At 67.2% G+C, this 230686-nt stretch carries 186 protein-coding genes, 1 pseudogene and 2 riboswitches; of the genes and pseudogenes, 82 read left to right on the forward strand and 105 right to left on the reverse strand.

The window, feature by feature from the left end; all coding sequences use genetic code 11:
* The coding region (locus BMY53_RS07250; RefSeq protein WP_218151199.1) for a hypothetical protein at positions 1-815 on the reverse strand (815 nt) is incomplete at its 3' end.
* A gap of 232 nt (positions 816-1047) precedes the next feature.
* On the opposite strand from BMY53_RS07250, the gene BMY53_RS07255 reads away from it, so the two are divergent.
* Positions 1048-1791, forward strand: coding sequence for a site-2 protease family protein (locus BMY53_RS07255; RefSeq protein WP_092945199.1), 744 nt, complete (start codon positions 1048-1050; stop codon positions 1789-1791).
* 10 nt (positions 1792-1801) lie between these two features.
* Here BMY53_RS07255 and BMY53_RS07260 read toward each other — a convergent pair whose 3' ends face one another.
* Positions 1802-3463, reverse strand: coding sequence for a CYTH domain-containing protein (locus BMY53_RS07260; RefSeq protein ID WP_177200777.1), 1662 nt, complete (start codon positions 3461-3463; stop codon positions 1802-1804).
* Positions 3464-3634: 171 nt separating this feature from the next.
* Between BMY53_RS07260 and BMY53_RS07265 the strand changes: the two genes are divergently transcribed.
* Entirely contained in the window at positions 3635-4237 is a 603-nt protein-coding gene (locus tag BMY53_RS07265) for a DUF4124 domain-containing protein (RefSeq protein ID WP_092945201.1), read from the forward strand.
* Positions 4238-4247: 10 nt separating this feature from the next.
* Here BMY53_RS07265 and BMY53_RS07270 read toward each other — a convergent pair whose 3' ends face one another.
* The 5 genes from BMY53_RS07270 to BMY53_RS07290 form a co-directional block, all read right to left on the reverse strand.
* A complete protein-coding gene (locus BMY53_RS07270; RefSeq protein ID WP_092945202.1) occupies positions 4248-6053 on the reverse strand; it encodes an alkaline phosphatase D family protein in 1806 nt (601 codons plus the stop codon).
* Complete coding sequence (locus BMY53_RS07275; protein ID WP_092945203.1) at positions 6050-10120, reverse strand: alpha/beta fold hydrolase; 4071 nt, start codon at positions 10118-10120, stop codon at positions 6050-6052. The genes BMY53_RS07270 and BMY53_RS07275 overlap by 4 nt, the downstream gene beginning before the upstream one ends.
* Positions 10080-11879, reverse strand: a complete 1800-nt coding sequence (locus tag BMY53_RS07280; RefSeq protein ID WP_092945204.1) for an ATP-binding response regulator — start codon at positions 11877-11879, stop codon at positions 10080-10082. The genes BMY53_RS07275 and BMY53_RS07280 overlap by 41 nt, the downstream gene beginning before the upstream one ends.
* 161 nt (positions 11880-12040) lie before the next feature.
* Positions 12041-14452, reverse strand: a complete 2412-nt coding sequence (locus tag BMY53_RS07285) for a two-component system response regulator (RefSeq protein ID WP_092945205.1) — start codon at positions 14450-14452, stop codon at positions 12041-12043.
* Complete coding sequence (locus BMY53_RS07290) at positions 14445-15959, reverse strand: sensor histidine kinase (protein ID WP_177200778.1); 1515 nt, start codon at positions 15957-15959, stop codon at positions 14445-14447. The genes BMY53_RS07285 and BMY53_RS07290 overlap by 8 nt, the downstream gene beginning before the upstream one ends.
* 1098 nt (positions 15960-17057) lie before the next feature.
* Here BMY53_RS07290 and BMY53_RS07295 point away from each other — a divergent pair.
* The 6 genes from BMY53_RS07295 (at position 17058) to BMY53_RS07320 (ending at position 22264) form a co-directional block, all read left to right on the forward strand.
* The gene (locus tag BMY53_RS07295) at positions 17058-17618 is read left to right on the forward strand and encodes a cytochrome b (RefSeq protein WP_092945210.1); all 561 of its coding nucleotides are present in this window, start codon (positions 17058-17060) and stop codon (positions 17616-17618) included.
* 207 nt (positions 17619-17825) lie between these two features.
* Positions 17826-18413 carry a YceI family protein gene (locus BMY53_RS07300; RefSeq protein ID WP_177200804.1) on the forward strand — a complete coding sequence of 196 codons (588 nt, stop codon included), beginning with the start codon at positions 17826-17828 and terminating at the stop codon, positions 18411-18413.
* Positions 18414-18547: 134 nt separating this feature from the next.
* A complete protein-coding gene (locus BMY53_RS07305) occupies positions 18548-19117 on the forward strand; it encodes a YceI family protein (protein ID WP_092945211.1) in 570 nt (189 codons plus the stop codon).
* Positions 19118-19312: 195 nt separating this feature from the next.
* Positions 19313-20824 (forward strand): sensor histidine kinase, encoded by a 1512-nt coding sequence (locus BMY53_RS07310; protein ID WP_092945212.1) that lies wholly within the window; start codon positions 19313-19315, stop codon positions 20822-20824.
* Positions 20821-21249, forward strand: coding sequence for a hypothetical protein (locus BMY53_RS07315; RefSeq protein ID WP_092945216.1), 429 nt, complete (start codon positions 20821-20823; stop codon positions 21247-21249). The genes BMY53_RS07310 and BMY53_RS07315 overlap by 4 nt, the downstream gene beginning before the upstream one ends.
* A 187-nt stretch (positions 21250-21436) precedes the next feature.
* Positions 21437-22264, forward strand: coding sequence for a LytR/AlgR family response regulator transcription factor (locus BMY53_RS07320; RefSeq protein ID WP_092945217.1), 828 nt, complete (start codon positions 21437-21439; stop codon positions 22262-22264).
* Positions 22265-22312: 48 nt separating this feature from the next.
* Here BMY53_RS07320 and BMY53_RS07325 read toward each other — a convergent pair whose 3' ends face one another.
* The 3 genes from BMY53_RS07325 to BMY53_RS07335 form a co-directional block, all read right to left on the reverse strand.
* Complete coding sequence (locus BMY53_RS07325; protein ID WP_143073973.1) at positions 22313-24979, reverse strand: O-antigen ligase family protein; 2667 nt, start codon at positions 24977-24979, stop codon at positions 22313-22315.
* Positions 24976-25674, reverse strand: a complete 699-nt coding sequence (locus BMY53_RS07330; protein ID WP_092945219.1) for a lysoplasmalogenase — start codon at positions 25672-25674, stop codon at positions 24976-24978. The genes BMY53_RS07325 and BMY53_RS07330 overlap by 4 nt, the downstream gene beginning before the upstream one ends.
* A 158-nt stretch (positions 25675-25832) precedes the next feature.
* Positions 25833-27890 carry an ATP-dependent helicase gene (locus BMY53_RS07335; protein WP_092945220.1) on the reverse strand — a complete coding sequence of 686 codons (2058 nt, stop codon included), beginning with the start codon at positions 27888-27890 and terminating at the stop codon, positions 25833-25835.
* Between the two features lie 70 nt (positions 27891-27960).
* Between BMY53_RS07335 and BMY53_RS07340 the strand changes: the two genes are divergently transcribed.
* Entirely contained in the window at positions 27961-28335 is a 375-nt protein-coding gene (locus tag BMY53_RS07340) for a DUF1304 domain-containing protein (RefSeq protein ID WP_092945222.1), read from the forward strand.
* Between the two features lie 59 nt (positions 28336-28394).
* On the opposite strand, the gene BMY53_RS07345 is transcribed toward BMY53_RS07340, so the two are convergent.
* The 3 genes from BMY53_RS07345 to BMY53_RS07355 form a co-directional block, all read right to left on the reverse strand.
* Positions 28395-29198 carry a substrate-binding periplasmic protein gene (locus BMY53_RS07345; protein ID WP_092945224.1) on the reverse strand — a complete coding sequence of 268 codons (804 nt, stop codon included), beginning with the start codon at positions 29196-29198 and terminating at the stop codon, positions 28395-28397.
* A 29-nt stretch (positions 29199-29227) separates the two neighbouring features.
* Complete coding sequence (locus BMY53_RS07350; protein ID WP_092945226.1) at positions 29228-29656, reverse strand: hypothetical protein; 429 nt, start codon at positions 29654-29656, stop codon at positions 29228-29230.
* Between the two features lie 231 nt (positions 29657-29887).
* On the reverse strand, positions 29888-31024 hold the full coding sequence (locus BMY53_RS07355) for a hypothetical protein (protein ID WP_092945227.1): 1137 nt from the start codon (positions 31022-31024) through the stop codon (positions 29888-29890).
* Between the two features lie 193 nt (positions 31025-31217).
* Here BMY53_RS07355 and BMY53_RS07360 point away from each other — a divergent pair, with 193 nt between their 5' ends.
* Entirely contained in the window at positions 31218-33740 is a 2523-nt protein-coding gene (locus tag BMY53_RS07360) for an alpha/beta hydrolase family protein (RefSeq protein ID WP_177200779.1), read from the forward strand.
* 34 nt (positions 33741-33774) lie between these two features.
* Here BMY53_RS07360 and BMY53_RS07365 read toward each other — a convergent pair whose 3' ends face one another.
* The 3 genes from BMY53_RS07365 to BMY53_RS07375 all read right to left on the reverse strand — a co-directional run bounded on the left by BMY53_RS07365 (position 33775) and on the right by BMY53_RS07375 (position 38069).
* Positions 33775-34677 (reverse strand): KPN_02809 family neutral zinc metallopeptidase, encoded by a 903-nt coding sequence (locus BMY53_RS07365; RefSeq protein ID WP_092945229.1) that lies wholly within the window; start codon positions 34675-34677, stop codon positions 33775-33777.
* Positions 34678-34827: 150 nt separating this feature from the next.
* The gene (locus BMY53_RS07370; RefSeq protein ID WP_092945230.1) at positions 34828-37248 is read right to left on the reverse strand and encodes an ATP-binding protein; all 2421 of its coding nucleotides are present in this window, start codon (positions 37246-37248) and stop codon (positions 34828-34830) included.
* 14 nt (positions 37249-37262) lie between these two features.
* On the reverse strand, positions 37263-38069 hold the full coding sequence (locus tag BMY53_RS07375) for an ABC transporter substrate-binding protein (RefSeq protein ID WP_092945883.1): 807 nt from the start codon (positions 38067-38069) through the stop codon (positions 37263-37265).
* Positions 38070-38389: 320 nt separating this feature from the next.
* Between BMY53_RS07375 and BMY53_RS07380 the strand changes: the two genes are divergently transcribed.
* Positions 38390-39031: a helix-turn-helix domain-containing protein gene (locus tag BMY53_RS07380; RefSeq protein ID WP_092945231.1), complete on the forward strand. Its 642-nt coding sequence runs from the start codon at positions 38390-38392 to the stop codon at positions 39029-39031.
* Between the two features lie 14 nt (positions 39032-39045).
* On the forward strand, positions 39046-39783 hold the full coding sequence (locus tag BMY53_RS07385; RefSeq protein ID WP_177200780.1) for a response regulator: 738 nt from the start codon (positions 39046-39048) through the stop codon (positions 39781-39783).
* Positions 39784-39852: 69 nt separating this feature from the next.
* Here the strand turns inward: BMY53_RS07385 and BMY53_RS07390 are convergent, their stop codons facing one another.
* Both BMY53_RS07390 and hemE read right to left on the reverse strand, forming a co-directional pair.
* Positions 39853-41964 (reverse strand): primosomal protein N', encoded by a 2112-nt coding sequence (locus tag BMY53_RS07390; RefSeq protein WP_092945237.1) that lies wholly within the window; start codon positions 41962-41964, stop codon positions 39853-39855.
* Positions 41965-42353: 389 nt separating this feature from the next.
* Positions 42354-43445 carry a uroporphyrinogen decarboxylase gene (gene hemE / locus BMY53_RS07395; protein ID WP_092945238.1) on the reverse strand — a complete coding sequence of 364 codons (1092 nt, stop codon included), beginning with the start codon at positions 43443-43445 and terminating at the stop codon, positions 42354-42356.
* 145 nt (positions 43446-43590) lie between these two features.
* Between hemE and BMY53_RS07400 the strand changes: the two genes are divergently transcribed.
* The 3 genes from BMY53_RS07400 to BMY53_RS07410 are packed head-to-tail and all read left to right on the forward strand — an operon-like array spanning position 43591 to position 45943.
* Positions 43591-44370, forward strand: a complete 780-nt coding sequence (locus BMY53_RS07400) for a LemA family protein (protein ID WP_092945885.1) — start codon at positions 43591-43593, stop codon at positions 44368-44370.
* Between the two features lie 11 nt (positions 44371-44381).
* Positions 44382-45383, forward strand: a complete 1002-nt coding sequence (locus BMY53_RS07405; protein WP_255370082.1) for a TPM domain-containing protein — start codon at positions 44382-44384, stop codon at positions 45381-45383.
* Positions 45383-45943, forward strand: coding sequence for a TPM domain-containing protein (locus BMY53_RS07410; RefSeq protein ID WP_092945239.1), 561 nt, complete (start codon positions 45383-45385; stop codon positions 45941-45943). Before BMY53_RS07405 ends, BMY53_RS07410 begins: the two co-directional genes overlap by 1 nt.
* A gap of 6 nt (positions 45944-45949) precedes the next feature.
* Here BMY53_RS07410 and ppk2 read toward each other — a convergent pair whose 3' ends face one another.
* The 19 genes from ppk2 to BMY53_RS07505 all read right to left on the reverse strand — a co-directional run bounded on the left by ppk2 (position 45950) and on the right by BMY53_RS07505 (position 62270).
* Positions 45950-46924 carry a polyphosphate kinase 2 gene (gene ppk2, locus BMY53_RS07415; protein WP_092945240.1) on the reverse strand — a complete coding sequence of 325 codons (975 nt, stop codon included), beginning with the start codon at positions 46922-46924 and terminating at the stop codon, positions 45950-45952.
* Between the two features lie 54 nt (positions 46925-46978).
* Entirely contained in the window at positions 46979-47824 is an 846-nt protein-coding gene (locus BMY53_RS07420) for a D-hexose-6-phosphate mutarotase (protein WP_092945241.1), read from the reverse strand.
* An 89-nt stretch (positions 47825-47913) separates the two neighbouring features.
* Positions 47914-48702: a DUF799 domain-containing protein gene (locus BMY53_RS07425; protein WP_255370083.1), complete on the reverse strand. Its 789-nt coding sequence runs from the start codon at positions 48700-48702 to the stop codon at positions 47914-47916.
* Positions 48703-48728: 26 nt separating this feature from the next.
* Positions 48729-49193, reverse strand: a complete 465-nt coding sequence (locus BMY53_RS07430; protein WP_092945242.1) for a DUF4810 domain-containing protein — start codon at positions 49191-49193, stop codon at positions 48729-48731.
* Between the two features lie 11 nt (positions 49194-49204).
* Positions 49205-49894, reverse strand: a complete 690-nt coding sequence (locus BMY53_RS07435) for a CsgG/HfaB family protein (RefSeq protein ID WP_092945243.1) — start codon at positions 49892-49894, stop codon at positions 49205-49207.
* Positions 49895-50186: 292 nt separating this feature from the next.
* On the reverse strand, positions 50187-50606 hold the full coding sequence (locus BMY53_RS07440; RefSeq protein ID WP_092945248.1) for a F0F1 ATP synthase subunit epsilon: 420 nt from the start codon (positions 50604-50606) through the stop codon (positions 50187-50189).
* 189 nt (positions 50607-50795) lie between these two features.
* Positions 50796-52208: a F0F1 ATP synthase subunit beta gene (atpD, locus tag BMY53_RS07445; RefSeq protein ID WP_092945249.1), complete on the reverse strand. Its 1413-nt coding sequence runs from the start codon at positions 52206-52208 to the stop codon at positions 50796-50798.
* A gap of 53 nt (positions 52209-52261) precedes the next feature.
* A complete protein-coding gene (atpG, locus tag BMY53_RS07450) occupies positions 52262-53137 on the reverse strand; it encodes a F0F1 ATP synthase subunit gamma (protein ID WP_092945250.1) in 876 nt (291 codons plus the stop codon).
* 154 nt (positions 53138-53291) lie between these two features.
* Positions 53292-54845, reverse strand: a complete 1554-nt coding sequence (gene atpA, locus BMY53_RS07455) for a F0F1 ATP synthase subunit alpha (protein WP_092945251.1) — start codon at positions 54843-54845, stop codon at positions 53292-53294.
* Positions 54846-54934: 89 nt separating this feature from the next.
* Positions 54935-55468, reverse strand: coding sequence for a F0F1 ATP synthase subunit delta (locus BMY53_RS07460; RefSeq protein ID WP_092945252.1), 534 nt, complete (start codon positions 55466-55468; stop codon positions 54935-54937).
* Positions 55469-55470: 2 nt separating this feature from the next.
* Positions 55471-55941, reverse strand: coding sequence for a F0F1 ATP synthase subunit B (locus BMY53_RS07465; protein WP_092945257.1), 471 nt, complete (start codon positions 55939-55941; stop codon positions 55471-55473).
* 37 nt (positions 55942-55978) lie between these two features.
* Positions 55979-56227, reverse strand: a complete 249-nt coding sequence (atpE, locus tag BMY53_RS07470; RefSeq protein ID WP_058933479.1) for a F0F1 ATP synthase subunit C — start codon at positions 56225-56227, stop codon at positions 55979-55981.
* 76 nt (positions 56228-56303) lie between these two features.
* Positions 56304-57182 carry a F0F1 ATP synthase subunit A gene (gene atpB / locus BMY53_RS07475; protein WP_092945258.1) on the reverse strand — a complete coding sequence of 293 codons (879 nt, stop codon included), beginning with the start codon at positions 57180-57182 and terminating at the stop codon, positions 56304-56306.
* A 16-nt stretch (positions 57183-57198) separates the two neighbouring features.
* Positions 57199-57759, reverse strand: coding sequence for an ATP synthase subunit I (locus BMY53_RS26690; protein ID WP_310732103.1), 561 nt, complete (start codon positions 57757-57759; stop codon positions 57199-57201).
* Positions 57760-57894: 135 nt separating this feature from the next.
* Entirely contained in the window at positions 57895-58875 is a 981-nt protein-coding gene (locus BMY53_RS07485; protein ID WP_092945259.1) for an SMP-30/gluconolactonase/LRE family protein, read from the reverse strand.
* Between the two features lie 62 nt (positions 58876-58937).
* Positions 58938-59429, reverse strand: coding sequence for a GNAT family N-acetyltransferase (locus tag BMY53_RS07490; protein ID WP_092945260.1), 492 nt, complete (start codon positions 59427-59429; stop codon positions 58938-58940).
* A 143-nt stretch (positions 59430-59572) separates the two neighbouring features.
* Positions 59573-60172 (reverse strand): VOC family protein, encoded by a 600-nt coding sequence (locus BMY53_RS07495; RefSeq protein WP_092945261.1) that lies wholly within the window; start codon positions 60170-60172, stop codon positions 59573-59575.
* A gap of 4 nt (positions 60173-60176) precedes the next feature.
* Entirely contained in the window at positions 60177-61019 is an 843-nt protein-coding gene (locus BMY53_RS07500) for a PhzF family phenazine biosynthesis protein (protein ID WP_092945262.1), read from the reverse strand.
* 39 nt (positions 61020-61058) lie between these two features.
* A complete protein-coding gene (locus BMY53_RS07505) occupies positions 61059-62270 on the reverse strand; it encodes an aminotransferase-like domain-containing protein (RefSeq protein ID WP_092945263.1) in 1212 nt (403 codons plus the stop codon).
* Positions 62271-62389: 119 nt separating this feature from the next.
* Between BMY53_RS07505 and BMY53_RS07510 the strand changes: the two genes are divergently transcribed.
* Positions 62390-63844 (forward strand): aminotransferase-like domain-containing protein, encoded by a 1455-nt coding sequence (locus BMY53_RS07510; protein WP_255370085.1) that lies wholly within the window; start codon positions 62390-62392, stop codon positions 63842-63844.
* 3 nt (positions 63845-63847) lie between these two features.
* On the opposite strand, the gene BMY53_RS07515 is transcribed toward BMY53_RS07510, so the two are convergent.
* Entirely contained in the window at positions 63848-65119 is a 1272-nt protein-coding gene (locus BMY53_RS07515; protein ID WP_143073975.1) for a bactofilin family protein, read from the reverse strand.
* Positions 65120-65213: 94 nt separating this feature from the next.
* Here BMY53_RS07515 and BMY53_RS07520 point away from each other — a divergent pair, with 94 nt between their 5' ends.
* Positions 65214-66038, forward strand: a complete 825-nt coding sequence (locus tag BMY53_RS07520) for a fumarylacetoacetate hydrolase family protein (protein ID WP_143073976.1) — start codon at positions 65214-65216, stop codon at positions 66036-66038.
* Positions 66039-66058: 20 nt separating this feature from the next.
* Here BMY53_RS07520 and BMY53_RS07525 read toward each other — a convergent pair whose 3' ends face one another.
* From BMY53_RS07525 to BMY53_RS07540, 4 genes are all read right to left on the reverse strand, one after another.
* The gene (locus tag BMY53_RS07525) at positions 66059-67354 is read right to left on the reverse strand and encodes a hypothetical protein (protein WP_143073977.1); all 1296 of its coding nucleotides are present in this window, start codon (positions 67352-67354) and stop codon (positions 66059-66061) included.
* Between the two features lie 40 nt (positions 67355-67394).
* On the reverse strand, positions 67395-68627 hold the full coding sequence (locus BMY53_RS07530) for a hypothetical protein (RefSeq protein WP_143073978.1): 1233 nt from the start codon (positions 68625-68627) through the stop codon (positions 67395-67397).
* Between the two features lie 106 nt (positions 68628-68733).
* Complete coding sequence (locus BMY53_RS07535) at positions 68734-69945, reverse strand: hypothetical protein (RefSeq protein WP_143073979.1); 1212 nt, start codon at positions 69943-69945, stop codon at positions 68734-68736.
* 79 nt (positions 69946-70024) lie between these two features.
* Positions 70025-71902 carry an ATP-binding cassette domain-containing protein gene (locus tag BMY53_RS07540; RefSeq protein ID WP_092945270.1) on the reverse strand — a complete coding sequence of 626 codons (1878 nt, stop codon included), beginning with the start codon at positions 71900-71902 and terminating at the stop codon, positions 70025-70027.
* Between the two features lie 124 nt (positions 71903-72026).
* Between BMY53_RS07540 and BMY53_RS07545 the strand changes: the two genes are divergently transcribed.
* Positions 72027-73217, forward strand: a complete 1191-nt coding sequence (locus tag BMY53_RS07545; protein WP_092945271.1) for an MFS transporter — start codon at positions 72027-72029, stop codon at positions 73215-73217.
* On the opposite strand, the gene fghA is transcribed toward BMY53_RS07545, so the two are convergent.
* The 4 genes from fghA to BMY53_RS07565 all read right to left on the reverse strand — a co-directional run bounded on the left by fghA (position 73193) and on the right by BMY53_RS07565 (position 78139).
* A complete protein-coding gene (fghA, locus tag BMY53_RS07550) occupies positions 73193-74044 on the reverse strand; it encodes an S-formylglutathione hydrolase (protein ID WP_092945272.1) in 852 nt (283 codons plus the stop codon). The genes BMY53_RS07545 and fghA overlap by 25 nt on opposite strands.
* Positions 74041-75030, reverse strand: coding sequence for a glutathione synthase (gene gshB, locus BMY53_RS07555; RefSeq protein ID WP_092945275.1), 990 nt, complete (start codon positions 75028-75030; stop codon positions 74041-74043). The genes fghA and gshB overlap by 4 nt, the downstream gene beginning before the upstream one ends.
* Before the next feature lie 70 nt (positions 75031-75100).
* Positions 75101-76267: a benzoate/H(+) symporter BenE family transporter gene (locus tag BMY53_RS07560; protein WP_092945276.1), complete on the reverse strand. Its 1167-nt coding sequence runs from the start codon at positions 76265-76267 to the stop codon at positions 75101-75103.
* A gap of 3 nt (positions 76268-76270) precedes the next feature.
* Positions 76271-78139, reverse strand: coding sequence for a potassium transporter Kup (locus tag BMY53_RS07565; protein WP_092945277.1), 1869 nt, complete (start codon positions 78137-78139; stop codon positions 76271-76273).
* A gap of 275 nt (positions 78140-78414) precedes the next feature.
* On the opposite strand from BMY53_RS07565, the gene BMY53_RS07570 reads away from it, so the two are divergent.
* On the forward strand, positions 78415-79383 hold the full coding sequence (locus BMY53_RS07570) for a LysR family transcriptional regulator (protein ID WP_092945278.1): 969 nt from the start codon (positions 78415-78417) through the stop codon (positions 79381-79383).
* Between the two features lie 91 nt (positions 79384-79474).
* Complete coding sequence (locus BMY53_RS07575; RefSeq protein WP_092945279.1) at positions 79475-80824, forward strand: hypothetical protein; 1350 nt, start codon at positions 79475-79477, stop codon at positions 80822-80824.
* A gap of 36 nt (positions 80825-80860) precedes the next feature.
* Here BMY53_RS07575 and gshA read toward each other — a convergent pair whose 3' ends face one another.
* The 10 genes and pseudogenes from gshA to BMY53_RS07625 all read right to left on the reverse strand — a co-directional run bounded on the left by gshA (position 80861) and on the right by BMY53_RS07625 (position 93881).
* Positions 80861-82156, reverse strand: coding sequence for a glutamate--cysteine ligase (gshA, locus tag BMY53_RS07580; RefSeq protein ID WP_092945292.1), 1296 nt, complete (start codon positions 82154-82156; stop codon positions 80861-80863).
* Positions 82157-82328: 172 nt separating this feature from the next.
* Positions 82329-83858: an ammonium transporter gene (gene amt, locus BMY53_RS07585; RefSeq protein WP_092945294.1), complete on the reverse strand. Its 1530-nt coding sequence runs from the start codon at positions 83856-83858 to the stop codon at positions 82329-82331.
* A 61-nt stretch (positions 83859-83919) separates the two neighbouring features.
* Entirely contained in the window at positions 83920-84258 is a 339-nt protein-coding gene (gene glnK, locus BMY53_RS07590; RefSeq protein WP_067066343.1) for a P-II family nitrogen regulator, read from the reverse strand.
* 41 nt (positions 84259-84299) lie between these two features.
* Positions 84300-85007, reverse strand: coding sequence for a TorF family putative porin (locus tag BMY53_RS07595; protein ID WP_092945295.1), 708 nt, complete (start codon positions 85005-85007; stop codon positions 84300-84302).
* Positions 85008-85376: 369 nt separating this feature from the next.
* Positions 85377-85697 (reverse strand): annotated as a pseudogene (locus tag BMY53_RS07600) (HU family DNA-binding protein); the annotation flags it as partial.
* A 439-nt stretch (positions 85698-86136) separates the two neighbouring features.
* Positions 86137-87318 carry a vWA domain-containing protein gene (locus BMY53_RS07605; RefSeq protein ID WP_092945297.1) on the reverse strand — a complete coding sequence of 394 codons (1182 nt, stop codon included), beginning with the start codon at positions 87316-87318 and terminating at the stop codon, positions 86137-86139.
* Complete coding sequence (locus BMY53_RS07610) at positions 87315-89687, reverse strand: DUF5682 family protein (RefSeq protein ID WP_092945298.1); 2373 nt, start codon at positions 89685-89687, stop codon at positions 87315-87317. Before BMY53_RS07610 ends, BMY53_RS07605 begins: the two co-directional genes overlap by 4 nt.
* Before the next feature lie 6 nt (positions 89688-89693).
* Positions 89694-90785 carry an ATP-binding protein gene (locus BMY53_RS07615; RefSeq protein WP_092945299.1) on the reverse strand — a complete coding sequence of 364 codons (1092 nt, stop codon included), beginning with the start codon at positions 90783-90785 and terminating at the stop codon, positions 89694-89696.
* A complete protein-coding gene (locus BMY53_RS07620; RefSeq protein ID WP_092945300.1) occupies positions 90782-92359 on the reverse strand; it encodes a DUF5691 domain-containing protein in 1578 nt (525 codons plus the stop codon). The genes BMY53_RS07615 and BMY53_RS07620 overlap by 4 nt, the downstream gene beginning before the upstream one ends.
* Before the next feature lie 85 nt (positions 92360-92444).
* Positions 92445-93881: an SWIM zinc finger family protein gene (locus BMY53_RS07625; RefSeq protein WP_092945301.1), complete on the reverse strand. Its 1437-nt coding sequence runs from the start codon at positions 93879-93881 to the stop codon at positions 92445-92447.
* A gap of 356 nt (positions 93882-94237) precedes the next feature.
* Between BMY53_RS07625 and BMY53_RS07630 the strand changes: the two genes are divergently transcribed.
* Together BMY53_RS07630 and BMY53_RS25885 are read left to right on the forward strand one after the other, a co-directional pair.
* Positions 94238-96112: a DUF7151 family protein gene (locus tag BMY53_RS07630; protein WP_218151200.1), complete on the forward strand. Its 1875-nt coding sequence runs from the start codon at positions 94238-94240 to the stop codon at positions 96110-96112.
* Positions 96113-96528: 416 nt separating this feature from the next.
* Positions 96529-98835, forward strand: coding sequence for a DUF6055 domain-containing protein (locus tag BMY53_RS25885; RefSeq protein WP_177200781.1), 2307 nt, complete (start codon positions 96529-96531; stop codon positions 98833-98835).
* A gap of 189 nt (positions 98836-99024) precedes the next feature.
* Here BMY53_RS25885 and BMY53_RS07640 read toward each other — a convergent pair whose 3' ends face one another.
* A complete protein-coding gene (locus BMY53_RS07640) occupies positions 99025-99555 on the reverse strand; it encodes a hemerythrin domain-containing protein (RefSeq protein ID WP_092945303.1) in 531 nt (176 codons plus the stop codon).
* A 660-nt stretch (positions 99556-100215) separates the two neighbouring features.
* Here BMY53_RS07640 and BMY53_RS07645 point away from each other — a divergent pair.
* From BMY53_RS07645 to BMY53_RS25405, 3 genes are all read left to right on the forward strand, one after another.
* Complete coding sequence (locus BMY53_RS07645; protein WP_092945304.1) at positions 100216-100767, forward strand: hypothetical protein; 552 nt, start codon at positions 100216-100218, stop codon at positions 100765-100767.
* Between the two features lie 278 nt (positions 100768-101045).
* Positions 101046-101594, forward strand: coding sequence for a hypothetical protein (locus BMY53_RS25400; protein WP_143073980.1), 549 nt, complete (start codon positions 101046-101048; stop codon positions 101592-101594).
* Positions 101595-101785: 191 nt separating this feature from the next.
* Positions 101786-102484: a hypothetical protein gene (locus BMY53_RS25405; protein ID WP_143073981.1), complete on the forward strand. Its 699-nt coding sequence runs from the start codon at positions 101786-101788 to the stop codon at positions 102482-102484.
* Positions 102485-102755: 271 nt separating this feature from the next.
* On the opposite strand, the gene BMY53_RS07650 is transcribed toward BMY53_RS25405, so the two are convergent.
* Positions 102756-103709 (reverse strand): hypothetical protein, encoded by a 954-nt coding sequence (locus BMY53_RS07650; RefSeq protein ID WP_143073982.1) that lies wholly within the window; start codon positions 103707-103709, stop codon positions 102756-102758.
* 211 nt (positions 103710-103920) lie between these two features.
* Here BMY53_RS07650 and BMY53_RS07655 point away from each other — a divergent pair, with 211 nt between their 5' ends.
* Positions 103921-104487, forward strand: coding sequence for a GNAT family N-acetyltransferase (locus BMY53_RS07655; protein ID WP_177200782.1), 567 nt, complete (start codon positions 103921-103923; stop codon positions 104485-104487).
* A 279-nt stretch (positions 104488-104766) separates the two neighbouring features.
* On the forward strand, positions 104767-106281 hold the full coding sequence (locus tag BMY53_RS07660) for a YifB family Mg chelatase-like AAA ATPase (RefSeq protein WP_092945306.1): 1515 nt from the start codon (positions 104767-104769) through the stop codon (positions 106279-106281).
* A gap of 31 nt (positions 106282-106312) precedes the next feature.
* Here the strand turns inward: BMY53_RS07660 and BMY53_RS07665 are convergent, their stop codons facing one another.
* The 4 genes from BMY53_RS07665 to BMY53_RS07680 form a co-directional block, all read right to left on the reverse strand.
* Positions 106313-107788, reverse strand: coding sequence for a sensor histidine kinase (locus BMY53_RS07665; protein ID WP_092945309.1), 1476 nt, complete (start codon positions 107786-107788; stop codon positions 106313-106315).
* Positions 107757-108443 carry a response regulator transcription factor gene (locus BMY53_RS07670; protein WP_092945310.1) on the reverse strand — a complete coding sequence of 229 codons (687 nt, stop codon included), beginning with the start codon at positions 108441-108443 and terminating at the stop codon, positions 107757-107759. Before BMY53_RS07670 ends, BMY53_RS07665 begins: the two co-directional genes overlap by 32 nt.
* A gap of 11 nt (positions 108444-108454) precedes the next feature.
* The gene (locus BMY53_RS07675) at positions 108455-109366 is read right to left on the reverse strand and encodes a MipA/OmpV family protein (protein WP_143073983.1); all 912 of its coding nucleotides are present in this window, start codon (positions 109364-109366) and stop codon (positions 108455-108457) included.
* Positions 109367-109471: 105 nt separating this feature from the next.
* On the reverse strand, positions 109472-109891 hold the full coding sequence (locus BMY53_RS07680) for a VOC family protein (RefSeq protein WP_092945318.1): 420 nt from the start codon (positions 109889-109891) through the stop codon (positions 109472-109474).
* A gap of 316 nt (positions 109892-110207) precedes the next feature.
* Between BMY53_RS07680 and BMY53_RS07685 the strand changes: the two genes are divergently transcribed.
* A complete protein-coding gene (locus BMY53_RS07685; protein WP_092945319.1) occupies positions 110208-112430 on the forward strand; it encodes an O-linked N-acetylglucosamine transferase family protein in 2223 nt (740 codons plus the stop codon).
* A gap of 136 nt (positions 112431-112566) precedes the next feature.
* Here BMY53_RS07685 and BMY53_RS07690 read toward each other — a convergent pair whose 3' ends face one another.
* Both BMY53_RS07690 and metH read right to left on the reverse strand, forming a co-directional pair.
* On the reverse strand, positions 112567-113166 hold the full coding sequence (locus BMY53_RS07690) for a glycine zipper 2TM domain-containing protein (protein ID WP_177200783.1): 600 nt from the start codon (positions 113164-113166) through the stop codon (positions 112567-112569).
* Between the two features lie 392 nt (positions 113167-113558).
* Positions 113559-116261 (reverse strand): methionine synthase, encoded by a 2703-nt coding sequence (metH, locus tag BMY53_RS07695; protein WP_092945321.1) that lies wholly within the window; start codon positions 116259-116261, stop codon positions 113559-113561.
* A 140-nt stretch (positions 116262-116401) separates the two neighbouring features.
* A riboswitch (S-adenosyl-L-homocysteine riboswitch) is annotated at positions 116402-116509 on the reverse strand.
* 144 nt (positions 116510-116653) lie between these two features.
* On the opposite strand from metH, the gene BMY53_RS07700 reads away from it, so the two are divergent.
* Positions 116654-117892 (forward strand): HD-GYP domain-containing protein, encoded by a 1239-nt coding sequence (locus tag BMY53_RS07700; RefSeq protein WP_143073984.1) that lies wholly within the window; start codon positions 116654-116656, stop codon positions 117890-117892.
* Between the two features lie 77 nt (positions 117893-117969).
* On the opposite strand, the gene BMY53_RS07705 is transcribed toward BMY53_RS07700, so the two are convergent.
* The 3 genes from BMY53_RS07705 to BMY53_RS07715 form a co-directional block, all read right to left on the reverse strand.
* The gene (locus tag BMY53_RS07705; RefSeq protein WP_092945323.1) at positions 117970-119031 is read right to left on the reverse strand and encodes a homocysteine S-methyltransferase family protein; all 1062 of its coding nucleotides are present in this window, start codon (positions 119029-119031) and stop codon (positions 117970-117972) included.
* Between the two features lie 73 nt (positions 119032-119104).
* On the reverse strand, positions 119105-119785 hold the full coding sequence (locus tag BMY53_RS07710; RefSeq protein WP_092945324.1) for a DUF4197 domain-containing protein: 681 nt from the start codon (positions 119783-119785) through the stop codon (positions 119105-119107).
* Positions 119772-120854, reverse strand: a complete 1083-nt coding sequence (locus BMY53_RS07715; RefSeq protein WP_092945325.1) for a fumarylacetoacetate hydrolase family protein — start codon at positions 120852-120854, stop codon at positions 119772-119774. Before BMY53_RS07715 ends, BMY53_RS07710 begins: the two co-directional genes overlap by 14 nt.
* Positions 120855-121205: 351 nt before the next feature.
* Here BMY53_RS07715 and BMY53_RS07720 point away from each other — a divergent pair, with 351 nt between their 5' ends.
* From BMY53_RS07720 to BMY53_RS07800, 17 genes are all read left to right on the forward strand, one after another.
* Positions 121206-121493, forward strand: coding sequence for a BTH_I0359 family protein (locus BMY53_RS07720; protein ID WP_092945326.1), 288 nt, complete (start codon positions 121206-121208; stop codon positions 121491-121493).
* Positions 121494-121681: 188 nt separating this feature from the next.
* Complete coding sequence (locus BMY53_RS07725; RefSeq protein WP_404947861.1) at positions 121682-123988, forward strand: ATP-binding protein; 2307 nt, start codon at positions 121682-121684, stop codon at positions 123986-123988.
* A 161-nt stretch (positions 123989-124149) separates the two neighbouring features.
* Positions 124150-125130, forward strand: coding sequence for a TraB/GumN family protein (locus BMY53_RS07730; RefSeq protein ID WP_092945328.1), 981 nt, complete (start codon positions 124150-124152; stop codon positions 125128-125130).
* 67 nt (positions 125131-125197) lie between these two features.
* On the forward strand, positions 125198-125875 hold the full coding sequence (locus BMY53_RS07735) for a MarC family protein (protein WP_177200784.1): 678 nt from the start codon (positions 125198-125200) through the stop codon (positions 125873-125875).
* Positions 125876-125919: 44 nt separating this feature from the next.
* Positions 125920-126945 (forward strand): PhaM family polyhydroxyalkanoate granule multifunctional regulatory protein, encoded by a 1026-nt coding sequence (locus BMY53_RS07740; RefSeq protein WP_092945330.1) that lies wholly within the window; start codon positions 125920-125922, stop codon positions 126943-126945.
* A gap of 44 nt (positions 126946-126989) precedes the next feature.
* Positions 126990-128129, forward strand: a complete 1140-nt coding sequence (locus BMY53_RS07745; RefSeq protein WP_092945331.1) for an FIST signal transduction protein — start codon at positions 126990-126992, stop codon at positions 128127-128129.
* Positions 128130-128209: 80 nt separating this feature from the next.
* Positions 128210-129703 (forward strand): FAD-linked oxidase C-terminal domain-containing protein, encoded by a 1494-nt coding sequence (locus tag BMY53_RS07750; protein ID WP_092945332.1) that lies wholly within the window; start codon positions 128210-128212, stop codon positions 129701-129703.
* Positions 129703-130875: a glycolate oxidase subunit GlcE gene (gene glcE, locus BMY53_RS07755; RefSeq protein ID WP_092945333.1), complete on the forward strand. Its 1173-nt coding sequence runs from the start codon at positions 129703-129705 to the stop codon at positions 130873-130875. Before BMY53_RS07750 ends, glcE begins: the two co-directional genes overlap by 1 nt.
* Before the next feature lie 21 nt (positions 130876-130896).
* Complete coding sequence (gene glcF, locus BMY53_RS07760; protein WP_092945334.1) at positions 130897-132141, forward strand: glycolate oxidase subunit GlcF; 1245 nt, start codon at positions 130897-130899, stop codon at positions 132139-132141.
* Between the two features lie 336 nt (positions 132142-132477).
* Positions 132478-134199 (forward strand): alkaline phosphatase family protein, encoded by a 1722-nt coding sequence (locus tag BMY53_RS07765; protein ID WP_177200785.1) that lies wholly within the window; start codon positions 132478-132480, stop codon positions 134197-134199.
* 253 nt (positions 134200-134452) lie between these two features.
* Positions 134453-136378, forward strand: coding sequence for an ABC transporter ATP-binding protein (locus BMY53_RS07770; RefSeq protein WP_092945897.1), 1926 nt, complete (start codon positions 134453-134455; stop codon positions 136376-136378).
* 82 nt (positions 136379-136460) lie between these two features.
* On the forward strand, positions 136461-136910 hold the full coding sequence (locus BMY53_RS07775; RefSeq protein WP_143073985.1) for a hypothetical protein: 450 nt from the start codon (positions 136461-136463) through the stop codon (positions 136908-136910).
* Positions 136911-137075: 165 nt separating this feature from the next.
* Positions 137076-137762 carry a hypothetical protein gene (locus BMY53_RS07780; protein ID WP_218151201.1) on the forward strand — a complete coding sequence of 229 codons (687 nt, stop codon included), beginning with the start codon at positions 137076-137078 and terminating at the stop codon, positions 137760-137762.
* On the forward strand, positions 137762-138070 hold the full coding sequence (locus BMY53_RS07785) for an HPr-rel-A system PqqD family peptide chaperone (RefSeq protein ID WP_092945338.1): 309 nt from the start codon (positions 137762-137764) through the stop codon (positions 138068-138070). The genes BMY53_RS07780 and BMY53_RS07785 overlap by 1 nt, the downstream gene beginning before the upstream one ends.
* Positions 138067-138981, forward strand: coding sequence for an HprK-related kinase A (locus BMY53_RS07790; protein WP_092945339.1), 915 nt, complete (start codon positions 138067-138069; stop codon positions 138979-138981). The genes BMY53_RS07785 and BMY53_RS07790 overlap by 4 nt, the downstream gene beginning before the upstream one ends.
* Positions 138978-140240 (forward strand): nucleotidyltransferase domain-containing protein, encoded by a 1263-nt coding sequence (locus BMY53_RS07795; protein WP_092945340.1) that lies wholly within the window; start codon positions 138978-138980, stop codon positions 140238-140240. The genes BMY53_RS07790 and BMY53_RS07795 overlap by 4 nt, the downstream gene beginning before the upstream one ends.
* A 76-nt stretch (positions 140241-140316) precedes the next feature.
* On the forward strand, positions 140317-140934 hold the full coding sequence (locus BMY53_RS07800; protein WP_092945341.1) for a CDP-alcohol phosphatidyltransferase family protein: 618 nt from the start codon (positions 140317-140319) through the stop codon (positions 140932-140934).
* A gap of 112 nt (positions 140935-141046) precedes the next feature.
* On the opposite strand, the gene BMY53_RS07805 is transcribed toward BMY53_RS07800, so the two are convergent.
* From BMY53_RS07805 to BMY53_RS07830, 6 genes are all read right to left on the reverse strand, one after another.
* Complete coding sequence (locus tag BMY53_RS07805; RefSeq protein WP_092945342.1) at positions 141047-142630, reverse strand: S41 family peptidase; 1584 nt, start codon at positions 142628-142630, stop codon at positions 141047-141049.
* A 287-nt stretch (positions 142631-142917) separates the two neighbouring features.
* The gene (locus BMY53_RS07810; protein ID WP_092945343.1) at positions 142918-144009 is read right to left on the reverse strand and encodes an alpha/beta hydrolase family protein; all 1092 of its coding nucleotides are present in this window, start codon (positions 144007-144009) and stop codon (positions 142918-142920) included.
* 50 nt (positions 144010-144059) lie between these two features.
* Positions 144060-145040: a DMT family transporter gene (locus BMY53_RS07815; protein WP_092945344.1), complete on the reverse strand. Its 981-nt coding sequence runs from the start codon at positions 145038-145040 to the stop codon at positions 144060-144062.
* A gap of 21 nt (positions 145041-145061) precedes the next feature.
* On the reverse strand, positions 145062-145889 hold the full coding sequence (locus BMY53_RS07820; protein WP_092945345.1) for an AraC family transcriptional regulator: 828 nt from the start codon (positions 145887-145889) through the stop codon (positions 145062-145064).
* Between the two features lie 33 nt (positions 145890-145922).
* The gene (locus BMY53_RS07825; protein ID WP_255370086.1) at positions 145923-146951 is read right to left on the reverse strand and encodes an AraC family transcriptional regulator; all 1029 of its coding nucleotides are present in this window, start codon (positions 146949-146951) and stop codon (positions 145923-145925) included.
* Positions 146948-147841 carry a GGDEF domain-containing protein gene (locus tag BMY53_RS07830; RefSeq protein WP_177200786.1) on the reverse strand — a complete coding sequence of 298 codons (894 nt, stop codon included), beginning with the start codon at positions 147839-147841 and terminating at the stop codon, positions 146948-146950. The genes BMY53_RS07825 and BMY53_RS07830 overlap by 4 nt, the downstream gene beginning before the upstream one ends.
* A gap of 188 nt (positions 147842-148029) precedes the next feature.
* Between BMY53_RS07830 and BMY53_RS07835 the strand changes: the two genes are divergently transcribed.
* The gene (locus BMY53_RS07835; RefSeq protein WP_177200787.1) at positions 148030-150648 is read left to right on the forward strand and encodes a TonB-dependent receptor; all 2619 of its coding nucleotides are present in this window, start codon (positions 148030-148032) and stop codon (positions 150646-150648) included.
* A gap of 11 nt (positions 150649-150659) precedes the next feature.
* A complete protein-coding gene (locus tag BMY53_RS07840) occupies positions 150660-152453 on the forward strand; it encodes a phytase (protein WP_092945347.1) in 1794 nt (597 codons plus the stop codon).
* 61 nt (positions 152454-152514) lie between these two features.
* Here the strand turns inward: BMY53_RS07840 and BMY53_RS07845 are convergent, their stop codons facing one another.
* On the reverse strand, positions 152515-153066 hold the full coding sequence (locus BMY53_RS07845; protein WP_092945348.1) for a diguanylate cyclase domain-containing protein: 552 nt from the start codon (positions 153064-153066) through the stop codon (positions 152515-152517).
* 299 nt (positions 153067-153365) lie between these two features.
* Here BMY53_RS07845 and BMY53_RS07850 point away from each other — a divergent pair, with 299 nt between their 5' ends.
* The 3 genes from BMY53_RS07850 (at position 153366) to BMY53_RS07860 (ending at position 157247) form a co-directional block, all read left to right on the forward strand.
* Positions 153366-153920: an ECF-type sigma factor gene (locus tag BMY53_RS07850; protein ID WP_092945349.1), complete on the forward strand. Its 555-nt coding sequence runs from the start codon at positions 153366-153368 to the stop codon at positions 153918-153920.
* A 145-nt stretch (positions 153921-154065) separates the two neighbouring features.
* Complete coding sequence (locus BMY53_RS07855; protein WP_092945350.1) at positions 154066-156822, forward strand: serine/threonine-protein kinase; 2757 nt, start codon at positions 154066-154068, stop codon at positions 156820-156822.
* An 11-nt stretch (positions 156823-156833) separates the two neighbouring features.
* Positions 156834-157247 carry a hypothetical protein gene (locus BMY53_RS07860; protein WP_092945351.1) on the forward strand — a complete coding sequence of 138 codons (414 nt, stop codon included), beginning with the start codon at positions 156834-156836 and terminating at the stop codon, positions 157245-157247.
* Between the two features lie 146 nt (positions 157248-157393).
* Here the strand turns inward: BMY53_RS07860 and BMY53_RS07865 are convergent, their stop codons facing one another.
* Positions 157394-157954: a hypothetical protein gene (locus BMY53_RS07865; protein ID WP_143073986.1), complete on the reverse strand. Its 561-nt coding sequence runs from the start codon at positions 157952-157954 to the stop codon at positions 157394-157396.
* Positions 157955-158106: 152 nt separating this feature from the next.
* Here BMY53_RS07865 and BMY53_RS07870 point away from each other — a divergent pair, with 152 nt between their 5' ends.
* Both BMY53_RS07870 and BMY53_RS07875 read left to right on the forward strand, forming a co-directional pair.
* On the forward strand, positions 158107-158622 hold the full coding sequence (locus tag BMY53_RS07870; RefSeq protein WP_092945354.1) for a hypothetical protein: 516 nt from the start codon (positions 158107-158109) through the stop codon (positions 158620-158622).
* A 124-nt stretch (positions 158623-158746) separates the two neighbouring features.
* The gene (locus BMY53_RS07875) at positions 158747-160723 is read left to right on the forward strand and encodes an RDD family protein (RefSeq protein WP_092945355.1); all 1977 of its coding nucleotides are present in this window, start codon (positions 158747-158749) and stop codon (positions 160721-160723) included.
* Positions 160724-160892: 169 nt separating this feature from the next.
* Here BMY53_RS07875 and BMY53_RS07880 read toward each other — a convergent pair whose 3' ends face one another.
* Positions 160893-161378, reverse strand: a complete 486-nt coding sequence (locus tag BMY53_RS07880; RefSeq protein ID WP_092945356.1) for a tellurite resistance TerB family protein — start codon at positions 161376-161378, stop codon at positions 160893-160895.
* A gap of 120 nt (positions 161379-161498) precedes the next feature.
* Between BMY53_RS07880 and BMY53_RS07885 the strand changes: the two genes are divergently transcribed.
* Both BMY53_RS07885 and BMY53_RS07890 read left to right on the forward strand, forming a co-directional pair.
* Complete coding sequence (locus BMY53_RS07885; RefSeq protein ID WP_092945357.1) at positions 161499-162134, forward strand: helix-turn-helix domain-containing protein; 636 nt, start codon at positions 161499-161501, stop codon at positions 162132-162134.
* A 127-nt stretch (positions 162135-162261) separates the two neighbouring features.
* Positions 162262-162573: a hypothetical protein gene (locus BMY53_RS07890; RefSeq protein ID WP_143073987.1), complete on the forward strand. Its 312-nt coding sequence runs from the start codon at positions 162262-162264 to the stop codon at positions 162571-162573.
* A gap of 72 nt (positions 162574-162645) precedes the next feature.
* Here BMY53_RS07890 and BMY53_RS07895 read toward each other — a convergent pair whose 3' ends face one another.
* From BMY53_RS07895 to glpD, 7 genes are all read right to left on the reverse strand, one after another.
* Entirely contained in the window at positions 162646-164358 is a 1713-nt protein-coding gene (locus BMY53_RS07895; protein WP_404947864.1) for an ABC transporter substrate-binding protein, read from the reverse strand.
* Positions 164359-164492: 134 nt separating this feature from the next.
* Positions 164493-164801, reverse strand: a complete 309-nt coding sequence (locus BMY53_RS07900; RefSeq protein WP_092945360.1) for a DUF2160 domain-containing protein — start codon at positions 164799-164801, stop codon at positions 164493-164495.
* Positions 164802-164846: 45 nt separating this feature from the next.
* Positions 164847-165659 carry a carbohydrate ABC transporter permease gene (locus BMY53_RS07905; protein WP_092945361.1) on the reverse strand — a complete coding sequence of 271 codons (813 nt, stop codon included), beginning with the start codon at positions 165657-165659 and terminating at the stop codon, positions 164847-164849.
* Positions 165660-165719: 60 nt separating this feature from the next.
* Positions 165720-166601 carry a carbohydrate ABC transporter permease gene (locus tag BMY53_RS07910; RefSeq protein WP_092945363.1) on the reverse strand — a complete coding sequence of 294 codons (882 nt, stop codon included), beginning with the start codon at positions 166599-166601 and terminating at the stop codon, positions 165720-165722.
* Positions 166598-167713 (reverse strand): ABC transporter ATP-binding protein, encoded by a 1116-nt coding sequence (locus tag BMY53_RS07915; protein ID WP_092945365.1) that lies wholly within the window; start codon positions 167711-167713, stop codon positions 166598-166600. Before BMY53_RS07915 ends, BMY53_RS07910 begins: the two co-directional genes overlap by 4 nt.
* Complete coding sequence (locus tag BMY53_RS07920; protein ID WP_092945367.1) at positions 167713-168783, reverse strand: ABC transporter ATP-binding protein; 1071 nt, start codon at positions 168781-168783, stop codon at positions 167713-167715. Before BMY53_RS07920 ends, BMY53_RS07915 begins: the two co-directional genes overlap by 1 nt.
* On the reverse strand, positions 168774-170384 hold the full coding sequence (gene glpD / locus BMY53_RS07925; protein WP_255370109.1) for a glycerol-3-phosphate dehydrogenase: 1611 nt from the start codon (positions 170382-170384) through the stop codon (positions 168774-168776). The genes BMY53_RS07920 and glpD overlap by 10 nt, the downstream gene beginning before the upstream one ends.
* Before the next feature lie 246 nt (positions 170385-170630).
* On the opposite strand from glpD, the gene BMY53_RS07930 reads away from it, so the two are divergent.
* Positions 170631-171395, forward strand: a complete 765-nt coding sequence (locus BMY53_RS07930; protein ID WP_092945369.1) for a DeoR/GlpR family DNA-binding transcription regulator — start codon at positions 170631-170633, stop codon at positions 171393-171395.
* Between the two features lie 51 nt (positions 171396-171446).
* On the forward strand, positions 171447-172940 hold the full coding sequence (glpK, locus tag BMY53_RS07935; protein WP_092945370.1) for a glycerol kinase GlpK: 1494 nt from the start codon (positions 171447-171449) through the stop codon (positions 172938-172940).
* 21 nt (positions 172941-172961) lie between these two features.
* Here the strand turns inward: glpK and BMY53_RS07940 are convergent, their stop codons facing one another.
* The 3 genes from BMY53_RS07940 to BMY53_RS07950 all read right to left on the reverse strand — a co-directional run bounded on the left by BMY53_RS07940 (position 172962) and on the right by BMY53_RS07950 (position 176432).
* The gene (locus tag BMY53_RS07940) at positions 172962-173540 is read right to left on the reverse strand and encodes a TMEM165/GDT1 family protein (protein WP_092945371.1); all 579 of its coding nucleotides are present in this window, start codon (positions 173538-173540) and stop codon (positions 172962-172964) included.
* A gap of 2 nt (positions 173541-173542) precedes the next feature.
* Positions 173543-173739, reverse strand: a riboswitch (yybP-ykoY riboswitch).
* The gene (locus BMY53_RS07945; RefSeq protein ID WP_092945372.1) at positions 173719-175134 is read right to left on the reverse strand and encodes a M16 family metallopeptidase; all 1416 of its coding nucleotides are present in this window, start codon (positions 175132-175134) and stop codon (positions 173719-173721) included. Its footprint overlaps the riboswitch before it by 21 nt.
* Complete coding sequence (locus BMY53_RS07950) at positions 175131-176432, reverse strand: M16 family metallopeptidase (RefSeq protein WP_092945373.1); 1302 nt, start codon at positions 176430-176432, stop codon at positions 175131-175133. Before BMY53_RS07950 ends, BMY53_RS07945 begins: the two co-directional genes overlap by 4 nt.
* Positions 176433-176571: 139 nt before the next feature.
* Here BMY53_RS07950 and BMY53_RS07955 point away from each other — a divergent pair, with 139 nt between their 5' ends.
* Entirely contained in the window at positions 176572-176955 is a 384-nt protein-coding gene (locus tag BMY53_RS07955; RefSeq protein WP_092945374.1) for a VOC family protein, read from the forward strand.
* A gap of 25 nt (positions 176956-176980) precedes the next feature.
* Here BMY53_RS07955 and BMY53_RS07960 read toward each other — a convergent pair whose 3' ends face one another.
* On the reverse strand, positions 176981-178282 hold the full coding sequence (locus BMY53_RS07960) for an NAD(P)/FAD-dependent oxidoreductase (protein WP_255370087.1): 1302 nt from the start codon (positions 178280-178282) through the stop codon (positions 176981-176983).
* A 61-nt stretch (positions 178283-178343) separates the two neighbouring features.
* Between BMY53_RS07960 and BMY53_RS07965 the strand changes: the two genes are divergently transcribed.
* Together BMY53_RS07965 and BMY53_RS07970 are read left to right on the forward strand one after the other, a co-directional pair.
* Positions 178344-179036 (forward strand): helix-turn-helix transcriptional regulator, encoded by a 693-nt coding sequence (locus tag BMY53_RS07965; RefSeq protein WP_092945375.1) that lies wholly within the window; start codon positions 178344-178346, stop codon positions 179034-179036.
* A gap of 143 nt (positions 179037-179179) precedes the next feature.
* Entirely contained in the window at positions 179180-180043 is an 864-nt protein-coding gene (locus BMY53_RS07970; protein WP_143073988.1) for a protein-tyrosine phosphatase family protein, read from the forward strand.
* Between the two features lie 11 nt (positions 180044-180054).
* Here BMY53_RS07970 and BMY53_RS07975 read toward each other — a convergent pair whose 3' ends face one another.
* Together BMY53_RS07975 and BMY53_RS07980 are read right to left on the reverse strand one after the other, a co-directional pair.
* A complete protein-coding gene (locus BMY53_RS07975; RefSeq protein ID WP_143073989.1) occupies positions 180055-181140 on the reverse strand; it encodes an acyltransferase family protein in 1086 nt (361 codons plus the stop codon).
* Between the two features lie 165 nt (positions 181141-181305).
* Positions 181306-181938 (reverse strand): SRPBCC family protein, encoded by a 633-nt coding sequence (locus BMY53_RS07980; protein WP_143073990.1) that lies wholly within the window; start codon positions 181936-181938, stop codon positions 181306-181308.
* Positions 181939-182022: 84 nt separating this feature from the next.
* Here BMY53_RS07980 and BMY53_RS07985 point away from each other — a divergent pair, with 84 nt between their 5' ends.
* Positions 182023-183027, forward strand: a complete 1005-nt coding sequence (locus BMY53_RS07985; RefSeq protein WP_092945381.1) for an XdhC family protein — start codon at positions 182023-182025, stop codon at positions 183025-183027.
* Between the two features lie 546 nt (positions 183028-183573).
* Here the strand turns inward: BMY53_RS07985 and BMY53_RS07990 are convergent.
* A complete protein-coding gene (locus BMY53_RS07990; protein ID WP_092945383.1) occupies positions 183574-184287 on the reverse strand; it encodes a DUF6515 family protein in 714 nt (237 codons plus the stop codon).
* A gap of 261 nt (positions 184288-184548) precedes the next feature.
* Here BMY53_RS07990 and BMY53_RS07995 point away from each other — a divergent pair, with 261 nt between their 5' ends.
* On the forward strand, positions 184549-185196 hold the full coding sequence (locus BMY53_RS07995; RefSeq protein WP_092945385.1) for a glutathione S-transferase family protein: 648 nt from the start codon (positions 184549-184551) through the stop codon (positions 185194-185196).
* A gap of 111 nt (positions 185197-185307) precedes the next feature.
* Here BMY53_RS07995 and BMY53_RS08000 read toward each other — a convergent pair whose 3' ends face one another.
* The 7 genes from BMY53_RS08000 to BMY53_RS08030 all read right to left on the reverse strand — a co-directional run bounded on the left by BMY53_RS08000 (position 185308) and on the right by BMY53_RS08030 (position 193663).
* Positions 185308-187725, reverse strand: coding sequence for a penicillin acylase family protein (locus BMY53_RS08000; protein ID WP_310732105.1), 2418 nt, complete (start codon positions 187723-187725; stop codon positions 185308-185310).
* Positions 187722-188342: a response regulator gene (locus BMY53_RS08005; RefSeq protein ID WP_092945387.1), complete on the reverse strand. Its 621-nt coding sequence runs from the start codon at positions 188340-188342 to the stop codon at positions 187722-187724. Before BMY53_RS08005 ends, BMY53_RS08000 begins: the two co-directional genes overlap by 4 nt.
* Before the next feature lie 207 nt (positions 188343-188549).
* A complete protein-coding gene (locus BMY53_RS08010; protein WP_092945907.1) occupies positions 188550-190052 on the reverse strand; it encodes an ABC transporter substrate-binding protein in 1503 nt (500 codons plus the stop codon).
* 8 nt (positions 190053-190060) lie between these two features.
* Positions 190061-190876: an ABC transporter ATP-binding protein gene (locus tag BMY53_RS08015; protein WP_092945389.1), complete on the reverse strand. Its 816-nt coding sequence runs from the start codon at positions 190874-190876 to the stop codon at positions 190061-190063.
* The gene (locus BMY53_RS08020) at positions 190873-191895 is read right to left on the reverse strand and encodes an ABC transporter ATP-binding protein (RefSeq protein ID WP_092945391.1); all 1023 of its coding nucleotides are present in this window, start codon (positions 191893-191895) and stop codon (positions 190873-190875) included. Before BMY53_RS08020 ends, BMY53_RS08015 begins: the two co-directional genes overlap by 4 nt.
* Complete coding sequence (locus tag BMY53_RS08025) at positions 191892-192701, reverse strand: ABC transporter permease (RefSeq protein ID WP_092945393.1); 810 nt, start codon at positions 192699-192701, stop codon at positions 191892-191894. The genes BMY53_RS08020 and BMY53_RS08025 overlap by 4 nt, the downstream gene beginning before the upstream one ends.
* Complete coding sequence (locus BMY53_RS08030) at positions 192698-193663, reverse strand: ABC transporter permease (protein WP_092945395.1); 966 nt, start codon at positions 193661-193663, stop codon at positions 192698-192700. Before BMY53_RS08030 ends, BMY53_RS08025 begins: the two co-directional genes overlap by 4 nt.
* Positions 193664-193828: 165 nt before the next feature.
* Between BMY53_RS08030 and yjjJ the strand changes: the two genes are divergently transcribed.
* Positions 193829-195214, forward strand: coding sequence for a type II toxin-antitoxin system HipA family toxin YjjJ (gene yjjJ / locus BMY53_RS08035; RefSeq protein ID WP_092945397.1), 1386 nt, complete (start codon positions 193829-193831; stop codon positions 195212-195214).
* Positions 195215-195219: 5 nt separating this feature from the next.
* Here the strand turns inward: yjjJ and BMY53_RS08040 are convergent, their stop codons facing one another.
* The 3 genes from BMY53_RS08040 to BMY53_RS08050 form a co-directional block, all read right to left on the reverse strand.
* Entirely contained in the window at positions 195220-196593 is a 1374-nt protein-coding gene (locus BMY53_RS08040) for an MATE family efflux transporter (protein WP_092945399.1), read from the reverse strand.
* A 113-nt stretch (positions 196594-196706) separates the two neighbouring features.
* A complete protein-coding gene (locus BMY53_RS08045; protein ID WP_092945401.1) occupies positions 196707-196964 on the reverse strand; it encodes a hypothetical protein in 258 nt (85 codons plus the stop codon).
* 155 nt (positions 196965-197119) lie between these two features.
* The gene (locus tag BMY53_RS08050; RefSeq protein WP_218151202.1) at positions 197120-198361 is read right to left on the reverse strand and encodes a phospholipase A; all 1242 of its coding nucleotides are present in this window, start codon (positions 198359-198361) and stop codon (positions 197120-197122) included.
* A 66-nt stretch (positions 198362-198427) separates the two neighbouring features.
* Here BMY53_RS08050 and BMY53_RS08055 point away from each other — a divergent pair, with 66 nt between their 5' ends.
* The 18 genes from BMY53_RS08055 to BMY53_RS08140 all read left to right on the forward strand — a co-directional run bounded on the left by BMY53_RS08055 (position 198428) and on the right by BMY53_RS08140 (position 222254).
* On the forward strand, positions 198428-199387 hold the full coding sequence (locus BMY53_RS08055; protein ID WP_092945405.1) for a phosphodiester glycosidase family protein: 960 nt from the start codon (positions 198428-198430) through the stop codon (positions 199385-199387).
* Positions 199384-200808 carry a hypothetical protein gene (locus BMY53_RS08060; RefSeq protein ID WP_143073992.1) on the forward strand — a complete coding sequence of 475 codons (1425 nt, stop codon included), beginning with the start codon at positions 199384-199386 and terminating at the stop codon, positions 200806-200808. Before BMY53_RS08055 ends, BMY53_RS08060 begins: the two co-directional genes overlap by 4 nt.
* A 95-nt stretch (positions 200809-200903) precedes the next feature.
* Entirely contained in the window at positions 200904-201788 is an 885-nt protein-coding gene (locus tag BMY53_RS08065) for an N-acetylmuramic acid 6-phosphate etherase (protein WP_092945909.1), read from the forward strand.
* Positions 201789-201925: 137 nt separating this feature from the next.
* Entirely contained in the window at positions 201926-203167 is a 1242-nt protein-coding gene (locus BMY53_RS08070) for an MFS transporter (protein ID WP_255370088.1), read from the forward strand.
* A 65-nt stretch (positions 203168-203232) separates the two neighbouring features.
* Positions 203233-204771, forward strand: a complete 1539-nt coding sequence (locus BMY53_RS08075; RefSeq protein ID WP_092945411.1) for a glycoside hydrolase family 10-like protein — start codon at positions 203233-203235, stop codon at positions 204769-204771.
* Positions 204772-205383: 612 nt separating this feature from the next.
* Positions 205384-207837 (forward strand): TonB-dependent receptor, encoded by a 2454-nt coding sequence (locus BMY53_RS08080; protein ID WP_255370089.1) that lies wholly within the window; start codon positions 205384-205386, stop codon positions 207835-207837.
* Between the two features lie 207 nt (positions 207838-208044).
* A complete protein-coding gene (locus BMY53_RS08085; protein WP_092945413.1) occupies positions 208045-209043 on the forward strand; it encodes an N-acetylglucosamine kinase in 999 nt (332 codons plus the stop codon).
* Positions 209040-209888: an N-acetylmuramoyl-L-alanine amidase gene (locus BMY53_RS08090; RefSeq protein WP_092945415.1), complete on the forward strand. Its 849-nt coding sequence runs from the start codon at positions 209040-209042 to the stop codon at positions 209886-209888. The genes BMY53_RS08085 and BMY53_RS08090 overlap by 4 nt, the downstream gene beginning before the upstream one ends.
* Positions 209889-209971: 83 nt before the next feature.
* Positions 209972-210982 (forward strand): ABC transporter permease, encoded by a 1011-nt coding sequence (locus BMY53_RS08095; RefSeq protein WP_092945417.1) that lies wholly within the window; start codon positions 209972-209974, stop codon positions 210980-210982.
* Positions 210979-211908 carry an ABC transporter permease gene (locus BMY53_RS08100; RefSeq protein ID WP_092945419.1) on the forward strand — a complete coding sequence of 310 codons (930 nt, stop codon included), beginning with the start codon at positions 210979-210981 and terminating at the stop codon, positions 211906-211908. The genes BMY53_RS08095 and BMY53_RS08100 overlap by 4 nt, the downstream gene beginning before the upstream one ends.
* Positions 211908-212855, forward strand: coding sequence for an ABC transporter ATP-binding protein (locus BMY53_RS08105; protein WP_092945421.1), 948 nt, complete (start codon positions 211908-211910; stop codon positions 212853-212855). Before BMY53_RS08100 ends, BMY53_RS08105 begins: the two co-directional genes overlap by 1 nt.
* Complete coding sequence (locus BMY53_RS08110; RefSeq protein WP_092945423.1) at positions 212852-213832, forward strand: peptide ABC transporter ATP-binding protein; 981 nt, start codon at positions 212852-212854, stop codon at positions 213830-213832. Before BMY53_RS08105 ends, BMY53_RS08110 begins: the two co-directional genes overlap by 4 nt.
* Before the next feature lie 216 nt (positions 213833-214048).
* Complete coding sequence (locus tag BMY53_RS08115) at positions 214049-215668, forward strand: ABC transporter substrate-binding protein (RefSeq protein ID WP_092945425.1); 1620 nt, start codon at positions 214049-214051, stop codon at positions 215666-215668.
* Between the two features lie 18 nt (positions 215669-215686).
* Positions 215687-216586: a LysR family transcriptional regulator gene (locus tag BMY53_RS08120; protein ID WP_092945427.1), complete on the forward strand. Its 900-nt coding sequence runs from the start codon at positions 215687-215689 to the stop codon at positions 216584-216586.
* Positions 216583-217203 (forward strand): M15 family metallopeptidase, encoded by a 621-nt coding sequence (locus BMY53_RS08125; RefSeq protein WP_092945429.1) that lies wholly within the window; start codon positions 216583-216585, stop codon positions 217201-217203. The genes BMY53_RS08120 and BMY53_RS08125 overlap by 4 nt, the downstream gene beginning before the upstream one ends.
* A gap of 15 nt (positions 217204-217218) precedes the next feature.
* Positions 217219-218283, forward strand: coding sequence for a S66 peptidase family protein (locus BMY53_RS08130; RefSeq protein WP_218151203.1), 1065 nt, complete (start codon positions 217219-217221; stop codon positions 218281-218283).
* Positions 218284-218610: 327 nt separating this feature from the next.
* Complete coding sequence (locus BMY53_RS08135) at positions 218611-221481, forward strand: DUF3857 domain-containing transglutaminase family protein (protein ID WP_143073993.1); 2871 nt, start codon at positions 218611-218613, stop codon at positions 221479-221481.
* 125 nt (positions 221482-221606) lie between these two features.
* On the forward strand, positions 221607-222254 hold the full coding sequence (locus BMY53_RS08140) for a hypothetical protein (RefSeq protein WP_143073994.1): 648 nt from the start codon (positions 221607-221609) through the stop codon (positions 222252-222254).
* Here the strand turns inward: BMY53_RS08140 and dacB are convergent.
* Complete coding sequence (gene dacB / locus BMY53_RS08145) at positions 222175-223680, reverse strand: D-alanyl-D-alanine carboxypeptidase/D-alanyl-D-alanine endopeptidase (protein WP_092945435.1); 1506 nt, start codon at positions 223678-223680, stop codon at positions 222175-222177. The genes BMY53_RS08140 and dacB overlap by 80 nt on opposite strands.
* A 251-nt stretch (positions 223681-223931) precedes the next feature.
* Between dacB and BMY53_RS08150 the strand changes: the two genes are divergently transcribed.
* On the forward strand, positions 223932-226751 hold the full coding sequence (locus BMY53_RS08150; protein WP_092945437.1) for a TonB-dependent receptor: 2820 nt from the start codon (positions 223932-223934) through the stop codon (positions 226749-226751).
* On the opposite strand, the gene BMY53_RS08155 is transcribed toward BMY53_RS08150, so the two are convergent.
* The 4 genes from BMY53_RS08155 to BMY53_RS08170 form a co-directional block, all read right to left on the reverse strand.
* Positions 226744-227661 (reverse strand): S66 peptidase family protein, encoded by a 918-nt coding sequence (locus tag BMY53_RS08155; RefSeq protein WP_092945915.1) that lies wholly within the window; start codon positions 227659-227661, stop codon positions 226744-226746. The genes BMY53_RS08150 and BMY53_RS08155 overlap by 8 nt on opposite strands.
* 250 nt (positions 227662-227911) lie before the next feature.
* Positions 227912-229240: a D-amino acid dehydrogenase gene (locus BMY53_RS08160; protein ID WP_255370090.1), complete on the reverse strand. Its 1329-nt coding sequence runs from the start codon at positions 229238-229240 to the stop codon at positions 227912-227914.
* 334 nt (positions 229241-229574) lie between these two features.
* Positions 229575-230180 carry a hypothetical protein gene (locus BMY53_RS25410; RefSeq protein WP_143073995.1) on the reverse strand — a complete coding sequence of 202 codons (606 nt, stop codon included), beginning with the start codon at positions 230178-230180 and terminating at the stop codon, positions 229575-229577.
* 2 nt (positions 230181-230182) lie between these two features.
* The gene (locus BMY53_RS08170; protein WP_092945443.1) at positions 230183-230620 is read right to left on the reverse strand and encodes a hypothetical protein; all 438 of its coding nucleotides are present in this window, start codon (positions 230618-230620) and stop codon (positions 230183-230185) included.
* Between the last annotated feature and the right edge of the window lie 66 nt (positions 230621-230686).

Genomic DNA, 230686 nt, shown 5'->3' on the forward strand with positions numbered 1-230686 from the left:
ACCCCCAGCCCCGTCACCCCGACCAAACGCGTGCGATTGCGCTTGTTCTTGCTCTGGTTCTTGACCTGGAAGGTCACCGTGTAGCTCGAGTGGCCCGGGTACGCCTGGGCATATGCGTCCTCCTCTTCAGCGTTCTGGAGCAGCGCGCCAACGAACAGGCCCAGCACCCGGCCGTTTTCCAGCACCGGCTGACGCTGGGGGTGCTCATGGGGCAATCCGAACAATCCGTACTGCCCGATCAGCGCCTGCTCGTGGTCGGCCACTTCGTGCACCTGCAACTTGCGCACTTCGTAGTACGGGGCCCTGCGGTGCCCCTTGATCAGCCGATCCAACTCCACCCCAACATCGGCCTCCAGCTGTTTGCACAGCTCCATGTGATCCTGATGGGGGATGCCACAGCTCTTCATCAGGGTCCTCAGCGCCTCCCTGAGCGACTCCACCGCGTACACGGCCACCCGCCCATCCAACTCACCCGATGCGTTGGCATAGCGTCGATGCACCTTCCTCGGGTCCAGCGGATCGCGCAGCGGGAACATGTCCTCCATCTCGGGCCTCGGGTCCATCCGATGGTTGATCGTGAAGCTGGGATGAACCTCACGCGTGTAGCGCCAGACGGCAACCTCCGTCGTCAGGTCGCAATACTCGCTCACCTCCTTGAAGAAGTCAGTCCGCGCCAGGTCGCGATCCTCCTGCACCCAGCGCGGCTGACCGGCATGGGGGAACAGCGACGCCAGTGGTTTGATGTCTGGCGTTTCGGGGTTCGATGGGTCCGCGATCGGCGGCGATGGGGTCAGGAGATTGGATCGCGTTGGCATTTCGGGTGGCGCACGGATCAGCGCTGGACTGACGAACACATCAGTCGTGGATCCAACCGCCAGGTTCGTGCGTTTCCTCACAACCCAGTGCCCCTCTCCTGGGGGAAGTGCGGAACTTCCTGACGGTCGGGCAGCCTCTGATCGCTAGACTCGCGGCCTTTGGCCCTTTTGGCTGAGCCATCCTGAAGTTCTTCCGCCGCAACAAATCCGTTGCCTGACCTCATCCCCGCCCATGCGCTACGCCCTGAATCTCCTGCTGCTGATCTTCTCCGGGCTCAAGTTCGGCAAGCTCCTGATCCCCATCGGCAGCATGCTGCTGACGATGTGGGTCTACGCCATGATGTTTGGATGGCGCTATGCGGTGGGGCTCATGGCCATGCTGCTCATCCACCAGCTGGGCTACGTGCTCGCGGCCCGCTACAAGGGGATGCAGGCCGGCTGGCCCACCTTCATTCCCTTCGTGGGCGCGTTCTCGGGCATGAAGGAAGCGCCCCAGGATGCGCAGACCGAGGCGTTTGTCGGCATGGGCGGCCCGCTGTTGGGCACGGTGGGGGCCACGCTGTGTTATTTCATGGCGCGCAGCTATGAGGCCGATTGGCTGATGGCGGTGGCCTATGCCGGGCTCTTCATCAATCTGATCAGCCTGATCCCACTGGCGCCGCTGCCCGGCGGCCGCATCACGGCCGTGCTCTCACCACGGATCTGGCTGCTGGGCGTGCCGTTGCTGGGCGCGCTGTTCCTGTATCAGCCCAGCCCGATGCTGCTGCTGATCGCGATCCTGGCCCTGCCCCACCTGGTAAAGGCCTGGCGCTACCGCAATGACAGCGATGAGGCGCTGGGCTATTACGCCGTGCCAACCGCGGTGAAGTGGGAATACGGTACGTATTACCTGGCCCTGGCCGCCTATCTCGCGGTCATGACCCATGACGTGCATGAGCTGCTGACGAGCGTTCGCGAGGCCAGCGGCCACGTCTGAGGCGGCAGCCTCAGCGCTTCAACCGCTTCATTCGTCGGCCCACCCGGGCCAGCGCGGCATCGCGTAAGGGCGTGAGCCAGGCCAGGTCGAAGCCGGCCCGGGCCGCGGCATCCGCATCGCCCAGGGCCACGGCCCGCAGCAGCGAATCACGCGCGTGGGCCAGCCCGACTTCCAGGTCGTTCAGCTCACCCAGTGGCTTCTGAGCCTGCTGCACGCGGGCCAACAGCTTGTCCGTGTCCTTCGCCAGGCGCTTGGCGCGGTGCTTGCCAGGCGTTGCCCCACTGTCGCCGCCTTCGGGCGCCACCAGCCCGGCGCAGCTTTGCAACGCCAGCTTCCACCGCCGCAAGCGACGGCGCAGGTGATGACGCCCTTCCACATCCAGCTTGTCAAAGCGGCGGGCCAGATGCAGGGCCTTGTCGCCCAGCTTCTCGACCCTTGCCGCCACGGCATCAACCGGCGCGGCCACCGGCCAACCCCGTACCAGCCAGGCCACGATGGCCAGCATCCAGCCCTGCCACTGGGCATCGGCCAGCAGTGCAGCGGGTTGGCACCTCGCCGGCACCACCATCGGCACCGCCATCAAGATCTGAGGGGTATCCCCCACCGCTGGCGCCCGCGTGGCCAGCGCGGCACGCTGCCACGCGGTTTCCAGGTCCTCGCGCCAGCCTGCCTGGGCCTGGGCGTCCGCATCACGTGCCGCTGACAACAAGCGGCCCAGTTGCTGGGCTCCCTCGCCCAGACTGCGCAGGGCGACAAGGCTTTCGTCAGGAATTGTGCTGCCCTCCGTGCCCGCCATCTCAGCCGCTTCGCTGGCCAGCAGATCCACCCCCACGCGCAGCCGGCGAAGCGCCACCCGGAGTTGATGCAGATGCTCGGGTCGATGGTCGCCACTGATGATCTGCGAGGCATTGCCCAGCACGGGCTCCACCGCCGACTTCAGCAGCATGGCCAGGGCCTCCCCCTGGGTCAGCCCCATGCGCCACGGCGCCGGGTGGCTCGACATGGGCGGCGCGGTGGCTTCACCGCGGGCCAGCAGGTCGCCGCGAAGCGCCTTGGTGCGCAGCTCCAGCGTGAGGCCGAAGCGCTGCAGCGCCCACTCGCGCGCCACTTCCAGCACCGCGCGGGGTTCCCCTTGCTTGAGTTCGATTTCCAGTTCCGACACGGGCGTGCGGCGTTCGTCCGCGCCCTCGCCTGCCAGCAAGGCGCCCTGGTCCAGGGCCAGTTCCACCTCCCCAAAGGGCGTGGGCAGGGCGCGGCTCAGGCGCTGGATGTCCGTGCGGAACAAGGCCTGCAACCCCGGCCCTTCGATACGTTCGAGCAGAGCCTGGAGCGCCTGGCCGGCGGGATGGTCGCCGTGGCGGCTCAGGTCCAGCATCGGGGCGTCGCCCACCGGGGCCGTCGCGGGGGCGGTCACAGGAACGTTGTGCTCCAGCCGCGTCATGCCGTCTGGCGCGGCGCCCTTGAGGGTCTGCACCCAGGTGTCGCCCTCCAGCCGCAGGCGCAGGGCAAAACCAGCCCGGGCCAGATCGCGCGCCGGGGTGTCGAAATAGCGGGCCTGCAGCCGTTCCTGCGTAGCGGGCGCCGCCAGCGCATCGCCCTCGCCGCTCACCCACCGTTGCACGGCCGCCCATTGCGCGGCGGGGATCTGGAAGCGGAGTTCGATTTCTTTCATGGCGCCGGCAGTGTCGCATGCTCGTTTCCGGGGCCCTTGGGCCGCTCGCCGATGCGGCCCCGCAACAGATGCACCGCCCCATTGGGGGGGAAGGGTTTCCGATCCGGGGGGACACGACGGCATCCAGGAAAATAACGCCATTCACATTGGCTCACAAAATTGACAAGTTCCATGCGCGCGCGTTTCTGGATGCTGACCCTCCTGGCCTCGTTCTCGGTGTCCGCCTCTGCGGCCACCTACCGCTGCTCCAACAGCAGCGGGCAGGTGTATTACTCGGACCGTCCCTGCGCGGGTGATGCGTCGCCGTCCAACGGCAGCACGAGGATCGGCTCGGTGGGCCCGGCCGCGACGCAAGCGCCGCCATTGCGCAGCTACACGCCGTCCGTCCCCAAGCCGCCCGACCACGCCAGATACCTCACCGGCCAGTGCGCGCAAATGGAAGAGGCCGTCCGCACCGCGCCGGCACGTGGCGTGAGCAGTGAAAACCTGCGCAGCCTGCATGAGGACTACCGCAACAAGTGCGAATACGAGGTCCGCGCAGCCCAGGAGCGTGCCTACGCCGACAAACGCGAACTGGACCGCACGCGGGTGGAGCAACGGCAGGCCGCAGCCGCCCACCAGGCGGAAGAAAACCGCCAGGACAACCAATGCGCCAACATGCGCGCCGTGATCGCGGACAAGCGCGCCAACATGCCATCGCTGGACGCCCGCCAGCGCGAGCTGCTGCAGACCATGCAGGAAAACTACAACCGCAGTTGCCTGAACCGGCACTGAGGCCAGCCGCCTATCTCAGCGGCAGTCGGGCGCACGGTGCGGGCCCACCCGGCACATCCTGCACATCCGGCCCGTCCGGCGCACCCGCCGTGGCGTAGAGCGGCCGCTCGGCCCGATCGAACCAGACGTGCAGGGCGCCGTCCTTCACCGTCATCACCGCAAACCCATCGCCCGGATGGTCCTGCCAGGCACTGACCTGGCAACGCAGCCGCCGCCCCTGTGGGCCGTCAAATTCAAACACCTCCGGCGCCGCCAACTCCTCCACGGCCGTCACCGCAAACGGCCAGGGCGCATACAACGCAGAGCTGTGGATGGAGTGCAACTGCACGGTCTCGTCCGCACCGCCACCGTCCACCGGTGAGATCTCCGCGCTGATCCAGCCGGAGCGATGCTCGTCACCGGACAGGAACACCAGCCCGTTGGCACGCTGGCGCCAGATCTCACGCAACAGTTCGTGCAGGCTGTGGGGATAGCCGTCCCAGGCGTCCGACCGCAAGCAACTGGCGGCATGTTCGGCCGTGGTGCGACGGCGCGGCAAAGGCAGCGAGCCACACAGCAGGAAACGCGGCCGGCCCAGGCTGCGGCCCAGCCAGGCACTGAAGGCATCGCGCTGCGCCTGGCTCCACAGGCGGGCGCGGGACCAGTTGCCCACCCGGCGGGCCTCGCGCTCGCAGCGGGCGTCCGCCACGAAGAAGGCGCCGCCCTGCCAGTCGAAGTCGTGCCACAGGCAGCGCGGCCCGCCCACACGCAGGCCGGCTTCCCAGCGGTGATCCCAGGCGGCCTGGCGGGCCACCTCGAACCAGGGGCCTACACCCTCCACCCGGTCGGGCTCCCAGTTGTCCACGATCTCGTGGTCATCCACGCTGTGCACCACGCGCCGCACCGACGGCGGCAGGTGGCGCACCGCGCCCGACTTGAACTCGCCGAAGGCGCGCGCATAACGCTGGATGCCGCTGCGCGAGTCGGCCAGGCCGCCGCTGGCGTCGGCATAGATCTGGTCACCGGCCAGCAGCAGCAGGGAGAGGTCGCGTCCGGCGTCATGGTGGCGCGCCCAGCGGTGCAGCCGGGCCATGGATGCAAACGCCGGCGAGGCCTGGGCCGGGTCCACCTCGCAGCCCGGGCTGACGTCCAGCAGGCCCGGGGGGTACTGGCAGGCCGCCAGCGCAAAACTCAGTGGCCGGGCATCCACGGGCTGGGGGCTGGCCACGAAACCCTGCCACCACAGCTGCGGCGGCAGGTCCAGCAACTGCAGCACAGCCCCTTCGAACTGCTGCAGCAGTTCCTCCCCCTCCAGCACGTGCATGCGCCCCAGGTGAGCGCCTTCGACCGCTGAGGCACGCGGCTCCAGGTAGACCGCCAGCAGCAGCAAGCCAGGGGTTGACGCGCGTCGGGCGATGTCCTGCGCTGCCGGGTGGTCGGGACTGGCGTCTGGCGCCACGGGCGGGGCTGGGGACTGCGGGGATTGCGGCGCCGGAGGTTGCAGCGCCGGAGGTTGCAGCGCGGGGAATTGCCCCAGCGCCACCGTGGTCCGCCAGGGGTCACCAGGCTGACCGGTGCCCGGCGCGACCCAGGGTTCGAACTGCAGCGCGCCGGGCAACCGCTCATACACATCGCCACCATGCCAGGCCATGGGCACACGCAGCACCCAGCGTGGCCAGCCCAGCTCAGGCCGGAAGGCGGTGAGCAGCGGCACGCGGCCCGCCTGGGGAGCCCCCTGCTCCACGCGGTGCCAGGGCGCTTCGGCACTGATCAACAGATGGGCCATGGAAGTTCCCTTCACGGTGCGGGGCTCCGGCAGGCAGGCGAGCGTGCTCATGCCACCACCGCCGTGGGCGCCTGGGAGACCGCCCCACCGGCCGCAAGCCTTGAGGGCGGGAGGTCCGGCTCGGCCAGGAATGCCAGCACCGCCGGGAACACACGAGTCGCGATGTCCCGCCCGATGAGGCAGTCCTGATGGCCATGCCCGGCAATGATGCGGTAGCGATAACGGCCCGGTGCGGCTTGATCGTAGTAGTCCTTCAGCAGCTCGGCGCTCTCGGCACTGCACAGCCCGTTGTCCTCGCCATGCAGCGACAGCACCGGGAAGTCGTCGAGCAGCGCCAGGCTCTTGGCCAGGCTGTCCAGGTAGAGGCTGGCGCCCTGCCAGTCGGTGATCTCGTGGCAGCGGGCGAAGTGCACCGCCTGGGCCACGGTGTCCATGTTCAGCGGCCCGAAATGGTCATCGATGAAATCAAACACCGGCGTATCCACATTGGTGATGGCGAAGTCGCGGCCGTAGAGCAGGTCCATGCGGTGGCGGGTCGCCGTCCATGGGGTGCGGCGGATGCGGGGCGGCGGGGGGTTCTCGATGTCGAACTCGGCGTCCGGATACGGCAGGCTGGACAGCAGCCGGTCCATCACCTGGTCCAACAGCGTGGGCAGACCCTCGGGGCGGAAGGAGAAGTCCTGCAAGGGCAGGTAGGGCCGCAGATGCTGCATCAGCACCCCGCGCAGGCTGTTGGTGGGCGACATGACCATCAGGGGCGTCACCTGCGAGATCACCAGTTTGCTGATGCGTGATGCGAGTCGCCGCCGCAGCGGGAAGAAGTGCTCCCAGGGCTGCTCGCGCTCTTCCAGCAAGGCCATGTGCAGCATCACCGAGCCCATGCAGTGGGCAAAGACACAGAGCTTCTCCCGGCCGGTCTCGCGCAGCACGCGGTCAATGGCCAGCGGGATGTCGTTGAATGCGGATTCCTCGAAGGTCCACGGCAGCTTGGCTGTGGCCATGCCGGCGCTGGTGCGCATGTCCACGATCCACACGTCGTAGCCAGCATCCCACAGGATCTTCGCGGGCCCCGGCTGCACGGAGTGATGGGCGAAGGTGGTCCCACTGGCGCTGTAGCCGTGCAGCATCAGCACCGGCATGCCGCCGGGCCGGGCGTAGCGGGTCAGCCGCACCAGCACGGGCCGGTCGTCGTCCGGACCCGGGCGTTGCTTGAGGTCTTCGCGCTGGCGGCCGGCATCGCCCCAGCGGCCCGCCGCCATCTCCAGGATGGTGGGCGTGGGAAGGTCCGGCACGGCGCCGGGCAGGCGATCGATGCGGCGCGGTGGCGCCACATCGGGCTTGCGGAAGGTCCAGGCATGCAGGCCAATGGTCATGCGCGCCACGTAGGCCATCAACGCGCCCACATCGCGGATGGCGCTGGGGGCGTCCTGGGCCTGGCGGATGCGCAGCAGCGGCATGCGTTCGCGGGCCAGGTAGTGCAGGTCGAGTTCCAGCACGATGGCGGGTTGGCCGGGCGCGGGCAACAGCCCGGCCGCCGGCGCCAGGGTCAGCCGGCTCAGCTGCGTCCACGGGTTGCCGCGCCGTGTGTAGCTGATGCGCTTGTGGCCGGTGAGACGCACGCCGGCCAGGCGCGCCGCCCAGTCGGGCAGCGGCAGGTCCGGGGCCACGCGCAGGTCATAACGCATCAGGCGCACCTCGCCGGCATGGCCGGACAGATGCCAGGCGTTGACCACCCGCGCCCACAACCCGGCCTTGGGCTCGCCCGGGCGCCTGGGGGCGCTGCGGCTGGAGAGCCAGTCCAGCGCGCCTTGCACGGCGTCCCGGTAGCCCCGGTTCATGAACCAGGCGGCCAGGCCCCGCGCATGGCGGCGCAGCGCGCTGGAGGCCTCGCGCTGGAAGGGCGTCAGCGTGCCTGCAGCCAGGGGGATGGAGAGGACGGCCGCCCGCTCGCCGCGCTCCTTGTGCCACCAGAGGCGGCCGTCGCCTGGGCCCGGGCCCATCACCTCGAAATGGCCGGGTGAGGTTTCACGGGCCTCGTAAAGGCGCAGGAAACTGCCGGGGGCGGCGTCCAGCTGGCGTTGCGGGCCAGGCCGCAGCAGGTCGGCGAGGCCCTTGGGCTGATAGACAAAGCCCAGTTCCAGGTATTTGACCGCTGAGCCGGGCGCGCCGGGCCAGCGCACAAAACCACCCAGGCGCTCGCGCACCTCGACGGTGGTGGGCGTCTCCGCCCGGGGTGCCGTCACCGTGCGGAACTGGGGACGCGGGGCCTCCTGTCGCTGCGGGCCGGTGCCCGCGTCCAGGCCCCACAGGGCGCTCAGGCGGCCCAGGGCGCGCAAGGCCAGCGCGGTGATGGTGAGTGCGGGATTGATGGCGAGCGAACCCGGCACGATGGCACCGTCCAGCACCACCAGGTCCTCGTAGACGCTGGTGCCTTCGGCGCGGAAGACCTGGCCGAGGTCGTTCACGACGCCGTCGCTGCCGCGATCCCCCATGGCGCAGCCGCCCAGCGGGTGAACGCTGATCATGGGGCCGCGCGCATCGTTGACCAGGAAGGCCATTTCCGGCGGCAGCAGTTGCCACATCGGATTGCGCAGCAGCCGGGCCTGCTCATGCTGCAGGCGGCGTTCGATCCAGGCGTGCCGCCGGGCAATGTCGGGTTCCGACTTCAGGCCCGGCCAGCACACGCCCAGCACACCCGGTTCCTCGCTGTCCTCGGGCAGCACCAGGGTGCCGGTGCCGCTGTCCTTGCCGATGATGGCCAGGGGCAGGTAACGCTCGGTCACGGCGGGGCGCACCGCAAAAGGGTCATCGAACTCCGCACGCTCCTCATGAGGGCCAGGATTTGCGCGACCCAGCGCATCCAGGGTGGCCGCAAAGGCAAAGCTCTCTTCGAAGAGCGGCCGCAGTGCGCCGGGCACGGCCAAGTCCTCCACCACGAAGTCCGGCCCCCCCTGGAGCACGCCGGTGATGGTGGGGCCGACCTGCCGCATGGCAAACGGCTGCTGCTCGTCGGCCACGGCCTGCACCGGCTCACGCCAGCCCTGCCCCACCGCAATCACGTCGCCGTTGCCGGAAAAGCGCTGGCCCAGCAGGCGGGACACCGCCAGCCCGCGGCGGCGCGAGCGCATCAGGATCTCGGTGGAACCCAGGGTGCCAGCGGCCAGCACCACGCGCCGGGCCCGCACCACGAAGGGCTCGGCCTGCCGGCGGCGCAGCAGCTCGTCGGTGTGCTGCACCAACACCATCCAGCCGCCGCCGGGCTGGTGCTCCAGGTGTTCCACGCTGGCGCCGCACACCAATTCGGCACCAGCGCGCCAGGCCTGCAGCAGCAGGCCGGTGTCCAGGGACTGTTTGGCCTCGTGGTTGCAGCCCGTGGCGCAATCACCGCAGGCCACGCAGGCACGATGCTTCCAGCCCGCCGCACCGCGCGGCAGGTCGTCCATCGCCACCTGGATGCGGGCCGGCCGGGTGGCCTCGCCGCCCAGCACCTGCAGCGCCTCCAGCCGGCGGGCCCGGTGGCCGCGCAAGCGGTAGATGGTGTTGTCTCCACCGGCATCCCGCACCCCCAGCAGCCGCTCCGCGCGATCGAACCAGGGGGAAAGGTCTTCCTCCAGGAAGGGCGCCGGCCAGCCCGGTTCGCGAAAACGGTCAGGGTCCGGGCGTTCCATCACACCGGCATTGATCAGTGAGCCCCCGCCCAGGCCATTGGCCAGGGCCACACAGACATCCGGGCCCAGGCGCAAGTCGAACAGGCCTTCGCGTCGGCCCGTGGGCGCATCGGCGCCGGTCGTGGCCAGGCGCACGTGTCCGGCCAGGTCCGCAAAGCGGCTGGGAAAGGCGCCCGGCAGGTATTCACGCCCACGCTCGAGAACGGCCACGCGCAGCGGACGGCCCTGCGCATCGCGCCGGCCCGCCAGCGCATGCGCGCTGGCGGCACCGCCGTAGCCACTGCCCACGATGAGCACGTCCACGCAGGGGCTGTCTGCCTCGTCGCCCGCACTGATCCAGTCCTCCAGCGGACGGGACAACCAGCGGGTACCGAACGGCCGCGCGTCGGGCGGCTGGGAACGACGATTCTCAGACGGGGCTGGCGGCGCCTCCCCGGACAATGTGGCCATCTCCTACCTCCCTGCGCTGCTCGGCCAGGGCGGCCTGCATCGCGTTGATCAATTGCTCTTCACTGACAGGCTTGTGCAGCAGGGTCAGCCCGGCTTCATGGGCCTCGCGCAGCCGTTCCGGGGCGGTGTCCCCGCTCACCAGCAGCGCCGGCAGGCCAGGGAACGCGCTGCGCAAGGAACGCACGGCAGAAATTCCGTCTTCCCCGCCACGCAGGCGGAAATCGGTCAGCAGCAGGTCGGGCTGCTGGCCCATGCTCTTGAGCAGGCCCTCGCGGGTGGTGCCGGCCACCAGCACCTGGCAGCCATGCGCTTTGAGCAGGGCGTCCATGGCCACCCGCACCGGCTCCTCATCGTCAATCACCAGCACGCGGATCGGCGGCAGCGAGCCACTGCGTCGGGCGGACTGGTCCGGCTGGATCTCGCTGAGTTCCGCCGCCGTCACGTTCAGCGTGAAGCTGGAGCCGTGGCCCGGCACCGAACGCAGCGCCAGGTGCAGGTCCAGCAGGTCCACCAGGCGGTTGACGATGGACAGGCCCAGGCCCAGACCCTTGGCGCGGTCCCGCTCCGGGTTGCCGACCTGGTAGAACTCTTCAAAGATGCTGGACTGCTCATGCTCGGGAATGCCCATGCCGGTGTCGCGCACGGCCAGCCGCCACAAGCCCTCGTCCTGACCGCGAGTGACCTCTACCGACACCTCGCCACGCTGGGTGTACTTGATGGCGTTGTCGATCAGGTTGCGCACCACCCGTTCCAGCAGCACCGGGTCACTTTCCACGCAGGCATCCGGCGGGCAATCCAGGCGCAGCACCAGGTGCTTGCGCTGCGCCGACGGCTGAAACTCCCGCTGCAGGCGTGACAGCCAGGGCTGCAGGGCAAAGACCTGGTTGTTGACCGGCACCACCTGCGCATCCAGCTTGGAGATGTCCAACAAGGCATCCATCTGGGAGGAGAGCGACTGCAGCGCCAGGTTCATCTGGGTGACGATGACACGGCCCTCGTCGTCCAGCGGGCGCTTGTCCAGTGCGGCGCCAAACAGCGACAGCGTGTGCATGGGCTGGCGCAGGTCATGGCTGGCGGACGCCAGGAAGCGGGTCTTGGCCGCCATGGCGGATTCCGCCTGGGACAGGGCCTGGCGCAACTGCTGGTTGCTTTTGACCTGCTGCTGGCGGATGAGCACGGATTCGGCAAAGACACGGTAGGTGTCCCGCGCCAGGCTGACCAGGATCAGCCCATAAAAGATGATCAGCGCGGCCAGCAGAATGTCCAGCCAGCGTTCGTCGCCCGAGCTGCGGCCCAGGCCCCAGGCCAGGGCGTTGGCCAGCGTCACCGGCCAGAGGAAGGCCTGGAACACCACCCGGTGACCAGCGGTGGTGGCCACCGCCCCCGCGCACAGGCCCAGCAGCACGATGGTCTGCACCATCCGCTGGAAGTCGGTCAGCCACGGGGCTGCGCCCAGCGAGATGCTGAAGATCGTGCCGTTGAGCAGGCTCAGGCCCACCGCCCAGTTCAGCCGGTGCTGCAATGGGTCGTCATGCAGGTCCGGCAGCCGCCCCAGCATCCACCAGCGCAGCGCCAGCACGGCATACACCGCCGCCAGCCAGCCGAAGGCCAGCCCGGCGGGCACCACCGACGTGCTCATCAAGGCCATCGCCAGCGCCGCCAGCCCGACCGGATAAGGCACCCGTCGGCCCTGCTTCGCGATCAGCCGCAGCAGTTCCAGATCGACGCTGGACTGCGCGGCGCTACGCTCGGCCGGCATGGCAGATTTGGGCAGTACCTGGCCACTGCCTCATAAGGAATTTCATACCGACTGCAAGTTTTGGTAATGCTTGTATAGGGCGGGCAATATATCGTGACCCTGCGAACGGCCCAAGGACATTCCCGACCTTCCCACAACAGGAAGGTGTTGCACGCCACAGGTCAGCGCGACAGGAGCATGGCCAGCGCATCCGCCGGTATGGGTTTGTGGAACAGGTAGCCCTGCGCATCCATCTCCGCCAGGGAGAGCAGCCACTCCTGCTGCCCCAGGGTTTCCACCCCCTCTGCGGTGATGCTGAGGTTCAAGCCGCTGGCCAGGGCCACGATGCTGCGCACCACGGCATGGGCCGACCCTTCCTGGGCCAGGGCATTGATGAAGCTGCGGTCGATCTTGAGGCGGTCCATGGGCAGCGCCGTCAGCTGCGCCAGCGACGAGAAACCGGTGCCAAAGTCGTCCAGCGCCAGGCGCACGCCCAGCTGGCGCAGCCTGAGCAGGGCCAGTTCCGTGGTGGCGGCCTGGGCAATCAGGGATTCGGTCAGCTCCAGCTCCAGCAGGTGGGCCGGGAAGCCATGCCGCATCAGGGTCTGGGCGACCAGGGCCGGCACGTCGTCCTGCTCGAACTGGCGCACCGAGACGTTCACCGCCACGCGCAGGTCCACCAGGCCCTGGCCGCGCCAGGCCGCTGCCTGGGCCACGGCCTCGTCCAGCACCCACGCGCCAATCCGGGTGATGAGGCCCATGTCTTCGGCCACCGGAATGAACCGCGAGGGCGGCACGTCGCCCAATTCGGGGTGGCGCCAGCGCAGCAGTACCTCGGCGCCCACGATGTCGGCCGTGCGCAGGTCCACGACCGGCTGCCAGGCCAGACGGAACTGGCCCAGCTCCAGCGCCACGCGCAGGCCCTGCTCCAGCTGGAGGCGATGGCTGGCAACATCGGCCATGGCCGACTCGAACAGCACCGAGCGGCAACGGCCGCGGGCTTTGGCCTGGTACATGGCCGCATCGGCGGCGCGCAACAGCGTCTGCGGGCTGTCCACCTGCGAGGGGTACAGGGCCACGCCAATGCTGGCGGTCATCAGGACGGACTGCACCTGCGGCGGCGAGCTGTCCGGAACTTCCAGCATCAGCGGCTGGGCCACCGCCGCCAGCAGCTTGTGCGTCACATGCAGGGCCGCTTCGTCATGGTCCACATGCTGCAGAAGCATCACGAACTCGTCGCCGCCCAGCCGGACCGCCACGTCGTCCTTGCGGAGCAAAGCGCGAATGCGGGTGGCCACCTGCTTGAGCAGGGCATCGCCGGCATCGTGGCCCAGCGTGTCGTTGATGGTCTTGAAGCCGTCCAGGTCCATGAAGACCAGGGCCATCGGGCCAGTCACCGTCTGCAGCGCCTGCTGCAGCAGCACCCGATTGCCCAGGCCCGTCAAGGCATCGTGCAGGGCCTGGTGGCGCAGCGCATGCTGCGCCTGGCGGATCTCGCTGATGTCGGCAAAGCTCAGCACATGGTGGCTGGCCTGGCCGTCGTCATTGAGCACGGCGGCAAAGTGCTGCAGTGCGGGGAAGCTGCTGCCGTCGCGCCGCCGGCAGGTGACTTCACCGTGCCAGTGGTGGGCCTCGGGGTCGCGGGTCGGGTCGCCCTGGCGCCGCGCGAAGAGGAATTCCTCCGGCCGGTGGCCGATCACATCCAGCGCCACCCAGCCGGTGAGCTGGGCGAAGGCACTGTTGCAGCTCAGCACACGCTGCTCGCCATCCAGGAAGAGGATGGCCTCGTCGGTGGCGTCGAAGGCCACGGCCGCCTGGCGCAGGTGGTTCTCGCGCTCCACGCGCTCGCTCACATCGCGCACCATGCCGATGATCACGCCCTCCGGCTCGAAGTGACGGGCATGGATCTCCAGCCAGCGGCTGGGCTCGCCGTCCGCCTGCCAGGCGCAGGTGAGGTCCATCGGGGTGCCCAACTGCACCAGGGTCTGCAGGGCGTCCTGGCCGCGCGGCTCCAGGCCGTCGCTGAGTTCGACCAGGCTCTGGGCCTGGGTCAGCGAACGCAATTCCGGCACGGCTTCCTGCCCGACCCAGCGCAGGCGATGACCGGACGGGCTGGTGTCGAGCTCCAGGACCGCCAGCCGGGCGGATTCCAGGGCCAGGCGCAGCCGCCGTTCAGCCACCTCGGTCTTGCGCTCCTCGGCACGGCGCACCATGGCCATGCGCACGGTGGCATTGAGCTCGCGCAGCTCAAAGGGCTTGAGCAGATAGCCGTAGGGGGCCGCCTCCGCCGCCCGCTGCAGGGTCTCAGGCTCCCCATAGGCGCTCAGGAAGATCACCGGCACGGCCAGCAGTTCCCGCAACTTGCGCGCGGCGCTGATACCGTCGCTGCCACGATCCAGGTGGATGTCCATCAGCACCAGATCCGGCTCGGTATGGCGGGCCAGCCGCAGGGCCTCCGGTTCGTCCGAGGCGATGCCCACCACCTCGTACCCGAGCTGCTCCAGGCCGGTGCGCAGGTCCAGCGCCACGATGCGCTCGTCCTCCACGATCTGGATGCGCACCGGTCGATCGGTGACAACGGCCGGTTCATCCATGCGCCTCTCCCAGGCTGTCGCGGTTCCAGGTCAGGCCGGCCCTTGTGCCGGACTCGCCATTGATCGAAAAGACGGCGCCACACTGCTCCGCCAGCAGCGGAAGCAACTGGAAGCCCAGGCTGCGCGCGCTGGCGGGCTCAAACCCCACAGGCAACCCGACACCGTCATCGGCCACCTCCAGCCAGGGGCGCTCGCCCTGGGGCGTGGTGTCGGCACCATCGAGCAGGCCTTCGGTCCTGCCGCCCAGGCGCACGCTGATCTGGCCCGGCCGGCCATTGGGAAACGCATGCTTGATGGCGTTGGTCACCAGTTCCGTCACCACCAGGCCGCAGGGGATCGCATGCGGCAGGTCCATGCGCCAGGGCGTGTCCACCGGCGCCTCCACGGACAGCTGGATCTGCTGGCTGGCGCCCAGGAAGGTCTCGCGCAGCAGGTGCACCAGCCGCCGCAGGTAGGGGCCCATGTCCAGGGCACTGAAGTCGGCCCGCTCGTAGAGCAGCTGATGCATCAGCGCCATGGAATGCACGCGGCTCTGGCTGTCGCGCAGGGCTTCGCGCACCCGCTCGTCGGCATGGCGGGCCTGCAGATTGAGCAGGCTGGAGATGACCTGCAGGTTGTTCTTGACGCGGTGATGCACCTCGTTGAGCAAGGCCGTTTTTTCTTCCAGCGCCCGCTCGATCTGACTTTGGGCGGCGCGCCGCTCGGTCACGTCGCTGATGGTGGCCAGCACCTGCTGTCCTTCGGAGTCCGGCATCGGGTTGAGGCCGATCTCCACCGCAAATTCACTGCCGTCACGGCGCAGGGCATAGAGCTCCTGGCGTTTGGCCATGTAGCGCAGCGCGGGCTGGCGCATGAAGGACTGGAGGTGCTCGCGATGCGCGCCACGCTGGCGCTGCGGTACCAGTTCGTGCACCGGCAGGCCGGCCAGCTGGTCCTGCGTGTAGCCAAACATGCGCGCCATGCTTTCGTTGGCCAGCGCAATGCGGCCATCCGCATCGATCAGCCCCATGCCGATCGTGGCGCCTTCGAAAGCCCGGCGGAAACGGTCTTCGCTGCGCGCCAGGGCCCGCTCGCTGGCGCGCCGGTCGCTGATGTCGATGCCGGAGGCAATGAGATGGGTCACCGCGCCCTGGTCATTGAGCAGCGGGGCCAGCATGAAGTCGATGTCCATGCGGCTGTCCCCGGCCATCCGGACGACCACGTCACGCCGCACCGTTTCTCCACGGGCCACCCGTGCGGCGGCTTGTTCCAGCCAATCGACCAGCAGCGGGTCATGGTTCCACCAGGCGGTATGCCAGAGCGGGCGGCCAATGACCTCGTCCTTGGTGAGACCGCCCGCTTCCAGGGGCGCGCGATTGGCTTCCAGCACGCGACCGTCCGGCAGCAACACGCCGACAAACACAAACAGGTTGTCCAGAACCCGACGCAGGCGCCTGGCGCTCTCCCGCTCGTCCGCGTCACCCGCGAACGAAGCGCTTGGGACCGCCGGACTTGCATCGTCAGACATCGGACTCCCTTCTTGGCCAACACGGACGCCGACCGGCGGACCCGCCATCATGGTCGGGTTGACGAGACGCTGGAACTGCTGCGAGGACTGTTGCCAGGACTGAATGAACCTCTGCATAAACACCTCGGCTCGCGCGAGTTTTGCAGGGCTTCCTGAAGCGATGTCTGGCGAAGGAACGACTGAATAGACTGACTATTGCGAACTGGCTGGGACCCCGCCGTTGAGCATCCCCACCAACGGCCGATAAATCGATTCACTGGTTGACAGTGCCATTCACTGGCGCCATGCATGGGGGTGAATCACAGGCGCGCAAGCCATGCTGGAGGCTTTATATCGCGCTCCCTGCTCAACTGTCACCGTCTGGATCGACGACAACACCATTCACCGCAGCTTTTGAAGGCTTTGACACCTGCTCAAGGGGCATCTCCCGATGCGCCGACGAAGCTATGAAGCCATGAAGCCTTGATGTCTTGGTGCGGATAAAACTATGCCGACCCCCTCGGCCCTGATGGGCTCCGGCAGGTCGGCATAGCACTCCTCCCCTTGATCACGACGCTGAGGTCCAGGCAGCGTGCGATCGGGAGTCAGTATGCGCAGCCAATGTGGCTGGGGCCATCCCCCTCAAGAGGGAGATGCGAGCAGCGGCGCCAAAGCGCATCGTCTGAGGGGCCTCTGCATAAGTCCCGCGAGCCGACGTGCAGCGCTCCCCTCAAGCGGGATCATGCGGGGTCATGCGGGGTCATGCGGGTTGGGGCGGGATCACGCTGGGACATGCCGGGACAGGCGGGGTCAGGCAGTGCCTGGCGTGCAGCCGGCCTGTCGCCGCCCCGCTGGTTTCATACGCTGCACGATGGGCGGGACAGCGCTATTCTCTGCGCCTGCTCCCGGCGCACGCGCTGGGCGCATGGGCTCCCCGTCATGAAGGCACCGTGAAGTCACCGGCATCCTGCCATTCAAATCCACTGAACAATGGCCTCAGTTCCGATGAATCGAGGAACGGCCCCCCGGACTGAAACTCCTGACCATGCACTCAGGGGCTCGGTCAATGTCCATCCACCGGCATCCGCCTTCCCCTCGCACCGAATCCTAGCCATCGCCATGAATACCGCCCGCCATTCCTTCCAAACCGCCAAGGTCCGCTACGACGGCTTTGCCATGCTGCTGCACTGGGTGCTGGCGCTGGCCATCATCGGGGCCTTCGGCATGGGCCTGTACATGACCGGCCTGTCGATCTCCCCCACCCGGCTCAAGCTGTACAACTGGCACAAGTGGGCCGGTGTGACCATCCTGGCCCTCTCGGCCGTGCGGCTGCTGTGGCGCCTGGCCCATCGCCCGCCGGCTGACCTGCCAATGCCGGCCTGGCAAGCCCGTGCGGCCCACCTGGTGCACGGCCTCCTGTATGCCGCCTTCTTTGCCGTTCCGCTCAGTGGCTGGGCCTACAGCTCGGCTGCCGGTTTCCCGGTGGTGTGGTTTGGCGTGCTGCCACTGCCCAACCTGGTGGCACCGGACAAGGCGCTGGCCGCCACCTTCAAGCTGGCCCATGAATGGTTGGCCTACGGGCTGGCCGCCCTGGTGCTTGCCCACCTGGGCGCCGTGGTCAAGCACGTGGTGCTGGAACGTGATGGCCTGCTGAGCCGCATGCTCCCGGGCCGCGGTTGAAGAACCCGCACCGATGCCCACCTGACGTCTCTCCAGCGCGAAGCCCGGCCCCGCCCCCTTCGACTGCGCACAACAACCCGAAAACGAAAGAGGTTTCCCATGAATGCTCGACTGACCCAGGGTCTGCCCACACGTCTGGCCACGGCCCTGTCCATCACCGCCTTGTCGGTGGCCAGCGCGGCCCTGATGCTCTCGGCATCGCCCGTCATGGCGCAGACCAAGCCCGCCGCGAAGGTGGCCGCCAATGCTGCCGCGCCAGCACCCGCCACGGCCACCACCACGGCTGCGCCCACGGCGGCCAAGCTGGTCCCCACCGGCAGCGACATCACCTTCACCTTCAAGCAGATGGGTGTGCCGGTGGACGGCCACTTCAAGCGCTTTGATGCTCAACTGGCCTTCGACCCGAAGAAGCCCGAGACCGGCAAGGTCTCCCTGTCCATCGACCTCTCCGCCGCCACGCTGGGTGACCCCGCCTTCGACGCCGAGCTGGTCAAGCCGGAATGGTTCAATACCCAGAAGGTGCCGCAGGCCACCTTCCAGTCCACCTCGATCAAGGCCCTGGGCGGCGGCAAGTTCGAAGCGGCCGGCAAGCTCAACATCAAGGGCCAGGTCCGTGATGTCGTCGTCCCGGTGACGCTGGCGCAGGCCGGTGGCACCACCACCGCCACCGGCGTGGTGGCCATCAAGCGCCTGGACTACAACATCGGCGACGGCGAATGGAAAGACACCTCCATGGTGGCCAACGACGTGCAGGTCAAGTTCAAGCTGGCCTTCACCGGCGTGTCGCCACTTTGAGCTTTCTTTAGGCGCCTTTGAAGCACTTTGACGCACCTTTGAAGCGCCTTTGAAGTGCATTTAACCCGCGCTCATCACCCTCATTCCCCGCTTCCCCCCTTCCCTCACCACCAACCGTTCAAACACTACCCATCATGAAAAAAGCACTGATCCTCGCCTCCCTGCTGGCCCTGGGCGCCGCCGCTCACGCGGAGACCGCCACCTACGCCATCGACCCGACCCACACCTACGCCACCTTCGAGATCCTGCACTTCGGCACGTCCACCAACCGCGCCCGCTTCGAGAAGAAGGAAGGCACGGTGCAGTTCGACCGCGCAGCCAAGACCGGCAAGGTGGAGATCAACTTCGACATGTCCGGCATCAGCAGCGGTTCCACGGCCTTCGACAAGCATCTGTCGAGCAAGGACTTCTTTGACGTGGCCACCTTCCCCACTGCCAAGTTCGTGGGCGACAAGTTCTCGTTCTCCGGCGACAAGGTCACCACCGTGGCCGGCGAACTGACCCTGAAGGGCAAGACCGCCCCCGTGACGCTGAAGGCCAACAACTTCAACTGCTACCAGAGCCCGATGCTCAAGCGTGAAGTCTGCGGCGGCGACTTCGAAACCGTGATCGACCGCACGCAATGGGGCGTGGATTACGGCCTGGCCTACGGCTTCTCCAAGGACGTGAAGATCATCATCCAGGTGGAAGCCGTCAAGCAGTAAGACGGCAGACGCGCCGGGTCGCTTCAGGCCTGGCCCCTCCCGACGCCCCGGCAGCCCCGGGGCGTTTGTCATTCCGGCGGGCCCGCTCCGTCGCCGATCCCTGCAGTTCATGCCGTTGGCATCACCGTGTGTCGCCGCCTGGGGGGCCGGCCCCGGTGAGTTGCGTACAGTGCGAGGCATCAGACAGGTCCACCCATGAACGCCCCGACGCCCGCCTCTCCCACGCTCACCCAACGGTGGCAACACTTTTCCCGGAACGCCGAACAGGGTTTCCACGCCTACGCGAGCTGGCTGGTCTCCATCACCTGGAAGCGTTTTGTGGTGTTGTCGGTGCTGCTGATCATCGGCGCCAACATCCTGCAGGACCTGCCGCCGTTCTCCTTCAGCTGGCGTGTGGAGGAAACGTCGGACGACGACAGCGCGCGCCGCTCGGCCAAACCCGCCAAACCGCCCAAACCCGCCAAGCCAACCAAGAGCTCGACATCGGAGGAGGCCGCCGCACCGGCCCACCCGGCTGAACCCGCGAGTGCCAGCAGCAGCCATGCCGGGCACCCGGAAGAAGCCAAGGGCGAAGAGGGGCTTCGCTACGAAATCCAGATCGACGGCCGCGGCGTACGCATCGTGCCGCGCAGCAGTGCCCCCGCCTCCGGCGCCTCGGCGGCGTCTGACAGTAGCGGCAGCGAACGCTCGGACCTGCCGTCCGTGGACATCCGCATCCCCAACGAGAAGCAGCGAGAGGCCGTCCGCGAAGCGGTGGAAGACGCCCGCCGGGCCCTGCAGGAGGCCGCCGAGGATGCCCGGCAGGCCCAGTCCGAAGCCGAGGATGCGCGCCGGGAACTGGAGCAGGCCAAGGAACAGGCCGAGGAAGAGGCCCGGGACGCCGCCAGGGAAGACAGCGGCCGCAAACGCCGTTACCGCGTGGTGCACCTGGGGGACTTCCTGGACAAGCTGGCGGTCATCATCGTGCTGGCTTCCGCCCTCCTCAAGGCCACCTACAAGGGCCGCATCCAGGCGGAGGCCAAGGCCGCCCAGGCCACCGAGACGGCGGAAGCCGAATCCCTGCGCCGCCAGGTGGTGGAGGCCCGCATGGCCGCCATGCAGGCCCAGGTGGAGCCCCATTTCCTGTTCAACACGCTGGCCTCGATCGACCACCTGATCGAGACCGACCCGCCGCGCGCCTCGCAGATGCAGCGCAACCTGATCGCGCTGCTGCGCGCCTCCATGCCCACCATGCGGGAAGCCAACGCCAACGGCGGGGTGCGGGAGCTGGCCCGTGAGATGGCGGTGATCCGCCCCTACCTGGACATCCTGCAGATGCGCATGGAAGAGCGGCTGCAGCCGGAGATCAACGTGCCGGACGGCCTGCTGTCCGCCGAGTTCCCGCCCATGATGATCCAGGGCCTGGTGGAGAACGCCATCAAGCACGGGCTGGAGCCCAAGGCCGAGGGCGGCAGCCTGAAGATCAAGGCCGAGGTGGTGCACGGCAAGCTGTCCGTCACCGTGGCCGACACCGGCCTGGGCTTCGGACGTGCCGCCACCGCCGGCACCGGCGTGGGCCTGGCCAATATCCGCGAGCGGCTCTCGCTGCTGTACGGCAAGGCCGCCAGCGTCACGGTGGCGGAGAACCAGCCCAGCGGCACCGTGGTCACCATCACCGTCCCCTACCGGACCGCCAGTACCCATCAGGAACAAGGAGTGCACGCATGAAGACGATTTTCAAGACCCTGCTGGTCCTCGGACTGGTGATGGTGCTGGCTTCGATGGCGCTGGGGGTGCTGGCCATCGGCTTCCTGAGCGATGCACCCGGCGTGCACATCAGCATCAACGGGGAAGACTGGAGCAGCACCGGCTTCAGCATGGGCGACGCCTTTGGCGCCTTCCTGGGCATCTCCATCGCCGCGGTGGTGCTGTGCGTGGTGGTGCCCCTGGTGCTGCTGCTGGGCCTGGGCCTGCCGCTGTTGATCCTGGGCGGGCTGCTGGCGCTGGGCATCGCTGCCGTGCTGGGCGTGGGGGCCGTGCTCGGTTCACCGCTGCTGCTGGTGGTGCTGATCGTCTGGCTGCTGGTGCGGGACAAGTCGCGCGGCCGCACCATGCACCGCACGCCACCGGCACCGCCCGCGCCGTCGGTCTGAGCGCAGCGCCGGCATGACCGGGGATGGGCTCGGGTCGCCGCCGGCCTGCCGCAGGCAATGCCCAGGCATGCGCCAGCAGCGACCCGGAAGTGTCCCGGAGGTGCCCTGAAAGTGCCCAGTACTGGCCCAGTACTGCCCCGGTAGTGCCCCGCTGTTGCCCCTTCATCCGCTGACCTAACATCGCCCCATGAGCACCACTGCCCCTACCGCCCCCCGTGCCGTCCTGGCCGACGACGAACGGCTGATGCGCGAGCAACTGCGCAGCCGCATCGCCGAGGTCTGGCCGGAGCTGCAGATCGTCGGCGAAGCCAAGAACGGCCTGGAGGCCGTGGAGATGACCCGGGAACTCCGGCCTGACCTGGTGTTTCTGGATATCCGCATGCCGGGCCTGACCGGCGTGGAGGCGGCGCGCCAGATCGCCCAGTTGCCCGACGATGACGAATGGGCGGTCCCGGAGATCGTCTTCATCACGGCCTATGACCAGTATGCGGTCGAAGCCTTCGAACAGGGTGTGTGTGACTACGTGCTCAAGCCGGCCGAGCGCGAGCGCCTGGCCGTGACGGTGGAGCGCATCCGCCAGCGGCTGGCCCAGCGCAGCGGCGAGGTGGAGCCGGAAGGCCCGTCGCAGGGCACGCTGCAGCAGTTGCTGCACAACCTGTCAGCGCGCGTGAATCCGCAGGCCGCGCCGCGTTACCTGCAATGGATTCAGGCCTCGGTCGGCCAGGCCATCCAGATGATCCCGGTGGAGGACGTGCTGTTCTTCATCAGCGACGAGAAGTACACCCGTGTGCAGACAGCCACGGTCGAGGCGCTGATCCGCAAGCCCATCAAGGAGCTGGTGGACGAGCTGGACCCGGCCCTGTTCTGGCAGATCCACCGCTCCACGCTGGTCAACGTCAAGGCCATCAACGGCATCACCCGCGACTTCCGTGGCCGGCAGTTGGTGGGGGTGAGAGGGCTGGATGAAAAGCTGGAAGTGAGCCGCAGCTACACCCACCTGTTCAAGGGCATGTGATGTCGGCGCGGCGGATGGTCATGCACTGATCAGTTGATCAGGCGCTGATCAGGCCCCCGACACCGTCACCCCCGAGCGCGACGGCCGATGCGAGCGGCTGTGACGCGGCGGCGTCGGCCGGCGGTCGTCGTGCTCGTGTTCATCACCGGCAAAACGCGTCTCCAGGGAATCCTCTTCTTCCTCGGGCTCCTCGCCCTTCTTGAGCCGCCGCGACGGCGTGCGCAGGCCCAGGGCCAGCGCCAGCATGGCGTAGAAGAGGAAGCCGATGCGGGGTGCATCCACCAGGCTGTCGAACAGGCCGACGATCACGAAGCCCGCCAGTGCGCCCGCGGTGGCCGGCGCCAGCGGATGCCGTCGGGCCGCCCCCAGCGTGCAGCGCCACAAGGCACTGGCCAGCAATCCGCACCACAGCGCCAGACCGATCACGCCCTGCTCAAACAGCACATGCAGCGGCAGGCTCTTTTCATGGAAGGGCATGTGGATGCGGTCGCTGGAGAAGAACCAGCGCGCCATGCCTTGCGAGAAATCATTGTTGCGCAGCAACGGACCATGCTGGCCGTCCGCAATCTCCACCGAACGCAGCTCCACCAGCGAGCCGCGCCAGTTCAAGGCCACCGACGCCGTCAGTTGCCGGGGCGCCCAACGCGCGCCGCCAAAGTCATCCGGCGCCTTGCCCAGCGGCAGGCGCACCACCTGCCAGTTGCCGCCCAAGGGATCAACCTCCACCTGCTTGTCCAGGCAACGCAGCGGGTACAGCAGATGCTTCTCGCAGACCTCCACCCGCACCTGCGTGTGCTGGCGGGTGCGCAACACCACGGTGGCGCCCACATCACCGCCAACGGCGGACACCCGTTGGCTGAGGCGGAACATCTCGCCGCTGCCCATGTTGTGCAGGCCACTGGTGAGTGTGACGGTGGGGTACGGCACCGCGGTGAAGCCGGCACTGTCCAGCGCCCCTGGCACCAGGTCGGTTGCGCCGGCATTCCAGCGGTAGTCCCCCACCCGCGATTCAAATGGCCCGTTGTTGGCGAAGCTGGACGGGAAACGCCCGGTGCCCTGCCCCAGCAGCCAGGCATCCGTGCCCTTGAGCAGCCCGAGGCTCAGCCCCCAATGATCCAGCCGCCCCTCCAGGTCCTGCTGACCGGTGGACAGACGCTGGCCGATGTAGCCGCCGCCGCCCAGGGACGCCACCACGCCGCACACCAGCAGGCAGGCGGTCCATAGCAGGCCACGCACGCGCCAGCCGGCCTGGCGGATGGGGTCGATCGGGCGCACCGGCCATTGCGTGGCCAGCCAACCCAGGCCCAGCACGGCCAGCACCGCCGCGGTGGACACCGGGTCACGCCCGCCGCTCCATTGGGCTGCCACCAGCCAGGCTGCGGCCAGGGTGGCCAGCCAGCCTGCCGCCAGCAGATAGGCCTGCCCCGGACGGGACACCCCCTGGCGCCATTGCCAGCACATGGCCAGCGTCGTCACCACCACCACCAGGGCCACGCCGTAGGACAGCTTGGGCACGAGGTCGATCACGGCATAACCGGCACCCGCGATCAGCAGGGCCGGCAGCAGCGCCAGGCCCAGCAGCGCGCGGTTCTGGGCCGGCGGCCAGGAGGCCCGGCGCGACGGCATCGCCACCCACACTCCCACGCTGGCCGCCAGCGCCAGCAGGCCGCGGTAGCCGCCCGCCCCAAACAGGACCCAGGCTGCCAGCGCCACCACGGCCAGCACGGCCAGCGTCGAACGCAGGGGCAGGGTCGCATCCCCGGGGAGATACGAGGCCGGCGCCTCTTCAGGCACTGCCTGCCGCCGCTGCACGGACCACAACAGCGCGCACAGCGCGAGCCCGACCGGCACGGCCAGGTAGACGCCGCGCGAGAAAGTGGTCAGGCAGGCGTAGAAACCCAGCACCAGCACCGCCAGCGCGGCAGCGAAGCGCCAGGGCTCGCGCTCGCGCAGCATCCACAGCAGCGCCATCGGCATGCTCAGCGCCAGGCAGCCATCCAGGGCGGCACCGCCCACATGCATTTCCCAGAACCAGGAGGTGGTGCGGTAGTCGGTGGAAAAATCCAGCAAGCCGGTATAGATCCAGCGCTCCCAGACCGCGCCCACCGCCGCGAAGATCAGCACCAGCACCCACGCCCCCCGGCTCAGCCGCTGCACTGCCGCCGGACGCAGGTCCGCCGCCTGTTGCCACAGGGGCAACAGCAGCAGCACCAGACCCAGGCTCTTGCCCAGGCGCAGGCTGTTCATGGATTCCTGGTAACCCTGCCAATAACCGAACTGCAGGCCACCGGCATGTTCCACGCCGCGCCAGACCGAGATCACCACCGACAGCGTGAACACGGCCAGCAGCACGCCCACGGCCGAGCGCCAGCGCAGCGTGCGGTAGCGCCAGGGCACCGGCCGGCGTGTCGGCTCGGTGATGGCCAGGGCCATGTAGCCGCCGGTGGCGATGGCCAGTACCAGCAGGTCCAGCTCCTCGAAGCTGATCCAGCCGGTCCAGGGCGCAAAGCCGATCAGCGGCACCAGTGCGGGCAGCAGCATCGGCAGCACCTGCCAGCCGAGGAAACCGGCGGCGGCCACCATGGCCCAGACGGTCAGCATCAGCTGGGGCTCGATCGGGTAATGGCGGGCCAGGGTCACCCCCAGCGCGCCGCAGGCCAATGAGGCAAACAGGGCCAGCACCGCGGAGGCCCGCAGCGGAATCATGAAGTTCATGCGGCCCCCGACTTGGCCGCGCGGCCCACGCTCTGGGCCATGCACCACTGTGCCGGCCAGTAGCTCGCCAGCACCCACAGGCTGGCCATGTCGACCGGGCCGGCAAATTTGTTGATGGCCAACATCGCGTCGGAGAATACGAACAGGGTGCCGCCCCAGGCGGCCCAGCGGGCCTGGCCCTCCTCAGGGCCGCTGACGCAGGCGCGCCACCAGGCCCAGGCCTGCGAGGCCATCACGGCGAGTGCGGCGACGTAGACCACCACGGGCGGTTGCAGCGCCGGGGGGACAAAAGTCCACAGCCGGCCCAGCACCACGGCGGCGATCACACCGAACAGCAGGAAGGGCCAGCGCACCGCGCCCAACCGCACGCGGGTGCAGAAGGCCAGGATGTAGCAGATATGCGCCAGGAGGAAGCTGACGAGGCCCGGCAGGAAACCCGCCTCCGGCCAGAGCAGCGCCACATCGCCCACCAGGGAACACACCAGCCCCGCGCGCAGCCAGCGCGCCAGACGCGGTGCGGCCGCACGCCGGCGCCACGCCTGCCAGATGATGAGCAAGGTGGTGAGCGGCTTGAAGACAAAGCCCCAGCCCAGCGGCACTTGTGATGGCTGGGAGAGGGCCAGGATGGCCAGTGAGGCGCTGGCCAAGGTCAGCAGGGGGAGACTGAGGGAAGTCCGATCGACGGCGGCTGTCATATGAATATTTTGCCGTCCGCAATTGGCAATCTCGTCGGTGACACGCGAAGGCTGTCAAGTGTTACAGGGTGAACGCGAAATCCCAACGTCCACCCCCCTTGAGTTGGTGGGATAACGAACATTGCGGATGGCGAGTGATGGCCGAGGCAGCCCGGCCCTCAATCCTTGGCTTGCGCCTGCGCCGCTGCACTGGCCGCGGCCTTGGCCAACAACTGCTCGCGCATGCGCTTGAGCTTTTCGCGCGGGTCTTCCTTGACGATGTTTTCGTGCAGCTTCATCTCGGCGATGAAGCGGCTGGGCACCCCAATCACCGTTTCGCGGTTTTTCTTGCGGCGCCGCAAGGTGGAGACCGCCAGGGTGCGCCGCGCACGGGTAATGCCCACATACATCAGCCGGCGCTCTTCCTCCACCCGCGCAGCCGTCATCTCTTCATCATCCGCCTTGAAGGGCAGCAAGCCCTCGTTGACGCCCGCCAGAATCACATGCGGCCACTCCAGGCCCTTGGAGGCATGCAAGGTGGTGAGCACCACCTGGTCCTGCTCCTCCTTGCGCTCCGCCAGGGAGAGGATGACGCTGATGGTCTGGGCCACTTCCAGCAACGACTGGCGCGGGCTTTCGGTAGTGATGCCGCCGTCGGTGGAGATCTCGCCACCGCAGCGCTTGGCCACCCAGTCCACGAAATCCAGCACGTTGCTCCAGCGCGCCGCCGCCACCTTCTCGTTCTCCTCGTTGTCCAGGAGGTACTGCTCGTAGGCGATGTCCTTGAGCCACTCCAGCATCAACGCGCGGCCCTCTTCAGCCCCGACGCAATGCCGCGCCCGGTACTCCAGGTCCACGACGTAGCGGCCGAACTCATGCAGCCCATGCAACGCCTTGCTGGACAAGGTGGCCTTGAGCGACTCGGCAAACAGAGACTCGAACATCGAGAGCTTCCACTTGGCCGAGAAATCACTCAGGTGGCCCAGGGTCTGGTGGCCGATGCCACGCTTGGGCGTGGTCACCGCCCGCAGGAACGCCGGGTCGTCGTCCTGATTGACCAGCAGACGCAACCAGGCGCAGAGGTCCTTGATCTCGGTCTTGTCGAAGAAGCTCTGGCCGCCCGAGACCTTGTAAGGGATCTCCGCCCGACGCAGCGCCTGCTCGAAGATGCGGGCCTGGTGGTTGGCCCGGTAGAGGATGGCGAAGTCGGAGAACTTGGCCGTGGGGTGGGTGGCCCGCAGCGACTGGATGCGCGCCACCGCGCGTTCGGCCTCGTGCTCCTCGCCGTCCGCCTCCACCAGCGTGATGGGGTCGCCCTCGCCGAATTCACTCCACAAGGTCTTGGGATACAGCTTGGGATTGCTGCCAATGACGTTGTTGGCCGCACGAAGAATGGCGCTGGTGGAGCGGTAGTTCTGCTCCAGCGGAATGATCTTGAGCTGCGGAAAATCCACCGGCAGCTTCTTGAGGTTCTCGATGGTGGCGCCGCGCCAGCCGTAGATGCTCTGGTCGTCATCCCCCACGGCGGTGAACATGGCACGGTCGCCCACCAGGTGCTTGAGCAGCTCGTACTGCACGGCGTTGGTGTCCTGGTATTCGTCCACCAGCACATAGCGCAAGGTCTCCTGCCACTTGCCCCGCGCTTCCGGGTTGGTCTGCATCAGCTTGAGCGGCAGACCGATGAGGTCGTCGAAGTCCACCGCCTGGTAGGCGGTCAAGCGCTCCTGGTAACGCTGCATCACCACCGCGGCCGCCCGCTCCATGTCGTCCTTGGCATAGGCCAGCGCCTGCTGGGCGCTGAGGTTCTGGTTCTTCCACAACGAGATCGTCCACTGCCAGCTCTTGGCGGTGGCAGCGTCCGTGGTGCCGCCCGCATCGCGCAGCACCGACAACACGTCGTCCGAATCCAGGATGGAGAACTGTTCCTTCAAGCCCAGGTGGCGCCCATCCTCCCGCAGGATGCGCACGCCCAGCGAGTGGAAGGTGGAGATCACCAGTTCCTGCCCCGCCTTGTTGCCCACCATGTGGCGCGCACGCTCCCGCATTTCCTGCGAGGCCTTGTTGGTGAAGGTGATGGCCGCAATGTTGCGGGGCCGGTACCCCTCGGAAAGCAGCTTGGCAATCTTCTGGGTGATCACCCGTGTCTTGCCCGAACCCGCCCCAGCAATGACCAGGCAGGGACCCTCCAGGTGGTGCACGGCCGCCAACTGGGCAGGATTGAGCAGGAACTCGGACATGGTGGGGGCTTCAGGCAGCGGGAACGGTCAGCGGGCCAGGGATGATAGCGGGGGGCGTAAAGTGCGCCCCATGAACCTGACCACCACCCTTGCCAATGTTGTCACCGCCCTGGTGGCGTTGATCCATGTCTACATCCTGGTGCTGGAGATGTTTCTCTGGACCAAGCCCACCGGGCGCCGCGCCTTTGGCCTGACGCAGGAATTCGCCGAGGCGTCCAAGGTGCTCGCGGCCAACCAGGGCCTGTACAACGGCTTCCTGGCCGCCGGCCTGATCTGGGGCCTGCTGCTCGGCGCCGCCGGCACGCCGGTGAAGGTGTTCTTCCTGAGCTGTGTCCTGGTGGCCGGCCTCTATGGCGCCGCCACGGCCAGCCGCAAGATCCTCTTCATCCAGGCCCTGCCCGCGCTGATCGGCCTGGGGCTGGTCGGTCTCGCATCGAGCTTCTGAAGCCATCGCCCTCGCCGGGGCCCTCCTCACGGCCATCAGCTCGGCCATCAGCTCGGCCATCAAGCCTGCCGGTCGTCGGGCAGATTGACGCCGTGCCGGGCCGCCATCTGCGCCAGTTCCCCATTGGCGCGCAGGCGCTGCATGCCTGCGTCCACCAGGGTCTGCCACGGCGTGCCGTGATGGTCATTGAAGGCAAAGTGGCCGCGCAGATGCGCAAACGGGGGGCTGCATAGCTGCACATGGTCGGCCAGCCCCAGTTCGTGGATCACTGGTTCTGAATTGCGCTGGTTGGCTGCAATCAGGTCCAGCCGACCCAACTGCAGCATGCGCAGCGCCGTGGCCAGGTCGCGCACCAGGGTCAGCTTGAGCCGGGTGCGGGCCTGATCAAAGCGGTCGCCATACACCCAGCCCTGCACCGCCCCCACCTGCAGCGCGCGCAAGGTGGCGAAGTCGTTGCGCCACAGCGCCTGCTCGCCCTGGCGGGCATAGAACACCAGCGAATCCTCGTAGAACGGCTGGCGTGAAAAACGCAGGCGGCGCTCCCGCTCCGGCGTCCGATAGGGTCCGACCAGAATGTTCGCCGGGCCATGCTCAATCATGGCCTGCGCACGCAGCCACGGATACAGCTCATACGTGGGCGCAAAACCGGCGGGCAAGAGGATGGCATCCAGGATGTCCACCGCCAGCCCGCGAGGGCGAGTCCGGTCCCCTGCGGCAGCGCCAGCCTCGAACAGCCTGGAAAAATGCGTGCCCACCACGGAGACCGGCCGGCCAGCCGCCGCCTGCGCTGCGCCGGCCAATCCGGTCACTGCCAGGGTCTGGCCCGCAGCCAACTGGAGGAAGTGACGACGGTGCTGCTGCATGTGAGCCCATGATAGGGGCCGCCTGCGGCTCACAGCAATGCCGTGTCCGGTGCCGGGACGAGCAAAGCGTCACGCAAGGGGTCTCCGCGCCACGGCGCGCCGTTGGCGCCATGCACCTGGAACGCAGCCTGCAGCACCTGGCGCACCAGCATCAGCTCCTGCCCGCCCGGATCGGCCCCCACCAGGAAGACACGGCGGTCCCCGATCGCGTGGGAGCGCAACCCGTACACCCGTGGCTTCACCCGCATGCAGTAACGGTCCGCCAGCGGGTGGCCCATCAGCGCTGGCAGGCGCAGCAGGTAATGGCCACCCCGGCGGTCTTCCGCCCAGCGGTCCGGCAAGGCCCGCCCGTGGCGCGCCGCCTCCACGCAAGTGCCCAGCGCCTGCCGCAACCAGGGTGTGCAGTGCTCGTCGCGCCGCGCATCACGGTGGCATCGGGCCCAGTCACGGTCCGACATCGTCTTGATCCTGAAAACCATCCGGTCCCCCGCGTCGTCGCCAGCCTTCCGCTCGGCGACGGTGATAGATCACCACAAGGCCTCTTAAAGGCCTCGATACATCAGGGAAATCGTAGGTTCAGGGGGAGACCCTGCGCAATTCACCACAAGAGGTGGATCTGCTGCACGTTGGAACTAGCACCAAGTCATTAGTCGCGAGGGATCCACGCAGACGTCATGTGACACCACTGGTCAATGTGAACGCAGCAGCAACCACAGCAACAGGGCGGCCACGACCAGCAGCGCCACCACGCCCGCCACGCGTTCCATCAGGGTGGAACCCGGCGGCCGCAGCGGCGGCCGCTCGTCCGGCGAGGACTGAAGCGGCACCGGCGCGGAGGGCCGCGCCATGGAGAAGGTGCCGGTATGCGGGCCGATGCCGGCACCGGCCGCTGCAGCGGCGGGGGCCTGCGCCACCCGTGCAGCCAGGACGGAGGCGGATTGGTCCAGCCAGTCACGCACGGCCTGCGCCAGCGACGCGCGGTCGGGGAAGGTGTGGCCATCGGTCATGGCGCGGTCCAGCAGCCGGTCCAGGCTGTCGCGGTGGGCGGCCGAGAGCGAGAGCCAGGATTGCAGCGAGGCCACCGGCGTGGCGGCGGTTTCCACCGCTGTGGTGTCGCCTCCTCGCCCTTCTGGCGTGCCCTCCTTGCGCGGCAGGCGGCCATTGATCAGCAGGCCCAGCAGGCGCCCCAGGGCATGGGCTTCGCTGCGCCCGTCCGGGCGGGCGCCGGCACGCTGGCGCGGATCGGCCAGGGGCTCGGCCGCACGTACCAGCAGGGCGGGTGCCTGCGATGCGCGAGGGGCCAGGCCTTGTCCCAGCCAGTGCAGTTGCTGCGAAGGGCTGAGCCACAACATGCCGGGGTCCAGTTCATGCAGCACCAGCCCGCGCGCCTGGGCGGCGTCCAGCAGCGCCACCAGCTCCAGCAGCAGTTCCATGCGCCGGCGCAGCGGCAGGGCCATGGCCACCCGCATCAGCGGTGCGCCCTCCATGGCGGGCACCACCAGATAAGGGCTGCCCGCCGGGCTCAGGCCGCTGTCCAGCGGTGCGCCATAGGTCGGAAAGTCGAGCCGCCCCAGGGCGTCGGAATCCTCGGCAAAACGCATCAGCACGGCCTGGGCATCCGCCTCATGGCGGTAGACCAGTGCCAGGCCCGCCTCGCCAGCGGCCAAGGCATGTTCCACCCGGAACCAATGGCCCGAGCCCACCTCGAACAGGGCATCCGCGACCCGCCAGACGCCCAGGCGTTCGCCCACCGCCGGAAGGGCGGCCACCGGACGGGTGGGACTGTCCAGGGGCGCTGGACGTGACGGGGCGGCAGGCTCGCTCATGGGCGCCGATCCTAGCGCAGCGATACTCCGGGCAACGTCCCCGGATCGGGGCCTGCCATCGCCCCTGGGGGCTGGCGCCGCCTGTCATTGCTATCGTCTGGTCATGCTGCCGCTGCTTCGCCTGCCATTGCGCCTGCCTTTCCTCCCCTCATCGCGCTTCTCATTGCGCCTGTCATTGCGACAGCGCCTCCACTTGCCATTGCGCCTGCGCCTGGCCCCGCTCATCGGCGCACTGGCGCTGGGTGCCGGAATTCCCGCAGTGGCCGCCCCAGCGCCCTACAAGCAGCCCTCCCCCGCCATCCGCGAACTGCTCGACGCGCCCCAGCCCCCTCGCCTGCTGCCGTCGCCGGACCGCCAGACGGTGGCCCTGCTGGAGCAGCGGCGCTACACGCCGCTGGATGAACTGGCCCGGCCGGTGATGCGCCTGGCCGGTGCACGCTTCGACCCACGCAGCGCCACGCCGCAGAACCTGGTGGGCATCCTCCATCTCAAGTTGCGCCCGCTGCTCGAGCCCGATGCCCCCGAGCGGACTGTGGAGCTCCCGGCTGGCGGCCTGTGGCACAGCTTTGCCTGGGCGCCGGACGGCCAGCGCTTTGTCATCGCCCGGCGCACCGACAACGGCGATGAGCTGTGGGCCGGCGCCACCAGCAACGGCCAGATCTGGCGCATCTACAACGTGCGGCTGAACAACGCCATCGACCCGGACGACCTGGCCTGGATGAGCGCCCGCGAGGTGGTGGTGCTCACAGTGCCCGACCCGCGCGGCCCCGTGCCCTCGCGCCAGCAGAGCGGCCCGGCCATTCAGGAGACCCATGGCAAGGCCTCGCCGGAACGCACTTATCCGGACCTGCTGCGCAACCCGGCGGACGAGGACGCCTTCGAGTTCTACGCCCGCTCGCAGCTCACGCTGGTGGACATTGCCAGCGGCCAGAGCCGTGACCTGGACAAGCCCGGCCTCTTCACCAGCATCTCCGCCGTGGGCAACGGCCAGGCGCTGCTGACCGAGCGGCTCAGCCGGCCGTTCAGCTTCAACCTGACCTTCGACGACTTCCCCACGGTGGTGGAAGTCCGCCAACGCGACGGCAGGCTGATCCGCGAACTGGCCCGCATGCCGCTCAAGCAGGGCGTGGCCATCGACGGCGCGCTGCCGGGCCCCCGGGTGTTCTACGCCTCCCCGACCAAGGACGCCGCGCTCTACTGGGTGGAGGCGCTGGACGGCGGCAACCCGGCGGTGCGCGCCGCCTTCCGCGACCGCGTGATGCGTCTGGACCCGCCCTACACCGGCGAGCCCTTCGAGGTGCAGCGCATGCCCTACCGCTTCACCCGGCTGCGCTTCCTGGACGACGGGCAGCACGCCCTGCTGAGCGAGGAAGACCGCAGCCGAGGCTGGACCCGCACCTACCTGCTGCCACTGCGCGGCACGCAGAGCCGCCCGCTGTTCGAGCACTCCGTGCGGGAACGCTACCGCCACCCCGGCGTACCGCTGATGCGGACGCTGCCCAACGGCCAGCAGGCCGTGCAGACGCTCAATGGCGACCTGCTGCTGGTGGGCCAGGGCTCCAGCCCGCGCGGAGACCGTCCCTTCCTGGACAAGGTCTCGCTGCGTGACCTCAGCGTGCAGCGGCTGTTCCAGTCCGCCGAGGGCGTGTATGAACTGCCGCTGGCCGTGCTGGACGACAAGCGCCTGCTCACCCAGCGGGAGGCGGAGCATGAGCCGCCCAACCTGTTGTTGCGCGAGAACGGCAATGGCGGCAAGGCGGTGCAGCTGACCCGCCTCAAGGACCCGACACCCCAGCTCAAGGCCGTGCGCCGCGAGCTGGTCACCTTCAAGCGCAGCGACGGCGTGGAACTGTCGTTCTGGATGTACCTGCCGCCCGACCTGAAGGAAGGCGAGAAGCGCCCTGCCCTGGTCTGGGCCTATCCGCTGGAGTTCAATGACGCGGCCCTGGCCAGCCAGCTCACCGGCTCCGCCGGCCGCTACATGAGCTTCTCCTCCATCAGCCCACTCAACCTGCTGATGGACGGCTACGTGGTGCTGATGGACGCCACCATGCCGGTGGTGGGAGATGCGCGCACGATGAACGACAGCTTCATCGAGCAGATGACCATGAATGCCCGCGCCATCCTGGACAAGGCGGAAGAGCTGGGCACGGTGGACCCACGCCGCGTGGCCATTGGGGGCCACAGCTATGGCGCCTTCATGACGGCCAACCTGCTGGCCCATACCCGGCTGTTCCGCTGCGGCATTGCACGCAGCGGCGCGTACAACCGCACGCTCACGCCGTTCGGCTTCCAGAGCGAACGACGCTCGCTGTGGGAGGCCAAGGACGTCTACCTGAAGCTATCGCCGCTGCTCTTCGCCAATCAGATCAAGGAGCCGCTGCTGCTCATCCATGGCGACGCGGACAACAACTCCGGCACCTTCCCGATGCAGAGTGAACGCCTCTACCAGGCGCTGGCAGGTCTGGGCGGCACGGCGCGTTATGTGCTGCTGCCCTACGAGGCCCACGGTTATGCCGCACGTGAATCGGCCGGCCAGGTGCAGTGGGAAATGAGCCAGTGGCTCAAGGGCTGCGTGGGGGATCCCAGGGACAGCAAAGACACGAAGGACGCCCGGCCGGCCGCCGCCACCTCGGCCGCCGCACCGGCACCGGCACCCTCGCCGGCACCGGCGGACGACCGGGCCTCCACAGCCAGGCCGGCGGGTTCCCGTTGATTTTCTCGCGGTGGATGCTTGGGCCTCTGCGGGGTCAGAGCGACCGCGTCTGGAAGGTGTCGCAGTCCTTGATGCTGCCCTGCGCCAGCCCGCGCTTGAACCAGCGCTGACGCTGCTCGCTGGTGCCGTGGGTGAAGCTCTCCGGCACCACATCGCCGCTGGAGCGGCGCTGCAAGGTGTCGTCGCCAATCTGGGACGCCGCGTTCAAGGCCTCCTCGATGTCCCCCGCCTCCAGCCAGCCCTTGGACTGCTGCGAGTGATAGGCCCACACACCGGCCAGGCAGTCGGCCTGCAGCTCCACCCGGACGCTGGTGGCATTGGCTTCACGTTCGGACTGGCGGCGGCGCAGCGCCTCCACCTTGTCGGTGACGCCCAGCAGGTGCTGCACATGGTGGCCGACCTCGTGGGCGATCACATAGGCCTGCGCGAAGTCCCCGGGCGCGCCCAGCCGGTCGCGCAGCGTCTGGTAGAAGCTCAGGTCGATGTAGACCTTGCTGTCACCCGGGCAATAGAACGGGCCCATGGCGGCAGCACCGCGCCCGCAGGCGGTCTGGGTGCGGCCGGAAAAAAGCACCAGGCGCGGTGCCTGGTAGGTCTGGCCGGCAGCCTGGAAGACGCGGCCCCAGACATCCTCGGTATCGGCCAGCACCACCGAGACGAATTTGGCCCCCGCGTCCTGCGGCTTGCTGTGCGGCCCCGCCTGGCCTGGCCCCTGCTGACGCGGCGCCTGGGTATGCGGCACCTGCCCGCCACCGCCGGTCAGGCCCAGCAGGGTCATGGGGTTGATGCCGAAGATCCAGCCGGCCACCAGGGCCACCACCACGCCGCCCAGGCTCAGGCCACGCCCGCCGCCGAAGGAAAACCCTCCACCGCCGCCGCCATCACTGCCGCGCATGTCCTCGACGTTGTCGCTTTCGCGCTGACCTTCCCACTTCATCGTGCACTCCTGGGCCGGGCCTGCGCCCGGCACATTGATTCGCCTGTGCCAGCCTGGGCACCTCTCGTGCCCGGCCAGCGCCACACGCCCCGGGTTCGGGGTCATGACAGCGTACGGATTGTGACCCTCTGCGCCGGCCGCGTAAGCCCCTCATGGGTGACTGGCTGTGTCCAGGCCCTCGCTGCCACCACCGGATCGATCGCCGGACGGGCCACCCCACGGACCTGCTGGCAACGCCGCCGGGCCGGGGTCGTGGGCGCTACCGGGCGGCCGTGGGTCCGTGTGCTCCGCCAGATGTCGCGGAGGCAGCACCAGGTGGAACTCCGCACCGCCGCCCGGACGATTGGCCGCGTACAGCCGCCCGCCATGGATCTCCACGATCCGCCGGCTGATCGCCAGCCCCAGGCCGGTGCCGCCGGAGCCGTCCTTGGTGGCGCTGGACTGCACAAAGGCATCGAAGATGCGCTCCAGCTCATCCACCGGAATACCGGGCCCGCGGTCCGCCACGCACAGCCGCAGTTCCCCTGACGGCTCCTCCACCGTGCCGGTGATGTCGATGGCGCTGCCCGACGGCGCGAACTTGATGGCATTGGCCAGCAGGTTGCGAATGGCCTGCTGGATGCGTACCGGGTCCACCCGTACCGGCAAGGGTGTCTCCAGGTGCACCTGCAAGTCCAGGTAGCGCTGGATGCGCAGCGGCTCCAGTTCGTGCACCACGTCCCGCACCAGTTCGCGCAGGTCATAACGTTCCAGTGCGAAGGCACCGATGGAGCTCTCCAGCTTGGAGACATCCAGCAGGTCGTTGACCATGGACAGCATGCGCTGCCCGGAGCCGTGAATGTCCTCGAACATGGCGCGCAGACGGGGCGCCCCCTCGCTACGGCCCACACCCAGCTCCGAGAACCCGAGGATGGATTGCAGCGGCGTGCGCAGCTCGTGGCTGATGTTGGCGAGGAACTCGGTCTTGATGCGCGAGGCTTCCTGCGCGGCATCGCGCGCCTCGCGGGAGAGGCGCTCGGCACGGGCCCGCTCGGTCACATCCACCGCGCTGCCCGCGTAGCCGCCCCGGCCACCATCGCGGCGCAGCGGCACGATGGCGATCAGGTAGCGGCGGGGTTCCCCTTCGCCATTGCGGATGGTGGCTTCGGTGCTGCGCGGGCCTTCACGGTGATGGAACAGGGCCTCCACGGCGGCACGGTCCTCCTGGTCCGCCAGGTCCGCCAGGCGCCGCCCGACCGCCTCGTCCACCCGGCCCCGGTGCAGCGTGGTCCAGCGGGCGTTGACGAAGGTGAGTGTGCCTTGCAGGTCGGTGCGGAAGATCAATTCCTGCACGCTGCGGAGCAACACCCGCATGTCGCGCTCGCGGTCGGCCAGCTGTTCATGGGCCTGCTGCAGCGCCGCCACGGCATCTGCGCGCGCCAGCAGGCTGCGCCGCACGATGATGGTGGCGGAGGCGATCAGGCACAGCGCCAGGACACCGGTCATCACCGGCCCCCAGAGGCTGGAGCGCCAAGGGCCCAGCACCTCCACCTGCGACTGCTCCACGCTGATCACCAACCCGCGTCGCGGCGAGGCGCGATAGGCCACGATCAGTTCGCCGGGCAAGGCACCGGCGCCAAAGTAGCTGCCATGGTCCGGCCCCGTGCGCAGCCGGTCAAAGACCGGGTGGCCACTCATGTACTGGCCGGGCAACTCGGGCAGGGTTTCCAGGGCGGCCAGGAGTTGGCCGGTCGGCGATGCCAGCCAGGCGGCGCTGTTGTTCAGCGGCAAGGCCTGCTGCTGCAACTGGGCCAGGGCCTCGGGGTTGATGAGCGCCAGCAGCCAGCGCGGGGCCGTGTCGTCACGGCGGGCCGGTGGCGAGGCGGCTGCGGCGGCCCGCGCCCGGGCCATGCCGGCACCACGGACACTGGTGCTGCCGGCGCGGCCCGACACCGTTGGGGCGGAGTGCCGGTCCGCCGCTAGGGCGGGGTGCCGATCCACCGCTGCGGCGGGGCGGCGGTCCACCGCTTCCGGCAACTGCAGCAGCATCGGCAGCATGCTCACCGTGGCCGGGCGAACCGTGCCGTCGTTCACCAGGTCCGCCAGCGTCCGGCCAGGCTGCAGCGGCTGGAGCTGGTCTCGATCCGGCGCCGGCAGTCGCTCCATGCGCTGCATCGGCACTTCCAGCCCCACTTCGTCCGCGTTGGTGGAGGCCAGCACACGACCATGGCTGTCCAGCACCGCGATGCTGCGCAGGAAAGGCAGGCCGAGCAGCACCCGGTTCATGTGGTCGGACCATTGGGAGGCCGATTTGCGGCCGCCCTCCTCCGGGCCACCGCCAGCCAGCGGAACGGAATCCGCCAGGCCGTGCAGGGTCACGGACACGCTTTCCACGGTCCGGGTGGCGTCGGCCTCCAGCATCTGGGCCAGCAGCACCCCGCGTCCGCGGGCCTCCTCCAAGGCCGCATGACGTTGCACGAGGATGGGCGCCACCACCGCCACCGTCGAGGCAATGGCCAGCACGATGCCGGCCACCAGGGTGGCCGAGCGCAAGCGCTGCAGGGATTGGACGGCGGGCGCCAGGTTGGACATGCTGGAGCGGCTCCTCAGGGCACCACGATCCTGGACAGGCTGTGACGCTCGGCTGCGGCCTGCAGCCGCCCGTCGTGCTTGATCGCCGTCACAAAGCTGTTCATGCGTCCCAGCCAGGCGGCATCCCCACGCTTGACGGCGTAGGCATAGGACAGCACGTGAAAGGGCTTTTCCGGGGCCACCACACGCGCCCAGTCCGCGTTGTCGAGCAGCCGGCGGCTGTAGGGATAGTCGGCCATGAAGACATCGGCCCGCCCGGAGGAGAGTTCCGCCTCCCGGGTGGTGGGCGGCTGCACCACCAGCAGCCGCGCCTGCTTGAGGCTGTCGCGCATCACGGTTTCCACCAGGGTCCCGGCCTGCACCGCCACCACCACGCCACGCCGGTCGATGTCAGCCCACTGGCGTACCGTCCGGTTGCCACGGGTCGTCACGCCATAGATGTCGCTCGCCAGATAGGGTTGGGTGAAATCCAGCCGGGCCTTGCGCTCCGGGGAGATCGCCACCGCAAACATGGCCACGTCGCAGCGCTCTTCCTCCAGGTCGGCCATCAGGCTCGGGAAGGAGGACTCCACATAGCGGATCTGCACCCCGAGTTCCCGCGCCAGCTCGGCGGACAGGTCCACGTCGATCCCGCTAAGTCGTCCGTCACGCGGGTGCCGATAGGAGATGCCGTAATACTCCGGCCAGATGCACACACGCAGCAGCCGGTTGACGGCAATACGGCGCAAGACGACGCTGTCGCGGGTGTCACCCGCCTCCGCGGACCGGGGCGCTGCCCCGCCACCGGCACCGGCACCGGCACCGGCCAGCATCCCGCTCATGGTTCTGGCCGTGAGGCTGCTGACTGCGCGGCTCACCACGCCAGCCGCCGCTTCGCCCACCGCCACGCCCAGCACGGCCGTCCACACCCCGGCACACAGCAGGGCGAAGCACGTCCGGAAGGCGCGGCGGCGGGAGAACATGCCCGCCATTCCACCAGAGTTCTTGACAGGCAACCATGGCTTCCGGCGTCGGATGAACAAGGTGGACGATCGCTGTCATACACGTCAGACGAACAAGCCGCGTTCAAATATCATTTTTAGCGCTTATAAATGGGGACCAACCCCCTCTCTACCGACCTAAAATTCGGCAAAATCGCCCCATGATTGCTATTGCCCGTCCACCAGAAGACATGCAAGAGGACTTCAGTACCCGTGAAGTCGCTCAGCGCCTTGGCATGGCTGTGCGTTCTGTGCAGCTGATGGTGGACCGGGGTGAGTTGCAGGCCTGGCGCACGCCCGGCGGCCACCGCCGCATCCTGCGCAGTTCCCTGGATGCCTGGCTGATGGGCCGCGGGCTGGCCCCCACCAAGAGTGCCGAGCCGCCAGCACCGGTGGAGACCCAGCGCAAGCTGCGCGTGCTGCTGATCGAGGACTCGGTCCACTACCAGAACCTGGTGGCCCTGCTGATGGCGCAGGAGTTTCCCGACCTGGAGCTGCACACCGCCAATGACGGTATCGGTGGCCTGGTGATGTATGGGCAACTGCAACCTGACGTGCTGCTGGTGGATATCCTGCTGCCGGGCATCGATGGTGCCGCGCTGGTTACCAGCCTGCGCTCCCAACCGCTGTTCGCCAAGTGCGAGTTGATCTTTGTGACGGCGCTGGACAACCAGCAGCGGGAGCCCTACACCTTTGCGTTGGCCGGCCTGCCGGTGATCCACAAGCCCCGGCTGGTCACCGAACTGCCGCCGCTGCTGGCCGCAGCGGTGCAACGGTTGACGGCTGCCGCACACGCGGGCTGACGATGGGGGGGCGGTTGCGCGTCCTGCTGGTGGAGGACGACGCGTCGCTCCAACGCTTCGTGGCGATGGCCTTGGAGGACGAGGACGTCCGCCTGCAGGGCTGCACCTCGGTGGACGAGGCCCTGCTCGCCCTGGCCACCCAGGCGTTTGATCTGGTCATCACCGATCTCATGCTGCCGGGCCGCCATGGCAACGAGCTGCTGGTGACCCTGCGCGATCGCCCCAACCTGCGCGGGCAGGCCCAGCTGGTGGTCTTCAGCGCCGGCCTGAATGTGCAGGTACGGCAGCAACTGGAGACCCTGGGCGTCACGCGCTTCCTCTCCAAACCCTGCTCGCTGGCCGACCTGCAAGCCTGTGCGCGGGAAGCCGGCGCCCTGCGCCAGCAGGCAGCACCGGCCGATCAGGCGGCCTCCGCCACGGTCACGCCATCGGTCCATCGGGCCGCCATCGACGAATTCTTTGGCGGCAATGCCGCGCTCTACCAGGCCTTTTTGGCGCGCTGCAGGACCCAATTTCCGCAGGACATCACGCTGGGCCGAGAGGCCGCCACGCAGGGGCTGTATCAACCTCTGCGCCATTTGGCCCACAGCCTGAAGAGCGTGCTGCTGACGCTGGGGCATCCAGCCGCGGCCGCGCTGGCCCGCGAACTGGAGGAAACGGCTCAGCGGGCCACGGACGATCCGGGCGCCCACCGTGAGGCGGTGCAGGCCGGATGGACACGCCTGGAGGCGGAGCTGCAACGGCTGCTGTGAGCCGGCCTGCCAGGCGGTTCAGCGGTTCAGCCCGACGGCGCAGGTGCCTGACCCCGCAGCGGAGCCGCTTCAGATCACCAGGGGATCGATGTCCACCGCCCACCGCTGCACCCCTTTGTGGCGGCGGCGCAGTTCATGCAGGCTGGGCAGCCACTCACGCAGGAAGCGTTGCAGCTGGCCGCGATGGCCGGCCTCGATGAGCATCTGGAAGCGCTCCACGTTGGCTACCCGCGCCACCGCCATCGGCACCGGCGGGTAGAGCAGCAGCCCCAGCGAGAGCGGCAGCGTCTGGGCCTGCGCCTGGGCGGCCTCCAAAAACTCGCGCACCGCTTCCACCGTGCGCCCCTCCGCCCGCACCAGCGCCAGGTGCGCAAACGGGGGCAGCCCGGCGGACATGCGCTCGGCCAGCTGGCTGCTGGCGAAGGCGTGGTAATCGTGGCGCTGCAGGGATTGATAAAGCGCGTGCTCGGGATACCAGGTCTGCACCCACAGCTCGCTGGAGGCGGCCTGGGCGGCATCCCGCCCCGCACGCCCGCCCACCTGCATGAGCAGCGAGAACAGCCGTTCCGGGGCGCGGAAATCGTTGCTGAACAAGGCGCCGTCCGGGTTCACGGCCGCCACCAGCGTGATGCGGCGAAAGTCGTGGCCCTTGGCCACCATCTGCGTGCCCACCAGCACATCCACATCACCTTCATGCACGGCGCTAAGTTGGGCCTCCAGGCTGCCCTTGAGGCGGGTGCTGTCGGCATCGATACGGGCGATGCGGGCGCCCGGCAGGGCCTGGGCGAGTTGTTCCTCCAGCCGCTCGGTGCCCCGGCCCAGCGGCGCGATGTCCGGATTGCCGCAGCTCGGGCAGGCACGCGGCACCCGCTGCGAGACCCCGCAGTGATGGCAACGCAGCGTGCGGTCCTCGCGATGGAAGACCTGGTGGGCGCTGCAATGCGGGCAGTCGCTCTTCCAGTTGCACTGGTCGCAGTGCAGGACCGGAGCATAACCCCGGCGGTTCAGGAACACCAGGCTCTGCTCACCCCGCGCCAGGCGCTTGCGCAGGGCGTCCAGCAGCGGCGCGGACAAGGCGGTGGTCACCCCCTTCTTGCGCTCCAGCCGGTTCATGTCGAACAGGCGCACCCGTGGCAACACCCCGCCGCCGATGCGTTCGGTCAGGTCGATGCGGCGGTAGCGGTTTGCCAGCGCATGCTGCCAGCTCTCCAGTGACGGGGTGGCCGAGCCCAGCAGCACCGGCACGCCTTCCTGGTGGCCCCGGTAGACCGCCAGGTCCCGGGCGGAATAACGCGCGCCGTCCTGCTGCTTGTAGGACGGGTCATGCTCCTCATCCACCACGATGAGGCCCAGGCGCGGCATGGAGGCGAACACCGCCAGCCGCGTGCCCAGCACCAATTGCGCCCGCCCCAGATGGGCGCTCAGCCAGTGGCGCAGGCGCTGCGCCGGCGTGAGGCCACTGTGCAGCGACACGATGGCGTGGCCGGCGAAACGCGCCGCGAAGCGCGCTTCCAGCTGGGGGGTCAGGTTGATCTCGGGCACCAGCACCAGCACCTGCCGGCCTTGGGCCAGGGCCTCTTCGGCGGCCCGCAGATAGATCTCGGTCTTGCCGCTGCCGGTCAGGCCCCAGAGCAGCGCGGGCGGTGGCCGGGCCTCGGCCGCGAGGGCACGAACGGCGTCCAGTGCCGCTTGTTGCTGGGCCGTCAGCGCCGGCCGCTCGGGGGGGGCCTCGGGCGCCTGGGCCTGGGCGGCGGCTTCGGCCTTGTCCAGCTTCTTCAGGCGCGCCTGGAGCTGGGTCGCGTCCAGTTCCCGCAACTGCGGCGGCAACACGGCCAGGGCCAGCTCACCCACGCTGCGCTGGTAGTAGGCGGCGGCGAAATCCAGCAGTCGCCGCCAGCGGTCGGACAGGGGCGGCAAGGCATCCAGCGCTTCGCCCACCGGGCGGAGCTGGTCTTCGGGAAGCTGGGCGTCGGTGACGGCCGGGGGGGTGGCGCCTGTGCCGTGCTCGGGGTCCCAGACAATTCCCAGCGTCTCTCGGCGGCCCAGCCCCACTTCCACCAAGGTGCCGGGTGTCAGGTCTTGCGGGCCCAGGTAGTCCAGCGGCCCGGTCAGGCCGCTGTGTTGCGGGGCGTCCACGGCCACGCTGACGCGCCGCCAGCCCGCGTGCTCGGCTCCGGCCATCAGGACGACCTCAAGGCAGGCGGATCCGCAAAGCGAAAGCCGGTCTTAGGAAAACGCGCCAAGTCCATGATTTCCAAGCATCCCCGCCTGTGTGATCCGTGCTGTGGATAACTTTGTGGGAAAAGATGGCACTTCTTTCAGCCGCCGCCCGGCGAACCGAGAAGCAGGGGAAACGCCAGTTTTTCGGGCAAACCCCAATATCCGTTGCAAATCAATAACTTGCGTGCCCATCCGGGAAAATCCTAGCTGCGGTGCCATCGGTGTGCTGCGTTTCGGTGACATGCACGGATTTGGGGATAACTGCTGTCCGGCCTTTGGTCAGCGCGGACCTTCGTCACACCGCAACACCCGTCTCACGCTGCAAGCCTCACCTTGCCCCGCGCCAGGCGTCAAGCCGGCTGACGCAGCAGGCGCGAATGGCGGTGCACCTCATCCACCAGCTCAGCCACATGGTCCGGTGGGGTGAACTGGCTGATGCCATGGCCCAGGTTGAAGATGTGCCCACCCCATTGGCCGTCCGCGCGTTGCGGGCGGCCAAAGCTGTCCAGCACGGCCCGGGCCTGCTCGCGCACCACCGCAGGCGGCGCAAACAGCACGTTGGGGTCGAGGTTGCCCTGGAAGGCCACCTGGTCCTGCGTGCGCTGGCGGGCCTGGGCCAGGTTGACCGTCCAGTCCAGGCCCACCACATCGGCACCGGCCTGGGCGATCTCGTCCAGCCAGAGGCCGCCCCCCTTGGTGAACAGGAGACGCGGAATGCGGCGGCCTTCGTGTTCGGGCTTGAGCTGGGCCAGTACGCGGCGCGAATAGTCCAGGCTGAAGCGCTGGAAGGCGCCATCGGCCAGCACACCGCCCCAGGAGTCGAACACCATCACCGCCTGCGCACCGGCTTCGATCTGCGCATTGAGGTAGGCCGCCACGGCGTCTGCGTTGATGGACAGGATGCGGTGCATCAGGTCCGGGCGGGCGTACATGAGGCTCTTCACATGGCGGTAGTCGTCCGAGCCACCCCCCTCGACCATGTAGCAGGCCAGGGTCCAGGGGCTGCCGGAAAAGCCGATCAGCGGCACGCGACCGTTGAGCGCCTGGCGGATGGAGGTCACGGCGTCGAAGACATAACGCAGGCGCTCCATGTCGGGCACGGCCAGTTCGGCCACGGCGGCTTCATCGCGCACGACCTTGGCGAACTTGGGGCCCTCGCCGGCCGCAAAGCTCAGGCCCAGGCCCATGGCATCCGGCACGGTGAGGATGTCGCTGAACAGGATGGCGGCATCCAGCGGATAACGCTCCAGCGGCTGCAGCGTCACTTCGGTGGCGTAGTCCTTGTTGGTGGCCAGGCCCATGAAGCTGCCGGCGCGTTCACGTGTGGCGCGGTACTCCGGCAGGTAACGGCCCGCCTGCCGCATCAGCCAGACCGGGGTGTAGTCGGTGGGCTGGCGCAGGCATGCGCGCAGGAAGGTGTCGTTCTGAAGGGGGGCGCTCATGCAGGGATTATCCAATGGCCTCATGGGATACTGATTTGCGCCAGGTCACAAGGCCCTGTCTTGAAATCCGGCCGCCGCCCACGATATGCGGCGACACCAGGAGGATTCATCCATGACCCCGTTGTTCAAGCACGCGCCCGCCACCATGAGCCCCACGACTAACGCCACAACCGACCGCCTTGCGACCACCGGTGCTGACCACGGACGGGCAGGTGGATCGACGCACGGCTGGACACGTGGCCTGGCCGGCGCGCTGGTGCTGAGCGCCCCGCTGCTGCTCAGCGGCTGCGGCTACAACGAATTCCAGAACCTGGACGAGCAGGTCAATGCCAGCTGGTCCGAGGTGCTCAGCCAATACCAGCGCCGCAGCGACCTCATCCCCAACATCGTCAACACGGTCAAGGGCGAAGCCAACTTCGAGCAGGAGACCCTGACCCGCGTGGTGGAAGCCCGTGCCAAGGCCACCAGCATCCAGGTGACGCCGGAGCTGGCCCGTGACCCCGAGGCGCTCAAGCGCTTCCAGGCTGCGCAAGGCGAACTCTCCGGCGCGTTGAGCCGTCTGCTGGCGGTGAGTGAGGCCTATCCCACGCTGCAATCCAACCAGGGCTTCCGCGACTTGCGGGTGCAGCTGGAAGGCACGGAAAACCGCATCACCGTGGCCCGCAACCGCTACATCAAGTCGGTGCAGGAGTACAACGGGTTGACGCGCCGCTTCCCCACCAACCTCACGGCCAAGATCTTCAGCTATGAGGTGAAGCCCAACTTCACCGTGCAGAACGAGGCCGCGATCTCGGCGCCGCCCACGGTCAACTTCGACAAGCCCGCCGCACCAGCGCCCGGCACGGGCACCTCCCCTGCACCCTCGCCGGCCCCGGCCTCCGCACCGCTGTCCCTCCCGGCACCTGCGCCCGCCGCCTCGCGTTGAGGACATCCGGTATGCCGCGCGGCTTCGGTTCTTTCGCCACGGTCGGCACGCCGCGGGCCATCACCTGGGTGATGGGCATGATGCTGGTGTTGGGCGCCTTGTTCAGCGCGGCGGCCCACGCCGACGACGTGCTGCCGGTGCCCGCGCTGTCCGGCCGGGTGGTCGACCAGACGTCCACACTGACCGATGCCCAGCGCCAGGCCCTGGACCGCAAGCTGGCAGCCTTCGAACAGGAGGCCGGTCCGCAGATCGTGGTGCTGATGGTGCCGACCACGGCCCCCGAGGACATCGCCGCCTACGCCCAGCGCGTGGGGGACAGCTGGAAGCTCGGCCGCCGTGAGGTGGGCGACGGCCTGCTGATCGTCGTGGCCAAGCAGGACCGGCGCATCAACATTCAGACCGCCAAGGCCCTGGAAGGGGCGGTGCCGGACCTGGCCGCACGCCAGATCATTGAACGCGACATCACGCCGGCTTTCCGGGCCGGTGATTACGCGGGCGGGCTGAACCGCGCGGTGGATGCCCTGCAGGCACGGATTCGTGGGGAACACCTGCCGGCGCCCGCGCCGCGTGGCCACGGCGTGTCCAAGAGCAGCGGTGGTGGTTTCGGTTTTGGTGGCGCGGCGGCGCTGTTCTTCATTGCGGTGCCGCTGGCGGGTGCCTTCCTGACCTCCCTGTTCGGCCGCAAGCTGGGCAGCCTGGCCACCGGCGGCGGCGCGGGTGCCTTGAGCTGGCTGGCCAGCGGTAGCGTGCTGCTCGGCGTTGGCGCGGGCATCGGCTCGTTGTTGCTGGTGGGCTTGCTGGGCATTGGCGCGGCGCGGTCCCGCGGGTTCTCAGGTTCGTCCTCCAGCCTGTACCGTCGCAGCGCGCACCGCTCCGGCGTGTTCGTGCCGCCCATCATCTGGGGCGGCGGCGGGGGTGGCGGCAGCAGCTGGGGTGGCGGTGGCGACGGTGGAGGTTTCTCCTCCGGCGGCGGTGGCGACTTCGGTGGCGGCGGCGCTTCGGGAGATTGGTGATGACGCAGCAGACGCCCCAGCAGCCCGGCCATGGCCAATCGACCGCTTCCGCGCGCCCCTCGCGTCTGGCGCGGCTGTTCCGCCACCGGCTCTGGGATGAAGCAGATGCCCGGCGCGTGCTGCCGGAGGCCGCGTTGACGCGCCTGTCGGGCCGGGTGACGCAGAGTGAGCAGCGCCATGGCGGAGAGATCCGCCTGTGCGTGGAAGCCAGCTTGCCGCTGAGTTACCTGTGGCGCCACGCGCCCGCGCGAGAACGCGCGGTCACCCTGTTTGGCAAGCTCCGGGTCTGGGACACGGAACACAACAATGGCGTGCTGATTTATCTGCTGCTGGCCGAACACGCCATCGAAATTGTGGCGGACCGAGGCTTGAACCTGCGGGTCAGTGCTGCGCAATGGCACACCGTCATCGAGGGTCTGCGCAGTTACTTGCAGGGCGGGCAGTTCGAGCAGGGTTTGATGGAAGCCATACGCGCGGTGGAGGGTCTGCTGGCGGAGCACTTCCCGCCCACGGCGGCACCGCCGCGCAACGAGCTGCCTGACGCGGTGGTGGTGCTCTGAGCGTGCTCAGCGTTTGCTGCCGTTGCGCGAGGATTTGACGGCTGCGCGTTTCATCTCTGCCGCCTGTCCGGCATTCAGTGGCGCCAACGGTGGGAACGGCGCCAACGGCTTTGGTTTGGTCTTGTAGGCCTCACGCTGCGGGGCATGGCCCAGTGGCGGGAATTCAAACTGCTTTTGCGGCACGGACACATCCGGCAGGTGGTCCAGCAGATGGCGGATCAGCGTCAGGCGGCCGCGGCGCTGGTCATTGAAGTCCACCAAGGTCCATGGGGCGTGCTTGTTGTGCGTCGCCTTGAGCATGCGATCGCGCGCGCGGCCATAGTCCTTGTAGTGCTGACGCGCCTGCAGGTCGATCGGAGAGAGCTTCCACTGCTTGAGCGGGTCTTCGGCCCGCTCCGCAAAACGCTCCTCCTGATGGGCCTGGTCCACGGTGAGCCAATACTTGAACAGCAGCAGGCCGTCATCGACCAGCATGCGTTCGAAGATGGGCGCCTGATCCAGAAAGGCCTGGGTCTGGGCCGGGCTGCAGAACCCCATCACCGATTCCACGCCCGCGCGGTTGTACCAGCTGCGGTCGAACAGCACGATCTCACCCGCGGCGGGCAGTTGTGCCACGTAGCGCTGGAAGTACCACTGGCCCTGTTCACGCTCGCTGGGCTTGTCCAGCGCGACGGTGCGGCATTGGCGCGGGTTGAGGGTCTCCGAAATGGCATTGATCACCCCGCCCTTGCCTGCCGTGTCACGCCCTTCGACGATCACCAGCACCCGTCGCCTGGCATGCTGCACCCAGCGCGCCATGGTGTTCAGTTCGATCTGCAGCGGTTCCAGCAGATCCAGGTAGTCGGACTTGGAGAGCTTGGCGGCCGCCAGGTCTTTCGGATCCGCCAGGGCCGCCTGATCCGCCAATTCAGCGGCGGCCCCCGAGTCGTGCTTCCCCTGCTTCTTGCCTTGCTTGTTGCCTTGCTTGTTGCCGTGCCCCATGCCGCGATCCCTTGGTCAGTGGTGTCTCCGCCCCAAGCCTAACGGATCTGTCGCTTACTGCAGCTCCAGCACCTGCATCGCCGCCCAGCTCTCGCCGGGCGCCAGTTCCACCGGGTGCAGCACCTGGGCGGCTTCCACACACAGCATCTGGCGGTAGCCATCGGCCGGCATGTCGCTGAAGGCCGCGCCCTTCTCCTCACCGGGGTTCCAGACCACGACATCGGAAAAGCCTTGCTGGCTGACGCGCAGGCGGCGGTCGGTGTCGCGCAGCATGAGCTCGTCCTTCACCGACATGTAGATGCGGTCGAGCTCGCTGCCATCCAGGCGCAGCAGGTCTTCATGCTGCGTGTGGGCGCGGTTTTCCACCGAGTCCCAGTAGGCCAGGCCGGACAGGCCCTGAAGCGAGGCACTCAGTGAACTCTTCAGCCGCAGATAGGTGTGCAGCGCGGCGGCAAAGGAGAACGGCGTGTCGCCACGGTTCTCGCAGGCCAGCTCCATCTCCAGCGTACGGCCGGTGATGCGCACGCTGATTTCCGCCTCGAAGGCATGCGGCCAGACCATGCGGCTGGCGCCATCGTCCGTTAGGCGCAGCACTGCCAACGCGTCGTCCTTGCCAGACTCGGCGGACACCAGTTGCCAGGGCTTGTTGCGCGCAAAGCCATGCTTTTGCAGCGGGCCCCGCGTGTTGAACTGCGGAAAGATCACCGGCACGCCGCCACGGATGGCCTGGCCCGTGGCAAATGGGCTGGTGGGGGACAGGTAGAGCTGTTCCTCCCCACCGGCGGGCACCCAGGACACCAGGTGCGCCCCGTGCAGCAGCAGCGTGGCGCGTGCGCCATCGGGCGCGGTGAGTTCAATGGCTTCTAGGCCGTGGGCGCGGGAGATGAGGATGGAGCTCATGGCAGATGGGGGCTCATTCTGGCAACGGGTGCGGGACGGACATAAAAAAACCCACCGGAGCCCGGTGGGTTCTTGGCCGGTTGATGGCCTTATTTTCGTTCAGACGCCGGCTTGCGCGGGCCAGGCAGCACACCGTTGGTCGCATGGTCGCTCAACAGCCGCTGGCTGGCGATGCCAGCCACCTGATAACTGCGGTCGGTCAGGTTGTTGGCGATCTGGTCGATCAGTGCCTTGACCAGCAGACCGACGATGCCGGCGTTGTTGCTGTTGTTCTGCTCGGCCGTGGAAGCGATGGCCCTGCCGTCCCAGAGCAGGGTGCCGGTACGCAGGTCCACCAGCCTGGCTTCCATTTCCACCACCGCATCGGCGCTCAGCACCTTGTAGCTGGAGCCGTAGCGCTTGACGGTGACATAGAGGCCAGCGTCCGCGCCGAAGATGTCGCGCAGCTTGGCCTTGTCGATCGCCTGGGCATCCACGGCGTTGTCCACACCGTTGGTGCGCAGGGTCTCGTCCACCAGCGACACGGGCAGCACGTAGTAGCCCGATTCGGCCAGCGGCATGGTCAGCGTGGACAGCACCGCATAGGAAGCCCCCACCTCCGGCGAATCATTCACCGGCGGGAGGATCAGCACCGAGGCCGGCTTGGCCGCCTTGAAGGCGGTGTAGTCGTAGGGCTTGGGCGGGTTGGCACAAGCGGTGAGCACGGCCAGCACGGCGGCGGCGCCGCCCAGGCGCAGGGTGCGGCGCGGCGCCGCGGCCGAGATCGCGGAGATCGACCAGAGTGCGAACGACAGCGCGGACGAGAGCGCGGAGGACAGGGCGGAGGACAGCGCGGACATCATCGACAGGCGCGGCAGAAAACGTTGAAGCATGGTCATGGCAAGTGGTTCCTCACGGGCCGAGGTCATGGCGCCACCGCCGACGCAGCGGCGGTGGTGCTGCCGGAAGCCGCGGCGGCCGAAGCAGCGCCAGGAGCCGGCACCGCGGTCTTGGCGCTTCGCTTCTTCAGCAGCAGGTCGACGTAGGCGGCCGATTCCGGGAACAGCGCGCGTTCTGCGACCAGGTGGGCCTGCGCCGCGTCGTCGTTGCCGACCTTCGCGTACAGCAGCGCCAGATGGCCGTGCAGGCCCGGGGGCGAGGCTTCATTCGCGGCCTTGTTCCTGGCCAGTTGCGCTTCCAGCTTGACGATCTGTTCACCCGCGTTGGCGCCGCTGTTCTTGAAGTAGTCGTACAGGTTGGATTGGTAGCCGTTCCATTGGTAGAGCGGCTTGGCCGGCTGGGCGCAGCCGGTGACGATGGCGCACAGCGCAGCCACCACCAGGGCAGCACCACGCCTGCCCGAGGGCCGGGCAGTGAGGATGTTGATCATGATGCGGGCCCTCAGCGTGCTTGCGGCTTCCACGCGCCGCTGTCCACACCCTGCACCAGGTTGTTGACGGCTTCGCGGATGGCCAGGTCCAGCACCTTGCCGTTGAGGGTGGCGTCGTAGCTGGCGGTGCCGCCGAAACCCACGACTTCACGTGTGGACAGCGTGTATTCACCAGCGCCCTGCACCGAGTAGACGACCTCGGAGGTCTGGCTGTTGACCACGTTCAGCGTGACCTTGGCATAGGCCACTTGTGTCTTGCCGCGGCCCAACACACCGAAGAGTTGCTGGTCGCCGACTTCCTTGCGGCCGAACTCGGTCACGGCACCGGTCACCAGGAAATCCGCGCCCTTGATGGCCAGCGTGCCGGCCTTGTATTTGGCTTCCTGCTGGGCCTCTTCGATGTTGTCCCGGTCCAGCACATTGAAGCGGTTGGATTGCTGCAGATGCGCCAGCAGGATCGACTTGGATTGGCTGCCCAGGCGGTCGACGGCGTCCGCGAACATGCCGCGCATGTAGCTGGAGCGGTTGTCGAACTTGCCAACGGCGATGGGGGCACGGGCGCCCTGGTAGGCGGCGGGTGCGGGTGTGGGACGCGGCACATCGATGGTGCGCGATTGTTCGGTGGCGCAGGCGGACAGGGCCGCGACGGCGAGCGCCAGGGTAGCGCGGCTCCAGTTGGTCTTCAGGATGGTCTTCAGCATGGTGCTCCCTCAAGTACGAGATGCCCCACCCGCCCCGCCTCCGTGGATCGTATGGGTGGCGGTTTGTGGGGATGGTGGATCGGCAGGTCTGTTGACCGATTCGGAGACTGTACCGTGGGCCGCACTGCGTACGGAACATGCAGAGCTTGTTCATTGACCGTCTACATGTGAACCCATTCATGAAAGGCAGGCGACCATGAAAAACGGCAGGACCACGGGGAACGTGGTGCCTGCCGTTCGGGGTGATGGCCACCGTGGTCGTCACCACGGGAGCCTCACCGGCTTGCGGGGTTCAGCGCTTGGCGCGGAACCTCCGCAGTGCGGCGATCTGCGCGGCCATGGCCGCGAATTCGCTTTGTGCCTTGGCGAAGTCGATATCGCTCTTGGCGTTCTTCATTGCGTCCTCGGCGGCCTTTTTGGCGGCTTCGGCGCGGGCCTCGTCCAGGTCCTTGCCGCGGATGGCGGTGTCGGCCAGCACGGTGACCATATCCGGCTGCACTTCCAGCAGGCCGCCGGCCACGAAGACGAACTCTTCTTCGTTGGTATCGGCGCGCTGGATGCGCACGGCACCCGGCTTGATGCGGGTGATCAGGGGGGTGTGCTTGGGCAGGATACCCAGCTCACCGCCCTCGCCCGGGAGCGCCACGAACTTTGCCTCGCCAGAGAAGATCTGCTCTTCCGCCGAGACCACATTCACGTGGATGGTTGCCATCTTGATTCCAATCAATTCGAAAATCCCCAGGACCCGTCTCCAACGTCAGCACAGCTAACTTCCAGAGAGCCAGCCACCGAGGGAAAAAGATTCAGAAAGCAAGCAGACGGTGCGAGGGCCAGGCGCCGCGCGCAGCCGGACTCAAGTCCGGCGAGCACGGCAACGACGCCCTCGCGCCGTATGCGCCGCTTACTGGATCTTTTTCGCTTTTTCGAAGGCTTCGTCGATGGTCCCGACCATGTAGAACGCCTGTTCCGGCAAGTGATCGCATTCGCCGTTCACGATCATCTTGAAACCACGGATGGTTTCCTTCAGCGGAACGTACTTGCCCGGTGCGCCAGTGAACACTTCTGCCACGTGGAACGGCTGCGACAGGAAGCGCTGGATCTTGCGGGCGCGAGCCACGGCCTGCTTGTCTTCCGGCGACAGTTCGTCCATGCCCAGGATGGCGATGATGTCGCGCAGTTCCTTGTAGCGCTGCAGCACGGACTGCACCGCACGGGTGGTGTTGTAGTGCTCTTCGCCAATGACGTTCGGGTCGATCTGACGCGAGGTCGAGTCCAGCGGATCCACAGCCGGGTAGATACCCAGCGAAGCGATGTCACGAGACAGCACAACGGTGGCGTCCAAGTGGGCGAAGGTGGTCGCGGGGGACGGGTCGGTCAAGTCATCCGCAGGCACGTACACGGCCTGGATGGAGGTGATCGAACCGACCTTGGTGGACGTGATCCGCTCTTGCAGACGGCCCATTTCCTCGGCCAGCGTCGGCTGGTAGCCCACGGCGGAAGGCATGCGGCCCAGCAGTGCGGACACTTCGGTACCGGCCAGCGTGTAGCGGTAGATGTTGTCCACGAAGAACAGCACGTCACGGCCTTCGTCACGGAAGGCTTCGGCCATGGTCAGGCCGGTCAGTGCCACGCGCAGACGGTTGCCCGGGGGCTCGTTCATCTGGCCATAGACCATGGCGACCTTCGACTTGCTCAGGTCCTCCTGGTTCACGACGCCGGCATCCGACATTTCATGATAGAAGTCGTTGCCCTCGCGGGTACGCTCGCCGACACCAGCAAACACCGACAGACCCGAGTGAGCCTTGGCGATGTTGTTGATCAGCTCCATCATGTTCACGGTCTTGCCCACGCCGGCGCCACCGAACAGACCCACCTTGCCGCCCTTGGCGAACGGGCAGATCAGGTCGATCACCTTGATGCCGGTTTCCAGCAGCTCTTGCGACGGGCTCAGCTCGTCATAGGCCGGGGCCTTGCGGTGGATCGCGGCGGTCCGTTCGCTGGACACGTCACCGCGTTCATCGATCGGGTTGCCCAGCACGTCCATGATGCGGCCCAGGGTGGCCTGGCCGACCGGCACCTGGATCATGTCGCCGGTGTTGTAGACCTCGGTGCCGCGGCGCAGGCCGTCGGACGAACCCAGCGCAATGGTACGGACCACGCCGTCGCCCAGCTGCTGCTGCACTTCCAGCGTCAGGGCCGAGCCTTCCATCTTGAGGGCGTCGAACACCTTCGGCATGCGGTCGCGCGGGAACTCCACGTCCACCACGGCGCCGATGCACTGAACGATCTTGCCCACCGATTGAGTGTTAGCCATTTTTTCGTTCCTTCAATTCAAATCTTTGCGTTCCAGCGATCAGCCCCGGGGGCTTACCCGCCGATGGCGGCCGCGCCGCTGACGATTTCCGACAGTTCCTTGGTGATCGCGGCCTGGCGGGTCTTGTTGTAGACCAGCTTCAGCTCACCGATCAGGGTGCCGGCGTTATCGGTTGCGGCTTTCATCGCCACCATGCGAGCCGATTGCTCGGACGCCATGTTCTCGGCCACGGCCTGATAGACCAGGGCTTCGGTGTAGCGCACCAGCAGCTCGTTGATGACCGTCGGCGCATCCGGCTCGTAGAGGTAGTCCCATGCGTGACCGGCGGCGTCCGTCTCCAGCGACTCGGGCGTCAGGGGCAGCAATTGCAGCACCACTGGCTCCTGCTTCATCGTGTTGATGAAGCGCGTGTAGCAGAGATAAACAGCCGAGAGCCTGCCTTCCGCGTAAGCGTCCAGCAGCGTCTTCACCGGGCCGACGAGGCGCTCCAGCTGCGGGCTGTCGCCCAGCTGCGTGGCATGCGCGACGACCTTGGCGCCGATGCGGTTCATGAAACCGAGACCCTTGTTGCCGATCGCGACCACTTCCGACTTCTGACCCGCGACCTCCAGCTCCTTGAGCTTGTTGGTCGTGGCGCGAAGCAGGTTGGTGTTGAGACCACCGCACAGGCCTTTGTCCGTCGTGACCACCACGAAACCAGCCGTCCGGGCCTCGGTATTCGCCACCATGAAGGGGTGACGGAATTCCGGGTTGGCCTTGGACAGATTGGCCGCGATGTTGCCGACCTTCTCGGCGTACGGGCGAGCCGCGCGCATCCGATCCTGCGCCTTGCGCATTTTCGAAGCCGCGACCATTTCCATGGCCTTGGTGATCTTGCGGGTGTTCTCGACCGACTTGATCTTGCCGCGAATTTCCTTGCCTGCTGCCATGATTTCTCCTTTTAGTTCCCCGACAAGGCCGCATTGCTACGGCTGGAGCGCCCGGCCCGACCCATCCAGTGGCGCCCATGGCACTGGCTCTGCCAGGCCATCGGGTGCGCCCCCTGGAGGAGGACGTGCGAAGCGCGTCGGGGGTGGGTCATGTTCAGGCGAAGGACTTCTTGAAGGAAGTGATCGCAGCGTTCAGCTCGGCTTCAGCGTCCTTGTCCATCGCCTTGTCGTTCTCCAGCTTTTGCAGCAGAGCGCCATGCGAGGTTTTCAGGAACTGATGCAGACCATGCTCGAACGGCAGGACCTTCTTGACGTCGATGTCGTCCATGAAGCCCTTGTTCGCGGCGTACAGCGACGCACCCATCAGGCTGATGGGCAGCGGCGAGTATTGGGGCTGCTTCAGCAGTTCCGTCACGCGGGCACCACGGTCGAGCTGCTTGCGGGTCGCGGCGTCCAGGTCGGAAGCGAACTGCGCGAAGGCAGCCAGCTCACGGTACTGGGCCAGGTCGGTACGGATACCGCCGGACAGCGACTTGATCAGCTTGGTCTGGGCCGCACCACCGACGCGCGACACCGAGATACCGGCGTTGATCGCGGGACGGATACCGGCGTTGAACAGGTTGGTTTCCAGGAAGATCTGGCCGTCGGTGATCGAGATCACGTTGGTCGGCACGAAGGCGGACACGTCGCCAGCCTGGGTTTCGATGATGGGCAGCGCCGTCAGCGAACCCGTCTTGCCCTTGACCTCACCCTTGGTGAAGGCTTCCACGTACTCGCCGTTCACACGGGCGGCACGCTCCAGCAGACGGCTGTGGAGATAGAACACGTCGCCGGGGAATGCTTCGCGGCCCGGGGGACGACGCAGCAGCAGCGAGACCTGGCGGTAGGCCACGGCCTGCTTGGACAGATCGTCATAAACGATCAGGGCGTCCTGGCCACGGTCACGGAAGTATTCGCCCATCGTGCAGCCGGAGTAGGCCGACACGTATTGCATCGCCGCCGATTCAGACGCCGAGGCGGCCACGACGATGGTGTACTCCATCGCACCGGCCTGTTCCAGAGCACGCACCACGTTCTTGATCGACGAAGCCTTCTGGCCGATCGCGACGTAGACGCAGGTCATGTTCTGACCCTTCTGGCTGATGATGGCGTCGATGGCCACGGCGGTCTTGCCGGTCTGGCGGTCACCGATGATCAGCTCGCGCTGGCCACGGCCGACCGGCACCATCGCGTCGATGGACTTCAGACCGGTCTGCACCGGCTGGTCCACGGACTGACGTGCGATCACGCCGGGCGCGACCTTTTCGATCACGTCCGTCAGCTTGGCGTTGATGGGACCCTTGCCGTCGATCGGCTGGCCCAGGGCGTTCACCACACGGCCGATCAGCTCGGGGCCGACCGGCACTTCCAGGATGCGGCCCGTGCACTTGACGGTGTCGCCTTCCACGATGTGCTCGTAGGCACCCAGGATCACGGCGCCCACGGAGTCGCGTTCGAGGTTCAGCGCCAGGCCGAAGGTCTGGCTGCCGTCAGCGGCAGCCGGGAACTCCAGCATTTCGCCTTGCATCACATCGGACAGGCCGTGCACGCGCACGATGCCGTCCGACACGGACACCACGGTGCCCTGGTTGCGGACGTCAGTCGAAGCGCCCAGGCCTTCGATGCGGCTCTTGATGAGTTCGGAAATTTCAGCAGGATTCAGTTGCATTGCTTGCTCCCATCGGCAACCTGCCTAGGCAGGTCACCCGGGTGAATCGGGGGGATCTTGGCAGTCGGGCTGTTCCTGAGGCCAAGGCCTCAGGCGGTCAGCGCCACTTTCATGCGTTCCAGACGGGCCTTCACCGAGGTGTCCAGCACCTCGTCGCCGACCACCACTCGGATACCGCCGATCAGGCCAGGCTCCAGCTCAACATTGGCTTGCAGCTTGCGACCGAAGCGCTTCTCCAGCGTCGCCACCACTTCGGCCAGCTGGGCTGGTTCGATGGGGTAGGCGCTGTAGATGTGCGCATCGGCCACGCCGGAAGCCGCGTTGGCCAGGTCGTGGAACTGCTGGACCATCGCCGGCAGCGCCGCCAGGCGGCCGTGGGTGATCACTTCACGAAGGAAGTTCTGCACACCGGCCAGCGGTTGCAGCTTCGCCGCGGAGGTCATCACCTGATAGACCTGGTCGGGATTGACCTTGGGGTCTTCGGCAAACTGGCGCAGCGCGCTGTCCTGGGCCACCATGGCCAGTGCAGCGAGTTGCTCCTGCCAGGCCTTGGTGTCCTGACGAGAGGCCACCTGGAACAGCGCCTCGGCGTAGGGACGGGCAATGGTTGCGAGTTCAGCCATGATTACAGCTCCGTCTTCAGACGGTTCAGCAATTCGGCGTGCACGCTGGCATTGACCTCGCGCTGCAGGATCTGTTCGGCACCCTTGACGGCCAGCGCGGCGACCTGCTCGCGCAGGGCCTCACGGGCACGCACCGACTGCTGCTCGGCGTCAGCCTTGGCAGCAGCAATGATCTTGGCAGCTTCGTCTTCCGCGCGCTTCTTCGCCTCGTCCACGATCGCCACGCCGCGCTTTTCAGCGTCGGACAGCAGCTTGGTGGATTCGTTGCGGGTCTGGGCCAGTTGCTCGTCGACCTTCTTGTTGGCCGAGGCCAGTTCGGCCTTGGCCTGGTCAGCGGCAGCGAGGCCGGCACGGATCTTTTCCGCACGCTCGTCCAGCGCCTTCACGATCGGCGGCCAGATGAACCGCATCGTGATGAGCACGAGGATGATGAACGGGATCCACTGAATGAACAGGCTTGCGTTGATATTCACGGCACGATCCTTTCAGTCGTGAAAGGTTCGAGGGAAATCAGCGCAGCACGAACGGGTTGGCGAACGCGAACAGCAGAGCGATAGCCACGCCGATCAGGAAAGCGGCGTCGATCAGACCAGCCAGAATGAACATCTTGGTTTGCAGTTCGTTCATCAGCTCGGGTTGACGAGCCGACGACTCCAGGAACTTGCCGCCCATCAGCGCGATGCCGATGGAAGCGCCGATCGCGCCCAGACCAACGATGATGCCGCAAGCCAGAGCGACCAGACCGAGGATGTTTTCCATGTTTTGCTCCTGAGAGAGTTAGATAAAAAAGAAAAGGGAAAGGGAACGAGAGAGAAAGCTGCCGGGGTCCGCCGGATCAGTGCGCGTCGTGCGCCTGGCCCAGGTAGATCAGCGTCAGCATCATGAAGATGAAGGCCTGCAGCGTGATCACGAGGATGTGGAACAGCGTCCAGACCGTGCCCGCCAGGACGTGGCCGATAGCCAGGCCGATGCCGGTGCCAGTCAGGGCCCAGCCGCCGCCCATCAGGGCGATCAGCATGAACACAAGTTCGCCGGCAAACATGTTGCCGAACAGTCGCATGCCATGAGACACCGTCTTGGCGATGAACTCGATGATCTGCATCAGGAAGTTGAAGGGCCACAGCAGGAAGTGGTCGCCGAACGGGGCGGCGATCAGTTCATGGCCCCAGCCGCCGAGGCCCTTGATCTTGATGTTGTAGAAGAAGCACAACAGCAGGATGAAGGTGGACATGCCCAGGGTGGTGGACAGGTCGGCGGTGGGCACCACACGCATGTAGGCGTGGTGGGCGTCATGGCCGGTGGAGGCGACATAGCCGGTCCAGGCGGACGGCAGGAAGTCCACCGGCAGCATGTCCATGGCATTCATGAAGAAGATCCACAGGAACACGGTCAGGGCCAGCGGGCCGACAAAGCGGCGGCTCTTCTCGTTGTGGATCAGCGCCTTGGCCTGGTTGTCGACCATTTCGACCAGGATTTCGACGGCAGCCTGGAAGCGACCCGGCACCCCGGCATGAGCCTTGCGTGCCACACGCCACAGGATGAACACGGCCAGCAGGCCGAGCACCGAGGTATAGAGCAGCGAGTCGAAATTGAAAACGCTGAAATCGACCGGACCCACCTGCTTCGCGTTCTCGAACGCGAAGTTCTTCTGCCAATGCTGCAAGTGGTGGGTGATGTACTCACCGGAGGTCGGCGCGTGTCCTTCTGCTGCCATGGTTGCTTTTCCGTCGCTATTTTCTGATTCGACCCTGCCGAAGCAGGGCCAGCCAATTTGCCTTCAGGCACACCACCATGGCGGTCAGCAATGCTGGCCAGCTCAAGGCGGGGTACCGCAGGACGACCGCCACCAGGATGGCGACCGCCACGATCATCTTGATCAGCTCCCACACCATGAACGCCAGCACCGCGCTACCTGCATTCATGGCCGATCGCCGTGTGGTTCCCCACGCCATCAAGGCGCCGGGCACCACCACCGAGCCAGCGCCAAACAGCGCCGACCAGGCTTTGCTGCCTTCCTGGGTCAACAACCCCCACAAGGCAACCATCACCACACCAGCCACCACCTGCCAGCCCACAAGAACCCATGGGGACAGGACGGGAAGCCGGGCCCTCAGCGCCGCCGCCTCTTCGGGAGACAGGGGCTTGAAAGCCTGTTCGCCGTCCGCATCTTCCTCGGGTGAGTCGTCCCAAGCGGTGCGCGATGCATTCCGTGAGTGCCGGCCGACGCCTGTGGGGTCGGTACGGTCAATGGAATGCCTGGGCGCTGGCACACGCGCGGGGTCGGGGGTCACAGCTACAAGGGGGCAGGCGGCAAAACCCCGAGAGTATATGTGGTTTGTGCTTACCGCCCCTTAACAGAGCCAGTCATGCGGCATCACGCACGAACTTGACAGCGCGTGCGATCCGCGACTAGGAGGCCCCCGCGCCTATTCCAGCCGGGCGAAATTGACCGGAAGCCCGGCCACCGGCACGCGCAGTTTCAGCACGCACCCTGCCCAAGGTTGGGTCGCCAATTCCTCGGCGCTGCGCTTTTCTCGTGCAGTGGTCACAAAAAGCGTGCGCAGGTCCGCGCCACCAAACGCCGGCATGGTGATGCACCTCACTGGCAAGGGGATGGTCTGCAGCAGCTCGCCTTGTGGGGAGAAGCGCAGCAACTGCTGGCCTTCCATCATCGCCACCCAGTAGCCACCCTCCACATCCACGGCGGCGCCATCCGGCCGGCCGCCATAGGTCTGCAGCGGCTGACCTTCGGCCCGAGGCGGGAAACCCACAAACGGGCGGCGTTCGCCCAAGCTGCCGGATTTCTGATCGAAGTCGAACTGATAAACCTCATGGGCCTTGGTGTCCGACCAATACATCGTGCCGCCCTCCGGGCTCCAGGCCAGGCCGTTGGACGTGGTGATGCCGTCCTGCATGAGTTCGAAGCGGCCATCGCGGTAGCAATACAACGCGGACACCGGCTGGCGTGCATCGTCGATGGTGCCGACCCACAGGCGGCCTTGCGCGTCCGCCTTGCCGTCATTGAAGCGGCGCTTGGTGCTGTCGTAGGGGGCGTCGGCCAGCAGCACGTAGTGGCCGCTGTCCGGGTTGAAGCGCCACAGGCCGTTGCGCTGGGCCAGCAGCAGGCCGCCCTGCGCCAGCGGCGCGATGCAGCCGGGCTCGCTGTTCAAGTCCCAGCGCTGCGGAGCGGCATCACCCTCGAACCATCGCAACAACGCGTGCCCGGGAATGTCCAGGTAGTAGAGGCACTGCTCCTGTGGATGCCAGAACGGCGACTCGCCGAGCAGGGCCGGCGTCAAGGACGCGGGCTCGATCTGGAACAGGGACTCGTTGAAGGCGGATGGCGCCGTGGCGGGCGCAGCGGCGGGAGAGGTCGATGGGGAGGATGTGGAGGTGGGGGTCGGCATCCCGCGATGCTATGCCCGTAACTGCAGGAAACCCAGCTCGCCGCCAAAATCCCGCCCGCGCCTCAAGCCAGATCGACCTTCAGGTAGTGCGCCCCGGCAATCGGATTGAAGTAGTACGGCGGGATTTCCTGGAAGCCCAGGCTCTCGTAGAGCTCGCGTGCGGCTTCCATGTCGTCCAGCGTGTCCAACAGCATGCTGGAGTAGCCGGCGCTGGTGGCGCGCTCGATCAATGCATCCGCCAGCGTGCGGCCCAGGCCGAAGCTGCGGAAGGCGGGCCGCACAAACAGCCGCTTCATCTCGCAGGCGTTGGCATAGTCGCTGTCGGCCAGCGGCCGGAAGCCGCCGCAGCCCGCCACCCGGCCGTCCACCAGGGCCAGCACCAGCGCACCTTGTGGCCCGGCATATTCGCCAGGCAGGGTCCGCAGCTCCTCATCGAAGTTCTGGAAGTCCAGGTCGATCTTCAGGCTCTGCGCGTATTCATGAATGATCTGCCGGGCTTCTTCCCACAACGCGGGCGAATCCGGACAGATCAAGGCTATCTCTGGGGTATCCACGGCCGAAGTTTATCCAGCACCGCGGCGCCTTGTCAGTCGGCATTTGGAGAGATGCCCCCAGGGCTTCCCCTGGGAGGCAAGGACTGGCGCCAGCATGGCCTCGGTCCGGCCTGTCACCGGAGCCTGGGACATGCCGCAGCGGCTCAGTCCAGTGTGGCCTCGATCGCCTGCAGGTCCACCTCGCCCTTGGGCGTGGACAGACGGGCGCTGAGCCCGTCGCGCGCATCGATGGTGTCGAGTTGCACGCCGCTGGGCGGCAGCTTGTCAGTCGGGTGGCCGGTGCCGCTCCATTCGATGGGGGTGGGCAGGCCTTCCTTGCGCAGGCGGCGGCCGTCCTCGCGCAGCGCCAGGCGCCAGCGCATGTCGCCGCGCGACCCCTCTACCGGCTGCCCGGCATCCACGCCCTCACCCTGCCAGTAGGCCAGCGCGGCATCGAGATTGGGAACGCGTGCCACCCAGTGCAGCAACCCCGGGCCCTCCTTCAGGCGCGCCTGCACGGCGGGCTGGTCCAGATCGAACCAGCGTGCCCGCGCCGGCTGGGGTGCGGATGGGTCGATGGCAATGATTTCCAGATAGCAGCGCGGGTAATTCGGCGCGCTGATGTTCAGCAACAGGTTGTGCGTGCCCATCCAGGCGTGCTGGCCGCCGGGCTGGGGTGACACGCCCAACACCTGTTCGCACCACTGACGCCCCTCCTCCAGGGTGTTCGCAGCAATGACGAGATGATCAACTTCCATGCTCATGGTTTCACAACCTCACCTGACCGTGGATCAATGGCGTCACATCGCCGCCAATCCAGCAATGTGCACCCTCCCGCGCCACATGAACCCGACCGGCACGCCCCAAGGCGGCGCCCTGGGCGGCCACATAGCTGTCGGGCGCCAGACCGGCGCCCTGCAGCCATAGTGCCAGACCTGCGTTGAGGCTGCCGGTGACCGGGTCTTCCGGCACCCCCAGCGTCGGCACGAAGGCCCTGACTTCGAATTGCTGCGGCGAACCCGGAGGATACGCGCCAACGACACCCAGCTTGAGCCCCTTCATGACATTGAAGTCAGGATCCAGGGACAGCACTGCGTCGGCCGATTGCAGACGGGCGGCCATCCAGCCCGGGCCGTTGTCCACCCAGACCAGATCCACCAGCGCAGCCGCCTCGATCCGCAGCGATTGCAACACCTGCGCACGCAGGGCCGGCTCCTCCACCGGCCCCTGCCGGCGCAGCGGCGGCGCGGCAAAGGCCAGGCGTGCACCGTCCCGGCGGATGCGCACCAAGCCGATGGCGCATTCCTGCACCACCTCGCCCGGCTTCTTCGGGTCGCCACCACTGGCCAGCCAGGCATGGGCCGAGCCCAGCGTGGGGTGGCCCGCGAAGGGCAGTTCCCCACCGGGCGTGAAGATACGGACGCGATAGTCCGCCGCGGCATCTGTGGGCGGCAGCAAGAAGGTGGTCTCCGACAGATTGGTCCAGCGGGCAAACGCGGCCATCTGCGCCTGCGACAGGCCCGCGCCGTCCACCACCACCGCCAGCGGGTTGCCCTTGAGCGGCTGCTGCGTGAAGACATCGACCTGGACGAAACGGCGCAATTCAGACATGGAGACCTCCCGGTGTGATTCCGTCCGTGATCCCTTCGCTCACGGCGTGGGTGCCTCAGCCATCGCCAGGGCCTCGTGCAGCACCCGGCCGAGCTTCTCGACACCTTCACGGATGAGCGCCGGCGTGAGGGTCACGAAGGACAGTCGCAGCGTGCGTGGATCGGGTTGATGTGCATAGAAGGCGGCGCCCGGCACGTACGCCACGCCCGCGTCCACGGCACGGGGTAGCAAGGCCATGGCATCCAGCCCCTCGGGCAGGCGGATCCAGAAGAACATGCCTCCCTCAGGGCTGCGCCAATCGCAACCGGCCGGCAGATGCTCGCGCAGCGCTTCGGCCATGGCATCCCGGTTGGCCTTGTAAAGCGCGCGGATGCGGGGCACGTGCGTGTCCAGGAAGCCGTCCTTCACCACCTCATGCACCACCCGCTGGTTGAAGCCAGGCGTGTGCAGGTCTGCAGCCTGCTTGGCCTGCAGCAGCTTCGGATACAGCTCGGTCGGCGCAATCATGTAGCCCAGCCGGAAGCCCGGTGTGAGCACCTTGGAGAAGGAGCCCAGGTAGATGCTGCCTTCCGGCCAGAGCGAGCTGAGGGACGGTGGCGGGGGCTGGTCGAACCAGAGGTCGCCATAGGGGTTGTCCTCCACCACCGGGACGCCCGCGCGGCGTGAAGCCTCCATCACGGCTTCACGCCGCGCCTGGCTCATCACCCGGCCGGTCGGGTTCTGGTAGTTGGGCAGCAGATAGCTGAAGCGGGTGCCCGGCGCGTCATGCGGCAAGGCTTCGATGGCCGAGGGCAGCGGCCCCTCGTCATCACTCTCCAGGCTGGCAAACAGCGGCTCGTACGGGGTGAAGGCCTGCAGCGCACCGAGATAGGTCGGCGTCTCCACGGCCACGGGCGCACCCACATCACACAGCAGCTTGCCCACCAGGTCCAGGCCCTGCTGGGAACCACTGGTGACCAGCACCTGGTCCGGCGTGACTCGCAGCCCGAGCAAGGTCACGCGCTGCGCCACCCATTCGCGCAGCGGTGCGTAGCCTTCGCTGGCAGCGTATTGCAGTGCCTCCCTGGACTGCTGGCCCAGTACCCGATCACAGGCGGCCTGGATGGCCTCGACCGGGAAGGTGTCGGCAGACGGCAGGCCGCCCGCCATGGACAGGATGCCCGGCTTCTCGGTGACCTTGAGAATCTCTCGGATGATGGACGGGTTCATGCGCGCGGCGCGGCGAGCTTGCGTCCAGGGGCTGCGGTTCATGGAAAGTCTCCGACTTCAAAAAAGTGCGGGCGCGGCAGCGCCTCGGATGCCAAGTCTAGTGGTGCCCACCAGCACAGAACCAATACACTGGCCCACATCAGTGCTTCATCTGTATTGGCATGGATACCAGCACAGCTTCGCCACTCGCCCCACCTGCCCTCACGGTGCTGTCTCGCAATGCCAGCCAGCCGCTTGCCCAGCAGCTGGCGCAGCGCTTCGCGGCCCGTATCCATCAGCGTCTGCTGTTGCCCGGGGCGCGGTTGCCCTCGGTGCGGGACTGCGCCAGGAACCACGGCGTCAGCCCCTACACAGTGGTCGCGGCCTATGACCAGTTGCTCGCGCAGGGTTTGCTGGAGGCTCGCAAGAAGCGTGGGTTTTTCGTTCGCGAAACCAGACCCCAGCCGATGCGCCCCTCCGCACCGGGTTGGGTGCCGGCCAATGCCCCGCTGCCGCCACCCGTGGATGCAGGCGCGCTCATCCGGGGCATGTTCCAGGCGGATGCCCGTCGCTCCCCCGGGCTGGGCACACTGCCGGCGGAGTGGCTGGACCTGGGCTTGCTGCAGGGCACGCTGCGCCGTCTGACCACCCAGGCCGATGACGCCCTGCTGTCCGGTTATGGCGACCCGCTGGGGGACCAGCGACTGCGGGAGGCCCTGTCCGTTCGGCTGCTGGACCTGTCCGTCCAGGCGGACCCGAGCCAGATCATGAGCACCGTGGGGGCCACGCATGGGCTGGACCTGACCACTCGCGCCTTCCTCAAGCCCGGCGACGCCGTGCTGGTGGACGAGCCCGGCTGGGCAATCGAATACGCCCGCCTCTCTCAGGCGGGCATGCGGCTGCTGCCGGTGCCGCGGGGGGAGTTGGGGCCGGACCTGGCGGTGATGCGCCGGCTGGTGGCGGAGCACCGGCCCCGTATGTATGTCACGGTATCGGTGCTGCACAACCCGACCGGGGCCATGCTCAGCCTGGCCAGCGCGCACCAGATCCTGCGCATTGCGCATGAGGCCGACCTGCTCATCGTCGAGGACGATACCTACGCCTTCTTCGCCCCCAACCACGCGCCACGCCTGGCCGCGCTGGACCAGTTGCAGCGCACCATCTACATCTCCGGTTTTTCCAAGATGCTGTCGCCCGCCTGGCGCGTGGGCTTCGTCGCCGCCAGTCCGGACCGCATCGCCCAGCTCACCGAGCTCAAGCTGCTGGCCTCGTTGACCACCAGCCCTTTGATGGACCGTGCCGTGGCCCTGTGCCTGGAACAGGGGCTGCTGCGCCGCCATGCGGAGCGGGTCTCGGCCCGGCTCGTCACCGCACGCCAGCGCTGCATGCGGCTGGCCGAGGACGCCGGTTTCCGCTTCGTGGCGCCCCCCGCCGGCCTGTTTGGTTGGGTGGATGTGGGCGTGGACACGGAGCGTCTGGCCCAGCCCATGATGGACCAGGGCTGGCTCATCGCGCCCGGCATCCTGTTCAGCCCCACCCGCCAGCCCGGCACGCTGATGCGCATCAACTTCGCGACCTCGCAGGACGCGCGCTTCTGGCGCGCATTGGCGGAGACGGTTGAACGGCTGCATCGCTGACGGTCACCGTGGCTCTGCAGGGTCGCCCAGGGCCTTCAGCTGTTGACGGAACTCGATGAAGTAACGGGTTTGCTCGCCGTCCGGTCTGCGCGAAAGCGCCGTGGTGTTGAATGCCTCCCGACTCCCTGCCGCCACGATCCATGGGGCACCTTGACCGTCGCGACCTTCCAGCCGGTTGATATGCTGCTGGATGATGGGCCACCGCGCCCCGCACGCTGCGGCACTGCTCGACGCTTCTTCCAATATCCAACGATCCAACCCGCCGCCAGCCCCCTGATCACGAACCAGCAACGCCACGGCCAATGCTGCGCAACTGCGCTCCAGGCCATCTCTGGACTGCGCCTTCAGGCCGAGCAAGAGCCTGGCAGGGTCATATTCAAGCCAAGTGGCGAACCGCTGGCCGAGCGCTGTCCCGCTGTTGGTCAGGTGGCGCCCCCAGGCCAATCTTTCGTTGGGGTCGATCGCTGCGCGATGGCGGTCCAACGCCGGGCTGCACAACCGCTCAAGCTGATGCTGCGCTTCGTGCCAGGCTCCGCTGGGCAGCGCCTCCTCGCACGCCGGCAAACGAGTCAGCTCCATCAACGCGGCCAAAGTGGTAGGTGGGGTCAGATCAAGATATTGAACTGTCCCGGCGCCAATGGCCGTCGGAAGCCTGTTGTCCAGCCCGCCTTGTCCGACGATCAGGCAGCGGGATTTGCACTCGATGGACTCCACCACCACTTGACCGCTCACTTCCAGCCGGGCTTCGGCCCACTCAGTCTCGAACGCGTCGCCCATCGACACCTTGCGGACGGAGGCATTGACCAACTCGATGCGATTCGCTTCGATATCGCCATTCACCTCGGCGCCATTCACCAGGATGTCTGCACGTGTGGAGCGCCGACCGCTCCCGCCGAGGTGCTCCACCTTGCCCTCCACACGGCTCCCACTCTCGATGAGAATATGCCCCGCGCTGGTGGCAATGTTGCCCTGAAGGGTGGCGTCGCGGATGGTGATGTTCCCCGTTTTTGTCCTGATGGTGTAACCGCTGGCGGGGCCCAACAGCCGGGCCCCTGGCTGCACCTGCACGTTACCACTGCGGGTATTGATCGGGTCCCTAGTGAGATTGTGAAACCCAAAGAGCGTCACATCCTTGCTCGATTCAAGTCCTGTTGCCTCACGCCGGGCGCCGCCTCGCATGACGACAGACTCATCGGCCTCCCCGGGCTCACCACCGTACGCCCCTGGTGAGTCAGCGAGCGCTGATGCACTGCCGACATTCAGCAATGGGTTCATGAAAGCCTCCTGAAAGGCGTTGAGTCTGCAGTTGCGGAGCAGATGTTCAGTCGCCCCGAATGCTATGCAGGCCAGAAGCCATAAGATCCGGGTCATGAACGTCGCCCCTTCCACGCCCACGCCCACGCCCACGTCCTCTTCCTCTTCCTCTTCCGACACCCAGGCCCTGGGCCAGGCACTGGCCGCTGCCTGGACACAGGGTCAGCCTCTCGACGACGCACGCTGGTCACTGTCCGACGAAACGGCTGCCTATGCCGCCCAGGCAGCGCTGGCCCAGGCGCTTCAGTGGTTGACGCCAGGACGGACGCAGTTCTGGAAATGCGGCGGTGGCTCGCGGACAGCACCGCTGGGCCAGTCGCCCCTGGCGCCGCTGGGTGTGCGAGAAGTGCGCGGCCTGCGCCACGGCGGTGACTTCAGCGACCTGCGCCTCATGGGCGCCGAAGCCGAGATCGCCTTGCGCCTCGGCCAGGATGTCACCCCCGCCATGGCCGCCGATCTGCAGCCCGGCCAGACCCATGGGTTGATCGATGCGATGTGCGTGGCCGTTGAGTGGATCCACTCCCGCTGGGCGCGCGGCATGAAGGCAGACCCCCTGCTGCGCCTGGCCGATGCCCAGTCGCATGGCGCTCTCGCCCTGGGCCCGTGGCTGGCCTGGGATGCTTCACGGGAATGGCGCCGCCAGCCCTGCGAACTGCAGATCGGTCAGGCGGCACCATTGGCGGGCCTGGGCGGCCACGGGCTGGACGACCCGGGCTGGGTGGTGGCGCACTGGCTGCGGGCGGCGACGCGAGATGGGCAAACGGTGCCCGCCGGCAGCGTGGTGACCACAGGCGCCTGGCGCGTCGCCCTGGACCTGGCGCCTGGCACCACCGTGACGGCGCGTTTCGAGGGGCTGGGCAGCCTGAGCGTGCGCAATTGACCCGTGAGGGAGAGGCCCCCTCAGTGCCAATGGATGGCCTTCCAGAAATCCCGGAAAACGGGCGGGAGCTTGTCCGCGGGCCAATGACAAGTCGCGATGCCGGCCAGTGGATCGTCCACGTCATCGCTCAACGACGCCGACACTGCCGCCTCCGCCCTCATCCCTGAGCTCGGCGCCAAAGCGAGTACGGGCGGGTTTCTCGGTTGAATGACCCCGTTGTGCGGCTCGCCGCCCTCCATCCTGCTCATTGCGACCCTGACGTGGCCCCGGAGCACCTGGTGCTCCCGGGCAAGCTCGCCGCACGCCCCAATCAGTTGGTCGACCGCCCGGGACGGTGGAGAAGACAGCAACATCAATCCAATCGCAGCGAGGTCCTTGGTGAGATCCTCATTCATGCGCACGGAGCTCAGTCTTTCGATCAGGACATTCACATCCTGCCGAGTCCAGGCCAGGAGCAATTGCGCCATGTCATTCGCACGTCTCACGACGCTGCGCCACCATGAAAAGCTGTCCACACCAGGAACCCCATGAGACAGCTCGCACAGGGCGTACAACGCGTGCTGGAACCGACGCCACTGGCGCAAGTCCAACGGGTCATTGAGGGTCGGTAGTCGATCAGCCGCAGTCACCGCGTCGTAGGCCCCCTGCGGGGACATGTCCAGCAATGCCATATCAGCCCCTGCGCGACGGATCGCTAACGCACTGGGCTCCTCGACAATGACCAGGCAAGGCCCTGCCCCATGGATGGCATTGATAGAGCATTCGCCAGAGAGCAGCAGACGCGCCTCATCGCCCTTCAAAGCAGGCGAAAAGCCGTCCAGTTCGATGCGGTCTACGTGGGAGTTTCTCACCCGCAGGTTGCAGCCCCTCACCGTGCCCCTCACGGCCGATTCATAAATACGCGCGGTCGGAACACGCGTACAGATATGGAGCAAGCCTGCTCTTACTCCTGCAAGCGCCACAGGGCCTTGCAGCACATCGCCAAAAACCTTGCATTCCTCGCTGATGTAAATATCACCCTGCCCGGCGACGACATCCCCGTACAACTCCGTACGTCTAAGATCCACGCGGCCCGATACTGACCTGATGAGCGGCTCCATGGGGGCGCCCACCCTCAGGACAGATCCGCGAGAAGTTGCGATCCCTCCGCTGTCAGTGGCGATCTGCCCAAGGAAATTCATCTCCCTCAAGCGCACGTCATCGTCGCCGTTGACGATGCACTTTTCTTTCACGTCTGCAGGCCGCCGCACGGGGCCGCCGCCTGCACAAATCTTGCATGAAGCACCTGCTGACGGCGTGGAATTCAATGAAATCATGGCATCGGCTCCTCTAAGCCGTTGAGTGCGTCGCCGCGCCCTAGCGTTCATCGCTTGGGCTGGCCAAGCTTTTCGGGCGGCACTGCGCCCCAGGCGGGCGGTGACTCTCGCGTGCACCCAACGCCTCCCAGAAATGCCCGAAGGCAGCCGGAGGCTGAATCCCGCCCTGCTGCGGGCTACTCCCCATCATTTCCATACGGCTCATGATGAATTTCAGGTCCGCCCCGCGCGCGTGCGCAAGCCTGGCGCACTCTGCAATCAGCAGGTCGATCGTTGGGGAACGTTGAGAAGACAGCAACATCTTGCCAATGACAGCCAGGTTGCTGTGGAACTCCTCACGCCTCGCCAGGGTGCTCAGTTTTTCGGTCAGCCCCTTCACATCCTTGTCGGTCCACACCCGCAGCAGTTGCGCAAGTTCCTGCGCGCGGTTCGTGATGGTGGAACGCAAGGATTGCGAGTCCACACCGGAAACCTGGCAGGGGGGAAGCTTGCACAGCGTCAACAGCGCATGCTGGAACTGACGCCAGTGCTGCTTGTACAAGGGGGAGTCGACCGGCGGGAGTTGATCTGCCGCCGTCATCCTCTGGTAAGCCGCCATTGGGGACATATCCAGCACCACCACTTGGCCTCCGCCGCAGATATCGAGCGGCCGACCGGGTTCGTGGACAATAACCAGGGCATGCCCTGTTGCGTGGATGGTTCTGGCTTCGTTGACCGACGCGCTATTAACAAACACGATGCGCGCCTCATCGCCCATCAAGGCAGGCGCCTCGCAATCCAGGTCGATACAGCCTTGAATGGTGGTCTCGTGCAAGAGTAGATCGCTGCAGCGCAGATCGCCTTGCACAAACGACTCAACAAGATGGGCAGTCTGAGTCGTCGGATATGTGGGGAACCTCGCAGCGCCCTCCGGCGTACGCACGCCGCCCGTCAGCGTCAGATCGCCAAAAACCCGAGCCCTAATCGTGCGGACATCACCCCGCTGCGTGACGACACTGCCCTCCACCGTTGTATCCGTCAGCGATACGGAACCCGAGTCTGTGCTGACGACCGGCCAGTCTCTTTCACGGGGCCTCAGGATTGATCCCTCGGCCTTGACGTTACCGCTGCGGGTGGCGACTTTGCCCAGAAAGCTCACATGCTCCAAGTCCACGCGCTGGTCGCTAGCAATGATGTCTTCAAGGTGTGTGCCGCCCTTCAACTTGACGGGGCCTTGCGACTCACTCGGAGGGAGCAGAGGTACGGCCGGCGGCATTGAATTCACTGAGTACATGGCAGTTGATCCTCCATGCCGTTGAGTGCATCGCCGCGACCTCGCGTGCACCCAGGCGGCTGCGATCTTTTCGTGCGCCAGTGCGCCCCGGGAGCGCGGCGGCCCCTCAGCTTGGGCCGATGGCCTTCCAGAACTTCTGGAAGGCGGACGAGAACTGCTCCACCGGCAGATGAGCAGTCACGGGGGGGTGAGGTTGAGCGCCCTCGGTCTCGCGCGACGCCACCGCCCCGGAAGTAGCCCCCATATTGGTCATTTGTTTACCGATGGCGGACCGCGTCACCCCGCGCGAGCGGGCAAGCCTGGCGCACTCATCAATCAGCAGATCAATCTGCGGGGAAGGAACAGATGCCAGCAACATCGTTCCAATCGCGGCAAGGTTGTAGCCGAGCTCATCGGACCTCCACACGGTGCCTAGTTGTTCGGTCAGGCCCTTCACATCCTTGTCTGCCCATGCCCTCAGCAATTGCGCCAGTTCCTGCGCACGGTTCATGACGCTGGAGCGCCGTGATTCCCCGTCCACACCGGGAATCCTGTCGGGAAGCTGGCACAGCGTGTACAACGCATGCTGGAACTGCCGCCACTGCGGCTTGTCCAGGGGGTCATCGACCCTCGGGAGTTGATCTGCCGCCATCAGCCTCTGGTAGGCCGCCTCCGGGGACATATCCAGCACCACCACATGGCCCCCGGTGATACCGGGCAGCCAACGAGGGTTGTTGACGATGATGAGGGCCCGCCCTGTCGCTTGGATCTCACCGGTCTGGCAGCGACCGAGGATGACGATGCGAGCCTCATCGCCCCTCAAAGCCGCAGCCTCGCAGTCCAAGTCGATATGGCCTCGGATCGTGGTGCTTTGCAACCGTAGGTCGCTGCCCCGGAGGTTGCCGGTCACGAGCGAATCAGAAAGATGGGCGGTCTGGTTCAGTGGCAACAGGGGGTAAGCCGCAGCGCCACCCGGCGAACGCACGCCACCTTCCAGGGTCAGATCGCCGTAAAGGTTAGCTTCGTGCATGCGGACATTACCCTGCTTCGCGACGATACTGCCTTCCACCCCTGAATTCCTCAGCGAGATAAAGCCCGAGTCTGTAGTGACCGCCGGCCCGAGCTGGCGATCGGCCCTCACGACTGAGCCCTCAGCGATTTCGACGTACCCGCCAGTGGTGGTGATTTTTCCCCACAACGTCGAATTGTTTAAGGTCACGTGCTTGTCACCAGCATCAATGTCTTCCTTGTGGATGACATCCTTAAGATTCACCGGGCAACAGACCTCATCAGGCAGGACCAAAGATCCTGCAGGCAGCACTGATTTCACGGGATGCATGCAACGGCTCCTCAAAGCCGCTCAGTGCATCCCCGCGCGCTTGCGTTCATCGAAGACGCGCGGGGGCGGCCATCCGGCGCTACTTCGCCTCGAGCACTTCCCAGCGCTCCATCAACACCAGCAACGCGTCGTCAATCTCTGCCACGCGGGCGGTCACCTCACCCAGGCGTGTGCCGCCCTGCGTGTAGATCTCGGTGCCATTGAGCAACGCGTGCAGATGGGCCAGCTCGGTTTCCAGCGCGGCGATCCTGGCGGGCAGTTCTTCCAGCTCGCGCTGTTCCTTGTAGCTGAGCTTGCGTTTGGTGGCCACCACAGGAGCCGGCGCCGGGGCTGCAGCGGGCACGGGCGCTGCCACAGCGGCCGGCGCCTGACGGGCACGAAGCTCGGCCGCACGGCGGGACTGGGTCAGCCAGTCTTCGATGCCACCTTCGTATTCACGCCAGTTCCCGTCCCCTTCGTTCACGATGGTGGAGGTGACCACGTTGTCCAGGAAGCGGCGGTCGTGGCTGACGAGGAAGACGGTGCCTTCATAGTCGGCCAGCAGTTCCTCCAGCAGCTCCAGCGTCTCGATGTCCAGGTCGTTGGTCGGTTCGTCCAGCACCAGGACGTTGGCGGGCCGCGCAAACAGGCGCGCCAGCAGCAGGCGGTTGCGTTCGCCCCCGGAGAGGCTGGAAACCGGGGAATCAGCGCGGGCCGGCGAGAACAGGAAGTCGCTCAGGTAGCTCTTCACATGCTTGCGCTGGGTGCCGATCTCGATCCATTCGCTGCCCGGGCTGATGGTGTCCGCCAGCGTGGCCTGCAGGTTCAGCGCGTCTCGCATCTGGTCGAAGTAGGCGACGGACATGCGGCTGCCCAGGCGCACGCTGCCGCTGTCCGGCGGCAGCTCGCCGAGGATCATCTTCAGCAGCGTGGTCTTGCCCGCGCCGTTGGCGCCCACCAGGCCGATCTTGTCGCCGCGCAGGATGGTGGCGGAGAAGTCGCGGACGATGTCGCGGTCTCCGTACCGCTTGCTGACCTTCTCCAGCTCCGCGACGATCTTGCCGCTGGATTCGCCCGTGGCCACATCCAGCCGCACCTTGCCCTGCACGTCGCGCCGCGCCTGGTGCTCCTGGCGCATCTGCTGCAGACGCTGCACACGGGCCACGCTGCGGGTGCGGCGGGCCTCGACGCCCTTGCGTATCCAGACCTCTTCCTGCGCCAGCAGTTTGTCGAAGCGGGCATTGGCCAGCGCCTCGTTCTCCAGCTCATAGGCCTTGGCGGCCTGGAAGGCGGCGAAGTTGCCGGGATAACCGCGCAACTGGCCACGGTCGAGTTCAACGATGCGGTTGGCGACGTTGTCCAGGAAGGCGCGGTCGTGGGTGATCAGCAGCAGCGAGCCCTTGAAGCTGGTGAGCAGCTCTTCCAGCCAGCGGATGGCGTCCAGGTCCAGGTGGTTGGTGGGTTCGTCCAGCAGCAACACGTCCGGCTGGGCCACCAGGGCACGGGCCAGGGCCACGCGCTTCTTCAGGCCGCCGGAGAGTTCACCAACACGGCGTTCGGCATCCAGGCCCAGGCGGTGCAGGGTCTCTTCGACGCGCTGCTCCCAGTTCCAGGCACCGATCTGTTCAATGCGTTCCTGCACCCAGCCGAGATCGTCGTTTTCGTCATGGAGCTCGTAGCGGGCGCGCAGGCTCTTGTGCTCGGCCACGCCTTCACTCACCACATCGAAGATGGTGGCTTCGGGGCGCAGCACGGGTTCCTGCGGCACATAGACGCTGGTCAGGCCCTGCTGCAACTGCAGCAGCCCGTCGTCCAGCTTCTCGATGCCCGCCAGGATCTTGAGCATGGAGGACTTGCCTGTGCCGTTGCGGCCAATCAGGCCGACGCGTTCGCCGGTTTCCAGCGCGAAGTTCGCGCCATCCAGCAGGGGGACGTGGCCAAAGGCCAGATGCGCATTGGTGAGGGAGAGGACAGCCATGGGGCCGATTGTCCCTGATCGGACCAGCCGGACTGTCACCCGCCCCCCGCCAATCATTTTTTTATTCGTGGACGGCGCGCGCCACTGCCTCTAGGCTTTCAGCCCCGCCCACCTCCCTTGCACGATGAGCTCCAACCTGCGCATTGCCCTGTATTACCTCTGCGGCGTGTTCGCGGCCGCCCAGCTGGGCAAGCTGGCCGCCCTGGCACCGCTGATTTCTGCCGACCTGGGCCTGGGCCTGGCCACCATGGCCCTGCTGACCTCGTTGCTGGAGGTCTTTGGCGCGACCACCGGCGGTGTGGCGGGCCACCAGATCCCCCGGCTGGGGCTGGGTCGCAGCCTCTGCCTGGCGGTATTGGCGTTGGCACTGGGCGCGGTGGCGGCCGCGTTGGCGCCGAATGCCTGGGTGCTGGCGGCTGCGCGGGTGGTGGAGAGCCTGGGTTATCTGGCCGTGGTGGTGGCCGCGCCGGTGCTCATCGCCCGCGCCGCGACCGGGCACCGGCAGGCCGCCGCCATGGCACTGTGGAGCACCTTTGTACCGGTCGGGATGGCGGTGGGCGCCTGGACGTATTCACTCGCTGCGGGCTGGGCGGGCTGGCGGCCGGCGCAAGGCCTGAGTGTGGTGGCCGGCGTCGCCTTGTGGCTTGCGCTGCGCCGAGCCGACGCCGGGCAAGCAGCCGCCACCCATGCGGAAGAACCGCCGCCGGGGGCCACCGGGCCGCTGCTGTGGCTGCTGGTCGCGGCTTTTGGTGCCTATGCGGTGGCCGAGGTCGGCCTGCTGGCCTTGCTGCCCAGCCTGTTGCATGAGGGTGGGCTGTCGCTGGAGGCGGCCGGCACCTGGACCGCCGTCGCCGCACTGGCCAACGTGCCCGCCAGTGCGCTCGGCGCCTGGCTGCTGCGCCGCTACGGCACGGTATCCCGACGGGTGGCCCTGGCCACCGGCCTGTCGCTGGCCCTCTCGGGGCTGCTGTTCCTGGCGGTGTTCCGCAGCCAGGGGTCGGCCGCGTGGCAGGCGCCACTGGCGGTGCTCATCAATGCCGCCTCCGGCGTGTTTCCCAGCCTGGTTTTCGCCTGGCTGCCGCTGGCCGCCGGGGGGCACCACCGGCTCGCCCTGGCGAGCGGCCGGCTGACGCAGTTCGGGGCCTCAGGGGCGCTGATCGGGCCGCCGTTGATGGGGGCGCTGGTCGAGCATGGGGGTTGGAGCGCGGCGGGGCTGGCCAGCCTGGGGTTGTCCGTGTTGGCCATCCCGCCGGCGCTGATGGCGTGGCGGCGACTGGCGCGGCACGACGCTCACAGTCCGATCTGCCTGGCGTGATGCGCCAGGTGGTCGTCGATGACGCTGGCGATGAAGTAGTAGCCGTGGTCGTAGCCGTCATGGCGGCGCAGGAACAGGTCCTGGCCCACGGTGGCGCAGGCCGACTCCAGCGCTTCCGGGTACAGCTGCTCCACCAGGAACTTGTCGCTCAGGCCCTGGTCCACCAGCACCCCGCCCGGATACGGGGGGCGTGACTGGCTCGCCATCAGGGCGCTGGCATCATGCGCCGGCCAGGCGTCCCGGTCCGCACCGAGGTACCCGGTGAAGGCCTTCACGCCCCACGGGCAGCGGCTGGGGGCGGCGATGGGCGCAATGGCGGATATCGACGCAAACGCGCCGGGATGACGCAGGGCCAGCGTGAGCGCGCCATGGCCGCCCATCGAATGGCCACTGATGCCGGTGCGCGCTGCGTCCAGGCCCAGTTGCGCCTGCACCTGCGGGATCAGCTCCTTCATCAGGTAGCTCTCCATGCGGAAATGCCGGGCCCAGGGCGCCTGCGTCGCATCGAGATAAAAGCCGGCCGCCACGCCGAAGTCCCAGGACTCGGTGGCGCCCGGCAGCGCCGCTACGGCCTCGCCCCGCGGGCTGGTGTCCGGCATCAGCAGGGCCAGTCCCAGCTCGGCGGCGCGGCGCTGGGCGCCGGCCTTCATCGTGAAGGTCTCCTCCGTGCAGGTCAGCCCGGCCAGGAAGACCAGCAATCCCTTGGCGCCGCCGGGCGGCACGTACAGGGCAAAACGCATCGGCAGGCCGATCTCGCGGGACTCGTGGCGATAAAACCGCTGCACGCCCCCGAAGGACCCGTGCTCGCTCAACAGTTCAAGACTCATGCTGCTTTCCTCGCGGCCACGCCGCGCTCCAGGGCGTCGATGAACGTCGCCCCCACATCGAAACCGGTCTGTTCCATGATTTCCTGGAAGCAGGTGGGGCTGGTGACATTGATCTCGGTCATCTTGTCCCCGATCACATCCAGGCCCACCAGCAGCAGGCCTCGCGCGGCCAGCACCGGCGCCAGGGCCTCGGCAATGCGGCGGTCGGCATCGGTCAGTGGCTGGGCCACGCCCTTGCCCCCGGCGGCCAGGTTGCCGCGCACTTCACTGCCCTGCGGAATGCGCGCCAGGCTGAACGGCACGGGCTGGCCACCGATCAGCAGGATGCGCTTGTCGCCCTGCGCAATCTCGGGCACAAAGCGCTGCACCATCACCGTCTGGGCCCCATGCTTGTTGAGCGTCTCGATGATGCTGCCCAGGTTCAACCCGTCCGCCTTGACGCGGAAGATGCCCATGCCGCCCATGCCGTCCAGCGGCTTGAGGATGATGTCCTGGTGCTCGGCATGGAAGGCGCGGATGGCCGCATCCGAGCGCGTCACCAGAGTGGGCGAGATGTACTGGGGGAACTCCAGGATCGCCAGCTTCTCGGGGTGGTCCCGCAGGGCCGAGGGCTTGTTGAAGACCCGGGCGCCCTCCCGCTCGGCCTGCTCCAGCAGGTGGGTGGCGTAGAAGAACTCCGAATCGAAGGGCGGGTCTTTGCGCATCAGCACCGCGTCCACGTCCGCCAGCGCCAGCTCACGCCGCTCCTCGACCGAATGCCAGGTGGCCAGCTTGGTGCCGGCCTGGCTGGCCACGGCCTCGGGCGTCAGCAGCAGGCGGAGTGCCTCGCGCGCGATCACGCGGCCGCCACTGACCCACAGCAGGTCCGGCACCTCGCAGGCCCAGACTTCATGGCCGCGGCGGGCGGCCTCGCGCATCATCGCGAAGGTCGAGTCCTTGTAGGTATTGAAGGCCGAGAGCGGGTCTGCGACAAAAAGAATCTTCATGGGTCAATTCCGGAAAGGTCAGGACAACGGCACCCTTGGGCATGGGGCCCGGCACAGGGCCGGGGTGCCATCAGCGTTGCCTGAAGTGTTGCACTATCAGAGAAACCGCGCCGGCGACCACGCCCCAGAAGGCAGAGCCGATCCCCAGCAAGGAGAGGCCGGACAAAGTGACCAGAAAGGTGAGGATGGCGGCATCCCGGTGCTTGTCTTCCTTTAGCGCGGCGGACAGCCCGCCCGCAATGGTGCCCAGCAACGCCAGGCCGGCCACGGCCGCGACCAGTTCACGCGGGAAGGCGTGCAGCAGCCCGACCACCGCGCCACCCGCCAGACCGATGACGATGTAGAACACACCGGCCATCACCGAAGCCATGTAGCGGCGCGCCGGGTCCTCGTGCGCCTCGCGCCCCATGCAGATGGCTGCGGTAATGGCGGCGAGGTTGAAGGCGTACCCCCCAAAAGGCGCCAACACCACCGTGGCCAGGCCGGTGGCCGTGATGCTGGCAGACACCGGGGTCCGGTAGCCGGAGGCACGCTGCGCCGCCACACCGGGCAGATTCTGGCACGCCATCGTCACCAGGAACAGGGGCACGGCCACGCCGATCAGCGTGGTGAGCGTGAAGCGCGGCGTGGTCCAGACCGGCAGGGCCCAGCCCCAGTCCACGGCCTGCAGTTGGAGCCGGCCCTGCACGGCGGCCACCACCACCCCGGCAAGCAGCACCAGGGGCGTGGCATAACGCGGCAGCCAGCGGCGTCCGACCAGATACGCCAGTGCCATGGCCACCACCAGCAGCGGCGCACTGCGCGTGGCCAGCACCGCATCCAGCCCGAAGCGCGCCAGCACCCCCGCCAGCAGGGCCGAGGCGATGGCGATGGGAATGCGGTCCATGATGCGCTCGAACCAGCCCGTGGCCCCGGCGATGGTGATCAGCGCGCCGCAGACGATGAAGGCGCCGACGGCCTCCTCCATGCGCACGCCGGAGGTCGCCGCGAGCAAGGCCGCTCCGGGCGTGGACCAGGCGGTGAGCACCGGCTGGCGGGTCCACAGGGACAGGCCCAGGCTGGTGATGCCCATGCCCAGGCCGAGGGCCCAGATCCAGGAGCTGGTCTGCGCCGAGGTGGCGCCGAGCTGCTGCGTGGCCTGGAAGATGATGGCCACCGAGCTGGTGAAGCCCACCAGCACCGCGACAAAACCCGCGACGGCGGCGGAGAGGGACAGGTCTTTCAGGGCACGCCGCACCGCTCAGATCTCGACCTTGGAGCCCAGCTCGACGATGCGGTTGGTGGGCAGGTGCAGGAAGTCCGCCGCGGCAGCCGCGTTGCGGTGCATGCTCGCAAAGAGTTTCTCGCGCCACAGGGCCATGCCGGAGCCGATGGTGGGGATGACGATGTCGCGCGAGAGGAAGTAGCTGGTCTCCATCTCGTCGAGGTGCACCCCGCGCTGCTCCAGCAGCTTCAGCGCCTCCGGCACATCGGGTTCGTTCTTGAAGCCGAAGTGCAACGTCACCTGCCAGCAGTCGTTCTCCATCGGTTCGACCTCGATGCGTTTCTCGAAGCCGATCCACGGCACCTCGTGATGGCGCACGCTCACAAACAGGTTTTGCTCGTGCAACACCTTGTTGTGCTTGAGGTTGTGCAGCAGTGCATTGGGGGTGGAGCCCTGCTCGGAGGACAGAAAGACCGCCGTGCCGACCACCCGCGTGGGCGGGTTGATGAAGACGGCTTCCAGGAAGCTCTTGAGGTCGATCGCGTCTTCACGCAGCTTGTCCGACAACAGGCGACGCCCCTGCTTCCAGGTCAGCATCAGCGTGAACATGCCGGCGCCGATCATCAGCGGGAACCAGCCGCCGTGGGTCACCTTGAGCAGGTTGGAGGCCAGGAAGGTGGCGTCGATCACAAAAAACACGCCGGTGGCGCCCACGCACAGCGCCAGCGGGTAACGCCAGCCGTAGCGGATGACAAAGAAGGTCATTACTGTGGTGATGGTCATGTCGATGGTCACCGCCACGCCATAGGCCGCTGCGAGTTTGCTGGACGAGCCAAAGAAGGCCACCGCCACCACCACGAACACAAACAGGCCCCAGTTCACGAAGGGCACGTAGATCTGGCCGGTATCCCGCACGGAGGTGTGCAGGATGCGCATGCGCGGCAGCAGGCCCAGTTGCACCGCCTGCTTGGTGACCGAGAAGGCCGCCGTGATCAGCGCCTGCGACGCCACGATGGCCGCCAGCGTGGCCAGGCCGAACAGCGGGATCTCGGCCCAGGAGGGTGCAATCAGGTAGAACGGATTCTTGATGGCCTCGGGGCGGTCCAGCAGCAGTGCGCCCTGGCCAAAGTAGTTCAGTACCAGGGCCGGCATCACGAAGCCATACCAGGCGATGCGGATGGGCTTCTTGCTGAAGTGGCCCAGGTCGGCATACAGCGCTTCACCGCCCGTGACCACCAGCACCACCGCGCCCAGCGCCACGAAGGCGATCCAGCCGTAGTGGACGCAGAACTCGAAGGCGTAGACCGGGTTGATGGCCGACAGCACATGCGGGTTGTTGTAGATCTGCGGCACGCCCAGCGCCGCCAGCGTGGCGAACCACACCAGCATCACCGGGCCGAAAGCCTTGCCCACGCCGCTGGTGCCAAAACGCTGCACGGCAAACAGGCCGGCCAGCACCACCAGGGTAACGGGCACGATGGCGTCGTCGTACTGCGGGAAGTAGACGTCGATGCCTTCCACCGCGCCCAGCACGGTCATGGCGGGCGTGATGACGGCATCCCCGAAGAAAATGGCGGTGCCGAACAGGCCCACCAGCATCAGGCCACGCCGCAGCTGCGGCTTTTCCCGCACGGCGGTGGTGGCCAGCGCCAGCATGGCGATCAGGCCGCCTTCACCGTTGTTGTCGGCGCGCAGGATCAGCAGCACGTATTTCAGGGAGACGACGATGGTCATCGTCCAGAAGAGCAGCGACAGCACGCCGAGGATGTTGTCGTGCGTCAGCGGCACATGGCCGCCATGAAACACTTCCTTCAGCGCGTACAGCGGGCTGGTGCCGATGTCCCCGTACACAACACCCAAAGCGCCGATGGTCAGGCCCGCCAGGGCGGACGGCGAGCGGGCCACTTGGTGTGAACTCACAAAGTCGATCGCGGCCGGTTTCAAAGGTCGCGAAAAGTCGAAAGTGCGTATTGTGTGCTTCTATTTGTGCAGCGCAACACCCCCCGAAAACCTGCGGTGTTCTTCGGGCACGCCCGTTGTAAAGATTGAGTAACTGGGAGGGCGGCCCCGCTGGAGGGGGCCTAAGTGAGGCAGATTTGACGGGAGCCCCGTGCGGCTGGCGCGCGCGGCGGCGCGTCGAAAGCTTTGCGGGTACGCTTGCGCACCCCTTCCCGACTGCCATGAACGACCTGCCCCCCACGCCCGAGGCCGCCGAGCAATTCGTGGTGCGCCGCATGAGCCTGCGGCACGCACGCGTCCTGATTGCCCTGTACGACACCGGCAACGCCAGCCAGGCGGCCGAAGTGCTGCATGTGACCCAACCGGCCGTCAGCAAGACACTCGCCGAACTGGAACAAGGCCTGGGCCAGATGCTGTTCCTGCGCCGCGGGCGACACATGTACATCACCCCGGTGGGCCGCCGCCTGCTCACACTGGCGCGCAAGATCGAGGCGGACCTGCACCGCGCTGCCGGGGAAGTGGCCTCCATGGTGCGCGGCGCCACTGGCGAAATCCGCATCGGGGCCACCAATGCCGCCCTCGCCCGCCTGCTGCCCCGCGCCGTCATGGCCTTGAAGCAGGAATCACCGCAGGTCACAGTGAGCGTGCGCACACATGCATTGCGCTCCCTGTTCGAAGACCTGCTGGCCGGCCAGCTGGACCTGGTCATCGCCCGCGTGATGCCCCAGGATGAGCCGCTGGGCCTGCAGTGCATTGCGCTTCCACGGCAGCCCGAACGGCTGGCCATCAGCGCCCACCACCCGCTGGCGGGCGGCGGCATGCTGAGCTGGGAGACCCTGAGCCGCCAGCGCTGGATCTGGCACATGCCGGGCACCCGCACCCGCATGCTGGTGGACCGTCTGTGGCAGGCCAAGGGCCTGCCCCTGCCCAGCGACCTGATCGAGAACGGCGACCTGATGCTGTCGCTGAACATGATGCGCGAGATGCCGCTATTGGCGGTGATGGCGCATGACGTGGCCCTGGATGCGGAACGGCAGGGCATCGTGACCCTGCTCCCGCACGATGTGGACCTGGGTCTGGGCCCGTTGTCGGTCTGGCATCTGCCGGATGGCCATGGTGAATTGCTCGACCGCTTCAAGCAGTTGCTACTGGAGGCGGCGGCCGATCCGCCGCCCGCGGTACTGACCTGACCCCTCCCGGGGCCAAGGCCGGTGAACCCTGCGCACCACTACGGCAACTGAGGACCCACGGGGTTGTCCCGGTTCATCGAGCGTCGTGTCCATGTTCAGAGGTCTGTCCGCCCAGAGCTTCAATCCCTTTCATTGCTGCGTCCGGAACGACCGGGGCGACACCGAGCGCATGCCCAGGTGGATGGAAAGTCACAAGGGGCTTGGCAAACGATGGGTGGACGATGCACGGCAGTGCAAAAATCCACCCACCTGGTGTGAAACGTACTTCGAGAAGGGGGGCTGCGCCGTGGCTGATGCCCGGTCCGTACTGCGGGACCTCATGACGCCAAACCATGACAGCCAGGAGAAATACCGGGATCCCGCGCTGCTGGCCCTGCGCTCACCGCAGAGCGGTGGACCAGAGCTGGCCCAATTTGTGGATCACCTGATGCTTCACGACGTGCGGTATCTGCTGGTCCTCGGTGACGCATCAGCGCGGGCCCTGCGCCTCAATACTACAGCGCAAGATCAATGCCACGTCACCGAGAACCAGAATTTTGCGACGGTCCTGACACAGTCGCCGGCCCTACCCGCCACGCCCGAAGGATGGGCGGCGACGCTGGAGATCCAACACCACGCTGCGGCCGGTGAGCTGCCCGAACCCGCCCCACAGCAAATCCGTGTCCTGCACGTGCAGCCGAAACAAGCCGGTCTGCTGGACCCGGATGAACTTCGAACCCTCACCCAATGGATCACCGCAGCGGGTCCCCGGTCGCCAGTGGCCATCACTGGCGAGAGCGGCGATACGCCAGAGAGCCTGGGGTTGCCCGCGATGTTCGGGCAGATCGCCGCCACCATGGCCATCTTGCGTCGCCATCAGTATCGCAACCCTTACATTGAGCGCGGAGGCACACTGGCGGACGCGCCGATGCGCGAGTTATTCCGGGAACTTCATCAGCGGGATCCCGGATATATCTGTAGTTGGCGTCATCTTGCTGCCGTGGCGGCGGTCGCCGATGGCGGCACCCAGGCAGATCGCCTTCTCCCAGGCGTCGAAACCGTTGACCTCCCGCCTCCCATGACCTTCGCCGCCGCGTCGTCGAACCCCGACGCCCTTGCGATTGCGACACACCTTGAGGAGAGCGAGGTCGACGACCGGCCTTCTTCTCCCGAGATCGCCGCCGAGGAATCGTCTGAGCCCGGCAACTCGCCCATTGAGGCGCGCCTTGAGGGCAGTCAAGTCACCCGCCCTCTTGCTGAACTGCCCTACCTGGGCAATCCAAATGTGCTGGGGCTTCGATGGCACGACAAGGAGGTCGCCCGCCCTCTTGATGAGCTGCCATGCTTGGGCAATCCGAAGGTGCTGCGGCTTCGATGGCCCGACAAGGTTCAACAGGACAACCGGGGGTTTGTTGCCGATGAGCGCCTGACCACCAGCCTCTCCCACGAAACATCGGCCTGACCCTCGCCCCGCCTGAAAACAGCTCGGGGCACCCGCTCAAGCGTAATCCTCAGCCTCAGGGTCGGTCGCTTCCAGCTCATAGCTCGCAGCCAGCATGGCCAGGCGTGCAATAACGCCATACATGTAGAAGCGGTTGGGCGCGCTGGCCCCCGGCTTCTCGCCCGGGGCAGGCAGGTGCGATGAGTGCGCAAAGGCCAGCGGCACATAGCTGGACCCCGGCGTGTTGAGGTTTTCATCCTCACCCCTGTCCGCGTGCACGCGGTAGAAGCCGCCCACCACATAGCGGTCCATCATGTAGACCACCGGCTCGGCCACGGCGTCGTGCATCCGTTCGTGGGTGACCACGCCCTCCTGCACCAGCACCTGGGACACCACCTGGCCGTCCTTGATGACATTCATCTTGTTGCGAGCACGCCGGCCCAGCTCTTCCAGGTCCTTGGCGTCACGCACGGTCATGATGCCCATGCCGTAGGTGCCGGAATCGGGCTTGACCACCACAAACGGCTTTTCCTGGATGCCGTATTCCTTGTACTTGCGGCGCGTCTTGGTCAGCACGTTGTCGACCTGGGTCTGGAGCGCGTCCAGGCCGTCGCCGGTGCTGAAGTCCAGCCCACCCACGGCCACGGACTGCGGATAGATCAGCCAGGGGTCCATGCCCAGCAGCTTGGCAAACTTCTTGGCCACCTCCTCATACGCGCGGAAGTGCTGGCTCTTGCGCCGCAGGGCCCAGCCCGCGTGCAGCGGCGGCAGCAGGTACTGCTCATGCAGGTGGGTGAGTACCTCCGGGATGCCGGCGGAGAGGTCGTTGTTCAGCAGGATGGTGCAGGGGTCGAAATCCTTCAGGCCCAGGCGCGAGCGCTGCCGCACCAGCGGCTCCAGCGTCAGGCTGCTGCCGTCCGGCAGCGGCAGGGTCGTGGGTTCCTTGACGGCCTCGTCCAGCGAGCCCAGGCGCACATTCAGGCCGGCCATGCTGAAGATACGCATCAACGTCTGGATGTTGGTCAGGTAGAAGCTGTTGCGGGTGTGCTTCTCCGGGATCAACAGCAGGTTTTTGGCTTCCGGGCAGATCTTCTCGATGGCGGCCATGGCGGCCTGCACCGCCAGCGGCAGCATCTCCTGGGTGAGGTTGTTGAAGCCGCCAGGGAAGAGGTTGGTGTCCACCGGCGCCAGCTTGAAGCCGGCGTTGCGCAGATCCACCGAGCTGTAGAACGGCGGCGTGTGTTCCATCCACTCGAGCCGGAACCAGCGCTCGATGGCCGGCATGGACTCGAGCACGCGCTGCTCCAGCTCGTTGATGGGACCAGTCAGAGCGGTGATGAGGTGAGGGACCATGATGGACGGGCGCGAGCAGCCGGAGGTATTTGGATTTTAGGCATCCGCACATGGGGGCCATCCACCCAAAGGCAAGGGGGGAGCCCGGACGAAAAAAAGCCGCCCCGAGGGGCGGCTGGAAGTCGGGCGCCAGGGAGGACCTGGATACCAACCGTTCATTGCAGGAACTTACTTATTTGTGATACGCGGTCTCGCCGTGCGAGGTGATGTCCAGACCTTCGCGTTCGTCTTCTTCCGTGACACGCAGGCCCACGACCAGGTCCACGATCTTGAAGGCGACCACGGAGACCACACCCGACCACACGATGGTCAGCACCACAGCCTTGAGCTGGATCCAGACCTGCGAGGCGATGGAGTAGGCATCGGCCGTGACGGTGGCGGCAGTCACCCAGTCGCCCACGGCGCTCGGGCCGCCCAGGTTGGGCGAATTGAAGACACCGGTCAGCAGGGCGCCGACGATACCGCCCACGCCGTGCACGCCAAACACATCCAGGGAGTCATCCGCACCCAGCAGCTTCTTCAGGCCGGACACCCCCCACAGGCAGACGAAACCGGCGATCAGGCCGATGATCAGCGCGCCGCCGATACCGACGTTGCCGGCAGCCGGCGTGATGGCCACCAGGCCTGCGACGGCGCCCGAAGCGGCACCCAGCATCGAGGCCTTGCCCTTGAACAGCGCTTCACCCAGCGACCACGACAGCACGGCGGCAGCAGTGGCGAACAGCGTGTTGATGAAGCCCAGGGCGGCGAAGCCGTTGGCTTCCAGGGCGGAGCCGGCGTTGAAGCCGAACCAGCCCACCCACAGCAGCGAGGCACCGACCATGGTCAGGGTCAGGCTGTGCGGGGTGAAGGCTTCCTTGCCGTAACCGATGCGCTTGCCCACCATGTAGGCACCCACCAGGCCGGCGACCGCTGCGTTGATGTGCACCACCGTGCCGCCTGCGAAGTCCAGTGCGCCCCATTGCCAGATCAGGCCGGCCTTGCTGGTCATCTCGTCGGCCACAGCCGCAGAGGTGTAGGCATCCGGGCCCATCCAGAACCAGACCATGTGGGCCATCGGCGCATAGCTGAAGGTGAACCACAGGACCATGAACAGCAGCACGGCGCTGAACTTGATGCGTTCGGCGAAGGCACCAACGATCAGGCAGCAGGTGATGCCGGCGAAGGTGGCCTGGAAGGCGGCGAAGACGATCTCGGGGATCACCACGCCCTTGCTGAAGGTAGCGGCGTTGGCGAAGGTGCCGGCGGCGTTGTCCCAGATGCCCTTCATGAACAGGCGATCGAAGCCACCGAAGAACTTGTTGCCTTCGGTGAACGCCAGGCTGTAGCCATACAGGGCCCACAGCACCACGATCAGCGAGAAGGTCACCATCACCTGCATCAGCACCGACAGCATGTTCTTGCTGCGGACCAGGCCGCCATAGAACAGGGCCAGGCCCGGCACGGTCATCAGGATCACCAGCAGGGTGGACACCATCATCCAGGTGGTGTCGCCCTTGTTGGGCACCGGCGCGGGCGCGGCGGCGGCGGAGGCCGCTTCGGCGGGGGCCGAGGCGGCAGCCGCTGCGGGCGCGGCTTCAGGGGCGGACGCCACGGCGGCGGTCGCCACCGGTGCGGAGGCCGCGTCCTGCGCCATGGCCGCGGGGGCCAGGCTGGTAAAGGCTGCCGCGGCCAAGGCCAGGCAGGCAAGGAGTTTCTTCATGTCGGACTCTCTACGTTGGATCTTGGGGGTGACTGCGTTCGACTGCGCGGTGGGGGCAGGATCAGAGCGCGTCCTGGCCGGTCTCGCCGGTGCGGATGCGGATGACCTGGTCCAGTGGCGACACAAAAATCTTGCCGTCGCCGATCTTGCCGGTGCGCGCGGCGTTTTCGATGGCTTCGATGACCTGCTCGACCACGCCATCGGCGACAGCGGCTTCGATCTTCACCTTCGGCAGGAAGTCCACGACGTATTCGGCGCCGCGGTACAGCTCGGTGTGACCCTTCTGGCGGCCGAAGCCCTTCACCTCGGTCACGGTCAGCCCTTGCACGCCGATGGCGCTGAGGGCTTCACGCACTTCATCCAGCTTGAAGGGCTTGATGACGGCGGTAATCAGTTTCATGACTCTCTCTCCTCGACGTAAACAGACGCTGGCGGCGGTGTTCAGAACACCTTCTTGACCGAGATCACCAGGCCGTTCTTGCCCAGGTCCTTGCCCTTGCCGCCGATATAGGCGTCGGTGTTGGTGGCCACAAAGGCGGCACCCCAGGTGAAGCCTTGCCAGTCCTTGTTCACCGTCAGGGAGTAGTCGGTGTAGGAGTAGCCGGGGCTGTTCTTGACCTTCTGGTGGCCCACGTGCGGCACGAGGGTGAAACCCTGGCCGACATCGAAGGTGGCACTCAGGTCCAGGTAGCCGCTCTGCTTGGAGTCGGCGAAACCGAACAGGTTGGACACAGCGTGCGAGTACTTCAGGGTGGCCGGGCCGACGGTGACGGCACCGTACAGCTCATTGGTGTTGGCACTGGTGGCCAGGTCGTTGCCTGGGTAGTTGTAGCGCAGGAAGCCGACGTCGATGGTGACGTCCTTGGCAACCTCGGTCTTGTAGCCGAGGTAGGTATCGATTTCGACGTCGGCATCACCGCCGGAGTCGCTGATCCACTTGATGGTGGAGGCCCAGGCACCGATATAGAAGCCGCTCGAGTGAGCGTAGTCCACACCGCCTTGCAGGGCGGGCTTCAAGCGGGTCTGGGAGATGCCGCGATAGCGGTAGTCGGACGTGACGCTGAGGTTGTAGGACAGGTCGTCGGCCCACACCGGCAACGCGGTGGCTGTGAGGGCGGCAGCGGCGACAACAGCGTAAATGGACTTCATGCGGGCTCCTGATACTTGTGGGGGGACGGTCTCCGAATCCACACCCAGCTTTGCAGCTTTTGTGCCAGGCCCCAATCCGGCACACGGCGGCGCGGGGCCTTGCAGCCGCCGCCCCGAGATGCGCCATCTCGCACCAGGACAGTGCAATTTGTGACTTCAGGTTTACCCTTGAGACGCCCCAGGCGGGTGCCCAATGTGTCGGAAGGCCCGTAAAACGGGGCCGCCAGGGTTTGGGCAGACCGCTGCGGCGGAGCCCCGGATGCGGGCATGCGCCCGTGCGGCTGGCGCATGCATGCGCCAAGGCGGGGCCTCACGGCCCGGCATGAAAAACGCCCGCACGAGGCGGGCGTTGGATCGAGCAAGGCCCGATTACTTGTTCACAGCGTCCTTCAGGGCCTTGCCGGCCGTGAACTTGGCCACCTTGGCGGCCGGGATTTCCAGCGCTTCGCCAGTGGCGGGGTTCTTGCCGGTACGGGCGGCACGGTCGCCCACCTTGAAGGTGCCGAAGCCCACCAGGGCGATGGTGTCGCCCTTGGCCAGTGCTTCGGTGATGGTTTCCAGGGTGGCATCCAGCAGGGACGAGGCCACAGCGCGGGTGACACCAGCCTTGGTGGCGATGCCTTCGATCAGTTCGCTTTTGTTCATCAGACTCTCAAAACAGACCCGGATCCGGATGACCCGGGGGTCGCGATTATCGGGCCTGCGGCCCGGGCGGGGAAAAAGCGAGTGTGTAGCACTTTCAGGGCGCCACCCGGCCTAGATAGGGCGGCGAACTGCAACAAAGTGTCCCTGAAGCGTGGGGCGGATCCCGCCGAGGTGACCGGCCGAAGGCGTTTAGGGGAAATTAATCAAAACCACTAATTTGGCCGTTTTTAGAAAATTGGCCTAATTATTGGGTCTGACTAAAATCGCCAAAACCAACTCATGGATGCCAACATCGTCATGCGCCGGGGTCACGGTCTCTACGGTCTGACAGACCCCTTCGTCCAGGAGATCTGGAAGGCGCGAGCCGCATTGATGCGAACGCCAGACGGTCCGCCGGACTGATCGGCCCCCGTCTCTCTAAGGAACATCCGGGGACATCCGAGGACCTTCAACGCTTCTCCGGTCATCCCCGCCCAGAAGCGCCTCAACGGCCCTTGGCCGATGTCACCATGCCCTGCCCCGCCGCCCAGGCGTTGATGTCGTCCCGGCGGATGGCGGCGGCCATCAGACCGGGGAAGGCGTCCGGCGTGCAGGCAAATGACGGCACCCCCAGCGCGGCCAGCTTGGCCGCCAGCGCGTGGTCATAGGCGGGTGCCCCCTCATCGCTCAAGGCCAGCAGGGTCACGAACTGCACCCCGCTGTCCACCAGCTCGGCGGCGCGGCGCTGCAGCTGCTGCTCCACCCCGCCCTCGTACAGGTCGGATATCAGCACAAAGATGGTGTTGCGCGGCTCCCGGATCAGCGACTGGCAATAGGCCACCGCCCCGTTGATGTCGGTCCCCCCGCCCAATTGCACGCCAAACAACAGGTCAACCGGGTCGTCCAGTTGCTCGGTCATGTCCACCACGGCGGTGTCGAACACCACCAGCTTGGTGCTCACCGCCGGCAGCGAGGCCATGACGCCCCCGAAGATGCTGGCGTAGACCACCGAATTGGCCATCGAGCCGCTCTGGTCGATGCACAGCACCACCTCGCGCTGCGGCCGGCGGGCCTTGCGGCCGTAGCCGTGCAAGGTCTCGGGGATGACCGTGCGGTGCGTGGGCTGCCAGTGGCGCAGGTTGGCGCGGATGGTGCGGTGCCAGTCGATCTCGGCCAGGCGAGGCCGACGATTGCGCTGGCTGCGGTCCAGGGCGCCGGTGACGGCGCTGCGCATGGGCTCCTCCATGCGCTTCATCAGTTCATCCACCACCTGACGCACCACCATCCTGGCGGTGTCCTTGGTACCGGCCGGAATCACATGGGACAAGGCCATCAGGTTGGCTACCAGGTGCACGTTGGGCTGCACGTTCTGGAGCATCTCCGGCTGCAGCAGCATGTCGCGCAGGTTCAGCCGCTCCAGGGCGTCCTTCTGCAGGACCTGCACCACGCTGCTGGGGAAATACTTCCGGATGTCGCCCAGCCAGCGCGCCACCTTGGGTGCCGAACCCCCTCGGCCCGCACGGCGATCGGCCGCCAGGCCCTGTCCGTCCTGGTCGTAGAGCGCGCTGAGCGCCTGGTCCATCTCCTGTTCCGGTCCGTTCAGACCCCCGCAGCTCTCCTGGGCCTCACTGCCCAGCACCAGGCGCCAGCGGCGCAGGCGGGCGGCGTCGTCCACCGGTGTCGTCATGGGCTCACTCCCAGCAACTGGCGCAGCAACGGCAAGGGCAGCAGCGCGCGTGATTCCTCCCAGTCCACGGCGGCGGGGGTGCCGGCGCCATGGCCGCCCTTGCGGGCCGCACGCGCGCCCAGGTCCCGGCGCTCGCCGCTGTCGAAGCGGGCAAAGGTGCGCCGCACCAACGGCAGCACCCGCACGAAATGCTCCTCCGCCAGGCTGGACAGCCATTGGTCCACCAGTGGCCACACCCCGTCATGGTGCAGCAGCACCACGGCATTGCGATTCAGGAAGCCATCCAGCCAGGCGGCCGCCTTGAGCGGTTCAGTCCCACTGCTGAGATGCAGGGAAAGCGCCCCGCCGGCCTGCGCCGCCGTGACCAGGCCCTCGTCCAGCATGAGGCGGGTGCACAGGCCCTGCAGCAGCTCATGCGCGCCATCGCGATCCGACAGCAGGCCGATGGCCCGTTGCCACTGGCGGGAAGGCTCGGCCTGGCGGCCCGGGTCGCGCAACTTCACCGCTGCGTGGGCCGCCAGCAGGCGGTCACGCAGTTGCTCGGCGGCAGCGTCATCGATGGCGCTGCCCAGCAAGGGCAGGCCAATGGCCGCGCGCACGACCAGACCGTCAAACACCTGGCCCACCAACGCGGCGTCGGTCTGCCGCACATTCCCGTAGCGGAACACATTGGCCAGCGGCGGCAAGGCGGCCATGAGCTGGTCCGCATCCCCGGTGACGGCAGCGTGATCCTGCAAGGCCTGCGAAGCCACGGCCACGGCGGCTGGCAGGTCAGCCAGCAGCACCTGGTCCACCAGCGCCGCCAGCGTGCCGAGGTCGTGAGCGGACCGGCTGCGCTCGGCCACGCGCGCTGCGGCCGCCTGTGCCACGGTCTGACCATAGCGGCTGGCCTCGATCAGGCGCACCGCGAAACCCGGCTGCCATTGCAGCGTCCAGACCTCGTGGAAGGTGCCGCGCGACGAGCGCCCCACCTTCGCCAGCTCGCCCCATGGGAGGCCGAGCAGGGCCAGGCGGTGCAGCAGGTGGCTGCGGGCCAGGTCATTGGGCTGGCGCAGGTCCAGGTCGAGTGTTTTCTGGGCAGCCTCGGGCTTGAGGCGCAGGGTTTTCTGCCACTGCTCCAGGTCGCGCTGCAAGGGGACCTTCGGCACGCCGGCAGGCACCTGGCCCAGGCGGTCACCAATGATCAGTTCATCGCGGATGAAGGTCAGCACGGCTTCGTCGCCCATCGTCATGACAGTGCGGGTGGCCTCGTGCAACTCTTCCAGGCCTGGCGCAGGCCGCTGGCGCAGCGCCGCCAGGGCGTCCGCCAACCGGGCGGCTTCGATCAGATGGGCGGAGGAACAGTCCAGCTCCCGTTCCCGCATCAGGCGCGCCACTCGGGCCAGCCAGCCCACGGCGCGAGGCAGGGGGGTCTGGCCGTCCGTGCTACTGCCGCTGCTGCGCCACAGGTGCTCATACCAGCCCGGTGAGTGGATGCCGGCGCCGTAACCACTGTCGAACGCCAGGTGGCGATAGGTCCACGGCACCCAGGTGCTGGTGACCTTGAGCTTGGGCAAGCCCTTGAGCAGCGTCTGGTCCGCCTTCGCGGTGACGTCGGCCTTGAGGCCGCCCAGATGCCAGGCCCCGCAGATGACGGCAATGGCCTGGAACCCTTCCTTGCGGGCGGCGCGGATGCACTGGCGCATGTGGGCCTCCCGCAGGGCCTCCATCCGGACGCGGCTTTCCGGCAGGCGGCCCTCATCGGGCAGCTCCGCGCGCAGGGTGGTCATGGCCTCCTCGATGGCGGCAAACAGCTCCTCGCCATCGCCACGCTCTTCCACCATGTGGTTCCACCATGCCTCGCCGTCGGCATAACCAGCGGCACGGGCGAGCCAGTCGAGGGGGTCGCTGCGGCGCTCGGCGTCTGCAGGCGCTGGGGTCGCCGACGATTCAGGTACAGGTCGGGGCGAGGGCGATGGAGACCCGTCATCGCCGTCCCCAGCAGGCGTCTCTTGGTTTTCGGCTTGTGCTTGCGCGATCCGCTCTCGCTCTTCGGCTTCCTTGCCGAGGGCGAGGCTGTGCGCCACGGGCAGATCGATGAACCGCACCGTGGCGCCCGCGCCGGCCGCCCAGCGCAGCGCCTGCCACTCGGGCGAGAACTCGGCAAACGGGTGGTAGACGGCCCGGCCCGGTTCATCCACGCCATGGGTCAGCAAGGCGACCGGCGGCACCATCTCCGGCGCCAGCACGTCCGCCACCAGGCTGTCCGCTTCCGGCGCACCCTCGATCAGCACGCAGTCCGGCCGCAAGGTTTCGAGCGCGCGCAGCAGGCTGCGGGCGCAGCCCGGACCATGGTGGCGCACGCCGAAGAAGTGCAGTGTGTCGCCCATATCCTCTCAGACCTGCTCGCGGCAGGCGCGGTAGAGGTCCTTCCAGTCGGCCCGTTCCTTCACCACCGTCTCCAGGTATTCGGTCCAGACCACCGGGTCCTGCACCGGGTCCTTCACCACGGCGCCCAGCAGGCCGGCCGCCATGTCACGCGGGCTCAACTGGCCATCGCCAAAGTGGCCGGCCAGCGCCATGCCGCTGTTGATGACCGAGATGGCCTCGGCCGTGGACAGCGTGCCGCTGGGCGACTTGACCTGCGTCTTGCCGTCTTCGGTGCGGCCATTGCGCAGCTCACGGAAGATCTGCACCACACGCCTGACCTCCTTGAGCGCCGGTGGCTCGGCCGGCAGTTGCAGGGCCGCCCCCATCTCGGTCACCCGCTTCATGACGATGGAGACTTCCTCCTCCTCGGAGGCCGGCACCGGCAGCACGACCGTGTTGAAGCGACGCTTCAGCGCAGCGGAGAGTTCGTTGACGCCCTTGTCCCGGTTGTTGGCCGTGGCGATGACGCTGAAGCCGCGCACGGCCTGCACCTCGCTGCCAAGCTCCGGCACGGGAAGCGTCTTTTCCGACAGCACGGTGATCAGGGAATCCTGCACATCCGCCGGAATGCGGGTCAGCTCTTCCACCCGGGCGATCTTGCCGGCGCGCATCGCCTTCATCAGCGGGCTGGCCACCAGGGCCTGCTCGGACGGTCCGTTGGCCAGCAGCTGTGCGTAATTCCAGCCATAACGCAGCTGCTCTTCCCCGGTGCCGGCGGTGCCCTGGATCAGCAGGGTCGAATCCCCGCTGACGGCGGCCGCCAGATGCTCGGAGACCCAGGACTTGGCGGTTCCAGGCACCCCGTACAGCAGCAGGCCACGGTCGGTGGCCAGCGTGGCCACGGCAATCTCCATCAGGCGCGCATTGCCAATGTACTTCGGGCTGACCTGGAAGCCGTTGTCCAGCGTGCCGCCCATCAGGTAGCGCAACACGGCCCAGGGGGACAGGCGCCAGTTCTCCGGGCGCGGGCGCTGGTCCTGCCGTTGCAACTCGGCCAGTTCTTCGGCGAATTGCTGCTCGGCATGGCGGCGCAGCACGGGGGTGTTGGAAGTCGTCATGAGGTCCTCGATTTCAACCGGGGCAAGCTGAGAAATGCGCGACGCAAGGCGGCCACCTGGGTCACGGCGGTCATGGTGTCGGCGTGCGAGGCGGTCTCGCCGTCGCGCTGGATCTGGGCCACGGACGCAAAGGCGTCCAGGCTGTCGGGATGGATGACCGCGCAGAACTCGGGCAACAGCGGCCGCGCGCCGTAGTCGTCCTTCAGCTTGCCGTCGCGGGCCCGTGCCAGCACCAGCCGTGTCATCGCCTGCGACAGCGGCTGCCCCAGCGTGGCACCGTCCAGGCAGGCAGACAGCAGCACCACCAGTGGCAGTTTGGCTTCGTCGACATGCCGCTGCCAATGGCGTTCGCGCTGGTCCTGCGGCAGCCATTGCAGCAGTTGGGCGGACTTGGGCGACATCGGCGGCGCGTTGCCCGCCTGGTCATGCTGGAGGGTGCCCAGGATGGCTTCGGCCCAGATGGGCTCACGGGTGGCCGACAGCGAATCGAACCAGCCACGAGAGAGGGCCTCGGACCAATCGGACTTGGCGGCCCAACTGAGCAGGTCGGCCACGGACAGGCCGGTGTGCTGCAGCCACCAGGCCAACGGCACCTGCCGCACCAGTTGGTACAACCACCAGGCGCGTTCGCCCAGGCTGTCCTGCGCCGGGCGGGTGGCGATGATCTGGTCCGACTCCCAGTCCGGCGCGGTGGCGGTGGGCGCGTCCAGCACCCAGCGGCGGCCCAGGAGGCCCCGCTCCTGGCGGAGCAGCGCAGCGAGTCGGCCTTCCGCTCGGCGGGTGTGGGCGGCGCCCGGCACCAGCATCAGCAGGCGCACGGCCAGGTCGCGCACCTCACGGCTTCGATCAGCGCGGCATCGTTCAAGCAAAGGCTCATCGTCCGGGCCGATGGCGGTGTCCAGCACCGCCAGCAGATCGGCGCGTTCCTTGGCCGGAAGTTCCGGCAGGCAGCGTTCCAGACGCTGGCGTGAAGCGGCCGGGTCGGCCTGACGTTCATGGCGGAGGAAGGCACGGCGCTGGTCCAGCGTGCCGTCGGTCCAGTGGCTTTCCTGCGGCTCGTCGCCGCTGGCGCCGGCAGCATAGCGCCAGGCCTCCTGTTGACTGGCCAGCCACAGGCCCCGCTCGCCCAGGGCCCCCAGCAAGGCTGGACGCAAGGCGACGGACCGGCGCCCGAGTTCCAGCGCCTGCGGCAGCAGCGCGGGCGGCAGGCGGTAGCCATGGTCACCGAGCGTGGTGAAGATCTGCTGATGCAGGCGGGCGGGCCCTTCCTGCAATGCCCAGTACAGCAGCGCATGCAGACCTTCGGGCGCGGCAGGCCGGTGGTCGTCCGGCGCGGACGCCGGCAATGCGGTGGTCCAGTCCGCCCCCCGCGCACCAGCGGACAGGCAAGGGGCCAGCACGGCGGCGGCGCGCAGCAACCTAACGGCAGGTGTGGCAGGTGTGGCGGGTGCGTCCACCGCGGCTACGGCCTGTGACACCAGCGCGCCTATCTCGCCGGGCCAATCCGGCAGCGCACCGGCCTGACGTTCCGTCCCCACCATGATGGTGGGCAGCAGGGGTGTCCATGCGCTCATCGCGAGTTCCCGGGGCACCTGGATGGATCGGTCATTTGGCGCAGCAGGCGCCTCAGGTGCTTCAAGCGTCTCAGGTTCATGGGGCTCATCCGTGGCTCCTCGTCCAGACGGGTGCGCGGTCGGTACCGGCCCAGGCGGTCAGAGGCTTGAACTGCTCGCCATCCCATTCGCCCATGACGGTCAGGGCATGGCCGCCGGACGCGGCCAGCAACAACCAGCGATCTTGTTCGCCGAGAGTGAGCGGCAAGGCCTGGCCCTGTGCCACCAGTTGGGTGCCGGCCTCCGTCACCAACGGCGTGGCGCTGGTCAGCACCAGCGGATGCAGCCATGAAAATGGGTTGGCCGCCACACGGCTGGCCATCGCGTGCCATTCTGCTTGCCAGGGATGCGCCTCGGCGAGCCCGCACGCCAGTTGGCCGGGCTCGACATTCATGGGCGCGAGGGCCAGCACATGGCCATCGTCGCCACGTTGCGCCACCAGCGCTCGCATCGGGCTGCCCCCCGGGAAGTACGCCAGCGTGGCCGGCACCACCGTGCCGGGGGACCACAGACCCGCAAAGCCCTTGCCGCCATGGGCATGCTCCAGCAACCACGCGCGCTGCCGCGTCAGCTCGCCTTGCAGCCAGACGCGGCGCTCCATCAATCGGCCGTCCCGTTCCTCGGTGATGTTGGCCAGGACGGCCCAGCGGTCTTCCACACGCTCGCCTGATGCGAGCACATCCGCCTGATCCAGCGGCCAGCCACAGAGCGTGCGGACATCCGCCTGGACGGACGCCGGCAAGGCGCTGCGCCGCGCGAGCGCCTCCGTGGCCAACTGCAGCAGGCCAAACCGGGCCAGCAACCGCTCCGGCCAATCGGCGCCTTGCCGCCATACGTCCGCTGCGGCCTGGATGCGCTGACCAAGCCCGGGCGCCTGGGCGTCCACCATGCGGGCCGCCATGGTCCGCCATGCCTGGATGGCACTGGGGTCCAGCGCGCCGAAACCCCGCGCCACCTGGTCGCCCAGCCAGCGTTGCAATTCCTGGCCGGCCGCCTCGATGCGTTGCCAACGCTGGGCCTCGCGTTTCACGGAAGCGTCGCCTGGGGCGCCTTGTCCCGCACCAGCTTCACCGCCCTCGCCTGCCTCGCCCCGCGCAGCACGCGCTTCGGCACGGAGGGCCACATCGCGCTCGCGTTCTTCCTTCTTGTCCGCTCGCTCGGTGCGGGATGCCAGCCATTCACTCACCCAGGCGGGGGCATCGGTCGCGGTAAAGCTGGCGGCGTTCTGGGCACGCAGGAGCAGCAGTGCCAGGCCATGCTTGCAGGGGAACTTGCGGCTGGGGCAGGAGCATTTGAAGGCGGGCCCGCTCAGGTCCACCTGAGTCTGGTACGGCTTGGCCCCGCTGCCCTGGCATTCGCCCCAGGCGGCCGCATCATTGGCGCCCAGCAGCGGCCACTTGGCCGGCGAGGTCAGCCCCCGCGCCGCCTTGGCCGATGATTCGTCCGGCGCCAATGCCAGCACGCCCTCCATGGTCAGCGACATGCTGCCCCGCTCCCGATTGATCTTTTGAACCCGGCGCAGTCTAGCGAAGAACCATGACGGCTCCGAAGTGTCCAAAGTCGTGTCACGGCTGACGGCCCGCTCCGCACAGGTTGGGGCTTCCGCACCCGCATCGTGCAGTGCACGCTTCCCAGCCAGCCCCCCAAATCACGGGGGATTCACGCCGCCACTGCGGTCAAACCGCGACACATTTCTCGCAGGTGCACGAGTCTTTTGCAACGACCCTCCCAGACCGGCCAGCACTTGCGGACACTCGCGGGAATTGCGCCACGAGGGTCGGAATGGACCGGTCCTGCAGAGGTGCACAATCACCGCCTGCGCCTTGCGCCCCGTCTGCCATGCCTGATCACGCATTTGCTCGCCGTTCTTCGTCCCGCTCGTCGAGCGTGTCCTTGCTGGGCGCCCTCGCCTGTGCCTCGGCCCTGCTGACGGCCTGCGGCGGCGGCTCATCCGGATCCAATACCGATCCGGACGGCGTCGTGATCACCTTCGCCACCTTGGTGCGTGTGTCGGCGGAAGCTGCCGGTACCCAGTGCGCCAACGGCGGTGTGCGGGTCCAGTCGGGCATGGACATTGACTCGAACGGGGTCCTGGCGGATTCGGAAGTCTCGTCCACGCAGTACGTCTGCAATGGCGCCGATGGAAGCAACGGCAGCACGGGGTCCAATGGTCTTTCCACCCTGGTCCGCGTCCGCACCGAAGCGAGCGGCGCGCACTGCGCGCAGGGCGGCTCGGCCGTGCTGGCCGGCATGGACACCAACGGCAACGGCGTGCTGGAGGACAGCGAAGTCTCCAGCACCAGCTACGTCTGCACAGGCAGCAATGGTGCGACCGGCCCCACCGGCAGCACCGGTGCCAGCGGCAGCGCGGGGTATGACAGCCTGGTTTCGCTGTCCACCGAATCGGCGGGCGCCAACTGCGCCTACGGCGGGCAGCGGCTGCAGTCCGGCCTGGACAGCAACCGCAATGGCGTGCTGGACATCACCGAGGTCCTGGCCACCTCGTTCATCTGCAGTGCGGCCCCGGCCGATACGCAATGGGTGAACGTGACCGGCACCGCCGTGCAGGCGGTGTCCAACACCGGATATCTCGCCAACGCCAGCGCCAATGTGGTCATCACCTTGCCGGCTTCTCCCACCATCGGCGACTGGGTCAAGGTGACGGGCGTGGGCACCGGCGGGTGGACCATTGCGCAGAACGCCGGCCAGCGCATCACCACCCGGGGGCTGCCCGGTGGCATGGACATCACCTGGACCGCCGAGGCGCTGACCGGCAACTGGGCGGCCGTGGCCATGTCTGCCGACGGCACGCGGCAGGTCGCGGCCACTTCAGGTGACCTCTATGTCTCCACTGACACGGGCGGCACCTGGGTGCAACGGCTGGCGGGCCAGCCCTGGAGCGGCGTTGCGAGCTCCTCCGACGGCATGAAGCTGGTGGCGGTGACCAATGGCGGGGCCATTTATCACTCCGCGGACGGCGGCCAGACCTGGTCCGACGACGGCACCGCCCGCGCGTGGAGCGCGGTGGCCAGCTCGGCCGACGGGCAACACCTGGTGGCTGTGGCCTACCTCGGCGCCATCTGGACCTCCGCCGATGGCGGGGCCAGCTGGAGCTCGCATGAAAGCAACCGTGCCTGGCGGGCAGTGAGCTCGTCCAGCGACGGGCGTGTGCTGGTGGCCGGCACCAATGGTGCGCAGCTGTATGTCTCCACCGACTACGGCGCCACCTGGACCGCCCGTGCCAGTGGCCAGTACTGGTGGGGGCTGGCCTCGTCCGCCGATGGCCAACGGCTGTATGCAAGCGTGGACACCGGAACGATCTGGATGTCCAACGATTACGGCACCACCTGGGAGGCCCAGGGCACCAGCCGGGCGTGGCGTGGCATCACCACCTCGTCAGATGGCCGCTTTGTGGTGGCCACCACCAGCGGCGGCACCGTCTATCAATCGACGGACAGCGGGACAACCTGGCAATCCAGCGCCGATGGCGGCGCATGGACGGCAGTGGCCAGCAGCAGTGACGGCCTGACCCTGCTGGCCAGCAAGTCTGGTGGCGCGCTGTACGGCGGCTCACGCCGCTCGTCCACCACCACCGGCGTGACCGGCTCGGTCTCGGGCGGGCAGGAAGACGCGCTGCAGCTGCAGTATGTGGGTGGCGGCGTGTTCATGCCGATCAGCTATGTGTCGGCCAGCCTGATGTTCACCGTGCGCTGACGGCGGAGCCACGGAGCACGGGGCACGGGGCACGGGGCACGGGCAGGCATTGAAACGGTATTTCGTCACGTTTGTGTCTGCATGTGAACCCAACCACTATAGAACCACTTGAGACGGCACCCGATGGCCGGGGACGTGGCTGCTGATCCGCGAGCAGCAAGAAGCTAGTTGTTATTACGGTTCCTCACCACGCGGACCCCACCCGGGCGGCGGGTCAGCGAACATGCCTGCGGCTCTTGAAGCCCGCACACCTCCCCGACAACAACCGAAGCGCACTCCCGACCGGGACACAGGCGCACCGACCGCTTACCAGACCGTGCAACGCTGCCCCATGCAGGGGCCGGCGCGGCATTGTGCCGACACCGGGCAGGGGGGGTGCGGGTGACCTGGGCGTCATCATCAACAGCGGAGGACGCATGTTCAGATTGAAATCCTTGGCCGCCTGCCTGGGGCTGGCCGGCTTGTGCGTGAGCGCAGCCCACGCAGCTTTGCCCGCAACGCTCAGCTACGTCATCAACAACCAGTGGACGGGCGGCTACTGCGCCACCGTCAAGGTCACCAACCCCAACACCACCTCCATCACCTGGAGCGGCAGCCTGAAGATCGAAGGCACGGCCAGCAACGTCTGGAACGCCGAGTGGACGGCCAGCGGCAGCACCTTGACCCTGCAGGGCATTGCCTGGAACCGCATCCTCGCGCCGCAGGCGAAGAATGAGTCGGTCGGCTTCTGCGCCACCACGACGGCGGCGGCCCCGGCCCCTGCCCCGGCTCCAACGCCGGCACCCGCGCCGGCACCCGCGCCGGCACCTTCGCCAGCGCCAGCCCCGGCGCCGACTCCTGCGCCCGCGCCAGCCCCCACACCAGCGCCGGCACCCGCTCCAACGCCTGCGCCGGCTCCGGCACCGACGCCCGCTCCTGCACCGGCTCCAACGCCCGCGCCGGCTCCTGCTCCGGCACCTGCTGCCGGCACCGTGGACCAAGGCACCACGCTGACCAGCTGGTACACCGGGACGCCGACGGCGCCTGCCGTCACGCCTGGCACCTGGCGTGCAGGCGGCCCGAACCCTGAGCAGGCCGCGTTCAAGCTGGTCAAGGAAAGCGCGCACTTTGCGTTCTATTCCGACGAGACGCTGTCAGACGCTGACCTGACGCTGGCGGCCAACACGCTGGAGAACACCGTCTGGAACTCGCTCTTCGGCGCCAACCTCTTCATGCCGGAGCCGTTCTACAACAAGGCCGACAAGATCAAGCCCGCCATCCACATCCATTCCGGATGGGGCCTGACCGGTGGCGCCTGGGTGGATTCGGCCCGTGCGCTGCACATGGGCATGTGGATCGCACCGGCCGCGCTGCTGGACCATTGGGGCCTGACGCACGAGTTCACGCACGGCTGGCAGTCCTGGGCGGGCAACAACGGCGGCATGGCGTGCAACACGTCCAACACCTGTGGCTGGATCTTCGAGAGCCACGCCAACTTCACGCCGCACCAGTTGCCCGAGTACAAGAGCAATGTGCATTGCTCGGAGATGCTGCCAAACGCGCCGCACCTCTACCTGGGCTCCACGCGCGACCGCTATTGCAACTGGCAGTTCATGGAGTACCTGAAGGACCGTTATGGCCCTGAGGCGGTGACGCAGATCTGGACCACCGCTGGCGCGGATCCGTTCACCAACATCCAGAAGGCGCGTGGCTGGACGGTGGCGCAACTCAACGATTTCATCGGTGAGTGGGCCGTGCACAACGTGGTGTGGGACTACAAGGCCACGCCTGATGCCTTCCGCAGCACCTACGGCAACATCACGCTCACCGACAAGGCCGAGCGCATGCGCCGCCTGATGCCGCTGGAGGCCCTGGACACGAGCTGGGCCACCAACCGCCGCTTCGTCTCGCCTTATTACGGCTCGCCGCAGCGCTTTGGCTACAACGTGGTCCGTCTCTATCCGGAAGCGGGTGCCACGACGGTGACGGTGAAGTTCCGGGGCATTGACCAGTCCGGTTCCAACGCTGATTTCCGCTGGGGCCTGGTGGCCACCAACTCGCAGTTCAGCTCGGCACGCTACAGCGCGCTGCAGAAGGGGCTGGATGCGGACCTCACCTTCAAGGTGAACACGGGTGAACCGCTGTTCCTGGTGGTGAGCGCCACGCCGACGGTGTTCAAGAGCATCACCTGGGATCAGGCCTACGGCTCGATCAACCGCTACCGCTACATGGTGGAGCTGGCGGGTGCCTGGCCGCAAGGCTTCCAGAGCGGCACGCGGGACCTGTGCCCGACCGGCACGGCTCGCCACAGCAATGGCGGCGGCTGCGCACCGACGACCACGCCCACCACGGTGTATGTGGGTCCCTACGCCACCATCCTCCCGAACGGCCGCGCCACCGGCACGGCCCGCATCGAGGACCAGGCGATCGTCGTCAACGGCACGGTGGCAGACAGTGCCGTGGTGGGTGGTCTAAGCGTCATCGGCGTGAGCGGCAGCCCATGGGGCAACAACACCTTCGCGGTGTCCGGCTCGGCACAGGTGCGCACGACCTTCTACCCGCTGGGCTTCTTTGAAGCCAGCCAGGGGGCCTCGGGCACGCTGAACCTGCACGGCGACGTGGAGTACCGCGGTGTTGGCCTGAACCTGAGTAGCGGATACCGCTCCGGGTTTGTGGATTCGACATCCACGGTGGGGCTGTCTACGGATGTGAATTCGAAGACAGCACCGGTGTGGCGGCCGTGATCGGCTGAGGTGCCTGCGCTGGGGGAGGCAGGCATGAACGACAAAAGGGGCGCCAGATGGCGCCCCTTTTTTTGTCTGCGGGGTTTTCTGCGATGCGGCGGGCAGCCAAGCAGCCAAGCAGTCAAGCAGTCAAGCAGTCGGGCAGTCGGGCAGTCGTGTAGTCGTGTAGTCGGACGGGCGGGCGAAGGGTCAGGCCTTCTGCTGCCGCCGCTGCGCCATCTCCTGACCCATCGCGGCGGCGTCCAGGCCAGTGAGGTCCTGCCGCGCGGCGGGAAAGGCGATCTGTTCTTCCGCCTCCAGATGGGTGGCATACCGATCGACATATCGCCGCGTCAAGGCACTCGGCCATTCGACGCTGTTCCCGTCACGGACGGCGATCAGCGCTTGGCGGAGCACTTGCCAGTCCTCCTTCATGGCAGCGTGGTCGGCCTGGAGGCGGTCCGCCAACACTTGCAGCGCCGGGGCACCGCTGCTGCGCAAGCGGGGCAGCACGTGACGCTCCTCGTCCTCATGATGGGCCGGCCCGGCGATGTCGAAATAGCGCAGCACATCCGATGAAGCACTGCGCGCCTGATCAGTGATGCCGTGTTCCGCGAGGTGCGATTCAAGCCGCGTCATGAGGTCCAACGTGCGGCGCACGCGGCCGTGGCAGGCCTCCAGCATCTCCATCGGGGATTCAAAGCCGACGCCGGGGCCGGTGTAGAGGTCGTTGAGGCTCATGGGCACATATTGCATTGTTCTTGACGCCCTTGGCGGGGGGTGGGACAAGGGCGAGAACGAGCTCGTCAGTACGCAATTCCGGGGTGGATTGCCAGTGTGGCCTCGCTACTGCACGTAGCGCCCCTGGCAAGGTCTGACAGAACTGCGCACGCAAGATTCAACTGAAAATTGCGCCACGGGGTGCGTGCCCATGGCGCTGTTCCGCTCGCGTCATGAAGCTGACGAGGTCATCGAAAGCTGGCGTCAAAACTGCAGCGCGGTCTGACCTCACAGCGGCACGGTCAGGTTTTTCTCATAGTAGCTTGAGGTTAAATAGTGCCGATGCGGGGATATCTACGGATAGCTGGGTTTGGTGGCTTACTGGCCGTAACTTTGGCTGTACTCATTTGGTCGACATGGACCGACGGCGACAAGGGCGCCCCGCCAAACGACCGTTCTCAGCCTCATGTGACGCTGCCCCTTCAGCCTTTTGAGGCTCCGAAGGCAGCGTCGGCCGAGGGAGCCGCCCCACATCTCCCGCTCGCACTGAGCTGGAATTCAGTTTCCGATGCGGGAAGTCTTGATGATGTCCTTGCGGCGGCTCGACGCTCCGGAAACTCGGAGGATCGCTATTCGGCTCTTCGAGTTGCCGCAGTCTGCCTGGGGCTGCCAAAGGACGTCATGGACCCAAAGGCCGCCGCGCTCCATGTCGAAAACGAAGGACGGCGCAAGGCGTTGACGGACCGGGTCAATGCGGCTCGACAGCGCCTCACAGCGTTTTGCCACACGGGAGATAGCGAAAGCTACATCGAAGACGCCCGAGCAAAGCGGATCTCCATTGAGAGCCCCTCCATGAAGTTTCAGGCTGGCGCCAGGCGGCCGAGTGACTTAAAACTGGACCAGTGGGGCACCACCGTACTTTCCAGTCCTCAAGCGTATCCGGCGGGTTTGGACATTTGGCTTCAGTCCATCCTGCCGAGGATCTTGCCCAGCGAAATCGCTGAAAACAGTCAACAACTCCAAGCCGTCAGGGATGGCCTCTATCAAAGATTATTGGGTAACTCCTCTGAAGGCGCGATTCGAGTTCTGGCCAAGTGCGCTATCAGCATCCAATGTGGAATAGAAGACCCGCTCACCGTGGAGCAGTCTGCAGAGGTGGCAACTGCTGTCTCAGAGATTGAACAGAGGATTCGGCAGCAGCGATGGGCAGAGTTGGCGCCGCCCGCACATTGATAGCCAGCTTCTTTGATGGGTGCGCCCCTCTCGGACAGTTATTTTCTTCGACTCAGCTCGAATTTTTCGATTTCTTTTCGCTTACTTGATCCTGTTGTGATGTTCCATTCGGTCAGTCGAAATCGTTCTATTTAGGGCCGTCAGCCGCGTCCCGAGAATGAGTTCCTGTAAGACCTGACAGTAGAGTGATGGCTATATCTTCGCTACTGTGAACTTTCCTTCCGCTTGCATATTGGCGCAGAAGGATATCTGTTTCGCAAATAAGCCAGGGAGCTTTTATGAAGAATAGCGTTATAGCTTTGATTCTTGGAATTCTGACATGTGCGGCCGCCCAGTCTCAGGTTGCTCCAAGCGCGGGATCGGACGGCAGAATTCAAAACCAGGTGGAGATCAATCGATTACTTGCGCCGATCAAGAGCGCACAGGATCTCTACGACTATCTGAACAAAAAGCCTCCGGAATCCCCATTGGATAAACTTTCCCCATCGGCTAAGAGGCGCTTTGTTGACAGTCTACAATTTAATGAGAAAGGCTTGACCACGTTTCAATATACCGACTTGGAATCGGAGCTATCAACGTCCGAGATTTATCAGGTATTGGCGCTATTCGGGGTTCAACACCACGCTGCCAGCATTCGCGGGGCGAGGGTATCCAGTGCAACGGATTTGCTAATCAAAAACTCCCTGCTGGTTTGTGATCCGTCTTTTGCAGCACAGGGAATACGTGCGGCGACCACGGGAATTTGCATCGACTATCCGGATTACCAGTGCATTAAACGAGGAACTTGCGAGTCCGCTGGGGGAAAGATCTGCACCAGCAACTGCTGATCGTATTTGACGAAGATTCAAAAGCGTTCCCGTCGCCTGCTTACGCGGGCGACTCATCCTAAGTCAATCGGATTGCTCTCATACCTATGAACCGTAGGATCGTATTCAAGCGTGTTTTCTTTGCATCGGCAAGCGCGACCATATATCTGACGCTGGGTGTGGACAACTTCGCGAGAGCGTCCGCAAAACCCATGCGCGCCGACGAAATTTTGGCGCTGATCGACGCCCAAACGGAGCGCTGGATTGAAAGTCCGTACACGACTTCCGATGGCGATCTAACGGCCGGACTCCAGCTGTTGCAAACAGCTAAAGACGCGGGGGTTTTAACCGTTAGGCATATCAATGCTGCCGCCAGAGTGCTTATCGCTCATTGGCGTCTCGATGAGGCGCGAGCGCTGGTAAAAGACTTGCCTCAGTGGAAGGGGGTGCGACTTCCAAATATCCTCACCCCTCAGGATCAGTGGCCGACATCGGGTTTTCGCTTGTGGAATATCAACAAAGTGGGCGATGCACGATTATCTGTTCTTCAGGCCGATCTTGATTCGACAATCATCGTCACCACTGGAATGGGTTGCGGCTTCAGTCGCCGGGCCTTACATGAAATCCAGCGGCGTCCGGCTGTTGCTTCAAAGATATCTCGACACACCAGATTTATCTCTCTTCCTGACTCAGCTCTGGATGTTTCGGCTATCGTGGAATGGGAAGAACGAAATTCCCCATTCAAGTTGGAATTCATTCACCGCCTCTCGGATTGGCCGATGATTGAACGCTTTGCCACACCTGTCTTTTACTTCTTCTCTCGCGGTGAATTGAAGCAGATCACCACCGGCTGGCCGGAGGGTGGGAATATGGACGAACTCGAAGCTGGGCTGCAAAATATTGGGCTGTAGGCGGGGCCGATGTGAGGCAGCCGTATGGCGAAAGCGCAAGGAGCTAGTCCCCCACTCCCTCGCGCTGAATCAATGCACTCAATTCAGCAGCGATCTTCTTTGCGTCTTCAAACTGAGCGCCGAGACGCAATGGAAAGTCTTTGCGTTCAAGCGTTGCGAACGATTCTCGAAGGCTGGCCTTCAGGGTCGAAACTCCAACTCAGAAAGCTCAAGGTTCATTGAGTCATTGCCAGTGCGAGACAGATCCATATGCATCTCTTGAACGCGATCCTCAGCCCTTGCTGAGAGACTCAATAACGGGTCGCAGGCGATGGGAGAGGTCCCCACGGTCCCATCCCGCCATCACTTGCAGGGAGGTCCGTTGACCGAGTTGCTGCGCTGCCAGCAGGCCGGCGTAGTAGCCGACGCGTGGGGGCCAGTCGCCGCGATAGCCCATGTCCAGAAAGGGTGTCGATGCAGCCGGGTCCTGGCTCTCCCAGACATCGAGCATGGCCCGCGCGGCACGTTGCAACACGGCAGGAGGTGTGGCGGCCAGTGCCGCGTCGTCCAACAGCACCTGCGTCAGGGTGGCCTCTGGATGGAGCTGCTGGCTTGCGTAAGTGGCCAGGCCCTCGACCCACAACGCTTCGTGCACACCCGGCTTCGGATCCAGGCTGATCAGCGGCGCGCGCAGCGCGTGGTAGCAGTGGAACCACTCGTGGGCAAACAACACTGCAAGGTCCGCATCAACGCCGTGAAAGCGCAGGATGCCGTCCGGCGCGAAGAACAGCGGCAATGGTTGACCGGGGCCCTGGGGCTCCAGATGCGCGTCGAACGTGAACAGAGACGGCATCAGCCAGACCGGGGAGACCTTGACTTGAGAGTCAGGCAAGGCCTGCGTGAAATGTCCCTGCTGCGTTTCGTAGATGGCCGCAAAGGCACGATGCAAGAGTCGGGCAGCGTCGGACATTCCGTCGAACTTGGGTAGCCAGGCCCGCACTCGCTGCGGGGTCACAGTCAGGCCTGCCAGCCGGTATGCGGCAGCGTTTGGTTCGAAGAACTCCGACATCAGGCGTTCGACGCGCTGGGGCGAGTCGAGCGCCCGACCTTTGTCATAAGGCTTCCAGAATGCAGGCATTAGATCCGCGAACCCCGCTGCCGGGGCCGATGCCGGAGGAACTGCGTTCTGCGCCAGCGCGAGACTGCTTGCTTGACCAAGTGTCCAGGCCGCAGTGAGCTGGAGCATGGATCGGCGGTGGATCGGGGGTAGTCGCATCGGGTGGATTGTGCAGTGAAGGCTCCGTCTGCGCGCCGGCCGGGGGGGGCGGACCTTCAATCTGAGAACCCTCCAAAGGTGATCTGCCGGACCAGTTGATGTCGACGCGCGAAGATGAGTCGGGCATGCTTGCGGGTGCTCAACGTATTGAAGCTTCCCATCTGGCGGAGCGCCATCAGCAATGACACCAACACTGGAATTGGTCTGGCCGTCCTCGCAATACCTGCCGCACTACGTGGCCGCGCTCGAACGCGGCTGGTCGGCCAATACGGGCCGCGGGCCAAAGGCTGCGGCGGACGAACTAGCATCGATTCGTGAGGACGATGCCGCCTTCCTGGCCGGCCTGGTGGACCGCCATGCGGGCAACGAACTCTTCACGTTGCCGGACGGCTCCCAGGTTCCCCGGCTGCCCAGCTATCGCCGCTGGTTATGGGACGGCGAATTCTGCGGCAGCATCACCTTCCGCTGGCAGCCCGGTACGGAAGCGCTGCCGCCCTATTGCCTGGGACACATCGGCTATTCGGTAGTGCCCTGGAAGCAGCGGCGCGGCTATGCGTCGCGCGCGCTGCAACTCCTGCTGCCGGAGGCACGGGAAGAAGGATTGCGCTTCGTCGAGATCACCACAGACCCGGACAACGTCGCGTCACAGAGGGTCATTGAGGTCAATGGCGGCGCGCTGCTCGAGCAGTTCACCAAGGTCGGCGCCTTTGGCGGCACACCGGGACTCAGATATCGCATCCCGTTGTGACAGCCAGGCTGGTGGGTTCAAGCCGGCATGACACGGACACGAGCCCAGCGCTGCGCATAACGCTTGCTCTCGACACGCCGGCGGCAGATGTCCACATCAGCCGCCTTGGAGTTGGTCGGCCCGAAGAAAAAAGCGATCGCAAGCTTCGACTTGCAGCACGCGATCTCCCATCCGCCCCCCACCTCCGAGCGACCACCTCAGAGCCATAGCCCCAAGCCCCCCGACGGTTCAGACTCAGCGGCATTCCCCCACCCCGCCGCCCGTCGCCACCCGTCGCCCATGTCCCTCTCCGTCACCCACAGCCGCTCCCTGACCGGCCTGACTGCCGCTGCCGTGGATGTGGAAGTCCATCTGGCCAATGGCCTGCCCAGCTTCACCCTGGTGGGCCTGGCCGACACGGAGGTCAAGGAGTCCCGGGAGCGTGTCCGGGCGGCGCTGCAGAGCAGCGGCCTGGAGTTCCCTTCCAACAAGCGCATCACCGTCAACCTCTCCCCTGCGGACCTGCCAAAGGAAGGTGCTCGCTTCGACCTGCCCATCGCGCTCGGCCTGCTCGCGGCCAGCGGCCAGGTGGATGCGCTGCGCCTCCCCGGCTTTGAATGCGCTGGTGAGCTGGCGCTTTCCGGGGAACTTCGCCCCGTCCGCGGCGCACTTGCCATGGCCTTGTCACTGCGAGCCAGCGGCCTTCCCCGGGAGCTGTTGCTGCCGCGCGGCAGCGCCTCTGAAGCGGCCCTGATGAACGGCCTGGTTGTGCGTGAGGCTGTCCACCTGCTCGACATCGTCCAGGCCCTGCAACCCAACAGTGAGGCGTCTCTCACCCGCATCCAGATCACTGCGCCAACCATCTCTGCGGACGTGCCGGACCTGCGCGACGTCAAAGGCCAGACAGGCCCCAAACGCGCGCTCGAAGTGGCGGCGGCCGGCGGCCTGGGGCTGCTGCTCGTCGGCCCGCCCGGCACTGGCAAGTCCATGCTGGCCAGACGGCTGCCCGGCTTGCTGCCGCCGCTCGATGAGCCGGAGGCGCTGGCGTCCGCCGCGCTGCTCAGTGTCAATGGCCAGTTCAAGCCCGAGCACTGGGGCCAGCGCCCCTTCCGCTCCCCCCATCACAGCGCGTCCGCCGCCGCATTGATCGGCGGAGGCTCACCACCTCGTCCCGGTGAGATCACCCTGGCCCATCACGGCGTCCTCTTCCTCGATGAACTTCCCGAGTTCCATCGCCTCGCCCTGGAAGCCCTTCGTGAACCGCTGGAGACCGGCACGGTGCACATTGCCAGGTCCTGTCATCAGGCAGAGTTCCCCGCGCGGTTCCAACTGGTGGCGGCGATGAACCCCTGCCCGTGTGGGCACCTGGGGCATCCCACCAAGGTGTGCCATTGCACACCCGAGCAGGTGAGTCGCTATCAGGGCCGCATCTCCGGCCCGCTGCTGGATCGCATCGACCTCATGGTGGAGGTACCGATGCTGCCGCCCCGTGTACTGGCCGCAGCCGCCGAGGGTGAGGCCACCGCAGAAGTGGCGGCACGCGTTGCCACCGCGCGCGCCCTGGCGCTTCGTCGGCAGGGCTGCGTCAACGCCATGCTGCCCTCCAGTCAGCTCGATGCCCACCTGCAACTCACGGCGGACGCTGAATCCATGCTGCACAAGGCCGCTGCCCGCCTGGCCTGGTCCGGCCGCAGCTATCACCGCGTCCTGCGCATTGCGCGCACGGTGGCCGATCTTTGCGCAAGCGAGCCGGTGCTAGCCACTCACGTCGCCGAATCCATCCAATGGCGCCGTGCCCTGCCTGGCCGGGCGTAACGAGCAAATTCAGACCGTGCGCTCCACCACCTCAGAACAACGCCCCCAGCATCGCCCGGCTCGGCGAGGTGGATTGAACACGGACAGAACCCGCAGGGCGCGGTGCGCAGCTCACGCTGTCTCCATCCTGATCCGACGGCACCAGCTCGGTGACCATCTCCAGCCCATGGCCGGTATTCCTGGCCACCAGGCGCCAGCGATGGGCCGTGGCGATCTCCATGCAAATCGACAGCCCCAGCCCTGCCCCGTCTTCGCGCCGGTCCGGCCCACGCCAGAAGCGCTCGAACAGGCGGGACAAGTGTTCCGGCGCCACGCCCGGTCCCTCGTCACGCACCACAAAGCCGGACTGGTTCACCGACAAGGCCACCACCGCCCCCGCCGGGCTGTGCTGAATGGCGTTCTCCATCAGGTTCTTCAGCAAGGTGAACAGCGCGCTGCGGTCCGCCTGCCATTGGCGCAGGTCATCAGCCATGCGCAACCCCAGCCGCACGCCGTGGCGCTCCGCCACCCGGCCCATGTAATCGAACACCTCCTGAACTGCACTGCGCGGGTCAATGCGCTCGATGCGATAGTTCTGCGGCTCACTCACTTCGGCCAACATCAGCAACTGCTGGACCTGCCGCGCCATGCGGTCCACGTCCTGCAGCAGGTATTGGCGGCGCTCATCGTGCGGCCCCAACTCCACCTGCGCACGCATCAATGCCAGCGGTGTCTTCAGCTCATGCGCCGCACTGGCCAGGAATTCCTGCTGGGTCTGATAACCGTGCTGAAGCCGGTCCAGCGCCTGGTTGAACGCCAGCACCAGAGGCCGAATCTCCCGGGGCTGGGCATCAACATCCAGCCGCGCATCCAGCGTTTTCGGTGTGATGCGGCACGCATCTGCCGAGGCGGCGCGCAGCGGCAGCAGTGCACGGCGCAAGGTGAAGTGGACCGTCACAAAGAACAGCAGCACAAAGGCGACCCCGGTGAGGCTCACCCCTTGGATCAGGCCCGGAATGCCAAAGGCCGATCGCATCCGCAACACAATGCGGTCGCTCAGCCCCAATTGCAGCCACCAGCGACCGCCGCTGTGTTCAACGCGCGCAGTAGCGCCATGCATGGCCACCCCGTCGCGGAGAAAGGTGAACACCTTCAGCGACGGATCAAACGCCACACCCTCCGGCACCAGTGCACGAGAGTTCCCGCCAGCTTCCGAGGTGAAGGCCACATGCCCCTGCGCATCAACGATGCGCAGCGTCACTTCCTCGGCCAGGCTGTTGAACAGCCACGGCTCAATACGCTGCGCGTCCAATCCCAGGGGCCGACCATGGGCGTCAAGCAGCACACGCTCAGCCATCTCTTTTGCATAGTGGCGCACGCTGGCATTCAGCATGTGCCGGCCAAAGGGCTCGGCCAGGGCCGTCACGGCCACCGCAATCACGGCCGCACTCACCAACATGCCGCCGACAAACATCACCATCAGGCGGATGCGCAGGCTACAGGGGCGGAGAGTCTTCTCGAAGCGCATAACCCTGATTCCTGATGTTCACAATCTGCAGGTTGGAGCCCACCCCCAGCAACTTGCGCCGCAGCCGGTGCAAGGCCACATCCAGCGCGTTGGGCGTGACGGCCTCCGACAGTCCCCATGCCGCCGCCTCCAGCGCCCCGCGGCGCACCGTGCGGCCCTCCTGCCGCACCAGCGACAGGAGGATCTGCTGCTCAGTGGGCGACAGCGTGATCGCCTCGTCGCCGCAGCCGAGCCGCCCTTCATCCAGCATCAGGCAGATGTCGCCGAACGCTGGCAAGGACGAACGCAGCGCCGCAGGCCGGCGCAGCAGTGCACGGACACGGGCGACCAACTCTTCCATCGGGAAGGGTTTGGTCAGGTAGTCGTCGGCGCCGGATTCCAGCCCCTCCACCCGGTCGTGAAGCGCATCCCGTGCGGTCAGCATCAGGCAGGGCGTGGCGCGGCCCTCGGCACGCAGCCGTTTCACCAGCGTGAGACCGTCCCCGTCCGGCAGCCCTCGGTCCACCACCAGGGCGCCGTAGTCGATCTCCTGCAAGCCGCCCCAGGCCGCCTCCACCGACGCAAAGACGTCGGTGGGGATGCCGGCGGCCTGCAGGGCCTGCCGCACGAGCTCCGCGAGACGGGCGTGGTCCTCGACAAGGGCGATTCGGTTCATGCCACCGGATCTTAAAAGCGGTAGAGGTAACCCACCATCGCGCGGGGCACGTTGCTGCGATCCACGATCGGGCTGTTGGTGACTTCCTTGGGCAAATGCGTGACGCCCACATCCAGGAAGATCACGTGCCGCTGCTGGATCGCGTAATCAAGCCGAACGCCGGCTTCCAGGGCCACCCCTGCCTCACCGAGATAGGCCGGGCGATCGGCCAAGGCTTCCTGCGCCCGGACGCCGTAGTAGTAATCCACCCACTTGCGATCCATCCACTGCGCGCCAAGCCGCGGAGAAATGCTGGCCGCGCCCAGTTGGAAGCGGCGATCCGCCTGCAACTGCAGGCGCTGCCCCTTGCTGTGGCCGGAAAGGTCGCTGGACCAGTCCAGGCGCACCTGCGCCATGGGGTTGTGCCAGGCCAGGCCAAACCCGCCCAGGATCCCGCCCTTGCGCTCGGCCATGCCGGTCAGGCGCGATGAATCGCTGGCTTTGTAGCCGTCCGGCGCATACCTCACCTGCAGGCCACCCGTGAGGCGCTGGGTCGGCGTGAACGCATGGTTGAGCAGCTTGAGCTCGGCGGTCGCGCCGGCAAAACGCAGCCAGTCGTTCTCGTAGAACAGCAGCGGCAAGGCGGTGAACTTGCGATCAGCACCTGCATAGGCACGCTCACTCACCCCGGCGCCCAGGCCCAACGCCCACTGGGAGCCGCCACTCTTTGCGGGCGCTTCCCGCTTCCCTGCCTCGGCCGCCTCTTGCGTGGCGGGGGTCAAGGCATCGGACTGGGCGCTCGCAGCCGTCGCCAGGAAGGAACAGCTTCCGGCCGCCATCAGGGCCGCCAGGGTGCGCTGAAGGCGTGGACGCATCGCCTGCGCGGCACCACGACGAAGAAATGCGGCGGGACACGCGTCTTTCAACAGGCTGGAAGGGGTCACGATCGGGCTCTGAGTCGAAGGAGCCCGAATGGTGCGGCGGCCTGTATTACCCGCGACTTACCGGCCAACGGCAGCTTGCAACCAGCAACAACCGGTGAGCCCGGGTCAGGTCTCGAAGACCCCCTCCATCGCCGCAAACCCCTTCACCTCGATCGGATTGCCGGACGGGTCCAGGAAGAACATGGTGGCCTGCTCGCCCGGCTGCCCGGCGAATCGGATCTGAGGCTTCAGCACAAAGGCCTGCCCTTGTGACGCCAGGCGGTCGGCCAGCGCCCGCCACGCGGTCATCGGCAGCACCAGCCCCAGGTGCGGCATGGGCACCAGGTGGTCACCCACTCGGCCGGTGTTGGTCGTCTTGAACGGCTCGCCCAGGTGCAGCGAGATCTGGTGGCCGAAGAAATCGAAATCCACCCAGGTGTCGGTACTTCGCCCTTCGGCGCAGCCCAGCATGCCGGTGTAGAACGCACGCGCCTCGTCCAGGTCGGTGACGTGATAAGCAAGGTGGAACAAGGCGGGGACTTGCATGAAAGCTCCTGGCTGGGCGATGACGGCCGTCTTGGCACATGCTGAGGCCGCCCTCTTGGCGCCGTGATCCACCGATATTAGCCAACCTGCACGTGGCTCCACCGGCCCGACCTTACGAGGCGGTCGCTTTGCGGCCCACCGCGTCGCGTTGCAACCCAAGGCCTCGCCTTGCAGGCGGCCGCGCCTCCTCAGGTAGCCATGCCGGCCCGGGCCGCAACGGCCACTGCCACTCCCGGGTGAGCACCGCCCCCCAACTTGGAGAGGGCCTGTGCGGCGCTGGTTACCATGGCAGCGGATTCTCGACCAGGCGCTCTCCATGTCCGTACCCCAGACCAGCCGCGCCCAGGCGGCGCTGAAGAAGGCTTCCTCCGCGTTCCAGCGCAGCCAGTGGGCGGAGGCGGTGAAGGGCTTCCAGGACGTCGTCCGCCACGAGCCCGACTACTTCGACGCCTACCCGCTGCTCGCCTCTGCGCTGGAACGCGCGGGCCAGCCGCAACGGTCGGTCGAGTTGCTCATGGCGGCCACGCAGCGCTTCCCGCAGGAGCCGACGCTGTATCTGCGCCTGGGCAACCTGATGGCCGGCGCGGGCGATTGGGCGCGCGCGCGCCAGTGCTTCGAGCGGGCCAGCCAACTCGCGCCGCAGGACGCCCGGAGCGCCTACAACTGGGGCGTCGCCCTGCAGGAGCTGGGCCAGCCCGCCGAGGCCATCGGCGCCTTCGAGCGCGCCATCACGGCGGACCCGGCCTACACCGCCGCCTATCTGGCCCTGGGCCTGGCCTATCAAGCCACCGGCGCCATGGAGGCAGCGCTGATGGCGCTGGACTGCGCCATCAACATCACCCCGGCAGACCCCCGGCTGCACATTGAACGCGCCCGCACACTGCTGGCCATGGGCCAGTTGCCCGAGCTGTTGGCCGCACTGACGCCCCTGGCCGAGCGTTTCCCTGCGGAGGTGGAGATTCAGAACCTGCGCGGCATCGCCCTGAAGCAGTCCGGCCGCGCCGATGAGGCGCTGGCCGCGTTCAGCGCCGCCCTGCAGATTCGCCCCGACGCCATCGAGCCGCTGCACAACCGCGCCAACCTGCAGTTGCTGGCCCGGCGGTTCTCGCCCGCGCTGGAGGACTTCAACCGCCTGGAGTCCCTGAAGCCCGACCTGGACTGGCTGCCCGGCCTGCATCTCTACACCGCCATGCATCTGTATGACTGGCGCGGTTTCGACCAACGGCTCGGCGCCATCCTCCAAGGCCTGGCCGAGCAGCGCCGGGCTGTGCAGCCCCTGATCCTGCAAGGCCTGGTGGACGACCCCGCAGCCCATCAGCAAGCCGCACGCCTCTGGATGAACACCGTGAGCGCGCCCGCCCAGGCGCTGCCGCTCACCACCAACCACCAAGGCGCGGATCACCCCAAGGCGAAACTGCGCATCGCCTACATCTCGCGGGACTTCCGCACCCACCCCGTCGCCTTCCTGATGGCCGAGGTGCTGGAACTGCACGACCGCGAACGCTTCGAGGTCATCGCCATCAACTACGGCGCAGCCCGCAACGACGCCATGCAGCAACGTCTGCGCGCGGGCGTGGACGGATTCATGGATGTGGCGCATCTGTCGGACCGGCAGATCGCCCAGGCCTGCCGGGAGCTGAAGATCGACGTGGCGGTCGATCTCACCGGTTTCACCGAGGGCGCGCGCAGCGGCATCTTCGCCCAGCGCGCCGCACCGGTGCAGGTGCTGTATCTCGGTTATCTGGGCACCTCCGGCACCGCGCTGTACGACTACCTGATAGCCGACCCGCTGCTGATCCCCCCGCAGACCCGGGCGTTCTACGACGAGCGCCTCCTGGTGCTGCCCAGCTACCAGGCCAACGATCGCCAACGCCCCCGCCCCGCCCTGCATACCAGCCGCTCCGAGCTGGGCCTGCCGGACGATGCCTTTGTCTTCTGCTGCTTCAACAACCCCAGCAAGATCACGCCAGCCGTGTTTCAGCGATGGGCGGCCATCCTGGCGCAGGTCCCGGGGTCCGTGCTGTGGGTGCTGGAAGAGGACGCGCAAGCCGCCGGGCACCTGTGCCGTCATGCCGATGCACTAGGCATCGGGGCCCACCGCCTGGTCTTTGCGGAACGCGCGCCACGCGAGGTGTACCTCGAACGCCTGCAGATGGCGGACCTGTTCCTGGACACCCTCCCCTACAACGCCGGCACCACCGCCAGTGATGCCTTGTGGATGGGCTTGCCGGTGCTGACGCAGCTCGGCCAGAGCTTCTGCGGCCGGATGGCCGCCAGCCTGCTGCACGCGGTGGGGCTGCCGTCGCTGGTGGCCGAGGACGCGGAAGCCTATGTGGCGACTGCGGTGCGTCTGGCATTGGCGCCGGGCAGCCTCGCCGCCATCCGGCACCGGCTGAAGACCGAGCGCCTCACGCTCCCCTTGTTCGACACCCCCGCCTTCACCCGCACGCTGGAACGGGCCTTCGGGGAAGCCCATCGCGCGCGATCGGCCGGCGAGCCGCTGCAGGACATTCACATCAGCCCGGCGGCCCAGCCCTGAAACACCCGGCCCTCGCAGCAGACGCGAGGCCGATCCGCACGTCCCAATGAAAACGCCCCGTGTTGCCGGCAGCATCACGGGGCTTGGGTCGCCTGCCGGAGCCCCAAAGGGCAACCGGCGGCGAGGCGTCAAGCGCTTACTGGCGCACCAGTTGGCCGTTGTTGACCTTCACCACATCGCCGTTCTGCACGGCCGGGTCATGGCTGAATTCCATGGTGCGCAGGCTCTGGTCGGCGTTGCGCATCTTGACCACCCACACCGTGGTGCTGCGGGTGCGTTTTTCGATCTCGTTGCCGGCGAAGCCACCCGCGACAGCACCGCCCACGGTCGCCACCTTCTTACCGGTGCCGCCACCCAGCTGGTTGCCCAGCAGGCCGCCAACCACCGCACCGCCCACGGCACCAATGCCGGAGCCCTTGCCTTCGCGGTTTTCCGAGCGCACCGACAGCACCGTGGCGCAGGTGGCGCAGATACGGGCCTCGTCCTGAGCCACCGCCTTGTTGCTGCCGTTGTCGGCATAACCACCGCTGTCGCCGTTGCCGGCGCGCTGGCCGTTCTTCGGCGTCACGGCGTCGTTGGCAGCCGTCTTGGCCGCACGGGCCTCGTCGGCGGCGCTCACGGCGGCCGGCGCATCCGGCGCCTGGGGAGCGGACTGGTGACGACCCGCCATGAAGGCGGCGGCCACCAGTACGGCGGCACCGGCAGCGCCAGCGATCATCTTTTGGTTGCTACTCATCGCCATGATTTACCTCTTATGGTTGTTCCCCAGGGGCCCGAGCCCCTCTACGGGTATGAGCGAAGAATGCCACGCTGTTACAAGTGGGGCGAATATCAGACGTCGCTTTTGTAAACGCCTGAAACCGGCCTGGACGGCCCCGCAGCACCCCGGATTTCTGGCTCCGGGACTGTGGCGGGCACGCTTCACAAACTGGAAACGCCCCTGGGGCCTCAGCGGCCGACCGCCGTCACGCACTGAAACAATGCTTTCAAGCTGATAGGCACATCACCCACACCGAATTCACCGCACCGAAGCCACGGGCCGGTTCGTCCCGCTGAGCGGATGCCAGGCCGGGCCATCACCCTGCCCCGCGCAGGGTGGCGCCGTTCAAGGGTGCCGAGCAGCCAAGTTCAGCCCAGGAGCGGTGCCAGCGCTCGTTGCGCGTCCGTCTGGTTCAGGGCCATGCGGGCCGCCCAGTCCGCCAGCTGGTCATCCCCGATGCGGCCCACATTGAAGTAGGTGGCGTCCGGATGCGAGAAGTAGAAGCCGCTCACGGCGGCGGCCGGTGTCATGGCCATGGCGTCGGTCAGGCCCATGCCGATGTCCTCGGGCTGCAGCACCCGGAACAGGTCGCGCTTGACCAGATGGTCGGGGCACGCCGGGTACCCCGGCGCCGGGCGGATGCCGCGATAGGCCTCCTGGATCATCTGCTCGTTGCTCAGCGCCTCGTCCGGCGCATAGGCCCAGAACTCCTGGCGCACGCGCTGGTGCAGGCGTTCGGCAAAAGCCTCGGCCAGCCGGTCCGCCAAGGCCTTGAGCATGATGGCGGAGTAGTCATCCAGGTCAGCCAGGAACTGGGCTTCCTTCTTGTCCACCCCGAGGCCGGCGGTGACGGCGAACAGGCCGATGTAGTCCGGCACCGTGCCCTTGGCCGCAATGAAGTCCGCCAGCGCCCGGTTGGGGCGGCGCACGCCCTCCACCACCGGCCGCTCCGACTGCATGCGCAGGCCGCGCCAGGTCATCAACACCTCGCTGCGGGATTCATCGGTATAGATCTCGATGTCGTCATCATTGACCTGAGCCGCGGGGTACAGGCCCATGACGCCGTTGGCGGTCAGCCAGCGGCCTTCAATGATCCGCTGCAGCATGCGCTTGCCGTCGCTGAACACCCGCTGGGCTTCGCCGCCGACGATCTCGTCTTTCAGGATGGCCGGAAACGGCCCCGCCAGGTCCCAGGTCTGGAAGAAGGGGCCCCAGTCGATGCACTGGGCCAGCTCGGCCAGGTCGTAGTTGCGGAACTGGCGCTTGCCGATGAAACGGGGCACCGGTGGCCGGTAGGTGGTGAAGTCCAGCTGCTGCTTGTTGGCGCGGGCCTGGGCCAGCGTCACCATCGGCGTCTGCTTCTTGTTGGCGTGCAGGTCGCGCACCTTCTCGTAGTCCGACTTCAACTCGTCGATGAAGCGCGTGGCGCGCTCGTCGGAGAGCAGCTCCGAACACACCCCCACCGAACGCGAGGCATCCGGCACGTAGACCACCGGGCCTTCGTAGTGCGGCGAGATCTTCACCGCCGTGTGCACGCGGCTGGTGGTGGCGCCGCCAATCAGCAACGGGATCTTCTTGACGCGGAAGTAGTCGTCGCGCTGCATCTCGGCCGCGACGTACTGCATCTCTTCCAGGCTGGGCGTGATGAGGCCGGACAGGCCGATGATGTCCGCGCCTTCCACCTTCGCCTTGGCGAGGATCTCCTGGCAGGGGACCATCACCCCCATGTTCACCACCTCGAAGTTATTGCACTGCAGCACCACGGTGACAATGTTCTTGCCGATGTCGTGCACGTCGCCCTTCACGGTGGCGATGACGATCTTGCCGCGCGCCTTGACGTCCCCACCCGCGGCGGCGAGCTGGCGCTTTTCTTCCTCGATGTAGGGCACCAGGTGGGCCACGGCCTGCTTCATCACCCGCGCGCTCTTCACCACCTGCGGCAGGAACATCTTGCCGGCACCGAACAGGTCGCCCACCACGTTCATGCCGCTCATCAGCGGACCTTCGATCACATGCAGCGGGCGGCCCCCCTTGGCACGGATGGCCTGCCAGGCTTCTTCGGTGTCCTCGACGATGAAGTCGGTGATGCCGTGGATCAGCGCGTGGGACAGCCGTGCGTCCACGTCGCCCGCACGCCAGGCCAGCTTGGCGCTGTCGTCCTTCGCGGCGCCCTTGACCGACTCGGCCACCTCCAGCAGGCGCTCGGTGGAGTCGTCACGGCGGTTGAGCACCACGTCCTCGACGCGTTCACGCAGGTCGGCAGGAATCTCGTCATACACACCGACCATGCCGGCGTTGACGATGCCCATGTCCATGCCCGCCTGGATGGCGTGATACAGGAAGACGGTGTGGATGGCCTCGCGCACCGGTTCATTGCCCCGGAAGCTGAAAGAGACGTTGGAGACGCCGCCGCTGACCTTGGCCCCGGGCAGGTTCTGTTTGATCCAGCGCGTGGCTTCGATGAAGTCCACGGCGTAGTTGTTGTGCTCCTCGATGCCAGTGGCGATCGCGAAGATATTGGGGTCGAAGATGATGTCCTCGGGCGCGAAGCCGATCTCATCGACCAGGATGCGATAGGCGCGGGTGCAGATCTCGGTCTTGCGCGCGTAGGTGTCGGCCTGGCCGGTCTCGTCGAAGGCCATCACCACGGTGGCGGCGCCATAGCGGCGGATGAGCTTGGCCTGGCGACGGAACTCGGCCTCGCCTTCCTTGAGCGAGATGGAGTTGACGATGCCCTTGCCCTGGATGCACTTCAGCCCGGCCTCGATCACGTCCCACTTGGACGAGTCGATCATGATCGGCACACGGGCGATCTCGGGTTCGGACGCGATCAGGTTCAGGAAGCGGACCATGGCGGCCTTGCTGTCCAGCATGGCCTCGTCCATGTTGATGTCGATGACCTGGGCGCCGTTCTCGACCTGCTGCCGGGCCACGCTCAGGGCCTCCTCGAACTGGCCGTTCAGGATCAGGCGGGCAAAGGCCTTGGAGCCGGTGACGTTGGTCCGCTCGCCGATGTTCACGAACAGGGTGCCCGTACCGATCTGCACCGGCTCCAGACCGGAGAGCTTCATCGGCGGGACGGGCGTGGCGGCGGCGTCAGCCGCAGTGGCGGACGGGGAAGCGTGGGACGAGGATGGAGCGGACATGGCGGCCTCGGGGGAATCAGAAACACCGGGGGCCGCGCAACTCACCGCCACCCCTGGACAACACGGGTCGGTGAGCGTGGTTTGCACCACAGCCCCTGTGGATGCGGGGGGCTGTCTATCCGAGCCTGGTGGGCGCCTCAGGTCATGGGCCCATCGCAACGCTCCTCGGATGGCGTGCATTCTACCGGGGGAAGGCCGGTTTCTGGGGGTGCCGGGCATTCCCGGCCTTCAGTGTCGGCGTATGCTGACCGACAACAACGCCATAACGACAACTTTGGCACGAAGGCGGCACATCCGGGCAGAGGGAGCCAGGCGGGGTGCCGCTCACCCGTGTCCGCATCACTGTGGAACTCGTTCAACTTCCTCCCAACAGCCTGCGGGTGGGACAAATACTGTCCTTCTCGCTGCGCGATGCGGCGGGGCACTTGCTGTTTGCCGCCGGCCACGCGCTGCCTGACACGCCGCAGGTGCGCGACCTGGTGGCGCGCGGCCCTTTTGTGCAGCTGCACGAAACCCGTGAATACCAGCGCGCGCTGGCCCACAAGCTGGACACCATGATGCTGCAGGGCGCGCCCCTGGCGGCGCTGGCCAAGGCGCAGACCGATTTCCATGCGGACCTGCGCCCGGACCGCCAGCCCGCCCGCACCGCCCCGGTGAGCGAAACGGCCGCCTGGAGCGATCTGCAATCCCAGACGCAGCAGTTGCTGCGAGACCCGGAGCGGGCCGACTTTCTGGCCCGGCTTTCGCCCTTGCTGGACCGGGTGCTGGCGCGGCTGCAACCGCAGCCGGATTCATCGCTGGCGCTGCTGATCCATGACGCGGGCCAGGAGCCGCTGGACTACAGCACCCGTCATGCGCTGCTGAGCCTGGTGATGGCGGAGATGACGGCACGCCAACTGGGTTGGGGCGAAGGCCGCCGACGCACCCTCACGCTGGCGGCGCTGACCATGAACCTGAGCATCGGCCGGGATCAGGATCAATGGGCACTTCGCACCACGCTGCTGGGCAGCACGGAACGTGAGGCGCTGGCCGGGCATGGGGACAAGGCAGCAGAGATGCTGCGCGCCATGGGGGTGGACGACGACGCCTGGCTCGGGGCCGTGCGTTTGCATCACGATGCGGGGCCTGGGCCGTTGCATGGGCGCTCCGATGGAGAATTGATGGCGCGGCTGCTGCGGCGGGTCGATGTGTATGGGGCCCGCATCAGTCCGCGCAGGACGCGCCGGGCTCTCTCGGCGGCGCAGGCAGCACGGTCGGTCTATCTGGACGAGAACCACGCGCCAGACGAGGCCGGGGCGGCACTGATCAAGGCCATCGGCCTTTATCCACCAGGCTCGCTGGTGCGGCTGGCCAGCGGGGAGGAAGCGATGGTGCTCAAACGCGGCCATAGCGCGAATGAACCGACGGTCGCCGCGCTGGTGGGGCGCAGTGGGACGCCGCTGACAGCACCGGTGATACGGGATACACGGCTGCCAACCAACGCCATCACGGCGAGCCTGGCACCGCATGAGGTCAAACTGCGCGTCAATATGGATGCGTTGCTCAAGCTATATTGAGCGATTCGCGATTCTCACAGCGGGGCCGGTGGGCCATCTCTGCCTGCGCCGGAAAGCGCCGGGCGTTGGACTTTGGGTCAACCAGGGGTCAACAACCCACTGAACATCTTGGAGCCCCAGCGGCGGGGCTGGTAGCTGGACACCTTCTGTGCAATGGCGCGGATGTGGTCAGGCGTTGTGCCGCAGCAGCCACCCGCAATGTTCAGGAAGCCCGCACTCGCGAACTCGCCCACCAAGCGTCCAGTCACGTCAGGCGTTTCGTCGAAACCCGTGTCGCTCATCGGGTTGGGCAGGCCAGCATTGGGGTAGCAGGAGATCGGTGTGTCGCCCGCAGCCTTGGAAAGCTCTTCGATGTAGGGCCGCATCAGCGCAGCACCCAAGGCACAGTTCAGGCCAACCGCCAACGGGCGGGCGTGACGCACCGAGTGCCAGAACGCAGTGACCGTCTGGCCGGAAAGGATGCGGCCGGAAGCGTCGGTGACCGTGCCGGAAATAATCACCGGCAGACGTTCGCCCGTGTCTTCCATCAACTCATCCACCGCAAAAATGGCCGCCTTGGCATTGAGCGTGTCAAAGATCGTCTCGATCAGAAACAGGTCCACGCCCCCTTCCAGCAAACCCTTGGCCTGCTCGTAGTAAGCGGCACGCAATGTGTCGAAATCCACGTTGCGGGCCGCAGGGTCATTCACGTCCGGACTGATGGAAGCAGTGCGAGGCGTGGGGCCAAGGGCGCCAGCCGCAAAACGAGGCTTCTCCGGCGTGCTGAAGGCATCACAAGCCTCCCGGGCCAGCCGGGCAGCCGCCACATTCATCTCGTAGGCCAGGTGCGCCAGCCCATAGTCCTCTTGCGCCACGGTCGTGGTGCCGAAGGTGTTGGTCTCAATGATGTCCGCGCCAGCATCCAGATACTGGCGGTGAATCTCGGCAATCACCTCCGGCTTGGTCAGCACCAGCAGGTCATTGTTGCCCTTGAGATCCTTGGGGTGATCGACCAGACGCGTTCCCCGGAAATCGGCCTCCGTCAGCTTGTAGCGCTGGATCATCGTGCCCATGGCACCATCCAGCACGGCAATGCGCTGTTGCAGGATGGCCGGCAGGGCGGCACCACGGGTATAGCGAACGGAGGCAGAGGACGTCATGGGCCGTATTGTAGAAAGCCCAGGGAACCTCTGCATCACACCCGCACACCCGCGAGCCGAGGTAAAAGCTTCTTTAGCCGAAGACCTTCTTCAAGATCGCACTACCCGTGCCGATCGGATCCTTCCGGATCTTCTTTTCTTCCTCACCAATCATGAAGTACAGCCCGTCCAACGCCTTGTCCGTGACGTAGGACTGCAGGTTGGCATCCTCCTTGCGCACCAGCCCGAACCCGGCAGCCCGTCCAGCCACGGCGTTGTATTTCTCCGCCAGAGATTGCCGCTCAGTCGCCTTCGTCACGATCGGAAGAAAGCGCTCCATCAGCGGGCTGCGTGTCTTCTCTTCAAAGAAGCTGGTCACCGCGTTGTCCCCGCCCCGGACAATCCGCACCGCATCTTCCACCGAGATGTTGCGTACCGTGCTCACCAGCAACTGACGCGCCTCCGGCACCGCCTGCTCCGCTGCACGGTTCATCGCCGTCACCAGATCATCCAGCCGCTTGCCCTGCCCCGTCGTACGCAGCAAGCGCGCAGCATCCTTCAGCCCGCCCGGCAGTTCAATCTTCACCTGCGGATTCCCCAGGAAACCATCCGTGCGCCCCAGATTGGTCAGCGCCGCCTGGGCACCCCGCTCCAGCGCAGCGCGAACCCCGGAAGCCGCATCGCCCTCGGTCAGGCTGAACGCCCAGGCCGCGCGGGCCCCCAGCGTGCTGAACAGGCCGGTGCCCAGCCAGGCACAAAGTTCACGTCGTTGCATTGCTGTCTCCTTCATCGGCTGAGGCTGAAGCCCCATCAGTCGCCGTGTCATCTGCACCATCACCGGTGCCCCCATCGCCTGCCGCCCCATCCGCTGCAGCCACATCGTCAGGAGCGCCATCTCCGGCAGCGCCATCGCTGGCGGCCCCAGGCCCCCCCACCTCGGCATCCGGCTCCGCCAGATCCATGTCGATCGGCCCGAAGGGGCTGCCCCCGTCGGCCAACTTGAATTCCAGGCGCAGGCTGTCCCCGGCCTTCAGCGTCACCACATTACCGCCCCCCGGTGTCCCGGCACCCACCAGCGTGCCAGCCCGCAAGGGTCGATGGCGAGCGGCTTCCGCCACCAGATCGCCAAAGCTCCACGTCATGCCTTCCTTCGCGTCCAGCAAGGGCTGCTTGCGGCCATTGCGCTGGATCTGCAGTTGCAAGGCCACGCGGCCCAGATACCAGGTACCCGGCAACTCGTCCGGCGTGACGGCCACCGGCGCAAATTGCAGCGCCGGACGGCTGTGCAGCGCCGGCCAACCATGGGCCAATTCCTCCTGCTGAACGGGCCGAAGCACCCAGGCGTTGACCACCATCAGCAGCCGCACCGCCTCCAAGGCTTGTGACGGCACGGCATTGGCCCCCAGGTCGCCCATGACGACCGCGAGTTGCGGCTCCGGCTCCAGCCCCGGCGCCTGGTGCAGTGCCGGCGTCTCATTGGGACCCAACAAGGCCTCCCCGCCACCCATGCGCACCAGCGGCCCACTGAGCCGTTCCGGCCAGGCCAGGCCGCGCTCCCGCAGTGCTGCACCATACGCCGGATAAGCGTCCCCGGCCAGCCAGGCCGCAGGCCTTGGCAGCGGCGCCAGACATTGACGGCTGTCAAAGCTGAACGCATGCCGCGCACGCCCCTGGTTGAGAGATTGGTAAAGCGCCTCCAGTTGAGGCGCCATGAAGTTCCAGTCGTCCAGCACCTGCTGGAGCCGCGTGGCAATGCCAGTGGCGAAGCAGGCCTGGCTTAGATCACGCGAGACAACCACCAGTTGGCCATCGCGCGAACCGTCACGGTAGGTGGCAAGTTTCATCGGGACAAGTTGTTATGCAGAGGTTCCCAAGGCATTGTCGCCTGGGATGTCTGAGAGGGTTCGCCATGAAAACACTGGAAGCTTCGCCCGGTGACTGATCCGCCAGGTTCAATGCAACCCACGATGGCAACCGCACTGCGGGCCCTTCGATTGCCGAAGAACACTCAGAGGGCCATCCCGGCATCAGACGGTAAGCGACTGTGAACTATCCCCCATGGATGTGCGGTTAGCACCACAAATGCCTGGGTTGGACTGCAGAAGTTCTGCGACCATGGGTCGTGGCCTGGTTGGGAGCGACGGGGTCTTGAAACCGGCGCGTCAGGCCATAACTCCTACCAACAAGGAGTCCTTATGCACATGCTCTACGACTCACCCAGCTACATCGTCGTCCAGTTCGATGTACCTGTCTCGCTGTCGCTGAGCGACACGCCTCACCCCGATCACCCGCCGCTGCAACGCGACGGTTTCGAGATCGTGGACAAGTTCACCCGCAAGGAGATCTTCATCGAGGGTGCACTGGCACAGCAGTTCCAGGAAGGTGTGGAAGCCTTGATCGAACAAGGCCCGGATGTGGACGACCTGGACGCCTTCATCTCGCAATACGCCGACATGGGCCAGCAACCGGTGATCATGCACTAAGGCCCCGGGGCCGCCGCCGCCACCGCCGTCGCCTCCATTTCCGGGTGCCACCAGTGGCCCCGGATGCCCCCAACATCGGGGGCCTGTGGCCCCTTCCCCACGGGGCTTGCCCCCGTGACCCCGCTGCGCCAAGATGAGTCAGCACCCGGGTCGCGGGGCCAACATCCAAAGGAGAGCCAGCTGGCCTGATGCCTATGGGCAAGCGCGCGCCGACACCGCTCGTCTCCCCGGGCTTTTTAGCAAGCCCGGTCCTGGACCGCATGTGCTCGCACTTTGTGCTCACACTCACGGTCCGCCACGCCAATCGCTTCAATGCGCGCCGTGATCTCTCCGGCCTGCTGTCGCTGACGGCGCGCCACCTCGTCTGGCCCCCGCCCGTGCTCACGCGGCTGCGCACCTATCTGGCCAGCCGTTGTCAGGGCCATTCACTGTGGGCAGGGCATGAGGCATTGAGCGACGCTGCCTTCCTCGCACGCCATGGCGTCTGGCGCGGCCCCTTCGCGGAGGGCACGCTGTTTTTCTACCTCGATGAATACATCAAGGACGCTCCCAAGGACCTGCTGACACTGCTCGCCTGCACCTGCGACGTACTGGAGCAGCGGTTGCGCAGCGAATCCACCCTCGTGCAGGAAAACATTGCCGCGCTGGGCCACCTGCTGCAGCTCAACGCAGCCGAACGCGCCCTGCTGCTCTACGGCACGCTGGCGCGCTACCAGCGTGAGCTGCGTGGCGCCCTGGTGGAGTTCAAGGTCAACACGGCCCAGGAGGCCTTCACGGCGATTGCGGAAGTGGCGGGTGTCGACCCGCGTGACGTGGCCGAGGCGCTGCGTGCGGGCTCGCGCCTGGAACGCGTCGGCATGGTGGAGAACCTGATTGCCGAGCACAACATCACCGACCTCTCCGACCTGATGAAGGTCAGTGACCAGTTGCCGCCGATCCTGATGCGCGAATACCGCGACCCTCAGGACCTGATGGCGGTGTTCACACGGCCGGTCAGCGACAGCGCATTGCAACGCACCGACTTCGATTTCATCGAGGAGGAGCTCGAAGTCATCGGCCGGCTGCTGCGCAATGCCGTGGCGCAGCGCCAGGCCGGTGTCAACGTCCTGATCTACGGGCCGCCCGGCACGGGCAAGACGGAGCTGGCCAAGGTGGCCGCGCGCGAGGCCGGCCTGAGCCTTTATGAGGTCGAATATGCCGACCGCGACGGCAACGCCCTCGGCGGCCGCGACCGCTACCGCTCGCTGCAGATCAGCCAGGTCTTCCTGAAGGCCAGCACTGACGTGGCCCTGCTGTTCGACGAGGTGGAGGACGTTTTCCCGCATCTCAGCGGCGACACCGCCCACCTGATGGCGCGCCTGGATGCCGCGCTGGACAGCCCCCCACCCATGGCGGTGAACGGCAAGGCATGGGTCAATCAGATCCTTGAGAACAACCCGGTCCCGGTGCTGTGGATCACCAACCGGATCGAACACATCGACCCCGCCTTCCGCCGCCGCTTTCAATACCACCTGGAGCTCAAGAGCCCCCCACCCGGCGCGCGGCTGGGCCTGGTGCGCAAGGCACTGGCAGAGCTGCCCGTCTCCGATGGCTTTGCGGAGCGGCTCGCGGAGCGCAGCGGCCTGACCCCGGCCCAGGTGCGCACCGCCGTGCGTTTTGCCCGGCTGGCAGGCACTGGCGACAAGGCCGACCTCAACGAAGCACTCATCAACCGCCAGCTGGCCCATGCCGACAAGGCCCTGGGGCACGGCGAGCCGCTGCATGCCCAGCGGCCGCGCCCGGCGCATTACGCGCTGGATCTGATCCATTACGAATCCCGCTTCGAACTGCCCCGCCTGGTGGAGGCCCTGCGGCGGCGCGGCATGGGCAGCCTGTGCTTCTTCGGGCCGCCGGGCAGCGGCAAGACCGCTTTGGCGGAGAGCATCGCCACCGAACTGCAGCGCCCGCTGATGGTCCGCCTGGCCAGTGACCTGATGAGCAAGTACGTGGGCGAAACCGAACAGAACATGGCCCACATGTTCGAGACGGCCGCTCAGGAAAACGCGGTGCTGCTGCTGGACGAGGCAGACAGCTTCCTGCGCAGCCGCCGCCGGGCCGAGCGCCACTATGAGGTCAGCGAGGTCAACGAGATGCTGGCGGGCATGGAGCGCCACGCTGGCATCTTCATCTGCACCACCAATGCCTTTGATGACCTGGATGAAGCCGCGCTGCGGCGCTTCAGCTTCAAGATCCGCTTCCTTCCGCTGCGCCCGGAGCAACGCCTGCGCCTGTTCGAACTGGATGCCGGCCAGGCGCCCGACCCGATCCAGACGGAGCGCCTTTGCGCACTGGACCAGCTCACACTGGGCGACTTCGCCGCCGTGCGTCAGCAAGCCGACATCCTGGGCTCGCCGCTGCTGCCAGACGACCTGCTCAACCTGCTGGAGGCCGAGCACCGGGTGAAGCCGGAGGTACGGCAACGCCGGGCCATGGGTTTCAGGCCGTCCAGCGGTTGATCAAGGGCCAGCAAGGAATCGGGCTGGGCGGAACGCGGCCGGGAACTGTGGCATCGTCCACCCCCATGCAGCGCACCACCCCCTCCCTTCCGATGCTTCCGCACACGTCCGGTCGCCACCCGCGCGGCTGGCGCAGAACCGCGGGCCGGCTGGCATCCGCCATGAGCACCGCCCTGAACACCGGCATCAGCGCCGCCTTGGCCGCCACCCTGACCGCCACCGTCACGGCCACCCTGGCCTGGGCCGCGCCCACCCAGGCCGCCACGCCCACCGAGCCTCGCTGCCCCGCTGAACCCGCCACCGTTTCCCAGGCACAGGCCGACGCCCAGGCGCGGGACCGCGGCATCCTCTGGACGCTGACCCGGGACGGTCACACCTCCTATCTGCACGCCAGCCTTCACCTGGGGCGACCGGCCTGGATCGCGCCCGGCCCCCGGCTGAAGGAGGTACTGGGCCAGGTAGACGCGGTCGCCCTCGAGCTGGACCCGCTGGACACCGCCTCCTGGCAGATGCCGCCCATTCCCGATCTGCCCATCGACGCCAGGCTGAAGCAACGTCTGGCCACCCAGGCGCGCAGCGTCTGCCTGCCCGCGCAGGCGCTGGCGTCCATGCATCCGCTGCTGCAACTGAGCACCATCACCCTGGCCCGCGCCCGTGGGCTTGGCCTGGATGTGCGTTACGGCCAGGAGGTGCTGCTGAGCGGCTGGGCGCGCCAGCGCGGCCTGCCGGTGATTGCACTGGAAACGCTTGAAGGGCAGCTCTCCGCCCTGCTGCCGCAAGACCCCGAAGAGGCGCGGCATGAACTTCGCTCCGGCCTTCAGCAGCTGGAACGCCCCGCGCCGCTGCAGCGCATGCTGAAAGACCTGGTCAACACCTGGGAGCGCGGCGACCTGCGCCGCCTCTCCCGTTACGAAGACTGGTGCAACTGCATCAACGATGCGCGCGACCGCGCCGCCCTCGCACGTGAGAACGACGCACGCAACCCCAACCTGGCCGAGCGCATCTCGGAACTGCACCAGAAGGGCCAGTCCTTGCTGGTGGCCGTGGGCGCGCTGCACATGACGGGGCCGCAGGCCCTGCCGACGTTGTTGCGGCAGCACGGATTCGAGGTGACCCAGGTGCATCCCGAGCCCGGAAAGTGATCGAGTTGCGGCACACTGGCCGGTCATTTCTCACTCAACAGTCCCATCCCCGTTTCCGGAGTTCCGCGTGGCCACCCTGCCATCCATTCTTCAGGCTCTGTTCCTGGTACCACTGACCCTGCTGCCCATCATCAACCCGGTGGGCGTGGCACCGATCGTGATCGACGCTGCCGGTGGAGATGACCGGGTGCTGAAGCGCCTGTCCCGCCAGGTGGCCATCAATGGCTGGGTGGTGATCATGGCCTCCATGCTGGTGGGCACCTATGTGCTGGACATGTTTGGCATCTCGCTGCCGGTGGTCCGCGTGGCCGGTGGCCTGCTGGTGGCCTTCAGCGCCTGGACCATGCTCACGCGCCACGAAGAGACCGACGAAGTGCAGACCGCCATCGCCGAGGACGCCAGTGCCGACCTCACCGAGGCGGAGATCGTCCGGCGCAGCTTCTTCCCCATCACCTTCCCGCTCACCACCGGCCCGGGCTGCATCGCCGCGGCCATTGCGCTGGGCGCGCAGCTGCCCCGTTCGCCGCTGCCCTACCTGATGGGCGCCGGCATTGCCGCCATCGGGGCGGCCATCACAGCGGGGCTGATCTATCTCGTGTTCCGCAACGGTGGCCGACTGATGATGCGCCTGGGCGAGGTCGGCACCCTGGTGATGATGCGGCTGATGGCCTTTGTGCTGCTGTGCATCGGCATCCAGATTCTCTGGACCGGCTGGGCCGACCTGAACGGCATTCTGGTCAAGTGAAGCGTAGGATCGGCCTCACGCGCCAGCCATTGACGAGGTAAGCCATGTCCGACAGCAGCTTTGGGGCCTTTGTGCCCGGTTTCGATTTCCTGCAGGGGCTCGCCAAGAACGCGGGGGCGGCCATTCCCGGCTTCAACCAGTGGGTAGCCCCCACACTGAACCCGCAGGAACTGGAAAAACGCATCAATGAGCTGCGGGCCGTGCAGTTCTGGCTGGAACAGAACGCCCGCATGCTGGCCACCACCGTCCAGGCCCTGGAAGTGCAGAAGATGACACTCTCCACCCTGAACGCCATGAATGTGCCGATGGCCGATCTGAAGCAGGCGCTCAAGACCCCGCAGATGCAGGAATTCGCCGCGGCCATGGCCGGCGGGCCGGCTGCCGCCTGGGCCGATGCGGTCAAGGGGTGGCCAGGTACCGTTGCGGGGACCGGGACGGGAGCAAGGGCGGGGGCGGGAGCCGGCAAGGCCTCCGGGGGTGCGCCCGATCCCGCACCCGATCCCGCATCTGGCCCTGCATCGACCGCTGCGGCGGATGCCACCAGCGCCAGCAAGGGCACCAGCCGGCCGGCGCCAGCACAGTCCGATGACGCCGATGAAGCGCCGGCAGACGCCGCCAGCCAGGCCAGAAGTGCTGGCCAGGCAGGCAAGCCCGGCAGCGCAGGCGTTGACCCGATGCAGTGGTGGAATGCCCTGACCCAGCAGTTCACCCAGATCGCCACCCAGGCGATGAAGGACAACACCCTGGTCCAGCAGGGCTTGGACGCCGCTGGCGAGACCTTCCGCAAGGCGGCCGCCATGCCGGGTGAAATGATGAACCAGGCGACCAAGGCGGCGCAGGCAGCCGCCAGGACGGCAGCGTCCGGCGCCAAGCCCGCACGCGCCGCCTCCGGAGCCTCCACAGGGGCCGCCTCAGCCTCCGGCTCCGGCGCGGGCAAGCCGGCCGCGTCGTCGCCTGGAAGGGCCGGCAAGGCCAGCGCGAAGACCGCTCGGCCCATCAGGACCGCCAAGGCCGCCGAAACCACCAAAGCGGCGGCACCACGTCCCCGCCCTTCCCGACGCACGCCCTGAACCGGCAGCGTACAGTTCCAGTCCGCCTACCCCGAGGGCCGTTCATGCCTCGTTTCTTTCAGGCCCATGCCACCCATCCCGACGCGCACATGGCCATGGCGCTGGCGGCTGCCCAGATCGACGGGCAGCGCGGTGAGCTCACGCCCACACTCGGCTTTCTCTATTTCACCGAGGACTACCTGCCCCAGGCCCAGGCCCTGCTGGACGACGCCCGCCAGCGCTGGCCCGGCTGCGGCTGGGTGGGCGCCTCCGCCCTGGCCGTCTGCGCGGCGGGGGCGGAATACTTTGGCGAGCCGGCGCTGACGCTAATGATGTGCGACCTGCCGCCGGATCAGTGGCAGATCTTCTCCGGCCGTCAGCCCCTGGTACAGGACAGCGGTGCCCGCAGCCTGCTGCTGCACGCCGACGGGGCCACGCCGGACCTGCAGGACCTGATCGGCGAACTGGCCGAGCGATGTTCGAGCGGTTATGTGTTTGGCGGCCTGGTCAGCGGACGCAGCCAGGCGGTGCAGATCGCCGATGGCGTGGTGGAGGGCGGCCTCTCCGGGCTCGCCCTGCGTGCCGGTGTCCGCTGGATCTCCCGGGTCAGCCAGGGTTGCCAACCGCTGGGGCGGGAGCGCCGCATCACCGGTAGCGACGGCACCCTGGCCACCGAACTGGACGGCCAGCCCGCATTGGACGCCCTGCTCGAAGACCTCAAGCTGCCCGCCTTCACCGGCGAGACCACCAGCCTGCGCCAGGCCCTGCCCCTGTTCCGGCGCACCCTCGTCGGCCTGAGCGACGCCCCGGGCGCTCGCAAGGACTACGGGCCCGAGGTGCGCGTGCGCCATCTGGTCGGCCTGGACCCCGCGCGCCGCAGCGTGGCCGTGGCCGAACAGCTGCGCGAAGGCGACCTGCTGAGCTTTTGCGAACGAAACCCCGAAGCCGCCCGCCGCGACCTGGTGCGCATCTGCACCGAAATCCGTGCGGACGCCGAGGAGTTGGGGGCCACCATGGCCGGCGCCCTCTACGTGAGTTGCACCGGCCGTGGGGGCCCGCACTTCGGCGCGCCGTCGGCCGAACTCCAGTGGGTGCAGCACGCGCTGGGCGACGTGCCGCTGGTCGGCTTCTTCGCCAACGGTGAGATCGCCCATGGCCAGTTGCACGGCTATACCGGCGTGCTGACGGTCTTCCTCGACAGCTGACCTGCCCCCCGGCGGCGCCTTGCACCGGGCCAGCGTTTTCCTTGCACCCGGGCGGTGCGCCGCCCGGTACAGTTCAGCCCATGAATGCTCCGTTGCCCGTGACCATTGCCGAGCGCGCCGCACGCCAGGCCGAAGTGGTCCAGGCGCTGTCGGCCGTGCTGCCGGCACACGCCCTGCTTTGGCGGGACGAGCAGACACAACCCTATGAATGCGACGGCCTCACGGCCTACCGCCAACGCCCGCTGGTGGTTGCCCTGCCCGAGGACGAGGCGCAAGTGTGCGCCGTGCTGCGCAGTTGCCACCGCCTGAAGGTGCCGGTGGTGGCACGGGGCGCGGGCACCGGCCTGTCCGGTGGCGCCATGCCCCACCCGCTGGGCGTCACGCTGGGCCTGGCCAAGTTCAACCGCATCGTCGCCGTGGACCCGCTCGCCCGAACAGCCCGTGTGCAATGCGGCGTGCGCAACCTGGCCATCTCCGAGGCGGCGGCGCCGCATGGCCTCTATTACGCGCCGGACCCCAGCAGCCAGATTGCCTGCACCATCGGCGGCAACGTGGCCGAGAACTCCGGCGGCGTGCACTGCCTCAAATATGGCCTCACCCTGCACAACGTGCTGCGTGTGCGGGGCTTCACCGTGGAGGGCGACCCCATCGAGTTCGGCTCCGAGGCGCTTGACGCGCCGGGGTTGGACCTGCTCACGGTGATGGTGGGCAGCGAAGGCATGCTGGCAGTGGTGACCGAGGTGACGGTGAAGCTCACCCCCAAGCCCCAGTTGGCCCGCTGCATCATGGCCAGCTTCGACGACCTGCGCCGCGCCGGGGACGCCGTGGCCGCGCTCATTGCCAGCGGCATCATCCCGGCCGGGCTGGAGATGATGGACAAGCCGATGACCGCCGCCGTCGAGGACTTCGTCCATGCCGGCTACGACCTGGCGGCCGAGGCCATCCTGCTGTGCGAGAGTGACGGCACACCGGAGGAGGTGGCCGAGGAGATCGAGCGCATGATCGCCGTGCTGCGGGCCAGCGGCGCCACCGGCATCGAGGTCAGCGAGAGCGAGACCCAGCGCCTGCGGTTCTGGAGCGGGCGCAAGAACGCCTTCCCGGCGTCCGGCCGCATCAGCCCCGACTACATGTGCATGGACTCCACCATCCCGCGCAAGCGCCTGGCCGACGTGCTGCTGGCCATCCAGGCCATGGAGCAGAAATACGGGCTGCGTTGCGCCAATGTCTTCCATGCCGGGGACGGCAACCTGCATCCCCTGATCCTGTATGACGCCAATGACCCCGACCAACTGGCCCGTTGTGAGCAGTTCGGTGCCGACATCCTGGAGACCAGCGTCGCCATGGGCGGCACGGTGACCGGAGAACACGGCGTGGGTGTGGAAAAACTCAACAGCATGTGTGTGCAGTTCTCGCCGGAGGAGCGAGAACAGATGCTGGCCCTGAAACGGGCCTTCGACCCGCAAGGGCTGCTCAATCCCGGCAAGGTCATTCCCACGCTGCAGCGCTGCGCCGAGTACGGCCGCATGCATGTGAAGCGCGGTGTGCTGGCCTTCCCTGACCTGGAGCGATTCTGATGACCGCATCCGTGGAACTGGATCGACACGCCCGTGGCGCAGCGGCCCGGCCGACCCCCTTGGGGCCGGCGGCCCTGTCCGCCCCGCTGACCGAAGCCGTCGAGACCCTGCAGGCCCGTATCCGGGCCGGTGGCCCGCTGCGCATCGAAGGCCACGGCAGCAAGCATTTCTATGGCGGCGAGCTCAAGGGCGAGACCTTGTCCACCCGTGCCCTTCACGGCGTGCTGGCCTACGAGCCCAGCGAACTCTATGTCACCGCCGCGGCGGGCACCTCGCTGGCAGAGCTGGAGGCCACGCTGGCCGACCAGGGCCAGCATCTCGCATTCGAACCTCCAAGGTTTTCCGATGGAAGCCTGGGCACCGGCACCGTCGGGGGCATGGTGGCCGCCGGCCTCTCCGGCCCCGCGCGCAGCACCGCCGGCGCGGTGCGGGACCATGTGCTGGGCCTGTCCATGATCAATGGCCGGGGCGAGCTGCTGCACTTCGGCGGCACGGTGATGAAGAACGTGGCCGGTTACGACGTCTCCCGCCTCATGGCCGGTGCCATGGGCGTGCTGGGCCTGATGGTGCAGGTGACGCTCAAGGTCCTGCCCCGGCCGGTGGCCAGCACCACGCTGCGTTTTGAACTGCCCCAGGACCAGGCCTTGCTGCAGATGAACCGATGGGGCGGCCTGCCCCTGCCCATCAGCGCCACGGCGTGGTGGGACGGTGCCCTGGTGGTGCGCCTCAGCGGCGCCGACGCCGCGGTGCGGGCCGCCATGCAGCGCATGGGCGGTGACCTGATTCCTGCGGCGATGGCCGACCCCTTCTGGCGCGGGCTGCGGGACCAGGACGACGAATTCTTCATTGGCGCCCGGCGCGCGGTGCAGGGCGGCGCGTCCATGTGGCGCATTGGGGTGCCCGCCACCGCGCCCGCGATGTCATTGCATGGGGAGCAGTTGATCGAATGGGGCGGCGCCCAGCGCTGGGTGGTCACGCCCATGGCCCCGGCGCAACTGCGCGACACCGTGGCGTCCGTCGGCGGCCACGCCACCTTGTTCCGCGCGCGGGACAAGACATCCGGCGTGTTCTCGCCCCTGTCGGTCCCGCTGGCCCGCATTCACCGCGAACTGAAGGCGCAGTTCGACCCAGAGGGCCGGTTCAACCCCGGCCGGCTGTATCCAGACCTTTGACCTCGGACCCCCGCCTCGTCGATGCAGACCCATCTCGCCCCGGAATTCCAGGACACCCCTGAAGGCCAGACCGCCGAGGCCATCCTGCGGCGCTGCGTGCACTGCGGGTTCTGCACGGCCACCTGCCCCACCTACCAGTTGCTCGGCGACGAGCTGGATGGCCCACGCGGCCGCATCTACCTGATCAAGCAGGTGCTCGAGGGCGCCCAGCCCACCGAGACCACCCAGCTTCACCTGGACCGCTGCCTGACCTGCCGCAACTGCGAAAGCACCTGCCCATCCGGCGTGCAGTACGGGCAACTGGTGGAGATCGGGCGGCGCGTGGTGGACGCCAAGGTCGGCCGCCCCCGCCAGGAACGGTTGCGGCGCTGGTTGCTGAAGGAAGGCCTGACCTCCTCGCTGTTCAAGCCCGCGCTGCGGCTGGGCCAAGTGTTCCGGCCCTTCGTGCCGGCGGCGCTGAAGGACAAGGTGCCCACACGGCCGCATCCCCGCGCCCACCACTGGCCGCAGCACAGCCACCCGCGCAAGGTGTTGATGCTGCTGGGCTGTGTGCAGCCCGCCATGCATCCCAACATCAATGCAGCGACCGCCCGGGTGCTGGATGCTGCGGGCATCCAGACCCTGGTGGCGGACGAGGCGGGCTGCTGCGGGGCCATCCGGGCCCATCTGGACGATCACCACGGCGGCCTGGACGACGCGCGCCGCAACATCGATGCCTGGTGGCCGATGGTGGACGGCCACAACCAGCCGGTGGAGGCCATTGTCATGAATGCCTCCGGCTGCGGCGTGCAGGTCAAGGACTACGGCCGCCTCCTGGCGCACGACCCGGCCTATGCCGAGCGGGCCGCCAAGGTGTCCGCCATGACCCGCGACCTCTGCGAATTCCTGCCCGCCTTCGCACCCGCCCTGGCCTCTCACCTGCGCGCGAACCAGACGCGCCCCCGGCTGGCGTATCACCCGCCGTGCACGCTGCAGCATGGTCAGCAGATCCGGGGGGGCGTTGAAGGGCTGCTGCGGGAGCTGGGCTTCGACATTGCCATCGCGCCGGCCGACAGCCACCTTTGCTGCGGCTCCGCCGGCACTTACTCGGTGCTGCAACCCCTGCTGTCCAAGCAATTGCGAAACCGCAAACTCGAGGCGCTGGCACCGTTGGCGGCAGATGTGATCGTCTCCAGCAATGTGGGCTGCATCCAGCACTTGCAGGGCGGCACCGCCACCCCGGTCAGACACTGGATTGAAGTGCTGGATGAGGCCCTGGTGCCCTGAAAGGCCCGTCCAAAGCTTGTCCCAACCGGGGTCAGGCGTCGCTTTCTTACGTCATTGCCGCACAAAACGCACCCAAATCGAGAAGGAAGTCGCGGGCAAAGACCCTCCACCCGGGCAAACCCGGGCATGTGGTTTGCCTGGCGCCCGCACAATCCCTTTCCATAACAGGAGGGGAGCGCGCAAGCGATCCAATCAGAAAACGGAATGGGCCGGTCACCGCGTGGTGTCCGGCCCTTTTCCTTTGTGGGCAGGGGCTGGCGGGGCATGCGCGCAGCGCCCCAGGCAGGGCTCGACCGCGCCATACTGCGCCGGTCCATGCTTTCTCCCCACCACCCCATGACACAGACCCGCCGTACCTGGCTGCTGGTGCCCGTGCTCGCCGCACTGGCCGCCTGCAGCAGCCCGTCCGCGCCCAGCGCCACCACCGCAGCCACGCCGCCGTCGTCCGGCGCCCCGTCCGCCCCCTTGACCGCTCCGGCGTCCAAGCCGCCGAAGCTGGTGGTCTTCATGGCCGTGGACGGCCTGCCCATCCGCCAGGTGCTGGGCTACCGGGACCAACTCCAGCCGGACGGCTTCCGCCGCTTCCTGGACCGGGGCGCCTGGTTCTCCAACGCCTATTACGGCCACGGCTACACCGTCACGGCGGCGGGCCACTCCATCATGCTCAGCGGCGCCTACCCGGAGCGCAGCAGCATCATCGGCAACGAATGGCGCGACCCGAAGACCGGCGAGGTGGTCTACAACACCGAGGACACCCGCTACCAGTACATCGGCCACGCCACCGAGCCGCACGCCGGCACCAGCCCCAACAACTACAAGGCTGAGACGGTGGGCGACGTGCTGCGCACCGTGCAGCCGGGGGCCAAGATGATCGGCATCTCCGGCAAGGACCGGGGGGCCATCCTGCCGTCCGGCCACAAGGGCACGGCCTACATGTACATGAGCAGCGACGGGCAGTTCGCCTCGACCACTTATTACATGGCCCAACACCCGGCCTGGGTGGACGCCTTCAACAACGCCAGGCCGGCCGACCAGTACTTCCACAAGTCCTGGACCCCGCTGCTGCCCGAGCCTGCCTACGCGCGCAGCGTGCCGGACGGCCAGCCCTGGCAGGCCGATGCCGGCAATGGCAACCGCCTGCCTGCGGTGATGGGCGAGAAGCTGGACCGCCCGGGTCCGAAGTACTACGCCGGCCTGCTGCCGTCCCCGTTTGCCGACGAACTGACACTGGCCTTCGCCCGTGCCGCCATCGAGGGTGAACAGCTCGGGGCGGACGACCAGACCGACATCCTGTCCGTCAGCCTCTCCAGCCATGACTATGTGAACCATGCCTTCGGCCCGGAATCGCGCCTGTCGCATGACCACTTCCTGCATCTGGACCGCTACCTGCAAAGCTTCTTCCAGTACCTGGACGGCCGCGTGGGCCGGGACAACTACATCGTCGTCCTGACGGCGGACCACGGTTTCATGGACACGCCGGAATGGGCGAAAAGCCAGGGCCGCGACGCCGGGCGCGTCCACCCGGCCCAGACCATCGCCTTCATCAATGAGGGGCTGGTCAAACGCTTTGGCGAAGGCCGCTGGGTGACGAACTTCTCGGCCACGGGCCTGCTGTTCGATGAGAAGCTGATTCAGTCCAAGGGCCTCAAGAGCGATGACGTCTATGCTGCCGCCAAGACCCTGGCGGAGCAGGTGCCCGGCATCCAGGCCGCGTTCACCCGGGCGCAACTGGCCGGCACCGACACGACCACGCCTTACCTGGCGCAGATGCGCCGGTCCTGGTATGCGGGCGTGGCCGCTCCTTTGCAACTGGTTCCCAAGCAGGGCTACATGCTGTCCAGCCGGCCCACCGGCACCACCCATGGCTCGCCTTATGAATATGACAACCACGTGCCGCTGCTGACCTGGGGTCCGGCCTGGGTGGGTCAGGGCGAGGTGAAGACCCGTGTGGAAATCGTGGACCTGGCACCGACCCTGTCCCGCATGCTGGGCATCCCCGCGCCCGCGCAGTCGCAAGGCCGGCCACTCCCGTTGCCCGCCGCCGTCCGGCTGCCCTGAAGCTGCACTGAGGCGCCACGGACGCCCCCACTGATGCCGCACTGACGCTGCACTGACGCCGCACTGAGCGGACAGTCCCCCGATCGTCCTTCCGTGACAACCCACACCACGCGCGCGCGGGGTGTGGGGCCATCCATCCTTCCCGGGGGCTGCTCGCCCCGCCCATGCCGCCACCGGCCGCAGTGGCAACCCCCACGGCCACTGCGCTCCTGTAGGCTTGCAGGCTTGCTCGCCCTTTGACCAGGAGACCGCCGTGCTTGGCCGGTTTGAAAAACTCGTCGACCCTTTCCCCACCAGCCCGGCGCCGCAGCCGCCCAAGGGATTCTTCCCCTTCGTCTGGGCCGCCACGCGCGGCATTCGCGGCTTGCTGCTGCTGCTGACGCTGCTCACCGCCGGCATCGGCGCTTTCGAGGCCTTGCTGTTCTCCATGCTCGGCTCGGTGGTGGATTGGCTCAGCACGGTGCCGGCGGCGCAGTGGTGGTCCACCCAGCGGCACCACCTGCTGCTGCTGGGCGGCATCCTGTTGGCCAGCCCAATACTGATTGCGCTGCAGGCACTGATCAAATATCAGGGCATTGCCAGCAACTTCCCGATGCGCCTGCGCTGGAACTTCCACCGGCACCTGCTGGCGCAGAGCATGAACTTCTACCAGGACGAGTTTGCTGGCCGGGTGTCCGCCAAGCTGATGCAGACGGCCCTGGCGGTGCGCGAGTGCGTGATGATCGTGACCGACATCCTGGTCTTCATCAGCATCTATTTCGTCACCATGTTGAGTGTGGTGGGGGGCTTCGACCTGCTGCTGCTGACGCCATTCCTGGGCTGGCTCGCCTTCTACGTCGTGGCCCTGGTGTATTTCGTGCCGCGCCTGGGCAAGGCGGCCGCCGCGCAGGCCGATGCCCGCAGCCTGATGACCGGCCGGGTGACGGACGCCTACACCAACATCAGCACCGTCAAGCTGTTCTCCCACAGCCATCGGGAAGCGGGTTTTGCTCGGGGCGCCATGCTGGACTTCCTGTCCACGGCCTACCGGCAGATGCGGCTGATCAGCGGCTTCGAGGTGGTCAACCATGTGCTGTCGATGGGCCTGATTGCCGCGACGGCGGGGATGACGCTGTGGTTGTGGACCCAGGGGCAGGTGGGCGTGGGCGCCGTAGCCGCCGCGACGGCCATGGCCCTGCGGCTCAACGGCATCTCCCACTGGATCATGTGGGAGATGGCCAACCTGTTCGAGAACATCGGCACGGTGCAGGACGGCATCACCACGCTCTCCCGCCCCATCGCCATCACGGACGCCACGGACGCCCGCCCGCTCACGGTCAACCGGGGCGAAGTGCGCTTCGAGCAGGTGGATTTCAGCTACGGCGGCAAGAAGCCGGTGCTGCACGAGCTCTCGCTGCACATCCGCCCGGGCGAGAAGATCGGGGTGGTGGGCCGGTCGGGCGCGGGCAAGTCCACGCTGCTCAACTTGCTGCTGCGCTTTTATGACATTGACCGTGGCCGGGTGCTGATTGACGGGCAGGACATCGCCCACGTCACCCAGGACAGCCTGCGTGCCCAGGTCGGCATGGTGACGCAGGACACCAGCCTGCTGCACCGCTCGGTGCGGGACAACCTGCTCTACGGCCGCCCGGATGCCACCGAAGAAGCCATGCAGGCCGCCGCCAGCCGTGCCGAGGCCCAGGACTTCATCGATGGCCTGACCGACCCGAAGGGGCGCAAGGGTTACGACGCCCATGTGGGGGAACGCGGCGTGAAGCTCTCCGGGGGCCAGCGCCAGCGCGTCGCCATTGCCCGGGTGATGCTCAAGGACGCCCCCATCCTGCTGCTGGACGAAGCCACCAGTGCGCTGGATTCGGAGGTCGAAGCCGCCATCCAGCGCAGCCTGTACCGGCTGATGGAGGGCAAGACGGTGGTGGCCATCGCCCACCGACTGTCCACCATCGCGGCGATGGACCGGTTGATCGTGATGGACCAGGGGCGCATTGTCGAAGAGGGCGACCACACCAGCCTGCTGGCCGCCGGAGGCCTGTACGCCAAGCTCTGGGCGCACCAGAGCGGCGGCTTCCTGGTGGAAGACGGGCCGGCGCACCAGGATGGCGACGATGCAGGCAGGCCCGGCGAGCCTGGCCGCAGCGACACCGCCACGGACCGCGATTTTGTGGAGGACGCCGCAGACTGATCCCGCCCGTACGCGTTCACCCGGATGGCGTCGAGCCGCCTGCCACTCAAGATGGACGCTCGATGTAGTGGGGGCAGTGCCGTTGAAACGCGATATTCATGCCTTTGTACGGGGCCCTTTCCACGCGCACGGGCAGATCGAGATGTGGCGCGAAGGCCCGATCATCCGGTTGCGAGGCCAGGGGCCGTTCAACCGGGAGGCGGTGCAGGGGCTGGGCCGGGCCATGAAAGACCTGCTGACGTCGGACCCGCCGCCTGAACGTTTCGGCGACATCCTCACGCTCAGCGTCAGCATGGTCACTTCGCCGGAGTCCATGGAGGAGCTGGAACGCTTCCTGCAGCGGATGGCGCAGCATCGTCGTCCACCGGTGGCCGTGGCCTATGTGGCGGGGCCGGACGTCGAGGGGCGTGATTTCATGATGCCCCTGTTTGAGACTTTGTACCTGAAGCACGGACGTCGTTTTGGTGCGTTCGAGACATTGGAAGCCGCCACCGCCTGGATGCATCAGCAGCTGAAGCCCGATGCTGGCTGATTCATCTGGTGAGCCAGCACCAACTTATCCTTACCTTGAAGGACGCTGAGTGCCACCCGTTCAAGGGGTGCATCGCCTTTGCGATGGCGTGCCTTGTATGAAACACTTCAATCGCAGCCCGGCCTTGTTCCGGGCGGCATGAGCATCCGCCCCGGTTTGGGGCACATGCACACGAAAGCTGAGCTTATGGACCACCACAGCGACACACAACAGCCATCGGCCCCGGCACCGAACGCAGGCGCCGTTGTTTCGTCGCGCCGCCGCCGCTTCCTGCAAGCGGGTGTGCCGGTGGGCCTGACCCTGGCCAGCCGCCCTGTCATGGCCTGGCATTGCAACACCACCTCGGCCTGGGGCTCGGCGGTGCTGCGCAATGGCGGCGCCAGTGTCCAGGCCCGTGCGTCTGCAGCGGTGCTGAAGAACACCGAATGCTGGACCATCAGCAACTGGGTGAACAACTCGGTGCGCTCGGCGGTCTCGACCTCGCCGCCGTGGAGCTTCATTGCGGCCTATTGGTATGCCGGTCGGTCAACGACCTACTGCAAGAACAATCTCACCGTGGCCAAGGTGTTCCCGGGCGGCCTGAAGAATGTCTCGTCCACCGCCAAGGTGGCCGACCTGTTCGGCGCCGATGCGGGCAGCTACGCCACCATGATGCTGGTGGCCCGGCTGAACACGCTCTTCGCCGGCCACAACGTGGCGCAATGCGTGGTTTCGTCCACCGGTGAAGACATGCTGGTGAAGATGGCGTCCCTGGGCCCCAACAGCTTCAAGCCCAACAACGCCGGCAGTACGGCTGCCTGGACGGAAACCGACTTCCGCAGCTATCTCTACGCCAATTACCTCGTGAGCTGATGGCGCTCACGGCGACGTGGCGCTGCACACATCCACTGGCTGAGGTGCTGCGCGCCTGGGAGGGCGAGCAGCAGGCGGTGTTCTTCAACCCCGCCAGTGGCGACACACACCTGATTGCCGCACTCGGTGCGCAACTCGCCGAGTGGCTCAGCACCGTGCCATTGAACCGCCAGCAACTGCTGCACCGCCTGGCCCATGAGGTGGACTGGGACGACATGCCCGGGACCGAGGCCCTCGCGGACCTGCTGGACCTGCACCTGCGCCGGCTGGTGGAGATCGAGCTGCTGGTGGAGGAGCCGTCCGCGTGAAGCTCGCCGAGCTGCCGCGCGAGGACCTGCGCCATCGCCTGCGCCGGGATGGCTTGGCCCTGCGCCTGGCGCCCTTCACGGTGAACGTCCGTTCCGACCTGCCGCACCTGGCCGACGACATCGCGCTGATGTATGAGGGCTTTGAGCTGGCGCCCCGCCAGGACTTCGTGGATTTCCATGTGGCCGTCCTGCGCAGCCCGCACTGGCGCTCACGGCTCATGGGGCGGGCCGAGTTCTGGTTTGATGGCCAGCGCTCCTTCACCCCGCTGCCAGCGGCCCAGGCGCTGGCGATGCTGGAATGGGGCATCAACTGGTGCATCGCCGCCCACGCTCATCAATACCTGCTGATCCATGCCGCCGTGCTGGAGCGGGGCGGCCGCGCCCTGCTCATGCCCGCCCCACCGGGCGCCGGCAAGAGCACCCTGTGTGCGGCTTTGGCCCACCGGGGCTGGCGGCTGCTTTCTGATGAACTGGGACTGCTTGACCTGCGGACCGGCGAGCTCCACGGCATGGCGCGCCCCATCAACCTGAAGAACGCCTCCATCCCGCTGGTCAAGGCCTTTGCGCCCGAAGCACGCTTCAGCGCCTCCATGCCCAACACCAGCAAGGGCACGGTGGCCCTGGTGCGGGCGCCGGAAGCGGCGATCGCCCGGCGCGGCGTGCCGGCCACGCCCGCGTGGGTGGTGCTGCCGGCCTGGCGGGGCTACAGCTCGGCCCGGCTGGAGCCCGTCGAGCGCGCTAGCGCCTTTATGGCGCTCGCGGAACAGAGCTTCAACTACGACCTGCATGGCCAGGCAGGTTTTCAGGCCCTCGGTGCCCTGGTGGACCGCTGCGAGTGCTACCGCTTTGAATACGGCCAGCTGGACGACGCAGTGGCCCATTTCGACTCCCTGGTGGGGGGCGCTGAATGAGCGCCCGGCTCCACGCCAGCGCCCTGCCTGCGCCGCAGTGGCAACCGGCCCCGGACCAGCCTCTGCTGGTCCGCGTGCTGCTGGCGCCCGCCCTGGCCCCGACCTTGTCATTGAACGACTGGGATCTGCTGCTGCGCCAGGCGCGCCGCGCCAACCTGGCGGGCAAGCTGGCCCATCTGGCACAGACGGGCGGTTGGCTGGACGAGCTGCCGGCGCCGGTTCAGCCGCATTTGCATTCCGCACTGCTGTTGTCCCGGCGGCAGACGCAGATGGTGGGCCGGGAAGCCGGTTTCCTCTGCAACGCCCTGGCCGAACTGGCCGGCCCCGTGATCCTGCTCAAGGGCGCCGCCTATGCACTCGGCGGACATGCGCCTGCGCCGGGACGCATGTTCACGGATATCGACCTGCTGCTGCCGGCCGCTCAATTGCCGCGCGCGGAGATTGCGCTGATGGTCCACGGTTGGGACTTCGACCCGCTGGACGACTACGACCAACGCTATTACCGCGAGTGGATGCATGAGCTGCCCCCGTTGCATCACCGCCGTCGCGGCACCTCGCTGGATGTGCATCACAGCCTGCTGCCCCCCACGGCCCGCACGCCGCTGAACACGGCCGCGCTGTTCGACGACCCGCGCCCCCTGCCGGGCCATCCGGGTCTGTTCGTGCTGCCGCCGCAGGACATGCTGCTGCACAGCGCCGCCCACCTGTTCCATGAGGGTGAGTTGCCCAATGGGCTGCGTGACCTGTTCGACCTGGACGCGCTGATCCGCGAATTCAGCGTCCTGGACGGTTTCTGGCCGCGGCTGCTGGCGCGGGCCGCGCATATCGGCCTGGAACACCCGCTGGCGCTGGCGCTGCGCTACACGCAGCGGTGGCTGGACACACCCGTGCCGGACGACGTCACGGCCGCCTTGGCGCCTCGCCTGATCGGCTGGCGCCAGCCGCTGGTGGACGCGGCCTATCACCGGGCCCTGCGCCCCCCGCACGACAGCTGCCGGCTCCCCGGCCAGGACCTTGCCGAGCTGGCGCTGTATGTCCGCGCGCATTGGCTGCGGATGCCCTTGCCCTTGCTGGCCCGCCATCTGGCCCGCAAGGCGTGGAGCCGGGTGACGGCGTCACCCGCCGCGCCGGACGGGCCGGACCCTGCGCAAACCACAGCGCAAACCGCTGCACAAAACCCGGCGCCCAATCCGCCGCCAGACCCGACAACAGCCCGGCTACCCCAGCAGCCACCGCAGCAGCCCCCAGACCAGGTTTGATCCCCGGCCGGGCCGGTCCCCGACCCGGGCGCGGCCTTTGCCTCAAGGGCTGAGGACCATCGCTTATGCTCGCATCATGAACAGACCCAAGCCTTTTTCGATGATCCGGGAGTTCCACCTCGCGGACTGGTTCACGCTGGGAAACGCCTTCTGCGGCGTCGGCGCACTGTTCTCGGTGATGACCTACCTTCAGAACCGTGAGCTGCTTCATCTCTTTTATGCCTGCGGGCTGATCCCTGCGGCGCTGGTGTTCGACGTGCTCGACGGACGGATTGCCCGCTGGCGCCAGAAGAGTTCGGCCATGGGCCGGGAGCTGGATTCGCTGGCCGACGTGATCTCCTTTGGCGTGGCGCCGGCGATGATCGCCTATGGTTGCGGCATGCAGGGCCTCTGGGACCGCATCATCCTGGGCTTCTTCGTGGCCGCCGGGGTGTCGCGCCTGGCGCGCTACAACATCACCGCCGAATCCCTGAGCGCCGACTCTGGCAAGGTGACCTACTTCGAGGGCACACCCATCCCGAGTTCACTGCTGCTGGTCATCATCCTTTGGGTGGCCGCCGCGCAAGGTGCCATCGGCGACGCGCTGTGGTTTGGCCAGTTCCAGGTGGCCGGCTTTGTGCTGCATCCGCTGGTGCTGATGTTCGCGATCTCGGGCTCCCTGATGATCAGCCGGATCCGGATTCCCAAGCTCTGAGCACCGCACGGCCATGAAAAAAGGCGCCCCGAGAGAGGCGCCTTTTTCATGGATCAGCGGCTGACATCAGCACCGGTGGGCGCAGGCGCTCACCGATGGTGCCAGCCCAGCATCACGGGCGGCCGCCCACGATGCGGTTGCTGCGAGCCGCCAGACGTTTCAGGCTCAAGGCCACGCTGTCGGCCGAGGTGGCCGCCAGGGCGGTGGCACGTCCGGTGGTTGCACTGGCCGGCTTGGCGGGGCAGGTGCCAGTGGCGCGGTACTGCAAGGCAGCCGCCAGCATGCTCTCGCTGGTGTCGCCCAGTTGGTGCGAGAAGTCGTCCGTCATCGAGCAGCCCGGGACACCGGTGGCGCCACTGCCGCCCGCGACGAAACCGTCCGCATACTCGCCAAAGCCCTTGTTGTTGGTGCCCACGAATTCGATCGGGAAGTAGCTGTAGCCGCAGTTGTCCTTGCCGGTGAAGCCATAAGGCTTGCCGCAGGTCGTGCCGCCCACCAGGACCACTTCCACATCCACACCGCGCAGGCCGTTGATGATGGCCTCACTCGCGGAGCAGGTGCCTTCCTGGGCCAGCACGTAGACGCGGCGCAGGTTCAGCACCGGCAACTGCTTTTCATCCGTGCACTTGCCGTTGGCCAGGATGCAGGAGGTGTCGTAGAACGGCGTGCGGGCGTCGCTGCTGTTGGTGTCGGACGTGCGGCGGCTGTTGTAGCGCAGCTGCTCGAACACCTTGCCGCTGGTGGGAGCGGCGCCAGCAATCATGTAGGCCAGTTCGCTGGCGATGTACAGGTAGCCACCACCGTTGTAGCGGATGTCCAGCACCAGCTCGGAGATGCCCTGGGTCTTGAAGTCCGTCACCGCGCTGATCAGCTGCGCTTCCGACGTCGCGACGTGGTCATTGAAGACCATGTAGCCGACCTTGGCGCCGTCCGAGGCCGTGACCACTTGCTTCTGCAGCACCGGCGTCTTGGTGACATTGCCCGCCACGAAGGTGGGGCTGCGCGTCAGGCCGCTGTTGCTGGTGAGCACGAAGCGGTGGCTGATGGTGGCCTGTGAGGGGAACAGCGCTTCATTGAGCGTGTCCACACCGGACGAGGTGACGTCATCGGCGCCGACACCATCGGCGGTGACCAGCGTGTCACCACGCTGCACACCGGCCAGGGCGGCGGGGCTGTTCGGCTCCACGTAGGCTACGCGGATGTTGCGCGGCGGCAGCGAGGAGCCCAGATGCCATTCGATGCCGTAGCCCACCGCCACACCGGCGTCCGAAAGCGCGTTCCATTCGCGCGTGGGCATCACGAAGCTGAACTGGTCCTTGTACTTGCCGCTGGCGGTCCTGGCCGGCGTGAGCAAGGCGGTGAAGTAGGCTGCAAGCGCTGCGCCCACGTCGTTGCCGCTGAATTCGGCGGCGCTGGCGTTGACGCTGGGCACCTCGTCGCGCCACAGGTAAGCCTCGTCCATGTAGGCCCGTACCCAGCTCTTTTCCGTCGTCAGGCTGGCGGTCCGCAGGCTGGACGCCGCCTCGATGTTGTTCGCCGAGCATTGCTGCGCGTAGCCGCTGCTGGGATTGGAAGAAAAACCGCCACCAGCGTTGTCGGAGGAACCTCCGCCACCGCCGCAGGCTTGCAGCACAAAAATCGCCACCGCGCCGGACACAGCCAGGCGGGCGCGCCGCAGGATTGCGGTCTTGGTCATCGAAATCCTCCCTCGGGAATGTGGCGCCTCGTTTGTATCAACTTGCCCACACGGGTTAACCAACTTGAAATGGTGCGAGCGCGCTTTATAGCCCTAAATGGAGGTGGCTTACCTACTTAAACAATTGGTTCCAACTTTAGTGTGATTCCGTTTTCGCACAGCCACCGTGGGCGCATGGGGTGGCCCAGGCGCCGCCGTCGGCAAGCCGCTGAAGCGTGCGCGCAACAGTGGCGAGGGCGCCACGGCGATCGAGGCTTTCCGGTGGCTGGAGGCGGAGCGGCAATCGATCAGCCCTGCTGCCAGCTGTCCTCGCCCTTCAACCCCTGCGGTGACCGAAGCCTGGCCATTGCAGCGGAATCGTCCAGGAGATGCGCGCGCCACCAGTCGGTGGTGACGGACCGGATCACCGCCGCATGGTGGGCGGCGAGGGTCTGCGGCGCCTCCGGCCGGCGCCGCCCGGCCAGGCGCTGCCCCAGGCCCGCGCCCGGCTCCCCGTTGCCACCGAAGGTCATGTGGTCGGCACCTTCCAGCCAGAGTTGGGCTTTCGCCCCGGGCGGCAGGGTGTCGTAGACGGCACGGCGGTAATTGCCGGAGCGCTCCTGGCCAAGGGGGTCGCCATCCAGGCTCCCGGTCAGGCAGAGCATGGGCCGTGTGATGGCCCGCAAGCCTTCCGGCGACACGCCCGCAGCCGGGCTGAAGGCGGTAAAGGCCTTGAACCGCGGCTCGGCCAGTTCCGCAGCCAGCCGCACCGGGAAGCGACGGCCCGCCACTGCCAGGGTGGTGTGAGCGCCGAAGGAATGTCCGGACATGCCCAGGGCATCAGGCCGGATACGGGCCCACGCGGTGTCACGCGTTTGCTGCAGCTGCAGCAACTGTTCCACTGCAAAGCGCACATCGAGGCAGCGCGCCACCAGCTGTTCAACCGAGGCGGCGGCCTTCACCCCGCGCAGCCCACCGGCCCAGATGGCGCGATCGCTGCCAGCGTGCTGCAGATGCAGTGTGGCCATGCCGGCCGCTGCCCAGGCCTGGCCCCATTCGGTGCCGCCGTCGAGACTGCCACCCAGGCCGTGGGAGAAGATGATCAACGGAATCTGCCCCGCTGCGGCGGTGGATTCCGCCACTGCGGCTGAGCCGGTCGCGGGCGGCGTCGGCAGGCGCAGCCGCCAGGGCACGTCGCGGCTGCGGCGGGCGTCGTGCCAGACGCCTTGGGTGACGCCCTGCGTGAGGCCCCCGCTGATGCCCGGGTTGATGCCCGCCTCGTCACTCACCGGCCGGGCAGGCAGCGCTTGCTCGGCCTGCGACGCCCCGGGCAGGCCCGCCAGGAGCGAAAAGAGCGGAACGGTGGTGGAGGCCAGGAAGGCACGGCGATGGATAGTCATGCCCCATTTTGCAAATGGTGTCGCCGCCTGTGGTTCGGCTTTACCGGGATTTACTGTCGTGACGGGCCATCAGCGCTCTCCAACCGGGGGACCGGCTTGAGGCGAAGCGCCCAGCAGACCCCGCCCACCAGCAGCAGCACACCGACCACCGACAGCGTTCTTGGCCACTCGCCCCGGAGCACCTGCGCGTACACCAGCGCCGAGAGGGTCTCGAACACGATGAGCTGCCCCACCAGCGTGGTGGGCAGGCGTTGGCTGGCTTCGTTCCAGCAGAGGGTGCCCAGCCAGGAGGCAAACAGGCCAACCGCCAGCATCAGGCCCACATAGGCCCCGGGTCGGGGTCCGGCGGGCGTGGCAAAGTCTGCCGGCAGCACGGGCACGCCGGTCATCTGCAGCGCACCGATCGCCATGAAGGCCAGCACGGCCATTGGCAGGGTGACCAGCCCCTGCGCGGTGGCCCAGGCCCGTGGGCTGCGGCCGGTGTGGGTGCGCAGCCAGTCGGCATTGCGGATGGGGTACCAGGTCCAGCAGGCCACGGCGACCAGGGCGAGCACGGCGCCTTGCACATAGCGGGCCATGTCGGCCGCCGCCACGCCCGCCCGTTCCACCTGGTTCACGCAGGCGATGCCGGCCGCAATCAGCATCAGCGCGGGGGTGAGTTGGCGCCAGCGGTAATGGCCGTCACGCGCGGCATTGCGCTGGTTGGAGCACAGTGCAATCACCACGGGCAAGGTGCCGATCAGCATGGTGGGTAACGGGCCGCCCGCACGCTGGATGGCGGCAGAGAGCGTCAGGTAGTACAGGAAGTTGCCGATGGCACTGAGGCGGCAGGCGGACCACCAGTCCGCACGGGTCAGGCGCCCCAGCTCCCGCCGGTCGAGCAGGGCCAGGGGGACGGCGATGAGGCCAAAGGCCAGGTAGCGCCCGGCGGTGAGCAGGGCGGCGGGATAGTCGGGCAGCAGCAGCGGTGCGACGAAGACCAGGCCCCACATCAGGCCGGCCGCGAGGGCAAAAAGCAATCCAGTCCACATGGTCGGCAGTGTGCCCGCACCTCAGGTGCGTCGTCTTGTACCCAATTGCTGCTGGTAGCGGGCCGGGGTGACGCCATAGCGGCGAGCGAAGCTTCTGGTGAGATGGGCCTGGTCCGTCAGGCCCACGTCGGCGGCGACCTGGGCCGGGGCCTCGCCGCGGGACAGCAGCCGCTTGGCCTCGTTCAGGCGGAAGGCCATCAGGGCCTGTTGCGGTGTGGCGTGATGCTGGGCCTTGAAGCTGCGCAGGAAGTGGAAAGGGCTCAGGCCGGCGACGGCGGCCAGGGTGTCGGTGTCCAGCGACTGGTCCAGGTGGGCCCGCATGTAATCGATCACGCCTTGGAAGCGCGGTGCGGCGCCGTCCGCCTGTTGGGGCGCGCGGTGGGCATGGCGGCTGAGGCTCTGCACCAGGTCCAGCAGTGCGCTGTCGAACGCCAGCGGCTCGCGGGCCTGCCACAGGGTGGCGATCAAGCCGGCGGCACGGGTGGCCGCAGCCGCATCAAAGGCCACTGCGGCATCAAAACGCCAGGCCGGACCGCCATACAAGCGGCTCAGCAAGGTCTCGTCCAGGTAGACCATGCGGTAACCCCAGGCCTGCGCCGTGGCGGCCTCGCCGGTGTGGATGTCTTCCGGGTTCATCAGCATCAGCGTGGCGCTGGGGGCCAGGTGTTCGCCCCCACGCCAGCGGAAGCGCCCCACGCCCTCGGTGATGGCACCCAGGCCATAAGCCTCATGGGTGTGCGGCTCGAAGCTGTGCCGGAGGATATGGGCGTGATACAGCTCTACCCCAGCGCGATGGGCGGGGCGGCGGTACTGGGCCTGGTCTTCGGCGTGCTCGAATGCGAGGGGCATGACGCTAGTCTAGGCGCTGGCCGGCAACAAGCCCTAAAGCATCCCCGGCGTCATCCCCGTCCATCGCCGGAAGGAACGGCGGAAGTTGCTCTTGTCGTGGAAGCCAAGCGAGCGCGCCACGGCGTCACCACGTTGGCCGTGCAGGGCCATGAGATAGAGCGCCGCATGCGCACGGGCCTGATCCAGTTGGGCTTGGTAGTGGGTGCCCAGTTGGGCCAGCTGGCGCTTCAGCGTCGCAGGGCTCATGTTGAACCTGCGCGCGCTACCGTCCAGGGTCGGCGGCCCACCGAGGTCAGCGACCAGGTGGTCATAGAGCACCGCCAATTGTCCGCGCCACAGCGCCTGCGGATCCGCGCCCTGGGCCAATGCGTTGGCCGCCATGGCGGAGGGGCGCGCGGCGGCCGGCCAGGGCCGCAAGGCCTCGGACAGCGGCAGACGCATGGCATCGACCTGGCAGCCGAACTGCAGGTCGGTGCCGAGGTAGGCCGCGTGTCGTGACAGCTCCCGGGGCCGGGTCCGGTTGAAGCTGAAGGTCCAGCGCAGCGGCTGCCCGCCCAGCCATTGCGCCATGGCCGTGACCGCGCTCATCTGCATGTCCACCAGCAGCGGTTGCAGCGGTGCGGGCGCGCCACAGGCCTCCGTCCAGATCAGCAGGAGTTCGTCGCCCGTCTCCAGCAGACGCGGCGTCAGCAGCGGCGACAGCCGGGCCGCGTAGGCGCACAGCACCCGCAAGGCATGACGGAGGTCGGGCGCCTGCTGCAGTGCCTGGCTGGCCAGACCATAGTGCCCGGGCAGGCTCAGCTGGCCCAGCACAAAACCCACGTCGCTGGCGTGCACCTGGAGCGCGGCCAGCATGGAGAGGAGTTGACGCGGCGTCAGCAGTTGGCCGGCCGCAATGCCCAGCGGCGCCAGCCATTCGTGGGCACCCAGCCCGCGGCTGTGCGCAAACTCTGCAAGCAACGCCCCCTGGTAGGCCCAGGGGATGAAGGCCGTGTCGGCGCCATAGTGCGCGGGCATGCCTGCGGGCAGGCTCTGGCGCAGCAAGGCCAGGGCGTCGCTCACCGCAACTGCTCCACCAGGCGGAGCAATTGGGTTTCCGCATCCAGGTGATCGTCCAGGCGCGTGTGGGCCATGCGTGCCTGCAGTCGCGCACGGGTCTGGCCGTCAGTGCAGGGATGCACGTGGGCACTCATGGCCGCCAGCAGATCGCCTGGCATCGCTCGATCAGCACCAGGCAGCAACGCCACAAAGCGATCTGCGGCATAACGGCATAACAAATCGCCTGGGCGCAGTTGCAGCAGCAGCAAGGGGCCGGTGGCCTGCAGCAGCCGGTCCGCCTCCGCGAGCCCATGCTGGCGGGAGAGTGCGGCCAGGTCAGACCAGCCCAGCATCACCAGGGTGGCGGGCTCCGCGCGGCGCTGCTGCCAGCGCAGTTGGTCCAGCAGGTAGGCACCATCGCCCAGCTGCGTGAGGCGGTCGATCTGGTCATGCTCCCGGTAGGCCCGCTCGCGGCCGCAGCGCAGCGCATTGAGGGCGAGCTGCTCCTGCCGCCACAGATGCAGGCCCCAGGTCAGGCCCATCATGCCGATCAGATGGAAGCTGGATTCCATGCCGAGCAGCAGCGTGAACTCACGCGGGAATTTCCAGAACTCGTCCATGAGGTCCGCCCAGCCGCCCAGCAGCATGCCGGACAGGCCCAGGCACAACCAGGTGGTGACCCGCCCGGCTGGCCGGCTGGCGCGCAACTGCATCAGCCACAGCGACAACATGGCCACCACCAGGCTCTCGCTGAGAATGTCGATCCAGCGCCAGAGTTCGGTCGGCTTGGCGGCCGCCCACCAGGCAAACAGCCAGGTGATGCCGCACATCATCAGCATCAGCGCATGACCAAAATGACGCGATCCCGCCACGGGGGCGAGCACCAGCGGCGGGCGGGGCAACACGAGTTTCATGGCGCGCCATGCTAGGAAGGGTTTGTGACAGTTCATGGCGGCCCGCCTCCAGGGGGTGCAAACAGCTCACGGCGCGGGGCGCCATGCGCTGCCCGGCAGGCCTGTTGGCGCGGAAGCCGCACTGTCACGCAAGCGCCATGCGGGCTTCCCAAGATGCGCAGCCATTGCTGACTCACTCACCACCCACCATGCGCACCCCGCCCCGCCCTACCCTCCTCGCCCTGTGCCTCTCCAGCCTGTGGGTGCCCCATGCACTGGCGCAGCAAGCTGCCCTCGCCACCCCAATGGCCCCGGCCACGGCGGCCGCGGCCCCCCAGGCTGGCGCCTCCAGGCCGGCGGCAGCCACTGATGCCAAGGCCCAGACCGACAGCAGGGCCCTCACCCGCGACGCCAGCCCGCAGAAGCTGGACACCGTGGTGACCTTGGGCCAGGCGGCAGCGCTTCGCTCAGCCGTGGACAAGCAGGCCGCTGCCACCGGCATCATCAACGTGGTCCATGCCGACGGCATCGGCCAGTTGCCGGACAACAATGCCGCCGAGGCACTGGCCCGCCTGCCGGGTGTCTCCGTGGAGCGCGACCAGGGTGAGGGCCGCTTCATCCGGGTGCGTGGCCTGGGTCCGGACTACAACACCGTCACCATCAACGGTGCCGTGGCGCCTGCCTCGCAATCCGACAAGCGGGCCCCCGGACTGGACCTGGTGCCCTCCGGCCTGATCCGCTCCCTGGAAGTCGACAAGACGCTCACACCGGACCAGGACGCCAACTCCCTCGGCGGCACCGTCACCGTGCGCACCCTCAGCGCCTTTGACCAACCCGGCCGCCTGTTCACCGTGGAAGCCGGCGGCAACTACGACGCCAATGCCGGCAAGACCCGCCCGCGCGGCTCCGTGGCCTTTGCAGACCGCTTTGCTGGCGGCACGGTGGGCCTGGCCGTGGCCGTCTCGGCCGACCAGCGCCGCTTCGCCAGCGACAACGTCGAGACCGGTGGCGACTGGAACGACGGCAAGCTCAACAGCTTTGAACTGCGCCGCTACGAGATCACCCGCGAGCGTGTGGGCGCCGCCTTGAACCTGGACTACCGCCCGGATGCCGCCCACCTCTTCTACCTGCGCAGCTTCAGCAGCCGCTTCACCGACCAGGAAAACCGCCAATCGATGGCCGTGGAGTTCGATGAAGCCCTGGCACCCGGCGAGACCGGCGACGGTACGGTGAGCCGCGGGCTCAAGCAGCGCAAGGAGGTCAACAAGTCCTCCGCCGTGGTGCTGGGGACCGAACTGACCCAGGGCGCCTGGAAGGCCTGGGCGGAAGTGGGAGCCGGCCGCGCCAGCGAGAACAAGCCCGACACGCTGAGCTCCTCCTCGTTCACCGCGGACTTCTCCGGCCTGGGCTACACCAGCACCGTGCGCCCCATGCCCACCGCCGTGGAAGGCCTGAACGACGCCAGCAACTACCGCTTCAACAAGGCCAAGATCGAGCAGAGCCACGCCACCGACCAGGTGCGCCACGCCAAGGTGGACCTGCAGCGTGAATTCGACGTGGCGGGCTGGGACCTGGACCTCAAGGGCGGCCTGAAGGCCACCCGCCGCGACAAGGACAACGCCCAGGAGGTGTTTGCCCCCAGCGCCAAGGCCCTGGGCAAGTCGCCCTACAGCCTGACGGCCGCGCAGCTCAACCTGGGCAACTTCCTCAGCGGCGCCAACGTGAGTTACCCGTGGGCCAGCTTCGGCCCCGGCATCGATGCGTCCAAGCTGCGCACGCTGTATGGCAACTCGCTGGAGGCCTTCCGCGACGACGTGGATTCCGAGGTCAACGACTACGCCATGAAGGAGCGCACAGACGCCGGGTATGTGCAGGCCACGTTTGAACAGGGCGGCACGCAGTGGATTGCCGGCGTGCGTGGCGAGCGTGTGCGCTTCGAGGCCAACGGGGTGTCGTCGGTGGATGAGACCCTGAGCCCCACCCACACCACCAACAGCACCCACCGCTGGTTGCCCGCCCTGCTGCTGCGCCAGCAGTTGGGCGCGGAGACGGTGTTGCGCGCCGCTGTCACGCATTCGATGGTGCGGCCGTCGTTCGACCAGTTGAGCCCCGGCCTGACGGTAGATGGCGACGAAGCCACGCTGGGCAACCCCCTGCTCAAGCCGCTGCGATCGCGCAACCTGGACCTGGGCGTGGAACGCCGCCTGGGCCGTGATGGTGCGGTATCCGCCTACGTCTTCCACAAGCAGATCCGCAATTTCGCATTCCAGACGGACATCGCCGGTACCGCCGGCTGGGAGGACTTCAGCCATGTGGAGACCTTCGCCAATGGCGGCAACGCCACCGTGCGGGGTCTGGAGCTTTCCTGGAGCCAGGCGCTGAGCACTTTGCCGGCGCCGTGGAATGGCTTGGTGGTGGGGGCAAACGGCAGCTTCGTCCGTTCTCGGGCCACCATCGGCGCGTATGACGATGGGGTGTATGCCTCGCGCCGCATCGCGCTGCCCAGCCAGTCGGACCGCAGCATCAACCTGAGCCTAGTTTGGGAGTCCCCCGCCTTTGCCGCACGCCTGGCGCTCAACCACAAGTCGCCCTACCTGCTGGAAGTGGGTGACGTGCTGGACGCCACGCAGGACCGCCGCGTGGACACGCAGAACCAGCTGGACGCCTCCATGCGCATCCGCCTCGCCAAGGGGCTGGACCTGAACCTGGAAGCGCTCAACCTCGGCAACGAGCGTTATTACGTCTATCAGGGCGACAAGGCCCACAACGTGCAGTACGAGCGTTATGGCCGCGCGTACAAGGTCAGCCTGAAGCTGGCGATGTTCTGAAGGAGCGCCCCGTGAGCAAGACAGTGACGTACAACCGCTTCGCAGTGGGGCTGGCGGCGACAGCAGCGGCAGCGGCGGCAACAGCTGTGCTGATGGCGTTCCCCGGCGTTGCAGCGGCGGACACGCTGGAGCTGGCCAGGTCCGGCCTGCGGTTGGTGGCCGCGCCATCCGGTGCGAAGAGCCTGGTGGCCAGCGAAGGAGCCGGCGAGGTGGCCGGCAAAATGACAGGCATGGCGAGGGGCGACAGCCCGGGCGAGATCAAGGCCGAGCTGCCGATGCGCGCCAAGCGCTGGGACCAGCGCCGCCTGCCAGACGGCCGCACCGTGGCACTGGTGCAGGACGCCGACTCCGGTGCGCTCCGGCTGATCGAGGCCCGGAACGGAACTTTGCTGGAGCGCCGCCAATGGGAAGGCCCTGCCTTCAACGTGGAGGCACTCTGCCTGTATCTGCCGGCGGACCAACCGCTGCTGCAGGTCTTCCTGCTGGGCGACGACGGCATGGGGGAGCAATGGCTGCTGGACGACGAGGCAGGCTCGGGTCGGTCCGCCTCCCGCGGTTCCAGCGGTTCCACCGGTGCCACGTCCAGCGCCTCCCTGCCGGCGTCGCCGGTGATGCGTCACCTGGCCACCGCGCCCGATGCCAAGGGCTGCGCCGTGCGCGACGACGAGGCCCGCCTGTACGTGGCGGAAGCCGGTGTGGGCCTGTGGGCGCAGAGCGCGGATGCGGAGCGTCATGAGCGGCAACTGGTGGCATCGGGCCTGGCGCCTGCGGACCTGCCGCACTGGCTGGCGACCCACGCGCCGACACCGCGGCCCTCCATCCCCGTGGCGGTACCGAGTGCCCAGACCGTTCAAGTCCGTGGCGGCGGCGATGCGGCGGATGATCCCGCGATCTGGGTGAACACGCGCCAGCCGTCGGCCAGCCGCATCCTGGGCACCGACAAGAAACTCGGGCTGGCGGTCTACGACCTGCAGGGGCGCGAGACCCAGTTCCTGCCGGTGGGCCGTGTCAACAACGTGGATCTGCGCCAAGGGCTGCGTTATGAGCGCAGGGATTGGGACTTGGCGGTGGCCTCACAACGGGACCGCCGCACGGTGGTGCTGTTCCAGGTGAATGCGCAGGGCCACGTCAGCCCGGTGGCTGAGCTGCCGACGGGGCTGGAGGACGTCTACGGGATCTGCAGCGGCCGCAATGCGTCGGGTGGCCTGGATGTCTTCGTCAACGACAAGGACGGCCGCGTGGTGCAACTGCGGGTGACGAAGGACGCCAGCCGCTGGCAGGGCCGGCAGGTCGGGCAGTTCAAACTGGACACCCAACCCGAAGGTTGTGTGGTGGACGAAGCCGGGCAGCAACTCTTCATCGGCGAGGAGAAGCGCGGCATCTGGCGGGTGGCGCTGGAGGCCGATGGCCGCATGGGCGCGGCGAGCTTCATCCTGCCCGTGGGTGAGCTGCTGGCAGCCGATGTGGAGGGCATGGCCGTGCACCGCAGTGCCGGCGGCGCCTGGCTGGTGGTGTCCTCCCAGGGGAATGACAGCTTTGTGATGCTGAGCGCCGAGGCGCCGTATGCGGTGAAGGGACGTTTCCGCGTGGGGCTGAATGCCAGGTTCGGCATCGACGCCGTGTCGGAGACCGATGGCCTGGACGTGACATCCGCCAATCTCGGTGGTGTCTATGGCGAAGGGCTGCTGGTGGTGCAGGACGGGCACAAGCGCTGGCCCAGCGGGCGGCAGAACTTCAAGCTGGTGCCCTGGGGCGAAGTGATGCGGACGCTTGAGCGGGCTCCCGCCATTGCGGGTGTTCAATAGAGACCTGGTGGCGTCACGCAGCCCCATGCAAGGGTGTCGAGCGCCGAGGGATCGTGCCCTTTCAGCCCTCGGCCCGCACGCGCAGGTCGTCCCGCGCGCTCTGCGCGAGATCGGCGCCCTTGGTGCCGCCGTCCGGGAAGGCGGCGGCGCCGATCTGCAGGCGCACATGCATGATCATGCCCTCACCCACGCCGTAGGAGCCCCCCAGCGCCTGATGCAGGCGCTGGCGCACCAGCTCTGCTTCGGGCGCGCCGGCGTCATTGAGCAGCACGGCAAAGCTGCCTTCGCCCACCTGCAGCACCGCATCGGTGCCGCGCACGCGGCTGCGCAGGCGGCGCCCGACGGCCGTCATCAGGCTGGCTTGCGCGTCATACACGCCCTCAGGATCTGCGGCTTCCTCCACGGGCTCCGCTTCCAGCCACATCACGGCCAGCTTGCCGCCATAACGGCGGCACTGCGTCAGTTGGCGGGTGATCATCAACCCGAACTCACCCACTGAATCCACACGTGGAATGGTGAGTGCTGGTGCATGGCGCGGTGGCCTGGCGATAGTGGGTTCCTGCGTGCCCCCGGCGGCCGATGCGGCCGTGGCAGTGGAACTGGACGAGTTCATTTCGAACGACTCCGGACCGGGTACCTCGAGCCCCTGCGTACCACGCCCTCTACGCGACACACAGGGTGAGGGCACGACCTGCGTAAATTTGCAGCCCGTGTCATGCCGGCCTCCCTTGCCACATGTCCAAGCCGTGCCCTCATCTGTAAAAACGGGAACGGCGACGGCAACCCGACATCTGGTCGCATCTTTTCTTCTAGGTAGAAACCCGCAATTCGCTGCTCAGCTGTGCGGCTGGGGCGTGCAGCTCCCCCGAACAGATGTAACCAGCTCATACAAGGCCGGTAGAGTGCAGATATATGAGTGACATCACCCAACTCCTGCAGGCCGCCGGGCAAGGCGACCGCCAGGCCGCCGACCAGGTGGTCTCGCAGTTGTATGGGGAACTGCAACGGCTGGCGCGCCAGCGGATGCGGCTCTCGGGCGGGGTGACCCTGCTGGACACCACGGCGCTGGTGCATGAGGCGTGGTTGCGGCTGGCGGGTGCGCAGGCCAAGAGTTTTCCGGACCGCCGGCATTTCCTGGCCTATGCCGCACGGGTGATGCGCAACGTCGTGATCGACGTGGTGCGCGCCCGACACGCCGAACGGCGCGGCGGGGACCAAGCGGAGCTGACGCTCAACACGGCCGTCATTGAGCTGGGTCCCCAGTCGGACGAGAACATTCTGCGCATCCATGAAGCGCTGGATGAACTGGCAGACGTGGAACCCCGTCTGGCTCAGGTGGTGGAGATGCGCTACTTTGGCGGCTTGCTGGAACAGGAAATCGCCGAAGCCCTGGGCGTGACGGAACGCACGGTGCAGCGGGATTGGCAGAAGGCCCGCCTCTTCCTGTCCATCAGCCTGAAAGGCTGAGGCCGGCACACTCAGTACCCTCTGCATCACGCCCGCCGCGAGGAGTGGCGGAGGTTTCCAAAGCTCGACATCACAGGCCCGACAGAGGTCTGATTTTCTCAATGGCGCCGAAGATGGCGCCCCACAAGACGCCACCACGACGCCCATGGACGCCCTGGACAAAGAACGCTGGATTGCACTGAGCCCCTTGCTGGATCAATTGCTGGACCGGGACGAGGAGGACCGGCAGCGATGGCTGGCCCAACTGCGCGCCCATGACGCGGCCACGGCCGATGAACTGGAGGCCTTGCTGGCACAAGACCTGGCCCTGAGCCAGCAGGGATTCATGGGGCGTCCGGCGGCCGAGCAATTGGGGGCGGCGGCGGAACCCACCCCGCCGGAGCCGCAGACGCCCGACCTCAAGGGGCAGTCGATCGGCCCTTACGAGCTGGAGCGCGAGCTGGGCCAGGGCGGCATGGGCGCGGTCTGGCTGGGCCGGCGGGCAGACGGCCGCTTCCAGGGTGAGGTGGCCATCAAGTTCCTGAAGGCCGGCTTGTTCGGCAAGGGGGATAACGGCCGGTTTGCGCGGGAAGGCCAGATCCTGGGGCGGCTCTCCCACCCGCACATTGCGCGGCTGCTGGATGCCGGGGTACACCAGGGCCATCAGCCGTATCTGGTGCTGGAGTATGTGAACGGGCTGCCGATCGACCGGTATTGCCACATCCACGGGTTGGACATCGAGGCGCGGATCCGTCTCTTCCTGGATGTGCTGGCGGCGGTGGCGCATGCGCATCAGCGGCTCATCCTGCATCGGGACCTGAAACCGAGCAACATCCTGGTGACGGCCGAAGGCGAGGTGAAGCTGCTGGACTTCGGCATTGCCAAGCTGATGGACGATGCCACGCAGCCCGCAGCGGCCACCGAACTGACGCAGATGGCCGGCAGCGCGTTCACGCCGCAGTACGCAGCGCCCGAGCAGATCCAGCAGGGGGACGTGACGACAGCGACCGATGTCTATGCCTTGGGCGTGCTGCTGTACCAGCTGCTGGGGGGGCGCCATCCGACCGCCGACGACACGCAGACGCACCTGGACCGGCTGAAGGCGGTGGTGGAGCTGGTGCCCAAACGGCTGTCCGAAGTGGCGGGGGGGCAGTTGGACCCGGTCATTGCCAGGCAGGCGAAGCTGCTGAAGGGGGATCTGGACACGATTGTCGGCAAGGCGCTGAAGAAGGCGCCAACCTCCCGGTATGCCAATGCCGACCAATTTGCGGATGATCTGCGGCGCTGGCTGGCCCATGAACCGATCGGTGCACGGCCGGACACCCGTCTCTACGTCCTGGGTCGATTTGTGCGCCGTCACCGTCTTGCAGTCAGCATCGGGGGCTTGGCTGTGCTTAGCCTTGTCGGACTGACGACATTCAGCGTGCTGCAAGCCCATCGCGCAGCCAAAGCCGAACAGCAGGCACTGCAGCGCCGTCAACAGGCCGATGACCTGCTGAGCTTCATGCTGGGGGAACTGGCTGACAAGCTCCGGCCCATCGGCCGCCTGGAATTGCTCGACAGCGTCGGTGCAAAAGCCCTGGCTTACATGTCCGAGGGCAGTGACATTGCCGCACCCGAGCGACTGCAGAGAGCCAAGGCTTTGACAGTGTTGGGTGAGGTTCGCGTTTCGAAAAGAGACCTTGAGAACGCGCTCGCCCCCCTGCAGGCGGCCGCACGCCTGATCGATGGCGCGCCGCCGAATCAAGCGCTTCGCGACGATTGGTACAAGGCTCAGGGAACAGCAGCCTTCTGGGAAGGTCATGCCTATTGGTCCATGAGACGGTACGACCTGGCAACGACGTCATTGGATCGATATCGAACCGCAAGTCAGGCATGGCTGGATGCCGTTCCAACCAGCAAGGAAGCACTCACGGAACTCTCCTATGCACAGAATAGTCTCGGTACTCTCCGAATGGAGGTTTCGGATCTGCGCGGTGCAGCGGAGCGGTTCACGGCATCTATTGAGCTGAAACGCAAAGTGCTTGACGCACAGGACGGCCCTGGTGATCCCGCAGTACGGATCGAATTGGCAGACAGCCTCAGTTGGCTGGGGAGCATCCTGCTTTGGGAAGGCGCCCTCGACCAGTCGTCCGCAGTTTTCAAGCAGGCCGTTGAGGTCGTTTCGCAGGTGCGCAAAGGGGCGCCAGGAAATAACCAATGGGCCTACCGCGAGGCGGTATTGCACCGATGGATGGGCGTCGTTGCAAGAAGCCGTGGTGAACTTGAAGCCGCCAAGCTTGAGTTCGAGAGTGCGGTGAGTCTGCTGGCTACTCTCAAGAACCAAGACCCAAGCAACCTGAACTGGCAGATGAATCTGCTGCATGCCGAGTCGCTACTGCTCGACGTTGAGGGAAGAAGTCTTTCACCTGATCAACGTCTGGCTCGATGGCGCTTGCTAAAAGAGCGCTCCGACGAAATCGCGCGCCACACGGGAGCGGGTGCGCAACGCCGTCGTCTTGAGCATCAGGGGTGGATCATTGTCGGGTTGGCTTCCGCATTGGCGGACACCAACAATGCCGTTGAAGCCATCGACTTGTTGGAGCAACTTGCACAACAACTGCGTACTGAACTCAATGAGCAGTCCGCGGATACGCGCTTGATAAGCGGACTGGCCGAGGTAGTCGGCAAAGAGATATCACTCCTGGGCAATGACAGGCTTCCGACTTCGATGGAAAAACGTCAGCAGATTTGTGGAGATTTAGTTGACAGAATCGGAAAAATAGATGGGCTCATAGGGGTTCATCTGCGGATTACATCGTCGTGGGTTCAGGCCCAATCTTGCCTGGGAGCGGGAGATCGAGCGGACGTGCGCCGTATGGCCGAATGGGTAGCGTCGCGCGATGCAGCGTTGACTCCATTGCCCCGAGCAACCACGAGATAAAAGGAAAAATCATGTCGGCAACTTTCTATGTCAGCGCCACAGTCGGACCTGATGGCAACTTCGCGAACTGCAGCTACTACTCTGACAAGGACGGAAACTTCCCGCTTCCTGGCTCAGCGTTCAGCATCCCCAAGGACTCTGGCGCATGTGTCTTCGAAGAGACGACCAACTCGCCACTCGCACTCATTGGCGCAACGTTCAGCAATCTCGGCGGCACGCCAGTGATGAACAGCGGGAATTTCTGTCCAGCCAACGCAAGCAAGGCCATTGAGTTCACGATGCCGACGGCATACGTCTCGACCAAGGGCGTCGTATTGCTCTTCTCGAATCGAGACGTGGTGGACAACATCTACCCGAGCAGCGACCCGCAAATCACCAACGACGCTGCGAGTCCGCCCACCCAGGGGGCGGTCGCCACCGCCTGAGGCAGTATCCGCCTCGCGTTGGGGACATGGCGGTCCCCGCTCGTCGTCTCCATCAGTGCGAGGCCGCCGAGTGCGGCCTCGTGTCATTGCCCACGGGCAACGCCTTCTCTCCAGAGCTGAGGCGCGCGAAGAATGGTTGAATGGTGTCAGCGTGCGGGCGCGGCCGAGGGAGCTGATACAACCCCGCGGGCGTCTGAGGACGGTGCCAACATGGGCAGAGCCTCTGCTGCCATGGCCCGCCCCAGCAGCTCGGAGTCCACGCGGTCCAACGCACTCCCCCGCAGCGGAAACTCGCGCTGCAGCGTATAGGCGACCGCTCCGATCCTCGGATGCGAGCCCGCTGCCTGCGGCCCCGCGATCCCCATCACCGGATAAAGACGCAACCGCGCAATCACCACGCCCGCTGCCGGATCCGCAAACAGCGCCGTCTCCAGCACCCGGGTGCAGCCCAGCCGCTTCACCTCGGCCATCAGCCGCTTGAGGTTGGCCGGCACATCGGTCGCCGCCACCGGCAGCACCATGTTGGCCACGTCCTGCCCGGCGGCCACCAGCGGCTCCCGCACCGCAAGATTGAAGCGCCCATTGGCGGTGTCCCAGTACTGGTTGCGCTCGGGTTGATCGGGGTCGTAGTTGCGCCCCTGGCCAAAGACCAGCACGCAGGCCGGTGCGGCCGTCCCGGCCAGCAACGCCAGGGCTGTGACGGCCAAGGCACGCCACGGCCGGGCTCCCTGGCAGCCCGGCACCGTGCCGACATTGCAATGCCTCCACATGGCGGTGCATTGTGCGCCCGGACATGGCAGCAGGTCTTTGCCAGGCAACGCACAATCCGCCAAACAGAGGACACAACAAGGAGCAACCCATGCGTGAGCTGGGAGCGGTGATGGGCGGCGCTCTGTTGGCAGCCGTCATGACAGTGGGCCTGGCCGGCTGCGCCACCCCACTGAAGGATGAACGCCTGCGCCCCGGCGTCAGCACGGGCGCCGACATGGTCCAGTATTACGGCCAGCCCAGCCGCGTCTGGCCCGAGGCTGATGGCGGACGCACACTCGAATATGCAACCCAACCCTTCGGCCAGACCTGCTACATGGTCCGGCTGGACGCGCAGGACCACTTCGTCAGCAGCATCGACGCCCTGGCCCCGGCCCAGCGCGAACGCGTCCAGCCCGGCATGACCCCCGACCAGGTCACCCGCCTGCTGGGGCGAGACCGCAGCCGGGTGTTCTTCAGCAACAGCGGCGAAGACGTCTGGGACTGGAACGTGCCGCCCGACATGAACGGCTATCTGTTGCGTTTCAACGTCCATTTCAAGGACGGCGTGGTGCTGCGCACCAGCTACAGCGTGGTCTACCCGGACAAGCGTTTCCTCTGGGATTGAACCCCGCCCCTCCCCCCTCGGTTGTCGCGCCCGTGTGACGAATTGAGCGCTTCTTCCCCCACAGGCGGGATCGAAGCGCCACCGGGGTTCACTACACTCCCCCTGTTCGAGGGGGAAGAAACCAATGTTGAATCATTCCGCGGCCCCGGCTACGCGTGCGTTAGCCATGGCCATTGACGGGCTGCTTTGGGCTACTGGCAGCGCCGTGCTGATGTGGATCGTCTATGGCGACCCCGTCAGCCGCTGGGATGACATGCGCCCGGGGACACTGGCCATCAACTGGCTGCTGCCCTTGCTGGTCTGTGTGTTCTTCTGGACCTGGCAAGGCGCCACCCCCGGCAAGCTGATCGCCGGGGTCAAGGTCGTGGATGCCCAGAGCGGCGGCAAGCCGACGCCGGTGCAGGCGCTGCTGCGCTGGTTCGGTTATCTGATCTCCACCCTGCCCCTGTTCGCCGGCTTCTGGTGGGCCAAGCTGGACCCGCATGGCCGCACCTGGCATGACCGTCTTTCTGGCACTGCCGTGGAACGCAGCCGTCCGCTGCCGGCCAGCGGCCGTGGCCTGCTGGCAGACTACGTGAGCACGCACTGGCATGGCGAGCAAAGCCTGGCGCAGAGTTTCTGGATCAACAACCTGCTGCTCGCCTTCCCGTTGATGGGTGCCCTGACCGGCCTGATGAGCTGGATCGGGATGAAGGGCGACGCCTTGCAGGCCGGCAGCATCGCCATGCTGATCGGCTGGCCGTTGATGCTGGCGGTGGACACCTGGTGCGTGGTGGGAGGCTGGCGCTCGGTGCGCGGCTACCTGGATGCCAACGGTTCCCTGCTGTGGGCCTTTTTGGCCCGCGTGATCATGTTCCTGGGCGCGGTTCAGATCCTGGCGTCCCTGGCGATCGGCTTCATTCCGCAGGTGCCGGAGTTCTGGAAGATGGCGCGCGGTATCGACCCGATCGGCCAGGCGGTGATGACCGTCAGCGAGGACGGGCACACGCTGCACTTCCAGGGGCCCATCGGCATGGGTGACGCCCGCCGCATGGGCAAGCTGCTGGAGGGTGCCCCCGCGGTGAAGTCGTTCGAGCTGGCCTCCCCCGGCGGCCGGCTGGCCGAGGCGGAAGACATGGTGGTGCTGATGCGCAAGCGCGGCGCCAACGTCCGTGCGGTGGGCGACTGCCAAAGCGCCTGCACGCTGCTCTTCCTGGCCGGCGTCCAGCGCCAGTTGATGCCGGGTGCGCAACTGGGGTTCCACCGCGCGTCCACGGGGACCTTCAACGCCGCCTTTGACGAAATCGCCAACCAGCACCTGGCCGAGACCTATCGCAAGATGGAGCTGCCGGAAGACTTCATCCAGCGCACGTTGAAGACCTCGTCGCGCAGCATGTGGTACCCCAGCCCGGACGACCTGTTGCGCCACCAGCTGATCCAGGAGCCCCCCAAGACGCTGGACGTTGCCTTGCCGGACGGGCCCAAGCCGGGCGAACCGGCGCCGTTGGCGGAATACGTGGCGGCATTCAAGTCCAACCCGGTCTGGTACCACCTCAATGAACGCTTCCCGGGCGCGCTAAACCGAGCGGCCACCCAGATGCGCAACGCCCGTCAGGCGCTGGCCGGCTCGGAACAGGAAGCTGACGGTGCGCAGATGGCGGCCCAGATGGCGATCACCGCCGAGGTGAAGGAACTGGTGCTGTCCGGCTCGGCCGAATCCCGCCGCCGTTATCTGCAGGTGGTGCGTGGCCAGATGCGCGCGATGCAGGCCCTGGGCGCCGACACCTGCCAGGCCTGGCTGGCCGGCTCACCGGCCACGCGCCGCCTGATGCCGGCGGATGTGATGGCCTGGGAGACCAGTTGGCTGGCCAACGCGGCACAGGAGGATGCACCGTCCCGTACCCGGGCGGGTGAAGCCTCGCGCCTGGAGCTGGAGGTGGTGCACCGCACCCTGGGGCCACAGGCGCCGGGGCTGCTGTCCCATCTCTGGTCGGCGGACGCAACTGGTGACACCACGGGCGTGGTGACCTGCGAACGGGCCACCCAGTTGCTGGACCAGATCCAGCGCCTGAAGGTGGCCCCGCGCGAGCTGGCTGAACGGGTGGTGTTCCAGACACGCTGAGTCGCGATAGTCCTGGGCTGGGCGGGCGCGCAGGCGCGGAGCCTTCAGCCGTGCCGGCCCCATGCCCACTTCATGCCGGTTTTATGCCTGTTTGGCGCCGGCTAAGTGCGGCCGAGAGCTGGTTTTGCTCCGACTCGATTCCGCTCGCCTTAGCTTGCTTCAGCTTGCTTCAGCTTGCCTCGGGCCCCAGGCCTGCAGCTTCCCGGGCGCGCAGGCGCGCATGGACGTAAGCACCGTGCGGGATATGCAGCAGGTCCGCGATGCGCCACATCACGTGGCGCTCGTGGTCGCTGAGCCGTCCGTCGGCATACGCCACGCCCCACATCAATTCGATCATCCGCAGTTTGCGCGGCATGTCCCAGCAGGCGTCCACGCGCGAGGTGAACGCAAACAGATCGACGGCTTCACGGGCGGCGACCTCGGCCAGCTCCGTCAACCGGTCCGCCTCGTCGGGCGCCAGGGCGAACTTCTCCACCAATGCGTGCCGTACGGCGCTGCGCTCCGCGTCCGAAATGCTGGCATCGGCCCGCATCACTTCCACCAGCAGCACCGCCGTGGCGAGCTGCATCGCATGGTCATCGCCACAGCCCTGCACACCCGCCACCGCCTCGGGTGACAGCAAGCTGTCGAACAAATCCTTGAGGGTTTTCAGCATGGCGGAATGTTGACATAGGCGCAGCCGGCCTCAAGACTTCGGCACCTTTTGACGATTTTGATGAGTTTGGCGATTTTGGCGATTTGCTCTAGACTGGTCTCGTTTGCCCGGGAGAGATAGATGACCACGCTGACCCACGCCGCATTGCCGCCTCCGCTCGAACGCCAGTTCCTCGAAGGAATTCATTTCGCCCTGGATGAATTCGCAAAGGGTCTGGTGGCCAAGTTGACGCAGCTCGTGAGCGAGCAACTGACAGGTACCAAGCAGTCCTCGACCCAATCGCGACAAGCCCTTGAAAACGCAGTGGCCGCAGAAATGCCGGCCATGCTTGAGCAGGAGTTCATGAGCCGCTTCCTCAGCAATGAAACGTCTGCTCGTCAACATCGGGCTGTGCTGGTGCACTTGTTGTCCGCGGCAGAGGTGCAGGCTGTGGTGGGCGCAGACCTGGTGGCGATGTCACCTGCCAAGGCGGCGAAGCCGCCCGGGGTGGAGGAAGAGCTCACCAGCGAGGCCGCCGCCAAGTTGCTGCACGTATCGCGTACCCATTTGAATTCGCTGGCCGACTCAGGCGCTCTTGGGCCGATCAGGCGCACGGAGGGCGGACATCGCCGCATCATGAGGCCTCATCTTCTGGACTACCTGGCCGAATCCCAGCGCCGGCAGGCCGAGGGGGTGGAAGACATGATGGCTGCCACCGAGAAGTTGGGGCTCTACGACGACGAAGCCGCGTCGGTTCCCAAGCGCCCCAGGCGTTAGCGACGTACATGTCAGAGATGTCGCCCGTGGCTCCGCCTAACGCTCCGCGCGTCGCTAGGACCGTCACGTCGCCGCAGCGGCCTTCAGACTAGCGACTGAAGACGGGGCCGATAGACCCGTTGCGCTTGTGACCAAAAACCTCAAGGACTTTCCGTCAGGGGCATTCAGCACCACATCCATCCGCCGCCTGGAACCTGGGCCTTATCTCGACATGCTGTATTCGGAAGAGCCGACCGCCGTTTGTGCAGTGCCCAATACGTGTAGGGAAAAGCTCAAACGGCCTCCTGCGGACCAGGAGCACTATGTGGCCATCCTGATGAGCCACCATTGCATAGATCTTGCGCAGGCCCTCTCCAAAGTCTGGCAGGTCGCCTGCCCCAAGGTGGCGCAGAACGGGTCGCTCTACTACGCTGCCGACGAGACCAGGACCGCAGCCTAAGCAGCCCCAGCACGGAAAAAAGCCGCGTGGCCAGCAGGCGCACGCGGCTTTGAGGGAGCGGCTGCTACGGGCTCAGCGCACGCGGCCTTCCTTCCAGGCACTGATCAGCTTGTCGTAAGCGATGGTCTCGCCCTTGGGCTTCTCGTTGGCCAGCTTGGCCCACGGTGCACCCTTGTCGGAGAGCCACTTCTTCGGGTCTTCCTTCTTGTTGAGCTTGGGCGCGCACTTGGCCATGCCGGCACGCTCCAGGCGGGCCATCACCGCGTCCATCTCGTCAGCCAGCGTGTCCATGGCGGCTTGCGGTGTCTTCTCACCGGTCACGGCCTGGGCCACGTTCTTCCACCAGAGCTGCGCCAGCTTCGGATAGTCGGGCACGTTGTTGCCGGTCGGCGTCCACGCCACCCGCGCCGGGCTGCGGTAGAACTCGATCAGGCCACCGTACTTGTTGGCGTTCTTGGTGAAGTAGTCGCTGCGGATGTCGCTGTCGCGGATGAAGGTCAGACCCTGGATGCTCTTCTTCAGGCTGACCGTCTTGGCCGTCACAAACTGCGCATACAGCCAGGCCGCCGCCGTGCGGTTGGGGTCCTGGCCAGCGAAGAAGGTCCAGCTGCCCACGTCCTGGTAGCCGTTCTGCATCCCCGCCTTCCAGTACGGCCCATTCGGGCCAGGCGCCATGCGCCACTTGGGCGAACCATCCGCATTGACCACCGGCAGGCCCGGCTTGGTCATGTCAGCCGTGAAGGCGGTGTACCAGAAGATCTGCTGCGCGATCTGGCCCTGCGCCGGCACCGGACCGGATTCACCGAAGGTCATGCCCGTGGCTTCCTTGGGCGCGTACTTCTTCATCCAGTCCACGTACTTGGTCAGCGCATACACCGCCGCTGGCGAGTTGGTGGCGCCACCGCGGGCCACCGACGCCCCCACCGGCGTGCACTTGTCGTCCGCCACGCGGATGCCCCATTCGTCCACCGGCATGCCGTTGGGAATGCCTTTGTCCGCCGCTCCAGCCATCGACAGCCACGCATCGGTGAAACGCCAGCCCAGCGACGGATCCTTCTTGCCGTAGTCCATGTGGCCGTAGATCGGCTTGCCGTCGATGGTCTTCACGTCGTTGGTGAAGAACTCGGCGATGTCCTCATAGGCGCTCCAGTTCAGCGGCACGCCCAGGTCGTAGCCGTACTTGGCCTTGAACTTGTCCTGCAGGTCCTTGCGGGCGAACAGGTCGGCACGGAACCAGTACAGGTTGGCGAACTGCTGGTCCGGCAGCTGATAAAGCTTGCCGTCCGGCGCCGTGGTGAAGCTGGTGCCGATGAAGTCCTTCACATCCAGCCCGGGATTGGTGAACTCCTTGCCCGCACCGGCCATGTAGTCGGTGAGGTTCATGATCTTGCCGTAGCGGTAGTGCGTACCGATCAGGTCGGAGTCGGAGATCCAGCCGTCATAGATGCTCTTGCCGGACTGCATGGAGGTCTGCAGTTTCTCGACCACGTCGCCTTCCTGGATCAGGTCGTGCTTGACCGTGATGCCGGTGATCTCGGTGAAGGCCTTGGCCAGCACCTTGCTTTCGTACTCATGGGTGGTGAGCGTCTCCGACACCACCGAGATCTCCTTCACCCCCTTGGCCTGCAACTTCTTGGCGGCCTCGATGAACCATTTCAGCTCTTCGAGCTGCTTGTCCTTCGCGAGCGTGGACGGCTGGAATTCGCTGTCCACCCATTTCTTGGCTTCGGCTTCGCCGGCCCAGGCACTATGAACCCCCAGCGCCAGCAGCGCTGCCAGGGTCAGCGCCGAATACTTGCTTTTTTGCACGCTTGTCTCCTCTGTCCTTGATCATCCCCCGATGAGGATTGATTCGCGGCTCCGGGGGAGCAGGAGCCGAATCCCGAACTACACGTCCATGCACCGCTGCGGCGCCGCAGTCACCCCTTGCGCAGGATCACCGCCAGCACCAGCATCGACACCACCAGGCTGATCCACACCGTGGGCTCGGCCTCCAGCTGGAACCAGCCCATCATCTTCTCGCCCAGCCCGACAAAGGCCAGGTTCAAATAAGCCGCCACCAGCAACCCGATGAAGAGCCGGTCACCCCGCGTGGTGCGCAGCGGCAACCAGCCCTTGCGCAAGGTGGTTGGCGACTTGATCTCCCAGACCGTCATGCCCACCAGCATCAGCACCACGCAGCAGAAGAAGACGGCGACCGGCACCGTCCATACCATCCAGTCAAACATACCAGCATCCTTTCTCCGGGCGCCTGCGCGCCCCCTGCGGGCCCATCACACCCGACCCATCGCAAAGCCTTTGGCGATGTAGTGGCGCACAAACCAGATCACGATGGCCCCCGGCACGATGGTCAAGGTGCCGGCGGCCGCCAGGGTCGCCCAGTCCATGCCGGAGGCACTGACCGTGCGCGTCATCGTCGCCACGATGGGCTTGGCATTCACGCTGGTCAGCGTGCGCGCCAGCAGCAATTCCACCCACGAGAACATGAAGCAGAAGAACGCCGCCACGCCCACACCGGCCTTGATGAGCGGCACAAATACCGTCAGGAAGAAACGCGGGAAGCTGTAGCCGTCGATGTAGGCGGTCTCGTCGATCTCGCGCGGGATGCCGCTCATGAACCCTTCCAGGATCCACACCGCCAACGGCACGTTGAACAGCAGGTGCGCCAGTGCCACGGCCAGGTGGGTGTCCATCAGGCCCAGCGTCGTGTAGAGCTGGAAGAAGGGCAGCAGGAACACCGCGGGCGGGGTCATGCGGTTGGTCAGCAGCCAGAAGAACACATGCTTGTCGCCCAGGAAGCTGTAGCGGCTGAACGCATAAGCGGCCGGCAGCGCCACGGTGATGGAGATCACCGTGTTGATGGCCACGTAGATCAGGCTGTTGATGTAGCCGCTGTACCAGGCCGGGTCGGTGAAGATGGTCCGGTAGCTGTTCAGCGTGAATGCCTTGGGCCACAGGCTGAAGCTGGACAAGATCTCATCGTTGGTCCGGAAGCTCATGTTGACCATCCAGTAGATGGGCAGCAAGGCAAACAACAGATAGAGGATCAGGAACAGCGTTCTCTTCTTGAAGCGGCGCTCATCCATGATGAACCTTTCGCTGGACCGCCCCAGCGGGCAGCAGTGAACCCAGTGCGTGTAAGCACGTCATTGCGCGGCCTCCGTCTGCTCAGCCTGGCCGAGTGACTGCATCCAGTTGTAGAGGATGAAGCACAGCAGCAGGATGATGAGGAAATAGATCAGCGAGAACGCTGCCGCCGGGCCGAGGTCAAACTGCCCCACGGCCTTCTGCGTCAGGTACTGGCTAAGGAAGGTGGTGGCATTGCCGGGGCCGCCGCCGGTGAGCACGAAGGGCTCGGTGTAGATCATGAAGCTGTCCATGAAGCGCAGCAGCACCGCAATCATCAACACACCCCGCATCTTGGGCAGCTGGATGTAGCGAAACACCGCCAGCTTACTGGCGCCGTCGATGCGGGCCGCCTGATAGTAGGCGTCCGGGATCGAGCGCAGGCCCGCAAAACACAGCAGCGCCACCAGGGGCGTCCAGTGCCACACATCCATCACCAGCACGGTCAGCCAGGCATCGGTGGCGTTGCCGGTGTAGCTGTAGTCGATGCCCAGGGCCTGCAGGCCGGCGCCCAGCAGGCCGATATCGGCACGGCCATAGATCTGCCAGATGGTGCCCACCACGTTCCAGGGAATGAGCAGCGACAGGGCCACCAGCACCAGCACCAGGGACGCCTTCCAGCCCTGCGCGGGCATGGACAGCGCCAGCGCAATGCCCAGCGGGATCTGCACCAGCAGCACCGCGAACGAGAAACCGAGCTGACGCAGCAGGGCACCGTGCAGCTCCTCGTCACGCATCACCGAGGCAAACCACTCGACACCAACGAACACGCGCCGTTCCGGCGAGATGATGTCCTGCACCGAATAGTTCACCACCGTCATCAGCGGCAGGATGGCCGAGAAGGCCACGCAGATGATGACCGGGAGCACCAGGAACCAGGCTTTCTGATTGACCGGCTTCATGGCGTGGTCTCCTTGCTGGACGAGATCAACTGGTCGTCCGCACCGTAATAGCAGGTGTGCGGGTTCAGCACCCGCAGGCCGATGTGTTCACCCACGGCCGGGGGCTGGGCATGGGCCGGCAACCGGGCCTTCATGCTCTGCTCACCCAGCGTGGCCGTCAGCAGCCAGTAGGTGCCCAGGTCCTGCAGCTGGGTGACGGTGGCGTCCAGCACACCGTCCGCGCCCGGCTGCGCCAGGGCCAGGTATTCCGGCCGCACGCCCAGGGTGAAATCACGCACCTGCGCCAGCAGCTGGTGCGGTGTGCCGTCGGGCACCCGTACCGACTGTCCGGCCACTTCCAGTACGCCTTCGGGATGGAGTCGCCCCGGCAGGAAGTTCATGCCCGGCGAACCAATGAAGTGCCCCACGAAGCGATGCTGCGGTTGCTCGAACAGCGCGGCCGCGCTGCCCACCTGCACCGCACGGCCACGGGTCATCACCACGATCTGGTCAGCGAAGGTGAGGGCCTCCACCTGGTCGTGGGTGACATAGATCAGCGTCAGCTTCAGCTCGTGATGAATCTGCTTGAGCTTGCGGCGCAGTTGCCATTTCAGGTGGGGATCGATGACGGTCAGGGGCTCGTCAAAGAGTACCGCCGAGACGTCCTCCCGCACCAGGCCGCGGCCCAGCGAGATCTTCTGCTTGGCATCCGCCGACAGCCCCGCCGCACGTTGCTGCAGTTGGCCGTTGAGTTCCAGCATCTCCGCGATCCGGCCCACACGGGCGCGGATCTTCTCCGCCGCCACGCCGCGGTTGCGCAGCGGGAAGGCAAGGTTTTCCTCCACCGTCATCGTGTCGTAGATGACGGGGAACTGGAACACCTGCGCGATGTTGCGCGCCTGCGGCGTCAGGCTGGTCACATCCTGGCCGTCGAAGCTCACGGTGCCTTGCGAAGGCTTGAGCAGGCCGGAGATGATGTTGAGCATGGTGGTCTTGCCACAGCCCGAGGGGCCGAGCAGCGCGTAGGCGCCGCCGTCCTCGAAACTCATGCGCAAGGGCAGCAGTGCGTAGTCGTCGTCGCTGCGGGGGTCGGCACGATAGGCATGCGCCAGGTCCAGGTCGATGCGTGCCATCAGCGGCCTCCCCGCCGCTCGGGCGCTCGTGTGAGCAGGCCGGCAGCATCAAACACATGCACCTGCGAGGCTTGCAGGTAGAGGGTGAGCGGCGCGCCCAGCCCGAAGTCATGCACCCCGGTGAGCTGGGCCACCAGGTCGCCCACTTCGCTGCGCACATGCACGAAGGTGTCGCTGCCCGAGATCTCCGCCAGTTCCACCTGGCCCTTCAAGGCCACGTCGCCCGGCTGCTCCGCCACACGCAGCGCGTTGGCGCGCACGCCCACGGTCACCGCACCCTGCCCGCTCAGCATGAGATCCAGGCCCGGCTTGAGCTGCAGGCGATCGCCCAGGCCCTGGGCCAAGAGCAGGTTCATCGGCGGGTCGCTGAAAGCCCGCGCCACGCGCAGGGACGCCGGTCGGTGAAAGACCTCCGCGGTCGGCCCGTATTGCAGCAGCTCACCGGCATCCATGACGGCGGTGTAGCCCCCCAGCATCAGCGCTTCGGCAGGCTCGGTGGTGGCATAGATGACGGTGGCATCCCCCGCGGCGAACAGCTGCGTGAGCTCGTCCCGCAATTCTTCGCGCAGCTTGTAGTCCAGGTTGACCAGGGGTTCGTCCAGCAGCATCAGCGGCGCCTGCTTGGCCAGGGCGCGCGCCAGCGCCACGCGTTGCTGCTGGCCGCCGGAGAGCTGCGCGGGCAGCTTGTCCAGGTGCATCTCGATGTGCAGCTTGCGGGCGAGTTGATCCACCCGGTCGCGCACACCCGCACGGTCCAGTTTGCCCCGCAGCTTGAGCGGCGAGGCAATGTTGTCCCGCACCGTCATCGACGGATAGTTGATGAACTGCTGATAGACCATGGCCACGTCACGCTGGCGGACCGGCCAGCCGGTCACGTCGGTGCCATCGACCTGGATCTGGCCTTCGGTCGGGCGGTCCAGGCCCGCCATCAACCGCATCAGCGTGGTCTTGCCGGCCTGCGTGGCACCCAGCAGCACGGTGACCGCGCCCGGGGCCGGACGCAGGTCCAGCGGATATAGATAGTGCTGTGCCCCTACACGGTGGCTCACACCGTGAAGGCTCAGCTCCATGACCTGTCTCTTTGCATGTGGTTGTTGTCGGGGAAGGAAGGGGGGAAAGGGGGGGAAGACGGCGAGGAAGGGGCATCCGAGGCCAACTGCTGGAACCAGTTCGCCACGGCGGCGCGTTGCGCCTCGGTGTAGTGCAGCCCCAGCTTGGAGCGGCGCCACAGGACATCGTCCGCACTGCGGGCCCATTCTTCGCGGACCAGGTAGCGCAGTTCGGCCTCGTGCAGGCCGGGGGCAATTTCCGGACCGAGGTCCTGCAGCTTTTCCGCCCCCCCGAGCACGCGCCCTACCCGGCCACCATAGGCGCGGGCCAGGCGGCGGGCCAGTGCTGGCGGCAGCCAGCCATGGCGCTGGCCCAGCGCGGTGAGCAGCCGCTCGAAGTCGGTGTCGGGGCGCTGGGGGGCGCCGATCCATTCGCTCAGGTCGCCGCCAGGCAGGTGGGCTTTTTCCGTCCAGGCCGGGCGGCGTTCATTCAGCAGGTCCCCCACCAGATCGGCCGCATCTTCGGCCAGCTTGCGGAAGGTCGTGATCTTGCCGCCCCACACGCTCAGCAGCGGCGCACCGCCTGCGGCATGGGTTTCCAGCAGATAGTCCCGGGTGACGGCGGAGGGGTCGCCCGAGGCATCGTCCAGCAGCGGGCGCACACCGGCGTAGGTCCACAACACATCCGATGGCGTCACCGGCTTGTCGAAGTAGCGGCTGGCCTGCTCGCACAGGTAGGCGATCTCCTGCTCATTGATCGAGGCCTTGCCAAAGCCGGCCAGTGCGTCGGCCGGCAGCTCCACATCGGTGGTGCCGATGAGGGTGAACTCGTTCTCGTAGGGGATCGCGAAGATGATGCGCTTGTCAGGGTTCTGGAAGATGTAGGCGTGGTCGTGCTGGAACACGCGCTTCACCACGATGTGGCTGCCCTTCACCAGGCGCAGGCTCTTGGTGGCCAGGGCCTCCGTGCCAGCAGCCTGCGCATGCTCCCGCAGGAAGCTCTCCGCCCACGGGCCGGCGGCATTGACCAGCGCACGTGCACGCACGCGCCACTCGCCCTGCGGGCCGCGCAGCGTGGCGATCCAGTGGTCGGCATGGCGGCGCGCGGCCACCACGGTGGTGCGGGTATGCAGGCTGGCGCCCTTGTCCCGCGCATCCATCGCGTTGAGCAACACCAGCCGGGCGTCATCCACCCAGCCATCGGAATACACAAAACCCCGGCTGTACTGCGCCTTGAGCGGCTGCCCCAATGGAGACTGCCGAAGGTTCACCCCGGTGGAGCCGGGCAGCACCTCGCGGCGCGCCAGGTGGTCGTACAGGAACAGGCCGATGCGGATCATCCACGCCGGCCGCATGGCCGCATCGTGCGGCATGACAAAACGCAGCGGCCACATGATGTGCGGGGCGCTGCGCAGCAGCACCTCGCGCTCCTGCAGCGCCTTGCGCACCAGCGAGAACTCGTAGTACTCCAGGTAGCGCAGGCCGCCGTGGATCAGCTTGGTGGACGAGGACGAGGTGTGCGCCGCGAAGTCCGAGGCCTCGGCCAGCACCACGGAGAAGCCGCGGCCCGCCAGGTCCCGGGCGATGCCGGCGCCATTGATGCCGCCGCCCACCACCAGCACGTCGCAGGACGTCGGGGGGGTGGCGGCCTCGGCCCATGCGGCGGCGGTGCCAGCGGTGCCAGCGGGGCTGGCGGGGTCCACAGGGCCAGCGGGGTTCACGGTGCCAACGGTCACAGCGTCTCCTGGCGCACCCTTGTCGGGGTCGCGCTTGTGTTCTTCTTTTTTCTTTTTAGCGCGCTTTGCCGCGTTTCTGACCAGGGATAACCCGGTACTGTGTTCGTTTTGGTTCGCTTTAGTCTGCGCGCCATGAATCCGAATCCCCGCCAGAACGATCTGCTGCAGGAGGTGCGCGCCCGTGGCTCGGTGAGCGTCGAGGCGCTGGCCGAGCGCTTTGGCGTCACCCTGCAAACCGTGCGGCGCGATGTGCAGCGCCTGGCCGAAGCCGGCCTGGTGGCGCGTTTTCACGGCGGTGTGCGGGTGCCCTCCTCCACCACGGAGAACATCGCCTACCGCCAGCGCCAGGCCATGCAGGCCGATGGCAAGGCGCGCATCGCACGGGCCATTGCGGCGCGCATTCCTGCCGGCTGCTCGCTGATCCTGAACCTGGGCACCACCACGGAGGCCGTGGCCCATGCGCTGCTCAACCACAAGGGCTTGCGGGTCATCACCAACAACCTGAACGTGGCGACCATCCTCAGCGACAACTCCGATTGCGAGCTGGTGATGGTGGGCGGCACCGTGCGCCATCGGGACCGTGGCGTGGTGGGTGAAGCGGCGGTGGACTTCATCCGGCAGTTCAAGGTGGACATTGGCCTGATCGGCATCTCCGGCATCGAATCCGATGGCAGCCTGCGAGACTTCGACTACCGTGAAGTGATGGTGGCCAGGGCCATCGTGGAGCATTCGCGCGAGGTGTGGGTGGCGGCGGACGCGAGCAAGTTCAACCGGCCCGCGATGGCCGAGGTGGCCCGTTTGCCCCAGATCGACGCGCTGTTCACCGATGCACCGCCACCCGCGCCCTTTGCCGCGCTGATGACCGATGCCGGCGTGGAGCTTGTGGTGGCAGATTGAGCGTCAGCCCGGCGGGCTGGGCCTTCAAAAAGAAATAAGCGAGACAAAGCCATGACCTATTTGCTGGCCCTGGACCAGGGCACATCGAGTTCGCGGTCCATCGTCTTCGATGCGCAGGGGCGCATCGTGGCGATGGCTCAGCGTGAGTTCCGGCAGATCTATCCGCAGCCGGGCTGGGTGGAGCATGACGCGCATGAGATCTGGGACAGCCAGCTCGCCACGGCCCACGAAGTGATGAAGAAAGCCGGGCTGAAGGCGACCGACCTGAAGGCCCTGGGCATCACCAACCAGCGCGAGACCACGCTGGTGTGGAACCGCAAGACCGGCCAGCCGATCTATCACGCCATCGTCTGGCAGGACCGCCGAGCCGAGCCGCAGTGCGCCGCCTTGCGCGAGCACGGCCACACGGCGCTGGTGCAGCGCAAGACCGGCCTGGTCATTGACGCGTATTTCTCCGGCACCAAGCTGCAATGGATCCTGGACCATGTGCCGCACGCCCGCGAGCAGGCGGAGCGCGGCGAGCTGGCCTTCGGCACCATCGACAGCTGGCTGATCTGGAAGCTCACGCACGGCGAGGTGCATGTCACCGACGTGAGCAATGCAGCCCGCACCATGCTGTTCAATGTTCACGAAAACCGTTGGGACGATGAACTGCTGCGCCTGCTGCGCATCCCGCGCTCGGTGCTGCCGGAAGTGCACCCCTCGGCCCATGAATTCGGCACGGCCGCCGCCGATCATCTCGGCGCGCCGGTGCTGATCGGCGGCATCGCTGGCGATCAGCAGAGCGCCCTCTTCGGCCAGGCCTGCTTTGACGCGGGCATGGCGAAGAACACCTACGGCACCGGTTGCTTCATGCTGATGCACACCGGTGAGCGGTTCCAGACCAGCGGCAACGGCCTCATCACCACCAGCGCGGCCCAGCCCTCCCCCCAGCCGCAGTTCGCGCTGGAAGGCAGCGTGTTCATCGGTGGTGCGGTGGTGCAGTGGCTGCGTGATGGCCTCAATGCCATCAAGGCCAGTGGTGAGGTCCAGGGCCTGGCGGAGAGCGTGCCGGATGCGGGCGGGGTGATGTTCGTGCCTGCCTTCACCGGCCTGGGGGCCCCCTACTGGGATGCCGAGGCGCGCGGCGCCATCGTGGGCCTGACGCGCGGCTCCACGGTGGCCCACATTGCGCGGGCGGCCCTGGAAAGCATTGCCTTCCAGAGTGCGGCCCTGCTGCAGTCCATGAGCCGGGACGCGGTCGCGGCCGGCGGCTCGCCGGTGAGCGAGCTGCGCGTGGACGGCGGCGCCTGCGTCAACAACCTGCTGATGCAGTTCCAGGCCGACCTGCTCGGCATCCCGGTGGTGCGGCCCCGCGTCATCGAGACCACCGCCCTGGGTGCGGCCTACCTGGCCGGCCTGACCGCCGGTGTGTATGGCGGTGTGGGCGACATCCGCAAGAACTGGCAGGCCGAACGCACCTTCCTGCCCACCATGTCGCGCGACCGCGCGGACCAGCTCATGACTGACTGGGAGCGGGCGGTACGGCAAGCCTGCACGCGCTGAGCCCGCCGCTCAGGCGTTGATTCAGACGCCGAGGGCTTCGCCCGCGCCCAGCAGGGTGGCCACACCCAGCACCGCAAAGATCACCGCCGCAATGCCGTGAACGATGCGCACCGGCAGCTTGTGGGCGAGCTTGTCACCCACCAGCACCGCCGGCACGTTGGCGATCATCATGCCGAAGGTGGTGCCGGCCACGACCGGCCAGAGGTCGTTGAAGCGGGCCGCCAGCGCCACCGTGGCGATCTGGGTCTTGTCGCCCATCTCGGCCAGGAAGAAGGCCACGATGGTGGTGCCCAGCACGCCGAGCTTGAAGCGTCCGCCCGTCTCCTCGTCGTCGATCTTGTCGGGGATGAGCGTCCAGACGGCCATGGCGATGAAGCCCACGCCCAGCACCCAGCGCAGCACCTGCGGCGAGACCTGCGAGGTGATCCAGGCACCAATGGCACCGGCACACGCATGGTTCACCAGCGTGGCGATGAGGATACCCAGGATGATGGGCACGGGCCGGCGGAAGCGCGCGGCCAGGATGAAGGCCAGCAGTTGGGTTTTGTCGCCGATTTCAGCGAGGGCCACCAGGCCGGTGGAGATGAGGAAGGCTTCCATGGAACACTCAGCGGCCGAGACAACCCAATGACCATGCCACCGCCGGCCGCAAAAACCCGGAGTGCATGGTCAAAGGTCTCGCCAGGCTGGGAACCCGCAGGTTCCTGGCTACCGCACGCCATGAGCAACGATCTGCTCAAGTCTGTTGACGCGGGTCTGCTGAATGAGGGTGCAGCGGCTACTCCCCAATGACGCTGCGGATTGTAGCCACAGACAAGCCTGGCCACGCGCGCTGCAGCGTCTGCGGAGTGCCCGCTTCGCCCACCAGCAGCACCTGTGTGCGGGATTCACGCCAGCTGCTGCTCATCAGGAGCTGAAGCACCGGGGCGCTGACTGCACGCAGACGCTGCGGCCATTGCAGGGTGTCGTCCAGGTCCCCCTGGGCAATGGCCTGGGCCAGCAGTTCGTCCGGCGCGGTCTGCAGCTGCGTCTGCCATTCACCCAGCGCAAGCGCCTGCGCCATGGCCAGCTCCTCCGGGGTGACAGGTTCTGCGGCCAGACGGGGCAACTGCTCGCGCAACTGCGCCAGCACCTCGGGCACGGCCTCCGGCGGCAGGCTCAGCGACAGGCGCCAGCACACCTGCCCGCCCGGGGCTTCGATGTCGCTGCGCCACGGCCATGGCAGGTGCTCGCCCAGGCGCTGCTGCAGCAGATGACGGGCCAGCGCGCGCAGCGCCACCGGGGTGCTGCGTGGGACCGGCGTCTGCAAGACCAGCCGGCAGGCCAGCGCGCGCGGCAGTTGCAGCAGCCGCGCGGTGGACGCCGGCACGGCGGCGGCGGCCACTGCGGCATCGGCAGTCCGGGCCGTCAACGCTGCCGGCGCGGGCTTGGGCGTGCGCCAGCCTTCATAGAAGTCTTCCGCCAGTTCGCGGGCCGTCTCCAGCGTCAGGTCACCGCAGAACAGCAGTTGAGTCCGGTCTGGGCGCCAGAACAGGCGATGGAAGGCCTGCACCTCATCGCGCTTGAGCCGCTTCAGGCTTGCCGAGGTCTGCAACGGATATGCCGCGCCCCAGAACAGCCGGCGGCCGGCCCACGGCGCCAGTTGCTCCGCATCGGCCCGGCGCAGCAGCAAGGCGTCCTGGGCACGGCCACGCACGTGTTCCAACGCCTCGAAGGTCAGGGTCGGCGCCGTGACCAGGTCGGACAGCAGGCTGACCGCATCGTCGCAGGCATCCGGCGTGGCCTCCAGGGCCAGCTCGGCCGACAAGGGCGAGAGATCCAGCTGCAGGGGGCGGCCCAGCAGGTCCGAGGCGTAGGCGATGTCCGCCGAGTCCATCGTCTCCTTGCCGCGTGTGGCGCCTTGCGCCAACATGCTGAGTGCCACCTCGGCCAACCCTTCGCGGCCGGCCGGGTCCCTCAGCCAACCCGCGGACCCGATCAGCCGCAGCGCGGTACGGGGAGCGCCTGGGCGGGGCAGCACCAGCAGCCGCAGCCCATTGGGCAGACGGGCCTGCTGCAGCGTGAGCGCAGGCACGGCCGGCGCCGGGGAGGCCTCCGGCGGTTGTTCAAAACCGTCCTGCGCCATGGCGGGCAGCCCGGGCAGCGCGGTCGCCAGGCCGGCGCCCAGCATCAGATGTCGCCGCTTCAGGTTCATACCACCACTCCCGAAGCGCCGGAGGCGGGTGCAGGCGCGGTGCCCACGTCCGCCAGCAGGGTGAGCACCGGTGCACGCACCACCTGGCTGCGCCAGAGCTGCTGCACGTCACCGGCCCCCAGGCGGGTCCAGGCGGCCGCATCCTTGGCGGGTGCCTGGATGTCCCCGCGCACCGCCCACGCGGTGCCAAGGCTGCGTGCCAGGGTGTCGGCGCTCCACTCCAGCGCCTGCCACTCGCGCTTGAGCAAGGCCTTGGCCTTGTCCAGCTCTTCGACGCTGACCGGCTCGTCCGCGAGCCGGATCACTTCGTTCTGCAGGGCCAGGGCCAGCGGGGCGGCCGTCTGGCCGTGCGCCGCCAGGCCTTGCGCCACCAGCACGCCAGCCTGCTGGTGCTGGGCCAGGGTGAGGTTGAGGTGATGGGCCACGGCCAGCTCATCTACCAGGGTGTCGGTCAACCGGCCGGAGCGGCCACGGCCGAGCAGCGCATGGGCCAGTTGCCAGATGGGGGTGCTGGCATCGTCTGCACGGGGCACCTGCCAGACCAGGGCGGCGGCAGGCAGCGGGGCCTGCGGCAGCGCCAGCTTCACGGTCTGGCTCTGGGGACGACGGGTTTCCTTCACCTCCTTCAGTTCCATGGCGGTCGCCAGCGGCGCCCGGACAGAGCCGAAGTGATGGAGCACCCAGCGGGACAGCGTGGCTTCGTCCCAGGGGCCGGTGATGATCAGCAGGGCGCGGTCGCAGCGGAATCCGCCGGCATGAAAGGCGCGCACGGTCTCGATGTCCAGGTCCTTCAGCTGGTCCGGGTCCCCCAGGGTCCCGCGCTGATAGGGGTGGCTGAGGTAAGCATGGCGTGCAATAGCGGGCTCCAGCCGGCCATAGGGCTGGATCAGCGGCTGCCGGACTGCCTGCCGCACCTGGGCGCGGGCCCGGTCCAGCGTGTCAGGGTCCAGGCGGGGGTTGCTCATGCGTTCGGCCTCGGCCCACAGCACCCGCTCCAGGTGGTGGGCGGGCACCACGGTCTGCAGGGCGGCGAAGTCCTCGTCCACCTCCAGCGTGGTGCTGCCGCCAGCCTGGGCCACCATGCGGTGGAACTGGCCGGGCTCCAGATAACGGCTGGCGCCGGCCACCAGGCGCAGCGTGAGGTGGGTGAGGCCGGCCCGGCCGGTGGGGTCGTCCCGGGAACCGACGCGGTAGACCACCCGCACCGCGACATGCGGGCCGGGGGCCGTGCGCGCCACCCAGAGCAAGCCGTTCGGAAGGCGCTGTGGCTCGGCGTTGGCGAGGCTGGAACTGGACATGCCCTCAGCATAGCTGCCATTCCGGTGTCAGTAGCCGGGCGTCATCATCCGCACCACGGAGCGCCCCCGGGGGCTGGGACAGAAGCATGCCCTGCACCCACGCCCTCGCCTCTCATCACTCTGGAACAGGAACCCTGCCATGCAGTTCGCCTACACCATCGTCTACGTCGCCGACGTGGCCGCCTCGTTGGAATTCTTCGAGCAAGCCTTTGGCCTGCAGCGGCGCTTCCTGCATGAGTCCGGCGTCTACGGGGAGCTGGAGACGGGCGGCACCACCCTCTCCTTCGCCCGGCACGACATCGCCCGCGGCAACCTGGGCCACGAGTACCGACGCGCCTCGGATGGCGCGCCGCTGGGCATGGAGATCGGCCTGTCCACGCCGGACGTGCCGTCCGCCTACGCCCAGGCCCTGCAAGCCGGTGCGCAAGGCCTGACCCCGCCGGCCACCAAGCCTTGGGGCCAGGTGGTCGCCTATGTCAGGTGTCCGGATGGGACCTTGGTGGAGTTGTGCACCCCGATCTGAGGTGTGCCTGCGCCCGCGTGGCGGCTCAGGCTTCGTCCTGATCCCCGTGGTGCTGCGGCTCCACCACGATGCGGGCATGCCGCTGGAAGGTGAAATACGCCCAGGCCCAGTCAACGAACACACGCAGCCGGTTGCGGAAACCGATCAGGAAGTAAACGTGCACGAATAGCCAGAACAGCCAGGCGGAGAAGCCGCTGAACTGGATGCTGCCCAGGTCAGCCACGGCCGCCTTGCGGCCGATGGTGGCCAGCGAGCCGTAGTCCTGGTAGCGAAAGGCTGCTTCAGAGCGGCCCTGCATGCGCGCCAGGATCTGGCGGGCCGCGTGTCGGCCGGCCTGCTTGGCCCCTGGGCTCACACCCGGCACCGGCTTGCGGCTGCCATCCTTTTCCTGGCTGTGGGCCGCCGCCATGTCACCCACCACATACACCTCGGTGTGGCCCGGGATGTTCATGTGTTCATCCACGATCACCCGGCCGGCGCGGTCCAGCGGCACGTCCAGGGTGCGGGCTAGCGGCGAGGCCGCCACACCGGCCGCCCACACCTTGGTGTGGGACTCGATGCGTTCACGGCCGCCACCCGGCAACTGCAGGTCCACGCCGGTCTCGTCGATGCCCACCACCCGGCAGTTCACCCGCACCGTCACGCCGATGCGTTCCAGCTGCGCCTGGGCCTGCGCCGACTGCTCGGGCTTGAAGGCCGCCAGGATGCGGTCGGAGCCCTCGACCAGCAGCACCTGGGCGCGGCTGGGGTCGATGCGCCGGAATTCGTCGCGCAAGGTGTGGCGCGCGATTTCGGCCAGCGTGCCGGCCATCTCCACACCGGTGGGGCCGCCACCGATCACCACAAAGGTCAGCCAGGACTCACGTGCCGGCTGGTCCGCCAACGTCTCGGCCTTCTCGAAGGCGCTGAGCAGCCGGGCGCGCAGCTTGAAGGCATCCGCCAATGTCTTGAGGCCAGGCGCATGGGTTTGCCAGTGATCGTTGCCGAAGTAGCTGTGCGTCGCACCGGCCGCCACGATCAGGTAGTCATAGGGGATCTGTTGCCCGTCGCCCAACTCCACCAGGCGCTGGGCCTTGTCGATCGCGGCCACCTCGGCCATAAGCACGGTCAGGTTGCGCTGATGGCGGCGCATGTGCCGGATCGGCGAAGCGATGGAGGGCGCCGACAGCCCGGCCGTCGCCACCTGGTAGAGCAGGGGTTGGAACAGGTGGTGGTTGCTGCGGTCGATCAGCGTCACCCGCACGGGGGCGCCGTCCAGCACCTTGGTGGCCTCCAGGCCACCGAAGCCGCAACCGACGATCACGACATGAGGCAATTCGGCATTCATGCCACAGATACTAACGGGATGACGACCTGCTTCGGTCAATACGTTCACTGACAATGCCGCTATGCGCCGTGCAGACCGCCTGTTCCAGATCGTCCAGCTCATCCGTGGACGCCGCCTGACCACCGCCGAGTTCCTCTCCCAGCGGCTGGAGGTGTCCATCCGTACCGTCTACCGGGATGTGGCGGCACTGCAGCAGCAGGGCGTTCCCATCGACGGGGAAGCCGGCGTGGGCTACCGGATGCGGGTGGGGTTCGAGCTGCCACCGCTGATGTTCAGCGCCGAAGAGGCCCAGTCCCTGGTGGCTGCCGTGCGCCTGGCCCAGCCCCAGCTGGATGCCGTGCTGGGGCACCGTGCCGAAGAAGCGCTGAGCAAGATCCTGGCGGTGTTGCCGGGCACGGCCCGCGCGGCGGCCGAGAGCCTGACGGTCTACGCACCGCAACGTGGCCTGGACGAAGCCACTCGCGCCAGGCTGACCCAGTTGCGCCAGGCCACGGAGTCCCGCAACAAGCTGCGCCTTCACTATCTGGATCTGAATGAGCAGACCAGCACACGGGTCGTGCGCCCGCTGGCCTGCTTCTTCTGGGGCCCGGTCTGGACCTTCTCCGCCTGGTGCGAATTGCGGGAGGACTTCCGCAGCTTCCGGGTCGACCGTGTGCAGCAGCTGGAATTGCTGGAAGAGCGCTTCCGGGATGAACCGGGCAAGACCCTGGCGGACCTGCAGCGCCGGGAGAACGCCCGGGAGAACTGGGCCTGAAGCGCCTCCGCCTTGACCTACCTTGACTCAAATCAAGGCTAGAGCCGGCGATCAGTCAAACAGGCCAGTCCCATCTCCTATTGGTCATTGGCGGCGCCGAAGAGCTGGGCAAGGCTGGCGTCCTTTCACGCTCAAGGACGCTCATGCCCCACTTGCCCTCCCCGCCCTATGCAAAGACTGGCGCGCCCGCGCTGACATCGCCCGTATCGCCTCGGCGCCGCCAGTTGCTGGCCGGCCTGGCACTCAGCCCGTGGCTGGCCGCCTGTGGTGGGGGCAGTGATGACAACGACGGTGCCAATGCCTCGTCCGCCGCCAACGATCAAAACGGGCTGGCCGAAGTTTTCCAGGCCGAGGCCATCGAGTCGGGCTCCCTGAATCCGTCGCTGGTGCACCAGTTGGCGGAGGGCGACGGCACGCCGCATCGCGTGTTCCGAGGCAACGCCCCCATCGCCAACGGTCAATTCGAGTACGACGCGTTGGTCAGCGCCCTTCGGGCCAAGGCGCCGACCCCGCTGCCCGAGCGCTTCCAGCTCGTGGTGGTGAGTTTGCTCAACAGCATTGGGGACCGCGCCAACCTGGAGGTGGAGCGCGCCTTCTGGTCGGCCAACCCTTCGCTGGGCCGGCTGGTGAATCACCCGATCTTTGGCGCGTTGTCCGATCCGGCCAGCCTGCCGGCCGCCGTGCGCCGTCAATTGGAGCGCCTGCCCGGGCTGGACCGCATGGGGAGCCTGCTCAACGACATCCATGCCCTGCTCCAGGCGCCGGTGCCGGAGGGTGGTCTTCCGCAGATGATCTTTGTCCATTGCCAGGCCGGCAAGGACCGCACCGGGCAGGTGAGTGCCTCCTACCGGCTGCGCTACCAGGGCCGCAGTTACAAAAATGCCCTGGAAGAAAGCCGGACCACTGCCGGGCGGGACATCGAGCGCTACAGCCGCTACGGCCTGAAGTGGTATGCCTACGACCAGCAGGACTTCGGTGGCATCCCCACCATCGGCCCGATCGACTGACGCGCGAAGCCTCAGCGCGCGGCGGCACCGGAAGGCAGTGTGGCGGCCCGCGGCCGCCAGCGCAGCAGCGGCGCCTCCACCCAGTGGTGGAACGGCAATGCCGCCACATTGCTCAGGGCCCAGGCGGCCAGCAAGGCCAGCGGTGCCATCGCATCCAGCATGGGTGCCGGGTTCTCGGCCCGGTGCTCATAGAGCGCATTCACCATCAGGCAGATGGGGAAGTGGATGAGGAACAGGGCGTAGGCATGGCGGGCCAGCCCCTGCACACGCACCTGCAGCCACACCGGGCCTTCGCCACGCCGCCACAGGGCCACCACGGCGGCGGTCATGCCAGCCACCACCAGCCGCTCGCGGAACTGCAGCGTCAGTGCGGCCACCATCAGCAGGGCCAGCACGCCCAGCGCCACGCCGCGCCAACGGGCGGGCCAGGACTGGCACCAGAACAGCAGTGAACCGAGGCCATAGGCCCCGAAGAAATAGATCCCGTAGGCATCCAGTTCGGCCATGCGATTGAACTGCAGCAGCGAAGCCGCACACAGCACCCCCACCAGCACGGGCAGCACCCGTTGGCGTGTGAGCCGGCGCAGCGGCAGCCAGCGCAGGCCCCACATCAGCAGGAGCAGCAGCGCAAAGAGCTGGAAGTCGATGGCCACATACCAGGCGCCCACGGTGAGCGCATCCATGCCCAGCAGGTCATGCAGCAGCAGCGCATGGGCCAGCACCTGCAGGAACTGCACCTGGTCGGGCACCAGTTCCGGCAGCAGCGGCTCCACCAGCCAGGAGGCCAGCAAGGTCAGCAGCACGGCCGCCATGAACGGCGGCACCAGCCGCCAGTAACGTTGCGCAAGCAGCGCCGGCGCGGACTGGTGCAGTTGCTGCTCCTGGGCCGACAGCGCCCGCGCGCTCAGGTAGCCGCCCAGCACCAGGAACACCTGCACGGCCATGCGCCCGTAGTCATACAACCAGCCGGTGAGCATTGGAAAGAGCGAATGCATCGCTTCGGCAATTGGTCCATACGCGGACAAATGATGCAGAACGATCAGCTGCGCTGCGAGAGCCCGGAGGGCGTCCAGCGGAAAGAGACGGGCGGCGGCCATGGCAAAGAACGATTCGGGAACAACAGCGGCCACCCAGGGTGGCCGTCAGATGGGGCGCGATTCTAGTGGCGCGGCAGGAGCGCCGATGGCGCTACTCGCCCATTGCGTGGCGAGGGCGCCGAGGGGCGGGTGCGGTGGCACACGCATGCACCGCAAGCCAGTGCGTCAAGGCGTGGCGCCGGGCTCGCTCGGTGCGGGCGATGGGTTGACCTGGTGCGGTGGGCTGGCCTGGCGCCGGGGCCGAGGCTTGGGTAGCGGGTAGAGGGTGCCGTTGAACATGCCGGCAAACCAGCCCAGGTACCAGTCGAGCAGCCGCTGCAGCCAGGGCTTGCGGACCCGGGGGGCCGGCAGCGGCAGGTGGCTGGCGTGATGCCGCCGGATCACGGCCTCCAGGGCCTGCAACTGCGCCTTGAGCAGGGCAATGCCCCGCATCTTGAGGCCACCCGGCTGCTGCTCGGTTTGCAGCACCACCGACCAATGCAAAAGCGTGCGATGTTCGCCCATCAATTCCAGGCGGCACTGGGCTTGCCCCTGGATGGCACCGGTATCTGGCCCGCGGCCTTGGAAGGAGAGTCGCAGGCGAGCGGGACGCTCGACATCCAGCAGCACCACATCCCCCTGGAAGGCGGGGGTGGTGAGGTGATAGCTGAGTGGTGCGGCGCCAGCGGCCAGGGTGGCGGACGCACCTTGGGCGGCGTTGAGTGTCTCGGCCAGCAGGGCGAGATCGTGCAGCGACGTCCAGGCGACCGCCCGGGACACCGGGACGGTCAGCTCGTCGTGGAGGGTCAGCGTGGGCATGGCTGGATTGTCGCCGCGCGCCGCCTCTCGCACAGGCTTGATGGCAGACGAGCGAAGTTTGGCTTTATTCGATATGTTTCGCGCATGGACAACATGGATTTGCAGGTGCTGCGCCAGGTGCAGCAATGGCTGGACACGGATCAGCGGGTGGTGCTGGGCACCATCACGCGGACCTGGGGTTCAGCGCCCAGGCCGGTGGGGGCAGTGGTGGCGGTGCGGCAGGACGGCGTCATTGCGGGGTCGGTGTCGGGTGGTTGCATCGAAGACGACCTGATTGCGCGCATCCGCGAGGGGGCTTTGCGTCTGGAGCGGCCGACGCTGATTCGCTATGGCGTTGGGGCGGAGGCGGCGCAGCGTTTTGGTCTGCCTTGTGGGGGCACGTTGGAGCTGATGCTGGAGCCCTTGGGGCCACATTCCGCCATCCATGTGCTGCTGGAGCGGTTGGCGCGGGGCGAGCGTGTGGTGCGCCGCCTGAATTTGGCCACTGGTGAGGTCGTGTTGGCGGCGCCCTCTGTGGCGGGTGATGGGGCGGATCGGTTGGTGCTGGACGAGCAGCAGCTCGTCACGCATCACGGTCCGCAATGGCGTTTGCTGCTGATTGGCGCGGGCCAGTTGAGCGAGTATTTGGCGCGCATGGCACTGGCGCTGGATTACCAGGTCTTGGTTTGCGACCCGCGCGACGACTATGTGTGGTCGCTGGACGGCGCGCCCTTGACGCGGGACATGCCGGATGATGTGGTGGTGGCGCTCAAGCCGGACGGCCACACGGCGATTGTGGCGCTGACGCACGACCCGAAGCTGGATGATTTGGCGCTGATGGAGGCTCTGCGAGGCCCGGCGTTTTACGTCGGCGCCATCGGCTCACGCGTCAACCAGGCCAAACGTCGAGCACGCCTGAAAGAGCATTTTGATCTGGATGATGCGGCTCTGGCGCGGCTCCACGGCCCGGTGGGCTTGCACATCGGGGCCCGCACGCCCCCCGAAATCGCGCTCTCCATCCTGGCCCACATGACCGCCGAACGCTACGGCGTGCAGGTCCACAGCACCACGCCCCCCACACCAGGCGCCGAAGCCGGCTGCACCCTATAGGCCAGCGGCCCGCAGGCGCCTCACTCCTCGTATCACCGCTCCTCCATGCATCGAGTCGCGCAGACGCGCCGCAGGCGTCGTTAAGCGGGGCTCTGGTTAGCGAAGAGGGTCGGCGCCGGGCCGCCCCAAGACGACCCGCAGCCCCCTCGGGGGGCGGTTTTGCGGGCCCTCGGCCCGGAAAACCCGGGGCCCACTTCCAGCGCAGGCGCCGTCAAGCGGGGCTCTGGTTAGCGAAGAGGGCCGGCGCCGGGCCGCCCCAAGCCGACCCGCAGCCCCCTCGGGGGGCGGATGTGCGGGCCCTTGGCCCGGAAAACCCGGGGCCCACTTCCAGCGCAGGCGCCGTCAAGCGGGGCTCTGGTTAGTGAAGAGGGCCGGTGCCGGGCCGCCCCAAGCCGGCCCGCAGCCCCCTCGGGGGGCGGATGGGCGGGCCTTAGGCCCGAACAGCCGGGGGCACCTCCGATTACGGGCCGCCCCAAGGCGGCCCGCAGCCCCCTCGGGGGGCGGTTTTGCGGGCCCTTGGCCCGCAAAACCGGGGGCCCCATCCACCTACCTCATGCTGTATCCACGGCCGTCCATGCAGGCCTCCACGGCCCGATTGAACACATTGGCGTCATTCATCGCCGTGGGCTGCGTGGTCGCCCACCGGTTGCATTCCTGCCGATCGGACTCCGTCTGCGCCGTGCTCTGGCCATTGCGCGGATAGATGATGGGGTCCGGCTTGGGCGGCGGCGTGGTGGCCACCTGCGCCTGCGGCACTGCCTCCGCGCCCGGCGGCGGCGCCACCACCACATAGCCCTCGGGCGCCGCGCTGTAATAGACGCCGTTGGCGTAGTAATACGGCAGCCCACCAATGCGCAAGGTCACATAGGCCGAAGGCAGGATGGGAATCACCAGCCCGATGGGCGGCACGATCACCCGGAAGCTCGGGCCCCACGGCTGATACCAGACACCGCCGTGGTACCAGTAGCGCCCACCGACAAAGGTGGCGCCCGGCGGCAGGCCGCGCGCCATGTAGCCCGGTGCAGGGTAGTAGTGATCGTGGTGATAGCGGGTATCGAAATTCAACCCGATATTCACATTCGTGCGTGAGCCCCCACCGGCGCGGCCAGGGCCTGCGCCTGGACCGGGCCCGGCCGAGTGACCGGGCCCCGCGCCAGGGCCGCCGGGGCCATGGCCCCGGTCGTGGTCATGGTCCTGCGCACAGGCCATCGCGGAGGCCAGGGCGAGGGTGACGGGAATCAACCAGCGAAGCTTGCTCATGATCGCAATGCCGACAAGCGGACCAACTGTTCAGGTCTCCATTCAACGCCAGCCCGGCCGGCCGCGTCTACGGGGGGCGGTTGCGGGGCGGTAAAGATCCGTTGCTCCGCCGCCGGGCCGCTGCTCCTTACACAGTGCGATGATGCGCCCCGGCTACCCCGTGCGGTCCTGCGCAATGCCGACCCAGGCAACACCTCAGACACCAGCGCGGACGCCCCGCTCACCCCGGCCGCCCCCTTCATCAACGCCTCCCCCGACGCCATGATCGAGCTCCATTACTACCCCAGCAACGCCAGCATGGCGCCCCACATCCTGCTGCAGGAACTGGGCGCCGACTTCCAGCTCCGGCTGGTGGACCGCAACAAGGATGAGCACAAGTCCCCGGCGTTCCTGAAGCTGAACCCCAACGGCCTGCTGCCCGCGCTGTGCGACGGAGAACTGGTGCTGCACGAGACCGCAGCGATCCTGCTCCATCTGGCGGACACGCACCCGGCTGCCGGCCTCGTGCCCGCCGTGGGCACGGCCGAACGCGCCACCGCATACAAGTGGCTGATGTGGCTGACCAACACCCTGCAGCCCACGCTCATCGCCTACTACTACCCCGACCGCTGGGTGGCGGCAGGCAACACCGAGGGCACGGCCCAGGTGAAGGCCCAGGCCGAAGCGCGCGCTGGCGTCCAGCTGGACCTGCTGGCCGCCGAGTTCGAACGCCATGGCGGCCCCTGGCTGCTGGGCGACCGCTACAGCCTGCTCGACCCGTTTGCCTTCATGTTGTGCCGTTGGACCCGGGGCTTTGAACATCCCGCTCGCGCACGGCCGGCGCTGGCCGCCTTCCTGGAACGCATGGCGCAACGCCCCGCGCTGATCCGGGCGCTGGAGACGGAAGCGCTTCCCAAGCCCTGGTACTGAGGCCCGCGCGTGCAGGGCAGCGGCCCTGCGCTGCCGTTGGACAGCGACGGACCACGGCGGGTCGGCCCGTGGCAAGCCGGCCCTTGTGAGGGGCGGAACTGAAACCCGGGATCAGGGCTTCAGGATCAAGCGCCCTTCGACGTGGGCCTGCACATCCGAATCGGCCAGCCATTCCCGTCGGTACTGGCCCTGCACCAGCAGGGTGGCCTGGTCGCTGTAATGCGGGTCCGGCCAGACGCCGCTCTGCCCCACCGGATTGACGCCCAGCGCCTCCTGCGGGCGGGCGAAGTCGATCAGTCGCCGGGTGGAGGGGCCGTAGACCACCGACCACGGTGCATCACCACCGCGCTGCGCGAAGTTGTTGGGCACCTCATGCCCGCCCGGCACCCGGAAGGGCCCGACGTTGAAGATCATGTCCAGCGGCTTTTGCTTGCCCAGCGGGTGTTCATGCGTCAGCGTGTGCACCTGCTCCCAGCGCCAGGCGTCACTCTCCGGGCCCAGGGTCTGGCGCAGATGCGCCAAGGCCGCCTTCCAGGCCTGGCGCACGATGTCCGCCTCGGTTTCCTTCTGCGGCGTGGCACGGTTGTCCCACCAGGGCGAGAACGGGTCGTCCACCAGGCGCGGCAGGGCGTGATCCAGCGCCCGGGTACGGCGCAGGTTCTCGAACTGGGTGTCGCCCAGCTCATCCTTCATCGCGGCCTTCAGCAGCTCGTTGACCAACTGCACAAACAGCACCGGCGCCAGCCCGTCCGACTTGTAGGCGCCATTCCAGCGCGCCAGCGCTTCCACCAGCGGTTGCTCCTCGCCGGAGGCGGCGGCACGCAGCAGTGGAATCAGCGGCCGCAGCACCTTGGGGCCGTAATCGGTCTGCACATCCAGTTGCAGCGCCTGGCTGTTGGAAAGATCCCAGCGCTTGCCCTGGCTCAGCAGGCCGTCCAGCCGGCGACCGCGTTCTTCCAGGTTGTAGTAGCCCGGCACCGGCCGCACGCTGGCCGGCTGGAAGTTGGCCGAGACGATGTAGCCCCGCGCGGGGTTCTCCTCGTGCGGGTTCTCCTCGAAGGGATAGAAACCCAGCTTGTCCGCTTCCGCCGTCGCGCCGTCGAGGATGAAGCTCGGGTTCACCCCCTCCGGCCGGATGGGCAACTGGCCGGCCGCCCACCAGCCGATGTCGCCCGTGGTGTTGGCCCAGACGATGTTGAGCCCGGGGGCGTGGATCAGCGACGCCGCACCACGCGCCTTCTCCAGAGTGTCGGCACGGTCCAGCAGGTAAAACGCGTCGAGCACCGGGTTGTCGGTTTCCAGGAAGGCCCACCACATGGCGATGGGCTTGGTGCCCTTGTCTCCCGGAATGGCGTCGTTGACGATGGGGCCGTGCGGCGAGCGCCGCAACGTGAGGATTTGATCGGGCTGGCCCTTGACCTTGATGATCTCCTGCCGCGCGGTCATGGCCACCCATCGGCCATTCACCCAGACCTCATTGGGGTTGTCCGGGTTCACCTTCTCGGCGATGAAGTCCACATCGTCGTTCTGGAACATGGTCAGGCTCCAGCCGAAATGCTGGTTGTGCCCGAGCAGCGCCACCGGCGTCAGCGCCAGATGGTGCCCGTACAGCTCGAATTGCGGCGTCTTGAGATGGGCCTCCCACCAGACGGCAGGCGCGGAATAGGCAATGTGCGGGTCCCCCGCCAGCAGCGGCTTGCCGCTGGCCGTGTGGCTGCCGGCCACCACCCAGGCATTGCTACCTTCGAACTGCGGCAGGCCGGCCAGGGCGGTGGCGCTGTCGCTCAGGGCCGCCAGCCGGGCCATGGTGTTCATCCAGTCCGGATCCTGCGGCCGGCGGGCGGTGGGGTTACCGGCCGCCAGCGCGCCGCCCGGCTTCCAATCCAGATCGAAGACTCGGAGGTAGTCGGCGCCCAGTTGGTCGCGGATGGCGGTCAGGGCCGGTTCGGTGCGAAAGGCCGCCGCAAAGCTGTAGGCCAGGTAGCCCGACACGCTCAAGGTGTCGGCCACGCTGAATGGCCGCTTGGGGATGCCGAGGACTTCGAACTCCAGCGGCGCCGGCCGGGTGGCCTGGTATTGATTGATGCCTTCGAGATAGGCCTTGAGCGCACGCATGGCGCCCGGCTGGGCCGTGGCGGCCGGGTGGTTGGCCAGGGCGGCCAGACGGTCCGCCCGCTCGCGGATGCCCAGGGTCCGGAACAGCCGGTCCGTCTCGATCAGCTTGGGGCCGAGAATTTCGGAGAGCTCCCCGCGCGACAGGCGGCGCAGCATCTCCATCTGGAAGAGCCGGTCCTGCGCATGCAGGTAGCCCAGGGCGCGGTAGAGGTCGTCCTCGTTGCTTGCCTCGATGTGAGGCACACCCCAGTTGTCGTAGGTGACCTGGACGGGTGCGGTCAAACCTAGCAGTTGCAGCTCGCCGCTGCGCTGCGGCAGCTTGCTGTGTACATGCCAGGCCACACCGGCCGCACCGACCGCCAGCACGATGGCCAGCGAGACCGCGCCACGGCGCAGCCAGGTCCCCATGGTCATGCCTCGGCCCGCCTCATGTGGGCCAGTGCTTCCACGCGTTTGAGCAGCTCGCGGTCATTCCAGGGCTTGTGGAACATGCCGTACAGGCCCTGGATCTGATGGAGCCGTGCGTGCAGTTCCTCATGGCCGGTAATGGCGATGATTGGCAGGTCTTCTGTCTCCATCGACCCCTGAACCGACTTGATCAGCTCGAAACCGTCCATGTTGGGCATTTCCAGATCGGTGAGCAACACGCCAAAACGGGTCTTGGACATTAGTTCCAGGGCTTCGGTGCCGTCCCTGGCGGCCTGGGCTTCGTAGCCGGCCTCCTGGAAGAGCTTGAGCAGCTTGGCGCGCACCACGGCGGAGTCATCCACCAGCAGCAGCGGCAGCCGCCCGGCGGGCGTGGCCGCCTCCACCCGGGGGGTGACGGGTGCACGTGCGGCCGTAGACGCGGGCGCGCCACTGGGCGGACCACGGCGGTCATCCGGGTGCGGACGCGCGGCCGGCGGCGGCACACCCAGGTCCCGGTGGTCGCCACGGCGCACGGTGATGATCCAGATCAGCACGGCCAGCGGCACGGCGATCAGCAAAGGCAGCAGGAACGGCTGCAGATATTCGGGCAATTCAAACGGCATGCGGCTCTCCACTCCAACCCGGCAGGCTAGCACCCGTCCGGGGCGCCACTGTAGGGGAAAAGCACCGTAAATCGATGGCCGGCGCACGACAGCCGATGAGCTGTGAGGAAGGCCCCGATTCGAGGGGCCCTACTGTGGCACGGCCGCATCGGTCTGCATACCAACACATACCGCCGCCTACGGATGCCAACGGGTGCTTACCAGCGCTTACCAGCTCAAGGTCGAGAGGTCGTTGGCAAACAGTGGGGACCGCTTCCAGACCCCCTTGAGCCCCGCGCGGGCCACGGTGATCCACTGGGGCTGATAGAGGAACGCGGCCACGGCGTCCTGAGCCACCAGCCGCTGCGCCTCGCCAAAGAGCTTGAGCCGCTGGGCCGGATCCGCACTGGATTGCATGCGCTGGTAGAGGGCGTTGAACTGGGGGCTCTGGTAACCCCAGTAATAGCCGGCACGGGAGAAATTCCCGAAGTCATAGGGCTCGACATGCGAGATCACGGTCAGGTCATACGCCTTGTTGGTATAGACGCCGGAGAGCCACTGAGCCCATTCGACCTGCTCAATGCGCACCTTCAAGCCGACCTGGGCCAGTTGCGCCACGATCAGCTCGCCGGACTGCCGGGCGTAGGGTACCGGCGGCAGCTTGAGCGTGAGCGAGAGGCCCACGGCCTTGGCCTCCTCCAGCAGCTGGCGGGCGGCGGCGGGGTTGTAGGCGTTGATGCCGGTGCAGTCCACGTAGCCGGGCGTGTCCGGGGTGACATAGCTGCCGATGGGCACGCCGTAGCCGTCCGCACTGGCCTGGATGATGGCCTTGCGGTCCAGTGCCATGGCAATGGCACGGCGCACCCGCACGTCCCCCAGCGGGGCGCGCTGGTGGTTGATGGCCAGGATGGTCTTGGCCCGGGACGAGCTGGTCAGCACCTGGAAGCGCTGCGGCTGCGCCTTGAACTGCGACAAGGCCCGCGCCGCAGCCACGCGCGGGAAGCAGTCCACATCCCCGGCCAGCAGGGATGCCACCTGTGCAGCAGGCTCACCGATGAAGCGGCACACCACCTGCGGCACCTTGATGGCGGCGGCGTCCCGGTAGCCGGACCAGGCCATGAGCGTGAGGCTGGCGCCGCGCTGCCAGCGCTCCACCCGGTAGGGGCCGGTGCCCACCGGGGTCTGCGCGTTGCCGGCTGCGCTGCGCGGCTCTACGATCACGGCAGTGGACTGGGCCAGCAGGGCGGGCAGGTCCGGCTCGGGCTGGCGCAGGGTGAGCACCACTGTCAGCGGATCCGGGGTGCTGATGGCGCTGATGTTGGCAAAGGTGCGGCGGTCCTTGTTGAGGCTGTTCTCGGCAGCAGCGCGTTCGAAGCTGAAGCGCACAGCGGCGGCGTTGAACGGCTCACCGTTGTGGAATCGGACGTCGGGGCGCAGCGTGAAGGTCCAGGTCAGTTGGTCCGGGGTGGCGCGCCACTGGCTGGCGAGCAGCGGCTGTGCCGTGCCGTCCTCGGCCACCTTGGTCAGCGGCTCCAGAACGTTGTAGAGCACCACCTCACCGACGGCGGAAGCCGCGTTGGTGGTCGGGTCCAGGCCCGAAGGCTCCAGCGTCATGCCCAGCACCACGCGGCGGCCGGCCGGTGCCTGGGCCATGGCCTGGGTGAGGAGCGAAGGCCCGAGGGCCACACTCGCGGCGCCAGCGGCGCTCAGGGTGAATCGACGTCTGTCCATGAGCTTCATCATGCCAAAGCGGAAAGAAGGGAGCGGGTGTAGGGGTGCCGGGGTTCGCCCAGCACATCGGCCGTGGCGCCGTGCTCCACCACCTGGCCGTGGCGCAACACCAGGGCATGGTCGCAGAGCACCTCCACCGCCGGCAGGTCGTGGCTGATCAGCACCAGGCTGATGGCCTCGCGCCGCTGCAGGTCCCGCAGCAGAGCGAGGATCTGCGCCTGCACCGACACATCCAGCGCGGACAGCGGTTCGTCAGCCACGATCAAGGACGGCCGCGTCGCCAGCGCCCGTGCAATGGCCAGGCGCTGGCGCTGCCCGCCGGAGAACTGGTGAGGGAACCGTCTGGCCGCGTCCGGGTCCAGCTGCACAGCGTCCAGCACCTCTGCGAGCCGTTGCTCGCGCTCAGCGGCGGTCATGGGCAGGCGTTGCAGCGGCTCGGCAATGCTGCGGCCCACGCGCCAGCGCGGGTCCAGCGAGCTGTAGGGGTCCTGGAAGACCATCTGGACGCGGGAACGGCGGGCGCGCCGCTGGTGTTCGGGCAGCCGGTGGATGTCCTCGCCGGACCAGCGCACCACACCGGCCGCCGGCCGCTCCAGCGCCATCACCAGCCGGGCCAGCGTGCTCTTGCCGGCCCCGGACTCGCCGATGATGCCCAGCGATTCACCGGGCTGCAGGCGCAGGTTGATGTCCTGAAGCACCTCGCGTCCTTCGTAGCGCTGGGTGAGGTGTTCGGTTTCAAGCACGGGCACGGGCACGATGGCGGGCACGGCCGCGGCAGCGGTGTGGGGCGCCACTGAGCTGTTGGCCGGCGTGTCAGGCGTCATGACCCAAGCTCCCAGCAGGCCACACGCCCATTCCAGAGGGGAGGCTCGCTGCCGCAGCGCGGTTGCCGGGCCAGCGGGCAGCGCGGCGCAAACGGGCAGCCGGCGCCGACCTGGGCCAGCGAGGGCACCGCACCGGGCAAGGCGTGCAGGGCCTGGTCCCGCCCGGCGCCCAGGCGGGGGCGTGCCGCCCACAGGGCCTGGGTGTAGGGGTGGCGCGGGTGGTGCAGCAGGTCGGCGGCATCTCCCTGCTCCATCAACCGGCCGCCGTAGAGGATCGCCAGCCGCCTTGCGCGGCGCGCGGTCAGCGCCAGATCGTGGGAGATGAGCAGCAGGCCCATGCCGCGCTCGGCCACCAGTTCATGAAGCAGGTCCAGCACCTGCACACGCAGACGCGCGTCCAGCGCGGTGGTGGGTTCGTCGGCCATCAGCAAGTCCGGGTCACCGGCCAGCGCCATGGCGATCAGTGCGCGCTGGCGTTGTCCGCCGGAGAGCTGATGCGGGAAGGCCTTCGCCTGGCGGTCATCCAGGCCCACACGGGTCAGCAGGGCCATGGCGCGCGCATGGGCGCCGTCACGGTCGGGCGCGAGGCGGTGCAGGCGGATGGGTTCGGCCACCTGGGCCAGGATGGTCTGCAGCGGGTTGAGCGCCGTCAGCGGTTCCTGGAACACCATGGCGATTCGCCGGCCGCGCAACGCGCACCAGCCGGGCTCGTCCAGGGACAGCAGGGGTTGGCCGTCCAGCTCGATGCGGCCGCCGGCCTCGGCCCCATCGGGCAGCAGGCCCATGATGGCCAGGGCCGTGAGCGTCTTGCCGCTGCCGGATTCGCCGATGAGGGCGAGGCTGTCCCCTCGGTCCAGGTCGAGATCCAGCCCGTGCAGCGCATGAAGCCGTGTGCCGCCCGGGCCCGGCAGGGACACACGCAGGTCGCGGACACGGAGCAAGGGCTGCGGTGCGGCCGGCGGCGCTGCGCCGGGATGCTGATCGGACGCTGGGGAGGCGCTGGACGCTAGGTGGCTCATCGTGGCAGCCCCCTCGGATCCAGCCGGTCCCTCAAGCCGTCACCCAGCAGGTTCAGGCCCAGCACGGCCAGCGTGATGGCCACGCCGGGCGCAATCGCCAGTTGCGGCGCCTCGAACATCAGCGTCTGCGCCTCGGCCAGCAGCCGGCCCCAGCTGGCCTGCGGCGGCTGGGCACCCAGGCCGAGGTAGGACAGGCCAGCCTCCGCCAGGATGGCCAGCGCGAACTGGGTGGTGCCCTGCACGATCAGCAAGGGCAGCAGCTGCGGCAGCACATGCGTCATGGTGATGGCCCAGGGCCCCTGCCCCGCCACCCGCGCCGCCTGCACAAAGTCCCGCGCCCACCAGCTCTTGGCGCTGCCGTTGACCAGCCGCGCGAAGCTGGGCACCGCATGCAGGCCGATGGCCACCATCGCGATCACCAGGCCAGGCCCCAGCGCCGCCGCCAGCACGATGGCCAGCAGCAGCGCCGGGAAGGCAAACCCCAGGTCGCTGGCCCTCAGGATCAGTGCCTCCACCCCGCCTCGGCGTGCAGCCGCCAGCAGCCCCAGGGCGGTGCCGCCCAGCAGGCCCAGGCCCACGGCCACCAGCCCCACCAGCCAGGCGCTGCGGGCACCGGCCATGAGCCGGCTCAGCACGTCGCGCCCCAATTGATCGCAGCCCAGCCAATGCGTGGCGCTGGGGCTGGCCAGGCGCTGGTTCATGTCGATGGCGTCCGGCGGGAAGGGCGTCCAGACCAGCGACAGCAGCGCCACCGCCAGCATCGTGGCGGTGAGCGTCAGGCCCAGGGCCAGGCGGGCGCGGCTCATGCCGCGCTCCGCGTACGCACGCGGGGGTCGATCCAGCCATGCAGCAGATCCACCGCAAAGTTGATCAGCAGCACCAGGGCGGTCAGCAGCATCACGCCGTTGCGCACCACCACCAGGTCCCGGTTGGCGATGGCCTTGGCCAGCAGTTGGCCCAGGCCCGGCAGGGTGAAGACGTTTTCGATGACGATGGCCCCGGCCAGGAGGTTGGTGAATTGCAGGCCCCCCAGCGTCAGCAGCGGAATGGCGGCGTGGCGCAGGCCGTGACGCCACAGCGCAGCCCGACGGCTGAGGCCCTTGGCTCGGGCAGTGCGCATGAAGTCCTCGCGGGCCACGTCCAGCAGTGCGGAGCGGGCGATGCGCGCCAGGATGGCGGCTTGCACCAGGGCCAGGGAAACAGCGGGCAGCAGCAAGGCCTGCAGGCCGGGCCAGAGCCCGCCGCCCACGTCTTCGCGCCAGCCGGGGAAGCCACCGGCAGCCAGCAGTTGCCATTTCACGGCAAAGAGCAGCACCAGCAGCATGCCCAGCCAGAAACTGGGCACCGCCAGGCCGAGTTGGGTCAGGCCCATCACCAGTTGATCGCCCCAGCGGCCATGCTGGCTGGCGGCCCACCAGCCGGCGGCCAGCGCGAGCACCACGGTGAGGGCCATGGCGAGCAGGGACAAGGGCAAGGTGACCGCCAGGCGCTCCAGCAGCAGCTCGGTGACGGGGGTGCCGTCGTAGGCGGAGGACAAGCCCATGTCGCCGTGCGCCAGACCCTGCAGCCAACCGCCATACCGAACCCAGGTCGGCCGGTCCAGGCCCAGTTGCCGCTCGCGCTCCGCCACCGCCTCGGGCGTCGCCTCCGGGCCAAGGGCCAGTTGGGCCGCATTGCCGGGCAGCCAGTCCAACGCCACAAAGATCAGCGCCGATGCGGCCAGCAGCGTGATCAGCAGAAGGCCCAGGCGCTTGGTCAGGTAAGCCATATGAGCCTCTGCATAGCGGGGCGGATCATAGGGGGTGGGTGGGGACGGCGTGGCGCCACGCTTAGAACGAATGGGCGTATCGTTTCACCAATCGTTTCATAGTTGCCTTTCAAATTTCTATTTTCTGTTTATAGTCAACGACTTACATCAATCAACAATCGTTTCATGAACCCCGGCCTCATCCAGCTTCTTCGCAGCACCGGTCCGCAGCCGGCCGGCGCACTGGCGGAGCGCATGGCCATCAGCCGTCCCACCCTCAGCCGGCTGGTGAGGGCGGCGGGGGATGACCTGGTCAGCCTGGGTAACGCCCGGCGCACCGCCTATGCCGCCCGGCGGCCACTGCGGGGCGCTACCGCGCCGCTGCCGCTGTTTCGCATCGGCCTGGACGGCATGCCGGCGGAGATTGGTCAACTGGCGCTGATCCATCCCTACGGTTGCGCAGTCGAATTCCGGGCACCCTTCGGTTGGCCGATGGATGACACCATGAGCAACGGCTGGTTCGAAGGCCTGCCTTACCCGCTGCAGGACATGCGCCCGCAAGGTTTCCTCGGGCGCAATTTTGCCCGCCGTCACGCGGCGGTGCTGCAGGTGGGCGAAGACCCGTCGACCTGGTCGGACGATGACGCCCTGTACGCGCTGGCCGTGCTCGGCGCGGACACCCCTGGCGACCTGCTGGTGGGGGAGGCAGCGTGCCGCCTGTGGCTGGCCCATGTCCAGTCGGTCAAGGCCGGCACCGCCGAGCCCGGCGTCACGGATGAGCAGCAGGCCGCCCGCTACCCGGCCTATGCCCAGCAGGCCCTGTCCCTGGGCATTGCCGGTTCGTCTGCAGGCGGTGAATTCCCGAAGTTCACCGCGCTGCGCCGTCGCCCGGACGGGTCGGATCAGCACGTGCTGGTGAAGTTCTCCGGCTCGGACGATTCGCCCGGTACGCAACGCTGGTCCGACCTGCTGGTGTGCGAGCACCTCGCCGGCCGCGTGGTCCAGGCCGAGCTGGGGGTAGCCGCCGCCACGTCCCGTATCGCCCAGGCCGGTGGTCGGACCTTCCTGGAGGTGGATCGATTCGATCGCCACGGCGCGCTGGGCCGCTCGGCGCTGGTGTCCTGGCTCTCTGTCAATTCCGCCCTGGTGGGCCAGGTCGGCCGTCCCTGGGCGGACACCGTCAGCGCCCTGCTGCCGCAGCGCTGGGTCACCCGTCAGGCGATCGAGGTCATCCGGACGGTCTGGATGTTCGGCCAGTTGATCGGCAATACCGACATGCATGACGGCAACCTCTCGTTCGTGCCGGCCGGCGGCGCCCGTGCCAACGGCCTGGCGCTAGCGCCCACCTACGACATGCTGCCGATGGGCTATGCGCCGGTGCGCGGCGTGGAGCTGACGCCCTGGACGTTCACCCCCCGCTTGCCGCTCCCGGCCGAAACTGCCGCATGGAATCAGGCCGCCCGGGCCGCCGTGGTGTTCTGGCAGACAGCGGCCGCCGATGCACGGATCAGCGGGGAGTTTCAGCGGATCTGCGCGGCCAATGCGCAATCGCTGGCGCAGTGGCTGGCTTGATGCGTTCAATGCGCGTGCGCCCGCCGCAACCGACGGTGCACGGCCCGGGCCTTGGGCACCCAGCCCAGCCGCGCCCAGCGGCGCCACATGAGCAGCCCGCGTATCCATTCATCCGACGCGTAGGCGATCCACACGCCCACCAGGCCCAGGCCCAGCACCTCTCCTAGCAGCCAACTGCCGCCGGCCAGGACCACCAGCATGGAGCCAGCGCCCACCATCACGGGGTAGCGCGCATCGCCCGACGCCCGCAGGGCATTGATGACCACCAGGTTGAAGGTGCGACCTGGCTCCAGCACGATGGTCAGCACCATGAGAATGACGGCGGTGCTGACGATGCGGGTGTCGTGCGTGAAAAGTTCCAGCAGCCAGGGAGAGGCCATCGCCATGACGCTGGCCACGCCCACGCTGATGGCCAGCCCCCGTGCCAATGCCCGCCGCACCAGCCGGTGCGCTTCATGCAACTGGCCCGCACCGATCAGGTGGCCCACCACGATCTCTGCGGCAAAGCCGGTGGCCAAGCCCGGCAGCAGCACGAAGTTCATCAGCTGCGAGGCGTAGCTGTGCGCCGCCAGCGCGGACGCGCCGAGGTGCCCCGCCACCGCAATGCTCACCATGTAGGCCATGCGGTAGGCAATGTTCTCGGCCGCGCCGGGCAGGCCGATGTGCAGCACGGCCCCCAGCTCCTGGCGAGGCAGGCGCCACCAGTCCGGCCAGGTGGGGCGCAGTTGCAGACGCTCGCGCCACAGCCACACATGCAGGCCCATGCCCAGGCCACGGCTGATGAACAGCGCCAGCGCAAAGCCCGGCAGGCCCAGGTGCGGCATCAGGGTCACCGACAGCAGCAACTGGGCCACCTGCATGACGATCAGCACCATCAGCGTGTCCCGGCTGCGCAGGTGGGCTCGCATGACGCTGGCCATGGAGGCATTCCAGGCGTCCAGCATCATGGCCGGCGCCAGCGCCATGAGGAAGGGCTGCGACAGCGGTAGCACGGAGGCGGGCGCATTCATGAGCTGCAGCAGCGGCCCGGCGAACACCACCGCCATCAACGCCGTGATGCCGCCGATCCAGCTGCTGGCGCCCAGCGCTGCACGCGCAGTGGCATCCGCCACGGCGCGCCGGCCGCTGCCCAGCGACTGCGTGATCACCACACTGATGCCGGCGCCAATGATGCGAAAGAGGATGAAGAGCGTCGCGGCCAGCTGGTTGGCCAGCGCGAATGCAGCGCCGGACGCGTCCGACACGCGGGCCGCCAGCATCGTACCGATGAGGCCGACCGCGATGTTCAGGCACAGCTCCAGGAAGAGCGGCCAGGCCAGCGCGAACAAGCGTGGGGACGACGCAGGCGTCGAAGAGGAGGACGGGGACGGGGACGACATTGGGCGGCGGCGGCAGGCGGGACATCGGCTGCGGCGGTCCGGGGATTGTGACGGCGCGCGGCGGCGGCAGGTGCATCAGCCGCGTTACCAATGTGAGGCGGATGCGCAACGCCTCAGGAACAGGTGGGCTGATCCCCGCTTGCGGCCCGTACCGGCGGCGGCTCGCCACGGATGAAGGCAACGCGCTCTTCATCGCTGGCCTGGCGCAGATCAACCAGCGCGGCGCGCGTTCCGTAGAGCTCGTCCAGCTCCTCCAGCATCATGGCGTGCGGCGGCGACACGACCGGAAGGGCGCGTATCCATCGGCGAGGGCGGCCATCCAGGCGGTACTCCACCACCCAGAGGACACAACTGTCCAGCACGTGAGCCATGTCGTCAGCCTAGTCAAACCGGGCCGCCCGCGCCATTGGGGGCGGCCACCGGAATGCGCCATATTCATCGAAACCGGCGGGCGCAACAGGACGTAACGGCGTGGGAGCGCGCCCCACCCCGTGAAGTGAGTGGGCACCAACAGAGCATCAGGCGGTCAACGCCATTCCACGACCGAAATTCCCAGTCCGAACCGGGTCTCACGGAAGTTGTAGTCGATCAGGCTTTCGCCGTAACCGCTGAAGAGCTGCGCGTAACCATGCAGGCCGCCACCGATGGGGAAGGCCCATTCCAGCTGGCCGGAACCGCGTGAGCGGTCGCCGGAGCGCAGGCTGTGGCGCGCCTGGACACTGAAGACGTTGCGCCCCCATTTGTGGGTGACCAGCATTTCGGCGCGGCCCACATAGTCCTCGATACCTGGGTTGTCGTCAGACCCGTCATGGAGACGAACCCACGGACGCAGGGACACGGTGGTGTCGTTGCGCTCCAGGCTGACTTCCCCGATGACGCGGTTCCAGCTGCGCGAATACGGCTGGGCCCGGCCGTTGGACTGGTGGTTCAGGCTGAGGCTGGCCATGCGGGCGGTCCAGCCGAAGGGCAGGGCCACGCCCATGCCGTGGGTCAGCATCAATTCGGGTTCGTAGTTGGTCTCGCGGAAGGGCCGTGAAATGCGCCCGTTGTAGACCTGCCAGCGGGAGCTCTGGGTGTAGCCACCCCACAGGGCAAGGGTGCCGTGGTCGTTGAGGCTCCAGAGCTTGGACTTGAGGCTGACCTGGAACTTGGCTTCGTTCTTGTTCAGGCCCAGCGCATCCACCACGCCGTTGTCGGGCGATTCGGAGGTGCGGGGGGCCTGGTTGGCCCGGGACGTCCAGGAGACCGGCAGCAGGTAGACCGGTTTGTAAGGGCGGGGCAGGAAGGCCGGGAGCTGGTCCCGGCAGGAGAGTTCCCAGCGCTCGGACAGCGTGGAGCCCAGGTAGTCACGCGCGCTGCCGGTGAGGCTGGCCGGGCGGGCACACGGGTCCACAGGGTCGTTGGCGGCGGGCTGGTTGGGCGCGGCCACCGGCACCAGGGCGATGGCGTTGGTGGTGGCCCCGTTCAGGGTGGGCGGGGCAGTGACCGGCTCGGGCGCGGCACGGCCGTGGATGCGGTCGTAGCAGGCCAGGCGGTCGGTGGCGTCCGGGATGCGGGTGCAGGCGTCGGCGCTGAGCGGGGCGTCCGAACTCGCCGCCACGGTGGCCGGTGCGGTGGCGCCCATGCCAGCCGGCACGGGCACCGTTCCCGATGTGGCCGACGGTGCCGGGGCCATGCCTTGCGCCAGGCATGGCGCCATGCCGACCGTGCCGGCCAACCCACTCAGAACGACCACGGCTCGCAGACCGGGCTGACATAAAAGCTTCACTGGCGACTCCCTTTCAAGCCCGCGCCTCATGGCAAACGAAATGCCCGGCTCCCTAAAATCAATCGCATGGCCCTCCTTCGCCTCATGTTCCTCACCCACGCCGCTCGCGCCATGTCAGGTGGCAGGTCCACCCTCCTGCTGCTGGCCACCGCCCTGCTCCTGGCCGGCTGTGCATCTCCGGCGGGGCCAGCGCCCGACGTCGGAGATGTCGAGCCGGAGGCCGCCCAGTGGACGCCGGTGGGCCATCAGGCGGGCCTTGTTTATGAACGGGAAGCCCGTGAACCGGGTCAGGTCTTGCACTGGCTGCGGCTGGATCTGCAGGACCCGACCCTGCAGCTGACGCTGACCCCACCAGCAGAGAAGGGCCGCCCGCTGGACCGCTTCGACGGCGCCGCTCAGGCACTGGCGGCGCTGAACGCCTCCTTCTTTACCGCCGCGTTCGAGCCACGCGGGTGGACGGTCTCCGAGGGGCAGGCCTGGGCGCCCGTGCTGGCCGCCGCCGACAGCCCCTTGCTCAGTTGCGATCGTCTTGGCCGTTGCCAGATGACACTCAGCCCACCAGTCCCGTCGCCCCCAAGCCCTTGGCTGGCCGTGGCGGGCACGCCCTGGCTGGTGCGTAACGGCCAGGCCCGCCAGCCCGGCGACGATCAGGGCTGCGGCTTTTGCATCACACGCCATCCCCGTACCGCCGTGGGTCTGGATGCCAGTGGGCGCTACCTCACGCTGGTGCTGGTGGAAGGCCGGCAGGTCCAGGCTGACGGGCTGGCCCTGGCGGACCTGGCGGCGCGAATGGCGGCGCGCGGCGTGCATCAAGGCCTGAACCTGGACGGTGGCGGCAGCACGGCCCTGCTGATCGAAGGTCGCCTGGTCACCGGCCGCCCCTTCAATGAACCGGCGTTACGGCCGCTGGCCAATGCACTGCTGATCCATACCGTTGCACACTGGCGCATCCCGGCCGCCGCCGGGACCCCTGCTCCTTCTCCCACCGCTGATCGTGCCCCGGCAAACCCTGGCGCCACTCCATGACCTGCACCCTGCCCTTGTCACCGTCCCTGTCTCCTTCAATGCCCCGCTCCACGCTCGCGGGCTTGCCGCTTCGCTGGGGGCCGCTTGCCATCGCGGCCCTGCTGGCGGCATGCGCCACCAAGGCGCCGGCTCCCACACCACCGGGTCCACGCTCGGCGGCGGCGGCGAATGACTTCAGTCCGGCGGCGCTCCAGGCGCTGCGGCCGGCGCAGTTCCACTCCACCGTCGGCACTGCGGCACAGGCGCGTGACCGGCTGGAGCTGGATCGCGCCCGGTTGCGTGGCGCGGTCAGTGCCGCACGGGTGAATCCGCAGGACACCGCGGTGCTGCGAGAACTGGCGGAGGGCTTGCGGATCGCCGCGCACTACAACATCGAGCTGGACACCGCCCGCCCGGCGCTGCTGGCCGCCTTGCCCGCCCTGGACCGTCAACCGGCGGACGTCCAACGGCCGCTGCTGACCGCCGCCTACACGCTCTACCCGCAGGATGCGGCGCCGCTGCTGCGGGACCTGCTGCCGCGACTGGCCACGCCGCGTGAGTTCGCGATTGCGGCCTACACGTTGATGCGGACACGGCAGCCTGCCGATCTGGCGCTGGTACGGGCGCAGTTGATCCCGCGCGATGCTTATGAACCACGCCTGCAGGCCTTGGCTCAGGCCCTGGCCGTGGCGGAAGGAACCGCCCAGGCGGCCCGGCCGCCGCTGGCCGATCTGCTGGCGGTGCGGCCGGGGTTCCCGGTGGTGTTCAGTTTCCAGCGTCCCGGGCGCCAGCAGATGGGATTGGCGCTGGTGAGGCAGGCGGACGGCCGGTTTGTGCGGCGCACCGATGGCGGGCTGTTCAATGTGGCGCAGTTGGCGCTGTCCAGCAGCGGGCTGCCGGGGACGATCACGCTGGGCAATACGCCTCAGGGCCTCTTCGCGATCCAGGGGGCCGGGCGGGCGGCCAGCAATGTCTGGATCGGACCGACGCCGTATCTGCATTCAAAGGTGCCGGTGGAGGCCAGCGTGGCGGATTTTGAGCAACGGGCACCTTCGGCCGTGGAGCCGGGATGGTCGGTGGACCGGTACCGCGCACTGCTGCCCGCAAGCTGGCGCGACTACGCGCCGCTGCAGGAAGCCTGGCTGGCCGGCCTGGCCGGACGCGACGAGATGCTGATGCATGGAAGCACGATCGACCCCCGTTATTACCAGGGGAGCAGTTACTTCCCGGGAACACCGTCGGATGGGTGCATGGTGGCGATGGAGTACTGGGACGCGGCGGGGACGATGGTCCACAGCGATCAGTTGGCCCTGCTGCAGGCGTTTACGGGGCAAGGGCGGGATCGGGGGTATCTGGTGCTGGTGGAGCTGGATCCGTCTCCACGTGCCGTGAGTCTGGCCGAGGTGATTGACGCCGTGGTGCAGGCGGAGGGGCGGCTTTGAGCGGCGGGCCGGATTACCGCCGGTTATGGTGGCACCGGCCCCTGGTATTGGCTGGCGTTTCTCGCGCCCTTTAGAGTGCCAAGGCCATGCCCCACATCCTCAACACCGAGACACCCAGCCAGCAACATCCGGATCTGGATCTGTATGACAGCGCGCAGCTGGTGCAGGCGCTGGTGGACGATCAACAGGCAGCCCTGGATGCCGTGCGCGCCGCCGCACCGGCCCTGGCCGCCGCGGTGGAGGCGGCCCTGCCGCGCATCGCCGCAGGTGGGCGGCTGTTGTGGGCGGGCGCTGGCACGTCAGGGCGGCTGGGTGTGCTCGACAGCGTGGAACTGACCCCCACCTTCTCCTGGCCCCGTGAACGGGCCGTGGCGCTGATGGCGGGCGGTGCGTCCGCCATGTTCGTGGCGGTGGAAGGCGCGGAGGACGACGAAGCACAGGGCCGCCAGGATGTGCAAGCCGTGCAGCCCGGGCCGCAGGATGTGCTGCTGGGCATCGCCGCCTCGGGACAGACCCCCTATGTGCTGGGCGCACTGGCCGCCGCACGGGCCGCCGGCTGCCTGACCGTGGGCCTGGCCAACAACCCGGGGGCCGCTGTGCTGGCGGCGTGCGAATTCCCGGTGTTGCTGGACACCGGCGCCGAGATCATTTCCGGAAGCACCCGGCTGAAGGCCGGCACCGCCCAGAAGATCGCGCTGAACAGCTTTTCCAGCGCGCTGATGGTCCGGCTGAACAAGGTCTACGGCAACCTGATGGTGGACATGAAAGCCACCAACGCCAAGCTGGTGCGCCGAGCCGTGGCCCTCACCATGCGTGCTGCCAGCGTGGACGAGGCCAGTGCCCGCCGGGCCTTGGCCCAGTGCGATTTCAGCGTGAAGACCGCCATCGTGATGTTGCGCCGGCAACTGCCCGCAGCCGAGGCGCTGCGGTCGCTGGAACGCCATGACGGCAGCGTGCGACGAGCGTTGGCGGAGCCTTGAGCGCCTCGGTCCGGTGTGACGCCGCCTGGCGTGACGCTTCCCGGTGCAACACGGCCTGATGCGACACTGCCCCCATGCAGGTCTCCACGCCCCCCGCGCCCGCGCCAACTCGCCCTTCCCGCTCCCCCTGGAGCTGGGTGCCCTCCCTCTACTTCGTGCAGGGCATCCCGTACGTGGTGGTGATGTCGCTCTCCACCGTCATCTACAAAAACATGTCGGTGTCCAACACGGACGTGGCGCTCTACACCAGCGGTCTCTATCTGCCCTGGGTGATCAAGCCCCTCTGGTCGCCCCTGGTGGAGATGATGGGCACCAAACGGCTGTGGACCACGCTGCTGCAGCTGGGCATGGGCGCGGCCCTGGCGGCCGTGGCGCTGACGCTGCCGATGGACCGTTTCTTCCAGTTGTCGCTGGCCATGTTCTGGCTGATGGCGTTTGCCTCGGCCTCGCACGACATCGCCGCCGACGGCTATTACATGCTGGCCCTGCCGCAGCACACGCAGGCCGCCTTCGTGGGCGTGCGTTCCACCTTCTACCGGCTCGCCAACATCGCCGGCAACGGCGGCATGGTGTGGCTGGCGGGTGAACTGCATGACGAGGGAAGGGACTGGGCCCATGCCTGGCAGACCGTGCTGGCCCTGGTCGCGGCCGTGTTCATCGGCCTGGCCGCCTTCCACGCCTGGCGCCTGCCCCGTCCGGCCAATGACGCACCCGCCCCCCGCGAAGAACGGCAATGGCAGCACTTCTTCGCCATCTTTGGCGAGTTCTTCCGCAAGCCGGGGCTGCTGGTGATCATCGGCTTCCTGCTGCTGTACCGCTTCCCCGAGGCGCAGTTGCTCAAGCTGGCCACGCCCTTCCTGCTGGACCCCACCAGCGTCGGCGGCCTGGGCCTCGACAACAAGGCGGTGGGGCTGGCGTATGGCACGGTCGGGTTGGTCGCCCTGACCCTGGGCGGGCTGCTGGGGGGCTGGATCATTTCCCGGGTGGGCCTGAAGCGGGCCTTGTGGCCGCTGGTGCTGGCCATGCATTTGCCCAACGTGGTGTTCCTGGCCATGGCCTGGACCCATCCCGGCCACCTCTGGATCATCTGCGCAGCGCTGGCGGTGGAACAGTTCGGTTATGGCCTGGGCTTCACGGCCTATCTGATGTTCATGATCCTGGTGGCCGACGGGCCCCACAAGACCGCGCACTACGCCCTGTGCACCGGCTTCATGGCGCTGGGCATGATGGTGCCGGGCATGTGGAGCGGCTGGCTGCAAAGCCAGCTGGGCTACCTGCACTTCTTCGGCTGGGTCCTGGTGGCCGCCCTGCCCTCGCTGCTGATGACGGCACAGATCCAGGTGCCGGACGACTTTGGCAAGAAACAGGCTGCGGCCTGATTCGGCAGAACCTGAGGCCGCACGGGGTATCGTCGCGGCTTCGCGGAACAAGGACTCCTGAACCGATGCAACGGCGACGCCTGCTCCACGCGGCCCTCGGATGGCCCGCCGCCACCCTTGGCGCAGGCGCCTTGAACGGCTGCGCCTCCGTCGCCCACCCCTCGCTGCCCGACACCCCGCCCGCCACCAGCCCCGTCAACGGGCCCCCGCCCGTACCGCGGGAGTTCCGCGGCGTCTGGGTGGCCAGCGTGGCCAACATTGACTGGCCCAGCCGCCGAGGGCTGACCGCCGAACAGCAGGTGGCCGAGATCCACCAGCTGCTGGATACCGTGCGCGACCTGCGGCTCAATGCCGTGGTGCTGCAGGTGCGCACCAGCGCCGACGCACTGTATGCCTCCACCCTGGAACCCTGGAGCGAGTACCTCACCGGCGTGCAGGGCCAGCCCCCCGGCTACGACCCGCTCGCCGTCTGGCTGGCCGAGGCACACGCACGCGGCCTGGAACTGCATGGCTGGATCAACCCCTACCGGGCCCGGCAAAGCGGCGCGAAGTCCGCGCTCTCCCCCCAGCACGTCAGCCGCAGCCGGCCGGCGTGGGTGAAGACCTATGGGGATCAACTGTGGATCGACCCCGGCGAACCCGAGGCGGCCGACCACACCCTGGCCGTGTGCAAGGACCTGCTCAGCCGCTACGCGGTTGATGGGCTGCACATCGACGACTACTTCTACCCCTACCCGGTCCAGGACAGCAGCAAGCAGGAACTGGATTTTCCGGACGAGCTGAGCTGGCAACGCTATCTGAACCAGGGTGGCACGCTCAGCCGCACCGACTGGCGCCGCGACAACGTGGACCGACTGGTGGAGCGGCTGCACACCCTGGTGCGGGAAGTCCGGCCCACCGCCCGCCTGGGCATCAGCCCCTTCGGCCTGCCCCGCCCGGACCAGCGCCCGGCCGGCATCGAAGGCTTCTCCCAATACGACAGGCTCTATGCCGACGTGGAGCGCTGGCTGGCGCAAGGCTGGCTGGATTACCTGGCCCCGCAGTTGTACTGGCCGCGGGCCCAGAAGCCACAGGCCTTCGAGACGCTGCTGCGCAGCTGGCAAGGGTTGAATCCACAGCAACGCCACATCTGGCCCGGCCTGTTCACCAGCAAGGCCGTGACGGACGTGCCCGGATGGACACCGGAAGAGATCCCGGCCCAGGTGGAAATCTGCCGCACGGCGCCCGCCACCAGCGGCCACCTGCACTTCAGCATGGTGGCCCTGGCCCAGAACCGGCGCGGGCTGACCCAACTGCTGCGCCAGGGCGTGTACACCCAGCCGGCATTGCCACCGACCACGCCGTGGCTGACAGCGCCCCCCTGCGGCGAGGTGAAGCTCCTGCGCCAGGCCGACGGCAGCCTCCGGCTCGCGACCCAGGATGGCGCACCCGCGCGGCTATTCGCACTATGGCGACGCGTAGCGCACCGCCCCGAGGCAGCCTGGCGGTTCGAGCTGATCCCCGCCGACGGCCGCCTGCCTGCGCCGGAGTCCGGGGAAACACTGGTGGCCTGCGCCATCAACGACATCAATGTCGAAGGACCCGCAGCAACGTTCGTTGCCTGAGGGTTCACCGACGTTCAAGAACTGTCGATTCCGCGCAACGTTGTAACGTATCTAGGGGCGCTCCCCAACCTCCGGAGAAACCCTGTGAAATGGCCATCCAACAGCGATCCAACGGCCTCTCCAGCGTGTGGAGGGCGTGTTGAGCGCATGGGGACGCACCACCTGCCGGCGGCCTTTGAACACCCGGCAGCACCCTGTCATTTCTTGTCACACACCTACAACATCCGGCCCGGAGACTCGCGTCCGTGAATCGCCGAGGTGGGTTCCGGCACGCCGGAAAACACTCGCTGGCACAAAGTGACCGGGATTGGAGCAAACCCTAGTGGGCCGGTAATGGTCGCATTGCTGGGGTGTGACTCGACTGGTAGGCTTTTTGCTTGAGATTAAGGAGGACCGGATTCCGGTCCCCAACAAAGCAAGAGGGTGGCTGGTTGAAAGAGGCCGGCGGTCGGGAATTTCGGGCCGCTAAAACAGGCGCAAAACGTTTGCGAGGGAGTGGTGCCTTGCGCGTGACGTCTGAAAGGGCCCGGAATGGCGAGGGAAGCCTTCCATGCAGCCGCGGATTCGGTGGTTTCGTTTTTAAAAATCGGTTCGTCGCACAGGAGCGCAAGAATGAGTCAGAAGAATTGGTTGGGATTCAGCAAGACGGCATTGGCCGCCGCCGCAGCAATGGTGGTGGTGATGCCGGCCATGGCCGCGGAAGAGGCCAAGAAGAAGGCTGAACAGTCTCAAGACGATGGCGCTCCGCGCGCAAAGGAAGACACGGTCCGTCTGGGCACGATCGTGATCACGGGTGAGGGCGGCAAGCTGGGTGTGGGCCAGATGCTGAACGAAGACGCCGCCAAGGCACGCAGCACGGTCACCCGCGCCGCGATCGACAAGGACCGCTCCACCGGCAACCCGTATCAGGCCCTGGCCCTGCTGCCCGGCGTGAACACCTTCAACTACGACGCCACCGGTCTGTACGGCGGCGGCATGACCGTCCGCGGCTTCGGCTCGGACCAGATGGGCTTCACCGTCAACGGCGTGCCGGTCAACGACTCCGGCAGCTTCGCTGTCTATCCGCAGGAATATGCGGACCAGGAAAACCTTTGCACCCAGTCCATCAACCAGGGTAGCCCGGATTCCGACTCCCCCGCCGCTGGCGCCACGGGTGGCAATGTCACCATCACCAGCTGCGACCCGGAAGACAAGCGCCGCGTCCGCTTCACCCAGACCCTGGGTGAACTGAGCCTCACGCGCACCTTCCTGCGTTACGACACCGGCCGCTTCTTCGACAACAGCGCCAAGGTGTTCCTGAGCTACTCGCACACTGAAGCTGACAAGTGGAAGGGTGAGGGCTCGGCCAAGAAGGACCACATCGACGCGGCCTTCCGTTGGGACATCAACGAAGACAACAAGGTGCTGGGCTCGGTGCTGTACAACCGCGCCATCAACAACAACATCAACAGCGTCAGCGTTGCCCAGTTGAAGGCCAACGGCTACAAGTACGACTACTCCACCACCTTCCCCGGCCACCTCACACCGGTGGCCGGAACGGCGCAGAACGAAGGCGCCTCCGGCTACCTGCCCTCGCCCGCCTACTACAAGCTGGCTAACAACCCCTTCGAAAACGCCATCTTCTCGTTGTCCGGCTCATTCAAGCTGGCCACCGACACCTACCTGAAGGTGCAACCCTACCTCTGGTACGGCTACGGCAACGGCGGTGTGCAACAGACGACGCTGAAGGAAACCGGCTTCTACAACGCCACCTCCGGCAAGCTCGACGGCGTGAAGGACCTGAACGGCGACGGCGACACGCTCGACACGATTGCTGTCGGCCGCGCCAGCGTGACCAAGACCTTCCGCCCCGGCATCACGACCGAACTGAACACCACGCTGGGTGACCACAACATCCGCGTCGGCGTCTGGTACGAACGTGCCCGCCATGGTCAGACACAACCGGCTGTCACGGTGGACAACGCCGGCAACCTGGCCAGCGTGTGGCTGGATTCGGGCAACATCACCCGCGCTGACGGTACGCTGTACCAGGGCCGCGACTGGTACACCGTCAGCACCGCCTACCAGGCCTATGTGATGGACAACTGGTCCTTCCTGAACGACAGCGGTATGCTGACCGTGGGCCTGCGTACGCCGCACGTGACCCGCGATTTCACGGGCAACGCCAACGAGAGCTTCGCCTACAACTACAAGCTCAAGCGCAGCTACGACGAACTGCTGCCGCAAGCAGGCCTGCGCTTCAACCTGGACAGGAGCCAGCAAGTCTTCGTGAACGTGTCGAAGAACTTCCGCGCACCGCCCAACTACGCCTTCGCCAACTCCACGTCGTCCATCAACGTGCAGGCCGATGCCGCCGGCAATGTGAGCCTGATCACCGAACTGAAGCCTGAAACCTCCGTCATGACCGACGTGGGCTACCGCTTCCAGTCCAAGGCGATCTCGCTGTCGGCCACTTACTTCAACTCCGACTTCAAGAACCGTCAGGCGACGGCTTTTGATCCGACCACCAACTTCTCCGCCAACATCAATGCTGGCCGGGTGAACGTGCGCGGCATGGAATTCGAAGCCGGTACCGGCGTGTTCAAGGGCTTCTCGGCCTACGGATCGCTGACGGTCCAGCACAGCGAGCTGAAGGACAACCTCACCGTGGGCAAGGCCGCTACTGCCTCCACCACGGGCGTGGAACTGCCCACTTCCGGCAAGACCTATGTGCTGACCCCGCACACCATGGTCGGCCTGTCGGTGCAGTATGAGTACGGTCCTTTCTATGGCCGCCTGAAGGTCAAGCGCACGGGCCACCAGTACGCCACCATGACCAACGACGAAGAAGTGCCGGCCTACACCGTCGGCGACTTCGACGCTGGCTACAAGATCGGCGACGTGGGCAACTGGGCCAGCAACGTGATGCTGCGCCTGAACGTGAGCAACATCGGCAACACCCGTTATCGCAACCCGAGCGGTTCGCAGACCAACTCGGTGGCCTACAACGGCTCCCGTACCAACACGGTCTATTACTACCTGGGTGCACCGCGCTTCACGTCGCTCAGCGTCAGCGCCGACTTCTAAGTGCACGGAAGGCAGCGGCCCCGGCCGCTGCCGCACAGCCCCTCAAAACCGCGCCGGTTCCCCGGCGCGGTTTTTTTTCGTCAGCGCGATGTCTGCGCGATCTCTGCACGATCCCACTCACCCATGACTCCATCTCATACCCGCCCCGTGCATTGACACTGGCGGCAGCCGCCCTCGGCGCCTTAAGCTCGCACCCATCGGACCCCCATGAGCTCGCCCGCCGCCCACACCATCCCTCCAGCCTTCGGCCTCGGCCTAGATGCCGGCGGCACCCAGACCCGCTGGTGCCTGGCCCGCCCGGACGGCAGCCTCGTCGCCCGGGGCGCCGTGGGTGGCTTCAGCGCGCTGCTGCTGGACAGCAGCGCGGGCCGCGTCACCCTCGCCCAGACCCTGCAGGCGTTGGCCGCAGCCGTCTGGTCCGCCTCCGGCCCAGGGCAGGTCAAGGCCGCTTGCGCCGGCATCACCGGTCTGGGAGAACCCGACGGCCCCGCCGGCCAGCAACTGCGCGCCCTGCTGGCCCAACAACTGGGAATCGCCCCGGCCGCCATCCACTGCGACAGTGACATCGCCGCCGCCTGGCACGCCCTCTACCAGCCCGGTGAGGGCTACCTCGTCTACGCCGGCACCGGGTCGATCGCCGCCTACATCGACCCGGCAGGCACCATGCACCGCGCCGGTGGCCGCGGCCCGCTGATCGGCGACGAAGGCGGTGGCCAATGGATCGCCCGGGAAGCACTGGCGCTGGTCTGGCGCCGGGAGGACGAAGCCCCCGGCGCCTGGCAACACTCGCTGCTCGCACGCCGGCTCTTCACCACCCTGGGCAGCCCGGGCTGGCCCACCACCCGACGCTTCCTCTATGGCGGAGATTCCGCCACCCGCCGCGGCACCATCGGCCAGCTGGCCCTGGCGGTCGCCGAGGCCGCTCACGGCCACGATGCGGACGCCCTGGCGCTGTTGCACCGCGCTGGCGCCGAACTGGCCCGGCTGGCGTTGGCACTGTGCCACCGGCTGGGGCCCCGTCCGGTCACGGCTGCCGGACGTGTGCTGCAATTGCATCCGGCGCTGACCACCGGCCTTCGGACAGCCCTGCCGTCCGACCTTCCGATGACCATTGCCCAACCCGACACCGCCCTGGCTGCTGCCCGGCGCGCGGCACTCTCCGCTACATTGCCCAGCACATGGCCCGCTCCTCTGAACACCCCATGAAGATCCGCACCCGCCTGCTTGCCCTTGCCTCCGCCTTCTTCCTGGCGGCCTGCGCCACCCCCTCCCACCAGATCGACCGCACCCATGTCTCGGAGAACCAGGACAGCCGGGTGCAGTTCCTCATCCTCCACTACACCGCCATCGACTTCGACAAGTCGCTCAAGGTCCTGACCACGGGCGGCAAGGTCTCGGCCCATTACCTGGTCAGCGATAACCCGGTGAAGACCTACCAACTGGTGGACGAGAACCGACGCTCCTGGCATGCCGGTGTGAGCTACTGGGCAGGCGCCACCAACCTGAACGCCGCATCAATCGGCATCGAGATCGTCAACCCCGGTTTCGTCGACACGCCGGCCGGTCGCGTCTACGCGGGTTACCCGCAACAGCAGGTGGACGAAGTCATCCACCTGGTTCGGGAGATCGCCGCGCGTCACCGCATCCGCCCAGACCGCATCCTGGGCCACAACGACATCGCCCCCGGCCGCAAGCAGGACCCGGGCCCCGCCTTCCCGTGGAAGCAACTGGCTGACGCGGGCCTGATCCCCTGGCCCGACCCGGCCCTGCTGGAAATCCGGCGGACCGTCTTCCAGGTCGTGCCGCTGCCGGACATTGCCTGGTTCCAGCAGAAGCTCGCCCAGGTGGGCTACCAGACCCCGCAGACCGGCATTCTGGACACCGCCACCCGCGAGGTGCTGGCCACCTTCCAGATGAAATACCGTCCCACCAACTGCGCGGGTGACCCCGATGGCGACACCGCCGCGCTGCTGGACGTGGTGACCACACCGGGCGGCATGATCACGCTGCAGGCCTCACCGGCCACGACGGACAATCGGTCTCCATACTGAACGGCCTCGATCGGCTCAAGCGGCAGGAGCCTTCGCCAGGCAGTCCCTCGGCGGCCCCGGCCCACCTCTCACCTTAGGTCACTTTGCTCCACTTCCTGCTCAAGCGCCTGGCCACCCTGTTGCCCACCCTGGTCGGCGTGACGCTGGTGGCGTTCGGCCTGATCCGCCTGGTGCCGGGCGACCCTGTCGCCATCATGATGGGCGAACGCGCACTGGATGCGGACACCCATGCCCGGCTGATGCATGAACTGGGGCTGGACCAGCCGCTGTGGCGGCAGTACCTGGCCTACATCAACGGCCTGCTGCACGGCGACCTGGGGCAGTCGCTGGTCTCGCACGAGCCGGTCTCGCGCGAGTTCCTGGCGCTCTTCCCCGCCACGGCGGAACTCGCCCTGGCGGCGCTGGGGGTGGCCATCGTCATCGGCCTGGCCCTGGGCATCGCTGCCGCGCTGCGGCGCGGTTCCTGGCTGGACCAGGGGGTGATGGGCCTGGCCACGGTGGGTTACTCCATGCCCGTGTTCTGGTGGGGGCTGATCCTGATCATGACCTTCTCGGTGGGCCTGGGCTGGACCCCGGTCTCCGGCCGCGTGGCGGTGGAATACGACATCCAGCGCCTCACCGGCTTCATGCTCATCGACGCGGCCCTGCACCCCGAACCCGGCGCCTGGTGGTCCGCGCTGCGCCACCTGCTGCTGCCGGCCGCCGTGCTGGCCACGTCCAACGCGGCGGTCATCGCCCGCATGACCCGCTCCAGCCTGCTGGAGGTGCTGCGGGAAGACTACATGCGCAGCGCCCGCGCCCGGGGTCTCAGCCCCTCGCGCGTGGTGCTGGTGCACGGCCTGCGCAACGCGCTCATCCCCGTCATCACCGTGATCGGCCTGCGGGTGGGCAGCCTGCTGGCCGGCGCGGTGCTCACCGAGACCATCTTCTCCTGGCCCGGCATCGGCAAGTGGCTGATCGATGCCATCGCGCGGCGGGACTATCCGGTGGTGCAGGCCGGCATCCTGATCTCCGCCTGTGGCTTCATCGTCATCAATCTGGTGGTGGACCTGCTGTACGGCGTGGTCAACCCACGGATCAGGAGCACGCGATGAGCGGACCCGCCCATCAGCCGACAGCCCCCCCACCCACCGACGTGCGGCCTGCCGCGCCAGGCGCCGGCCCGTGGGCCGAAGCGGCTGCGGCCTTCATGGCCAACCGCGGGGCCTTCATCGCCTTCCTCGTCTTCGTGGTGATGGCCCTGGCGGCGCTGCTGGCGCCCTGGGTCGCGCCGCATGACCCCATCCACCAATATCGGCTGCAGATGCTGCTGCCCCCGGCGTGGATGGACGGCGGCCAGGCCCGGTTCCCCCTGGGCACGGACGAACTGGGCCGCGACCTGCTGTCGCGCCTGCTGCATGGTGGCCGTGTGTCGTTGGGCATCGGCCTGGCCTCGGTGCTGCTCTCGCTGCTGCCCGGTGTGCTGCTGGGCCTGCTGGCCGCTTTCCATCAGCGCTGGCTGTCGCCGGCGGTGATGCGGGTGATGGACGTGATGCTGGCCCTGCCCGGCCTGCTGCTGGCCATCTGCGTGATCACGGTGCTGGGGCCGGGGCTGCTCAACACCGTCATCGCGATCGCCATCGGCAGCCTGCCGGAATATGTGCGCCTGACCCGCGCCGCCGCGCTGGCGGAACTGGGCAAGGACTATGTGACCGCCACCCGCGTGGCCGGTGCCTCCACCACCCGCCTGATGTTCTCCGCCGTGCTGCCCAACTGCCTGGCGCCGCTGATCGTGCAGGCGTCCCTGGGTTTTTCCAGCGCCATCCTGGAAGCCGCGGGCCTGGGTTTCCTGGGCCTGGGTGTGCAGGCCCCCACGCCCGAGTGGGGCACCATGCTGTCCTCCGCGCGGGACTACATCGTGCGTGCCCCCTGGGTGGTGACCTTGCCAGGTCTGGCCATCCTGGCTTCGGTGCTCAGCGTCAACCTGATCGGCGACGGCCTGCGGGACGCGCTCGACCCGCGCCTGAAACGGGTGTCCTGATGCTGGAAATCTCGCAACTGCGCGTTCGCTTCGGCGGCTTCACCGCCGTGGACGGGGTTGACCTGACGGTGGCACCGGGTGCGGTGCTGGGCATCGTGGGCGAATCCGGCTCCGGCAAGTCCGTGGCCATGATGGCGCTGATGGGGCTGGTGGACCCACCGGGCGTGGTCAGCGCCGAGGCCCTTCGTTTCGAGGGGCACGAACTGTTGGCCCTGCCTGCGTCGCGGCGCCGCGAGCTCATCGGCCGGGACATCGCCATGGTGTTCCAGGACGCGCTGGCCAGCCTGAACCCCAGCTACACCATCGGCTTCCAGATCGGGGAGGTGCTGCGCCACCACCTCGGCCTGCGGGGCAAGGCCGTGCGGCAGCGCGCGCTGGAACTGCTGAAGCAGGTGGACATTCCCGACCCCGCCCGACGGCTGGACGCCTACCCGCACGAACTCTCCGGCGGCATGAACCAGCGGGTGATGATCGCGCTGGCCATTGCCTGCGGCCCGCGCCTGTTGATTGCCGACGAGCCGACCACCGCGCTGGACGTGACCATCCAGGCCCAGGTGATGGCGCTGCTGCTGCGCCTGCAGCGGGAGCGTGGCATGGCGCTGGTGATGATCACCCATGACCTCGCGGTGGTGGCCGAGATGGCCCAGCGCGTGGCCGTGATGTATGCGGGCCAGGTGGTGGAGACGGGCCCGCTGCCGGCCGTCTTTGAACAACCGCGCCACCCCTACACGGCCGCGCTGCTCGCCGCCATTCCCGAACATAGCCGGGGCGCCCACCGGCTGCAGGCGCTGCCCGGCATGGTCCCGGACGCGGCCGACCGGCCGGCCGGCTGCCTGTTTTCACCGCGCTGCCCCCGCGTGCAGGACCGCTGCCGCATGGAGCGCCCGGCCATGACGGCGGGCGTGCGTTGCTTCTTCCCGCTTGAAGCGGCCAAGGGGGCGGCATGACACGGCCCGCAACGGACACGACCCCGCTGCTGCAGGCCGATCAGCTGACGCGGCATTACGAGGTCAGCCGGGGCTGGTTCTCCCCCAAAGCCACCGTGCGTGCGCTCGACGGCGTGAGCTTCCGGCTGGAGGCCGGGCGCACGCTGGCGGTGGTCGGTGAATCCGGTTGTGGCAAATCCACGCTGGCCCGCGCCCTGACCCTGATCGAGACACCCACCTCCGGCCAGCTCCGCATCCGAGGCCAGGACACCGCCGGCCCCCACACCCGCGCCGAACGCCAGGCCCTGCGCCGTGAGGTGCAAATGGTCTTCCAGAATCCGTATGCCGCGCTCAACCCGCGCAAGACCATCGCCGCCACGCTGGCCGAGCCCCTGCTGATCAACACCCGATTGAGCGCGGCGGAGCGCCAGGCGCGTGTGGCCGCCCTGGCCGCCCAGGTTGGCCTGCGCCCGGAACACCTGCGGCGCTACCCCCACATGTTCAGCGGTGGCCAGCGCCAGCGCATCGCCATCGCACGGGCCATGGTGCTGCAGCCCGGCATCGTGGTGGCCGACGAACCCACCTCGGCGCTGGACCTCTCCATCCAGGCCCAGATCCTCAACCTGTTCATGGACCTGCAGCAGGCCTTTGGCACCGGCTATGTGTTCATCTCCCACAACCTCTCGGTGGTGGAGCATGTGGCGGACGATGTGATGGTGATGTACCTGGGCCGCGTGGTGGAACATGGCAGCAAGCAGCGCATCTTTGCGCAGCCCCGCCACCCCTACACACAGGCGTTGATCAGCGCCACGCCCGCCCTGCGCGCGGCAGACCGACGCGTGCGCATTCCCATCCACGGCGAGCTCCCCTCGCCGCTGCGGCCGCCCAGCGGCTGCGCCTTCCATCAACGCTGCGCCCTGGCGATTCCGCGCTGCGCGGAGCAGCGGCCAGCACTGCGCGAGATCGACGGCCGGCTCGTCGCCTGCGACGTGCTCTGACCAGCCCCCACCACACGGTCTGCCCCGCCTTCCGGGTGCCGTGCGGCGTGCCGGAACACCGCAGCATCCACCTTGTCAGCCCATGGCCACAGCAGTGCGCTGACCGCCACCCGGGGCACCCGCCACGCATAACCGGGTGTTATGGTCCGAGCGTGCCATTTCAGTTGTGACCTGCTCTTGCCCATTTCGACAATGGGCCACCGCCCTCGCTGCCCAATGCACCTGCCTGCCCTCCCCGCTCGCGCCATCCTGGCCGCCGCCCTCCTCTGTGGAGCCTGGGCCGGCCTATGGCCCGTGGCGCAGGCGGCCGCCCCCGCGGACAAGCCCCTGGTCTACTGCACCGATGCCAGCCCCGAAGGCTTTGATCCGGGGTTATGGGATTCGGCCAGCACCAACACCGTCAACAACCAGATCTTCCAGGGCCTGGTGCGCTTCGAACGCGGTGGCACAGCGCTGCAGCCCGCGCTGGCCACGCGCTGGGAGATCAGCCCGGACGCCCGGGTCTTCACCTTTTACCTGCGGCCCGACGTCCGCTTCCACCAGCGGCCATGGTTCTCGCCCACCCGCACGTTCAATGCGGACGATGTGCTGTTCACCTTCGGCCGTTTCCTGGACCCGGCCCATCCGTTCAACAAGGCCTTCCCCGCCAACTTCATCTATCCGCAGAACCTCGGCCTGGCCAAGGCGATCGCGGCGATGGACAAGCTGGACGCGCACACCGTGCGCTTCACCCTTCACCAGCCCAACGTCACCTTCCTCAGCTATTTCGCGATGGCCTTCGCCGGCATCCAGTCGGCCGAGTACGGTGCGCAGCTGTTGCGGGAAGGCCAGGCCAGCCAGATCAACCGCCTGCCGGTGGGCACCGGGCCCTACCGCTTTCGCAGCTATGCCAAGGACGATGTGGTCCGCATGGAAGCCAACCCGGACTACTGGGGCGAGCCGCAGAAGACCCGCCGCCTGATCTTCAGCATCAGCCGCGAGGCACCGGTGCGGGTGCAGAAGCTGCTGGCTGGTGAATGCCAGATCACCTCGCCGCTGCGGGACATCGACGTGGCCGCGCTGGACCGCCATGCGGACCGTATCCGGCTGTTGAAGATCCAGGCGCTGAACGTCTCCTATCTCTCCTTCAACCTGCGCAAGCCGCCCACCAACAACCGGCTGGTGCGCGAGGCGCTGGACATCGCGGTGGACCGGGACGCCATCTTCCGCGCGCTCTTCCCCCGGGGTGACGCGATGCAGGCGGTGAACCCCTTCCCGCCCACGGTCCCCGGCTACAACACCCGGCTGCGCAACGAGTTCAATCCGGCGCGGGCCCGTGAGCTGCTGCGCCAGGCGGGGTATCCCGACGGGCTGGACATCGACCTCTGGGCCTTGCCCGTCACCCGCCCGACCAACCCCAACGGGCAGTTGATGGCGCAGTTGATCCAGCAGGACTGGGCCCGCATCGGCGTGCGCACGCAGATCCGCACTTATGAATGGGGCGAGTACCTCAAGCGCGCCAATGCGGGCGAGCACACGGTCTACATGAGCGGCTGGTCCGGCGAGAGTGGCGATGCGGACGACTTCCTCAGCCCCAACCTCAGCTGCGCCACCAACAAGACCGGCGTGAAGTTCTGCAATGCAGAGTTCGAGCGTCTCATCGACGCGGCCCGGGCCACGCCCGACCAGCCGCGCCGTGTGGCGCTTTATGAACAGGCGCAGGAGATCTTCAAGCGCGAGCGGCCCTGGATCACCATGGCGCACTCCACGGTCTACATTCCCACCAGCCTGGACCTGCGGGGCTTTCGCATGCAGCCCAATGGCGGGGTGGTGTTCGAGAACGTCTATCGTGAATGAACGCGCCGGAGTGCACCCATGAGACTTCGCCACATTGAGGTCTTCCACGCCATCATGCAGGCGGGCACCATCAGCGGTGCGGCCCAGTTGCTGCACATCTCGCAGCCGGCCGTGACCAAGGTGCTGCAGCACTGCGAGCTGCAACTGGGCATGCCGCTGTTCGACCGGGTGCGCGGCAAGCTCTATCCCACGCCCGAGGCGCAGCGCCTGTTTGTGGAGATCGACAAGCTCAACCGCGATCTGGTCTCCATCCGCCGACTGGCAGCCAACCTGCGCGCCGGGGAATCCGAATCGCTGCGGCTGATGGCCACGCCGACGCTGGGCGTCACCGTCATTCCCGCGGCCATGACCCACTGGGCCCGCGCCTTCCCGCGCAGCCGCTGCCAGCTGAGCACCCATCACACACGCGAGATCGTCTCCGCGCTGCTGCTGGGCGAAGCGGACCTGGCCCTGAGCCTGCACGACCCGCGCCATCCCGGCATCAAGGCCGAGGTGCTGGCCGCGGGCGAGATGATGGCGCTGTGCCCGCTGAACAGCCCGGAGGCGCAGGGTGAAGGGCCGTTGCCGCTGTCGGAGATCCAGTCCGAGCTGATTGCCATGGCGGAGGACGATCCGCTGGGCCAGATGCTGCACCATGCCGGCGAAACGGCGGGGCAGCATCTGGACAGCCGCATCACCGTGCAGACCTACCAACTGGCACGCTCGCTGGTGGAGGCGGGTGTGGGCATGACGGTGGTGGACCCATTCACCGCCGCTTCCGCCGACCGGACCCGTGTACGCGTGCGGCCGCTGATGCCCACGATGAATGTGCAGCTCTACCTGCTGACCTCCGCCAGCGCACCGCTGGCGCAGGCCGCCCGCCGACTGGTCAACTACCTGCGTGATGCCGCGCGCAGCAACCTCGACAGCCTGCCATGAGCCCATCCGAACGCACCATTGCCTGCGAAGACATCGCCGCGCATCCGGAGTTCCAGCCGCTGCTGGCCATCCCCGGCATTGCGGTGGACCTGCGCTATGCCACCCCGGACAACTTCGTCGGCCGCGCCGTCTACGGGGGGCTGGACTGTGCCTACCTGCGCCGGGAGGCTGCCGATGCCCTCTCGCAGGCGGCGGCCTGGCTGTCCCGCCATCAACCAGGGCTGCAGCTGGTGGTGCTGGATGCCCTGCGGCCCCAACGGGTTCAGGAAGCCCTGTGGGCCGAGCTGGAAGGCACACCGCTGACCCAATACCTGGCGCATCCGGCCCGCCGCTCCATCCACTCCTTTGGCATGGCCGTGGATGCGACGCTGCAGGATGCCGATGGAAGGGAACTGGACATGGGCACCGGCTTCGACGAGATGACCCCGGCGTCCCATCCCGAGTTCGAGGCGGAGCACCTGGCCCAGGGTGGCCTGACGGCGGCGCAGCTCCAGCACCGTGGCTGGTTGCGCGCGGCCATGCGCTTCGCCGGCTTCCAGACGATCAACACCGAGTGGTGGCATTTCGATTTCGGCGACCGTGAACTGGTGCGCCGCACCTTGCCGCTGGTGCTGTAGCTTTCCGGAGATTCCATGACCGCCTCCCGCCGACAGATCCTGCGCACCGCCATGGCCACGGCCGGAGTGGCCGTCGCGGGCCAGGCCAGCGCCGCAAGCACCGCACCTGCGGCCCGAACGGATGCGCCCGCGCCCTTGCGCGCACGTCGCCTCCAGCCCGGCGACACCATCGGGCTGGTCAGCCCTGCCAACGCCACCTATGAGCGCGAGCCGCTGGCCATCGCCATCGAGTCGCTGCAGGCGATCGGGTTCAAGGTCCGGCTCGGCCGCCACGCACAAGCGCGTTATGGCCAGTTTGCGGGCACGGACGCGCAACGCGCGGCCGACATCAACGACTTCTTCGCCGACGACGAGGTGGCCGGCATCCTGGCCCTGGCGGGTGGCTCCGGCTGCAACCGCATCGTGGACAAGCTCAACTACGCGCTGATCCGCCGCAAGCCCAAGTTCTTCGGCGGCTTCTCCGACCTCACCAGCCTGGTCAACGCCATCCACCACCAGACCGGGCTGATCACCTTCCACAGCCCGGTCGGCGGCTCGGAATGGAACGAGTTTTCGCTGCAGCACTTCAAGACGATGGTGATGGATGGCCAGGCGGACGTGTTGCGCAACCCGACGGACAAGGGCGACAACGTGGTGCAGGCGGAAGACCGCATCAGCACGCTGCGCCCTGGCGTGGCGCGCGGCCCGCTGGTGGGCGGCAACCTCACGGTGCTGGCCTCGCTGGCCGGCTCGCCGTTCTTCCCGTATTGCCGCGGTGCCGTGCTGTTCCTGGAGGACACCAACGAGTACATCTACCGGCTGGACCGCTGCCTCTCCACCCTGCGCCTGGCCGGTGCGCTGGACGCCCTGGCGGGTGTGGTGCTGGGGAAGTTCACGCGCTGCGGCCCGGGCGACGGCGCCTACGGCACCCTGACGCTGGACGAGGTCTTCGACGACTACTTCCTGCCGCTGAACGTGCCGGTGTACCGGGGCGCGATGATCGGGCACATCCGGCGCAAGTTCACGGTGCCGGTGGGGCAGCCGGCGGAGATTGACGCGCAGGCGGGGACGCTGCGGCTGCTGTCGCCAGCCGTGGTGTAGGGCCGCCCCCACCGTATCGCCCACGCCATCCCCCACCGCATCACGCGAAGTTGCGGCTTTTTTCCCATTGCGCGCAGAACGCCCAGGCCGTCCGCGCGGTCCGGCACGAAGCCTGGCGCTAGCATCTCTCCCATCGGGAGAGAGTGCATGACAACAATCCACAACACGGCCCACCAGACGGGCACGTGCGGCGACACCACGCGTCCGGATGCGGTGAATACGACGGCCACCGCGAGGATGGTGAATACAGCGGAGATGGCAGCGCGGGAAGTTCCTGGACGCAGCCTTTGGGCCCGGCGCAGCATGGCGCCATGGCAGCCACGGGGCATGCTGTCGCTCCCGGGCCGGCCCCTGGCCCGGTGGCTGGCCCCGTCGCTGGCCGTGGTGGTGGCCAGCCTGGCCGCCATGGTGGCGCCCGTGGCCATGGCCGCCACGGCCGCCACCACCGCGCCCGCAGCGCGGGTCGCTCAGCCTCAGGACCTTCGGGCAGCAGACACCCCCGCCACACCGCTCAAAGGCGATGCCGGCGCCCGCAGCGCCCCGCTGCCTCCGCTAACACCGACGCCCGCCTGGGTCGAATCCGTCACGCCGGACCTGACCCGCACCTTGCCGGCCAATGAGCGGGGCGTGGACTACCTGCTGATCGACACCCAGACGCGCGTCACCGCCAACGACCGCCACAACTACCGCCATCGCGCGGACCGCATCCGCACCGAACGCGGCCTGGACAGCACCGGCCAGATCGAGGTGAGCTTCAATCCGGGCTACCAGACCCTGCACCTGCATCAGCTGCGCATCCACCGCAACGGCAAGGTCCTGCCCTGGCAGCAACGCGCCCGCGCCCGTTGGCTGGACCGCGAAACTCAACTCGAACAGGGCATCTACGACGGCACCCGCACCTTGTCGCTGACGCTGGACGACTTGCGCGTGGGCGACGTGCTGGAATATGCCTACACCGTCAGCGGATCCAACCCCGTGTTCGGCGGACGGCAGTTCGGCGGTGCTGATCTGCAATATGCCGCCTCGGTGGGCAACCAGCGCATCCGTCTGCTGATGCCGGCCGGCCGTGAACCGGCGGTGACCGCCTCGACGGGCGTGGTGGCCCAACGCCGTACCCTCGCTGGTGGTGAGCTGGAGTGGCTTTGGGAAGTACGTGACTCGCAGGCGCTGCGCATGGACAGCGCCACACCGTCCTGGTTTTATCCGTATGCCCGGCTGGCCTGGTCGGAGTTCCAGGACTGGGGCGCGGTGGCCCGCTGGGCCGCACCGATGTACCAGCCCGATGCGAAGCCGACTGCAGCCCTGCAGAAGGAACTGGATGCGCTGACCGCGGGCTTCAGCACGCAGGAGGAACGCATTGCGGCTGCCCTGCGGCTGGTGCAGGAACGGGTGCGCTACCTCTCTGTCTCCATCGGCGCCGGTTCGCACGCGCCACGCCGGCCCGAACAGGTGCTGGCCCAGCGTTTCGGCGACTGCAAGGACAAGTCGTTGCTGACCGTGGCCCTGCTGCGCGGCCTGGGCGTGGAGGCCTGGGTGGCTCTCGTCAACACCGAACTGCGCGACCACCTGGGCGATGAACAGCCCTCCGCCGGGGCGTTTGACCACGCCATCGTGCTGGCTCGCTGGCAAGGCCATCTGTATTGGCTGGACCCCACCCGCGCCCCGCAGCGCGGCACGCTGGACCAACTCGTGCAGGCCAACTTCGGCCGTGCGCTGGTGATCGACGCGGCCACCACCAGCCTCACCCCTATCGCCACTGCGCCCGCCAGCGTGAACCGGCGTGAGATGGACATCGATTTCGATCTGAGCCAGGGCCCTGCACAGCCGGCGGCCTACCAGGTCACCACCCGCTACTTCGGCGCCGCCGCCGAACGCATGCGCAATGACTATGGCAGCGGCGAGGAGCGGCTGACCCGGCTGCAGAAGCTGTACCTGGGTTATTACGCCCGCTCCTTCGACAACATCCGGGTGGCGGCACCGCTGGAGTGGCAAGACGACGACCGGGCCAACCGCATCACGGTGACCGAGCACTACACCATCGACAAGCTGTGGAACCTCAACCGCAAGGGCGAACCGGTCGACGCCATTCTCAGCACCCCGGACATGGACGCCTATCTCCAGCGCCCGGACCTGTCCGAGCGTCAGCATCCGCTGCAGCGCAATCACCCCGAGTGGCTGGACATGACCGTGCGGGCACGGCTGCCCCAGTCCTGGCGCGGCCTTCAGAAGGATTCGGGTGAACGCAAGGTGGAGGATGAACAGTTCAGCTTCCGCCGCAGCTATGCGCTGGAGGACCACACGCTTACCGTCACGCAGCACTTCGCCAGCCATCGCGATTATGTGGACCCGGAAAAGATGGCGAGCTACGTCCAGCACCTGAAGGACGCCGACGAGTGGTCCGGTTATCGCCTGCGGTGGAGCCAGGGGCGAGTGGGCACGACCGCCGACACAAACAGCAGCGCGGACAGCAGCACCGCCGTCAGCGGCAATGGCAATGGCCGCACCGGCATTGCCTTCGCGCTGCTGACGAGCGGCATGCTGCTGGGCATGCTGCGTCTGCTGCGCCCGCCGGCGCTGGTGCTGAAGCTCCGGACGGAACGCCATCCGGACCCGAGGGCCAAGCGCCACTCTGCACCGGTGCGCCTGGCCAGTGGCCGGGTGTCCGCCATACCGCTCACCATTCACGCCGCCGCGCCACCGGCTGACGACATCGTGGTGGGCCCGGGCCGCGACGGCTGGCGCGGCTGGTTCGCCGGCCTGGTCGGGTTCGCGTTCACGATGCACGCGCTCATCGGCTACCTGTTCTGGTATCTCGCCAAGACGGCGGACGACAAAGCCTTGCTCTCCATCTCGAACTGGGTTTATGGCCTCGGCGCCATGGCGCTCGGTGCCTTGATCGTGCGGTGGCTGGAGCCGCATGGGCGAGCCTGGTTGCAGGACTGGCTGGGTGCACGCCTCGGCGGGCGGGCTTATGAGGAACTGCTGTGGCGCAGTGGGTTCCGTGACACCTTCCCGGACGCGCCGGTGGCAGACGAGACATCGTCGCCGGCCGGGGTGGGTGTTCGACCGAGTGTTCGGCCTGCAGAGGCTGGAGAGACATCTGGCGCGACACCTGGCGGAGCGCCGGGATCGGCCCCGGCCTCGGCACAGGCATCGGTCGGCCTGCATTCGCCAGCCCTCATTCCTGGCCAGGACTGACGCAGGCGTCCGCGCGGGCCTGGCGAGCCGATCGGGCCGATCGGGCCGAGCGGCCGAATGGCCGAATGGAATCGTTTCCAGCTGGAGGCCGACTCATGGGCGTCTTGACTGTCCAGGAGTGCTCGATGTTCGCAATTTCATCCGGGGCCGGCGCCCTTGCCTCCATCTCAGAGGATGACCCGGCTTCCGACACCCACGCCACGGCTGCATCACCCGCACTGGCCCCCCCGTCGCTGCCAGTCGAAATTCGGCAATGGGCGGCCACCTGGCAGGACCGGGCCCAAGCCTGTGCTCGTGCCGCACTGAGACAGCAGCCGCTTGAGGCGGCGATGCAGAATTGGTATGCGCACCTGGCCCAATTCACGGAGATGGTGAGAGAGCGGTGTGAGGCGGGCGACGGAAACGCCGGAAAGATGATCGCCGACTTTCCGGCGATCTCGGAGAGCGGCTACCGCATCCTCAAACGCGGGAATATGCCCGGTGCGATCCACTTCGTGAACGCGCGCACTGCGTTGATGCAGCGGCTGATCCGCAACGAATTCGCTGCGGAGCTGCAAGACATGATGAGAACGAAAAACGGGCACGCTCTGCGTGAGTTCAACCGGACCACTACCAGGCTTTGCAGTTGCGACGACGCTGGCTACGGCAACCAGCTACTCAAGCAAGCCAAGCAACAGCTCCACATCCAGGACCCTACCTCACGCCCTGGGCCGCCACCCAGGCCACCAACGCATCCATCGCGGGGCGAGCCTGCGCCGCGTGCACATCGTTGACGATGGTCACCACCACCCAGAGCTGGCCGGAAGCGTCCGGCACATAGCCCGCCAGTGCCACCACGTCTCGAAGGGTTCCAGTCTTCAGGCGCGCGCGCCCTTGCGCTGGTGTGTCCTTGAAGCGACGTGCCAGCGTGCCGTCCACACCGGCAACGGGCAGTGTGGCGAGCAGTTCCGGCCCATAAGGGCCGCGTTGCACCGCCTGCAACATCGCGGCCATCTGGGCGGCGCTGATGCGCTCGATGCGGGACAGCCCGGCGCCGTTTTCCAGCACCACGCCGTGCGGGTCCACCCCCTGTGTCACCAGCCAGTCCCTCACGCTGCGCTGCGCCGCGACCAGGGTGTCCTCACCCGGCTGCGCAGCGGCGGCGCCGAGGCGCTGGAAGATCAGCCGGGTTGTGGCGTTGTCGGAGGACTTCAGCACCGGGCGAAGCAGTTCCGCCAGAGGTCGGTCCTGGTGGCGCACCAGAACCCTCGCCGGCACGGGTGTCGCCCCTTCGCGGATCTCGCCGGTGAGGCTGCCGCCCAGGCTGGCCCATAGCTGGCGCAGGGCCTGGGCCGTGGTCCATTGGCGGTCCAGCAGATTGAGCGACTGCCGCACCTGGCAGTCGCGCGGGAAGCTGCCACGCATTTGCAGCCGGGCACCGTCGGTCGAGGATCCCGCCGGCAGGGACGCCTGCGGAATCTGCCAACCGTCTTCCCAATCGGTACAGCCACGGTCATTGAGGGTCAGGGGCTGAGTGTCGATGTCCAGGCCCCCAAAGGCGGGGAACGGGCGGGCCTGCACCTGCTGGCCGTCTGAACGCAGATCAAAGCTCAGCAGGCTGCCGTTGAGGTTGAGCGCGTCCGGGATCACGTTGTAGGGGAACTCGGGCTGCTCGTCGAAGGCCGGTGCCCCCAATTCCGGGCGCGAGGGCCGGAACATCGACCGGTCCACCACCACACCACCCGCCAGCTCCTGCACCCCGTGGCGCTCACGCAGGTCGCGCAGCATGAACCACAGGGCGGACCAGTCCAGGTCGGCATCGGCGCCGCCCTTGAGGTAGAGCGGCGTCAACAGGCGGCCATCCGGCGCCATGGTGGCAGGGGCCGCGCCAGGGTCGCCCGCCACCAGCAGCTCGGTCCGCCCGCGGCTGTTGGGGCCCAGCTGGTAGAGCGCCGCTGCTGCCGTGAGCAGCTTCATCGTCGAGGCGCCCTGCATGGGCTGGTCGGCGTTCAGGCGCAGGCCCTGTTGAGGCGCAGCCAACGGGAAAGCAACCACCGCGAACGACGACGCTGGTACGCCGGACCGGCTGAACACCTCTGCCACCGGCGGCGGCAATTCCCGGGAGAGGCCGGCGCAACCCGACAAGGCCAGCACGGTGGCCCCGAACAGGGCTGAAAGGCCACGTGCAGGGCGTGGCGCGGTCGATCGAACAGCTTGCATGAGGCTGGACTGTATCGGGGAGCGCCCTTCACATTCCGTCTGGTTATACACAGACGACAAGCATTCATCGTGGCGGACGCAACAAACTCGTGACGGTCCTATGACAGCCCGAGGGCCGTGTGCTTGATCATCAATCCCAGCTCGCAAGCCTGGAGGCGGGCGGCCAGGGCCGGCCGCACCGCCACGTCGTTGATGGCGCACCGAAGGTTCCGGAGAACCCCTGCGCTGGACTCGTTGACAAGGAGAATGTCGTGAAACTCAAGCCACTCGCTCGTTGCCTCGTGGTGGTGGGTCTGGGGGCGCATGTCGCCGTCTGGGCCCAGGAACAGGAGCAGCCGCAAAAGATCGAGCGGGTTGAAATCACCGGCTCCAGCATCAAGCGGCTCAAGGACGAAGGTGCCTTGCCGGTCCAGGTCATCACCGACAAGGACCTGGCACGCAAGGGCATCACCAGCGCGGAGCAGATGCTGCGCCAACTGGGCGTGAACGGCACGGGGGCGGACAACGCGACCTCCAACAACAACGTGTTCGGGGCGGATACCGACCGGCTGACCGGCGGCAGCGCCAATGCCAACCTGCGCGGCCTGGGCCCGGGCAGCACGCTGGTGCTGCTGAACGGCCGCCGGGTCTCGACCTCCGGCATGAGCGGTGGCGCGGTGGACCTGAATTCCATCCCCATGGCCGCCATCCAGCGCGTCGAAATCCTCAAGGACGGCGCCTCGGCCATCTACGGCACCGACGCCATCGGCGGCGTCATCAACTTCATCCTGAAGAAGGACTACCAGGGCGCGAGCGTCAGCATGGACGTGGCCTCGCCCTTCGAATCCGGTGGCGGCCAGCAACGCAAGGCGTCCATCACCGGCGGCTGGGGGTCGTTGGACAAGGACGGCTACAACATGATGGTCAGCCTGAGCCTGACCGACAACAGCATCCTGCGCGGCGCGGACCGCGACTGGGCCACCGGCTTCAACCCGGCGCTGGGCCTGTCGCCCAACTCTTCCAGCAGCCCGTTTGCCAACATCATCTCCGGCACCGGCACGGCGCTGGGCAGCGGCTCGGCGGTGGCCGGCAGTGGCGACGCGGTGAAGTACACCCGCGTGAACCTGCTGAGCCTGCAAGGGGCGTGTGACCAGGTCACTGCCGGCGTGCAGTTCCAGCCGGGCCTGTGGACACCAGCCACGGCCAGCGCCGCCACCCAGGCCGCCAACAACGCCAGCGGCCGCTACCTGTGCAACACCGACTACGGCAGCCAGTTCATGCTGGCCGCGCCCAAAAAGGCCGAGAACCTGGTGGCGCGCAGTTCCTTCAAGGTGAACGACAACACCGAGGCCTTTGTCGAGATCACCGCCTCACGCAACCGCGTGAAGGCCGAACTGACACCGGCGCAGTTCAGCACCTCCATCAGCTCCGGCACCGCCTACCCGGTCAACGGCCCGTACTACCTCAACCTGAAGAACTACGGCGTTACCGACTTCGACCCCACCAAACCCATCGCCTACCGCTGGCGCGCCCAGGACTTCGGCAACCGGGTCATTGAGAACGTGGACGAGAACTCCCGCCTGCTGGCCGGCCTGGAAGGCGACCTGGGCGCCTACAGCTACAAGCTGGGCGCCTCCATCGCCGGTGCCAAGGGCTACTCCAACCTGATCGACGGTTATGTCTATACCGCCCCACTCGTCAACGCACTTAGCCAGGGCCTGATCAACCCGTGGGTGGCCCCGGGCCAGACACAGAGCAAGGAGGCGATGGCGCTGATCGATTCGATGAAGGCCCGCGGCCGGCTGCAAGGCGGCGAGACAACGCTGCAGCAGCTCGATGGCTCCATCAGCGGCGACCTGTTCCAGCTGCCTGCCGGCATGGTGCAGTTCGCCACCGGCGTGGACCTGCGCCGCGAGACCTATGAATTCGCGCCGGATGCGGATGGCTTCAACTGCGTGTCCGGCCTCTCCACCGGCGCCACCGATGTGCTGCTGTGCCCCGGCAACACGGCCGTGCCCAAGGTCTCGCGCAACATCGGCGCGGTCTACGGTGAACTGGCCGTGCCGGTGATCAAGGGGCTGGACCTGCAACTGGCGCTGCGCCATGACCAGTACAGCAAGATCGGCGGCACCACCAATCCGAAGATCGGCTTCCGCTGGCAGCCGGCCCAGGTGGTGATGTTCCGCGGCTCCTACAACACCGGATTCAAGGCGCCGAGCTTCCAGCAGCTCAGCCCCAACGTGGCCCCGCGGGACTACACCGGCACCTGGAGCGACCCGGTGCGCTGCCCGTCGGACCCGACCCAGTGCGCCATCATCGGCCTGGACTACACGGACAGCGGCAACCCCGACCTGAAGCCGGAGAAGTCCAAGCAAGGCACGGTGGGCCTGGTGTTCTCGCCCTTTGCGGATTTCAACGCCTTTGCGGACTACTGGCGTGTGGACCTGGACCAGCGCATTCGCAAGCTGACGGTCGCCGACGTGCTCAACAACTACGACCTCTTCTCCGGCCGCATCCAGCGTGACGCCAGCGGCAATGCCGTGCTGGTGGAAGCGGGCTGGATCAACGCGGCGGACAGCACCACGCGCGGCATCGACTGGGGCGCGAGTTATCAGTTCAAGCATTCCACAGGCACCTGGCTGGCCAATATCAATGGCACGCACATGCTGACCGCCAAGGAACGCACCTTCTATGGCCAGGCACTGGTGGACCAGGTCGGCAAATTCAACACTCGCACGCTCTACCTGCGGGACAAGTTCAATGCCGACATCACCTGGTCCCGCGATGCGTGGAGCGCCACCTTCAGCACCATCTACAAGTCGGGCTACGCTGACCAGGACATGAGTGCCAAGGGCGTGCTGCCGGCCACGGCCAACACGCGGGTGGCCAGCTACACGACCTTCGACCTGTTCGGCACGTACAGCGGCTTCAAGAACACGACGCTGACCGTGGGCATCCGCAACCTGTTCGACCGCGACCCGTCCTTCACCCACCATGACGTGGATGACGTGGCCGGCGCCGGCTGGGATCCGCGCGTGGCGGACCCGTTCGGGCGGACGCTGGCGGTGTCGGTGAAGTACGACTTCAAGTGAGCTGAAGGGCTGTCAGCGACCGGGCGCCTGGGTCGAGCCTGACCCGGGCGCCGAGCGGCAACGGCAGATGGGGCGTGGCATGGCCGGCGGGCCAGCCCGCGAGGACGGGGCAGCCCAGCGGGTGCAGATAGTCCGCCATCACGTCGTGCGGCGGGTCCGCTTCGCTGAAATTGCCCAGCACCACGCCGGCCAGTTCGGCCAGGTGACCGCCAAGGCGAAGCTGGCAGAGCAGGCGGTCCACCTTGTAGGGGTCTTCGCCGACATCCTCCAGGAAGAGCACCGCTCCCCGCAGGTCCGGCATGAAGGGTGTGCCCATGAGGGCGACCAGCACCGCGAGGTTGCCGCCGGCCAGGACGCCCGCTACCGCAGGGCCTGGGCGATCCAGCGGATGGGGCGGCACCGCCGGCCCCAACGGTTGACCGGCTCGCAAACCGCCGTGCAGGCGCGCCGCCAGCGCCAGCGCGTCGGACCAACCCGCCTCGCCACGATGCCAGTCGGAAGCCGGCATCGGCGCATGCCAGCCAGCGTGGCCCAGCGACTGCCGCACGGCATGCAGCGCCGTCAGGTCGCTGTAGCCGATCAAGGGCTTGGTGCTTTGGCGCAGCAGGGTCATGTCCAGTTGGTCGAGCAGCCGCATGCAGCCATAACCGCCGCGCACGCCGATCACCGCATCCACCGCCGGATCGGCAAAGGCTGCGTGCAGGTCCTGCAGCCGCTGCGCATCGCCGGCCGCCAGATGGCCGAGGGCTGCCGGACCCTGGCAACCGGGAAAGATCTTCGCCCGAAATCCCAGCCGCTCGATCATCGGTACCACCAGCGGCAGGGTGCCCTCACGCGGCGGCCCTGCAGGGGCCACCACCCCCAGGCATGCGCCGGTCGGGAGCGGCGGGAGGATCCAGTCGTTTGTCATCAGGGGTCCTTGGCTATCCAGGGCGGCTGTGTCGGCGCCGATGGCAGGCACAACGATAGCGGCTCCACGGGGTCGCGCCTGCTGGCGCGGGCCGCTATGGCGCTCACCACCCGTTGAACGGCTCGCGCAGGAAGGTTGGCTAGAAAGTGAGGCAGAAAGGTGGCGCAGGAAGGTCGGTCAGGTAAGTCGCTCTGGAGGCCGCTCTGGAGGCCGTTGAAGCAGCCGTTCAAGCAGCCGTTCAGTTAACCGCTCAGGCAGCCCGGAGCGCCAGCCCATCCAGATCCAGTGGGCTGGGCCGGCCGGAAATCAGGTCAGCCAGGATGCGGGCCGAGCCAAAGGAGAAGGTGAACCCCAGCGCGCCATGGCCCACGTTAAGCCAGAGGCCGGTCAGCGGCGTGGCCCCCAGCATGGGAGCGCCGCTGGGCGTGGCGGGGCGCAGGCCTGCCCACGGCACCGCCTGCGAATAATCCGCGGCCTTGGGGAAGCTGGCCAACACATTGCGGTGCAGCGCCGCCAGGCGGGACGGATCCAGCGAGGTGTCCTCGCCCACCAGGTCCACCATGGCCGCCACGCGCAGTTGCTGGCCGATGCGGGCGTAGAGGGTCTTGCGTTCGAAGTCGGTGACGCTGACAGCCGGCGGGCGATGTTGCCCGCCGATGGGCGCCGACAAGCTGTAGCCCTTGAGCGGATACAGCGGCAACCGGATGCCCAGCGGCGCCGCCAGCGCGGCGCTCTGCAGGCCGGCCGCCAGTACGAAACCGTCGGCCGCCAGCTCGCCCTCGGTGCTGCGCAGCGCCACCACTCGGCCATGCTCTTCCACAAAGCCCAGCGCATGGGCATGGACCCAGCCTCGGAAGTTGGGGTGCTGCTCCAGTCGACGGCCCAGTTGGAGGCACATGGCATGGCAATCCGCCACCGCCTCACCGGCTGTGAAGATGCCACCGGCCAGCCAAGGTTCGCCACAGTCGCCCAAGGCGGGTTCCAGCGCCAGGCATTCGTCGCGAGACATGGCCCGTTCCGGCCCCTTGGGGTCTGACTGCCGTGCGGCGCGTTCAAACGCCGCCGGCTTGCGATAGACCACCAGCTTGCCTGGGGTCCGCAGTTCGATGGCGTTGAGTGCCGCCTCCCGTTGCAGCTCCAGGAAACACCGCTGGCTGAACGCGCCCAGCGCCAGCAGCCGGGCGGTGGTGCGGCGATTGGTGGAGGCCTTGCAGTGCGCCAGGAAGGCCCCCAGCCAGCGCCACTGCGCCAGGGTGCCGTCTGGCCGCAAACGCAGCGGCCCGTCGCGGTCCAACAGCCAGCCCAGGGCCTTGAGCGGCACGCCGGCATCGGCCAGCGGCGACACATAGCGGTAGCTGAGCTGACCCCCATTGGCGCGGCTGGCCCCTTGCGCCAACGCGGCGGCGCGCTCCACCAGGGTGACCCGGTGGCCGGCCTGCACCAGGGCCCATGCCGTGGTCAGGCCCACGACACCGCCACCGATCACAACAAGCTGTTTCATCCCCTGTGGACGTTTTTTGAACTGTCTCGCAGAGTACGGAGTTGGCGCGGCGGCGACCAATGAAAGCCGTGTCGCCACCCATAACTGAGGCCTATGTATCGACTCTCGATCTTCTCGATGTGCTTCCCATCGGGCATGCGGCCAAGGGACTGCATGTGTTTGTAGAACGTGGTTCCCGTTTAATCGGAAACGAGCTGGTCCTCAAACCACTGAGTCCCACTCGAAGCACATGAAGCGTTGGGCGGGCGAAGCAACAGCAATCGCGACGCGATCAGTTGGCCCAGGCACGAGTAACGAGTTCCCATCTGCGCGACCCCTTACAGGATGTGGGGTGTCGCACTTCAAACTTGGGCCCGACACTTCTCCTTCCTCACGTTCAGCGAGGGTGGACCATAGCCAAAACCGATGGAGGTTACGGCTCGTCCATTTCTCCTGCACGAGCAGCACACTTTTTCATGTCTAGCGAGAATTCAATCGGTTTGCGTGCGCGGGTTCTACCGAACGAAAATCCATCGCCTTTTTCAGTCAACAACCTGTACTCCCTCAGGGTCGCAATTTGATCAGCCTCATTCAACTTTCTAAAAGCCAAACAACTTATTTTCGATGGCGGCGACAAATTTCGCAGGCTATTCTTCGCCAACAATGGACTCTCATAGAGCCCCTCCTCCTCAATAACCGTAAAACTTCCGACCACCTTATCGGGACGAGACAATCGCTGCTTTGCCGATGCATCGCGGATGACCATTGAATCGCCCAATGTCAATTTTGCAATTTCCGCAATCTGTTCTTCGCGCAGCAAAAGAAACACCTTTATTCGATCATGATAGTCCGCAATTGCGCGGGGATCATATATAACGACAGCATTACCATAGGAATCAAAAGCCGCAGCCACCAAAAAATCGTTTGTCGCAAAAGGAATCCAATTTGTACTATGAGCGACCCGTGGAACCAGTTGTGCCTCTGCAAAATCCAAAAGGCCGAACAACATTGCAAGAGCAACACCAAAATAGCGTACCATGGCTAATCTCCATTACAATTTTGGAATTTAAGCTTCTTCTCCGCTGCTGCCGCTTCTGTCTGCGCAGTTACCATCACGCGCTCAATATTTTTGATGTCGAGCTCGAGCCTTCGAAGTTCAGCGCCATCTGAAGAATCCAAAATTTTTTTGTTCTTCTTTTCAAATAGCTGGTCTAGTTGCCGCGTGAGCCTTTGGATATCTTGCTCGGCTTGTTTCGCGCGAAAACTCTCCTGTTGTGCAATAAGACTGGTGGTCGCAAAACACTTGAATTCGCTCAATTGTTGGCGGGTTGCAAAATAGCCGCCGATCCAGGCGATGGCTCCGCCGATCACAACTACGGCGCCAATGAGTTCTTTTAGCTGAAAAACTGAAGTCAAGAATCCTCCTGATGGGGCAGCAGGCTCCAGCTTATGCGCTTGCAAATCTTTCTGGGTGGCCATTTTTATCCCGTCTTCTTAATGAACAGACATGAAGGACTCAGTATTACAGTCAGCTGTAGATTACGC

The organism is Roseateles sp. YR242, assembly GCF_900109745.1.
Lineage (GTDB): Bacteria > Pseudomonadota > Gammaproteobacteria > Burkholderiales > Burkholderiaceae_C > Roseateles.

What these genes read in the sequence shown, in the direction of transcription:
- BMY53_RS07255 (WP_092945199.1), top strand. Translation starts at nt 1,048, where the DNA reads ATGCGCTACGCCCTGAATCTCCTGCTGCTGATCTTCTCCGGGCTCAAG.
- BMY53_RS07260 (WP_177200777.1), bottom strand. Translation starts at nt 3,463, where the DNA reads ATGAAAGAAATCGAACTCCGCTTCCAGATCCCCGCCGCGCAATGGGCG.
- BMY53_RS07265 (WP_092945201.1), top strand. Translation starts at nt 3,635, where the DNA reads ATGCGCGCGCGTTTCTGGATGCTGACCCTCCTGGCCTCGTTCTCGGTG.
- BMY53_RS07270 (WP_092945202.1), bottom strand. Translation starts at nt 6,053, where the DNA reads ATGAGCACGCTCGCCTGCCTGCCGGAGCCCCGCACCGTGAAGGGAACT.
- BMY53_RS07275 (WP_092945203.1), bottom strand. Translation starts at nt 10,120, where the DNA reads ATGGCCACATTGTCCGGGGAGGCGCCGCCAGCCCCGTCTGAGAATCGT.
- BMY53_RS07280 (WP_092945204.1), bottom strand. Translation starts at nt 11,879, where the DNA reads ATGCCGGCCGAGCGTAGCGCCGCGCAGTCCAGCGTCGATCTGGAACTG.
- BMY53_RS07285 (WP_092945205.1), bottom strand. Translation starts at nt 14,452, where the DNA reads ATGGATGAACCGGCCGTTGTCACCGATCGACCGGTGCGCATCCAGATC.
- BMY53_RS07290 (WP_177200778.1), bottom strand. Translation starts at nt 15,959, where the DNA reads ATGTCTGACGATGCAAGTCCGGCGGTCCCAAGCGCTTCGTTCGCGGGT.
- BMY53_RS07295 (WP_092945210.1), top strand. Translation starts at nt 17,058, where the DNA reads ATGAATACCGCCCGCCATTCCTTCCAAACCGCCAAGGTCCGCTACGAC.
- BMY53_RS07300 (WP_177200804.1), top strand. Translation starts at nt 17,826, where the DNA reads ATGGCGCAGACCAAGCCCGCCGCGAAGGTGGCCGCCAATGCTGCCGCG.
- BMY53_RS07305 (WP_092945211.1), top strand. Translation starts at nt 18,548, where the DNA reads ATGAAAAAAGCACTGATCCTCGCCTCCCTGCTGGCCCTGGGCGCCGCC.
- BMY53_RS07310 (WP_092945212.1), top strand. Translation starts at nt 19,313, where the DNA reads ATGAACGCCCCGACGCCCGCCTCTCCCACGCTCACCCAACGGTGGCAA.
- BMY53_RS07315 (WP_092945216.1), top strand. Translation starts at nt 20,821, where the DNA reads ATGAAGACGATTTTCAAGACCCTGCTGGTCCTCGGACTGGTGATGGTG.
- BMY53_RS07320 (WP_092945217.1), top strand. Translation starts at nt 21,437, where the DNA reads ATGAGCACCACTGCCCCTACCGCCCCCCGTGCCGTCCTGGCCGACGAC.
- BMY53_RS07325 (WP_143073973.1), bottom strand. Translation starts at nt 24,979, where the DNA reads ATGAACTTCATGATTCCGCTGCGGGCCTCCGCGGTGCTGGCCCTGTTT.
- BMY53_RS07330 (WP_092945219.1), bottom strand. Translation starts at nt 25,674, where the DNA reads ATGACAGCCGCCGTCGATCGGACTTCCCTCAGTCTCCCCCTGCTGACC.
- BMY53_RS07335 (WP_092945220.1), bottom strand. Translation starts at nt 27,890, where the DNA reads ATGTCCGAGTTCCTGCTCAATCCTGCCCAGTTGGCGGCCGTGCACCAC.
- BMY53_RS07340 (WP_092945222.1), top strand. Translation starts at nt 27,961, where the DNA reads ATGAACCTGACCACCACCCTTGCCAATGTTGTCACCGCCCTGGTGGCG.
- BMY53_RS07345 (WP_092945224.1), bottom strand. Translation starts at nt 29,198, where the DNA reads ATGCAGCAGCACCGTCGTCACTTCCTCCAGTTGGCTGCGGGCCAGACC.
- BMY53_RS07350 (WP_092945226.1), bottom strand. Translation starts at nt 29,656, where the DNA reads ATGTCGGACCGTGACTGGGCCCGATGCCACCGTGATGCGCGGCGCGAC.
- BMY53_RS07355 (WP_092945227.1), bottom strand. Translation starts at nt 31,024, where the DNA reads ATGAGCGAGCCTGCCGCCCCGTCACGTCCAGCGCCCCTGGACAGTCCC.
- BMY53_RS07365 (WP_092945229.1), bottom strand. Translation starts at nt 34,677, where the DNA reads ATGAAGTGGGAAGGTCAGCGCGAAAGCGACAACGTCGAGGACATGCGC.
- BMY53_RS07370 (WP_092945230.1), bottom strand. Translation starts at nt 37,248, where the DNA reads ATGTCCAACCTGGCGCCCGCCGTCCAATCCCTGCAGCGCTTGCGCTCG.
- BMY53_RS07375 (WP_092945883.1), bottom strand. Translation starts at nt 38,069, where the DNA reads ATGAGCGGGATGCTGGCCGGTGCCGGTGCCGGTGCCGGTGGCGGGGCA.
- BMY53_RS07380 (WP_092945231.1), top strand. Translation starts at nt 38,390, where the DNA reads ATGATTGCTATTGCCCGTCCACCAGAAGACATGCAAGAGGACTTCAGT.
- BMY53_RS07390 (WP_092945237.1), bottom strand. Translation starts at nt 41,964, where the DNA reads ATGGCCGGAGCCGAGCACGCGGGCTGGCGGCGCGTCAGCGTGGCCGTG.
- hemE (WP_092945238.1), bottom strand. Translation starts at nt 43,445, where the DNA reads ATGAGCGCCCCCCTTCAGAACGACACCTTCCTGCGCGCATGCCTGCGC.
- BMY53_RS07400 (WP_092945885.1), top strand. Translation starts at nt 43,591, where the DNA reads ATGAGCCCCACGACTAACGCCACAACCGACCGCCTTGCGACCACCGGT.
- BMY53_RS07405 (WP_255370082.1), top strand. Translation starts at nt 44,382, where the DNA reads ATGCCGCGCGGCTTCGGTTCTTTCGCCACGGTCGGCACGCCGCGGGCC.
- BMY53_RS07410 (WP_092945239.1), top strand. Translation starts at nt 45,383, where the DNA reads ATGACGCAGCAGACGCCCCAGCAGCCCGGCCATGGCCAATCGACCGCT.
- ppk2 (WP_092945240.1), bottom strand. Translation starts at nt 46,924, where the DNA reads ATGGGGCACGGCAACAAGCAAGGCAACAAGCAAGGCAAGAAGCAGGGG.
- BMY53_RS07420 (WP_092945241.1), bottom strand. Translation starts at nt 47,824, where the DNA reads ATGAGCTCCATCCTCATCTCCCGCGCCCACGGCCTAGAAGCCATTGAA.
- BMY53_RS07425 (WP_255370083.1), bottom strand. Translation starts at nt 48,702, where the DNA reads ATGACCATGCTTCAACGTTTTCTGCCGCGCCTGTCGATGATGTCCGCG.
- BMY53_RS07430 (WP_092945242.1), bottom strand. Translation starts at nt 49,193, where the DNA reads ATGATCAACATCCTCACTGCCCGGCCCTCGGGCAGGCGTGGTGCTGCC.
- BMY53_RS07435 (WP_092945243.1), bottom strand. Translation starts at nt 49,894, where the DNA reads ATGCTGAAGACCATCCTGAAGACCAACTGGAGCCGCGCTACCCTGGCG.
- BMY53_RS07440 (WP_092945248.1), bottom strand. Translation starts at nt 50,606, where the DNA reads ATGGCAACCATCCACGTGAATGTGGTCTCGGCGGAAGAGCAGATCTTC.
- atpD (WP_092945249.1), bottom strand. Translation starts at nt 52,208, where the DNA reads ATGGCTAACACTCAATCGGTGGGCAAGATCGTTCAGTGCATCGGCGCC.
- atpG (WP_092945250.1), bottom strand. Translation starts at nt 53,137, where the DNA reads ATGGCAGCAGGCAAGGAAATTCGCGGCAAGATCAAGTCGGTCGAGAAC.
- atpA (WP_092945251.1), bottom strand. Translation starts at nt 54,845, where the DNA reads ATGCAACTGAATCCTGCTGAAATTTCCGAACTCATCAAGAGCCGCATC.
- BMY53_RS07460 (WP_092945252.1), bottom strand. Translation starts at nt 55,468, where the DNA reads ATGGCTGAACTCGCAACCATTGCCCGTCCCTACGCCGAGGCGCTGTTC.
- atpE (WP_058933479.1), bottom strand. Translation starts at nt 56,227, where the DNA reads ATGGAAAACATCCTCGGTCTGGTCGCTCTGGCTTGCGGCATCATCGTT.
- atpB (WP_092945258.1), bottom strand. Translation starts at nt 57,182, where the DNA reads ATGGCAGCAGAAGGACACGCGCCGACCTCCGGTGAGTACATCACCCAC.
- BMY53_RS07485 (WP_092945259.1), bottom strand. Translation starts at nt 58,875, where the DNA reads ATGCCGACCCCCACCTCCACATCCTCCCCATCGACCTCTCCCGCCGCT.
- BMY53_RS07495 (WP_092945261.1), bottom strand. Translation starts at nt 60,172, where the DNA reads ATGAGCATGGAAGTTGATCATCTCGTCATTGCTGCGAACACCCTGGAG.
- BMY53_RS07500 (WP_092945262.1), bottom strand. Translation starts at nt 61,019, where the DNA reads ATGTCTGAATTGCGCCGTTTCGTCCAGGTCGATGTCTTCACGCAGCAG.
- BMY53_RS07505 (WP_092945263.1), bottom strand. Translation starts at nt 62,270, where the DNA reads ATGAACCGCAGCCCCTGGACGCAAGCTCGCCGCGCCGCGCGCATGAAC.
- BMY53_RS07510 (WP_255370085.1), top strand. Translation starts at nt 62,390, where the DNA reads ATGGATACCAGCACAGCTTCGCCACTCGCCCCACCTGCCCTCACGGTG.
- BMY53_RS07515 (WP_143073975.1), bottom strand. Translation starts at nt 65,119, where the DNA reads ATGAACCCATTGCTGAATGTCGGCAGTGCATCAGCGCTCGCTGACTCA.
- BMY53_RS07520 (WP_143073976.1), top strand. Translation starts at nt 65,214, where the DNA reads ATGAACGTCGCCCCTTCCACGCCCACGCCCACGCCCACGTCCTCTTCC.
- BMY53_RS07525 (WP_143073977.1), bottom strand. Translation starts at nt 67,354, where the DNA reads ATGATTTCATTGAATTCCACGCCGTCAGCAGGTGCTTCATGCAAGATT.
- BMY53_RS07530 (WP_143073978.1), bottom strand. Translation starts at nt 68,627, where the DNA reads ATGTACTCAGTGAATTCAATGCCGCCGGCCGTACCTCTGCTCCCTCCG.
- BMY53_RS07535 (WP_143073979.1), bottom strand. Translation starts at nt 69,945, where the DNA reads ATGCATCCCGTGAAATCAGTGCTGCCTGCAGGATCTTTGGTCCTGCCT.
- BMY53_RS07540 (WP_092945270.1), bottom strand. Translation starts at nt 71,902, where the DNA reads ATGGCTGTCCTCTCCCTCACCAATGCGCATCTGGCCTTTGGCCACGTC.
- BMY53_RS07545 (WP_092945271.1), top strand. Translation starts at nt 72,027, where the DNA reads ATGAGCTCCAACCTGCGCATTGCCCTGTATTACCTCTGCGGCGTGTTC.
- fghA (WP_092945272.1), bottom strand. Translation starts at nt 74,044, where the DNA reads ATGAGTCTTGAACTGTTGAGCGAGCACGGGTCCTTCGGGGGCGTGCAG.
- gshB (WP_092945275.1), bottom strand. Translation starts at nt 75,030, where the DNA reads ATGAAGATTCTTTTTGTCGCAGACCCGCTCTCGGCCTTCAATACCTAC.
- BMY53_RS07570 (WP_092945278.1), top strand. Translation starts at nt 78,415, where the DNA reads ATGAACGACCTGCCCCCCACGCCCGAGGCCGCCGAGCAATTCGTGGTG.
- BMY53_RS07575 (WP_092945279.1), top strand. Translation starts at nt 79,475, where the DNA reads ATGTTCAGAGGTCTGTCCGCCCAGAGCTTCAATCCCTTTCATTGCTGC.
- gshA (WP_092945292.1), bottom strand. Translation starts at nt 82,156, where the DNA reads ATGGTCCCTCACCTCATCACCGCTCTGACTGGTCCCATCAACGAGCTG.
- amt (WP_092945294.1), bottom strand. Translation starts at nt 83,858, where the DNA reads ATGAAGAAACTCCTTGCCTGCCTGGCCTTGGCCGCGGCAGCCTTTACC.
- glnK (WP_067066343.1), bottom strand. Translation starts at nt 84,258, where the DNA reads ATGAAACTGATTACCGCCGTCATCAAGCCCTTCAAGCTGGATGAAGTG.
- BMY53_RS07595 (WP_092945295.1), bottom strand. Translation starts at nt 85,007, where the DNA reads ATGAAGTCCATTTACGCTGTTGTCGCCGCTGCCGCCCTCACAGCCACC.
- BMY53_RS07605 (WP_092945297.1), bottom strand. Translation starts at nt 87,318, where the DNA reads ATGACGACACCGGTGGACGACGCCGCCCGCCTGCGCCGCTGGCGCCTG.
- BMY53_RS07610 (WP_092945298.1), bottom strand. Translation starts at nt 89,687, where the DNA reads ATGGGCGACACACTGCACTTCTTCGGCGTGCGCCACCATGGTCCGGGC.
- BMY53_RS07615 (WP_092945299.1), bottom strand. Translation starts at nt 90,785, where the DNA reads ATGACGACTTCCAACACCCCCGTGCTGCGCCGCCATGCCGAGCAGCAA.
- BMY53_RS07620 (WP_092945300.1), bottom strand. Translation starts at nt 92,359, where the DNA reads ATGAGCGCATGGACACCCCTGCTGCCCACCATCATGGTGGGGACGGAA.
- BMY53_RS07625 (WP_092945301.1), bottom strand. Translation starts at nt 93,881, where the DNA reads ATGTCGCTGACCATGGAGGGCGTGCTGGCATTGGCGCCGGACGAATCA.
- BMY53_RS07630 (WP_218151200.1), top strand. Translation starts at nt 94,238, where the DNA reads ATGCCTGATCACGCATTTGCTCGCCGTTCTTCGTCCCGCTCGTCGAGC.
- BMY53_RS25885 (WP_177200781.1), top strand. Translation starts at nt 96,529, where the DNA reads ATGTTCAGATTGAAATCCTTGGCCGCCTGCCTGGGGCTGGCCGGCTTG.
- BMY53_RS07640 (WP_092945303.1), bottom strand. Translation starts at nt 99,555, where the DNA reads ATGAGCCTCAACGACCTCTACACCGGCCCCGGCGTCGGCTTTGAATCC.
- BMY53_RS07645 (WP_092945304.1), top strand. Translation starts at nt 100,216, where the DNA reads ATGGACCCAAAGGCCGCCGCGCTCCATGTCGAAAACGAAGGACGGCGC.
- BMY53_RS25400 (WP_143073980.1), top strand. Translation starts at nt 101,046, where the DNA reads ATGAAGAATAGCGTTATAGCTTTGATTCTTGGAATTCTGACATGTGCG.
- BMY53_RS25405 (WP_143073981.1), top strand. Translation starts at nt 101,786, where the DNA reads ATGCGCGCCGACGAAATTTTGGCGCTGATCGACGCCCAAACGGAGCGC.
- BMY53_RS07650 (WP_143073982.1), bottom strand. Translation starts at nt 103,709, where the DNA reads ATGCTCCAGCTCACTGCGGCCTGGACACTTGGTCAAGCAAGCAGTCTC.
- BMY53_RS07655 (WP_177200782.1), top strand. Translation starts at nt 103,921, where the DNA reads ATGACACCAACACTGGAATTGGTCTGGCCGTCCTCGCAATACCTGCCG.
- BMY53_RS07660 (WP_092945306.1), top strand. Translation starts at nt 104,767, where the DNA reads ATGTCCCTCTCCGTCACCCACAGCCGCTCCCTGACCGGCCTGACTGCC.
- BMY53_RS07665 (WP_092945309.1), bottom strand. Translation starts at nt 107,788, where the DNA reads ATGCGCTTCGAGAAGACTCTCCGCCCCTGTAGCCTGCGCATCCGCCTG.
- BMY53_RS07670 (WP_092945310.1), bottom strand. Translation starts at nt 108,443, where the DNA reads ATGAACCGAATCGCCCTTGTCGAGGACCACGCCCGTCTCGCGGAGCTC.
- BMY53_RS07680 (WP_092945318.1), bottom strand. Translation starts at nt 109,891, where the DNA reads ATGCAAGTCCCCGCCTTGTTCCACCTTGCTTATCACGTCACCGACCTG.
- BMY53_RS07685 (WP_092945319.1), top strand. Translation starts at nt 110,208, where the DNA reads ATGTCCGTACCCCAGACCAGCCGCGCCCAGGCGGCGCTGAAGAAGGCT.
- BMY53_RS07690 (WP_177200783.1), bottom strand. Translation starts at nt 113,166, where the DNA reads ATGAGTAGCAACCAAAAGATGATCGCTGGCGCTGCCGGTGCCGCCGTA.
- metH (WP_092945321.1), bottom strand. Translation starts at nt 116,261, where the DNA reads ATGAAGCTCTCCGGTCTGGAGCCGGTGCAGATCGGTACGGGCACCCTG.
- BMY53_RS07705 (WP_092945323.1), bottom strand. Translation starts at nt 119,031, where the DNA reads ATGACGTCCTCTGCCTCCGTTCGCTATACCCGTGGTGCCGCCCTGCCG.
- BMY53_RS07710 (WP_092945324.1), bottom strand. Translation starts at nt 119,785, where the DNA reads ATGCAACGACGTGAACTTTGTGCCTGGCTGGGCACCGGCCTGTTCAGC.
- BMY53_RS07715 (WP_092945325.1), bottom strand. Translation starts at nt 120,854, where the DNA reads ATGAAACTTGCCACCTACCGTGACGGTTCGCGCGATGGCCAACTGGTG.
- BMY53_RS07720 (WP_092945326.1), top strand. Translation starts at nt 121,206, where the DNA reads ATGCACATGCTCTACGACTCACCCAGCTACATCGTCGTCCAGTTCGAT.
- BMY53_RS07725 (WP_404947861.1), top strand. Translation starts at nt 121,682, where the DNA reads ATGCCTATGGGCAAGCGCGCGCCGACACCGCTCGTCTCCCCGGGCTTT.
- BMY53_RS07730 (WP_092945328.1), top strand. Translation starts at nt 124,150, where the DNA reads ATGAGCACCGCCCTGAACACCGGCATCAGCGCCGCCTTGGCCGCCACC.
- BMY53_RS07740 (WP_092945330.1), top strand. Translation starts at nt 125,920, where the DNA reads ATGTCCGACAGCAGCTTTGGGGCCTTTGTGCCCGGTTTCGATTTCCTG.
- BMY53_RS07745 (WP_092945331.1), top strand. Translation starts at nt 126,990, where the DNA reads ATGCCTCGTTTCTTTCAGGCCCATGCCACCCATCCCGACGCGCACATG.
- BMY53_RS07750 (WP_092945332.1), top strand. Translation starts at nt 128,210, where the DNA reads ATGAATGCTCCGTTGCCCGTGACCATTGCCGAGCGCGCCGCACGCCAG.
- glcE (WP_092945333.1), top strand. Translation starts at nt 129,703, where the DNA reads ATGACCGCATCCGTGGAACTGGATCGACACGCCCGTGGCGCAGCGGCC.
- glcF (WP_092945334.1), top strand. Translation starts at nt 130,897, where the DNA reads ATGCAGACCCATCTCGCCCCGGAATTCCAGGACACCCCTGAAGGCCAG.
- BMY53_RS07765 (WP_177200785.1), top strand. Translation starts at nt 132,478, where the DNA reads ATGACACAGACCCGCCGTACCTGGCTGCTGGTGCCCGTGCTCGCCGCA.
- BMY53_RS07780 (WP_218151201.1), top strand. Translation starts at nt 137,076, where the DNA reads ATGCACACGAAAGCTGAGCTTATGGACCACCACAGCGACACACAACAG.
- BMY53_RS07785 (WP_092945338.1), top strand. Translation starts at nt 137,762, where the DNA reads ATGGCGCTCACGGCGACGTGGCGCTGCACACATCCACTGGCTGAGGTG.
- BMY53_RS07795 (WP_092945340.1), top strand. Translation starts at nt 138,978, where the DNA reads ATGAGCGCCCGGCTCCACGCCAGCGCCCTGCCTGCGCCGCAGTGGCAA.
- BMY53_RS07800 (WP_092945341.1), top strand. Translation starts at nt 140,317, where the DNA reads ATGAACAGACCCAAGCCTTTTTCGATGATCCGGGAGTTCCACCTCGCG.
- BMY53_RS07805 (WP_092945342.1), bottom strand. Translation starts at nt 142,630, where the DNA reads ATGACCAAGACCGCAATCCTGCGGCGCGCCCGCCTGGCTGTGTCCGGC.
- BMY53_RS07810 (WP_092945343.1), bottom strand. Translation starts at nt 144,009, where the DNA reads ATGACTATCCATCGCCGTGCCTTCCTGGCCTCCACCACCGTTCCGCTC.
- BMY53_RS07815 (WP_092945344.1), bottom strand. Translation starts at nt 145,040, where the DNA reads ATGTGGACTGGATTGCTTTTTGCCCTCGCGGCCGGCCTGATGTGGGGC.
- BMY53_RS07820 (WP_092945345.1), bottom strand. Translation starts at nt 145,889, where the DNA reads ATGCCCCTCGCATTCGAGCACGCCGAAGACCAGGCCCAGTACCGCCGC.
- BMY53_RS07830 (WP_177200786.1), bottom strand. Translation starts at nt 147,841, where the DNA reads ATGAAACTCGTGTTGCCCCGCCCGCCGCTGGTGCTCGCCCCCGTGGCG.
- BMY53_RS07835 (WP_177200787.1), top strand. Translation starts at nt 148,030, where the DNA reads ATGCGCACCCCGCCCCGCCCTACCCTCCTCGCCCTGTGCCTCTCCAGC.
- BMY53_RS07845 (WP_092945348.1), bottom strand. Translation starts at nt 153,066, where the DNA reads ATGAACTCGTCCAGTTCCACTGCCACGGCCGCATCGGCCGCCGGGGGC.
- BMY53_RS07850 (WP_092945349.1), top strand. Translation starts at nt 153,366, where the DNA reads ATGAGTGACATCACCCAACTCCTGCAGGCCGCCGGGCAAGGCGACCGC.
- BMY53_RS07855 (WP_092945350.1), top strand. Translation starts at nt 154,066, where the DNA reads ATGGACGCCCTGGACAAAGAACGCTGGATTGCACTGAGCCCCTTGCTG.
- BMY53_RS07860 (WP_092945351.1), top strand. Translation starts at nt 156,834, where the DNA reads ATGTCGGCAACTTTCTATGTCAGCGCCACAGTCGGACCTGATGGCAAC.
- BMY53_RS07870 (WP_092945354.1), top strand. Translation starts at nt 158,107, where the DNA reads ATGCGTGAGCTGGGAGCGGTGATGGGCGGCGCTCTGTTGGCAGCCGTC.
- BMY53_RS07875 (WP_092945355.1), top strand. Translation starts at nt 158,747, where the DNA reads ATGTTGAATCATTCCGCGGCCCCGGCTACGCGTGCGTTAGCCATGGCC.
- BMY53_RS07880 (WP_092945356.1), bottom strand. Translation starts at nt 161,378, where the DNA reads ATGCTGAAAACCCTCAAGGATTTGTTCGACAGCTTGCTGTCACCCGAG.
- BMY53_RS07885 (WP_092945357.1), top strand. Translation starts at nt 161,499, where the DNA reads ATGACCACGCTGACCCACGCCGCATTGCCGCCTCCGCTCGAACGCCAG.
- BMY53_RS07900 (WP_092945360.1), bottom strand. Translation starts at nt 164,801, where the DNA reads ATGTTTGACTGGATGGTATGGACGGTGCCGGTCGCCGTCTTCTTCTGC.
- BMY53_RS07905 (WP_092945361.1), bottom strand. Translation starts at nt 165,659, where the DNA reads ATGGATGAGCGCCGCTTCAAGAAGAGAACGCTGTTCCTGATCCTCTAT.
- BMY53_RS07910 (WP_092945363.1), bottom strand. Translation starts at nt 166,601, where the DNA reads ATGAAGCCGGTCAATCAGAAAGCCTGGTTCCTGGTGCTCCCGGTCATC.
- BMY53_RS07915 (WP_092945365.1), bottom strand. Translation starts at nt 167,713, where the DNA reads ATGGCACGCATCGACCTGGACCTGGCGCATGCCTATCGTGCCGACCCC.
- BMY53_RS07920 (WP_092945367.1), bottom strand. Translation starts at nt 168,783, where the DNA reads ATGGAGCTGAGCCTTCACGGTGTGAGCCACCGTGTAGGGGCACAGCAC.
- BMY53_RS07930 (WP_092945369.1), top strand. Translation starts at nt 170,631, where the DNA reads ATGAATCCGAATCCCCGCCAGAACGATCTGCTGCAGGAGGTGCGCGCC.
- glpK (WP_092945370.1), top strand. Translation starts at nt 171,447, where the DNA reads ATGACCTATTTGCTGGCCCTGGACCAGGGCACATCGAGTTCGCGGTCC.
- BMY53_RS07940 (WP_092945371.1), bottom strand. Translation starts at nt 173,540, where the DNA reads ATGGAAGCCTTCCTCATCTCCACCGGCCTGGTGGCCCTCGCTGAAATC.
- BMY53_RS07945 (WP_092945372.1), bottom strand. Translation starts at nt 175,134, where the DNA reads ATGAACCTGAAGCGGCGACATCTGATGCTGGGCGCCGGCCTGGCGACC.
- BMY53_RS07950 (WP_092945373.1), bottom strand. Translation starts at nt 176,432, where the DNA reads ATGTCCAGTTCCAGCCTCGCCAACGCCGAGCCACAGCGCCTTCCGAAC.
- BMY53_RS07955 (WP_092945374.1), top strand. Translation starts at nt 176,572, where the DNA reads ATGCAGTTCGCCTACACCATCGTCTACGTCGCCGACGTGGCCGCCTCG.
- BMY53_RS07960 (WP_255370087.1), bottom strand. Translation starts at nt 178,282, where the DNA reads ATGAATGCCGAATTGCCTCATGTCGTGATCGTCGGTTGCGGCTTCGGT.
- BMY53_RS07965 (WP_092945375.1), top strand. Translation starts at nt 178,344, where the DNA reads ATGCGCCGTGCAGACCGCCTGTTCCAGATCGTCCAGCTCATCCGTGGA.
- BMY53_RS07970 (WP_143073988.1), top strand. Translation starts at nt 179,180, where the DNA reads ATGCCCCACTTGCCCTCCCCGCCCTATGCAAAGACTGGCGCGCCCGCG.
- BMY53_RS07975 (WP_143073989.1), bottom strand. Translation starts at nt 181,140, where the DNA reads ATGGCCGCCGCCCGTCTCTTTCCGCTGGACGCCCTCCGGGCTCTCGCA.
- BMY53_RS07980 (WP_143073990.1), bottom strand. Translation starts at nt 181,938, where the DNA reads ATGCCCACGCTGACCCTCCACGACGAGCTGACCGTCCCGGTGTCCCGG.
- BMY53_RS07985 (WP_092945381.1), top strand. Translation starts at nt 182,023, where the DNA reads ATGGACAACATGGATTTGCAGGTGCTGCGCCAGGTGCAGCAATGGCTG.
- BMY53_RS07990 (WP_092945383.1), bottom strand. Translation starts at nt 184,287, where the DNA reads ATGAGCAAGCTTCGCTGGTTGATTCCCGTCACCCTCGCCCTGGCCTCC.
- BMY53_RS07995 (WP_092945385.1), top strand. Translation starts at nt 184,549, where the DNA reads ATGATCGAGCTCCATTACTACCCCAGCAACGCCAGCATGGCGCCCCAC.
- BMY53_RS08000 (WP_310732105.1), bottom strand. Translation starts at nt 187,725, where the DNA reads ATGACCATGGGGACCTGGCTGCGCCGTGGCGCGGTCTCGCTGGCCATC.
- BMY53_RS08005 (WP_092945387.1), bottom strand. Translation starts at nt 188,342, where the DNA reads ATGCCGTTTGAATTGCCCGAATATCTGCAGCCGTTCCTGCTGCCTTTG.
- BMY53_RS08010 (WP_092945907.1), bottom strand. Translation starts at nt 190,052, where the DNA reads ATGGACAGACGTCGATTCACCCTGAGCGCCGCTGGCGCCGCGAGTGTG.
- BMY53_RS08015 (WP_092945389.1), bottom strand. Translation starts at nt 190,876, where the DNA reads ATGACGCCTGACACGCCGGCCAACAGCTCAGTGGCGCCCCACACCGCT.
- BMY53_RS08020 (WP_092945391.1), bottom strand. Translation starts at nt 191,895, where the DNA reads ATGAGCCACCTAGCGTCCAGCGCCTCCCCAGCGTCCGATCAGCATCCC.
- BMY53_RS08025 (WP_092945393.1), bottom strand. Translation starts at nt 192,701, where the DNA reads ATGAGCCGCGCCCGCCTGGCCCTGGGCCTGACGCTCACCGCCACGATG.
- BMY53_RS08030 (WP_092945395.1), bottom strand. Translation starts at nt 193,663, where the DNA reads ATGGCTTACCTGACCAAGCGCCTGGGCCTTCTGCTGATCACGCTGCTG.
- yjjJ (WP_092945397.1), top strand. Translation starts at nt 193,829, where the DNA reads ATGAACCCCGGCCTCATCCAGCTTCTTCGCAGCACCGGTCCGCAGCCG.
- BMY53_RS08040 (WP_092945399.1), bottom strand. Translation starts at nt 196,593, where the DNA reads ATGTCGTCCCCGTCCCCGTCCTCCTCTTCGACGCCTGCGTCGTCCCCA.
- BMY53_RS08045 (WP_092945401.1), bottom strand. Translation starts at nt 196,964, where the DNA reads ATGGCTCACGTGCTGGACAGTTGTGTCCTCTGGGTGGTGGAGTACCGC.
- BMY53_RS08055 (WP_092945405.1), top strand. Translation starts at nt 198,428, where the DNA reads ATGGCCCTCCTTCGCCTCATGTTCCTCACCCACGCCGCTCGCGCCATG.
- BMY53_RS08060 (WP_143073992.1), top strand. Translation starts at nt 199,384, where the DNA reads ATGACCTGCACCCTGCCCTTGTCACCGTCCCTGTCTCCTTCAATGCCC.
- BMY53_RS08075 (WP_092945411.1), top strand. Translation starts at nt 203,233, where the DNA reads ATGCAACGGCGACGCCTGCTCCACGCGGCCCTCGGATGGCCCGCCGCC.
- BMY53_RS08080 (WP_255370089.1), top strand. Translation starts at nt 205,384, where the DNA reads ATGAGTCAGAAGAATTGGTTGGGATTCAGCAAGACGGCATTGGCCGCC.
- BMY53_RS08085 (WP_092945413.1), top strand. Translation starts at nt 208,045, where the DNA reads ATGAGCTCGCCCGCCGCCCACACCATCCCTCCAGCCTTCGGCCTCGGC.
- BMY53_RS08090 (WP_092945415.1), top strand. Translation starts at nt 209,040, where the DNA reads ATGAAGATCCGCACCCGCCTGCTTGCCCTTGCCTCCGCCTTCTTCCTG.
- BMY53_RS08100 (WP_092945419.1), top strand. Translation starts at nt 210,979, where the DNA reads ATGAGCGGACCCGCCCATCAGCCGACAGCCCCCCCACCCACCGACGTG.
- BMY53_RS08105 (WP_092945421.1), top strand. Translation starts at nt 211,908, where the DNA reads ATGCTGGAAATCTCGCAACTGCGCGTTCGCTTCGGCGGCTTCACCGCC.
- BMY53_RS08110 (WP_092945423.1), top strand. Translation starts at nt 212,852, where the DNA reads ATGACACGGCCCGCAACGGACACGACCCCGCTGCTGCAGGCCGATCAG.
- BMY53_RS08115 (WP_092945425.1), top strand. Translation starts at nt 214,049, where the DNA reads ATGCACCTGCCTGCCCTCCCCGCTCGCGCCATCCTGGCCGCCGCCCTC.
- BMY53_RS08120 (WP_092945427.1), top strand. Translation starts at nt 215,687, where the DNA reads ATGAGACTTCGCCACATTGAGGTCTTCCACGCCATCATGCAGGCGGGC.
- BMY53_RS08125 (WP_092945429.1), top strand. Translation starts at nt 216,583, where the DNA reads ATGAGCCCATCCGAACGCACCATTGCCTGCGAAGACATCGCCGCGCAT.
- BMY53_RS08130 (WP_218151203.1), top strand. Translation starts at nt 217,219, where the DNA reads ATGACCGCCTCCCGCCGACAGATCCTGCGCACCGCCATGGCCACGGCC.
- BMY53_RS08135 (WP_143073993.1), top strand. Translation starts at nt 218,611, where the DNA reads ATGCTGTCGCTCCCGGGCCGGCCCCTGGCCCGGTGGCTGGCCCCGTCG.
- BMY53_RS08140 (WP_143073994.1), top strand. Translation starts at nt 221,607, where the DNA reads ATGTTCGCAATTTCATCCGGGGCCGGCGCCCTTGCCTCCATCTCAGAG.
- dacB (WP_092945435.1), bottom strand. Translation starts at nt 223,680, where the DNA reads ATGCAAGCTGTTCGATCGACCGCGCCACGCCCTGCACGTGGCCTTTCA.
- BMY53_RS08155 (WP_092945915.1), bottom strand. Translation starts at nt 227,661, where the DNA reads ATGACAAACGACTGGATCCTCCCGCCGCTCCCGACCGGCGCATGCCTG.
- BMY53_RS25410 (WP_143073995.1), bottom strand. Translation starts at nt 230,180, where the DNA reads ATGGTACGCTATTTTGGTGTTGCTCTTGCAATGTTGTTCGGCCTTTTG.
- BMY53_RS08170 (WP_092945443.1), bottom strand. Translation starts at nt 230,620, where the DNA reads ATGGCCACCCAGAAAGATTTGCAAGCGCATAAGCTGGAGCCTGCTGCC.